Source organism: Moraxella osloensis, assembly GCF_001553955.1.
In the GTDB taxonomy this organism is placed as follows: Bacteria; Pseudomonadota; Gammaproteobacteria; order Pseudomonadales; family Moraxellaceae; genus Faucicola; species Faucicola osloensis.
Genome location: NZ_CP014234.1, coordinates 519,045 through 749,730, shown reverse-complemented (window position 1 = coordinate 749,730; position 230,686 = coordinate 519,045). Strand labels below are relative to the sequence as shown.

General features: G+C 44.3%; 193 protein-coding genes, 3 tRNA genes, 2 other RNA genes, 3 pseudogenes and 2 riboswitches (2 of these 203 only partly in view). Of the genes and pseudogenes, 97 read left to right on the top strand and 104 right to left on the bottom strand.

The annotated features are described in order from the left end of the window. The 4 genes from AXE82_RS03250 to leuS form a co-directional block, all read right to left on the bottom strand. Nucleotides 1–157, bottom strand: partial view of an efflux RND transporter periplasmic adaptor subunit gene (locus tag AXE82_RS03250; protein ID WP_062331382.1) — the beginning only. Its footprint begins 1,154 nt before the window's first position; only the first 157 of its 1,311 coding nucleotides appear in the window; it begins with the start codon at nt 155–157; its stop codon lies beyond the left edge, outside the window. A gap of 310 nt (nt 158–467) precedes the next feature. Then, the gene (gene holA / locus AXE82_RS03245) at nt 468–1,487 is read right to left on the bottom strand and encodes a DNA polymerase III subunit delta (protein WP_062331379.1); all 1,020 of its coding nucleotides are present in this window, start codon (nt 1,485–1,487) and stop codon (nt 468–470) included. A gap of 30 nt (nt 1,488–1,517) precedes the next feature. Then, nucleotides 1,518–2,084: an LPS-assembly lipoprotein LptE gene (locus tag AXE82_RS03240; protein ID WP_062331376.1), complete on the bottom strand. Its 567-nt coding sequence runs from the start codon at nt 2,082–2,084 to the stop codon at nt 1,518–1,520. A gap of 136 nt (nt 2,085–2,220) precedes the next feature. Further along, nucleotides 2,221–4,881: a leucine--tRNA ligase gene (leuS, locus tag AXE82_RS03235; RefSeq protein ID WP_062331373.1), complete on the bottom strand. Its 2,661-nt coding sequence runs from the start codon at nt 4,879–4,881 to the stop codon at nt 2,221–2,223. A gap of 95 nt (nt 4,882–4,976) precedes the next feature. On the opposite strand from leuS, the gene AXE82_RS03230 reads away from it, so the two are divergent. Then, nucleotides 4,977–5,330: a Spx/MgsR family RNA polymerase-binding regulatory protein gene (locus tag AXE82_RS03230; protein WP_062331371.1), complete on the top strand. Its 354-nt coding sequence runs from the start codon at nt 4,977–4,979 to the stop codon at nt 5,328–5,330. 68 nt (nt 5,331–5,398) lie between these two features. On the opposite strand, the gene ccoP is transcribed toward AXE82_RS03230, so the two are convergent. From ccoP to ccoN, 4 genes are read right to left on the bottom strand one after another with little or no spacing between them, the layout of a single operon-like run. Further along, nucleotides 5,399–6,577, bottom strand: coding sequence for a cytochrome-c oxidase, cbb3-type subunit III (gene ccoP, locus AXE82_RS03225; protein ID WP_062331369.1), 1,179 nt, complete (start codon nt 6,575–6,577; stop codon nt 5,399–5,401). Next, on the bottom strand, nt 6,574–6,747 hold the full coding sequence (locus AXE82_RS03220) for a cbb3-type cytochrome oxidase subunit 3 (RefSeq protein ID WP_036597952.1): 174 nt from the start codon (nt 6,745–6,747) through the stop codon (nt 6,574–6,576). The genes ccoP and AXE82_RS03220 overlap by 4 nt, the downstream gene beginning before the upstream one ends. Next, entirely contained in the window at nt 6,747–7,364 is a 618-nt protein-coding gene (gene ccoO, locus AXE82_RS03215; RefSeq protein ID WP_062331367.1) for a cytochrome-c oxidase, cbb3-type subunit II, read from the bottom strand. The genes AXE82_RS03220 and ccoO overlap by 1 nt, the downstream gene beginning before the upstream one ends. 10 nt (nt 7,365–7,374) lie before the next feature. Further along, nucleotides 7,375–8,847, bottom strand: a complete 1,473-nt coding sequence (gene ccoN, locus AXE82_RS03210; protein ID WP_062331365.1) for a cytochrome-c oxidase, cbb3-type subunit I — start codon at nt 8,845–8,847, stop codon at nt 7,375–7,377. Nucleotides 8,848–9,370: 523 nt separating this feature from the next. On the opposite strand from ccoN, the gene AXE82_RS03205 reads away from it, so the two are divergent. After that, entirely contained in the window at nt 9,371–9,760 is a 390-nt protein-coding gene (locus AXE82_RS03205) for an SCP2 sterol-binding domain-containing protein (protein ID WP_062331363.1), read from the top strand. A gap of 35 nt (nt 9,761–9,795) precedes the next feature. Here AXE82_RS03205 and AXE82_RS03200 read toward each other — a convergent pair whose 3' ends face one another. Both AXE82_RS03200 and AXE82_RS03195 read right to left on the bottom strand, forming a co-directional pair. Then, nucleotides 9,796–10,071, bottom strand: a complete 276-nt coding sequence (locus tag AXE82_RS03200; protein ID WP_062331361.1) for a hypothetical protein — start codon at nt 10,069–10,071, stop codon at nt 9,796–9,798. Between the two features lie 296 nt (nt 10,072–10,367). Beyond that, nucleotides 10,368–11,345 (bottom strand): hypothetical protein, encoded by a 978-nt coding sequence (locus AXE82_RS03195; protein WP_062331359.1) that lies wholly within the window; start codon nt 11,343–11,345, stop codon nt 10,368–10,370. Nucleotides 11,346–11,824: 479 nt separating this feature from the next. Here AXE82_RS03195 and AXE82_RS03190 point away from each other — a divergent pair, with 479 nt between their 5' ends. Then, the gene (locus AXE82_RS03190; RefSeq protein WP_062331356.1) at nt 11,825–13,060 is read left to right on the top strand and encodes a lipoprotein-releasing ABC transporter permease subunit; all 1,236 of its coding nucleotides are present in this window, start codon (nt 11,825–11,827) and stop codon (nt 13,058–13,060) included. A 9-nt stretch (nt 13,061–13,069) separates the two neighbouring features. Continuing rightward, a complete protein-coding gene (gene lolD / locus AXE82_RS03185) occupies nt 13,070–13,747 on the top strand; it encodes a lipoprotein-releasing ABC transporter ATP-binding protein LolD (RefSeq protein ID WP_062331352.1) in 678 nt (225 codons plus the stop codon). On the opposite strand, the gene AXE82_RS03180 is transcribed toward lolD, so the two are convergent. Next, on the bottom strand, nt 13,744–14,568 hold the full coding sequence (locus AXE82_RS03180) for a YdcF family protein (RefSeq protein WP_082741397.1): 825 nt from the start codon (nt 14,566–14,568) through the stop codon (nt 13,744–13,746). The two genes, lolD and AXE82_RS03180, sit on opposite strands and share 4 nt — an antisense overlap. A gap of 102 nt (nt 14,569–14,670) precedes the next feature. On the opposite strand from AXE82_RS03180, the gene AXE82_RS03175 reads away from it, so the two are divergent. From AXE82_RS03175 to AXE82_RS03160, 4 genes are all read left to right on the top strand, one after another. After that, complete coding sequence (locus tag AXE82_RS03175; RefSeq protein ID WP_062331349.1) at nt 14,671–17,520, top strand: ComEC/Rec2 family competence protein; 2,850 nt, start codon at nt 14,671–14,673, stop codon at nt 17,518–17,520. A 91-nt stretch (nt 17,521–17,611) separates the two neighbouring features. Continuing rightward, a complete protein-coding gene (gene sppA / locus AXE82_RS03170) occupies nt 17,612–18,694 on the top strand; it encodes a signal peptide peptidase SppA (RefSeq protein WP_062331346.1) in 1,083 nt (360 codons plus the stop codon). Nucleotides 18,695–18,792: 98 nt separating this feature from the next. Next, a complete protein-coding gene (locus tag AXE82_RS03165) occupies nt 18,793–19,620 on the top strand; it encodes an alpha/beta fold hydrolase (RefSeq protein WP_062334734.1) in 828 nt (275 codons plus the stop codon). A 29-nt stretch (nt 19,621–19,649) separates the two neighbouring features. After that, complete coding sequence (locus tag AXE82_RS03160) at nt 19,650–20,384, top strand: CPBP family intramembrane glutamic endopeptidase (protein WP_062331343.1); 735 nt, start codon at nt 19,650–19,652, stop codon at nt 20,382–20,384. A 30-nt stretch (nt 20,385–20,414) separates the two neighbouring features. Here the strand turns inward: AXE82_RS03160 and dusA are convergent, their stop codons facing one another. The 3 genes from dusA to AXE82_RS03145 all read right to left on the bottom strand — a co-directional run bounded on the left by dusA (nt 20,415) and on the right by AXE82_RS03145 (nt 24,850). Next, complete coding sequence (gene dusA, locus AXE82_RS03155; RefSeq protein WP_197931483.1) at nt 20,415–21,395, bottom strand: tRNA dihydrouridine(20/20a) synthase DusA; 981 nt, start codon at nt 21,393–21,395, stop codon at nt 20,415–20,417. Between the two features lie 120 nt (nt 21,396–21,515). Further along, nucleotides 21,516–22,838 (bottom strand): MFS transporter, encoded by a 1,323-nt coding sequence (locus AXE82_RS03150; protein WP_062331339.1) that lies wholly within the window; start codon nt 22,836–22,838, stop codon nt 21,516–21,518. A 299-nt stretch (nt 22,839–23,137) separates the two neighbouring features. Beyond that, nucleotides 23,138–24,850, bottom strand: coding sequence for a phospholipase D family protein (locus tag AXE82_RS03145; protein WP_062331337.1), 1,713 nt, complete (start codon nt 24,848–24,850; stop codon nt 23,138–23,140). A gap of 156 nt (nt 24,851–25,006) precedes the next feature. On the opposite strand from AXE82_RS03145, the gene AXE82_RS03140 reads away from it, so the two are divergent. After that, on the top strand, nt 25,007–26,248 hold the full coding sequence (locus tag AXE82_RS03140) for an O-succinylhomoserine sulfhydrylase (RefSeq protein WP_062331335.1): 1,242 nt from the start codon (nt 25,007–25,009) through the stop codon (nt 26,246–26,248). 112 nt (nt 26,249–26,360) lie between these two features. On the opposite strand, the gene AXE82_RS03135 is transcribed toward AXE82_RS03140, so the two are convergent. Further along, a complete protein-coding gene (locus AXE82_RS03135) occupies nt 26,361–27,131 on the bottom strand; it encodes an NAD-dependent deacylase (RefSeq protein ID WP_228140540.1) in 771 nt (256 codons plus the stop codon). A gap of 229 nt (nt 27,132–27,360) precedes the next feature. Here AXE82_RS03135 and AXE82_RS03130 point away from each other — a divergent pair, with 229 nt between their 5' ends. The 3 genes from AXE82_RS03130 to AXE82_RS03120 all read left to right on the top strand — a co-directional run bounded on the left by AXE82_RS03130 (nt 27,361) and on the right by AXE82_RS03120 (nt 29,760). Continuing rightward, the gene (locus AXE82_RS03130; protein ID WP_007115923.1) at nt 27,361–27,690 is read left to right on the top strand and encodes a YbaB/EbfC family nucleoid-associated protein; all 330 of its coding nucleotides are present in this window, start codon (nt 27,361–27,363) and stop codon (nt 27,688–27,690) included. A 167-nt stretch (nt 27,691–27,857) separates the two neighbouring features. Then, nucleotides 27,858–28,466, top strand: coding sequence for a recombination mediator RecR (gene recR, locus AXE82_RS03125; RefSeq protein WP_007115924.1), 609 nt, complete (start codon nt 27,858–27,860; stop codon nt 28,464–28,466). 82 nt (nt 28,467–28,548) lie between these two features. Further along, complete coding sequence (locus AXE82_RS03120; protein ID WP_062331332.1) at nt 28,549–29,760, top strand: ribonuclease D; 1,212 nt, start codon at nt 28,549–28,551, stop codon at nt 29,758–29,760. Between the two features lie 75 nt (nt 29,761–29,835). On the opposite strand, the gene AXE82_RS03115 is transcribed toward AXE82_RS03120, so the two are convergent. The 6 genes from AXE82_RS03115 to gcvT form a co-directional block, all read right to left on the bottom strand. After that, nucleotides 29,836–31,227, bottom strand: a complete 1,392-nt coding sequence (locus tag AXE82_RS03115) for a GntP family permease (RefSeq protein WP_062331328.1) — start codon at nt 31,225–31,227, stop codon at nt 29,836–29,838. Nucleotides 31,228–31,396: 169 nt separating this feature from the next. After that, nucleotides 31,397–34,279, bottom strand: a complete 2,883-nt coding sequence (gene gcvP, locus AXE82_RS03110; RefSeq protein WP_062331325.1) for an aminomethyl-transferring glycine dehydrogenase — start codon at nt 34,277–34,279, stop codon at nt 31,397–31,399. Between the two features lie 93 nt (nt 34,280–34,372). Continuing rightward, on the bottom strand, nt 34,373–35,107 hold the full coding sequence (locus tag AXE82_RS03105) for a nitroreductase family protein (RefSeq protein ID WP_062331322.1): 735 nt from the start codon (nt 35,105–35,107) through the stop codon (nt 34,373–34,375). A 132-nt stretch (nt 35,108–35,239) separates the two neighbouring features. Further along, on the bottom strand, nt 35,240–35,620 hold the full coding sequence (gene gcvH / locus AXE82_RS03100; protein ID WP_062331319.1) for a glycine cleavage system protein GcvH: 381 nt from the start codon (nt 35,618–35,620) through the stop codon (nt 35,240–35,242). Nucleotides 35,621–35,897: 277 nt separating this feature from the next. Then, entirely contained in the window at nt 35,898–36,284 is a 387-nt protein-coding gene (locus AXE82_RS03095) for an MliC family protein (RefSeq protein WP_062331316.1), read from the bottom strand. Between the two features lie 114 nt (nt 36,285–36,398). Beyond that, nucleotides 36,399–37,532, bottom strand: a complete 1,134-nt coding sequence (gene gcvT, locus AXE82_RS03090) for a glycine cleavage system aminomethyltransferase GcvT (RefSeq protein WP_062334729.1) — start codon at nt 37,530–37,532, stop codon at nt 36,399–36,401. A gap of 139 nt (nt 37,533–37,671) precedes the next feature. Next, nucleotides 37,672–37,805, bottom strand: a riboswitch (glycine riboswitch). Between the two features lie 31 nt (nt 37,806–37,836). Beyond that, nucleotides 37,837–37,953, bottom strand: a riboswitch (glycine riboswitch). 456 nt (nt 37,954–38,409) lie between these two features. Between gcvT and AXE82_RS03085 the strand changes: the two genes are divergently transcribed. Next, entirely contained in the window at nt 38,410–38,862 is a 453-nt protein-coding gene (locus tag AXE82_RS03085) for a hypothetical protein (protein ID WP_227713340.1), read from the top strand. Between the two features lie 94 nt (nt 38,863–38,956). Continuing rightward, a complete protein-coding gene (ruvB, locus tag AXE82_RS03080; RefSeq protein WP_062331309.1) occupies nt 38,957–39,940 on the top strand; it encodes a Holliday junction branch migration DNA helicase RuvB in 984 nt (327 codons plus the stop codon). 65 nt (nt 39,941–40,005) lie between these two features. On the opposite strand, the gene AXE82_RS03075 is transcribed toward ruvB, so the two are convergent. Continuing rightward, nucleotides 40,006–42,087 carry an Ig-like domain-containing protein gene (locus AXE82_RS03075; protein WP_062331305.1) on the bottom strand — a complete coding sequence of 694 codons (2,082 nt, stop codon included), beginning with the start codon at nt 42,085–42,087 and terminating at the stop codon, nt 40,006–40,008. Nucleotides 42,088–42,569: 482 nt separating this feature from the next. On the opposite strand from AXE82_RS03075, the gene AXE82_RS03070 reads away from it, so the two are divergent. The 3 genes from AXE82_RS03070 to rnt all read left to right on the top strand — a co-directional run bounded on the left by AXE82_RS03070 (nt 42,570) and on the right by rnt (nt 46,166). Next, nucleotides 42,570–43,859, top strand: coding sequence for a hypothetical protein (locus AXE82_RS03070; protein WP_062331302.1), 1,290 nt, complete (start codon nt 42,570–42,572; stop codon nt 43,857–43,859). 446 nt (nt 43,860–44,305) lie between these two features. Further along, nucleotides 44,306–45,388: a dihydroorotase gene (gene pyrC, locus AXE82_RS03060; RefSeq protein WP_062331287.1), complete on the top strand. Its 1,083-nt coding sequence runs from the start codon at nt 44,306–44,308 to the stop codon at nt 45,386–45,388. A 43-nt stretch (nt 45,389–45,431) separates the two neighbouring features. Then, a complete protein-coding gene (gene rnt, locus AXE82_RS03055; RefSeq protein ID WP_062331284.1) occupies nt 45,432–46,166 on the top strand; it encodes a ribonuclease T in 735 nt (244 codons plus the stop codon). Between the two features lie 65 nt (nt 46,167–46,231). Here rnt and AXE82_RS03050 read toward each other — a convergent pair whose 3' ends face one another. The 4 genes from AXE82_RS03050 to AXE82_RS03035 all read right to left on the bottom strand — a co-directional run bounded on the left by AXE82_RS03050 (nt 46,232) and on the right by AXE82_RS03035 (nt 49,915). Then, nucleotides 46,232–47,476, bottom strand: a complete 1,245-nt coding sequence (locus AXE82_RS03050; RefSeq protein ID WP_062331281.1) for an SEL1-like repeat protein — start codon at nt 47,474–47,476, stop codon at nt 46,232–46,234. Nucleotides 47,477–47,671: 195 nt separating this feature from the next. Beyond that, a complete protein-coding gene (locus tag AXE82_RS03045; protein WP_062331278.1) occupies nt 47,672–48,301 on the bottom strand; it encodes a 3-oxoacid CoA-transferase subunit B in 630 nt (209 codons plus the stop codon). A 17-nt stretch (nt 48,302–48,318) separates the two neighbouring features. Continuing rightward, nucleotides 48,319–49,026: a CoA transferase subunit A gene (locus tag AXE82_RS03040; RefSeq protein ID WP_060994364.1), complete on the bottom strand. Its 708-nt coding sequence runs from the start codon at nt 49,024–49,026 to the stop codon at nt 48,319–48,321. Nucleotides 49,027–49,324: 298 nt separating this feature from the next. Continuing rightward, complete coding sequence (locus AXE82_RS03035; RefSeq protein ID WP_062331275.1) at nt 49,325–49,915, bottom strand: FxsA family protein; 591 nt, start codon at nt 49,913–49,915, stop codon at nt 49,325–49,327. Nucleotides 49,916–50,170: 255 nt separating this feature from the next. On the opposite strand from AXE82_RS03035, the gene ruvC reads away from it, so the two are divergent. From ruvC to AXE82_RS02995, 8 genes are all read left to right on the top strand, one after another. Further along, nucleotides 50,171–50,773 (top strand): crossover junction endodeoxyribonuclease RuvC, encoded by a 603-nt coding sequence (gene ruvC / locus AXE82_RS03030; protein WP_062331272.1) that lies wholly within the window; start codon nt 50,171–50,173, stop codon nt 50,771–50,773. 167 nt (nt 50,774–50,940) lie between these two features. After that, nucleotides 50,941–51,801, top strand: coding sequence for a formyltetrahydrofolate deformylase (purU, locus tag AXE82_RS03025; RefSeq protein ID WP_062331268.1), 861 nt, complete (start codon nt 50,941–50,943; stop codon nt 51,799–51,801). A 103-nt stretch (nt 51,802–51,904) separates the two neighbouring features. Further along, on the top strand, nt 51,905–53,302 hold the full coding sequence (locus tag AXE82_RS03020; protein WP_197931410.1) for an MFS transporter: 1,398 nt from the start codon (nt 51,905–51,907) through the stop codon (nt 53,300–53,302). An 86-nt stretch (nt 53,303–53,388) separates the two neighbouring features. Further along, entirely contained in the window at nt 53,389–54,492 is a 1,104-nt protein-coding gene (locus AXE82_RS03015; protein ID WP_062331265.1) for a calcium:cation antiporter, read from the top strand. Between the two features lie 290 nt (nt 54,493–54,782). Further along, complete coding sequence (gene lysM, locus AXE82_RS03010) at nt 54,783–55,292, top strand: peptidoglycan-binding protein LysM (RefSeq protein ID WP_062331262.1); 510 nt, start codon at nt 54,783–54,785, stop codon at nt 55,290–55,292. A 761-nt stretch (nt 55,293–56,053) separates the two neighbouring features. Then, entirely contained in the window at nt 56,054–57,259 is a 1,206-nt protein-coding gene (locus tag AXE82_RS03005) for an RtcB family protein (RefSeq protein WP_062331259.1), read from the top strand. 60 nt (nt 57,260–57,319) lie between these two features. Beyond that, nucleotides 57,320–57,862: a DUF6756 family protein gene (locus tag AXE82_RS03000; protein WP_062331256.1), complete on the top strand. Its 543-nt coding sequence runs from the start codon at nt 57,320–57,322 to the stop codon at nt 57,860–57,862. A 2-nt stretch (nt 57,863–57,864) separates the two neighbouring features. Further along, entirely contained in the window at nt 57,865–58,092 is a 228-nt protein-coding gene (locus tag AXE82_RS02995; RefSeq protein WP_062331255.1) for a hypothetical protein, read from the top strand. A gap of 51 nt (nt 58,093–58,143) precedes the next feature. Here the strand turns inward: AXE82_RS02995 and AXE82_RS02990 are convergent, their stop codons facing one another. From AXE82_RS02990 to leuC, 5 genes are all read right to left on the bottom strand, one after another. Beyond that, nucleotides 58,144–59,424, bottom strand: coding sequence for a L,D-transpeptidase family protein (locus AXE82_RS02990; RefSeq protein WP_227713341.1), 1,281 nt, complete (start codon nt 59,422–59,424; stop codon nt 58,144–58,146). Between the two features lie 255 nt (nt 59,425–59,679). Then, the gene (leuB, locus tag AXE82_RS02985; protein ID WP_062331249.1) at nt 59,680–60,750 is read right to left on the bottom strand and encodes a 3-isopropylmalate dehydrogenase; all 1,071 of its coding nucleotides are present in this window, start codon (nt 60,748–60,750) and stop codon (nt 59,680–59,682) included. Nucleotides 60,751–60,895: 145 nt separating this feature from the next. Continuing rightward, nucleotides 60,896–61,534, bottom strand: a complete 639-nt coding sequence (locus AXE82_RS02980; protein ID WP_062331245.1) for a hypothetical protein — start codon at nt 61,532–61,534, stop codon at nt 60,896–60,898. A 302-nt stretch (nt 61,535–61,836) separates the two neighbouring features. Then, a complete protein-coding gene (gene leuD / locus AXE82_RS02975) occupies nt 61,837–62,487 on the bottom strand; it encodes a 3-isopropylmalate dehydratase small subunit (RefSeq protein WP_007114912.1) in 651 nt (216 codons plus the stop codon). Nucleotides 62,488–62,496: 9 nt separating this feature from the next. Next, complete coding sequence (leuC, locus tag AXE82_RS02970) at nt 62,497–63,915, bottom strand: 3-isopropylmalate dehydratase large subunit (RefSeq protein WP_062331242.1); 1,419 nt, start codon at nt 63,913–63,915, stop codon at nt 62,497–62,499. Between the two features lie 247 nt (nt 63,916–64,162). On the opposite strand from leuC, the gene AXE82_RS02965 reads away from it, so the two are divergent. Then, on the top strand, nt 64,163–65,053 hold the full coding sequence (locus AXE82_RS02965) for a LysR family transcriptional regulator (protein ID WP_060994372.1): 891 nt from the start codon (nt 64,163–64,165) through the stop codon (nt 65,051–65,053). A gap of 23 nt (nt 65,054–65,076) precedes the next feature. Here AXE82_RS02965 and AXE82_RS02960 read toward each other — a convergent pair whose 3' ends face one another. Both AXE82_RS02960 and AXE82_RS02955 read right to left on the bottom strand, forming a co-directional pair. Beyond that, entirely contained in the window at nt 65,077–65,775 is a 699-nt protein-coding gene (locus AXE82_RS02960) for a hypothetical protein (RefSeq protein ID WP_174901004.1), read from the bottom strand. A 277-nt stretch (nt 65,776–66,052) separates the two neighbouring features. Continuing rightward, complete coding sequence (locus tag AXE82_RS02955) at nt 66,053–66,748, bottom strand: DUF3108 domain-containing protein (RefSeq protein ID WP_062331239.1); 696 nt, start codon at nt 66,746–66,748, stop codon at nt 66,053–66,055. 402 nt (nt 66,749–67,150) lie between these two features. On the opposite strand from AXE82_RS02955, the gene AXE82_RS02950 reads away from it, so the two are divergent. Then, nucleotides 67,151–67,444, top strand: coding sequence for a co-chaperone GroES (locus AXE82_RS02950; RefSeq protein WP_197931485.1), 294 nt, complete (start codon nt 67,151–67,153; stop codon nt 67,442–67,444). 171 nt (nt 67,445–67,615) lie between these two features. Continuing rightward, entirely contained in the window at nt 67,616–69,256 is a 1,641-nt protein-coding gene (gene groL, locus AXE82_RS02945; protein ID WP_007114919.1) for a chaperonin GroEL, read from the top strand. A gap of 227 nt (nt 69,257–69,483) precedes the next feature. Here groL and yaaA read toward each other — a convergent pair whose 3' ends face one another. The 9 genes from yaaA to AXE82_RS02905 all read right to left on the bottom strand — a co-directional run bounded on the left by yaaA (nt 69,484) and on the right by AXE82_RS02905 (nt 77,009). After that, nucleotides 69,484–70,290, bottom strand: a complete 807-nt coding sequence (gene yaaA / locus AXE82_RS02940) for a peroxide stress protein YaaA (protein ID WP_062331236.1) — start codon at nt 70,288–70,290, stop codon at nt 69,484–69,486. 103 nt (nt 70,291–70,393) lie between these two features. Further along, the gene (argF, locus tag AXE82_RS02935) at nt 70,394–71,314 is read right to left on the bottom strand and encodes an ornithine carbamoyltransferase (protein WP_062331233.1); all 921 of its coding nucleotides are present in this window, start codon (nt 71,312–71,314) and stop codon (nt 70,394–70,396) included. A gap of 126 nt (nt 71,315–71,440) precedes the next feature. Then, complete coding sequence (gene alr, locus AXE82_RS02930; RefSeq protein ID WP_062331230.1) at nt 71,441–72,526, bottom strand: alanine racemase; 1,086 nt, start codon at nt 72,524–72,526, stop codon at nt 71,441–71,443. 27 nt (nt 72,527–72,553) lie between these two features. Beyond that, nucleotides 72,554–73,975 carry a replicative DNA helicase gene (dnaB, locus tag AXE82_RS02925; protein WP_062331227.1) on the bottom strand — a complete coding sequence of 474 codons (1,422 nt, stop codon included), beginning with the start codon at nt 73,973–73,975 and terminating at the stop codon, nt 72,554–72,556. 274 nt (nt 73,976–74,249) lie between these two features. After that, on the bottom strand, nt 74,250–74,708 hold the full coding sequence (gene rplI / locus AXE82_RS02920; protein ID WP_062331222.1) for a 50S ribosomal protein L9: 459 nt from the start codon (nt 74,706–74,708) through the stop codon (nt 74,250–74,252). A 15-nt stretch (nt 74,709–74,723) separates the two neighbouring features. Next, entirely contained in the window at nt 74,724–74,951 is a 228-nt protein-coding gene (rpsR, locus tag AXE82_RS02915) for a 30S ribosomal protein S18 (RefSeq protein ID WP_007114928.1), read from the bottom strand. Between the two features lie 15 nt (nt 74,952–74,966). Beyond that, nucleotides 74,967–75,395: a 30S ribosomal protein S6 gene (gene rpsF, locus AXE82_RS02910; RefSeq protein ID WP_007114929.1), complete on the bottom strand. Its 429-nt coding sequence runs from the start codon at nt 75,393–75,395 to the stop codon at nt 74,967–74,969. Nucleotides 75,396–75,540: 145 nt separating this feature from the next. Then, nucleotides 75,541–75,708 carry a hypothetical protein gene (locus tag AXE82_RS12190; RefSeq protein ID WP_167541434.1) on the bottom strand — a complete coding sequence of 56 codons (168 nt, stop codon included), beginning with the start codon at nt 75,706–75,708 and terminating at the stop codon, nt 75,541–75,543. Nucleotides 75,709–76,016: 308 nt separating this feature from the next. Further along, the gene (locus AXE82_RS02905; protein WP_062331219.1) at nt 76,017–77,009 is read right to left on the bottom strand and encodes an IS5 family transposase; all 993 of its coding nucleotides are present in this window, start codon (nt 77,007–77,009) and stop codon (nt 76,017–76,019) included. A gap of 391 nt (nt 77,010–77,400) precedes the next feature. Here AXE82_RS02905 and AXE82_RS02900 point away from each other — a divergent pair, with 391 nt between their 5' ends. Beyond that, nucleotides 77,401–77,613 (top strand): hypothetical protein, encoded by a 213-nt coding sequence (locus AXE82_RS02900; protein ID WP_062331216.1) that lies wholly within the window; start codon nt 77,401–77,403, stop codon nt 77,611–77,613. 182 nt (nt 77,614–77,795) lie between these two features. Beyond that, complete coding sequence (locus AXE82_RS02895) at nt 77,796–78,902, top strand: RNA-guided endonuclease InsQ/TnpB family protein (protein ID WP_062331212.1); 1,107 nt, start codon at nt 77,796–77,798, stop codon at nt 78,900–78,902. Nucleotides 78,903–78,986: 84 nt separating this feature from the next. Here AXE82_RS02895 and AXE82_RS02890 read toward each other — a convergent pair whose 3' ends face one another. Continuing rightward, nucleotides 78,987–80,390: a L,D-transpeptidase family protein gene (locus tag AXE82_RS02890; RefSeq protein WP_062331209.1), complete on the bottom strand. Its 1,404-nt coding sequence runs from the start codon at nt 80,388–80,390 to the stop codon at nt 78,987–78,989. Between the two features lie 433 nt (nt 80,391–80,823). On the opposite strand from AXE82_RS02890, the gene prmB reads away from it, so the two are divergent. The 8 genes from prmB to AXE82_RS02850 all read left to right on the top strand — a co-directional run bounded on the left by prmB (nt 80,824) and on the right by AXE82_RS02850 (nt 90,334). Continuing rightward, on the top strand, nt 80,824–81,882 hold the full coding sequence (prmB, locus tag AXE82_RS02885; RefSeq protein WP_406946759.1) for a 50S ribosomal protein L3 N(5)-glutamine methyltransferase: 1,059 nt from the start codon (nt 80,824–80,826) through the stop codon (nt 81,880–81,882). A 153-nt stretch (nt 81,883–82,035) separates the two neighbouring features. Then, nucleotides 82,036–83,139: a chorismate synthase gene (aroC, locus tag AXE82_RS02880; RefSeq protein ID WP_062331208.1), complete on the top strand. Its 1,104-nt coding sequence runs from the start codon at nt 82,036–82,038 to the stop codon at nt 83,137–83,139. Nucleotides 83,140–83,214: 75 nt separating this feature from the next. Beyond that, entirely contained in the window at nt 83,215–84,108 is an 894-nt protein-coding gene (locus tag AXE82_RS02875; RefSeq protein WP_062331205.1) for a hypothetical protein, read from the top strand. Between the two features lie 134 nt (nt 84,109–84,242). Beyond that, nucleotides 84,243–85,346, top strand: coding sequence for a 3-phosphoserine/phosphohydroxythreonine transaminase (gene serC, locus AXE82_RS02870; RefSeq protein ID WP_062331202.1), 1,104 nt, complete (start codon nt 84,243–84,245; stop codon nt 85,344–85,346). A gap of 187 nt (nt 85,347–85,533) precedes the next feature. Next, nucleotides 85,534–87,384 carry an extracellular solute-binding protein gene (locus AXE82_RS02865; RefSeq protein WP_062334724.1) on the top strand — a complete coding sequence of 617 codons (1,851 nt, stop codon included), beginning with the start codon at nt 85,534–85,536 and terminating at the stop codon, nt 87,382–87,384. Nucleotides 87,385–87,414: 30 nt separating this feature from the next. Continuing rightward, nucleotides 87,415–88,215, top strand: coding sequence for a hydroxyacylglutathione hydrolase (gloB, locus tag AXE82_RS02860; protein ID WP_062331198.1), 801 nt, complete (start codon nt 87,415–87,417; stop codon nt 88,213–88,215). A 47-nt stretch (nt 88,216–88,262) separates the two neighbouring features. Beyond that, entirely contained in the window at nt 88,263–89,312 is a 1,050-nt protein-coding gene (yejB, locus tag AXE82_RS02855) for a microcin C ABC transporter permease YejB (RefSeq protein ID WP_062331194.1), read from the top strand. Continuing rightward, the gene (locus AXE82_RS02850; RefSeq protein ID WP_062331191.1) at nt 89,312–90,334 is read left to right on the top strand and encodes an ABC transporter permease; all 1,023 of its coding nucleotides are present in this window, start codon (nt 89,312–89,314) and stop codon (nt 90,332–90,334) included. The genes yejB and AXE82_RS02850 overlap by 1 nt, the downstream gene beginning before the upstream one ends. A gap of 1 nt (nt 90,335) precedes the next feature. On the opposite strand, the gene vapC is transcribed toward AXE82_RS02850, so the two are convergent. Both vapC and AXE82_RS02840 read right to left on the bottom strand, forming a co-directional pair. Further along, the gene (gene vapC, locus AXE82_RS02845; RefSeq protein WP_172460489.1) at nt 90,336–90,746 is read right to left on the bottom strand and encodes a type II toxin-antitoxin system VapC family toxin; all 411 of its coding nucleotides are present in this window, start codon (nt 90,744–90,746) and stop codon (nt 90,336–90,338) included. Then, complete coding sequence (locus AXE82_RS02840) at nt 90,743–90,946, bottom strand: type II toxin-antitoxin system VapB family antitoxin (RefSeq protein WP_040403039.1); 204 nt, start codon at nt 90,944–90,946, stop codon at nt 90,743–90,745. Before AXE82_RS02840 ends, vapC begins: the two co-directional genes overlap by 4 nt. Before the next feature lie 70 nt (nt 90,947–91,016). Between AXE82_RS02840 and AXE82_RS02835 the strand changes: the two genes are divergently transcribed. The 5 genes from AXE82_RS02835 to tfpB all read left to right on the top strand — a co-directional run bounded on the left by AXE82_RS02835 (nt 91,017) and on the right by tfpB (nt 96,211). Next, on the top strand, nt 91,017–91,799 hold the full coding sequence (locus tag AXE82_RS02835) for a hypothetical protein (RefSeq protein WP_062331187.1): 783 nt from the start codon (nt 91,017–91,019) through the stop codon (nt 91,797–91,799). Nucleotides 91,800–91,876: 77 nt separating this feature from the next. Beyond that, on the top strand, nt 91,877–92,032 hold the full coding sequence (locus AXE82_RS12185; protein WP_167541433.1) for a hypothetical protein: 156 nt from the start codon (nt 91,877–91,879) through the stop codon (nt 92,030–92,032). A 17-nt stretch (nt 92,033–92,049) separates the two neighbouring features. Continuing rightward, complete coding sequence (locus AXE82_RS02830; RefSeq protein ID WP_062331185.1) at nt 92,050–92,418, top strand: type II toxin-antitoxin system death-on-curing family toxin; 369 nt, start codon at nt 92,050–92,052, stop codon at nt 92,416–92,418. After that, a complete protein-coding gene (locus AXE82_RS02825) occupies nt 92,415–94,058 on the top strand; it encodes an ATP-binding cassette domain-containing protein (RefSeq protein ID WP_062331182.1) in 1,644 nt (547 codons plus the stop codon). The genes AXE82_RS02830 and AXE82_RS02825 overlap by 4 nt, the downstream gene beginning before the upstream one ends. Nucleotides 94,059–94,438: 380 nt before the next feature. Then, on the top strand, nt 94,439–96,211 hold the full coding sequence (gene tfpB / locus AXE82_RS02815; RefSeq protein ID WP_007114946.1) for a type IV pilus assembly ATPase TfpB: 1,773 nt from the start codon (nt 94,439–94,441) through the stop codon (nt 96,209–96,211). 91 nt (nt 96,212–96,302) lie between these two features. Here tfpB and AXE82_RS02810 read toward each other — a convergent pair. Then, nucleotides 96,303–96,389, bottom strand: a tRNA-Leu gene (locus AXE82_RS02810). 178 nt (nt 96,390–96,567) lie between these two features. Beyond that, a tRNA-Cys gene (locus AXE82_RS02805) sits at nt 96,568–96,641 on the bottom strand. Nucleotides 96,642–96,864: 223 nt separating this feature from the next. Between AXE82_RS02805 and folD the strand changes: the two genes are divergently transcribed. The 6 genes from folD (at nt 96,865) to AXE82_RS02775 (ending at nt 104,508) form a co-directional block, all read left to right on the top strand. Beyond that, entirely contained in the window at nt 96,865–97,734 is an 870-nt protein-coding gene (gene folD, locus AXE82_RS02800; RefSeq protein ID WP_036589930.1) for a bifunctional methylenetetrahydrofolate dehydrogenase/methenyltetrahydrofolate cyclohydrolase FolD, read from the top strand. Between the two features lie 177 nt (nt 97,735–97,911). Continuing rightward, nucleotides 97,912–98,595 (top strand): class I SAM-dependent methyltransferase, encoded by a 684-nt coding sequence (locus tag AXE82_RS02795; protein WP_062334721.1) that lies wholly within the window; start codon nt 97,912–97,914, stop codon nt 98,593–98,595. A 268-nt stretch (nt 98,596–98,863) separates the two neighbouring features. Next, nucleotides 98,864–100,021, top strand: a complete 1,158-nt coding sequence (locus AXE82_RS02790) for a beta-ketoacyl-ACP synthase III (protein WP_062331175.1) — start codon at nt 98,864–98,866, stop codon at nt 100,019–100,021. Between the two features lie 145 nt (nt 100,022–100,166). Next, a complete protein-coding gene (prfA, locus tag AXE82_RS02785; RefSeq protein ID WP_062331172.1) occupies nt 100,167–101,261 on the top strand; it encodes a peptide chain release factor 1 in 1,095 nt (364 codons plus the stop codon). 96 nt (nt 101,262–101,357) lie between these two features. After that, nucleotides 101,358–102,905 (top strand): lysine--tRNA ligase, encoded by a 1,548-nt coding sequence (lysS, locus tag AXE82_RS02780; protein WP_062331169.1) that lies wholly within the window; start codon nt 101,358–101,360, stop codon nt 102,903–102,905. Nucleotides 102,906–103,155: 250 nt separating this feature from the next. Then, nucleotides 103,156–104,508, top strand: coding sequence for a S1C family serine protease (locus tag AXE82_RS02775; protein WP_197931412.1), 1,353 nt, complete (start codon nt 103,156–103,158; stop codon nt 104,506–104,508). A 76-nt stretch (nt 104,509–104,584) separates the two neighbouring features. Here AXE82_RS02775 and AXE82_RS02770 read toward each other — a convergent pair whose 3' ends face one another. From AXE82_RS02770 to rsgA, 5 genes are all read right to left on the bottom strand, one after another. After that, complete coding sequence (locus tag AXE82_RS02770) at nt 104,585–105,382, bottom strand: pteridine reductase (RefSeq protein ID WP_228140539.1); 798 nt, start codon at nt 105,380–105,382, stop codon at nt 104,585–104,587. Nucleotides 105,383–105,707: 325 nt separating this feature from the next. Beyond that, complete coding sequence (gene secB / locus AXE82_RS02765) at nt 105,708–106,139, bottom strand: protein-export chaperone SecB (protein WP_050325070.1); 432 nt, start codon at nt 106,137–106,139, stop codon at nt 105,708–105,710. Nucleotides 106,140–106,280: 141 nt separating this feature from the next. Continuing rightward, on the bottom strand, nt 106,281–106,541 hold the full coding sequence (grxC, locus tag AXE82_RS02760) for a glutaredoxin 3 (protein WP_062331166.1): 261 nt from the start codon (nt 106,539–106,541) through the stop codon (nt 106,281–106,283). A gap of 134 nt (nt 106,542–106,675) precedes the next feature. Then, on the bottom strand, nt 106,676–107,104 hold the full coding sequence (locus tag AXE82_RS02755; protein WP_062331163.1) for a rhodanese-like domain-containing protein: 429 nt from the start codon (nt 107,102–107,104) through the stop codon (nt 106,676–106,678). A gap of 143 nt (nt 107,105–107,247) precedes the next feature. After that, nucleotides 107,248–108,318 (bottom strand): ribosome small subunit-dependent GTPase A, encoded by a 1,071-nt coding sequence (rsgA, locus tag AXE82_RS02750; protein WP_062331160.1) that lies wholly within the window; start codon nt 108,316–108,318, stop codon nt 107,248–107,250. A 202-nt stretch (nt 108,319–108,520) separates the two neighbouring features. Between rsgA and orn the strand changes: the two genes are divergently transcribed. Both orn and AXE82_RS02740 read left to right on the top strand, forming a co-directional pair. After that, the gene (gene orn / locus AXE82_RS02745; RefSeq protein WP_062331157.1) at nt 108,521–109,072 is read left to right on the top strand and encodes an oligoribonuclease; all 552 of its coding nucleotides are present in this window, start codon (nt 108,521–108,523) and stop codon (nt 109,070–109,072) included. Nucleotides 109,073–109,257: 185 nt separating this feature from the next. Continuing rightward, nucleotides 109,258–110,022: an SDR family NAD(P)-dependent oxidoreductase gene (locus tag AXE82_RS02740; RefSeq protein ID WP_062331154.1), complete on the top strand. Its 765-nt coding sequence runs from the start codon at nt 109,258–109,260 to the stop codon at nt 110,020–110,022. 60 nt (nt 110,023–110,082) lie between these two features. Here the strand turns inward: AXE82_RS02740 and hemP are convergent, their stop codons facing one another. Beyond that, complete coding sequence (gene hemP, locus AXE82_RS11870) at nt 110,083–110,247, bottom strand: hemin uptake protein HemP (protein WP_082741394.1); 165 nt, start codon at nt 110,245–110,247, stop codon at nt 110,083–110,085. A gap of 152 nt (nt 110,248–110,399) precedes the next feature. Here hemP and AXE82_RS02735 point away from each other — a divergent pair, with 152 nt between their 5' ends. Beyond that, the gene (locus AXE82_RS02735; protein WP_062334716.1) at nt 110,400–111,404 is read left to right on the top strand and encodes an NUDIX domain-containing protein; all 1,005 of its coding nucleotides are present in this window, start codon (nt 110,400–110,402) and stop codon (nt 111,402–111,404) included. A 162-nt stretch (nt 111,405–111,566) separates the two neighbouring features. On the opposite strand, the gene tnpA is transcribed toward AXE82_RS02735, so the two are convergent. Beyond that, nucleotides 111,567–111,977 carry an IS200/IS605 family transposase gene (gene tnpA, locus AXE82_RS02730; protein ID WP_062331151.1) on the bottom strand — a complete coding sequence of 137 codons (411 nt, stop codon included), beginning with the start codon at nt 111,975–111,977 and terminating at the stop codon, nt 111,567–111,569. Between the two features lie 48 nt (nt 111,978–112,025). On the opposite strand from tnpA, the gene AXE82_RS02725 reads away from it, so the two are divergent. The 10 genes from AXE82_RS02725 to clpA all read left to right on the top strand — a co-directional run bounded on the left by AXE82_RS02725 (nt 112,026) and on the right by clpA (nt 125,075). Then, on the top strand, nt 112,026–113,132 hold the full coding sequence (locus tag AXE82_RS02725; RefSeq protein ID WP_062331147.1) for an RNA-guided endonuclease InsQ/TnpB family protein: 1,107 nt from the start codon (nt 112,026–112,028) through the stop codon (nt 113,130–113,132). 52 nt (nt 113,133–113,184) lie between these two features. Further along, nucleotides 113,185–113,790, top strand: a complete 606-nt coding sequence (locus AXE82_RS02720) for a lipocalin family protein (protein ID WP_062331144.1) — start codon at nt 113,185–113,187, stop codon at nt 113,788–113,790. Nucleotides 113,791–113,916: 126 nt separating this feature from the next. After that, complete coding sequence (locus AXE82_RS02715; protein WP_062331141.1) at nt 113,917–115,284, top strand: glyceraldehyde-3-phosphate dehydrogenase; 1,368 nt, start codon at nt 113,917–113,919, stop codon at nt 115,282–115,284. Between the two features lie 162 nt (nt 115,285–115,446). Beyond that, complete coding sequence (obgE, locus tag AXE82_RS02710) at nt 115,447–116,667, top strand: GTPase ObgE (protein WP_062331138.1); 1,221 nt, start codon at nt 115,447–115,449, stop codon at nt 116,665–116,667. Nucleotides 116,668–117,082: 415 nt separating this feature from the next. Next, nucleotides 117,083–118,231 carry a glutamate 5-kinase gene (gene proB / locus AXE82_RS02705; protein WP_062334715.1) on the top strand — a complete coding sequence of 383 codons (1,149 nt, stop codon included), beginning with the start codon at nt 117,083–117,085 and terminating at the stop codon, nt 118,229–118,231. 101 nt (nt 118,232–118,332) lie between these two features. Beyond that, on the top strand, nt 118,333–119,442 hold the full coding sequence (gene hemE, locus AXE82_RS02700; RefSeq protein WP_062331135.1) for a uroporphyrinogen decarboxylase: 1,110 nt from the start codon (nt 118,333–118,335) through the stop codon (nt 119,440–119,442). 21 nt (nt 119,443–119,463) lie between these two features. Further along, nucleotides 119,464–120,531: an N-acetyl-gamma-glutamyl-phosphate reductase gene (argC, locus tag AXE82_RS02695; RefSeq protein WP_062331130.1), complete on the top strand. Its 1,068-nt coding sequence runs from the start codon at nt 119,464–119,466 to the stop codon at nt 120,529–120,531. Nucleotides 120,532–120,833: 302 nt separating this feature from the next. Beyond that, nucleotides 120,834–121,694, top strand: coding sequence for a hypothetical protein (locus tag AXE82_RS02690; protein WP_062331127.1), 861 nt, complete (start codon nt 120,834–120,836; stop codon nt 121,692–121,694). 42 nt (nt 121,695–121,736) lie between these two features. Then, nucleotides 121,737–122,222 carry an ATP-dependent Clp protease adaptor ClpS gene (locus tag AXE82_RS02685; protein ID WP_227523040.1) on the top strand — a complete coding sequence of 162 codons (486 nt, stop codon included), beginning with the start codon at nt 121,737–121,739 and terminating at the stop codon, nt 122,220–122,222. A gap of 393 nt (nt 122,223–122,615) precedes the next feature. Then, nucleotides 122,616–125,075, top strand: a complete 2,460-nt coding sequence (clpA, locus tag AXE82_RS02680) for an ATP-dependent Clp protease ATP-binding subunit ClpA (RefSeq protein ID WP_062331124.1) — start codon at nt 122,616–122,618, stop codon at nt 125,073–125,075. Between the two features lie 107 nt (nt 125,076–125,182). On the opposite strand, the gene AXE82_RS02675 is transcribed toward clpA, so the two are convergent. The 7 genes from AXE82_RS02675 to AXE82_RS02645 all read right to left on the bottom strand — a co-directional run bounded on the left by AXE82_RS02675 (nt 125,183) and on the right by AXE82_RS02645 (nt 133,825). After that, nucleotides 125,183–126,334 carry an AAA family ATPase gene (locus tag AXE82_RS02675; protein WP_062331121.1) on the bottom strand — a complete coding sequence of 384 codons (1,152 nt, stop codon included), beginning with the start codon at nt 126,332–126,334 and terminating at the stop codon, nt 125,183–125,185. 253 nt (nt 126,335–126,587) lie between these two features. Further along, nucleotides 126,588–126,672 (bottom strand) — tRNA-Leu (locus AXE82_RS02670). A gap of 111 nt (nt 126,673–126,783) precedes the next feature. Continuing rightward, on the bottom strand, nt 126,784–127,782 hold the full coding sequence (locus AXE82_RS02665; protein ID WP_062331118.1) for a serine/threonine-protein kinase: 999 nt from the start codon (nt 127,780–127,782) through the stop codon (nt 126,784–126,786). After that, nucleotides 127,779–129,482, bottom strand: coding sequence for a sigma 54-interacting transcriptional regulator (locus tag AXE82_RS02660; protein WP_406946760.1), 1,704 nt, complete (start codon nt 129,480–129,482; stop codon nt 127,779–127,781). The genes AXE82_RS02665 and AXE82_RS02660 overlap by 4 nt, the downstream gene beginning before the upstream one ends. 187 nt (nt 129,483–129,669) lie before the next feature. Next, a complete protein-coding gene (locus AXE82_RS02655; protein WP_062331112.1) occupies nt 129,670–130,926 on the bottom strand; it encodes a two-component system sensor histidine kinase NtrB in 1,257 nt (418 codons plus the stop codon). A gap of 284 nt (nt 130,927–131,210) precedes the next feature. Continuing rightward, the gene (locus AXE82_RS02650) at nt 131,211–133,076 is read right to left on the bottom strand and encodes a TonB-dependent receptor domain-containing protein (RefSeq protein ID WP_197931413.1); all 1,866 of its coding nucleotides are present in this window, start codon (nt 133,074–133,076) and stop codon (nt 131,211–131,213) included. A 260-nt stretch (nt 133,077–133,336) separates the two neighbouring features. Continuing rightward, nucleotides 133,337–133,825: a hypothetical protein gene (locus AXE82_RS02645; protein ID WP_062331106.1), complete on the bottom strand. Its 489-nt coding sequence runs from the start codon at nt 133,823–133,825 to the stop codon at nt 133,337–133,339. 369 nt (nt 133,826–134,194) lie between these two features. Here AXE82_RS02645 and recJ point away from each other — a divergent pair, with 369 nt between their 5' ends. The 4 genes from recJ (at nt 134,195) to AXE82_RS02625 (ending at nt 141,097) form a co-directional block, all read left to right on the top strand. Then, the gene (recJ, locus tag AXE82_RS02640) at nt 134,195–135,973 is read left to right on the top strand and encodes a single-stranded-DNA-specific exonuclease RecJ (protein ID WP_062331103.1); all 1,779 of its coding nucleotides are present in this window, start codon (nt 134,195–134,197) and stop codon (nt 135,971–135,973) included. Nucleotides 135,974–136,265: 292 nt separating this feature from the next. Continuing rightward, the gene (locus tag AXE82_RS02635; RefSeq protein WP_062331100.1) at nt 136,266–137,354 is read left to right on the top strand and encodes a helix-turn-helix transcriptional regulator; all 1,089 of its coding nucleotides are present in this window, start codon (nt 136,266–136,268) and stop codon (nt 137,352–137,354) included. 60 nt (nt 137,355–137,414) lie between these two features. Then, entirely contained in the window at nt 137,415–138,467 is a 1,053-nt protein-coding gene (locus AXE82_RS02630) for a TerD family protein (protein WP_062331096.1), read from the top strand. A gap of 392 nt (nt 138,468–138,859) precedes the next feature. Next, nucleotides 138,860–141,097: an NADP-dependent isocitrate dehydrogenase gene (locus AXE82_RS02625; protein ID WP_062331094.1), complete on the top strand. Its 2,238-nt coding sequence runs from the start codon at nt 138,860–138,862 to the stop codon at nt 141,095–141,097. A gap of 133 nt (nt 141,098–141,230) precedes the next feature. On the opposite strand, the gene AXE82_RS02620 is transcribed toward AXE82_RS02625, so the two are convergent. After that, on the bottom strand, nt 141,231–142,580 hold the full coding sequence (locus AXE82_RS02620; protein WP_062334712.1) for an adenylate/guanylate cyclase domain-containing protein: 1,350 nt from the start codon (nt 142,578–142,580) through the stop codon (nt 141,231–141,233). Nucleotides 142,581–142,618: 38 nt separating this feature from the next. Further along, complete coding sequence (locus tag AXE82_RS02615; RefSeq protein WP_036601311.1) at nt 142,619–143,056, bottom strand: HIT domain-containing protein; 438 nt, start codon at nt 143,054–143,056, stop codon at nt 142,619–142,621. Nucleotides 143,057–143,308: 252 nt separating this feature from the next. On the opposite strand from AXE82_RS02615, the gene AXE82_RS02610 reads away from it, so the two are divergent. Further along, nucleotides 143,309–145,072: a mechanosensitive ion channel family protein gene (locus AXE82_RS02610; protein WP_065252151.1), complete on the top strand. Its 1,764-nt coding sequence runs from the start codon at nt 143,309–143,311 to the stop codon at nt 145,070–145,072. Here the strand turns inward: AXE82_RS02610 and AXE82_RS12180 are convergent. Continuing rightward, a complete protein-coding gene (locus AXE82_RS12180) occupies nt 145,069–145,245 on the bottom strand; it encodes a hypothetical protein (protein ID WP_156627519.1) in 177 nt (58 codons plus the stop codon). The genes AXE82_RS02610 and AXE82_RS12180 overlap by 4 nt on opposite strands. A 502-nt stretch (nt 145,246–145,747) precedes the next feature. After that, complete coding sequence (gene nrdA, locus AXE82_RS02605; protein WP_007115677.1) at nt 145,748–148,036, bottom strand: class 1a ribonucleoside-diphosphate reductase subunit alpha; 2,289 nt, start codon at nt 148,034–148,036, stop codon at nt 145,748–145,750. A gap of 536 nt (nt 148,037–148,572) precedes the next feature. On the opposite strand from nrdA, the gene AXE82_RS02600 reads away from it, so the two are divergent. The 3 genes from AXE82_RS02600 (at nt 148,573) to tadA (ending at nt 150,447) form a co-directional block, all read left to right on the top strand. Continuing rightward, complete coding sequence (locus AXE82_RS02600) at nt 148,573–149,061, top strand: MaoC/PaaZ C-terminal domain-containing protein (protein WP_007115679.1); 489 nt, start codon at nt 148,573–148,575, stop codon at nt 149,059–149,061. A 118-nt stretch (nt 149,062–149,179) separates the two neighbouring features. Next, on the top strand, nt 149,180–149,896 hold the full coding sequence (gene ung, locus AXE82_RS02595; protein WP_007115680.1) for a uracil-DNA glycosylase: 717 nt from the start codon (nt 149,180–149,182) through the stop codon (nt 149,894–149,896). Nucleotides 149,897–149,913: 17 nt separating this feature from the next. Next, on the top strand, nt 149,914–150,447 hold the full coding sequence (gene tadA / locus AXE82_RS02590; RefSeq protein ID WP_062331090.1) for a tRNA adenosine(34) deaminase TadA: 534 nt from the start codon (nt 149,914–149,916) through the stop codon (nt 150,445–150,447). Between the two features lie 157 nt (nt 150,448–150,604). On the opposite strand, the gene AXE82_RS02585 is transcribed toward tadA, so the two are convergent. The 6 genes and pseudogenes from AXE82_RS02585 to ilvD all read right to left on the bottom strand — a co-directional run bounded on the left by AXE82_RS02585 (nt 150,605) and on the right by ilvD (nt 159,015). Beyond that, nucleotides 150,605–150,979: a HopJ type III effector protein gene (locus tag AXE82_RS02585; RefSeq protein WP_007115682.1), complete on the bottom strand. Its 375-nt coding sequence runs from the start codon at nt 150,977–150,979 to the stop codon at nt 150,605–150,607. Nucleotides 150,980–151,248: 269 nt separating this feature from the next. Then, nucleotides 151,249–151,452 (bottom strand): annotated as a pseudogene (gene csrA / locus AXE82_RS12280) (carbon storage regulator CsrA); the annotation flags it as partial. 318 nt (nt 151,453–151,770) lie between these two features. Continuing rightward, nucleotides 151,771–153,054, bottom strand: coding sequence for an aspartate kinase (locus AXE82_RS02575; RefSeq protein WP_062331087.1), 1,284 nt, complete (start codon nt 153,052–153,054; stop codon nt 151,771–151,773). A 228-nt stretch (nt 153,055–153,282) separates the two neighbouring features. Further along, nucleotides 153,283–154,074 (bottom strand): glutathione-dependent disulfide-bond oxidoreductase, encoded by a 792-nt coding sequence (gene yghU, locus AXE82_RS02570; protein ID WP_062331084.1) that lies wholly within the window; start codon nt 154,072–154,074, stop codon nt 153,283–153,285. Between the two features lie 63 nt (nt 154,075–154,137). Beyond that, nucleotides 154,138–156,810, bottom strand: coding sequence for an alanine--tRNA ligase (gene alaS / locus AXE82_RS02565; protein WP_062331081.1), 2,673 nt, complete (start codon nt 156,808–156,810; stop codon nt 154,138–154,140). 303 nt (nt 156,811–157,113) lie between these two features. After that, complete coding sequence (ilvD, locus tag AXE82_RS02560) at nt 157,114–159,015, bottom strand: dihydroxy-acid dehydratase (RefSeq protein ID WP_062331078.1); 1,902 nt, start codon at nt 159,013–159,015, stop codon at nt 157,114–157,116. Nucleotides 159,016–159,231: 216 nt separating this feature from the next. Between ilvD and AXE82_RS02555 the strand changes: the two genes are divergently transcribed. Further along, nucleotides 159,232–159,804: a DUF6231 family protein gene (locus AXE82_RS02555; protein WP_062331075.1), complete on the top strand. Its 573-nt coding sequence runs from the start codon at nt 159,232–159,234 to the stop codon at nt 159,802–159,804. Between the two features lie 264 nt (nt 159,805–160,068). Then, entirely contained in the window at nt 160,069–160,587 is a 519-nt protein-coding gene (gene pal / locus AXE82_RS02550; RefSeq protein ID WP_062331072.1) for a peptidoglycan-associated lipoprotein Pal, read from the top strand. Between the two features lie 73 nt (nt 160,588–160,660). Here the strand turns inward: pal and AXE82_RS02545 are convergent, their stop codons facing one another. Then, nucleotides 160,661–161,452 (bottom strand): SIMPL domain-containing protein, encoded by a 792-nt coding sequence (locus tag AXE82_RS02545; protein ID WP_062331070.1) that lies wholly within the window; start codon nt 161,450–161,452, stop codon nt 160,661–160,663. 300 nt (nt 161,453–161,752) lie between these two features. Between AXE82_RS02545 and ffs the strand changes: the two genes are divergently transcribed. Both ffs and AXE82_RS12275 read left to right on the top strand, forming a co-directional pair. After that, nucleotides 161,753–161,849, top strand: an RNA gene (gene ffs, locus AXE82_RS02540) — signal recognition particle sRNA small type. 572 nt (nt 161,850–162,421) lie between these two features. Continuing rightward, nucleotides 162,422–164,020: pseudogene (locus AXE82_RS12275) on the top strand (DEAD/DEAH box helicase); the annotation flags it as partial. An 828-nt stretch (nt 164,021–164,848) separates the two neighbouring features. Here the strand turns inward: AXE82_RS12275 and AXE82_RS02525 are convergent. Beyond that, the gene (locus tag AXE82_RS02525; protein ID WP_062331061.1) at nt 164,849–165,865 is read right to left on the bottom strand and encodes an alpha/beta hydrolase; all 1,017 of its coding nucleotides are present in this window, start codon (nt 165,863–165,865) and stop codon (nt 164,849–164,851) included. 478 nt (nt 165,866–166,343) lie between these two features. Here AXE82_RS02525 and AXE82_RS02520 point away from each other — a divergent pair, with 478 nt between their 5' ends. Then, nucleotides 166,344–167,510: an MFS transporter gene (locus tag AXE82_RS02520; protein ID WP_062334710.1), complete on the top strand. Its 1,167-nt coding sequence runs from the start codon at nt 166,344–166,346 to the stop codon at nt 167,508–167,510. Nucleotides 167,511–167,599: 89 nt separating this feature from the next. On the opposite strand, the gene AXE82_RS02515 is transcribed toward AXE82_RS02520, so the two are convergent. The 6 genes from AXE82_RS02515 to AXE82_RS02490 all read right to left on the bottom strand — a co-directional run bounded on the left by AXE82_RS02515 (nt 167,600) and on the right by AXE82_RS02490 (nt 174,583). Further along, on the bottom strand, nt 167,600–169,093 hold the full coding sequence (locus tag AXE82_RS02515; protein ID WP_062331058.1) for an alanine/glycine:cation symporter family protein: 1,494 nt from the start codon (nt 169,091–169,093) through the stop codon (nt 167,600–167,602). Nucleotides 169,094–169,308: 215 nt separating this feature from the next. Then, nucleotides 169,309–170,007 carry a VIT1/CCC1 transporter family protein gene (locus AXE82_RS02510; RefSeq protein ID WP_062334709.1) on the bottom strand — a complete coding sequence of 233 codons (699 nt, stop codon included), beginning with the start codon at nt 170,005–170,007 and terminating at the stop codon, nt 169,309–169,311. 165 nt (nt 170,008–170,172) lie between these two features. Next, nucleotides 170,173–171,735 (bottom strand): DUF3482 domain-containing protein, encoded by a 1,563-nt coding sequence (locus AXE82_RS02505; RefSeq protein ID WP_062331053.1) that lies wholly within the window; start codon nt 171,733–171,735, stop codon nt 170,173–170,175. A 31-nt stretch (nt 171,736–171,766) separates the two neighbouring features. Continuing rightward, on the bottom strand, nt 171,767–172,324 hold the full coding sequence (locus AXE82_RS02500; RefSeq protein WP_062331050.1) for a hypothetical protein: 558 nt from the start codon (nt 172,322–172,324) through the stop codon (nt 171,767–171,769). Between the two features lie 2 nt (nt 172,325–172,326). Further along, complete coding sequence (locus tag AXE82_RS02495; RefSeq protein ID WP_062331048.1) at nt 172,327–173,676, bottom strand: DUF2868 domain-containing protein; 1,350 nt, start codon at nt 173,674–173,676, stop codon at nt 172,327–172,329. 1 nt (nt 173,677) lies between these two features. Next, on the bottom strand, nt 173,678–174,583 hold the full coding sequence (locus tag AXE82_RS02490; protein WP_062331045.1) for an ATP-binding protein: 906 nt from the start codon (nt 174,581–174,583) through the stop codon (nt 173,678–173,680). Nucleotides 174,584–174,827: 244 nt separating this feature from the next. Between AXE82_RS02490 and AXE82_RS02485 the strand changes: the two genes are divergently transcribed. Beyond that, complete coding sequence (locus AXE82_RS02485) at nt 174,828–177,233, top strand: hypothetical protein (protein ID WP_062331043.1); 2,406 nt, start codon at nt 174,828–174,830, stop codon at nt 177,231–177,233. 122 nt (nt 177,234–177,355) lie between these two features. Here the strand turns inward: AXE82_RS02485 and AXE82_RS02480 are convergent, their stop codons facing one another. From AXE82_RS02480 to AXE82_RS02450, 6 genes are all read right to left on the bottom strand, one after another. Beyond that, on the bottom strand, nt 177,356–177,700 hold the full coding sequence (locus tag AXE82_RS02480; protein WP_227522732.1) for a YbeD family protein: 345 nt from the start codon (nt 177,698–177,700) through the stop codon (nt 177,356–177,358). 227 nt (nt 177,701–177,927) lie between these two features. Continuing rightward, on the bottom strand, nt 177,928–179,832 hold the full coding sequence (rpoD, locus tag AXE82_RS02475) for an RNA polymerase sigma factor RpoD (RefSeq protein WP_062331040.1): 1,905 nt from the start codon (nt 179,830–179,832) through the stop codon (nt 177,928–177,930). A gap of 269 nt (nt 179,833–180,101) precedes the next feature. Further along, complete coding sequence (locus tag AXE82_RS02465; RefSeq protein ID WP_062331035.1) at nt 180,102–180,362, bottom strand: 2Fe-2S iron-sulfur cluster-binding protein; 261 nt, start codon at nt 180,360–180,362, stop codon at nt 180,102–180,104. A 19-nt stretch (nt 180,363–180,381) separates the two neighbouring features. After that, nucleotides 180,382–181,515 (bottom strand): class Ia ribonucleoside-diphosphate reductase subunit beta, encoded by a 1,134-nt coding sequence (gene nrdB, locus AXE82_RS02460; protein ID WP_062331030.1) that lies wholly within the window; start codon nt 181,513–181,515, stop codon nt 180,382–180,384. Nucleotides 181,516–181,847: 332 nt separating this feature from the next. After that, nucleotides 181,848–182,441: a Dps family protein gene (locus AXE82_RS02455; protein ID WP_406946742.1), complete on the bottom strand. Its 594-nt coding sequence runs from the start codon at nt 182,439–182,441 to the stop codon at nt 181,848–181,850. Between the two features lie 262 nt (nt 182,442–182,703). After that, the gene (locus AXE82_RS02450) at nt 182,704–183,390 is read right to left on the bottom strand and encodes a YcxB family protein (RefSeq protein WP_062331027.1); all 687 of its coding nucleotides are present in this window, start codon (nt 183,388–183,390) and stop codon (nt 182,704–182,706) included. Between the two features lie 293 nt (nt 183,391–183,683). On the opposite strand from AXE82_RS02450, the gene serS reads away from it, so the two are divergent. Further along, nucleotides 183,684–184,949, top strand: coding sequence for a serine--tRNA ligase (gene serS, locus AXE82_RS02445; RefSeq protein WP_062331024.1), 1,266 nt, complete (start codon nt 183,684–183,686; stop codon nt 184,947–184,949). A 314-nt stretch (nt 184,950–185,263) separates the two neighbouring features. Continuing rightward, nucleotides 185,264–186,841: a DUF262 domain-containing protein gene (locus AXE82_RS02440; RefSeq protein WP_062331021.1), complete on the top strand. Its 1,578-nt coding sequence runs from the start codon at nt 185,264–185,266 to the stop codon at nt 186,839–186,841. 46 nt (nt 186,842–186,887) lie between these two features. Here the strand turns inward: AXE82_RS02440 and AXE82_RS02435 are convergent, their stop codons facing one another. The 5 genes from AXE82_RS02435 to prpB form a co-directional block, all read right to left on the bottom strand. Beyond that, a complete protein-coding gene (locus tag AXE82_RS02435; RefSeq protein ID WP_237049453.1) occupies nt 186,888–187,388 on the bottom strand; it encodes an IS630 family transposase in 501 nt (166 codons plus the stop codon). Nucleotides 187,389–187,438: 50 nt separating this feature from the next. Then, on the bottom strand, nt 187,439–187,930 hold the full coding sequence (locus AXE82_RS02430) for a helix-turn-helix domain-containing protein (RefSeq protein ID WP_062331014.1): 492 nt from the start codon (nt 187,928–187,930) through the stop codon (nt 187,439–187,441). 71 nt (nt 187,931–188,001) lie between these two features. Next, nucleotides 188,002–190,608 carry a Fe/S-dependent 2-methylisocitrate dehydratase AcnD gene (acnD, locus tag AXE82_RS02425; RefSeq protein ID WP_062331009.1) on the bottom strand — a complete coding sequence of 869 codons (2,607 nt, stop codon included), beginning with the start codon at nt 190,606–190,608 and terminating at the stop codon, nt 188,002–188,004. A 98-nt stretch (nt 190,609–190,706) separates the two neighbouring features. Next, nucleotides 190,707–191,879, bottom strand: a complete 1,173-nt coding sequence (gene prpC, locus AXE82_RS02420; RefSeq protein ID WP_062331006.1) for a bifunctional 2-methylcitrate synthase/citrate synthase — start codon at nt 191,877–191,879, stop codon at nt 190,707–190,709. Between the two features lie 76 nt (nt 191,880–191,955). Continuing rightward, entirely contained in the window at nt 191,956–192,849 is an 894-nt protein-coding gene (gene prpB / locus AXE82_RS02415) for a methylisocitrate lyase (protein ID WP_036598327.1), read from the bottom strand. Between the two features lie 361 nt (nt 192,850–193,210). Between prpB and AXE82_RS02410 the strand changes: the two genes are divergently transcribed. Continuing rightward, a complete protein-coding gene (locus AXE82_RS02410; protein WP_062331003.1) occupies nt 193,211–193,570 on the top strand; it encodes a hypothetical protein in 360 nt (119 codons plus the stop codon). 108 nt (nt 193,571–193,678) lie between these two features. On the opposite strand, the gene AXE82_RS02405 is transcribed toward AXE82_RS02410, so the two are convergent. Together AXE82_RS02405 and metK are read right to left on the bottom strand one after the other, a co-directional pair. Continuing rightward, complete coding sequence (locus tag AXE82_RS02405; RefSeq protein ID WP_062331000.1) at nt 193,679–193,990, bottom strand: DUF3144 domain-containing protein; 312 nt, start codon at nt 193,988–193,990, stop codon at nt 193,679–193,681. 104 nt (nt 193,991–194,094) lie between these two features. Next, nucleotides 194,095–195,261, bottom strand: a complete 1,167-nt coding sequence (gene metK / locus AXE82_RS02400; RefSeq protein ID WP_007115720.1) for a methionine adenosyltransferase — start codon at nt 195,259–195,261, stop codon at nt 194,095–194,097. A 436-nt stretch (nt 195,262–195,697) separates the two neighbouring features. Here metK and uvrB point away from each other — a divergent pair, with 436 nt between their 5' ends. After that, nucleotides 195,698–197,815 (top strand): excinuclease ABC subunit UvrB, encoded by a 2,118-nt coding sequence (gene uvrB / locus AXE82_RS02395; protein WP_062330997.1) that lies wholly within the window; start codon nt 195,698–195,700, stop codon nt 197,813–197,815. Nucleotides 197,816–197,908: 93 nt separating this feature from the next. On the opposite strand, the gene AXE82_RS02390 is transcribed toward uvrB, so the two are convergent. Then, nucleotides 197,909–198,082: an MgtC/SapB family protein gene (locus tag AXE82_RS02390; RefSeq protein WP_237049451.1), complete on the bottom strand. Its 174-nt coding sequence runs from the start codon at nt 198,080–198,082 to the stop codon at nt 197,909–197,911. A gap of 174 nt (nt 198,083–198,256) precedes the next feature. Between AXE82_RS02390 and pepN the strand changes: the two genes are divergently transcribed. The 6 genes from pepN to nfsA all read left to right on the top strand — a co-directional run bounded on the left by pepN (nt 198,257) and on the right by nfsA (nt 205,739). Then, complete coding sequence (gene pepN / locus AXE82_RS02385) at nt 198,257–200,971, top strand: aminopeptidase N (RefSeq protein ID WP_062330992.1); 2,715 nt, start codon at nt 198,257–198,259, stop codon at nt 200,969–200,971. A gap of 55 nt (nt 200,972–201,026) precedes the next feature. Beyond that, nucleotides 201,027–202,310: a YbfB/YjiJ family MFS transporter gene (locus AXE82_RS02380; protein WP_062330989.1), complete on the top strand. Its 1,284-nt coding sequence runs from the start codon at nt 201,027–201,029 to the stop codon at nt 202,308–202,310. 67 nt (nt 202,311–202,377) lie between these two features. Continuing rightward, nucleotides 202,378–202,506 (top strand): hypothetical protein, encoded by a 129-nt coding sequence (locus AXE82_RS12350; protein WP_257721699.1) that lies wholly within the window; start codon nt 202,378–202,380, stop codon nt 202,504–202,506. A 39-nt stretch (nt 202,507–202,545) separates the two neighbouring features. Further along, nucleotides 202,546–203,901, top strand: coding sequence for a solute carrier family 23 protein (locus AXE82_RS02375; RefSeq protein WP_062330986.1), 1,356 nt, complete (start codon nt 202,546–202,548; stop codon nt 203,899–203,901). Between the two features lie 120 nt (nt 203,902–204,021). After that, nucleotides 204,022–204,885 carry an HpcH/HpaI aldolase/citrate lyase family protein gene (locus AXE82_RS02370; protein WP_065252174.1) on the top strand — a complete coding sequence of 288 codons (864 nt, stop codon included), beginning with the start codon at nt 204,022–204,024 and terminating at the stop codon, nt 204,883–204,885. Between the two features lie 77 nt (nt 204,886–204,962). Further along, the gene (gene nfsA / locus AXE82_RS02365; protein WP_062330980.1) at nt 204,963–205,739 is read left to right on the top strand and encodes an oxygen-insensitive NADPH nitroreductase; all 777 of its coding nucleotides are present in this window, start codon (nt 204,963–204,965) and stop codon (nt 205,737–205,739) included. A 98-nt stretch (nt 205,740–205,837) separates the two neighbouring features. Here the strand turns inward: nfsA and purB are convergent, their stop codons facing one another. From purB to dapD, 5 genes are all read right to left on the bottom strand, one after another. Then, nucleotides 205,838–207,220 carry an adenylosuccinate lyase gene (gene purB, locus AXE82_RS02360; protein WP_062330977.1) on the bottom strand — a complete coding sequence of 461 codons (1,383 nt, stop codon included), beginning with the start codon at nt 207,218–207,220 and terminating at the stop codon, nt 205,838–205,840. Between the two features lie 80 nt (nt 207,221–207,300). Next, nucleotides 207,301–207,447, bottom strand: coding sequence for a hypothetical protein (locus AXE82_RS12175; RefSeq protein WP_156627536.1), 147 nt, complete (start codon nt 207,445–207,447; stop codon nt 207,301–207,303). 143 nt (nt 207,448–207,590) lie between these two features. Further along, nucleotides 207,591–208,313, bottom strand: a complete 723-nt coding sequence (gene queE / locus AXE82_RS02355; RefSeq protein ID WP_062330964.1) for a 7-carboxy-7-deazaguanine synthase QueE — start codon at nt 208,311–208,313, stop codon at nt 207,591–207,593. Nucleotides 208,314–208,385: 72 nt separating this feature from the next. After that, the gene (locus tag AXE82_RS02350; protein ID WP_062330961.1) at nt 208,386–208,790 is read right to left on the bottom strand and encodes a carboxymuconolactone decarboxylase family protein; all 405 of its coding nucleotides are present in this window, start codon (nt 208,788–208,790) and stop codon (nt 208,386–208,388) included. Between the two features lie 119 nt (nt 208,791–208,909). Continuing rightward, on the bottom strand, nt 208,910–209,731 hold the full coding sequence (dapD, locus tag AXE82_RS02345; RefSeq protein ID WP_062330954.1) for a 2,3,4,5-tetrahydropyridine-2,6-dicarboxylate N-succinyltransferase: 822 nt from the start codon (nt 209,729–209,731) through the stop codon (nt 208,910–208,912). Between the two features lie 227 nt (nt 209,732–209,958). Here dapD and cysK point away from each other — a divergent pair, with 227 nt between their 5' ends. Continuing rightward, nucleotides 209,959–210,975: a cysteine synthase A gene (gene cysK, locus AXE82_RS02340; protein ID WP_062330951.1), complete on the top strand. Its 1,017-nt coding sequence runs from the start codon at nt 209,959–209,961 to the stop codon at nt 210,973–210,975. Between the two features lie 221 nt (nt 210,976–211,196). On the opposite strand, the gene AXE82_RS02335 is transcribed toward cysK, so the two are convergent. Continuing rightward, a complete protein-coding gene (locus tag AXE82_RS02335) occupies nt 211,197–212,567 on the bottom strand; it encodes an MATE family efflux transporter (protein ID WP_062330947.1) in 1,371 nt (456 codons plus the stop codon). A gap of 542 nt (nt 212,568–213,109) precedes the next feature. On the opposite strand from AXE82_RS02335, the gene hemW reads away from it, so the two are divergent. From hemW to AXE82_RS02295, 8 genes are all read left to right on the top strand, one after another. Continuing rightward, entirely contained in the window at nt 213,110–214,258 is a 1,149-nt protein-coding gene (gene hemW / locus AXE82_RS02330) for a radical SAM family heme chaperone HemW (protein ID WP_062330943.1), read from the top strand. Nucleotides 214,259–214,336: 78 nt separating this feature from the next. After that, entirely contained in the window at nt 214,337–215,122 is a 786-nt protein-coding gene (locus AXE82_RS02325; protein ID WP_062330940.1) for a TatD family hydrolase, read from the top strand. Between the two features lie 246 nt (nt 215,123–215,368). Beyond that, nucleotides 215,369–216,070, top strand: coding sequence for a TetR/AcrR family transcriptional regulator (locus AXE82_RS02320; protein ID WP_062330937.1), 702 nt, complete (start codon nt 215,369–215,371; stop codon nt 216,068–216,070). A 111-nt stretch (nt 216,071–216,181) separates the two neighbouring features. Next, nucleotides 216,182–216,844 carry a prepilin-type N-terminal cleavage/methylation domain-containing protein gene (locus AXE82_RS02315; RefSeq protein ID WP_227713342.1) on the top strand — a complete coding sequence of 221 codons (663 nt, stop codon included), beginning with the start codon at nt 216,182–216,184 and terminating at the stop codon, nt 216,842–216,844. Further along, nucleotides 216,841–217,281 (top strand): type II secretion system minor pseudopilin GspI, encoded by a 441-nt coding sequence (gene gspI, locus AXE82_RS02310; protein ID WP_062330932.1) that lies wholly within the window; start codon nt 216,841–216,843, stop codon nt 217,279–217,281. The genes AXE82_RS02315 and gspI overlap by 4 nt, the downstream gene beginning before the upstream one ends. Then, nucleotides 217,278–218,102 carry a PulJ/GspJ family protein gene (locus tag AXE82_RS02305; RefSeq protein WP_062330929.1) on the top strand — a complete coding sequence of 275 codons (825 nt, stop codon included), beginning with the start codon at nt 217,278–217,280 and terminating at the stop codon, nt 218,100–218,102. Before gspI ends, AXE82_RS02305 begins: the two co-directional genes overlap by 4 nt. Next, nucleotides 218,054–219,352, top strand: coding sequence for a type II secretion system minor pseudopilin GspK (gene gspK, locus AXE82_RS02300; protein ID WP_227713343.1), 1,299 nt, complete (start codon nt 218,054–218,056; stop codon nt 219,350–219,352). Before AXE82_RS02305 ends, gspK begins: the two co-directional genes overlap by 49 nt. Nucleotides 219,353–219,569: 217 nt before the next feature. Next, entirely contained in the window at nt 219,570–220,868 is a 1,299-nt protein-coding gene (locus AXE82_RS02295) for an NCS2 family permease (RefSeq protein ID WP_062330923.1), read from the top strand. 59 nt (nt 220,869–220,927) lie between these two features. On the opposite strand, the gene ssrS is transcribed toward AXE82_RS02295, so the two are convergent. Beyond that, nucleotides 220,928–221,126, bottom strand: a non-coding RNA gene (gene ssrS, locus AXE82_RS02290) — 6S RNA. A gap of 469 nt (nt 221,127–221,595) precedes the next feature. Here ssrS and gpmI point away from each other — a divergent pair. Together gpmI and AXE82_RS02280 are read left to right on the top strand one after the other, a co-directional pair. Continuing rightward, on the top strand, nt 221,596–223,218 hold the full coding sequence (gene gpmI, locus AXE82_RS02285) for a 2,3-bisphosphoglycerate-independent phosphoglycerate mutase (RefSeq protein ID WP_062330920.1): 1,623 nt from the start codon (nt 221,596–221,598) through the stop codon (nt 223,216–223,218). Between the two features lie 23 nt (nt 223,219–223,241). Next, nucleotides 223,242–224,759, top strand: a complete 1,518-nt coding sequence (locus tag AXE82_RS02280) for a S41 family peptidase (RefSeq protein WP_062330917.1) — start codon at nt 223,242–223,244, stop codon at nt 224,757–224,759. 482 nt (nt 224,760–225,241) lie between these two features. Here AXE82_RS02280 and cysE read toward each other — a convergent pair. The 4 genes and pseudogenes from cysE to dnaE all read right to left on the bottom strand — a co-directional run. Further along, a pseudogene (cysE, locus tag AXE82_RS12435) lies at nt 225,242–225,788 on the bottom strand (serine O-acetyltransferase); the annotation flags it as partial. Nucleotides 225,789–225,867: 79 nt separating this feature from the next. Beyond that, nucleotides 225,868–226,704, bottom strand: a complete 837-nt coding sequence (locus AXE82_RS02270; RefSeq protein WP_062330914.1) for an RNA methyltransferase — start codon at nt 226,702–226,704, stop codon at nt 225,868–225,870. 24 nt (nt 226,705–226,728) lie between these two features. Further along, entirely contained in the window at nt 226,729–227,073 is a 345-nt protein-coding gene (locus tag AXE82_RS02265) for an Hpt domain-containing protein (RefSeq protein WP_062330911.1), read from the bottom strand. A gap of 172 nt (nt 227,074–227,245) precedes the next feature. Next, a protein-coding gene (gene dnaE / locus AXE82_RS02255; protein ID WP_062330905.1) for a DNA polymerase III subunit alpha crosses the window boundary here: on the bottom strand, nt 227,246–230,686 show its 3' portion. The gene runs 129 nt beyond the window's last position; 3,441 of the gene's 3,570 nt are visible here — the last part of the coding sequence; its start codon lies beyond the right edge, outside the window — the gene reads right to left on this strand; it ends in the stop codon at nt 227,246–227,248.

The following is a 230,686-nucleotide window of genomic DNA, read 5'->3' as shown; positions in this document are numbered from 1 at the left end:
TCACACTGTTCTCAATATCGCTACGTTCGACATTGGCGGTGATGTAATCGGGTTTTTGGGGTTTGGGTTTAAAGTACCAATAAGCTAACGCTGCCAGCGAAATAACGATCAAACTTAAGATTGCCCATTTGAGCCATTTTTTTTGGGTAGCGGTCATCGTGCCAAGCCTTATCAAGGGATAAACAATTGAAAAAAATTAAATAAATACAGCTTTGTAACAGGGAGTATTAAAAGCTAAATGAGAATAAATTGCAATAAAAACAGGTAAGCCGAAAGGATTTTTAATTATAACCACATAATCTTGCTGGATTATAAAATGAATGTTATGAGTAACAAAAACGCATTAAAAATTTGGGGGGTGGTGGATTGTATTGTAATTTGATGGGCGGGTTGTTTGAAGGGTTGCAAAGATTGCAAAGGTTGCGGAGCATTTTTAAAAGCAACTTTTAAAGTAACTTTTAAAGCAACTAGTGAAATAATGGTTGACCCGCTAGACGAAAAGCGAGTTGGTAGAGCAGCTCCCAAGCCGGTTGTTGCACCAGACCTTTGATGGCTTGGTCGGCTTGGTACAGTGCATCCGACCAGTTTCGGGTAGCGTCATGGGAATGACGATGCAGGGCTTTACTGTACAGCTGTTGCTTGCTTTGCCAAATGCCGAGGCTTTGATAGCTTGCCCCTGATTGCAAGCTTAAAATATTGCGCATATCTTTGGCTATCATCCATAACACCAGACTCTCTGGTTCTTCACTGGCTTTGAGTTGCTGCAAGATTTTTGCAACCTGCGCGGTATCACCTGCCAACATGGCATCCGATAAATCAAAGGTGGTAAACATAGATTGACTCACCAACCCATCAAACAGCTGAGGCTCATCGATGGTCACAAAATGGGTAGGGGGATTCGCATCTGTTGTAGCATAGAGATAGGAGAGTCGCCACAGACTTTGGTAAGCCGCTAGCAAATTATGCTGAGTTTGTGCCATTAGCATTTGCCAAGCGGGTTTGGTGAGTTCGAGCCCAAAGTCTTGCGCGTGTTGCTGTAGCAGTTGTTCGCGTTGCTGTTCTTGATAAAGATGACATTCGATGACCTGACCAAATTTATCGCAAAGCGAAAAAAACGCACTGCTTTGGCTTTTCTTATCGTATTTATCACTGATAATGACTAAGCAATTGCTTGGATTGCTCGTCGCAAATTGCGCTAATTCTGCTAACGCCTCTTTATCAGGTTTATGATTACTATGAACGATAATGGCTTTGTTGTCGTCAAACAGTGACAGACTGTTCAGCTCTGCCAAAACCGCTTGCCATGATTTGGCGCTGGTAATATCCATGCGCGAAATTGCCATATTATGTTGCCGCCAATTTGGCGACATTTTTTCTATCAGCCACTGTGACAGCAAATCTTCATCGCCATGCATTAGCCACACCCCAGTGGCGGGGTCTTGCCTATTTTTGAGATGTTGAAAGGCATTTAAAAAATTGTACTGCATCAGCGTGTTATCAATTAAGTATCAATTAGGTTAGGGGGTAGTTGCGGTCGGCACTTTGGTGATTTTTGGAAGGCTCAGTGCGACATATTGGTCAGCAATACGCTGCGCCAGGTTGTCATACAACCATACTTTAATTTGCTCTGCTTGGGGATTGTCAGTGGCTACCACGCCTTGGTCATACTGATAGCTGCGCTGTACTTGAATCGTATTGGTCAGCGTGCGGGGTTGACCATTTTCAGTGGCGCGATAGCTCACCTCTGCGCTTATTACCATACGAATTTCGGTCAAAATACCGCGTAGCTGGTAGTTTTGCAGGCGAATGTTTTTGACTTCAATACTGGCAGGCAAGGCGGTATTTGATTGGTTGGCTGCCTTGTTATCAATCACCCTATCTTGGGTGTTAATGCTCAGCTGGTCGAGTTGTTTTTTTAACGCATTTTTAACCGCATAGGCTTCTGGGCTATTGTGAAAAATCAGCTCAGTGGTCGGGATATTTTGTGACATGGGCGCGTCATACCCGCGCAAATGAAAACCACAGGCAGGTAGCTGCGTCAGTAACACACTGCTTAGGAAGATACGAAGAAATGGCTGATTCATATAGTTACCTGTCTGTTAGTTACCCATCTATGATTGTCGGTATTGCTTGTGATAACACTTTATTATGAAGCTTCAAGTTATTATAAAGCTTTAAGGTCAAAAAGGGCTTAGGTTGCCAATAAGCCCTTATAATCAATTAGGCTTTTACCACAATATTAACCAGTTTATTGGGCACCACGATTTCTTTGACGATATCGCCGGTGATGAATTTAGCGACGCTGTCGAGTTGTTTCGCTTCGGCTTTTAACCAATCGCTGTCACTGTTTGGCGCCACATCCATTTGACCACGGATTTTGCCATTGACTTGCACCACCATGGTAATAGTGTCTTGTACCAAGGCTGAAGTATCAACGGTGGGATAGGTTAGTGTCATCACATCAATCCCTAACTGCTCAAGTAGGACTTCTGCCATGTGCGGCGCGTACATGGTGAGCAAGGTCAATAATGTTATAAGTGCTTCATTGGCTACCGCCAAATCTCTGTCTGAATGAATGTCAAACGCGGTGAGTTCGTTCGACAATTCCATTAAAAATGACACAGGCGTATTGAGTGCCAAGTTTTTGCCAAACGCGTCATCTAATTTGCCGATCGTATCATGTGTTTTACGGCGTAGATTTTTAGCGGCTTTACTAAGCGACTGGGTATCAGTTACCGATAAGGTTGCTGCGGTTAAAGATTGCTGCGCCAATGTTTCGGCATGCTCGATAGTATAACGCCATACTTTTTTCAAAAAGTTATACGGACCTTTTAGTCCATCGTCAATCCATTCAAGCGTCTGGTCGACAGGCGCGGTAAACATGGTGTAAAGTCGAACCGTATCGGCGCCATATTGATCAATGGTCGCTTGGGGGTCGACACCATTGTTTTTTGACTTCGACATTTTTTCGATTTTGCCAATTTTGACAGGCTGACCATCGGCTTTTAAGGTCGCTTCAATGGGCTGACCTTTGTCGTTGTAGCGGATATCAACTTCTTCTGGAAAGTAATAGGATTTGCTGCCATCGGCATTTTCGCGAAGATAAGTACCCGCCAAGACCATGCCTTGGGTGAGTAAATTGGCAAAGGGTTCATCACCCTGCACCAAGCCTTCATCACGCATGAGTTTGTGGAAAAAACGCGCATACAGTAAATGCAACACGGCGTGCTCAACACCGCCTACATATTGATCCACAGGTAGCCATTTATCGGCTGCGACTTTATTAATCATCCCATCGCTATAATTGGGTGAGGCAAAACGCGCGTAATACCAGCTTGATTCTACAAAGGTATCAAAGGTATCGGTTTCACGTTTGGCAGGCTTGCCGCAACATGGGCAGTTGACATCGGTAAATGAAGTAAGATTGTTGAGGGGATTGCCACGTCCATCGGGCACTACATCTAAAGGTAATACCACAGGCAGCTGACTTTCAGGAACAGGTACTGTACCGCAGTCTGCACAGTTGATAACCGGAATGGGGCAACCCCAATAACGCTGGCGAGATACCCCCCAATCGCGTAGCCGATAATTAATGGTTTTTTTACCCAAGCCTTTTGGCTCAAGTTGGGTTAAAATTTTGTCAAAGGCTTGTTTAAAATTTAAACCGTCCAATTCGCCTGAGTTAATAGCCACGCCATTTTGCTTATCGCCATACCAGTCTTGCCAAGTGGTTGCATCAAACTGTTGACCTTGCTTAAGTTCTTCTTTTAGGTCAATCACTTGCTTGATAGGTAACTGGTATTTATTGGCAAATTCAAAGTCGCGTTCATCATGCGCAGGGACTGCCATAACAGCGCCAGAACCGTAGCTCATTAAGACGTAGTTCGCGACCCAAACAGGCACTTGCCGACCTGTCAACGGATGGGTGACAGTCAGACCCGTGTCCATACCCATTTTTTCGGCTTTGGCTAAGTCTGCTTCGGCAACTGAACCTTTTTTGCAGGCTTCAATAAAGCTTTGTAGGGCAGGATTGGTCGCAGCCGCGTGTTTTGCCAGTGGATGCTCAGCTGCCACCGATACATAAGTCACGCCCATTAAGGTATCTGGGCGGGTAGTGAATACATCTAGGGTTTTTTGTTCACCATTTAAGGTATAGGGGAAATGAATTTCCATGCCTTCAGAGCGACCAATCCAGTTACGCTGCATGGTAATCACTTGCTGTGGCCAATGACCTTCTAGCTTATCCAAATCATTTAACAGCTCGTCTGCGTAGGCGGTGATATTAAAGTAGTACATGGGAATTTCGCGCTTTTCAATGAGCGCACCTGAGCGCCAACCGCGACCATCCACCACTTGCTCATTGGCAAGGACAGTATTATCAACAGGGTCCCAATTCACCGTTGAGAGTTTTTTGTATACCAAACCTTTTTTGAACAGTTGTACAAATAGCCATTGTTCCCACTTGTAATACTCTGGCGTACAAGTAGCAAATTCACGTGACCAGTCAATCGATAGTCCTAATGATTTGAGCTGTGCGCGCATATTATCAATGTTTGAAAATGTCCACACAGCAGGGGCGACAGCGTTGGCAATCGCCGCATTTTCTGCAGGCATACCAAACGCATCCCAGCCCATTGGCTGCAATACTTCATAACCCTTTAACCGATAGTAACGGCTCAACACATCACTAATCGTGTAGTTGCGCACGTGCCCCATATGCAGCTTGCCACTGGGGTAGGGAAACATAGACAGCAAATAACGTGACGGCTTATCAGATGCCGCATTGTTTACTTGATAGCGATTTTGCTGTTCCCATTTTTGTTGTTGGGCGGGCTCGATAACTTGGGGTTGGTATTGACGGGTAAAAGCTGAATTACTCATAATGGTCTGAATTTGTAGTATTTGAATGGGAAGGTATATTAAGCCCCATAGCATAGCGTAAAACCGTAAAAATTGCGATAAAAAAAGGAGCCAATATGAGCATCACCATCTGCGGTATCAAAAATTGTAGCACCATGAAAAAGGCGTTTGATAAATTAACCATGCTTGGTTTGGAGTATGAATTTTTTGACTATAAAAAACAGGCGATAGACAAAACGACATTAGCCGATTGGGTAAAGCGAGCAGGTATAGATAAGGTATTAAACACCAAAGGCACAACCTACCGCAAACTTAGCGATGCGCAAAAAGCCCAAATCAAGCAAAATGTGGATGCTGCGTTAGATATGATGGTAGCTAAGCCAAGTATGATTAAGCGCCCGATTGTCGTCTCAGACAATGAGTTAATCATTGGTTTTGATGAAACTGCCTTTGAAAAACTAGGCAAGTAAAGAGGGGCAAGTCAATCCCCAATAAAAAAGCGAGTGATTAAACTCGCTTTTTTAAGTGGAGAGTAAAATTATTTTACCGCACTAGCAACCGCAGATTTTACCGCATTGGCAGTTTCAACTGGGGTAGAGGCTGCACCACGTTCTTTATTAACGATAGTTTGAGGCGTCATCACAGAAGCGTCTTGTTTGTGATCGCTTAATGAATAGACATACGCTGCCAATAACATAATACGCTCGTTACCCAGTTTGGTATCCCAAGATGGCATCACACCGGCACGACCATTACGTATCGACGTACGAACCGTTTCACGGTCGCCACCATATAACCAAATGTCATCCGTAAGATTCACCGCACCGACATCAGGGTTGCCTTTACCATCTTTACCATGACATACCGCACAGTTGGCATCATAAATAGCCTTACCTTGATTAACCAAAGTTTGGTTCAACTGACCATTTTCTTTTGAACCATGACCGGGCGATAGTGATAGTACATATTCAGCTGCGGCGCGAACACCATCTTCACCAATCTGCGCTTTCCAAGCTGGCATACCACCGACGCGACCATGATGTAGGGTTAACAAGATTTTATCGGGGCTACCGCCATAAATCCAGTCATTGTCCGTCAAGTTTGGATAACCGGGTGCACCACGCGCTTGTGAGCCATGACACACTGAACAGTTTTGTAAAAACAAACGCTGACCAATTTTAATCGCTTGCGGGTCTTGAGAAAGTTTTATAACGGCAGGTGCCAGCCCTGCAATACCTTTATCAATTTGCGATTTTAATTCAGCATTGGGCTGTGCATTTTTCGCTTGCTGCGCTTGTAATTTAGCAAGGCTATCAATTTGTGCCGTTACCGCTTTGTCTTTTAAGATTTTATCATTGAACGTGCCAGTAAATACCGCATTATTGCGCTCAAGTTCGGATGCTAATTCATTAGCACTGGTCCAAGGAACATCTTGACCATTTACTTTTACCGTAGTGATACCTTTCCATGAGCCTGGCAATATTGATGGGAACAATAGCATGTATAGTAATGCCCAAGCTAATGAACCCCAAAAGATTGCTAACCACCATTTTGGTAATGGACGGTCAAACTCTTGGATACCATCGTATTCATGACCTGTGGTACCGTCATCCGACATTTTTGGGCGATAACCCAATACACCGACTAACCAGTACAAAATCCAAGCCCAACAACCGATGGAAAATAGGGTTATCCAAAAACTCCAAAATCCACTCATTTTTTATCCTTATTGCGTTGTGATGCGTCTGTTAGGTCTTCGTCATCTAACGCAAGTTTTGCATCTTCTTCAAATCGTTTGCGATTCTTTGGTGAGTAAGCCCACCAAACAATCGCAATAAAGGCGATAAACGCTGCGACCGTTGCGATACTGTGTAATGTGCCCAACATTAACGTTGACCTTTCATTGCAGTGCCCAGTTGTTGTAAATACGCAACAACGGCATCGAGCTCAGTTTTACCTTGTACCGCATCAGGTGCAGCTGCAATATCAGCATCGCTATATGGGACACCGAAATGGTCGCGGAATAGACGCATTTTTTCTTGCACTTTTCGAGGGTTAACGTCTCGTTCTGCTAACCAAGCAAATGGTGGCATCACAGATTCAGGTACTAATGATTGTGGGTTAATTAAATGTTCGCGTTGCCAGTCATCAGAATAACGTCCACCAACCCGCGCAAGATCAGGTCCAGTACGTTTGGACCCCCATAAGAAGGGGTGATCCCAAGCGGATTCAGCAGCGCGCGAATAAGGTCCATAACGTTCCACTTCAGCCCGAAGAGGACGAACCATTTGGGTATGACAGACGTGACAGCCTTCACGAATATAAATATCACGACCTTCTAATTCAAGTGCGGTCCATGGCTTCATATTGGGCAAAGGTTGGTTAACCTCTTTGGTATAAATCAATGGCACGATTTCTACCAAAGTGGCAAAGCTAATAGACACAACGATTAGGATAACTAAAAGACCCGTGTTTTTTTCAATAATTTCGTGATTGAGTTTCATGAGTCTCTCCTTAAATCTGTTTTGCGGTAGCAGTTTCTACTACAGGTGTAGTGGTATCCGCTACTTCAACAGTTTTAGTGCTTGGCATCGTGATGGTTTTGTAGACGTTGTAAGCCATGACGACCATACCTGAGACATACAAGAAACCACCAAATGCACGACCAATGTAAGGATAGTGCGAGAACAAGACAGTATCAACGAAACTATACACCAGCGTTCCATCTGGATTTGTAGCACGCCACATCATACCTTGACCAATACCTGAAATCCAAAGCGATACGATGTAGAAAATAGTACCTGCGGTAGCCAGCCAAAAATGCGCGGTGATTAAGTCAGTTGAATACATTTTTTGTTTGTTCCAAAGACGTGGAATTAATACATATAATGAACCAACGGTAATCATACCAACCCAGCCTAACGCACCAGAATGCACGTGACCAACGGTCCAGTCAGTATTGTGGGATAACGCATTGACGGTTTTGATTGACATCATCGGACCTTCAAACGTTGACATCGCATAGAATGACAGTGCAACAATCAAGAAACGAATAATAGGGTCTGTGCGAAGTTTATCCCAGCTGCCAGATAAGGTAAGTACACCATTAATCATACCGCCCCATGAAGGCGCAAATAAAATGATAGAGAATACCATCCCTAAAGACTGTGCCCAGTCAGGGAGTGCTGAATAGTGAAGATGGTGACCACCCGCCCACATATAAGACGCAATTAACGCCCAAAAGTGGATGATAGATAAACGATAAGAGTAAATAGGACGACCGATTTGTACAGGCACAAAATAATACATCATACCTAAAAACGCGGCTGTTAAGTAAAAACCTACGGCGTTGTGACCATACCACCATTGCACCATAGCGTCAGTTGCACCGCCAAACAACGAATACGACTTCCACAAGCCCACAGGGATTGCCATACTATTGACAATATGGAGTAACGCAATGGTCAAAATAAATGCCGCAAAGAACCAGTTAGCAACGTAGATATGCGAGGTTTTGCGTTTCAATAACGTACCAAAAAACACAATGGCATAAGATATCCACACCACAGCAATTAAAATATCAATGGGCCATTCAAGCTCAGCATATTCTTTAGACGAGGTTAAACCCAAAGGTAGGGTAATAATTGCGGCAACAATAACAAGATTCCATCCCCAAAAGGTGAACCAGGCTAGATAAGGTGCGAATAAACGCGTTTTACACGTTCTTTGAACGATATAATATGAAGTTGCGAATAACGCACAACCACCAAATGCAAAAATCACCGCGTTGGTGTGCAATGGACGCAAACGGCTAAATGTTAGCCAAGGGATACCAAAATTGAGGGCAGGCCATGCCAATTGTGATGCAATGAACACCCCAATTGCCATACCGATAATACCATATACTATCGCCATGATTGAGAACAACTTAATGATGTCCACTTCATAATCATCGGTAATAGGTATTGCTGTGTTTTGTAAATTCATTCGATGATTTCCTTTACAGCCTATATTATCAACAAGTTTAAGCAGAAATCTCCTTTGTGCCTGTCAATAAAACTATCCGGTCAGATACGTTGGCGCTAGTTATTTTTTTATAAGATAGGCTAACTATTTAGTGGCTAGTTTCACGATGAATTTTAAAGAAATTAGCGGCTAAATCTTGACGCAAAACAGTAAATTTACAAGCACTAAAATAGGCTCAAACTCACGATTCTCACCAAGTATTGTAACTTAATCTTTGCTAAATATCATCTAATGTAATGTTCATAGCGCAAAAAAAAATTACATACCAACTATTATAATATGAAAAATAAAAAAAACCATGTAAATTGTGGGGATTTTTTTAACACCCCATACACTATTTAGTAACAATGCTAAAAATGGTTAACCGAGCGCCATTGTCGTTGTGCTATAAATAGGTTTATCATGCGTTAGAGAATTGTCATTCATACAAAATCTCGGTAAGATGCACAAGTTTTAATACAACTAACAATAATGAGGATTTAAAATGGCTAAAATTTTAACACAAGAATGGTTTGATAAAGTTGACGAATTAACCAACAACGCCGGTGACCTAAATCTACCCCCTGCGATTAAAAATATGTCGATTAATTTACAAGTCACAGATAGCGACAACCAACAAGTCAATGCCGCTTTTTATGATGGCACGATTCATCAAGGTTTAAAAGATGGTGCTTTAACCACCTTAAAACTGGATGCCGATACCTTAAAAGCGATATTTTTAGATCGTGATATGAACCGTGCAATGGAAGCCTTCATGTCTGGCAAAATCCGCGTCGAAGGCGATATGGGACAATTAATGTCTATCCAAACCGCAAGCCCAAGCGCTGAGCAAAAACAGCTTTTCAAAGACATCTTAGCCAATACACAAGTGTAATCGGGCTAATCAAATAATTTAGGATATTGCGAGCCTTATCCGTGTGTTAAGCGAAATATCACTAACACCCCGAGCACAAAAAAAATCATCGATAACATTCGGTGATTTTTTTTATCGCCTGCTTGGGCGGGGTACAGTAGCAAACCTGTGGTATAAACCATCAGACCATTGACCAAGCTAGTTTGCGTGGCTAAGGTCGTTTGGGTAGTTAGGGTCGTTTGAGCAGATAGTGGGCGGTGATTTACCAATCCAGTCTGGGCTTGGATAGCGTCTGAAGTAGAAACTGCGGATTTAGTCGACTGATTTGGCATGGGTCATCTTCCCAAAATAACTGATAGAACACTCACAAAACATTAGCGGCTAATGTTGGGTAGGCGATTGAGCCACTATAGGATTTATAACTGAGCCGCTATAGGATTCATGACGTTGATTGATAAAAATTGATTTAAATTAAACTTAAAATAACGATAATATAAAATTGTAGTCAATTCAATGAATTAAATAAAATAACGTGCTAGATTTACATTTATTTACAAAATAACAAAGCCACTGTCATAGTCGGCAGTGGCTTTAAGAAAATTAACCCATGATTTTAGTGGGAAATGGCTTAAAACGCTTTGTAATTGGTGACGGCTTTTTTCTGGTTTTCCATAAAAATAGTCCCCTGTAGCCAAATATTGGCTTGAATATAATCGTTGACCTGAATCGCCGCATCGATGTTATCGGCATTGACCGCTAAACGAATAACGACAGGATTATCAAGGCTTTCACGTAGTATCACCACGTCAAGTAATACAAAGTCAACGCCGTTAAAGCTGGTAGTCTGTTTGCCAATAATTTGACCCTGGCACCAGGCTTCATCTTGTTGACCGATGGTTTCACCAAATAAATAAGCACACATATGACCGACGTTGATTTCAATTGGCTCAAGCGGCAAATCGTTTTCGCTAGGTTGCCAAGCGGCGATTTGGGCTTCAAGGTCTTTTGGGGCAACGTTATTATTTTTGGTCAAAATATCATTAAAAGCGCGGTGATAACGAATCGCTTCAGGCTCATCAACCACAATGGTTTCTGAGCGGTTACTCAAACTCACGCTGTAAGCAAATGCACTCAGATTGATTAAGTAGCGGTGATTTTTTTCATAGTTGTGCGCATTGATGGCATAATACTGGTCAAATACATATAACACGGTATTGTCATCAGTTTTTAAGCGCAAAATCGCCTCTATCTGATTGTTACATTTATAGATACCTTCAATAGTGACCCACTGCCCATACGGACTATTGACACAAGGAAACGCATTAATCAAACGTTTGGGTGAGCGATTGCTATCAATCTCAATCACTTGATTGACATGAATTGGCTGATTACCCGATAGTAAAATATGCGAAGGCGTGGCGTTGGTAGTCTTTAGTGGGGTAGGGAGAGTGGCAGTATCGATATGCGATTGCAACCAATTTGGGACGTCATCGGCAATGTTGTTGGTAAAACATGACCAGTGATCTGCATGACCAACCACTTGATCACAGTTTAGACTAATCGTATTGGGGGCATTTGAAGAAGGGGGTTGGTGAGTATTGGTCATAAGACGTCCTTTAAGTAACAACAGGTTTATCAGTAACAACAAGCTTATGTTGCAAACACACTTAATAAACTAAACAGCTGTCACGATATTTATCAAAATTTTAATGATTACATTATCAGCTATCAATAGGCTAATATCAGCCTTCAAATCATCCCGATTAAATCAACGAGTAGCCTCTATGAAGCTATCTGTTAACAACAGATTAACCCTTGATTAAGCAGGGATGAAATTTAATTCTGCTATGTTAATGGGGACATGCAGAATTTTTTCACCTTATTTTGCTTAAAACATCCACAATTTATTGCGCAGATATGTTTGATTCTGCGAATTTTTAGCAAAATTGCAAAAAAACTTTTGCCAAAACGGTAAAAAAATGTGTCAGACTATCACGCTTTTGGCAGGCTTGAATAATAGTTTTGAAATAAGTTATTTCATTGCCTGCTTGTATCATCAAAATAATGATAATTTTTAGGAATGCTATGTTTCGACCGTTGGCTTTGTTTTTAGGATTACGGTATACCCGTGCTGAGCGAAGTAACCGATTTATTTCTTTTATTTCTTTGATTTCAATGGTGGGTTTGACGCTTGGCGTTGCGGTGCTCATTACCGTGTTATCGGTGATGAATGGCTTTGACCGCGAGCTCAAGAGTCGTATTTTGGGGATGGTGCCGCAAGCCACCGTCACTGCCAGTGAAATTATCCCAGATTGGCAGACGCTGGCGCAAACGATTCAAAAAAACCCCAAAGTTGAAGCCGTTGCGCCTTTTATCCAATTACAGGGTATGCTTACCGCAAATGGACAAGTTGCTGGTATCATGGTGACAGGTATTGAGCCAAGCTATGAGAAAAAAGTCTCGATTATTCATCAGCATATGGAAAGTGGGAGTATCGATAGTCTAAAAGGTGGTCAATTTGACATTGTGATTGGCAAGCAAATGGCGGATTCACTGGGGGTGAAACAAGGCGATATGGTCACGCTAGTATTGCCAGAAGCCTCACCATCGCCTGCTGGGGTGATTCCGCGCTTTAAGCGTTTTACCGTCACTGGGGTATATGATATCAGCCCTGAAGTCAACAATATTATGGCATTTATCTCGATGAATGATGCGGCGACCCTACTGCGTCTGCCTGCAGGGGCGCAAGGTATTCGCATGAAGTTAAAGGATTTGTTTGCCGCACCACAAGTGGCTCAGCAAGCAGCGAGCATTGCACCCAATATGCTTGTGCCTAGTGACTGGACATCGACGCATGGGAATTTATTTGGTGCCATCCAAATGGAAAAAGCCATGGTGGGGTTGCTTCTGTTTTTGATTATTTTGGTTGCTGCATTTAACATCGTCTCATCCTTGGTGATGCTGGTGACTGATAAAAAGGCGGACATCGCGATTTTAAAAACCTTTGGTGCGTCGCCTAAGCTCATCACCCAAGTGTTTATGGTGCAAGGATTGTTTATCGGGGTGATTGGTACCGTCGCGGGAACTATTTTGGGCGTGATTTTAGCGTTGACCGTGAGCGATGTGGTAGGCGGCATCAATAGTTTATTTGGGTTACATTTATTTGATGCCTATTTTGTCAACTATTTACCGTCACAACTTGAATGGAAAGACGTATCCATCATCGTGGCAGCCTCACTGGTAATAAGTTTTGTGGCAACCATTTACCCAGCACGCCGAGCAGCTAGCATTCAACCGGCTCAAACATTGCGTTATGAATAGGAGTGAGCCATGACGGCGATTTTAATAGGAAAAAATATCACCAAGACCTATCAAGATGGTAAAACCACCACGAATGTGCTCAATCATTTGGATATCAGTATTAACAGTGGCGAGCGAATCGCCATTGTTGGCACGAGCGGGTCGGGTAAAAGTACCTTGCTACATATCTTGGGTGGCTTAGATGTGCCGACCAGTGGGGAGGTTTGGCTACATGGGCAACGCATCAATGATTTGAATGAAACCCAGCGCGGTGAGCTTCGTAACCAATATTTGGGATTTATTTATCAGTTTCACCATTTGTTGGCGGAGTTTACTGCGATTGAAAATGTGGCAATGCCGCTATTGATGCGAAAAGCAGTGCCAATCGCAGTAGCGCGTCAACAGTCTATTGAATTATTGGAAAAAGTAGGACTGGGGCATCGGCTGACCCATCGCCCAGGCGAGTTATCTGGCGGTGAACGTCAACGGGTGGCGATTGCTAGAGCGCTGGTGACAAAGCCTTCATTGATACTGGCTGATGAACCCACAGGGAACTTAGACTACGCCAATGCACAGGCAGTATTTGAAATCCTCTCGGAGCTACAAAAAGATTTTAATACCGCGCTGTTGATGGTCACTCATGACCGGCAATTGGCACAGTTGGCGGATAAACAATTGGCGTTACAAAATGGCACGTGGGTGGCTTAATACTCATCGAGTAGCCAGCCGCTGATAAAAGCAAAGTATTCGCGAAACCACACATTTGGACGGATATACCAAGGGGTGTCAGACCCGACCACCTGTAAATTGGTATATCCTTGTCGTTTGCCAATAAGGCTTGCGCGCAAGGTGTGAAAATCACTGGTGACTGCGATTATCGGCTGATTTAAGGCAATCCCTTGCTGCGCTAAAATCTTTTTACTATGGACAAAGTTGAGCTCGGTACTGGTGCTTTGTTCTTCAAGCGCAATATGCGCCAAGCTGATGCCATAGGTGTCATGTAAATAGTCCGCCATCGCTTTGGCTTCACTGACATCCTCCCCCGCGTCAAAACCCCCACTGGTTATCACCAGTGCGTTTGTAAAACGTTTGATGACTTCAGATGCTTTATCCAAACGCAGTTTTACCGCATCAGTCGGCTTATTGTCTTTGGTTCCGCCACCTAAGACAATAATCGCTTGCGCCGCCTTAGGATGGTTATCGGTGTTAAAGTGCTGTTTTAAATAGCTGACAAAGACACAAAAACTTATCAACCAGACAAAAAATAGTAGCCAAACTAGCTGCCATAATTTTTTTAATGACGGCTGTGACGCTAAATAAAGTTGGATACGCTCCCAATATACCGCATGGCCTAAAAAAATTAGCCCGATGCCCAATGGCACTAGGGTGCCAATATGAAAAACACGATTGGCCAGCAATAGCCCGCAGTCAACAACCAGTATCAATCCTGCAATCCCTAGAGTGATTTGGATAGTTTTTTTCCTTACGGCTGAGGTTTTGTCATTGCCGCTACTAAATTGAGTCAACATCGATTAATAATTTCCAAAAGTTGCTATTTGTTTTACTATATCGTTCATTCGATAATTGTAAGGGAAGTAGCGAGCTATCGCTATCTTTATCAAGGCTGAAACATGATTTGGCTCATCACGGTTGCCAGTTTGTTGGGGTTTTTAGTGGTAAATACGCTAGCAAATCAACCCTTGATGACAGGTTCTGCGCTAGCCAGTTATGATGCAAAAATTTGGTCTGTGCTATCAGTAGCCCTGGTGATAGCGCTGCTAATCAATGTAGGTTTATACCATGGCTGCAAGCGTAAACAGCTAAAACGAGCGTCACCAAACCCTGCATTCGCCTACCGTTTTACCTTGCCGCTGTTAGCAAGTTTTATCTTTTTGCTGACGCTCATGTTGAGTGCCAGTTATGGTTTCTATCATTACAAGCTGTATCAAAACGCGTTATTGCCCTCAGCGCTCACAGTGGATGCCATCGTTGAATCGCATCAAATCAGCGATACGGTGAGCCAAATGCGCCCATTACCAAATGATAACGCCCTAATTGGCAATGGTTTTATCAAACAAATCCTGCAAGTCCGCATTGATAAGGACGGCGATGCTGGTGCATCGCCATCAACCCCTCAACCACCGCTAACGGCACTCATTACCGCTAACATCAAAGACAACCCTGATTGGGAAGCGCCCTTATCTCAGCTAAGACCTGGCATGCAGCTTAACGTAAAATTACAGCTTGAGCCCATCGCAAAGCCTAAGTCTACAAGTTTACCCAGCAATGCCAAACCGCTCAGGCTAGGATTCGATGAAGCGCAATGGTTAAGACAGCGGGGCGTGCAAGCAAAGGGGGTGATCATCGGTATTGAAAAAACGAGCCTACGGGAATTTAACCCATCCCATGTGAAAGACCGTATGGTTATTGCTATTGAAAAATTGCGCTGGCAACTACGCCAAAAAATCCTCGCCAATTTGCATACAACCCTGCTGAAACAATCCACCGCTATAGCCAATGCTAAAAACGATAATGCCCAACCCGTGCTTAAAAGCTCTGGTGAAACTTCTACCCAAAGTTCTGGTCAAAGCGCTATCCAAAGCCATGCAATCTTATTGGGACTGTTAACGGGTGATAAAAGCCTGATGGATAGCGACCTTAAGAATCGCTACCAAGTCACGGGGATTAGCCATTTATTAGCAATTTCAGGCCCGCATGTGCTGATGCTCGCCGCTATCATATCTGTTTTTGTATTATGGCTCGTTAAGTGGTTTGCGCCGCAGTTGTTGGTCAAATTACCGAGTAGTTTATTGGTGCTTTGGGTGAGTGTGGTGATGGCAGGGTTTTATGCGCTGCTGGTGGGTTTTGAAATACCTGCCCAGCGGACATTTTGGATGCTGTTACTGCTCACGCTGTCGAAACAGTTATTGGTTAATTTTTCTGCTTATCGGCTGTTGGCTTGGGCTGCGCTAGGCATGATTTGGCTAGAACCGACGGCAGTCGGGCAAGCAGGGTTTTGGTTATCCTTTGTAGCGGTGGTTTTACTGTTGAAATTTAGCGAGACAATAGGGACAGTTAGCGCCATTGAAATTAAAGATGTTAGTCAGTTACTAGCGCCTACTGCACGCAGCGATGTGCTGAGTGGTTTTGTTAAAATTATAAGCCATCAATTCAAGGCGTTATTAAAACTACAAATTTGGCTGTTTGTTTGGATGCTGCCTATCGTGGTGTGGTTTTTTGGCAAAGTATCTGTCATTGGCATTTTGGTAAACTTGCTAGCCGTACCATTTTTAGGCTTAGTGGTTGTACCCTTGGATATGTTGGCAGGCGTTGTTAGTTGGCTACCTGTGGCGGGCGATTGGCTAAGTCAAATTATTTGGTCGCTGCTAGCCAGTCTGCTTGACGGGTTTCACTTTTTGCTCAACCAGATTGTCGACACGGGTGTTGCCAAACAATCATTTTTCGCCTTGTCACAAACCCAGCTTGCCCTGTGTTTGTTAATTGCGCTACTGGGGTTGTTAAAAGGCTTGTTGCCTAGAATGCTTATATTGCCACTGGCTATCTTATTGATATTATTGCCACTGCAGCAGCGAAGCTTAAATAACAACCAGCCGACTCTGGCAGTTGGTGATAACCCTAAACTGGTAATCAGTTTGTTAAAGAAAGGCGATGATAGCTGGCTGATTTTGTCCGATAACCAAGTCAAAGCCGCGCAGGCGGATAAACCCAATTTTTTGAAAACCAAACCAGCTATCCGTAATGTTGCAGTTGATGAAGAAATCAGTTCGCTGTTGAACCGTGATATTTATCCGCTGTTGGCAAATCAGCAGGTTCACCGATTGACTGGGGTGATTAGTCAAACGCCCAGTGTCCGCGTCAATGAGCTGGTTCAACAACTGGCAACCCATGTACCTGTTCAAGCCTACTGGCTGGCAGGGTATGATGCCGAACACAGCAGGCTTGATGTGACAGATAAGGCTGTATCTACAAATTTTCGTGCGATTACACCTCGCAGTTGCCAAACCGCCCAACGTTGGCAACAAGATGGCTTGGAAGTGACAGCGGTGTCGGGATGGCAGTTGGATTTAGCCTTAACCGATGAGCAAAAGCGAGCGACCCAAACCTGTTATATTCGCATCCGTTTTATGCCCCCAACTAGCAAACCCTACGATGTGCTGATGTTGGCAGGTAATAGTGATATCGCCATGCAAATGACTGAAAAATTATGCACGGTATCGGCGACGCATTTACTCATTCAGCCTTATACGTTATCCATTAAACCATCGTGGCTAGCGTTGACAAAACCTTCCTTACTGCATGTGGTCACAGGCGCATATAAGTCGCAAAAACTGGCTGAAGATAGCCAATTATCGCTGGCTAGTTGGTCAGTGGATAAGCCTGCAGACCACCTGTTTGAAGTCCTGTATGCCGATCAAGTGGGTGCGGTAATTTACACGCTCACCCCAGATGATACGGAATGATAGTTGACGATTTGGCTACAAGGCAGTGATTGTAATTTTGACCGCTTCCCCCTATCATGGGCGGTAAATTACCTATTGCTAAGGAACTTTTATGTCAGATAATTGGCCACCCGATCCCAACCAACCCTCACAATCAAAGCCACCTGTTCATCCAAACCATACGCAAAACTTGCCACCCAATGCGCCATACGCAGGCAAAGAATGGCAATTGCTAGAAAAAACCCTCATGGCAAGCCTTGTGGAGCAGCGCCGTGCAAGACGCTGGGGTATTTTCTTTAAGCTTATCACCTTGGGCTATGTGCTGCTATTTGGCGCGGCGGTGGCAAAAGGCTGTAGTGGCTCTGCCAAAAGTGGCGTGAGTAATATCGGTATGAGCAAACCGCATTTAGCCGTCATCGATGTCAAAGGCGTCATCAGCAGCGACAATGAAGCCAATAGTCAAGCGGTGGGCGAGGCATTGACGGAAGCGTTTAACAACGACCAAGCGCAAGCGGTGGCGTTACGCATCAACTCACCGGGTGGCTCGCCTGTACAATCCGATGAAATCTGGCAAACCATGACCGAATTGAGAAAAGCCCATCCTAACAAAAAACTGTATGCCGTTATCGAAGATATGGGCGCTTCAGGCGCGTATTATATCGCATCTGCGGCAGATGAAATTTGGGTCAATCCCTCAAGCTTGGTCGGCTCAATCGGCGTGATTATGCCAAGCTACAATGTCCAAGGTTTGATGGATAAACTAGGCATTAAAGATGGCACCATGACAGCCGGTGCGCACAAAGATATTTTAAGCATGAGTCGCCCGCTCTCCGAATTTGAGCGCCAACATGTCCAAAGTGTCCTTGATAACACCCACGCCCATTTTATCAATGCTGTCAAACAAGGTCGCGGCAATCGCCTCAAAAATCCTGACGCCAATCAGCTTTTTTCAGGGTTATTCTGGAGTGGTGAGCAAGCGATTAATCTTGGTTTGGCGGATAAAAAAGGCGGCATCAGCACCCTTGAGTCTCAGCTAAAACTAGACAATGTAGTACAATATAACCCAGAAGACCCAGTGAAAAAAGTGTTCGGTAAATTTGCTAGCCAAATCGGCTATGGGTTTGGCGAAACGGTCTCCAAAGGCTTTGCTAGCCAATTAACCCACGCGGCTGCAAATGATAAAGGAATGCAATAACCATGTCATCTGAGACGAGCCAGCATCCATTAGCCAATCGTTTGCCTTCTGCGCCAACGCTAGCAACAGGGACAGGGGGCATAATAGATACAGCAGGGATAGGGCAAAAACCGCTGATACACTTCGCGCATGCCAATGGTATTCCATCACGTAGCTATCAATATCTGTTTGATTTGCTGAGTGATGAATTTGATATTGTCTATATTCCAGCATTAGGCATTGACCCGCGTTATCCGGTTGATAATCATTGGCAAAAACTGACCGAGCAAGTGATTGATAGCATCCAAGCGCACCTAAGCGCGCGCGGGCAAACCAAGGTCATCGGGCTGGGGCATTCGCTTGGCGCATTGTGTACGCTGCAAGCCAGCTATCAAGCGCCCGAGCTATTTAGCCAAGTGATTGCTTTAGACCCACCGCTCATTCATGGCTACTATTCGATGGCACTACATTGGGCAAAACGCTTTAGCCCACGGTTGGTAGATAGGCTCACGCCTGCAGGTCTATCAAGCCATCGCCGTGACACGTGGCCAAGCCGTGAAGTCGCCTACGAGCATCTGCGACATAAAGCATTCTATCGACATTTTGATGAGCGCTGTTTTAATGATTTTATTCGTTATGGCTTGACGGATACCGCAGATGGGCAAGTGACGCTTACCATTCCAAAAGCGGTGGAAGTGGCGGTATTTCGTACCAACCCCTCGCTTTACTGGCAAAAACCTAACCATCCGCCGGCTGTCCCTGCCAAGCAAATAATTGGTAAAGATAGCCTGTTTCTTAAGCGAGGGTTTCCTGCGCTGGTCAAACAGCGTATGGGCATTGATTTTGAAGTGCATGAAGGCGGGCATATGTTCCCGTTAGAATACCCAGCCAGTACGGTTGAACGAATCAAAGCGCTTATTCACTCAGTCAATCATGATATCCACTAACAACACAAATATCCATTAAAGGGTTTAATGTGCAAAATTTATCATTACAGCCTAGCACCCCCATTTACGATTTACCAAAGACCATCGTGCTATCTATGGTGTTATTGGCGGTGTTTTTTGCCAGTCAATTGATTGGCGTGGTGTTATTTGCACCATGGGTGCTACAAGATGCCGCAAATTTGGATATCGCTGAAAAAGTGTTGCAGGGCAGTGAAAACGGCACCTTAATGAGTCTATCGCTAGGCTTTACCTTAGCCATGGTGATAGGCTGCGTTTATTTGTTTATCCGATTTAAAAACAGCCGTATCAAAGATTATCTTGCCCTCAAGCCCTTTACTTGGTATCAGTTGTTACAATGTAGCGCGCTGCTGATTGTGCTAAATGTTATCATCAACCTAGTCACCGTCTGGTTGGGTCGCGAGCCCATGATGTTTATGGACAATCTTGCCGAGTCCGCGCATCCACGCTGGCTTCTTGTGCTGGCGATGGTGGTATTTGCGCCGATTTATGAAGAAGTGATATTTCGCGGGTTTATGTGGACAGGGCTTGCCAGCTCAAAGCTTGGTATGTGGGGCGCCAGTGTGCTAACCAGTATTGTATTTGCGGTAATTCATATGCAATACGGTGTGGTCGAGTTGTTGGGGATTTTTTGTCTAGCGATGTTATTTAGCTATGGGCGTATCATGTCAGGCTCACTGTTATTGCCTGTGGTGTTGCATATGATGAATAATGGCTTGGCGATGGCGCAGTATTTATACGGCTAGTCTTTTTCAGCTAACTTTTAGCCCGCACTTTTAACCCGCATTCAACGCCAATACCGCTTCACCGGCTTCACGAACTTGGGCAACCGAGAGGGATTTTTGCCCGCTAAGCGCCTGACGCCATTTACGACTGCCTGTCAATCCTTGAAACAAGCCCAAATAATGGCGCATAATGACCGTCAACGGTGTGCCACGCGCGTCACTGGCTGCCAAAAAATCCAGTAACTGATAAAAAATATCCGCTCGGCTAGGCACAGGCTTGCCCCACAGCTGCATGGCTTCGGCTAGAATATAAGGATTATGATAAGCTTCACGCCCAATCATCACACCATCGACTTTCGTCAGATGGGTTTTGATTGCATCAATAGTGGTGATACCGCCATTAATTTCCACGAATACATCGGGAAAATCCTGCTTTAAGCGGTACACATCCTCATAGCGAAGCGGCGGAATTTCACGATTTTGTTTAGGGCTTAAGCCTTGTAGCCAAGCGGTGCGCGCATGGACGATGACATGCTGACAACCTGCTTTCACCACATGATCTACAAAATCCGCCATAAACTCATAACTATCAAAATTATCAATGCCAATACGATGCTTGACAGTGACGGGAATATCCACCGCATCACGCATCGCAGAGACAATATCTGCCACCAATTTGGGCTCTGCCATCAAACACGCCCCGATTTTGTAATGTTGTACCCGATCGGACGGACAGCCGACATTTAGGTTGATTTCATCGTAACCGTATTCCTGTCCGATTTTTGCACAGCGCGCCAATTCCTCAGGATTCGAGCCGCCCAGCTGAAGCACCAAGGGATGTTCATTGGGATAAAATCGCAGCTGATAGTCTGTATCTCCCTGCAATATCGCCGAGGTACTGATCATTTCAGTATAAAGGTAAGTATAAGGATTGAATAACCGAGCAAAGTAACAGTAATCGCGTGTACTCCAATCAATCATCGGTGCGGTGGACAATCGTTTATGCTGCATGGTATTCAAAGGCAGGGTCATAGGCAGGGTCATCGGCAAATATTCAAAAAAAATGGCTAATCTATAGCTAATCTGTCAGCTAATCAATAAAAGCGGGCGCTAAAAAAGCGAGGGTAAAACAAACATCAGCGATGAAAAAACTCAAGAATTCATCAGCCGCTTATCTTCCATGCGATACAAACCATGCAAGTTGGTCAACAACATACCCATGATAATGCCAATCACACAGACAAACACCAGATACAAGGCGCTTGAAAGCATTAATTTACGTGAAAAATAAACCAATAGCACAGGCAATAATGCGCCTGCCAATGCATACGCCACGTTATAGCTAAAGCTAATACCACTTAGGCGTACACCAACCGGAAACAGACGCACACAAATACTTGGGACTAAGCCAATCACGCCAGAGAAAAATCCTAAAATCGCATAGTTAATCAGTAGTAACTCACTACTGTCTTTCAGTGAAACAAAGAAAACAACACTGGCAATGCTTAAAAATATACAGCCTAAAGTAAATACACGACCTGGGTTAAAGCGATCGGCAAAATAACCATAGGTTAAAGCCCCCAATCCACCAAAGATAATACCCACCCCATTGGATATCATCATCAAACTGGTATCGACATCAAAAAACTGGATGCCCAAAATCGGCAAAAGCAGATAAATCGTCAAATAAACACTGGCGGTAAACCAGGACAAACCCAGCGTCATCACCGTACCATAACGGTATTTGATAATAGCTCGGCGTATCGGTAGACGTTTAACCAAGCGATTTTCAGACTTAGCCATCAGCCAAAGCGGGGTTTCTTCAAGCTTGGCTCGTAACAGCACCGCAAATAGCATACCGATACTGGCGATGACAAAAGGAATACGCCAACCATACGATTGCATCTGGGTAGGGGTGAGCATATTTGATAAGGTGGCGCTTAAAAGATTGCCCATCAAAGTCGACAAAATCAGTGCACTGATAAGACCGCCACACACTGACCCTAATTGACGCCGTGGCATATGCTCAGCAATGTATACCCATGAAGCGGGCACCTCAGCCCCATAGCCAAAGCCTTGAATTAAACGCAATAATAGCATGAGAACAATCGCTGCCACACCAATATGATGATAGGTAGGCAAACAGGCAATCACTAAACCAGACGCACCCACCAACAGCAAACTATACAGCAACACATGCTTTCTGCCATAGCGATCGCCGATATCACCCAATATCAAACCGCCTAGCGGTCTTGACATATAACCGGCTAAAATCAGCAGCAAAAAACAAATCGACTTTAACGACTCGGGCATATTTTCTGGGAAAAAAGCTTGATTGATACTATCATTAAAATAAAAATAAATCGTAAAATCAAAGGAAGCAAAAAAAGCCCCAAAAATCGTTAAATACACCACGTTTTTTTCGTAGCGATTTAAATCCCTAATTTCTTCGTTGGCATCATGAAAAAATGGCATAGTCGACAATATCACTTAGAAGCTGGCTAAAGGTTTGCACGCTTTATAATCAATGGACAGATAGGTTACTTAACGCGCTAAAGAATTAAATTCGTCAGTATTCACCTGATAAATTAAATCACTTGACAAATTGAACACTAAATTATCAAAACTGTAATAAATTTAATTATTTAAATAAATATTACAAGCATATGTCATGATTTAACAGTTGAGATATATTACTTTTTGAAACCGCATACTATAGTGATTTTGATACTATTTTTACTAGCAAAAATGTGTGTTTTTTGTAATATAGCCGCTTATAATAAGCGCTTAAATGGCAAGGCAGAAAAAATATTTAGCCAAAGTCTATTGACAAACGTCATGTGCGGCTCTTTATCCAATGTGATAAGCTTTTTATTGGTTTTATCATCATGGGTTTGCCAAATCAGTTGTTCATCATCGTTAAGATGGACGCGGTAACTGACATTAAGCATGGAATTATCAAACGTATTATGAAAGGATGTGGCAAGCGCTTTATCTTCAATCAGCACGCCAAGCTCAGTATTGATGTTGGCAGAGCGCGGATCCACATTGTAAGAACCGATAAAGGTGTATTTGTCATCCACCGCAAAGGCTTTGGTATGCAAACTGGTGCTGTATTTACTGCGATATAAACTACGTTTTTTGCGGCGAAAGTCTGCATCGGCAGAGGATTTTAGCTCATAAAGCGCAATTCCCGCTTTGAGCATCGGCACGCGTGCCACGTTATACCCTGAATGCACGATAGGCACATCGGTTGATTCATACGAGTTGGTAAAAATATTGATTTTTACCCCGTTTTCCATGAGTTTGCTTAGTTGCAGTACGCCCAAGTCAGTGGGCACAAAATACGATGAGACAATGGTGAATTGCTGTTTTGGGGTGCCAATACGTGCCCGAAGCTGTGATACCAATCGGCTATCTTTATCATCTTGGTTGAGTAGTTTTTTGACATCATCTGCCAAAAATTCCATTGGTTGCCAACGAAATTGGATTTTTTTGTTATACAGTTGTTTATCGACTATCGCGCCATTTTGTACCCGATAAAGTTGCGAGCTTTTATGCAGATGGGACTGGCTGTTGACCGGTGCAATCGCAGTCAAAGTCCCCAAAAATGGCTCATCGCTTTTATTACGATCGGGGTTTTTTGAGGGTCTGACCAAACGCTCGATATCATACGATAGAGGACTATCCCAATAATCTTCAAAACTCTCATTGATTTGGTTGACCACTTTGCCGGCAAGCAAAACATCCAAATCAGCAAACTCAGCAATGCTATCTTTACGCAGATATTCATCGCCAATATTGCGCCCACCAATGATGGATAACTGGCGGTCAAAGGTCATGCTTTTATTGTGCATGCGGCGTTGGTAGCGGGGCAGGGCTACCACAAAATTGGCGGGGGTAAAGCTACGCACCAATTTGGGGTTAATCAATCGCACTTGGATATTAGCATGCGCAGCAAAGGCAAGTAGTTGTTGGTCAAGTTCCGGATTGGTGTTCAAATCATCGAGTAACAGTCGTACTTTGACACCACGATTGGCAGCTTGGTACAAGTCTTTAAGCATCAGTTGTCCTGCTGCATCGTTGTGCCAAATATAGTATTGGATATCGATGGTCTGCTGAGCCATTTCGGTCAAAATACTGCGTGAGGCGAACGCATCACTGCTATCAATTAGCGGATAATAACCGGAAAATTTGCTCGGTGAGGGGTTTTTGCTAGCACTGATACGGCTGATTAAATACTGACCTTGGATACGCGATTTTTCGGAAAATTTTTGCGCACCTGTCAGCTGCGTTGATACAGTTGGCGTAGCGGTGATATGGGGATTGTTCGGCAACATTTGGCAAGCGGTCAGTAGCGTAAGTAGCAGCGTAAATAGCAATGGCAAGCAAAACGTCACAATTTTGGGCGTGAGTTTTTGCGATGCCAAGGTGACCAATACTAATTTGACAAAGCCAACAGATACTGAATAAAATGCTGCTACCAAAGCCTGAATCCTTTTAAAAAATCACTGATTAACGTGGCACTCACCTAAGAAAAGTTACTTGTCATGGCGTTTTTGCATAAAATACTGACTTGAAAGCCACCGTCAAATCCAACTTATGCTATCATAATTTATTTGATGCACAAAAGATGTAACATTATGACCCAATTAGACCCCAACTGGCAAAGTGATGCACTTGATTTAAGCCTAGACTATGCCGACCAAACCATCGCCGTGCGCGGCGGTTACCACCGTACCGATGAAGGCGAACATAACGAAGCGATTTTTACCACTAGCTCCTACGTATACAACAATGCCGCCGATGCCGCCGACCATTTTAATGGCAATAAAAAAGGCAATGTTTACTCGCGCCATACCAATCCAACCGTGCGCGCTTTTGAGCGTAGATTGGCAGCATTAGAGGAAGGCGAGCGCTGCGTGGCAACCGCATCAGGCATGGGCGCGATTTTGACCATGTGTTTGGCGTACTTGCAAGCCGGTGACCATCTGCTAGCCGCCAAGCAATTATTTGGCTCATCCGTCGCCCTGTTTGATACCTACTTTAAAGCATTTGGCGTCGAGGTGAGTTATGTCGATTGCTTTGATAATGACGCTTGGCAACAGGCGATGCAGCCAAATACCAAGGTGCTGTACTGCGAAAGCCCCTCCAATCCTTTGGCGCAAATTGCCGATTTAAGTTTTTTATCAAGGCTGGCGCATGACCACGATGCGCTATTAATCGTCGATAACTGCTTTGCTACCCCAGCCATTCAAAAACCTTTAATGTTGGGGGCGGATGTGGTATTGCATTCCGCCAGTAAATATATTGACGGTCAAGGCCGTGTGCTAGGCGGTGCGTTGGTTGGTAACAATGAATTGATGGAAAAAGCCTTTGGTGTAGTGCGTACCGGCGGAATTAGTCTATCGCCATTTAATGCGTGGGTGTTGCTAAAGGGTCTAGAAACCTTGTCACTGCGTATGAAAGCCCACTGTGAAAATGCCAATCAAATCGCTAAATTTTTGCACAATCACCCAAAAGTCAGCAAAGTGCATTTTTCAGGCTTGCCCGATCACCCATCCCATGACATCGCCAAACGCCAACACACGGCACTCAAAAATGTGCAAGGCGGTGCGTTTGGCGCCATTATTGGCTTTGAGGTGGCTGACCAAGCGGCAGCCTGGCATGTTATCGATAGTACCAACATGATTTCGATTACCAATAACCTAGGCGATGCCAAAAGCACCATTACCCATCCTGCGACGACCACACATTTTCGCATGACACCTGAAGCAAGAATCGAGGCGGGCGTGAGCGAAGGCTTAATTCGCTTCTCGGTGGGGCTTGAAGATGTCGATGATATTATCGCTGATTTAAAACGCGGTTTGGATACACTCGCCTGATATAAAGCCAAAAGCCAAAATCCAAAAGCCATTAGCCAGATAAAAAAGCCAGTAGCAAAATTTACTGGCTTTTTTATATCACTGTTTTATTGTGTTTTTTTATCTGGCTTTTTTATTTCAGCGCATTGACCAATAAAGGCAATATTTTCCCCGCTTTGCCTTGTAGTACGATATCAACTTCGGGTGTCTGGGTTGGCTTGGGATTAATCTCAATGACGGTTGCGCCCTGTTGTTTTGCCAAATCAATCAAGCCCGCCGCAGGATAGACCACGCTTGATGTGCCGATACTCACCAATACGTCACAATTGAGCGTTGCCGTTTCTGCCGTTTGCCAAGCGTCCTGGGGCAACATCTCGCCAAACCACACAATATCCGGGCGAATCAAGCCGCCGCATTCACAATGCTTTAACTCAGTATCTGTGACAGCAATGGCTTTGTCATACGGCTTGCCGCAATCATGACAACGATTTTTGGCTAAATCGCCATGCAGTTTTGCCACCGTGGCACCGCCTTGCTCATGCAGACTGTCGACATTTTGGCTAAACAGTGTCCAAGTTTTGCCTTGCTGTTTTGCCAAAGCTTGCCATTTACCTAATGCAAAATGGGCAGGATTGGGCTGTTTATCGGCGATTTGTCCACGCCACCATTGGTGCCATTGCCACACTAAGGCAGGTTCCTTTTCAAACGCTTGAATGCTGACCAAATATTCGGCTTGGTAGTGTTGCCACAGTCCGGTAAGTTTATCCCGAAAAGTCGAAATGCCACTTTCAGCCGAAACGCCTGCCCCCGTCAGGATGGCAATATTTTGCGCATATTTAATAACATCAGCGGCTTTATAGAGAGCGACCTCTAGCGATTGGGGTGTATTTGTTGTCATAGTCATAGTTTTTTGCTGTTAATGGGTTTATGGTAGTAAGGTTATTTTAGCATTTTTATGTTAGCAGTTTTATGTTAGCAGTTTTAGGTTAGCAGTTTTAGGTTAGCAGTTTTAGGTTAGCAGTTTTAGGTTAGCAGTTTTAGGTTAGCAGTATGCACTAACGATTAGCAATAGACAGTTTGCGGTCAAATTCGCTACAATGAGCCACCAACATTAGAAACAAACAGGAACACTTATGAACTTACAAGCTCTCATGCAACAAGCGCAAATGATGCAAAAGCAAGTCGAAAAAAACGTTGAAAACGCCAAGAAAAAACTGGCAGAAAAAGAAGTGCATGCCGAAGCGGGTAGTGGCTTGGTGAAAGTCACCATGAATGGTCGCCATGTGGTCAAACGTTTATCAATCGATCCAAGCCTACTGCAAGATGACCCTGATATGATTGAAGATTTGATTGCGGCTGCTATCAATGATGCCGTGCGTCAGGCTGATGAACTACATGAGACTGAAATGGCGAGTGCCACCAATGGCATGGGTTTACCACCAGGGATGAATGGTTTATTTTAAACCCACTAGGGCTATCCAGTAAGGCTATAAGTAGCGCTGTAAAATAGTGGAAAATTGCCTTGCGATTAGGTAGTCAAACCCCGATAAAAAGCTGATAATTGATTGTCAGCTTTTTTATTTTTCAGCCAGCTTTTTTTATTTTTTATCATGTTTATAAGAATGCGCCTATGCTTACGCCAAAATTTGATGAACTTGTAAAACAACTCAAAGTGCTACCCGGGGTCGGACCCAAATCTGCCCAGCGGATGGCACTGCATTTGCTCAGCTATAAACGCCCGCAAGGTCAAGCATTGGGCGAAGCGTTGATTGTGGCGATGCATGATATCAAGCAATGCCAAGTATGCCGTGGTTTATCAGATGAGGATATTTGCCCGATATGTAGCGATCCGCGCCGCAATGAGCGCGTGCTTTGTATCGTAGAGACGGCAGCAGACATGATGGCAATCGAGCAAACCGCTGGGTTTAATGGCAAATACTTTGTGCTTGGCGGGCATTTATCACCCATTGATGGCATTGGTGTGGAGCAGCTTGGCATCAATCAGCTGATTGGGCTGTTAAAGCAGCACCAAGCCGCGCAAACCCCGGTGGAAGAAATCATCTTGGCAACCAGTACCACGGTAGAAGGGCAAACCACCGCGCATTTTATCAGTGAAGCGGTCAAGCCTTACGTCACTCATATCAGCCGGATTGCCCAAGGGATTCCGATGGGCGGTGAGCTTGAGTATTTAGATAGCATGACACTGGGTCAAGCGCTGCAAAATCGTGGACGGTTATAAAATCTTTTCATCAGTTTGACAAGACAAAATCCTAGATTCATCATAAAATACGCTTAAATTATCCGCCCACAAGACCCAAGTTATGCTCATCCAGAACCCGTTAAGCCAAGCCCAATTACAACAACTTCATGACTTGCCAATCCATTGGGTGAAAACTCAGGACGCGCTTTTTGCCCTGCTCGATGACCTAGAGCAAGTCGATACCATTGCGTTAGACACTGAGTTTATCAAGCGCGACACTTTTTTTCCTATTCTTGCGCTGATTCAAATCAATACAGGCAAAGCGATTTATTTGATTGACGCGCCCAAGCTGTATTTAGAAGAATTTTGGGAAGTGTTAGCGGATATACCCACCGTGGTATTACATGCGTGTGGTGAAGATTTGGGGATTTATTACTTACTCTCCAACTTGCCTGCGCTGCGCAATGTGTTTGATACCCAAATTGGTTTGGGTTTTTTGACCGGTGAAAACTCGCTTGGCTATCAAAAATCGCTGCAAGAAACGATTGCTGTGCATGTGGATAAAGGTGAAAGCCAATCAGATTGGTTGCAGCGCCCATTAACGCCTGAGCAAGAAAGCTATGCGGTAGATGATGTGCGTTATTTATTGCCGATGTTTGCGGCCATCAAGAAACAGTTGACCGAACAAGGTTTATGGCAATACGCGGTTGAAGACTGCCAAAGCTATACCCAAGAAATTTTTGCCAACTTTAGCACGCCTGATAACGCTTTGTATTTGAGTGTCGCTGATTACCGCGATAATCGCGAGCAACTCGCCATGCTGCAAACGCTGTGCGAATGGCGCGAACAACTTGCCAAATCAATCAATAGACCACGCACTTTTATCCTGCGCCCGCAGGCGCTCCGTGAAATCGTCGAAAAACCGCCTTTTAGCATGAAGCAGCTAGGTTTTACCAGTATCAAGCCTAATGTGATTCGCATGTATGGGCAAGAGATTTTGACGCTGATTGATAAGGTACGAAAAGAAGATGACGCAGCCTATCCAGCTTTATTGCCTTTACCGTATCGTAGTCTGTCTAGCGATGTGCAAAAACAACTGGAAAAAGCGATTAAGCAGCATGGGCAAACCCTGTCAATTGATGAGACAGTATTGATGCGAAAAAAATGGCTGTCAGAGCTGTATGCTTATGCTGTCGCAGCAGAAAAACCGGCATTAAGCCCTTGGCTGAGTGGCTGGCGCAAAGCGTGGATTATGGCAGAGATTTTACCCATTTTAGATACGGTGATTGCCAATAACCCGCCATCTAGCGAGCATGAAACGACCGCTGAATAAATAAAAAATCCCACCACTGAGTGGGATTTTTTACTACTAAATGGCTTAAAAATAAACCGATTAAAAATAAACCGCTTAAAAAGAACCAAACATGGTACCCAAAGCAATAACCACCGTCACCGCAATCAGCGGAATTGCCATCGTCACCATGGCGACATCTTTATAAGATTGCTTGTGGGTCAGATGGCAAATGGCAAATAACGTAATCACCGCACCACTATGCGGTAGCGTGTCTAAGCCACCTGCTGCCATCACCGCGACACGATGCAATAACTCAGGACTTATCCCATGCGCCACTGCCTGCGCCAAATATTCTTTGCCTAAAATGGGCAGTGCGATACTCAAGCCGCCAGAAGAAGAACCGGTGATGCCCGCTAAGATAGTCATAGCCACGGCTTCTGAGATTAATGGGTTATTGGGCGATAGATTTAACACGCTATCTCGTAACACCGCAAAACCCGCCAATGTCGCAATTACCGCACCATAACCGACTTCTGAGCCTGTATTAAAAATAGGCAACATGGAGCTGTAACTGCCTTTATTAAGACTGTGTTGCAAGTTCGTCCATTTGCCCAAGCGCAGCACAATCAACGCAATAATAGCGGTGACTAAAGCGATAATGATGGACCAAAGTCCCAAAGCGCCCTTGATATCCAAGTCTTTAAACTGCGCTTGCAGTGCAGAGAAATCCATATTCGGAAAAACCGCGTACGTTAACAAGGCATTGATGCCGATCACCAATACCAAAGGAATCATCGCCACCATAAAAGAGGTGTGATGGGGGTCTAAGTTATCAGCGTGCAGCTCATCATCTTCATGAATACCATATCCCTCGCCAGCCGTTTTGGCGCTATGGGCGCGTCGTTGCAACCACAACATGCCCAAGCCAAACATCACAAGCGAACCAATAATACCCAGTATAGGTGCGGCGAAGGCATTGGTACCGTAATAGGGAATGGGAATGGCGTTTTGGATGGCAGGTGTCCCGGGTAACGCCGTCATGGTAAAGGTAAATGACCCTAACGCAATCGCCCCTGGAATTAGCCTTTTTGGTACCTCTGCTGACTTGAACAAATCTTTAGCAATCGGATAAATAGCAAAAGCTACCACAAACAGCGACACACCGCCATAGGTTAAAATCGCACAAACCAAAACCACAGCCAGTATGGCTTTATTCGCGCCTAATTTGCTAACCACCGTTCTGGCAATCGCTGTGGCAGCCCCAGAATCTGCCATGAGCTGACCAAACACCGCCCCTAGCAAAAATATGGGAAAAAACTTCAATAAAAAGCCACTCAACGCTTTCATAAAAACGGTGGTATAGATAGGCAGTGAGCTTAGAATATCACCCGATAGCGCAACCGCTAGGGTTGCCATCAAGGGTGCTAAAATTAATACAGAATAGCCGCGATAGGCAAAATACATTAATAGAAAGAGCGAAATAATAATCGCAATGGTACTAAACATAATGTCATCCTTGACTTATGATGGGTTTAAAGTCACGCGTGGTGATTACAATTTTTTTGAGTCCCCTGCATCATAGCAGAATTGTTTTGACTCGCAATTGGCTTTATAGCAAAAAGCCACACATTTTTGCATGGCTTTTGTAAAAAATACGGTGAGTGTTGATTGAGGTTTACTCTGCGATTTCACCATTCTCATAGCTTGAGATATCGGGGCAAGAGCAGATTAAGTTTTTGTCGCCATACACATCATCGATACGGCTCACCGATGGCCAAAACTTATTGTCGCGTACATACGCCAGTGGATAGGCGGCTTCTTCACGGCTGTATGGACGATCCCAGTCACCGGTCACCACCTGTGCGGTGTGTGGTGCGTTCACTAGCGGGTTGTTATCTGCTGGCCAGTCACCGTTTTTAACTTTCATCGCCTCAGCTTTGATTTGAATTAAGGCTGAGATAAAGCGGTCTAGCTCTTCTTTGCTTTCTGACTCAGTGGGCTCAATCATCAAAGTACCTGCCACAGGGAAAGACATGGTAGGCGCATGAAACCCGTAATCCATTAAGCGTTTGGCGATATCAACTTCGGTGATGCCTGTTTCGGCTTTTAGTGGGCGGATGTCAATGATACATTCATGGGCGACGCGACCATTTTCACCACTATAAAGTACGGGGTAATGGTCTTTTAATTTCATAGCGGTGTAATTGGCATTTAATAGCGCAGCTTCTGTCGCTTGCACCAAGCCATCACGACCCATCATGGTGATATACATCCATGAGATAGGCAAAATGCTGGCTGAACCAAACGGGGCAGCCGATACCGCACTCATGCCATCTTGGGCATTGGGCACCGCAGATACGACGTGGTTAGCAATAAAAGGCGCCAAATGTGATTTCATGCCAATAGGACCCATGCCAGGACCGCCGCCGCCGTGTGGAATACAGAAGGTTTTGTGCAAATTCATGTGTAGCACGTCAGCACCGACATCCGCAGGCTGCATCATGCTGACCTGCGCGTTCATGTTAGCGCCATCCATATATACTTGACCGCCGTGCTCATGAATTAAATCACAGATATCACGGATACCTTCTTCAAACACACCGTGTGTTGAAGGGTAGGTAATCATCAAGGCACCCAGATTGTCACTGTATTTTTGCGCTTTTTGGGTCAAGTCGGCAATATCAACGTTACCACGCTCATCGGTGGCTACCACGACGACTTCCATCCCCATCATTTGCGCCGTGGCAGGATTGGTGCCGTGCGCGGAGCGCGGAATCAGGCAGATATGACGGTTGGGTTGACCTAAGCTTTCATGATAACGACGAATCGCCAATAGTCCTGCGTACTCGCCTGACGCGCCTGAATTTGGCTGCATAGAGATAGCGTCAAACCCTGTGATGGCTTTGAGCTGCTCTTGCAGGCCTTCAATCATTTCAATATAGCCGCCCACTTGTTCACGAGGTGCAAATGGGTGCACATTGGCAAATTCATTCCAAGTAATCGGTAGCATTTCGCTAGTGGCGTTAAGTTTCATGGTACAGCTACCCAGCGAAATCATACTATGATTCATCGCCAAGTCTTTGTTTTCTAGCTTTTTCAAATAACGCAGCATTTCATGTTCGGTGTGATAACGATTAAACACAGGATGACTTAAAATCGCATCGGTACGTAGCAATGACGCTGGCAAAGACAAGCTGATATCATCGGGTAATTGAGCGGCTACGCCTGTAAATAACTGCGTGAGTACACCAAAATCTGCCGCATCACTGGTTTCATTAAAGGCAATGGCGATATGATTATCGTCTACTTTGCGCAGGTTATAGCCGATATTAAGGGCATTTTGATAGATTTGCTCAGTTTGACCTTGGGTATTGATGAGCACGGTATCAAAAAACTGCTCATGCACAATCGACATGCCAGCTTGTTTGATGGCTTGGGCAAAAGCGCTTGCTAACGCATGAATGCGGGTGGCGATACGTTTCACGCCTTCAGGACCATGATACACCGCATACATCCCAGCCAAATTTGCCAGTAATACTTGCGATGTACAAATATTTGAGTTGGCTTTTTCGCGGCGGATATGTTGCTCACGGGTTTGTAGTGCCATACGCAAGGCTTGTTTACCTTGAGCATCCACCGATACGCCAATGATACGACCTGGGGCAGAACGCTTGGCACTGTCTTTAAAGGCAAAATAAGCCGCGTGTGGACCACCAAAGCCCATCGGCACGCCAAAGCGCTGGGTGTTACCCAGTGCCACATCCGCACCCATGCTGCCCGGTGATTTAAGAAGTACCAGACTCATCACATCCGCGGCAACGATTGTCTGCGTGCCTTTGGCTTTGACTGCACTGATGATATCAGTTAAATCAACCACATCGCCTTCGCTACCCACGTACTGGAAAATTGCGCCAAAGAAATCGCCATTCTTGGCAACGTCAAAATCACCGACCACTATATCCCAACCAAAATACTTGGCACGGGTTTTGATGACATCTAAGGTTTGTGGATAGATACGGCTATCAACAAAAAACTGGTTAGATTTACTTTTACCGACGCGTTTTGCCATCGCCATCGCTTCAGCCGCCGCCGTCGCTTCATCAAGCAAACTTGCGCCCGCCAATTCAAGACCTGATAAGTCAATACAAACTTGTTGGAAGTTGAGTAATGCCTCTAAGCGACCTTGGGCAATCTCCGCTTGATAAGGGGTATAAGCCGTGTACCAGCCTGGGTTTTCAAGCACATTACGTTGAATCACCGCAGGTAGGCGAGTCGGATAATAGCCTAAGCCAATATAGCTTTTATTGACCTTGATTTTATCCGCCAACCCGCGCAACTTTGCCAAGGCATCATGCTCAGTCATACTTAAGGGTAAATCTAACTCTTTGTTAAGACGTACAGAAGCTGGCACCGTCTGTTCAATAAAGCTTGCCATGCTGTCAGCGCCGACGGCTTTTAGCATTGCTTCTTTTTCATCTTGGCTAATGCCAATATGACGATGAATAAATTCTGATGATTGGAATAAATCAGCAAATGATTGAAAAGACGGTTGACTCATTCAAGTTTCCTTTAGCGTCTGATAAAACATTGAAAAAAAAATAGCAGGTTTTGCCATGGCTAACATGACAAACATCGGTTGAATGGATAAAAATTACACTTTAACGATAAAGCGCTCACGCTCAAAACGGTATTGCTCACTATAGATACCACGCTCGTCACGCTCACCGGCAGCAATCACCATACAAATATGCTGCTCTTCATTGAGGTCAAGCAGTTTTTTGAGTTGTGGCTCGTCAAATCCCCCCATCGGGCAACTATCAAAACCGTGGGCACGGAAAGCAAGCATCAAATTCTCGGCAGCCAGTGAGGTGCTAATGAGCGCCCAGTTTTTGAGATCGTCAGCATCATAAATAGGTTCAACCATCGCTCCTCTGACTTTGCGAGTGGCTTGCGTCAGCGCCCACTTGGCAGGGGTGAACACATTCATCACACCGCGCGTCATGATCAGCGGAATAAGCTTGCCATAATAATCTTGCACGGGTTTTGGTACGGGTTTGACGGGAAAATACTTGATATTGTCTTTGGCATGTTGACGCCACGTGTCAGTGCGAGCGACCACGACAATCAGCTTATTGGCGGTCTTTGCTGCATTTTGGCTCATACAATAGGTCACAGTTTTTTGGCGCTTTTCTTCAGATTCAATCACAAAAAATTGCCAAGGCTGTAAATTACTTGAGCTAGGTGCTAACATCGCCATATCGAGACAGGCGTTTAGCACCTCGTCACTGATGGGCGTTTTGGTAAAGCGTCGTACCGAACGGCGAGTGCTCACCACCTCATAAAAACTGGCTTGTTTTGGGTCAGCAAGCGGGGTAAGTGTTGACATAGCAGCTCTCAAGTTAACAAAATAAAGGATGCGTTACAGTTAATTGATAGGACAACAGGCTAAGGTAATCAAGCGACTACCTTAGCTAGACTCTATAAAAAAGACGAGATAAAGACTATGAGATAAAGATAATTAAATACTATCTTGGTACTCGTCTGCGTCCATCAAGCCTTGGTAATCATCGGCATTGTCTGGTTTGATTTTAAAGAACCAACCTTCGCCATAAGGGTCTTCATTAATGGTTTCTGGCGCATCTACCAAAGCTTCATTGACCGCTATGATTTCACCAGCGATGGGCGCGTAGACATCCGAGGCAGCTTTCACCGATTCGACCACGGCAATTTCAGCATCCACGTCAACGTGTTCACCTACTTCAGGCAATTCAACATATACGATGTCACCGAGCAAGTCTTGGGCGTGGTGAGTAATACCCACGGTGATAGTGCCGTCTTCTTCTTGGCGTAACCATTCATGACTAGCCACATATTTTAAATCTGCTGGAATATTGCTCATAACTATTTTCCTCAAAGCGAAAGTAGGGGTGAAAATAAAAGGCTGTTAGCCAAGTAGTCGCACTTGGCGCCTTTTTACTAAACATGTTTAAAAGCCTAGTATTTAAAAGCCTAGTATTTAAAAGCCTAGTATTTAAAAGCCTAGTATTTAAAAGCCTAGTATTTAAAAGCTTAGTAATTTAACAAACATAAGTAACAAAAATATGGTCGATACAATGTATATCGACCAAACTTAAAAACCAACTTAGCGGTTTAACCCATTTAACAAGTGAATCGGATTAAATAGCATTACACACAAAGTTATAATCACGACCTTGTGAGGTCACGGTTAACGCACCTTCTGCACCTTTAACGCCCCAATCATACATGGTAGTTTTGGTCGCATTTGACAAGGTATAGCGGTTACCCGAGCCTGATACATCTTGTTTTAATACCATCGCTGCTTGGTTTAGACCGAGCATTGGCGAGGTAATTTTTAAATTAGCGATATTATTGCCGTTTTCTTGGCCATAGAATGCCACAACTTCAGTGTTATTGTCACATTTAAAGGTTTGTGAGTTTGCTTGAATTGCCAACACTTGTGACGGACTAGGCTGTGCCACTGGGGTTGAAGTACAGGCCGCCAAACTTGCCAAAAACGGTACAACAAAGAGTAATTTTTTCATGATTTTACCTTCTAAAGTAGGATGAATTTATTATGGGTTTCCCAAATTACGCTGACTAATTATTTGAATGTTGTTCATTAATAAGCGCTAAATCCATCATAACATGATAAAATCTTAGTTGAATTGTTTGTTGCCATTTCTAACAAACGGTAACGAAATGATACGTACGGGCGTCGGTGTACCCCGCAAATCAACGGTGGCTGCGGTATCGGTCGTCTTTGGAATACGGGCAATGGCAATCGATTGCTTTAGGCTTGGGCTAAAGGTGCCGCTGGTGATTACCCCAGTTTTGCCATTGTCTAGGGTTACCGTCATGCCTTCACGCAGTACCCCACGTGACTCTAGCACTAAACCTACTTGCATGACGTCATTACCCTCAGCAATCGCTTGCTCTTGTTTGGCTTGCATGGCTTCACGACCCACAAAATCCCGATCGTCTTTTACCGCTAACGTCCATGCCATACCGCATTCATACGGATTGATAGTTTCATCCATCTCATGACCGTACAAATTCATACCCGCTTCAAGACGTAATGTATCACGGGCACCTAAGCCTGCTGGGGCGATGCCATGGTCTTTAAGTAAGGTAAAAAACGCTGAGGCCTCGGCTTGTGGCAAAATGACTTCAACGCCATCTTCACCCGTGTAACCGGTACGCGCCACAAACCAATCTGCGCCCTCAATGTCGGTCAAATCTTTGCCCACAAACGGTTTTAAGGTAGCTAGGCTATCTGCCCAATTTGGTTTGGCTTGGCTCAGTTTCTGCAGAGCATTGGGACCTTGCACTGCAAGCATAGCAAGTTCTGGGCGCTCGGTAATGGTGACGGCAAAGTCTTTGGCGATTTTGTCAAACTGTGCCAAATCTTTATCGCGGGTGGCGGCATTTGAGACGATGCGATACTCGGTCTCTGCATCGTTCATCCGGTAAACGATTAAGTCATCAATCACACCGCCGTTTTCGTTTAGCATGGCAGAATAAAGCGCTTTACCGACAAATTTGAGTTTGGCGACATCATTGGCGAGCAGTTTTTGCAGCCAAGCTTTGGCGTCTTTGCCGGCGATGTCAGTCACGACCATATGTGACACGTCAAACATGCCCGCATCCGTACGCACAACGTCATGCTCTTGAATCTGTGAGCCATAATGAATAGGCAATTCCCAACCAGAGAAGTCAACGATTTTGCCGTTGCTATCGATATGGGATTGATAAAAAGGGGTGCGGTTTAAAGGCTTGTCTGTGGCTGACATGGCAAATCCTTGAGTGGGTAAAATCAAATAACGGTTTGATGTTTGATTTGATGGTTTAATAGCGTGGGATAAAACGCTAAAGCCAAACATCGCACATCAATAGAGCACTAAAACTAATCCAACTTTATGTCGGTAGCTATCAGCCCTATCTGTCCTGTTACCTGAGATTTTCAATCGACTTGTCACTTCTTACTTCTTATACTATAAATAGACAAGTCAATCTTTTCCCCTTCGGTGGCATTGCAAAGCAATACACTCTCCAGATTTGTTGTATTTTGATGCAGTGCATACGCCACTGCCAAAATTTACGATTCCAGTCCTTTTACCTGAGCGATTATAGGGTCTTTACGCCTTCGGTGATGGTTTTGGTATTTCATAATTTGATGAAAAACAAAACAACATTCTCTCCTGACATCTTCGATTATTATGCTGGGTTTTTAACTTTTTGACAAGCAAATTTGCACAGATTTTATGACCGGCTGATGTTTTAGCAAGACTGCATTATGAGGGTGATTGTGTTATAGCAAATAAAGCCAAAAGCAAGTATGATTAAAGCCATTGATGAACATGAAACTTTAAGTAGTTAAATAAAGTTAAAGTGTTTAACTAAAGTGCTTAAATAATTTTTGTGGTTTTGGGTTAAAATTTTGCGCGCTGACCCCATTAAAAGCAGAATAATTTAGCCTTTAACATTTTGAATATCTTTGAATATTAACCCCAAATACCAAAAATTTTTACCAAAATTTATTAAAAGTTACTATAAACGTCAATTCTAACCTCGCTGAGGGCAAATTGGCTGATTGAGAACTGGTAGATGAGTTGGGTTGTTACCTTATAAAGATGGCATGATAACAGGAATAAAATAACGATGGACTTGATGAATATTTCGTTGATAGGCATTTTAACCAGTTTAGCAATGGGTGGCGCGTTGCCTGATGATAGCAAAACCCAACAGCAAGTGGCGCAAGTGTCAACTCATATTTTGCCAAATATCGCAGGACAGTGGCAGCTGCGACTTGATAAAACCGACGCTGCGCAGCCAAATTGCCAAGAGCGGTATAATTTTGGGCGTGATCAGCAATTTATCGGTTCAAGCGGTCAGGAATTTACGTATGGTAAATACTTGTACGCTGACACAGGGAATGGATTACCAGTACTAGCGATTCAAACCCAATATGATAACAATGAAACAGACTGTTCTGGCAATCGCGTTGACCAGACGGGGGATATTTTGGTTGCTTACGTCAAACAGCAAGGCGAGCAAATGCAGTGGTGCAAGGATAGTAAAGGCACCCAATGTGATATGACATTGCAGCGTGTGTTGCCCTAAATTTTTTTACTTTTTCTCTGTACATCCCATAGCACTTGCAAGAGTTGCCGGTGCTATTATCCTCGTTAAAACTTGCAACTAGTGTCAAATACTTATGATTCCACCTTTTTCAAGTGCCAATTCTCAGCAACGTCTGATTAGTCCGATGGGGCGCTCAGAAGACCAAAATGACAATAATATCCGTCCAGCCTTACTCGCTGAATATATCGGTCAGCCTGTGGTCAAAGAACAAATGGGCGTGTTTATTAACGCGGCATTATCGAGAAAAGAAGCGCTCGACCATACATTGATATTTGGACCGCCTGGACTGGGTAAAACCACACTCGCCAACATTATCGCCCGTGAGATGGGCGGTAATCTGCGCTCAACGTCTGGTCCTGTGCTTGAACGCGCGGGTGATTTGGCAGCGATGCTGACAAATTTAGAGCCTGGTGATGTGCTGTTTATTGATGAGATTCACCGTTTAAGCCCGATGATTGAAGAAATTTTGTATCCTGCGATGGAAGATTTTCAGCTGGATATTATGATTGGCGAAGGACCTGCTGCACGCTCCATAAAGCTTGATTTGCCGCCTTTTACTTTGGTGGCTGCGACCACGCGAGCAGGTTTGTTGACCTCGCCACTGCGTGACCGTTTTGGTATTGTACAGCGATTAGAGTTTTATAATGTGGAGGACTTAACGACCATTGTCACAAGATCGGCTGGATTGCTTAACGTGCCTATGACCAAAGAAGGGGCAGTCGAAGTCGCTAGACGTTCGCGCGGTACACCGCGTATTGCCAATCGGTTGCTACGCCGCGTACGTGATTATGCCCAAGTTAAAGGCGATGGCACCGTCACCGCTGAAATTGCGCATAGCGCACTCGATATGCTGGCAGTTGATAAACGCGGGCTTGATAATCTTGACAGACGTTATCTTGAGATGTTAGAAGAGCGTTTTAATGGCGGACCTGCGGGAGTTGAGTCGATTGCAGCCGCACTCGCTGAAGATAGAGGCACGCTTGAAGATGTGATTGAGCCGTATCTGATTCAGCAAGGTTATATCGTACGCACTGCACGGGGGCGGATGTTGACTTAATCTTTTGAATTTTTGTAGTGACAAATAAAAACCCCTTACATTGTGTAAGGGGTTTTTACACAAAATTATAAAGTGTAAGTTGAGTTCGTAACTTTACCATTAGGAGCAGTTACGGTAATTGTAAATTTATCGGTAGCGGCACACTCTTTAAGACTTATTGAATATCGAACATCTTTGGTTTTTTCGAAGAAATTGCCAAGAGAGTTGACCGTATATAAGCTAACATTATTAGGCACAGTTACATTACCATATAAAGTTGCAGTACAGGCCGCATTATTATCTTTAGTATTATCTTCTGTGCTAACTGCAATTGTAGTACCTGACGGCATTGAAACAGTTTTTTCGCTATTACCATACATATAAAATAAATTATTTGATACCCAATCAAAAGTAGGTGTTTCATTCGCAAAACCAAAGATTTCTTGATGCCTTAAGGTTGCTGCTAATCCTGTATCACAAGTATTATCAATATTGGGCTGAGCAAGATACGATAGGAAACTAGTCATATTTGACGTAAGTAGAGAGCGATTTAAAATATTATTTGGATCAGGTTGAATAAAGTCAGTAGGCAGACTAATACCAGTGAAAGAAGTGTTATTACAACTGCCTGTCGCTCCACGACGATAAATAAATTCGCCTATGGTTGAATTGTAAGAGTTATTTTCATTATCATCACGATACGCATCACCAATATTTCTAGTCAGAGTGTCAACGCCTGCTGTATAAGCATTATCACCATTCACATCATAATAATCTTTATCACCTTCTAAATAGGCAAGTACACTGACACGACCATCAATAGGACGAGGGTTTTGAGAGGTAAAAATAACCTTACACTCACCATTTGTATCGGTTGAACAGCTAGGGGTAATTCTACCGCCTTCTGCAATAAAGTTTACGACCGTACCAGCAGGTACATTAGTACCATTTCTATTTGTTAAATGCATAGTGATAGTTGTGCTATCAGCCGTATTGTTTAATAAAACATTTTTGTCAAAGGCTAGGGTCACACCATTTTGTGAAGCACGACTATTGACTACGGTTAAATTTTTTGATAAAGCATAAATTGATGAATTGCTTGCTAAAGTTGCTTTTAGCTCAACAGGTCCAGGCAGATTACCTGGATATACATTTAGAGTTATTTTACCGTCTGAATCACTCGTTAAAATAACATCAGACTGATTGTTTAATGTACCAAAACTAAAGTCAGTTGGAGCGTAGTTTTTGCTAATAATTACTTGTTTGTTTGCTGCAGGTGTGCCATTGGCGTATACAGTGAATTCAACCGTATCTGAAGTTGAAGAGCCGCTACCACGGGCAACTAATGAGACATTTTTATCCGTACTATAAATAATTGAGTTTGCTTGAATAGCTGCGATATTTAAAGCAATGGTTTTCGACACAGTACCAGTAGAATTGGTTGCTGTGATAGTTTGGGTGCCTTCACACAATTTACCATCGGTATTGATGGCTTTGTAGGTTGTCGTAATATTACCTTGATTAGAAGAAGTAACAGAATTGTTGGTAAAAGTTCCACAGGTTGCAGAGAAATTGACAACTATGTCGTTAAGCACTGTATTAGTATTAGCATCTAAAGTCATTAATGTAATATTTGTTGTTCCACCTGATGATAGTGAGGTATTTGAAGCTGCCAGAGAAGATAAAGAAATGTTAGCAGGCTGTAGTGAGAAGTTGGAGGCAGCGGTAGTAGCGGTTTTATCATTGTAAACTGCCGTGGCTGATATTGAATAAGCCCCTGTATCCGTAGTATTGGTAGGTTTCACAGAAATTGATGCTTCGCCATTGGCATTGGTTAAGACGGCGCCATTGGAAGTACCAAATGTCACGCCACCTGTTGCAGTAAATGTCACCATAGCCCCACTAATGGCTTTGCCGTTGGCATCTGTTACCGTAAGTTTAGCATTAACCCCCGAGCTATTAACCGTCATAGTGGTTTTACCATTAACATCTATCAAGGAAATCGCACTTATTTTAATAGCTGATGTTGATGTTGAACCAGTACCACCGCCTTTCACAGGCGGCGGCAATGTATCATTACCGCCACCACCGCCACAACCAGCGAGGGCAAGTGCGGTCGTCAATGCAGAGAGTTGAAAAGACTTGATTAGGTTAGTAGAGATAGCCATAAAGTTATCCTAAAGTGAGTAAGGCTGTTAAATAAATCGAGAGAGATAAAAAGAATCAGAAAAAATTACCAATTTTTCGATAGGCAGAAAATGTTACGTGATTGATGCTAAAATATAATTTTTGATGCTGTCTACTTTACTAAGTTTGCACAACAGTTACAACAAATTCTAATCATAATTTGATGAATTTAATCGAATTGAAATGGTAAGGTATCAACAAGATTTCTAAATCTAAGGCTGTTTTTTTAGAGGGCGTATAAAGAAGTTGCTCTGCATCTACGATATTGCTAAAAACTCACTAACCATCTCAATGCCAAAAAATGTAAATTAAGTGACAAAATATGCTGTCAAAAAATCCTTCAACACCTTGTAATATCATTGACCATATATCGTTATATCATTTTTGGGCAAACGCTCTGCCACCATTGCTACCGCTAGTCGCAGATGGGTCACACGTATCAATTTGTTATCTAAGAAAAGTCATGCCTGAGCTATTAAAAGTCGTGCTTTATCAGTTATCGGCAAAAATTCAGCAAAATCCGTCATTAGTCCACCAAACTTTGCCACAGGTAACAGATGAAAATCGTTTTATCCCCGAATTTTTCACTGCTTTAGTTACAAAAAATTTGACTGAAAACGGCATTAATTTTGTAACCCTAAAACAACTGTCTAAAAATAGCCCATCGATTTTTGAGCAGTTGTTTGATGATGAAACCCAAAAAACGATGATTGCCGGCGTGCTACTGGAAAAAACCCATCTGCCCTTAGATAAGCTGTTAACTATTTGGCAGACTATCACTGCATTGGCGGTGATAAATTTGGCAGATACGATAAGTTCGCTACAAAATACCATAGACTCAGCGCAGATTACTGAGTGGCTTGCGATGCAGCCGGTTTTTTTTATGTCACCACAAGATACAGGGCTGATGAATGCAGTGGGTTTTAGGCGCGCTGTCAGTTTTCAAGCAATACAACAACAGCAATTAAAATGGTCAAAAATTCAAAATATTGCGGACTTGCCTGTCTATCAACAGCATATTGTCCAGCAAATGGCTATTTATAAAGCGGCCAATTTTTTTAACATTGCGCCAATGACCATCCCGCAGGCTCACTTCAATCGACAGGTGATTTCAAACGGTAACCGCCAAATAAATAAAGCGGTGACGTCAAACACACAAACAGCCCTTTCAGCCAGCAATATTTTTGCCAAACCGCAAGTTCGCAAACCCAGTCATTGGATAGATAAGCTACAAAAAAATTGGATTGCGACCGCCACTGTATTATCTGTCGCCGTTTTTAGCGGGGCAGGCGCGTTGGTGAGCGTCAAAGATAAGCCTGCCGCCACCCAACCATCGGCAAAAATGTCAGTGGCTCGCCCAGTTTATCACGATGTGGCGATAGTAAAAGTCGCCTCTGTAGCCGCTAAGACTAATCCGATGACAATGACTGAGCCTAGTAAAAAAGCAGCTGTCTCTGAACTACAAGATAGTAATAAACCACAAGATAATAAGCACTCAGCGCAAGCTAAAAAAGCGCGAGATACGAAAAAATCTGATAAACAAGAGGAAAGCAAAAAAGACCGCAAAAAAAATACCAATAACGATGCCAAAGCCGATGGTAAGAAAGAGGCTAAACAAGACCAAAAGAAAAAAGCTAGCTCATCTAAAGTCGACAGTGGACAATCTGAAAAAACTTCTATAGTGAAAACTGAATTATATCGAACAGGGTCGTTCGTGGTAGGCCTGTCGAACCATAACGACCGTTACCCTTAGACAAGCTCAGGGCAAACGGTGCTTACTATAATTTAGGATTGACTATAGTACCACCAAAAAATCTACGACTAAGGACAAAGCGGTAAAAGAAAAATCGCCAAAAGAAAAAGACAAGTCACCATCATCAACAACGGCTACTGACAAAAAATCCGCTAAAAAGCCTGATAAAAAAGCAAATAACACGATGGATAATAAGGCAGATGACAAAGCGAATAACAAAGTAAACAATCAGGCGAATAACAAACCTAGCAATAAATCCAAAACCCATTAACACCGTCAGCAAAACGACATAAACTGACGTATTATTTGTCGGTGTATGGGGCTTGCGAATATTTTCATGTCGTTTTTTGCCTAAAACTGCTATGATGCACAAGTTTTTCAACGCTTCAATTATCGGTTTTTGACGTTGTTTTTTTAAGGCATTCTCAAAACTGTTCGAGGAAATCATGAGCGCAGCGACCGCACCTATCAATACTTTTACTATTACTGCCCCTGATGATTGGCATATTCATTTACGGGATGGGCAGGCGCTTGCCACGACGGTGCCCCATGCGGCTGCCAATTTTCGCCGCGCCATTTGTATGCCAAATTTGGTGCCACCCGTCAAAACCGCCGCTGATGCTATCGCTTATCGTGAGCGTATTTTAGCGCAAGTGCCCAATGACAGTATCTCCCAGCAATTTGAGCCATTAATGACGCTTTACTTAACGGAGTCACTGACGGCAGAAGACATCGAAGCCGCCGTTGATTCAGGTGTAGTAAAAGCAGTCAAGTTATATCCTGCAGGTGCGACCACCAATTCTGCGGATGGGGTGAGCCATATCAATCGTTGCACCGATGTATTTGCCAAGATGGAAGCGTTGGGTTTGCCGCTGTTGGTTCATGGTGAAGTGACGCACCATCATATTGATATTTTTGACCGTGAAAAACGCTTTATTGATGAAGTAATGGTCAATCTCATTGATAAATTTCCAAAACTAAAAATCGTCTTTGAACACATCACCACCAGTGATGCCGCTGACTTTGTGTTGTCACAGGGCAAAAATGTCGCAGCGACGATTACCCCGCAGCATTTACTGTTTAATCGTAATCACCTGCTGGTGGGCGGCGTTAAACCACATTTTTATTGCTTGCCGATTCTAAAACGCCAAAGTCACCAAAAAGTATTACTAGATGTGGCAACCAGTGGCAATCCCAAATTCTTTATTGGTACTGACTCTGCGCCCCATGCGACGCATACCAAAGAAAATGCTTGCGGTTGTGCAGGCTGTTATAGCGCATCGATTGCGCTGCCCTTGTATGCCCAAGCCTTTGACAGCGTGGGCAAACTTGACAAGTTAGAAGGCTTTACCAGTATTCACGGGGCAAAATTTTATGGCTTACCTACCAATAGTGATAAAGTGACCTTGGTGCGTGAAGCATGGCAAGTCCCCGAGCATTATCCTTATCTTGACGGTAAAAATTTGACCCCGCTGATGGCTGGACAAACGCTGGACTGGAAAGTGATGCCATTTGATTTAGCCGTATGATTTTTTACCCTTTATTTTTCTGTTTTTTTCCGCAAGGTAACGTATGAGCGCCACAACTGACCCCATGACTATTGCCAACCGTTTTCGCAATTACTTGCCCGTGGTGGTGGATGTAGAGACAGCAGGGTTCAATCCAAAGACCGATGCCTTGCTTGAGATTGCCTGTATTCCAATTTTGATGGATGATAACGGGCGTTTCTACCCAGGTGAGGCGGTCAATGCCCATATTGAGCCGTTTGAAGGGGCAAACCTTGAAGCGCGCGCCCTGCAATTCACCGGCATCAATCCCCACAGTCCGATGCGAAAAGCCATTGCTGAAGATGAAAAAACCGCCGTTCGCCGTATTTTTAAATATTTAAAAACGGTGCGTCAATCTACCCAATGTACCAAATGTATTTTGGTAGGGCACAATGCGCATTTTGACCTGGGCTTTTTAAATGCTTTAATTGAGCGTACCCATAGCAAAAATCAAAGCCAATTTCACCAGTTCTCCGTGTTAGATACCGTCACTTTATCAGCGCTTGCTTTCGGTCAAACGGTACTGGCGAGAGCGTGCAAACTCGCTGGACTAGAATTTGATGGTAATGAAGCGCATTCTGCCTTATATGACACCCAAAAAACGGCTGAATTGTTTTGTTATATCTTAAACAATTATCCGCTGCTGACGCCAAACTTGGCGAGCGATGAGCCTAATGATGATGAGTATAAGGGTGATGAGCGTCAGGATAGCAATGACGAGGGCGTACTAGTGCCATCTGACGACCCTACTGATGGCTAAATTTTTTGGTAGTGATTTGGATATTTAACCTTGTTTAATATCCAAATCACAATTCATCCAAATCTTTAAACTTTAACTGCCACAAATATCAGTATCATGAATATAATCAGCGCCGCAGTCGCAAGCGCCATTTTTTTGCCATAGCGAGTATCTTCGCGCTGGGTTTGCTTGAGTAATGACAGGGTGGCAATACCTTGTGAAATGCGTATGGCGTCAGGGTGACCATGTGCCGCAGCCAGCTCTAGCCAGTATTTGCCCATGTCGCTATCTTGCTCGACCCCATGTCCTGCATAGTAGAGTTTACTGAGTAATTTCTGCGCACGATTATCATGCTGCGAGGCTGCTTGTTGCAACAGTAGTAAAGCTTGTTGGGAATTTTGAGAAATCTTGAGTAAGTGATTGCCTTCAAATAGCCACAGCGCTTGGCGCAGCAATGCATCCGCAAGACCATTCTCGGCAAATTCATCAATCACTTGTACGGCTGTTGCCAAATTATCCGCTGAGATAGTGTTTTCCCCTACATTTTCTGCTGGGACATTTTCTTCGAGTACATCATTTTCTAATAAATTGTTTTCTAATAAATTGCTTTCTAATAAATTGCTTTCTAATAAATTGCCACTTGATTGCGCTGTTTGAATCAGCGCAACCGCTTTTTCATACATTGTTCGGCTTTTTTCTGCCATGTCTGAATCAAGCCATTGAATGGTCTGCAAATCTTGTGCAAGCTCGGCAAAAATCGCATGTTTGTTGACCACTGCCTGTGATTCGGCAATGGATTTGCGCTGATTGAGCAATCCTTCATGCAGTGTGGGATTGAGTAGCGCGGCTTCAACTTCTGCCTGATAGCGCGCAACTTCCTTTGCTTGGCGTTGCTGTTCTTGTTGTTGTTTTTGCTGTTCAATCTGTTTGGCTTGGGCTCTTGCTTGCGCAATGACTTGGCGATTTGAGCGTGTTTTTGATGGGATTTTGCGGGTTAGCGATTGAGAGGTAAGGGGATTGTTGAGCGAAGTTGGCGCCGCCGATGACGCCGTTTGTTCAGCGACGCGCTCAGATTTATCAGTAGCAGGGGTGACATTTTCTGATACCGCTTCATGATTACTGGGCGCATCCATGATATTTGGTGCATCCATCACCGGGGTGATTTGCATCACTGTTTGGCTAAAATCTGGCACCTCGGTAAAGTCAAACCGATAAATTTGCGGCAATTCCACACCGTCATCGGCAGCTATCTCATTGGGATATTTACGATCAATCAGCGGATTGTCTTCATCGGTGACAAATTTGAGATGAGATAAGCGAGATGCAATCATGGTGTTGGATAAATGTTGATAGTGATGTCATTATAGAGGACAAATAACCGAAAGTAAAAAAGCCAAAACAATAAAAAAGGATAGCGTCACTATCCTTTTTTATCGCCTTTTTTCACTGCCCTTTTAATGGCAATCTCACGCTGACTTGTGACAGCGCAATTTTACAGTCGTTATCTTGCAGGTGTTATAGTGCAATTATTGGGCAATGGTTACAGGCGTTTTTGATTGTAATTCTTCAAACGTGACACCGTCTGCTAGCTCAACCAGTTTTAGACCGTTATCGGTCACATCCATGATGGCTAAATCAGAGATGATACGATTCACCACTTTTTTGCCTGTCAAGGGTAGCGTACATTCAGCCAATACTTTTGGCTCACCATGTTTGTTGGTATGTTCCATCAATACAATGACGCGTTGAACACCTGCGACCAAATCCATCGCGCCGCCCATGCCTTTGACCATCTTGCCAGGAATCATCCAGTTGGCAAGATCGCCATTTTCCGAAACTTCCATCGCCCCTAAGATGGCAAGGTTGACTTTGCCGCCACGAATCATGGCAAATGATTGTGAGCTTGAAAAAAAGCTCGCACCAGTCGCTGTGGTGACGGTTTGTTTACCCGCATTGATCAAATCTGGGTCAACTTTATCGGGTGTTGGGAATTCATCAATCCCAAGCAGCCCATTTTCTGATTGTAGCCAAACATTAACACCTTCTGGAATATAGTTCGCCACTAAGGTTGGCAAACCGATACCTAGATTGACATAAAAGCCGTCTTGTAGTTCTTTTGCGGCTCTTTGTGCCATTTGTTCACGAGTCCATGCCATGGTAATCTCCTTATATCCTAGTTTGTCTGTTCTTTGGTCGTCACTTTTTCGATGCGTTTTTCTGGGTTGGCATTGACCACGATGCGATGCACATAAATACCCGGCAAATGAATTTGGTCAGGGTCTAGCTCGCCAGTTTCCACCAATTGCTCAACTTCGACAATGGTGACTTTACCTGCCGTGGCGACATCCGGGTTAAAGTTACGCGCCGTTTTGTTGAACATCAAGTTGCCCGCTTTATCGGCTTTTTGGGCTTTGACCAGTGCCACATCAGCGACTAATGAGCGCTCAAGGATATATTGACGACCGTCAAATTCACGTTCTTCTTTACCTTCAGCAATTTGGGTGCCTACGCCAGTTGCGGTAAAAAACGCAGGGATACCCGCACCCCCGGCACGCAGTTTTTCTGCCAGTGTCCCTTGTGGAGTCAATTCCACTTCCAATTCGCCCGATAAAAACTGCCGTTCAAATTCTTTGTTTTCACCGACATACGACGCAATCATTTTTTTGACTTGGCGAGTCTCTAGCAATAATCCCAAACCAAAACCATCGACACCGGCATTATTGCTGATACAGGTCAAATCTTTAACGCCGCTATCTCGCAAGGCTTCAATTAAAGCTTCGGGGATACCACACAGACCAAAACCACCGACCGCAATCGTTTGTCCATCTTTGATGACGCCCTCAAGTGCGCTAGCTGCACTGTCATATACTTTGCTGGTCATACATTCACTCCTTGTCGCTAACCAATGTTGTTAATATCATTTACCAAAAATAAAAATATTTACCAAAAATAAAAACATTTACCAAAAATAAAAATTACGCTCAAACCTAAAAATTCTAAAACGAAACATATTGTATCATTATAGAATTTATATAACAAATTTTGTCTTAAGTAAATCACATTGCATGAATTTTTGCAAAAAGTAAACCCAGTTTTTCGCAAAAATAGGGCATAAAAAAAGGCATCCTAGGGATGCCTTAAGTTTATCAATGTTTAACAGTCAATTTTTTATCCATTGTCTAGTCATCATTGGCAGAGCGGGTGATGCGTTTGGCGTTCGAGTTGACCGTTTTGGCTTGTCCATCAATGGTCGTGCCAAATTTACCGCCGTTGTTATTTTTGCTACCAAAGCCCCCAAACGGGTTTTGTCCGCCCATGCCGCCAAGACCTCCTAAGCCACCCATTTTTGAGGGATCGATACCACCCATTTTGCTTGCCATCATTTGCATCAATTTTTCTGGGTTTTTAGTGGCATAGTCTTTGGCAAAGGCTTTAAACTTATTTTGTACCGCAGGTAATAGCACAATAAGTGCCGCAATATCACTCAAAATACCGGGCAGTACCAACAAGATACCTGCCACCGCAAACGCAATCGCTTTAACCACGGAATTTTCATTGGGGCGCATGGCAGGGTTAAGCATGGCGGCTTGGGCTTGTCCAGCCATCGGTTTTAAGGTGGCTATGCCTTTTTTAATCAGGGCTGCACCCACAAAGCCCGCCACGACAAACCACAAAAATACCCACCAGCCACTGACAAATTGTGCGATTAGATACCACACCAGCATCTCAATAATCAACCAGACAATGGCAATCCCAACTATGTTTCCCATGAAAATACGATTCCTAAATTGTGAATAAACTATCAACAACAAACGATGCATCATTAACCAATGCAATAATGATGGGGGTAAAGAATAAAACTATCAAATAGTTTTTTGAAATTCAGCAATTTTTTCGTTAAATTTTTGATAAATGCTATAATTTGACGGCATTTTCAGCTTCAATATTTTTAGTTTCGACTGCATTTTTAGCAAAGTTGTTTTGTGGGTATCTTTTTTTACGAGCATGTTTTACGAGCATTTTTTATGAGTATCTTTATTGGTATTGACCCAGGCTCACGTCTGACAGGCTATGGCATCATTCGGTTGAGTGGGGATAAACTTGAACATTTGGATGCAGGCACGATTCATGCTTACAGCCAAGGGGAAACCATGCCCGAGCGGCTCAAGCGGATATTTGATGGGATTAGCCGTATTGTTGAGCATTATCAAAGATACACCAATGAACCCATGACCGCCGCCATCGAGCAAGTATTTATGGCATCAAACCCCGACACTGCGCTTAAGCTTGGGCAGGCGCGGGGTGCAGCGATTGCCGCCATGGTTGCCAAAGATTTGCAAGTAGCTGAATATACCGCACGGCAAATCAAACAAGCGGTATGTGGCTATGGCGCGGCAGACAAAGAGCAGATTCAGCTTATGGTGATGCGCTTGTTGAGCCTTGAGATACAGCCGCAAGCGGATGCGGCAGATGGGTTAGCGTGTGCGATTTGTCATGCCTATCATAGTCAGACACTGAATAAATTGCTCGGTGGCGCAGCGGTAGTCGGTGGTCAAAGCGCAGGTGGACGCTCAAAGAAAAAAGGGCGCTGGCGCTTGACCGAAGTTGATTTGGGTAATTTAGGTTAAAAGATAGGTTAAAAGATAAGTTAAAAGTTAGGTTAAAAGGCGGTGAGGTTCGCCAATCTTAAGAAAATTTTTATATCCAACAAGGGTTTTGATGGGTTTAGACTTCTTTGTCAGCACAAAAATCGCTACAATGGCATCTTTTGAAAATTGAACACAAGAAGTACCTCATGAGCCAACTAGCTACTGCAACTTTATTGATTAAATGCCAAGACCGCGCAGGCATTGTGCAAGCTGTATCCGAATTTTTTTATCGTTATGGCGCCAATATTATCAGCCTTGACCAATACTCGACTGAGCCCGAAGGCGGTCAATATTTTATGCGCCTTGAAATGGCTATCAATGATTTAGACAATATCATCGATAATATGAAAGGCAGTTTTGAGCATACCGTTGCTCGCATCTATCAAATGGAATGGAAACTATTTGATAATAGTAAACGTAAAAAGGTGGCGATTTTGGTGTCCAAATACGACCATGCGCTACTTGATTTGCTATGGCGCTGGCAACAAGGGCAACTAGATTGTGAGATTACCTGTGTCGTCAGTAATCATCATGATTTGCGCCAAGCGGTAGAAAATTTTGGTGTGCCATTTCATCATGTCGCTGTGAGCAAAGATAATAAAGTACAAGCAGAAGCCGAGATTCAAGCGCTGGTCAAAGACTGTGATTTGTTGGTACTGGCGCGCTATATGCAGATTTTGTCCGCTGAATTTACCGCCACCTGGCACATGAAAATTATCAATATTCACCACTCATTCTTGCCAGCCTTTGTCGGGGCAGACCCATACCGCCAAGCGTATGAAAAAGGCGTCAAACTGATTGGTGCCACCGCGCATTATGTCACAGCCGACCTTGACCAAGGACCGATTATTGAGCAAGACGTGCACCGTGTCAGCCATCGCCACCATGTGGCAGAATTGCGGGCGATTGGACAAGATGTCGAGCGTAGCGTGCTGACCCGTGCCGTGCGCTGGCATCTACAAAACCGGGTGATTGTCACAGGCAATAAAACGGTGGTATTTAACTAATTTTTCATCCGTTATGTGTTGTCATTGCAGCTTATCTTGTTATTAGGGCGTAGTTTTTACGCCCCTCTTCCGACTATAAAAATAATCTACCTGTGGTAGTCCTATGCCGTTATCAAAGTCGCCAGCGCCACCATCCAATTCTCATTTGACTCATTATAAAACCTTAGGCTTACTGCTCACCTTATACTTGGCACAAGGCTTGCCTGCAGGGTTTATTACCCAAGCTTTGCCAGCGATTTTACGTGAATACAAAGTCTCACTGGTTGCGATTGGTTGGTCAGGGCTGATTTTGGTACCTTGGGGGCTTAAATTCCTTTGGGCTACTGTGGTGGACGGCTATTATTCAGAGAAAATCGGACGCGCCAAAAGCTGGATTTTGCCGATGCAAGGGCTGTCGATTGTCATACTGGTTGCGGTGGCGTTTTTTGAACCGCATAATTTGGCACAAACCCCTTCGGTGATGACGTTGTACGGGATGTTATTTACCTTAAGTCTTATTGGTGCGACACACGATGTGGCGACGGATGGGCTAGCAACCCGTTTGCTTAAAGTAGCTATGGCGCCCAAAGAGCCGCTGACCCATGATATGCCTGCGCCTGCGTCTGTTTCGGTGAATCAGACGACCAATCACCATCATCGCCAAAGCCAAGGCAATGCCATACAAGTCATCGGCTATCGGCTGGGGCTGATTATCGGTGGCGGTGTTTTACTGATGCTGCTTGAGCAATTGGGCTGGCGCAACAGTTTTCTTGCCATGGCGGCTTTGGTGGCCATAAATACCGTGCCCATTGTGTTTTTTAAAGAGCACGCCCACACCTCGGTTATACCTTCCAAAAAACAAGTACAGGCAGAAAAATCTGGCAGTTTTAAGGCACTAAAAAATTACCTGAGCCACCATTATCAATATTTTTGGTCATCGCGGGAGATGCTGGCTTGGCTAGGGGTGTTATTGACCTATAAAATTGCTGATGGCATTTCAAGCGGTATGGTCAAACCGATGATGGTCGATGTCGGACTCAACTTGCAGCAAATTGGCTTTTGGGCAACTATTTTGGGCTCGGCTGCCTCAGTCGCTGGGGCAGGGGTCGCCACAATTTTGATGAAACGACTCACTCGCTTTATGTCACTGCTGTATTTCAATCTTGCGCAAGCGCTGACCACAGGGTTGTATGGGTTGGTCGCTTATGGGTTTTATCATCAGTTACTGACGGATTTTTTGTGGCTCTATGTCGTCAATGCGCTGGAGCATTTTTGTGCATCGTTGGCGCTGATTGCGATGCTCACCACCATTATGCATTATTCACGCCCTGCCAATGCGGGGAGTGATTTTACTGTGCAGGTTTGTCTGTTGACGGTGTTGGGCGGCTCAGCACATTTTGCCAGCGGCTATATGGCGCATTTTTTGGGCTATCAATGGCATTTTTTGGTGAGTATGTTGATTGGCTTTGTGTGCCTTGCACCAATAATTTACTGGCATAAATTACAAAATAATGAGAAATAATTTCATTTTTAATTGATTTTTGATATTTTTGACCATATTATCTATTTATATGATAGATTAGAAAATATAGATAGAGCGGAGGGGATATGGCGAAAACATTTTGGCTGAACCAAAAATTTAATATCAATTTACCCATTTGGACGTTATTGTTGCCAAGTATTGCCGCTTTAGTGCTTGCGGTGCATTTGATTTGGCATCCCTCGGGTATCATCATGAATACCGTGACGGCGATTTTTTTGATGGGGTCAGTTTTTGCTGCCGTGCATCACGCTGAGGTGATTGCTCACAAAGTGGGTGAGCCTTTTGGTACGTTGGTTTTGGCATTGGCGGTCACCGTGATTGAAGTGGCACTTATTTTGGCACTCATGAGTAGTAGTACACCCACCGATGCCGCCGTGCTTGCCCGTGATACGGTATTTGCAGCAGTGATGCTGATTTGTAACGGGATTATTGGTATTTGCCTGTTGATTGGTGGTATCAAAAATTACGTACAGCGTTATAGTTTGCATGGCAGTAAAGCGGCAATTAGTGTGTTATTGGCGATTGCATTAATCGTATTTATTTTACCCAATTTTACCACCTCTGCTGCAGGCGGTTTTATGATTGGTGCTCAGCTGCTGTTTGTAGCGATTTGCTGTTTGATTTTGTATGCCGCGTTTATCTTTACCCAAACCATTCGTCACCGTGATTATTTTATTGCCGACGGTGTAGATGATCAGCATCACAGTGATAATGCGCTAACCACGGCGATGAGTGTGGGATTTTTGTTTTTCAGTTTGGTGACGGTCGTGGGTCTTGCTAAGATGTTGTCGCCTGCGATGGAAGCGGCGCTGCTGGCGATGGGTATGCCAAAAATCGTGTTAGGGATTATCATTGCTGCCTTGGTACTGTTGCCTGAATCTATTGCTGCGGTAAAAGCTGCCTACAACGACCAACTGCAAAACAGTTTAAATTTGGCGTTAGGCTCGGCTTTGGCGTCCATTTCGTTGACAATTCCTGTTATCGCGCTTTATTCAATCTTCACAGCAACGCCCGTTATGTTTGGGTTGTCTGCCAAAGAAGGGGTAATGCTGGTCATTACGCTGATGATAACTATCAATACTTTAAGTACCGGGCGCACCACTTTTTTACATGGCATCATTCATTTGGTCATGTTAGCCACTTTTGTGTTTTTCTCCATTATCCCCTAAAGGAATAAATGGCATAGAAAATTGGCGTAATAAATGACGTAATAAATGACGTAATAAATGAAAGGATACTTGCAATCAGTAACATTCCTTTACTAAATACTTATGCTCATCAATTTAAGTTTTTGCTAATCTAGAGGGCAACTAGAATAACGCCCTAATTAACACGATTGTCGTTGTAGTGATGGGCGGTCGTTCTAGTCATTTGAGGTGTTGAAACGATCATTTAAGAGTTTCAACAAACCAGACATTAAAAATCGTATATTAAAATATTACAACATAAGGAAAAACAAATGGGACTATTTAGTTTTGCAAAAGACATCGGTGATAAAATCTTTCATCGTAACAAAGACGCTGCGCCAGCCTCTACACCTGCATCAAATGTTGCACCAACCGCAGCGCCTGCCGCTTCTACTGAGCCATCTGCACAAGAGATTGCGAACTTATTGATTCAGCGTATCCAACAAAATGCACACATTGACAATCTATCAGTCACCTATGACGGCAACACTGACAAAGTAACCATTAATGGTTCTGCCGCCAATCAAGCAGAGCGCGAAAAAGCCATTCTAGCGGCAGGTAACGTACAGTATGTTGCACAAGTAGAAGACCATATCACGGTTGCAACGCAAGAGCCAGAATCTCGTATGTACACAGTGAAATCAGGCGATACGCTGTCAAAAATTTCAAAAGAAGTATATGGCGATCCCAACCAATACAACAAAATCTTTGAAGCCAACAAACCATTACTATCTGACCCAAATAAAATCTATCCAGGTCAAGTACTGCGTATTCCAGCTTAATTTTTACCTTAAGCCTTTTAAACAACCAGTGACCCCTGTCGCTGGTTTTTTTATAAAAAAATTTGCATATCGATAAATAAAGTTTTATAGTATGCGTCTGATTCATTAGTTTTGATAACATATCAAACTGTGAATGCACTCAAACTTTTATTTCAGTTCTGTTTTGGCATTCTGATGTTAGTACCATCGCCAAAACCGCCACCCTAGCAAAAGGGAAAAAGGAGACACATGATGTCCGTACTTACTCACAACGTAAAACGTCTAAACAACACTGTTGATGTGTCTGCCGTCTGTTTTAACTAATTAAAATTTGGTTTTTAACAGCGTATATGCCATACGCCCCTACATTTACCGATTTTGATTTACCAAACCCAAAGCATCACCATCAATAGTAACTGACAAATAATAAAGCGAATATTGGCTTTTGATTGTGTTTGTTGTGATGGTAACGATTTGGGTTTTTTGTTGTCTAAAATTTCCCTGTTTTTCCATATCCCTAGTTTTACATGCCACAGAAATCGTCGGATAGTTAAAACGCACCTTGCGATAACAAACTTTTTCAGAGCAATTAATTTTTCAAACGCATTTATGTGTCTCAGTCTTGTTTGCCAGTCGTGTTAAAAGATTGGACGGCGTTTTATTGTTTAAATTTACTTATCAAAGTCACTTCAAAAAATTTTAATTATCATTTATTGGGCTAAATTTGCTACGCTAAAACTTTTAAGGGTGTGTGAATTTAGCATTAAAACAGAAAAAAATATATGAGTATTCAATTAGTATTAAATAAATCTGCGCAACATGGCGTACCTGTCAAAGTATTTACCAAAGATATTGAGCAAGAAGCCATCCAGCAGTTACGTAATCTTGCCCAGCTTGAATTTGTCCATCACCACATTGCAGTGATGCCTGATGTGCATGTGGGCAAGGGTGCGACTGTGGGTAGTGTGATTCCGACTAAAGATGCGATTATTCCTGCGGCGGTGGGTGTGGATATCGGCTGCGGCATGAACGCGGTGCGACTGTCACTCAAAGCCCACCAATTGCCCGATAATCTGGCTAAAATCCGTGCAGCGATTGAAGCCAAAGTCCCTGTCGGTTTTAACCAGCACCAAGCCATCACGGTGAAAATGACTACGCTTGACCCGCTTGCCAAACGCTTAAAGCGCATCACCGATAAGCACAAGGGGCTGCTCAAAATGCTGCGCAACTTTGAGCGAACTTGGGCAAAACAGCTCGGTACGCTGGGCGGTGGTAATCATTTTATTGAGCTGTGTATCGATGAAAACGAGGATGTCTGGGTGATGCTGCATTCGGGCAGTCGCGGTATTGGCAACTGTATTGGCGAGTATTTTATTACCCTTGCCAAAAAAGAGCAGCAAAGCCGCTTTGGGCATGTGCCTGACCGTGATTTGGCGTATTTCGCCCAAGGCTCCCATAGTTTTGACGATTACCTCGAGGCGGTGCAGTGGGGGCAGGATTATGCGTTAGAGAATCGCCGCGAGATGATGCGACTGATTGTCAGTGTGCTACAGCGTGAGTTACCGCATTTTACCTTGACTCGCGAGGCGATTAATTGCCATCACAATTATGTCAGCCAAGAACATCACTACGGTGAGGACGTGTACGTCACCCGTAAAGGAGCAATTTCTGCTTTCGAGGGTGAGCTTGGGATTATACCTGGCTCAATGGGGGCAAAATCCTATATCGTCAAAGGCAAGGGCAATAGCGAGGCGTTGTGTTCGTGTTCACATGGGGCAGGGCGACGCATGAGCCGTGGCAAAGCGATTCGGCATTTTAACCTTGATGACCTAAAAGCACAGACGGCGGGCGTGGAGTGCCGCAAAGACAAGGGCGTGATGGATGAAATTCCAGAGGCGTATAAAGATATTGATGCGGTGATGGCGAATCAGTCGGCGCTTGTCGAAGTCGTCCATACGCTCAAACAAGTGATGTGTATTAAAGGATAAATTTTTGATTTTATTGAAAAGTAGGGGCGTATTGAATACGCCCAATTTTGGAGAGTTAAAATGAAATATCCTGAAAATCAACATGGCAAACACCGCCCACAATCCAAAGAATGGCAAGACATTCGAGCCGAACTCATGCAATTAAAAACGCAATTTAAGCTAACGGATGATGAATTTCGCCCGTTATCGCCCACAGAAAATCATCAAGCGATTGAAAAACAATTTATTCAAACATTTTGTACTGTTAAAGATGGCAAAGTGGGTGATGGTTGGCTTTGGCAATATTTTAAACAAGAAGAATTTTCGGCTTACGATTTGCCAGAACGTCCTGAATGTTATTTAACTCAATTAATTGATGAAAATGAAACAATTTGGCTTGGTGCGACAACGACTTACCATGAAAACACAAAAATTTGGTGGTATGAGGGCAAGATTTTACCTATTCTTCAAGTATTAGCAGAAAGCTGTTTTTTTGAAGAGTGTTATTTTGTCTCAAAAAAATTCAAATGGCTATTTTGTATTAATCATCATGATGTTTTGACGGCAACGGGTGAAGATATGCCAAGAAAGCTCGAAAATTTAGAAAAATCTTTAAGGAATTAATCATGAAAAACCAAAAACAATTAATCAAATTGGGTGGGCAACTGGAGAAAAATCCGTCAATCGCTCAATCCAATTTGGCTGTTAAACCCCGTAATTACTTGGTGTTAAATCCGCTTTTGCAAAAAGGCGGACTGCATGAAAAAGACGATGTCGAAATCGCCCGTAAGAAACAACGCAGGCAGACCAAGCAGGATTTGCGAAAACAAGTTTGGCGACAGGAATCGCAATAACCAAACACCCCAGATTTCGGGGTGTTTAGTTGACGCCTATACAATATAAACTTATTCAAATACCACGTCTGCGCCATCGGCTATCGTGCCATACAGACTTAGGGCATCCCAATTGGTCAAACGCACACAACCGTGTGATTTTTGCGCGCTAATTAACTCAGGCTCAGGCGAGCCATGAATGCCATAACCCCGTTTTGATAACCCAATCCAAGCGCGGCCCACAGGATTGTTAGGTCCTGGTGGCAGCCACTTTTCTTTGGAAGAAAAATCAGTATTATAGGTGGGGTTCAATACCCGATTTTTAACTTTTAAACTGCCAGACGGTGACGGGGTGTAATTAGAGCCTACTGTTGTCGGGTAGCTTGCAACGAGCTCACCACTAGCAGCATAGGCGTACAAGATGTTTTTCTTTTTATCGCTCACAACCTTGGTCACTTCCGTCATATTGGGCTGATAAGGATTGTAGACAGTGATAATGTTACCCGCTGTGAGTGGCGTGGTGGGGTTCAATCGACTTACCAGTTTTTGGCTCATATGAAATTTTTCAGCCACCGCTTCACGCGCTGATTTGTATTGCATGTCTTTGGGCGCTTTGGTAATCACCAAATCATCGCGCGTTAGCTGATAATTGATAAAAATCGGCTGCTTATTTAACGTCTCGTTGCTGGTTAACGCCGCCCAGGTGGCTTCATCCATCGTGGTGGTTACGGGCAGATTGTGCTTTTGCTGAAAAATCTGCATCGCTTTGATGGTATTTTTATTCATTGTCCCTGTCACCGCACCCACACTATGCCCATGCCAGTTAAGCAGTGCTTGGGTCTTAAATACCAGCAGTTCATCAGGGGTAATTGACACTTGTTTTGATGGTAACGCGTCTTTGTTAGCCACGGTTGACGAATTGTCATTCGTTGATTGTTTGAGCGCAGTATAGTCAATAGTTGATTGAAAACCCGATGCAGATTGGGTCGTTGAAGCAGATGCGGTTGATGCGGCTTGTGACGCCACCACCGCAGAGGCAGGCATGGCTTTTAATTCAATAGCGCCTATTGGTGACCAACTCACTTGGTTCACTTGCTGGGCAACCATGGGTAAATTATCAGTGGTGTAGGCAATCTCTGGCAAGGCTTGTTTCAGTCGTTGCTGCACCAAGCTTGTGCCAATAAACTGTTGACTGACATTGGCTTTTAGCGTTGGGGCAGGCGAAGAGGCAGCGACACTTGCGGTTGTGCCAGCTGCAGTATTTGCTGTGGTACTTGCTGTCGCAACTGTGGGTACATCTATCGCTTGATTGGGTGACTGTTGACAGGCAGATAAACTGATAACAAGCAGCACGCTTGTGAACCAAGGTGCGATTTTATAATGAGAAAACATAGGCATTGAATTTTGAGAAAAATTTAGCAAGTGAGGATGGAAGGTCATCGAGGTTTTAGAGAAACGATAATGGCATACTATAACAAAACTCGGTTGAAGATAAGCAGGATTTTACAAATTTTTCAAAAAAATGTTGGCAAAAATGCCATAAAAAAAGGCAGGTTAGACCAGCTAACACTGCCTTTAATGCAGGGTAAAAATTAGGCTAATCAAAGATTATAAGTTAGCGATGACCGCATCCCCCATGTCTGAACAAGAAACCAGCGTGGTGCCTTGTTCAAAGATATCGCCTGTGCGTAACCCTTGCTGTAATACTTTTTGCACTGCTTGCTCAACCTGTGTGGCACGGGCTTCATCATTGAGGCTATAACGTAACAGCATCGCCAATGACAAAATGGTTGCCAATGGGTTGGCTTTATTTTGACCTGCAATATCAGGGGCAGAGCCATGCGATGGTTCATATAGCCCTTTGCCTGTGTCATTTAAGCTCGCGGATGGTAGCATACCAATAGAGCCAGTCAGCATCGAGGCTTGATCTGACAAAATATCGCCAAAAATATTGCCGGTGGCAATCACATCAAACTGTTTTGGGGCTTTGACCAGCTGCATCGCTGCATTGTCGACATACATGTGAGACAATTCAACATCTGGGTATTGGGCAGCGACTTCAGTGAAAATTTGCTTCCAAAACTCTGTGGTCTCAAGTACGTTGGCTTTATCAACTGAGCAGAGTTTTTTACCGCGTTTTTGCGCCGCTTCAAAAGCGACTTTGGCAATACGGCGAATTTCTGATTCGCTGTATTTCATGGTGTTGTAGCCTTCTTTTTCGCCGTTCTCAAGCGTGCGAATACCGCGTGGCTCACCAAAATAAATATCGCCGGTGAGCTCACGGACAATCAAAATATCTAAGCCAGATACCACCTCAGGTTTTAAAGTTGAGGCATTGGCAAGCTCTGGGTAAAGAATGGCTGGGCGAAGATTGGCAAATAGATTTAAGTCTTTACGAATCGCCAGTAATCCACGCTCTGGGCGCACTGAGCGTTCAAGGTTGTCATACTGTGGGCCGCCGACAGCACCGAGCAATACCGCATCAGCCTTGCGGCACAAATTTTGGGTAGCTTCTGGATAGGGTGAGCCATGCACATCATACGCGGCGCCACCTAACAGCCCATACTCATAGCGAGCGTCTAAGCCTTGCTCGATTAATTTGTCCAATACTTTGACAGCTTGTCCAATGATTTCAGGGCCAATACCATCACCTTCTAATACGGCGATTTGTTTAGTCATGTTACTTCCTTCACGTTAATCTACAACTTTGTGCTGACAATTCAGCTTTTAAAATTTTGCTAGTTTCTAAAAAATAATCGAATCAGGCGTTATTGAATGGCGCTTTGTTGGATAAAGCTTTTGTAAGTAAAGCTTTTAGGGGCATTTATAAAGCAATCTTGATAAATTCATTCGATAAAGCGCCTTGCTGATTGGGTTTTTTACACCATCGATTGGTAAGTTTGGCATTTTCATACAAGTCAATACACAGGGGCGTTGGGGCAGACTGCGCTAGTAAACTATAATCGGTCTTTTGAATTTGGCGGTAGGCTTTGAGCTCATAGCGTTTACCGCTTTCAAAACGATGGATAAAACTAAAACTTTCAGCCGTCGTCAAGTCCTCATCCAAATAAAAACGGGTGGCAACCATGTGCTGACCACTCGGAAAACTTACCAAGTAGTTTGGCATAGTAGACTTGCTCTGCGGCTTACTCATCAAGGGTGTGACGGTCACAGGGCTGGCAACTTGGCTATGGTTGCCAAGGGTAGCGCTCGGGGTGTGAGTCGATTGATTAATAACTGCCAATGTGCCAATACGATTGATTTCACAGGCATAAACGCCTGTGCATTTTAGGGTGCTTTTGCCTGCAGCAATCGGTTGCGGCGCTGTTACCAGTGGGTGTTTGGCGCGTGCGCTCGGCTGATTTGTCATTGATTGACAGCCGGATAACGCCACCGCTGAACAAATCGCAATGGCTACAACAGGCAAACAGTCAGGGCGAAAAAAGCGCTTCGTAAACATCATGGTCGTTATTCCCTCAAATCAAAAAAAGCAATTAAAAAATTGCAGTAACAGGGTGCCTGCCACAGTTAGATGATGATAACCAAGGCGGATGATGCCATGATTTAAACACAGTCATAGGCAGGCTAAAATGTGACTAACATAACCAATATGCCAACCTTTGTCAAAAAATGCCTTTGTCAAAAAATGCCTCTTTAGACACGGCTTGTACACAGGCTGGGATAAATGATGGATAAGCTCTCAATGATAAATCATCAATGATGAAACGCTCCTAACAGTGTATATTTACCTAAGCAAGCAGCACTTTAAGCCGCCCCTGTGCCAAATACCCAAGGGCGAGATTGTTTGGCGTTCTCTTCATACGCTTTGATGCTATCAGCTTGCTGTAATGTCAGACCAATATCGTCTAAACCGTTGAGCAGACAGTGCTTACGGAATTCATCGACGTCAAACGCATAGCTTTTACCTGAGGGTGAAATCACTTGCTGTTTTTCTAAATCCACGGTTAATTGATAGCCATCTTGGGCAAAACATTCGGCAAACAATTCACTGACCGCATCTTCACTTAAAATCACTGGCAACATGCCATTTTTAAAGCAGTTATTGTAGAAAATATCGGCAAAACTTGGCGCAATCACCGTTCGAAAACCATATTCTTCGAGTGCCCAAGGGGCATGCTCACGGCTTGAACCACAGCCAAAGTTTTTACGTGCAAGCAAAATGTTAGCACCTTGATAACGGGGCTGATTTAAAATAAAGTCAGGGTTAATGGGGCGTTTGCTGTTGTCTTGACCAGGATAGCCCTCGTCCAAATAACGCCATTCATCAAATAAATTGGCACCAAATCCTGTACGTTTGATAGATTTCAAAAATTGTTTTGGAATGATTTGGTCAGTGTCCACATTTGAGCGATCTAATGGGCAGACAATGCCTTGCTCAAGGGTATATTTTTTCATAGTTCTACCTTAATAATTTCTCACGTCAACAAAATGACCGGCTAATGCCGCGGCAGCTGCCATCGCAGGGCTGACCAAATGGGTGCGTCCGCCATTGCCTTGACGGCCTTCAAAGTTACGATTGGAGGTACTGGCGCAATGTTCTTTTGGCTGCAATTTATCCGCGTTCATGGCGAGGCACATCGAGCAGCCTGGCTCTCGCCATTCAAAACCCGCTGCGGTAAAGATTTTATCCAGCCCTTCGCTTTCTGCCTGTTGTTTAACCAACCCAGAACCGGCCACCACAATCGCTTCTTTGACGCTATCTGCGACTCTACGACCTTTGATAACCGCCGCTGCCGCGCGGATATCTTCAATACGCGAGTTGGTACAAGAGCCGATAAACACCCGATCGACTTTGATGTCAGTGACCGGTTGACCTGGGGTCAAACCCATATACTCATAGGCGCGTGTCCAAGCTTCTTTTTGGACATCATCTTTTGCCATATCTAGGGTAGGGACGTTTGCGCTGATATCCACCACCATCTCAGGGGATGTGCCCCAAGATACTTGGGGTGCGATGTCCGCGCCTGCCATTTCAATGACGGTATCAAACACGGCATCAGCATCTGAATGCAGGGTTTGCCAGTAAGCCACGGCTTTATCCCACATTTCACCGGTAGGCGCATAGGGACGACCTTTGACGTATTCAATCGTGGTGTCATCAACGGCTACCATGCCAACGCGTGCGCCCGCTTCAATCGCCATATTACACACGGTCATTCTTCCTTCCATGCTCATGTCACGGAACACATCGCCTGCAAATTCAATGGCGTAGCCTGTCCCGCCCGCGGTGCCGATTTTTGCAATAATCGCTAGTACCACGTCTTTGGGGGTGACACCTTCACCCAATTTTCCATCGACTTTGATAAGCATATTTTTCATCTTGGTTTGCACAAGACACTGTGTTGCCAATACATGCTCAACTTCACTGGTACCGATGCCGTGGGCAAGACAGCCTAACGCACCATGGGTTGCGGTATGTGAGTCGCCACATACCACGGTCATCCCAGGTAATACCAAACCTTGTTCTGGGCCTACCACATGCACAATGCCTTGGCGCACGTCATTGATGGTAAATTCAGTGATATTAAATTTGGCACAGTTTTCATCGAGTGTGGCTACTTGCAAGCGAGAGACGTCATCTTTAATGCCTGCCACCCCTTCTTTACGCTCGCTTGCCACTGTTGGGACATTATGGTCAGGGGTGGCGACGTTTGCTGACAAACGCCAAGGGTCACGATTGGCCAATGACAAGCCTTCAAATGCTTGTGGGCTTGTGACTTCGTGTAATAAATGACGGTCGATATAGATAAGACTAGAACCGTCGTCTCGTTGATTGACTAAGTGATCTTGCCAAAGTTTATCATAAAGCGTTTGCGCTGCCATGACACATATCCTATGGTTTTTTTATAAAAGGGCGTAGTAATCGGGTAAACAATAACGCCATTATAACAAAGAAAAATGATAATTTTAATTGATGATTTTTATATTTTATAAAAATTTTAGGAATGTATTGGGCGATTAAATAAATTGTATTTGGGCAAACGTTGTCTTATAATCTTATTTAATGTATTTTTTAAAGAATGAAACTTTTATTTATATCAAATGGTAGGGTTTTAGTTTTGGGGGAAAGATGAATACCACAAATTTAAATACTTTTTTAGCGGTTATGCAAACAGGTAGTATCTCGCAGGCGGCTGATAAATTATTTATTACACAGCCTGCAGTAAGTAAGCGTATCAAAAACTTAGAAGACGAATTTGATGTCACCCTTTTTGATACTGTGGGTCGTGGTATTATCCCAACCCAAGCGGCGCATGACTTGATACCCCATGCCAAACGCTGGCTAGATGATTACGATAATCTAAAAATTAATCTTAAAAACCGCCAGCAAACGGTATCAGGCAAACTGATTATCGGTACCAGTCATCATATTGGCTTACATCATCTGCCAGCTGTCCTCAAACAATTTATCCAAAGCTATCCTGCGGTACAGCTTGAAGTGCATTTTGTCGATTCTGAGCAAGCGCATAAAGCCGTCCTTGATGGCGACTTGTCATTGGCTTTTTTAACGCTACCCCCTGTGTATGATAAACGTCTAAATTATCATATGCTATGGTCAGATCCGCTGCATTTTGTGACCGGCATTTTATCGCCACTGGCGCATAAAATGAACGTGACGCTTGAACAATTGGCCAACTATCCAGCGATTCTACCCGCCGCCAATACCTTTACCAGTCAAATCACTTTGGCTGAATTTGCCAAATATAACTTAAAACCGTATGCCACGATGAGCACCAATCCACTAGAATCGATTCGTATGTTGGTATCGGTTGGGCTAGGGTGGTCAGTGTTACCGCAAACGTTAGTCAATCAAGATTTACAGCCGATTAATATGGATACCCCCGTTGAGTTACAACGCTATTTGGGGTTGGTCACTAACCCCAATATCACGGTATCTGCAAGCATGGCAGCCTTGCTTGACATGTTAGGATTGGAGATGGATGGTAAACATCGCGATTAATGGATGGACATAAAAAAAGCCTATCAACGTGATAGGCTTTGGGTAGAATTGTAGGCTTTACCGCGTAAATGCACCTCACCTTCCAATTTTTGTAATACCGGCCCGCCATATACTTGCCAATTATTTTTTTCGCCAAATTTGACCCCCACCAAACCTGTGAAGTTTTTACTATCAACAGAGGCGTTGGTACCTTCGTTAGGATGCTGAGCGACATTGCTTGCTATATTGTAGGCTGCCCCTGCTTGCTGTGCGGTATAAGCCAGTATTTGGTTGGTGGGATCTGCTTGATAAGCAGCGGCGGCGGCTTTTGCAGCGGCGGCTTTTGCAGCTTTGGCGGCTAGCGCCGCTTGTTCTGTACCATTGACAAAGTTGTTATTGCCGGTGAACTCAACATCCGCGCCCCACGGCTGGTCAAAAAACACACCCACACTGACTTTATCGTTGACGTCTGCTTTTGCCCCATAATTGATAAAATCATAGTTTAGCGCCATGTTGTTAATATCGCGACCTTCTTCAGACGTAGTTGGCGAAGGGGTGGTGGCCGCATTGTCTTTGCCAGTAATCGATGGGTCAATGGTGATTCGTTCGATGTAAGCAAAAGTGCCATCTTGCGTAAACCCCCAACTTGGCTGAGTTGAACGGTCAAGCCCCGCGGCTTGGGCAGCGCTAGCAAATGAAATGCTGGCAATAGCGAGTGTTAAGGATTGCAATCTTAATGACATGAAATACTCCCTTTTACATGGATATTGATATAGTGCGAATTGGAGAGCTTGCTAAAGGTTGCTAAAAAGTATGAAAAACTTAGACAGGATAGTGAGGCCTTCCAATGGACCTACAAAGAATAGTTAAAAACTTACGCCTTGACAACTTATGGCTTACAAAAATAGCGCCAATTTCTGACCTGATAAGTCACTAATAGCGTATTTTATTTACAGTGACATAAACATAAAAAAACACCGATTAATATAATCGGTGTTTGAGTCAAAACATGCCAAAGTATTAATTTACTTTAACCAAATTCATTTCCATTTTTTTACCATCATTGTTTTGAACGACTTTAACAGGCAGATAATCAAGTTTTGGGGCTAACCAAAAACTGGTTTGACGGTCTTTATCATCATGCACGCGATCGATACGCACCACGTCAAAAGTACCCGCTGGCACGGTAATGCGAGTCACGGCAGATTTTTTAAAGGGCACCGCTTCAACTGTATTGCGATCTGCCATGTAATATTTACCACGGAACTTGCCTGCTTTTAAATCCTCGCGAATTTGAATTTCTAAACTCAAATCATCATAGGCAGGCTGTGGCAAAGCAATGACTTTGTTTTGACCTTTATAATTGGTGACCAGCTGTTTTTTTGCATTATTAAAGTTCAATGTGGTAGTACGACCCGTCCCCAAAATTTTGTATTGGGTTAACGCGCTCACCGGTAAGATAGCGCCATTGGCATTCACAAAATTGGCGGTTTGCTTGGCACTGGCTAATTTACCGACACTTGCATTAACGTTATAAAAATACTGATTGCCAGTTTGGGTCAATACACGGCTTGCGGTGCCATTGTATTTGCCTTCAATATTAAAATTATAGGTTGCATTAAAAGGGGCAACTGCTGCATTCGCCATAGCGGTGATAGCCATCGCTGACACGAGTGAAGTACTTACTAACAGTTTTTTTACTAAAGAATTTTTCATGTTTCATCCATCAAATAACGTTCATCAGATAAGGTTAAATCTATTTGGTATGCATACAGTAGTATTGATGGCAAGCAAATACAAGCCAGTTAACAAAAGATTGTGATTGTGCAATAAACGACAGTCTTTATGAGGTATTTGGGTGAAGGGGTTAAAAAATTGACAACAAATTGCAAAATTTCGTAATTTTCTGCTTGAACAAATTGGCATACATCCCCACTGTTAGACAGTGAATTGATAACATGTCATAAGCATATGATTATTTATGCAAACAGATAGTTATCATCTTTTTGTGGTCGGCAAAATAGAGGGGGTCTTTTGAGCCAACCTCTGAGCTGATCACAGCTTTCAAAGCTAACTACGGCTTTCAAACAATAATTTAACAGTTAATTTATGGAGTAGATTATGGCAATTCGTCCTTTACATGATCGTATCGTCGTGCGTCGCAGCGAAGAAGAACAAAAAACAGCTGGCGGTTTATTGCTAGCAGGCGGCGCCCAAGAAAAACCGTCTCAAGGTGAAGTCATTGCAGTAGGTAATGGTCAAATCCGTGAAAACGGTGATGTACGTGCGCTCGATGTCAAAGTCGGCGACAAAGTACTCTTTGGTCAATATGCCGGCTCAACGGTTAAAGTAGATGGTGAAGAATTATTGATTATGAAAGAAAGTGATGTATTGGGTGTGATTGAAGGTTAATCAGTCATTACTTTAAACAATCGTTTTTTACCCAAAAGCTAATTTACTTAGTCTTAATTTACCTGGTCTTAATCTAACTGGTTAAGTACTTGGTAAAGTAATTGATAGCAACCGTGGTAGCAATTTGGACTACCTTATACAAATAAAAATTTATAATTTGGAGAATTTAACATGGCTAAAGATGTAAAATTTGGTATTGATGCCCGTGCAAAAATGATTGATGGTGTCAATGTACTCGCAAATGCGGTCAAAGTGACATTGGGTCCTAAAGGTCGTAACGTGGTTATTGACAAATCTTTTGGCGCGCCAACCATCACTAAAGATGGCGTATCAGTGGCCAAAGAAATCGAACTTGATGACAAATTTGAGAACATGGGCGCACAGCTCGTTCGTGAAGTCGCAAGCAAAACCAATGATGTTGCAGGTGACGGTACTACCACAGCGACTGTTTTAGCCCAAGCGATTTTGCAAGAAGGCATGAAATCAGTTGCCGCTGGCATGAACCCAATGGACTTAAAACGTGGTATCGATAAAGGTGTACGTGCTGTTGTTGCACAAATCCACGCGTTTTCAACCCCAGCCAATGACACTAAAGCCATCGCACAAGTTGGCTCTATCTCAGCTAACTCTGACCAAACTATCGGTGACTTAATCGCTCAAGCGATGGAAAAAGTGGGTAAAGAAGGCGTAATCACAGTTGAAGAAGGTTCAGGCTTTGAAGATACCCTTGAAGTCGTTGAAGGTATGCAATTTGATCGTGGCTACATCAGCCCATACTTTGCCAATAAAGCAGATACGTTGACCGCTGAACTAGAAAACCCATTAATCTTGTTAGTCGACAAAAAAATCAGCAATATCCGTGAGTTGATTCCACTGCTTGAAAACGTGATGAAATCTGGTAAAGCCTTACTGATCATTGCTGAAGATGTTGAAAACGAAGCCTTGGCAACTTTAGTTGTGAATAACATGCGCGGCGGTTTAAAAGTTTGTGCTGTCAAAGCCCCTGGTTTTGGTGACCGTCGTAAAGCGATGCTTCAAGATATCGCAATCTTAACGGGTGGTACAGTTGTATCAGAAGAACTGGGCATGAGCTTAGAAACTGCGGATTTATCAGTATTAGGTACTGCCAAAAAAGTGACGGTTGGTAAAGAAAACACTGTGATTGTCGATGGTGCCGGTCAAAAAACTGAAATCGATGATCGTGTTGCCTCTATCCGTCGCCAAGTGGAAGAATCAACCTCTGATTATGACAAAGAAAAGCTACAAGAGCGTATTGCTAAACTCGCAGGCGGTGTGGCAGTTATCAAAGTCGGTGCGGCGACTGAAACTGAAATGAAAGAGAAAAAAGACCGTGTGGATGATGCCTTGCATGCAACTCGTGCTGCCGTCGAAGAAGGCGTTGTAGCAGGTGGTGGTGTGGCATTGGTTCGTGCTATCTCTGCGCTTGACAATGTCAATGGTGACAATGACGACCAAGCCGCGGGTATCAACATTTTACGCCGTGCGATGGAAGCACCACTTCGTCAAATCGTGACCAACGCAGGTGATGAAGCATCTGTGGTGGTAAACCAAGTCAAAGGCGGTCAAGGTAACTACGGTTACAACGCAGCGACTGGTGAATATGGCGATATGCTTGAAATGGGTATCTTAGACCCAGCCAAAGTCACTCGCTCAGCGCTTGAAAACGCAGCATCTGTGGCAGGCTTGATGCTTACGACAGAAGCAATGATTACTGACCTGCCAAAAGACGACGCTGGCGCTGCTGCCATGGGTGGTATGGGCGGCATGGGTGGTATGGGCGGCATGATGTAATCTAAAGATTATATCCTACTCAAGCCATTTAGCTAAAATTAAAACCCTATTAAACTTCAGTTTAATAGGGTTTTTTAATTAGGGAAATTATCACAACCATGACGATGGAACTACCGACCGCTTCACTACCACAAGCCAACACCATCGGTGTATTCAATAAAAATGTGTTAAAAGATAGTATGAGTGTGGATTTATGGGCGAATATTTTGCGTTAAATGGCGGCGCAGTTAATCATTATCCCGTCTAAAAACATACTCAGTTGTGCTTGAGGCATTTTCAACAAACTGATAGCCTTCCAAGTTAAAGTCTTTTAACTGTTGCGCGGTTGTTAGCTGATTTTCAGCGGCAAAACGCACCATTAAGCCCCGTGCCTTTTTGGCATAGAAACTTACCACCTTATATACGCCATCTTTGCCGTCTTCAAAGCGAGGCGTGATAATATCCGCGTTGATTTTTTTGGGATTGACCGCTTTAAAATATTCATTGGAAGCCAAGTTTACCAAAACTTTGTATTTATTTTCTGCCATGCGTTGATTGATGAGATTGGCAAGCGTATCGCCCCAAAATTGATACAAATTCTCGCCTTTGGGATTTTTTAGCTTTGTGCCCATTTCCAGGCGATAAGGTAGCATCAAATCAAGCGGTTTTAACAAGCCGTACAACCCAGACAATATTCCTAATCGCTCATTTAAATAGTGCACTTGTTGCTTAGTCATTTGCTGCGCTGCCAAACCTGTATAGACATCGCCATCAAATAAATACAGCGCCGCTTTAGCAGGTATGTCAGCATGATCGGTGCTAAATGGCTGGGTAGTATCCCATCGCCAATTTTGGTTGCGCATCGCATTTAATTGCCCAAGTTTACCTGAGATACTCATCAACGCCGACAAATCGGTTGGCGCTAATGTTTTTAATTCACCCATCAATTCGCAGGCGTGCGCCATCAAAGCAGGCTGGGTGTAATGTTGACTAAAATCAAAAGGTAAATCATTTTTTTCATTCAAATTTTTGGCAGGCGAGAGCACAAAGTACATGGCTATGTTCCGTTTGCTTTATCGGTTAACAATTAGAGTGGTTAAGATCATGATAATGATAATGGCAGAGCAGGGCGCAAAGATAACGCCCAGACCACATAGATTAGGCGAGTTTGATTTTATCGGTTAACAAAAATTCCATCAGCGCTTTTTGGGCATGCAGACGATTTTCGGCTTCATCCCATACCACAGCACGCGGATCCTCTAGCAAATCATAGGAGATTTCTTCGCCGCGGTGGGCAGGCAGACAATGCATAAACAAGACCTCTGGATCGGCTTTATCCAGTAATGAGCGGGTCACCATGTACTGGGCAAATCGCCGTGCACGAGTATTCTGCTCGCTCTCTTGCCCCATACTTGCCCATACATCGGTGGCAACCAAATGCGAGCCTTTGACCGCCTCATTAACATCTTCGACCAGCTCGACACAGTGCGAATACTGTTTGATGAGGTCGGCATTGGGTTCAAACCCATAAGGGGCGGAAACCCGCAATTGAAAGCCAAATTGATGGGCGGCATGGATAAAAGAAGCGCACATATTATTGCCATCCCCAATCCAAGTCACCGTTTTGCCTTCGATGCTGCCACGGTGTTCCATAAAGGTTTGGATATCGGCTAGTAGCTGACAAGGATGCTGTTCATCGGTGAGCGCATTGATAACAGGCACTTGCGAATACTGGGCGAATTTTTCAACAATACTGTGTTCAAAGGTGCGAATCATGACGATATCGACCATGCGTGAGATAACACGTGCCGAATCTTCAATCGGTTCGCCACGGCCAAGCTGGGTATCGCGGGGCGATAGAAATATGGCATGGCCGCCAAACTGTCCCATCCCTGTTTCAAACGAAATACGGGTACGGGTACTCGATTTTTCAAAGATCATCCCCAAGGTACGACCGACAAAAGGCTGATAAATAACCCCTTCATGCTGCATCAAACGCAGTTCACTGCCACGTTTAATCACTTGCATCAATTCTTCTTTGCTAAAATCCAATAACGTCAAAAAATGGCGGGTACTCATTGCCTGTCCTACATCCCAATTTTGTCAATAAACATTACAGTAAACTATCAGTATAGCGGATTTATCCAAACTGTCTAGCAAATTGACGCATTTGTGTCACTTTAACATCCGTCACATAGTTAACAGTTATGACTGATAAATCCACGTTGGACGTCGGGTGACCACACTTAACAGCTCATAGCTAATGGTATCATTCCAGCCACCCACCTCATCAATGCTCGGTGCGTTACCCCAAAGCTGGACAGGGCAGTCAAGGTTTACCTCAGTGGTATGGGTCAAATCAACCATCAACATATCCATCGCCACCCGACCGATGATAGGCGCCTGTTGACCTGCGGCGACGACATACGCATCATCGCTAATCACTCTTGGATAGCCATCGGCATAACCCACACTGACAATGCCGATGCGCGCGGCGGTTTGGGCGGTCCAGCGACTACCATAACCCACGCTATCGCCCGCTTTTAGCGTATGAATTGCCATGATACTGGCATTAAAATGCATGACGGGTTGCAGGTTTAGCTGTTTGGCAGTGGCATGATTTACAGGCGTTGCCCCATACAAGATAATGCCTGGGCGCACCCAATCATAATGGCGGTCTGACCAGTTCACAATACCCGCTGAATTACACAATGAGCCTTTAATCGCTGGGTTTACTTGCTCACGTAGCATTTGTAGGGTGGAATCAAATAACTCAAACTGTTGTTGATTATTGGGATGATCGATGACATCAGCGTTGGCAAAATGGGTGGTCAAAACAATCTCATAGCCTGAGCTAGTTAATTGCTGAGCAATTTCTTTGATTTCACCCACTGTAAAGCCAAGGCGGTTCATGCCAGTGTTTAGTTTTAGCCACACGGTTGCGCCTTTCTTTGCAGGCTGCTGCAACGCCCAGTCTAATTGGCGTTGGTGGTGCACCACGCACTCGATTTGATGCGCTGTACAATATTGCCATTCCGCTAATGAAAACGCGCCTTCAATCACTACCATTAATTTTTGCCAGCCCGCCTGTTGTAGTTCTAGCGCTTCTTGCAAACAAGCGACACCTAAGGCATCGGCTTGTGCGACGGCAGGTAAACAGTTGACGGCGCCATGCCCGTAGGCATTGGCTTTCACCATGGCTAATACCTTGGCGGTTGGGGCATAATCTTTGACGCGTTGTAGGTTATGGGTAAGCGCTGCTAAATCGATGGTGATGCTGGTTTGACGCACAATCTTGACCTTGTTGCAGTGAAATTTTTATTCATCAGGTTCGCTAAAGGAAGCGGTTTGGTAAAATTCAGGGGTTAGGTTACCAAAACGGGTAAATTGCCCTTCAAAGGATAGGCGCACTGTCCCAATAGGTCCATTACGCTGTTTACCGATAATGATTTCAGCTGTGCCTTTAGCATCGCTATTTTCATTATAAACCTCATCACGATAAATGAACATAATCAAATCGGCATCCTGCTCAATGGCACCCGATTCGCGTAAGTCCGACATAATCGGGCGTTTGTTGGGTCGATTCTCCAAACTTCGATTCAGCTGTGATAAAGCGACCACCGGGCAATTCATCTCACGGGCAAGCGCTTTTAAGCTTCGTGAAATCTCCGAAATCTCACCCACGCGGTTGTCGCCCAAGCCTGGCACTTTCATCAGTTGTAGATAGTCGACCATTACCATCCCAAGTTTGCCATCATTGTCTTTGGCAATACGGCGACAGCGCGAACGAACCTCAGATGGCGGCAGTGCCGTACTGTCATCGATATACAATTTTTTAGCATGCAGATGGGCGATGGCATTGGAAAGTTTACCCCATTCATCTTCGTTCATTTGACCTGAGCGCAAATGGGTTTGGTTGATAGCCCCCCAAGAGGACAATAGACGCATCACAATTGACTCGGCAGGCATTTCCATTGAAAACACCACCACAGGTAAATCGGTATGAAATAAAATACTCTCTGCCAAATTCATCGCAAATGTGGTTTTACCCATCGAAGGACGCGCTGCCACGATAATGAGATCGCCCGCTTGTAGCCCTTGGGTTTTGTTATTGAGTTCTTCAAACGGGGTCTTAAGCCCAATCATCCCTTCAGGATGGTCTTTAAGTTCTTGGATATTGTTGACGACATTGGTGATAACATCGCTTAGTTGGGTAGGACCCTTGTGTTTTGACTGGCGGCTATGGGTTTCATTGATGGCAAAAATTTCGCTTTCAACGGTGTCTAAAATATCACTGACACTTTGATTTTTTGGGTCAAAGGCAAGCTCTAGCATATGACTGCCGGCTTTGATGATTTGGCGTAAAGTCGAAAATTCCCTGACCCGCTGCGCATAAGCAGTCAAGTTAAACAGCGTCGCTGGGCTTTGTGATAGGATATCGCCTAGATAATCGCTACCCCCCGCAGGCTCAAGCAGTTTTTGCATATCGAGCCAGTCCATCACCATGGTGGCATCATACGGCTCATTGGCATTGGCAAGATGAGAGATGGCATCAAAAATATATTGATGGCGCTGTGCATAAAAATCATATTTGGTAATAATATCTGAGATGCGATCAAACGACTCTTCAAGGCTCATCAGCGACGCTAGGACGGACTTTTCTAAGTCCATACTGTGCGGTGGGTGCTGGGTCAGCGAAGTAGTCTTAAGATCGTTGTCTTTGGTTTTATCGTCTGCCATGATGACCTGTGATAAAGTTATTTTAAATGGTTTGAAAGGGCAAAAGTTTGCTAAATGTTATCGGTTATAACTCGTGAGTCTAACACACGCATCGAAATAGAACAGACAATATACCGAAAAAACCATCCAAATTCTAATGAGAAAAATATAAAAAAACGGCAATTTTTTTGAATGAAATCAGCTTGAATTTTAGGCTTTTTTGTTGAATTTTTACGCCGCAAACAATAAAAAAAAGAGACAGCAAAGCCATCTCTTTTTTAAAGTAAACTATCAATTAAGCAGCTGAATCTTCTGCCAAGATAGTGACTTGAATGTTGGTCGTTACATCGTGATGTAATTGGATATCAACATTGTATTCGCCAATTTGACGTAATGTACCTTCAGGCAATTTAACTTCTGAACGGTCAACAGGTAAACCAGATTTGGTTAAGGCATCGGCGATATCGCGAGTACCAATAGAACCAAATAGTTTGCCTTCATCACCTGATTTTGCACGGATGATAACATTGACGTCTTGTAGCGCTTCAGCACGGGCATTAGCAGCGGCTAATTCATCAGCTTCTATTTTTTCAAGTTCTGCACGGCGTGCTTCAAATTTTTCGATGTTAGAAGCAGTGGCTGGTAATGCTTTACCTTGTGGTATAAGGAAGTTACGACCGTAACCTGCTTTTACATTAACAGTATCGCCTAGTTTACCTAGGTTAGCGATACGTTGTAATAAAATAACTTGCATATATCACTCCTCGGTTTATTTTTGGCTGTCAGTGTAAGGAATCAACGCAAGATAACGCGCTTGTTTGATTGCTACAGCCAATTGGCGTTGATATTTGTTTGAAGTACCAGTGATACGGCTTGGTACGATTTTGCCACTTTCAGTGACATACTGTTTTAGGATTTCGATATCTTTATAATCGATATGGGTAATGCCTTCAGCGGTAAAACGGCAAAATTTACGGCGGCGATAAAAACGTGCCATGATTAGTCTCCTTAATTATTCGTCGTTGTTGTCTTCAGCATCAACTTCTGACTCATCATCATTTGATTGATAGTCATCTTGAGCTGTATCGTTACGGCGTGAAGCTTTACGAGCACGTTTTTCTTCAGCACTTTTTGCTAATGGTGATTCTTCAGTAATCGCTTCGTCACGACGGATAACTAAGCTACGGATGATAGCATCGTTATAACGGAATAATTCTTCAAGCTCATCAAGCGTTTGTTGACCCGCTTCAATATTTAATAGCACATAGTGAGCTTTGTGAACTTTGTTGATTGGGTAAGCTAACTGACGACGACCCCAATCTTCTAGGCGATGGATAGCACCACCTTGTTCTTTTACTAAGTTGATATAGCGCTCAACCATGCCAACCACTTGGTCGCTTTGGTCTGGGTGAACCAATAATACCAGTTCATAATGTCTCATAAAGACTCCTCACGGATTATACAGCCGTTGACCCCGTGTCAACAGCAAGGAGATTGAATGCACCTAAGTTAGAATCATCTAACTATATTGGTATAAACAAGGTGCGCTATTATATAGTAGCGCACACTCAGTAGCAAGTTAATATTTACTTAACAAATTCGCCCACGCATTGCTGCAAGGTATTCGATACCGCCCGCGCCACAATGACATTGCGCGCGGTCGGGTCGACTGCAGCGGCACTTTGTAGGCGTTTAATAGCTAGGCGTTTTGTTGATGGCCTAATAGCGGCGAAAAAAGAAAATTGTTGGTGCATGTTAAATACTCCTGTCCTTTACTGTGTTAAACAATTGATAAACACCACTAACATAGCAGATTATAGAAAATTTTTTTATCCCAATTTTTTATCCAAGTCATGTTATTGGGTCATAGTTACTAAAAATAGTTACTAGAGACCTTTGCACAAACCAGCGACCATCTCTCGACACCAATTTCAAACTCAACTAAAAACTGGAATTGGTGTTAAAGAAGCGAAAAAAGTCACCGAATTGGCATAAAAGTCTCCCAAATTGCAGTCAATTAACGTCTATTGGCTAGTTTTACCAACCAACAGACACAATAACCCTAAGGCAGTCCGTATTTTCGTTTCAAGCTTAGGGCGGTTTTTAAATTATGCACAATGCTAGCAAGCAAGGTACTGGTATGAAATTGCATTAAGCCAAGATGACGAGCCTTGCTCATCCCATAATGCAATTTAAAATGACCGAATACCCGTTCTACCGTATTTCTGGTTTGGCTCTTTTGGGTATTGGTACGTTTTTGTTGTTCGGTAAGTGGTGTATTACGCCATGCCCTATCATGGATATGATTGTTGATAGGTGGCTCATGCTCGGCAAGATAGTCGTCATGGGCTTGGCTTTTATACGCACTGTCGGCGTAAACGGCAGATTCATCACCTGTTAAAAGCGTGGTAAAACATTGTGAATCATGGACATTAGCAGGGGTGGTTTGAACTTTTTTGACAAAGCTGTCTTCATCACAGTTAAGATGGATTTTATAGCCGTAGGTGGTTTTTACTTTGCCTGTGCTGTCTTTTTTACTGACGTAGGCAGCTTCGTTATCTTGGGTATTGTCGGTATGTTTGCCTTTTTTAGCTCGTTTGTTTTTGGCTTCAACGATACTGGCATCAATGATGCTAACACTGCCTGCTTTGATGATGATATTTTGCTCGGCTAGTTGCTTATTGATTTGGTTGAATAAGGGTTCAATGAGTCCAAGTTCACCTAAGTGTTTGTGGTATCGCCAGATGGTGCTGTGGTCGGGTACGTTGTCAGTTAGTGATAAGCCAACGAATCGACGAAATAGTAAGTCTCGAGCCAGTTGTTTTTCCATGGCTGGGTCGGATAGGTTATAGAGTTTTTGTAGTAGTAAGATTTTAAACATGATGACAGGATGAAAGGCACTTTCGCCACGGTCACTGCTATGGACATGGCGTAGGGTGTGTTCGATAGCTTGCCAGTTGATGAGGTTGTGTAGTTCATCGAGTTCTTCAATGGCTTTGTGGTGATTGATTAGACTGTCTGCTAGGGACAGTTGCCCTGTTTGTTTCCATGCCATGTCGGTGTCTTTTGCTATGTGGTTGATTATAAAGCATTATATCATTTTAACCAACTTTTGTGTATCTGTTCGTGCAAAGGTTTCTACTAAAAATAATTACTAAAAAATGTGCCATCAAACCTAAAAAACTGGGTGGGATTTTTTTTCATCAATGTTTATAAAGCCAATTAAATTCCTCGACCTCAGTGATATTAATCGGAAAAAAACGCGGGTTTTTTTGATTTCTCGATAGATTTGATTCAAATTAAACCTTACTAAAAATGTGGGATTGATAACCAATTGTTTTAGGTTTTGCATTTGTTTAATCTTTTTTTCCCTTGTTTTGAGTGTGGGATTGGATTATAACTATACGTAACAAATACATCTATTTGCACAATGATAAGGAATTGTTATGAACTGGCAATTATTTAGCGTAATTTTTACAATCGCTTCTGGTGTGACTATCGGTGTTTTAATGACCATTGCGCTTATAACTGGTTTTGACCAAATTCCACACATTATAGCCACAGCGATTGTTGGCTTAATCCTATCTATCCCAATTGCATGGATTGTCGCCAAAAAAATGCAAACACTGACTACTGCCAAAATCCCAGTTGCGCGATAACAAAGTACGCTAGATAAATAACTAAAATCGCTAAAATCGCTAAAATCACTAAAACCGCTTAACTAATAATAGCTAAGCGGTTTTTTTATCACCCCTTGCCGTAAAACCACCGCCTTTAGGCGGTGGATATAAGGCAACTCATACACTATAACGCTTGCATAAATTTTGCTAAAATAATTTGCATGAAAACACTCAAGCTACGCATACGAGATAAACACACAGCAAAGCTTAACCGCCTAAGCGGTTCGGTGAATTTCGTATGGAACTACGTTAATGCGTTAAGCTATGAGCATCTTAAGCGTACTGGCAAGTTCTTTAGTGCTTACGACCTAAACGAATACACCAAAGGTAGCGGTGAGTTACTTGGTTTACACTCGCAAACCATTCAAGCCATCAACGAAACCCACGCCAAAGCTAGAAAACAATTCAAAAAAGCTAAATTGTCATGGCGAACCAACAACCCAAATTCAAAACGTAAATCATTAGGCTGGCTACCCTTTAAACAATCCGCCATCAAACACATTGCTACCCACCAAACAAGTAAAAAAGGCTTAAAATCCACCTTACAGCTTAGTTTAGCCAAAGGACAAAAGCTGGTCATCGACCTATGGGACAGCTACAACCTTAGCCTATATCAAATTAACACTTGTGAGTTAGTCCAAGACAGCCGTAACCGTTGGTATGCTTGTATCACCGTCAAAGACTACCCCAAACAATCATGCGGTACAGGTAGCATTGGCATTGACTTAGGCTTAAAAGACAGTGCTACCACCTCAAAAGGCAATAAATTACAAATCAAACAAACGCTCAACTATGCCAAAGATTTAGCCACCGCCCAACGTGCCAAAAACAAACAGCGTGTCAAGGCAATCCATGCCAAAATCAAAAACACACGCCAAGACCTAATCCACAAATTCACCACCCAATTAGTCAAAGACAATGCCCTAATCGTGGTAGGTGATGTTAGAACTACCCAATTTAACAGTAAAAAAGGCAAACTAGCCAAAAGCGTCTATGATGCAGGTTGGTTTGAAATGAAACGACAACTGACCTATAAATGCGAGAACGCAGGTTGCCGTTTTGAAATCGTGAATGAGAGATACACGACCCAGCGATGTTCGTGTTGCGGTGAAATCACCGCCAATAGTCCGAAAGGTAGAAAATCGCTTGGAATAAGAGAATGGATATGTGCTTCGTGTGGCACATGGCATGATAGAGATATCAATGCCAGTAAGAACATTCTTGCGGTGGGACTTCACCGTCTTGCAGAAGGAATCCCCTTGCTTTAGCAAGGGGAGGAAGTCAAGGCTAATAAGGTTAAAAGTGTATAGCACTCACGCTAGACTACGGTGCTAAACGCTGTGGCTCAACAGCTACTGTAAATCTACCTTAGTACCTGTATCAACATTGGCATAAACTTCAAGCACATCCCAGTTGGTTAAGCGAACACAGCCGTGCGAGGCTTGACGGCTAATGCCTTCAGGAACGGGCGAGCCATGAATCCCGTATGAGGGTTTACTCAGTCCCATCCATACCACACCGACTGGACCGTTGGGTCCTGGCGGCAACATAAACACTTTTTTATCTTTGCCTTCACCGCTAGTGGCGCGGTACCAAGGGTTTTTGACGCGATTGACAATACTAAAGGTACCCGTAGGAGACGGTGTATCACTACTACCGACCGTGGTAGGATAAGTGGCAATTAATCTATCGCCATTATAAGCGTATAAGATATTGTCGGCTTTTTTGGCAACCAAACGGGTGATTTTCTCATTGAGTGGCGCGCCTGGGTTAAAGACGGTGATGGTTTCACCCACGGTGAATTTTTTATCGCTATTAAGCTTTTTAAGATAGCGAATATCCATGTGGAAACGTTCAGCCAACATTTCTTGGACGTCTTGATAGTATAGACCTTTCATTTTAGATTTGGCTTCACTACCACTCGGTGTTGGCTGATACGGACCTTTAATATCTTCTGGCGTCAACGTATAACCGACCAACACAGGCTGATTGGCAGGGATTTTTTCATTTAACAGCTTCCAAACTTCTGCGCTCATACGGCCATCTTGGGGTAGTCCGTGCATGGCTTGGAAATTTTTGAGCGCTTTTTTGGCATTCATACCCCAGCCGCCATCAATCGGACCTGGTGAAGCATGATTCCAATCTAACAAGGCTTGAAGTTTTAAGGTCGTTGCTGAGTTAACATTTTGACCAGGTTTCCATTCGGCGCTATTGACTAGCTGTGCATAGTCAGACAAATTGAGGTTAGAAAAACTGGCAGGTGTCGTTGCTGTTTTATTGTTACCTACCGTTGTGGGGTCAAAAGTTGGCGCAGCCGTCGTAGTATTATTGAGCTCTTCAGAGCTCACGCCTGCGACACCTGCACCCGAGGTATAGTCACTGTCGATACCTGTTTGCGTGGCATCTTCTTTAATACCTAATGCCGTGGTGGTGGCTGGGATTGGGGTCAAAGGGATATCGGTTGCTGCCGTCATTGCAGCAGCCGAGGCGACTTTTGGCGTGCTGGTAGATTGGGTGACGTTAGCTGCGGGCTTGGCTGTTTGCGGTTTTTTAGCCGTTTTACTATCGGTAGTGGTTTTTTTAGCGGTAGGGGTGCTCGCCGCTTTCGTGGTGGCAGTTTTAGTCGTGGTCGTTGTTTTGGTCACAGCTTTGGTGGCGGGTGCCGTTTTGGCGGTGGTGTCTGAGACCGTGTTGGTGGCTGCAAATGCTTGATTGGCAATCAGACAAGCTAGGGTAGACAGTACAAATTTTTTCATAGATTGACTCAATAATGGGCAATAACAAATAAAAATAAGGGACAATAAGTTTAACATTAACAAATCGCGCGATAGACAATGGTAAAATTTTTTAACCAAGCGGTATTTTTATAGCAAAATTAACCCAAAAAAGTGTTTAAAATATTTAGTCCTGCGCAACAGTTATTTTTGCCATGCTTTATTGAGCAGCTCGATGATGAAAAATTGCATTGTACAAATCTGCAAACCTTTAATTGGTTAAAAAACTTTAGCGCGTTAAATAATTGGTAAAAAAATCAAAGTATATTATAATTTTAATTCAAAATTTTTTAGGTTAACCACTATGTCATCATCGCCATTTGCATCAGCCAATGTTTCTCACACGCCATCTTTTGACCAAAATCAAGATTCACAAAATTTTGATGACTTGCAAATCGATTTGCAAGCACTTGATATGGATGAAGAAAGCGAATCAGATGACATCTTTGACACCATGCAACAAGAGTTTGCTGAAGCCCACCAAAGCCTAAAAACGATTCGCGATTTTATCCGTTTTGGGGTCAGTAAATTACGGGAGCACGATGTGGTAGTCGCGCAAGGTACCACAGATGAGTTTGCTGAAGCTTCTGCCATTGTGCTACAAACCTTATCGCTTGATTGGTCTGCCGATGAGCAAATCTTAGATTGTCGCCTGACCAATAGCGAAAAATCAGAAGTATTGACATTGTTGCAGCGCCGTATCGTTGAACGTAAACCTTTGAGTTATTTAATTAATTTATCTTATTTTTGCGATTTGCCATTTTACGTGGATGAGCGGGTATTGATTCCGCGCTCGCCAATTGCTGAGCTGATTCGCCAGCAGTTTTATCCGTATTTTGAGCCGAATGATTTGGTTGAAAAAATCAGTGGCACTACTAATGACAAAAAATTTCATGACCACGGATTGTATGATAAGCAGTTAGCACAACCAGAGCGCATGCTAGACTTGTGTACAGGGTCAGGCTGTATTGCCATTGCCTTGGCAAGCCGTTTCCCTGATGCAATGGTCGATGCCAGTGATATCGACAAGAACGCGCTAGAAGTGGCAGCGGTCAATGTGGAACATCACCACATGAACCATCAGGTCAACTTGATTGAGTCAAACTTATTTGAAAAAGTGCCTGCAGAAAATCAATATGATTTGATTGTCACCAACCCGCCGTATGTCGATGCGGCAACGATGGCAGATTTACCACCCGAGTTCTTGCATGAGCCAGACCACGCGTTGGCAGCGGGACAAGATGGCTTGGATTTGGTGCATCATATCTTATACAACGCCCCAGATTATCTAACTCGTGACGGCTTGCTGGTGTGCGAGGTGGGGGATAGTGAATGGGCACTGCGCCAAGCCTATCCTGAAATCCAGTTTGATTGGTTAACCTTTGCGCATGGGGGACATGGGGTTTTTGCCATGGATTATGATGAATTAATGGAAAATCGGGCATATTTTGAGCAGTATGTGAATGCTTCTTAGTAGGCGGTTGTTTGGGGTTGCTGTCTTTAACTTGTTGTTTGGGCTTGTTGTTTGAACACGTTAGATAATGGCTAAAAAAGCAATATATGAACAGGGTGCAACAAATCTATTATTTGATTTGTAAGTATTGATGAAAAATTAAGCGGAGCGTAAATGGCAGGCAATACCATCGGGCAAGTTTTTACCGTCACCACCTGTGGCGAATCACATGGCGCAGGACTTATGGCAATCGTTGACGGTATGCCACCAGGGTTGCCTTTAACCGAAGCAGATCTGCAAATTGACTTGGATCGTCGTAAGCCCGGTACCTCAAAATTTGCGACCCAGCGCCGTGAAGACGATGCAGTTGAAATTATCTCTGGCGTGTTTGAGGGTAAAACGACAGGCACTTCTATTGGGCTTTTGATTCGCAATACCAACCAAAAATCCAAAGATTATAGCGATATTAAAGACACCTTTCGTCCCAACCATGCCGATTATACTTATAGCATGAAATATGGGTTTCGCGATTATCGTGGCGGTGGTCGCTCGTCAGCGCGCGAAACGGCAATGCGGGTGGCGGCGGGCGCGATTGCCAAGAAATATTTGAAACAACGGCTGGGGGTAGAAGTCCGCGGTTATGTCACCCAAATTGGTGATGTGGTTGCCAAACACATACCTGAAAATACGATTGATTGGGAATTTGTCAACAGTAACCCATTTTTTTGTGCGGATATAGACGCCTTGCCAAAGTTTGAGCAGCTGATTACCCAATGCCGTGAGCAAGGGACAAGCTGTGGCGCAAAGCTTACCATATTGGCATCGGGTGTGCCTGTGGGATTGGGTGAGCCTGTGTTTGATAGGCTTGATGCGGATATTGCCCATGCGATGATGAGCATTAATGCGGTCAAAGGCGTTGAAATTGGCGATGGCATGGCAGTGGCGGGACAGTTTGGGCATGAGTCTCGCGATGAGTTAACCTTGCACGGCTTTAATGCCAACCATGCCGGGGGAATTTTAGGGGGAATTTCATCGGGTCAGACGATTGTAGTGAGTATTGCGCTAAAACCTACTGCCAGTATCACCACCCCGGGTCAAAGTATTGATATTCACGGCAATGCAGTAGAGATGCTCACCAAAGGTCGGCATGATCCTTGTGTCGGTGTGCGTGCTACACCGATAGCAGAAGCCATGCTTGCCATTGTGCTGTTAGACCATTATCTGCGTCATCGTGGGCAAAATGCGGATGTCACTGTGCCGCTCACCCCGATTGTATAATTTTTTAATAGGGGTGCTGGGTTGCCATAAGGTTGCTACAATGCGTTGCCCCATTCAACTTGAGTTAACATTGGTATGACTGTACCTGACCTTACCCTTGATGAGCAGCAGTACCATACTTTGGAAATTTGGCAAAGCGAAATACTGGCGCAGATGGGTGTTACGCGTTGGGTGCGCCAAGATTGCCCTGTCAAAACGTTTGCTAATCTAGAAGATTTTGAGGTTGTTTCTTCCTATCAAGCGGTTGAGACGCTTGCTGCCATGCCCCAGCAGTTACAACCCGCTCAAACTCGGTTAACTAGCAATCTTGCGCCCATTGATACAACCACAGACTTCAATCATCCTGTTATTGCGGATGATGTCGTTGATAGCACAGTAGAATTACCCCCAGCGAATCTGGCAGATTTTCACCCCCATGATGTAGCTTTACCCAATCATTCATCTTTACTGCATGATTCATCTTTACCCAATCATTCACCTTTCAAAAGTGACCCTGCGCCAAATAATGATGGTCACACTAATAACGGGCACAGTGATGACGGGCACAGTGATGAACAGCTCAATGATGAATTGCTCACTGCCAGTTTTGATGTGCAGGCGATAGTCGTGGGTGAGTGGACACTGGTGGTTGACAGTCATTTTTTGCAGACGGACAGCCGCCAACACCAGTTATGGCAACAAATCATCAGTGGGTTAAAAGCGTCAGTGCATTTTTTTAACTTTCCCTTGCTCACCGATAGCCAGCATTTACCCAAAGCTACGGTGCAATTAATGAGCAGCTATCCGATGGCAGTCGCAGGGTTTTCGGGGTTTTTATACCGTATCAATCAAGGCAATCCCAAGGTGGGGGCATTGACGCCATTGCCTGACTGTCTAGATGAACAACCGATACAGCGTCTGCCGTATCTAGTAGATATGCTCGATGATTATCGCCTAAAACGCCAACTTTGGCAGTTGCTATCAAGTTGAGCTTAAAAGCTGCCGATTGATGACGCATCTTTATGATTCATCGACTAGCCATATTGTGGTAAAGTATTTTTTTATGTCATTTCACACGATAACATTTCATACGATAACATTTCACACGATAAAAGGAACGTGCTATGAGTGTCAGCTTTGATCAGCGTGTTGCTAACTTTTGTGCAGGCCCAGCGTCTATGCCGACTGCGGTGCTGCAAAAAGCGCAAGCCGAATTGTTAAATTGGCAGGGCTCAGGCATGTCGGTGATGGAGATGAGCCACCGTAGCAGTGAATTTATGGGCATTGCCTCAAAAGCCGAGCAGGATTTGCGAAAGCTGATGAACATTCCTGACAATTATAAAGTGCTATTTTTGCAAGGTGGCGCAAGCTTGCAGTTTTCAGCCATTCCTTTGAATTTACTCAAAGGGGAAGCCGATTATTTAGACACTGGCATTTGGTCTAAAAAAGCCATCAGCGAAGCCAAACGCTATGAGCAAGCAGGGCTAGGCAAAATCAATGTCGTCGCTTCTGCCAAAGACAGCAACTATACCACTGTGCCCCCACGTGATAGCTGGCAACTTAATGACAACGCCGATTATTTCCATTATTGCCCCAATGAGACCATTAATGGCTTGGCGATGTTTGATGTGCCAGCGGTCAATGTACCCATCGTGGCGGATATGTCATCTTGCATCCTATCTAGCCCAATAGATGTATCAAAATTTGGACTGATTTATGCAGGGGCGCAAAAAAATATCGGTCCTGCGGGCTTGACGCTTGTGATTGTCCGTGATGATTTGATCGGTCATGCCAACTTGGTTTGCCCAAGTATCTTGGACTATAAAAACCAAGCCGACAATGATTCGATGGTCAATACCCCAGCAACTTTTGCTTGGTATCTGGCAGGTTTGGTGTTTGAATGGTTGCTTGAGCAAGGGGGTGTCGAGGCAATTTATCAACAAAATTTGTTAAAAGCGCAAAAGCTGTATGAATTTATCGACCAAAGCGATTTTTATCAAAACCCTGTCAACAAAGACAACCGCTCAATCATGAATGTACCCTTTACCTTGGCAGATAGTCAACTTGATAAAACCTTCTTGGCTAAAGCTGACGAAGCCGGATTGTTGAATCTTAAAGGGCACCGTACAGTGGGCGGTATGCGCGCCAGTATTTATAACGCGATTGATTTGGCGACCGTTGAAAAGTTAATCAAATTTATGCAGCAGTTTGAACAAACTAGCGTATAAAAAGATTTAACAATCATGCTACATTAAGACTTAACAGCTAAAATGCTTGTTAAGTCTTTTTTATAGTTAGCGGGTGTGGGACATATGAGGGATAACAGTTAGCAATACCAATGTTTTTTGAAAAATAGGTGAAGGGGTCAGGGGGATGCAAGTGAAAGAAAACAGGGCGATAAAACCAGCCCACTGGATGAGGGTAGTCACTCGCCAGACATTTGGCAAAAAATGCTGGGTGCTGGGCTTATTAGTGGTCGCATCCGCTGCCAATACTGCTATCATCACTGGCACATCTATCGCTCACAACAGCACCGCGCAATTTGCCCATGTTTCTCATTTACCCTATGCCAATCCTAACGCCCCCAAAGGCGGTGTGTTGAGCCTATCTGCCATCGGCACCTTTGACAGTATTAATAAATGGATTGATGTCGGTACACCTGTGACCGGCACCGATTATTTGTTTGAAAGCTTGATGACAGGTTCGCTTTCTGAAGCGTTTGTGCAGTACCCACTACTGGCGGATAAAGTCACTTATGACCCAGATGACCCTAGCTGGGTTATCTATCACATCAACCCCAAAGCCTATTTTTGGGATGGCACGCCTGTGACGGCGCAAGATGTCAAAGCCAGTATGGATGCACTGCTGACAAAAGGCGTGATGAGTATGCGTAGCTATCTATCCGATGTCAAAGAAACGCAAGTGATCGATCGACAAACCGTCAAATTTATTTTTAAGTCCAAAGACAACCAAGAAATCAAACTGACCGTCGCGCAAATGCCGATTTGGTCAAAAAAATCGATTGATGGCTATTTTGATAAAGTCGGACTGACGCCACTGATGGGCAGTGGCGCGTATAAAGTCGGCAAAATCGATGCAGGACGCGCTATTACCTATGTGCGTGACCCCAATTATTGGGGCACCAAACCTGACGCAGGCGTGTTGGTGAATGTCGGTCGCTATAATTTTGACCAAATTAAGTATGTGTATTATCAAAACCCCGAAGTGGCATTTGAAGGCTTTAAATCCGGCGAATATTTTTTCCGTGTCGAAAACAAAGCGCGGACATGGGCAACGGGTTATAACTTTCCTGCCGTCAAAGCAGGCATGATCATAAAAGCGCAAATCACCAATAACAACCCCGTACCGATGCAAGCGATTGTGATGAATTTGCGCCGACCGATTTTTCAAGACATTCGGGTGCGCCAAGCGATGACACTGGCGTATGATTTTGAATGGCTCAATAAAACCATGTTTTATGGGCAGTATGAACGCTTGCAAAGTTTTTTTCATGGCTCAGAACTTGCCGCAACCGGCACGCCAACGCCCCAAGAACTGGCGGTTATCAATCCGCTATTACCTGACCTTGAGCCCATTCAAAGACAGGCTGTTTTAAGCGATTGGCAAGCCCCAAAATCAACTGGCGATGGCTTTAATCGCGACAATTTATTAAAAGCGCGTGAATTGCTGCTGCAAGCGGGTTTTAAATACCAAAATATGAAGCTGTATCAGCCCAATGGTCAGCCCGCCAAAATCGAATTTTTATCCGCCGATGACAAGAATGCGCGCATTGTGCTACCTTTTTTACGTAACCTGCAACGACTCGGGTTTGAGACAAGCTTTCGCCAAGCCGATGTGCCCCAGTACTTAGAGCGCACTCGTAGATACGACTATGACATGATTATCGATATGTTTGCCCAAAGTTTGTCACCGGGCGCCGAGCAAACCTATATGTGGGGTTCACAAGCCGCAGACGAAAAAGGCAACCAAAACTCGGCGGGTATCAAAAACAAAGCCATTGATGCGGTGATTGCCAAACTCATAGTGTCGAAGAATCGTGACGATATTGTGCTATACAGCAAAGTATTAGACCGTCTGCTACGGGCGGGCTATTATGTCGTGCCCACTTATGGCAAGCATACTGACAATGTGGCGTATTGGAAATTTTATGAGCATGGGCCGCTACCAAGCAATGCCATCGGTATCGATTATTGGTGGGCGAACAAAGACAAACAAGCACAAGTCATGCAGTATTTAGGAAAATAATAAGTTAGGAAAATAATAAGGAATAAAACAATGCTAAAAATCCACCCAATCCCGGCCTTCACTGACAACTACATTTGGGCGATTATCAATGATGAAACACAAGAAGTGATTATTGTTGATGCCGGCGATGCTGAGCCTGTTTTAGAATTTGTAAACCGTAAAAATCTAACCATCACCCAAATATGGGTGACCCATCATCACAGCGACCACATCGGCGGCGTAACAGCATTGGCAAATGCGTTTCCAAACGCACAGATTTTTGCGCATGCCAATATTCACCCGTTAATCAATGCCACGCATTTAATCCCCGTCGCTGAAGGACGCGAATTAACCGCTTGGGGCAGTCCTGTGCAGGTGTGGCAGGTGGCAGGGCATACCGAAAATCATTTAGCGTATTTAGTGACGCTTGATAACCGTCTGCATATCTTTTGTGGAGATACGCTATTTCGCGCAGGGTGTGGCCGTGTTTTTACCGGCACGATTGAAGCATTGTTTGAAAGCTTTGACCGTTTTGCGCAGTTACATGACGATGAAACGCTATTTTATCCTGCCCATGAGTATACTTTGTCAAATCTTAACTTTGCCCAGTTTATCGAGCCCAATAATTCAGCCATTGTACAGGCAATAGCGCATGACAGTGAGTTACGCCAGCAAAATACGCCAACCTTGCCGACCACGCTTGCCGATGAAAAAGCCATCAATCCATTTATGCGTGCAGTGATTGCACCCAGTGATGAGATGATAACAACCGTACAAACGCAGACAGGCATTGAAGATGACAGTCATTTTGAGATATTTAAAGCCTTACGTCAACTAAAAAATAACTTTTAAGGCTAACAGTTAAGGCTAATAATGAGGGAAAACAATGAGGGAAAACCATGGGCAAATATATTGTTAAACGGCTGTTATTAATCATCCCCACCTTGTTTTTGATTCTACTCACCAATTTTATCATTGTACAAGCCGCTCCCGGAGGTCCTGTCGAGCAAAAAATATCCCAAATTGAAGCAGAACAAAAACAGGGCGCCACCCAAACCCAGCTGTCAACGACCACTTATCAAGGCAGTCGCGGTTTATCGCCAGACATGGTCGAGGCTATCAAAAAACAATACGGCTTTGATAAATCCGCGCCCGAGCGATTTTGGCTGATGCTGAAAAGCTATGCCAAGGGCGATTTTGGTACCTCGTTTTTTAAAGGCAAACCTGTGTCACAGCTGATTTTGGATAAAATGCCCGTGTCGATTTCGCTAGGGCTTTGGAGTACGCTACTGATTTATTTAATCGCTGTGCCGCTTGGGATTGCCAAAGCCAGACGCCATAATTCACTGATGGATAAAACCACCGCGTTGCTGCTTGCGGTGAGTTATGCCGTGCCTGTGTATGTGCTTGCGGTAGTGTTACTGGTGATGTTGGCAGGGGGGAGTTATTGGCAAATTTTTCCGCTACAAGGCTTGGTGAGTGAGAATTTTGATAAACTGTCCACGTTTGGCAAAATCAAAGATTATTTTTGGCATTTGGCATTACCCATCACCGCAAGCACGATTGGCGGGTTTGCAGGTCTTGCGTATTTGACCAAGTTTAGTTTTATGGAAGAGCTCAACAAACAATACGTGCTGACGGCTCGCAGTAAAGGGTTAAGCGAAAAAAAAGTGCTATACGGTCATGTATTTCGCAATGCGATGATGATTATTATTGCAGGCTTGCCGTCGGCGATTGTAGGAATATTTTTTACCGGCAATTTTTTGATTGAAGTAATTTTTAACTTGGATGGTTTGGGACGACTGGGGTTCGAAGCGATTGGGCAACGCGATTATCCGGTGATTTTTGGCACGTTGTTTATTTTTACCTTGATGGGGCTGATTTTGCAGTTGATAAGTGATGTAACTTATCATCTCATTGATCCCCGTATTGATTTTGAGGGTCGCTAATGCTGATAAAACATCCTGTTTGGCAAGCCCGCATTCACCGCTTTCGGCGTAATCGGTTGGGATTTTTTTCGCTCATCATGTTTAGCCTGATTTTCCTTGCCTGTATGGGGGCAAACCTTATCGCCAATGACAAGCCCATACTGGTCAATTACCAAAATCACTGGTATTTTCCCATCGTCAAGTCTTACCCCGAAACCACCTTTGGCGGGGTGTTTGAGACCGAAACCAATTACCAAGACCCTGTGGTCAAAAACCTAATCAACCAACATGGCTACATGATTGAGCCTATGATACCGTTTGCTGACCAAACCCCAAGTGTGAGTCGTGATGTGCCGTTTCCTGCGCCGCCAAATAGCGAGAACTGGCTCGGCACAGACGACCAAGGTCGAGATGTGCTGGCAAGGGTATTGTATGGCTTGCGTGTATCGCTATTATTTGGGTTGGCGTTGACGGTGGCAGGGTCAATCATTGGCATTGCGGTGGGGGCGGTGCAAGGGTATTTTGGCGGCTGGACGGATTTGGTGGGTCAGCGGTTGATGGAAGTGTGGGGTGGTCTACCACAGCTATTTATGATTATTATTTTGGTCAGTCTGTTTAGCCCAAGTGTGTTTGTGTTGTTTGGGCTGATGCTGCTGTTTGGCTGGATGGGGCTCGTTGGTCTGGTGCGTGCCGAGTTTTTGCGAGCGAGAAATTTTGATTATGTACGCTCGGCAAAGGCGATGGGGGTGTCAGATGCCAAGATTATGTTTCGCCATATTTTGCCCAATGCGATGTCGTCGAGTCTGTCGCAGTTGCCGTTTATTTTGACCGCCAATATCACGGCACTCACCACGCTTGATTATTTGGGCTATGGCTTGCCTGCGGGGTCACCGTCTTTGGGGGAGCTAATCTCACAGGGAAAAGATAATTTGGATTCACCGTGGCTGGCTTTGGCAGGGTTTTTTAGTTTGACGATTGTGTTGTCGCTGCTGATTTTTATTGGGGAAGCGCTGCGAGATGCATTTGACCCACGGCAGTCTTGAATTAACTAAAACTCAATGCAGAAATCAACCCAAAATGCTGAGTAAACGGCATAAAATCTCTATCGCAAAATAACAGGGGTAATTGATGTTCAACGCAAAAACTAGCAATCATCACATCATTGGCTTTACGAATGGTAATGCCTTGCTTGCGTAATTGGCGGTAATAATCAGCGTATTTAATCGCATTTTGTTGGTTTAAAATATCGTAACATAATAAACTATCAAGGGCATTTTTGGCTTGATTGTAGTCTGTATCAAGGCGAAAACCTTGCAAGATTTCCATCAAAATCACATCAAAAATCGCTACATTACTTGCCTCAAGTTGCGTGTCCAAAAAATCGGTGTGGGGTGTTGAATGACCGTTAAAATAGTCTATCCAAACGCTAGTATCAGCGATGATAGGCAAGTTCACGCTTCAACACCGGTTTTACGCATCTCGGCTAAGTCGCCTTCCCAGTGCAGTTTGCCCCGTAAGTCACGGATTTTTTGTTGTTGGCTTTTTTGCAAGAGTAGCTTTAGCCCTTGTTCGACGGCTTCTTTTTTAGTTTTAATGCCTGTGGCTTGTAGGGTCTGTTGCATTAGATTGTCATCTATTATGATGTTAGTTCGCATATCATTTCGCCTTTGTGTATGATTCTTTGATATTATACACATGATACGTTACTTCGAAAAGGATAATAAGATGAGTTCGGGTTTTGTGGCGGGGACGCTCGTGCATACGGATAAAGGGTTAGTTCCCATTCAAAATTTAAAAGTTGGCGACTTAGTGTTATCAAAAAATGAGTTTGATGGTACAAAGAGTTTTAAACCTGTTGAAAATATTTTTCGATATGAACAAGAAGAAATTTTTGTCTTAAGATTTATTGATAATTTTATTGAACCTGATGAAAATGATTTTTTTACACCAGTTATGAATCTTCCAAATCAAAAGCCTTCCAAAATTCACTTGGAATTTTCAGCACCGAACCAAAAAATTTGGGTTAATGAAAATAAAGAACAAGAGATTTCTCAAGGTTGGCGGTCTGTTATTAAAATGACTGGTCGTGAGCAATTTTATTTTAAAGATAATGAAGAACTTGGGGGCGTTATTTCGGTTAATAATTTATGTAGAACCCATATTCAAGATGTGTTTTATTTTGATTCTAACGGTGATTACCTTCCTTTTGTCATAGATTTAAGAAATCAAAAAATTATTATTTATTATGTTGCTCACTTAGTTTTAGATGCTTATCACAATCAATTTAACGCTGAACAACATTTGCCAATGGCAGAAAATATAGTGATTGGTGATTTGGATAAACATCATGTTTTAAATGAAATTATGAATTTAATAAAAAATCCTTCCTGTGATAATTTTGCAAAAAAGGAAATTTATTCTTTAGAAATAGCAGAAAATAACAATTATTTTGTAGGCAATTTAGGTATTTTAGTCGGCGATTCAACTATTCAAGGGACAATTGAATAACTGAATTGCTAAAAGTCGAAAACTTAACCATCAAATCCGCCAATCGAATTTAACTTTAAAAAAAAAGGAAAAAAACCATGTCAAACCAAACCACCCAAACCAATCCCAAAACCAACGTTCAGCCCGTCGCAATGGATTTAAAAGGCGACGCAGGCAAGCGAGTGATACTCAACACCGCCAAACGTATCATGAAAACTCATGCCAAAGAAATTAAAGCCTTAGCCGATAAGTAAAAGTGAATAAATAAACCATGATAGACGTTGATTTTGTGATTGCCATTCATGATGAAATATTGGCACAAGAAAAAGGCTTAAAAGGCTATACCAATCATCAAGCCTTAGCCAGTAGCCTTGAACGTATCGACAATCAAATGTTGTATGACCCACTAGGCAATATTTTTGAAATTGCCAGTTTTTATGCGGTGGCGATTGCCAAAGCCCACGCCTTTGCCGATGGGAATAAACGTACGGCGATGGTCGTCATGCTCAGTTATTTGGCGATTCAAGGCGTGGATATTCAAGCGGATAATGGTTTAGATGATGTCATGGTCGCTGTGGCAAGTGGGGAAATTGGGCGAGAGCAATTGGCTCAAATATTGATGGAAAATATTCAAGAATGAGCGAATTGCTAACAGTCGAAAACCTAACAATAAAATCCGCCAATCAAACTTTGGTAGAAAATTTATCCTACACGCTCCACACAGGCGAAACGCTCGCCATTGTTGGCGAATCTGGCTCTGGCAAATCCATATCAAGCCTCGCTTTACTCGGACTGCTGCCAACTAGCCTAAGTATCACAGGACAAGCCAGTTTAACAGATAGCCAAAGTGACAAAACCATCAACTTACCCATTGAAAATAGCCTAAGCACCTATTCCAAAAGCAGAAAGCAAAACCAAAACATTTTTCGCCAAATCCGTGGCAAACGCATCGGCATGATTTTTCAAGAACCGATGACCGCCTTAAACCCCTTGCACACGGTGGGCAAACAAATCGCCGAATCGTTAAGTCTAGCTGGCGTGGCAAAAAAACACTGGCGACAGCGTACCATCGACCTACTTTCCCAAGTCAATATTGACAACCCTGAAAGCAAACTTGCCCGCTATCCGCACGAGCTATCGGGTGGGCAACGACAGCGTATCATGATAGCGATGGCACTCGCGCAAGACCCTGATATTATTATCGCAGACGAGCCAACCACCGCCCTAGATGTGACTTTACGCCATGAGATTTTGGGGTTATTGCATCGGCTAAAACACCAGCGCGGCATGGCGATGATTTTGATTAGCCATGATTTAAACCTTGTCAAACGCTACAGCGACAACCTCATCGTCATGCAGCAAGGCAAGGTCATGGAGCAGGGGGCGACCCAAGCAATTTTTGACCATCCGCAGCACAGTTATACTCGCTCATTGATTTATCAAGATTTTGGACAAAGTTTGCCCATCATTGACAATTCACCCAGTGTTTTGGAAGTTAAAGGGTTAACCATTGCTTTCCCCAAAAAAAACAATATATTGGGTAAAACCACCCAATGGTTTGAGGCGGTCAAAGGGTTAAACTTGACCCTTAATCAAGGGCAATCCTTGGGTATAGTGGGCGAGTCTGGGTCTGGCAAAACCACCACGGCTTTGGCACTCATCAAATTATTGGCGAATGCCGCCAAAGTGCAAGGTCAGATTTTGCTGTCAGCCAATGCTCACATGACGGACGTTTTAGCGTTGTCGAATAAAGCCTTTTTGCCGTATCGCTCGGATATTCAAATGGTATTTCAAGACCCGTATGCCAGTATCAATCCACGGTTTAGTGTGTTTGAGATAATTGAAGAAGGGCTAAGTATTCAAGGTATGGCAAAAACCGAGCGTGAAAAAGCCGTGTTAGCGGCCTTAGATACAGTGCGGTTGCCACGAGATTTTGTCAGCCGTTATCCGCATGAGCTTTCAGGCGGTCAGCGTCAGCGGGTGGCACTTGCGCGGGCATTGGTAATGAAGCCCAAAATTTTGTTACTCGATGAGCCCACATCGGCGCTTGATAGCAGCACCCAAGTGGCAATGGTCGAGTTATTGCGAGATATTCAAGCAAAATTTGGCTTAAGCTATATTTTTATCAGCCATGATTTGCAGGTGGTTAAGGCATTGTGTCAAACGATACTGGTATTGAAAAATGGCGAAACACAAGCGTATGATACGACAGACAATATCTTCAGCCAACCACAAAATCCCTATGTGACTGCCCTAATTGCGCACAGCAGTGAAAACTAGCGGGTTTGCTGTCAAAACATTAGAAAGTTAACAATTATCGTGAATCACGTTGTGACGTAAGTTTGCTTGGTTATAGCCAATTTGCCATAGTCATTTAATCCTAGTGATTTTATTACAAGCACTTATATAGCTACTTGATTACATGCATTTGATTACAGCCCCTTGAGCAATTGTTAAAAGTTAACCATGCCAAATTCCATCATTACCGAAGACAAAAAACCACAGCATGACCAATTTGTCGATATAGGTTGCCAAGCCATACCGATGGGTAGCGTGGTGATTTATTTCACTCATTTTTATGATAATTTTAATCCTTTAACCCGATTGTCCCTAATTGACCCTAATTGCTATTCTATTGGCGCAATCGTTTTGGAAACCCTATGCTCTCCAATGCTTTTTCAATGATAATTGATACCCGTTGGTGTCTTGATGAACTGCTAAAAGATGGCATCATTGACCAACGTGATTATAATTTGGTGATGACCCATAACCGCAAAACCTTGCATCCCCTGCAAGTGATTGCAGGCTTTCATCTAGTCGATAAAACCACGCACATCGCGCTCAGTCTTGACCAGCTCAATCGCTGGTTGGCACAAAAAGCAGGCGTTGATTATGTACGTATTGACCCGCTGAAAACCGATGTGCCCTCAGTGACATCAATTATGTCATTTGAATATGCGCGCTCGCAGCACATTTTGCCAGTCGCCGTCACCCAAGATACGGTGGAAATCGGTACTGACCAGCCATTTTATCAAGATTGGCAGCTCAATATTGCGCATATCGTGTCGCCCAAAAAAATCAAAACCGTATTAATCAGTCCCGAGCAAATCAACCGCTATCGCCAAGAATTTTATCAAGTCACCAAAGCCATTGCCGGGGCAAACCATCAGCAAAAACGCGCGGATGCCGATATCACCAATGTCGAAGCATTATTACAACTGGGCAATGCCGCCAATATTGAAAACCCCGATGCCAATGACCAACACATTGTCAAAATTGTCGATTGGTTATTACAGTACGCCTTTGACCAGCGTGCCAGTGATATTCACTTAGAGCCGCGCCGAGATAAAAGCAACGTGCGTTTTCGTATCGATGGTATTTTGCATACCGTTTATCAAATGCCGACTGGGATTATGACCGCGGTAGTGGCTCGGATAAAAATTTTAGCAAGACTCAATGTCGCTGAAAAACGTAAACCGCAAGACGGACGGCTCAAAACCCGTACCCCCAAAGGTCAAGAAACCGAGCTGCGGTTATCGACGCTCCCCACTGCGTTTGGCGAAAAATTGGTGATGCGGGTATTTGACCCAGAAGTACTGGTGCGCTCTTTTGAACAGTTGGGGCTCACAGGGCGGGATTTGCAAAAATGGGATGACATGACCCGTAAAGCCAATGGTATTATTTTGGTCACAGGTCCGACAGGCTCGGGTAAAACCACGACGCTGTACAGTACCCTCAAAAAACTGGCGACAGAAGAAGTCAATGTCTGTACCATCGAAGACCCCATTGAGATGGTGGAGCCGTCATTTAACCAAATGCAAATTCAAAATAACATTGATTTGACCTTTGCTGACGGTATTCGCTCGTTGATGCGTCAAGACCCCGATATCATCATGATTGGCGAGATTCGCGATACCGAAACCGCAGAAATGGCAGTACAAGCATCGCTGACTGGGCACTTGGTGTTATCGACTTTACATACCAATGATGCACCCAGTTCGTTAACAAGGCTGCATGATTTGGGCGTGGCGCCGTTTTTAACCTCAGCGACCATCTTGGGCATCATGGCACAGCGTTTGGTGCGTACCCTTTGCCCACATTGTAAATCCAATAAGCCCATGAATGACATTGAGCAGCAGACATGGCAGGCGTTAGTCAGTCCTTGGAAAGCCGCCGCCCCAGATACCATCAATCATGCCGTTGGCTGTGAACACTGCCGTAACACTGGCTATCTTGGGCGAGTGGGATTGTATGAAATCATGGTGCTCAGTAATGCGCTTAAAAAATTGATTAGCGAAGGCGCTGACTTGTCGCAAATCGCGCAAAAAGCCTATCAAGATGGGTTGCAACCGTTAAGACTGGCAGGGGCAAAAAAGATTGCCGAAGGGGTGACGACGTTTGAAGAAGTGATGAGAGTGGTGCCATTAACTTAGGCAGCTAACCATTATTTGAAAGACAAAAAGTAAAAGTTAAAAAATAGCCGGCAACAAAAAAGCCTAAACGTAAAAGTTTAGGCTTAATCAATGGTGCCCGGGGCCGGACTTGAACCGGCACGCTCGTAAGAGCGAGGGATTTTAAATCCCTTGTGTCTACCAATTTCACCACCCGGGCAGGGTAGTCACAGCACTGACGCTTGGCGTCGTGTGGTGTCTGTGTCAGAAGTGGGTGCTATTATAATCAGTTTTGTTAACTTTGCAAGCAATTTTTTACGATATTTTTTCGCGTTTATTGCTGACTCATAATAACAAAACACCCATAATAATAAAACAATAGTACCGCAAAATGAAAATGGAGGCTGAGGCCGGAATCGAACCGGCGTCCGCGGATTTGCAATCCGATGCATGGCCACTGTGCTACCCAGCCATTTCATTTAGGTTTGCTATGATAGCAAAAATTTTTAAAAGTGCAAGGACTTTTTTAGCCATTTGAGCAATGTAATGAAGGATTGTGAAGGGTATTAGAGCGCTAAATTAGCGGTTAAACATTTTCAATGGATGTTATCACACCGCAAAATCGGTTAAAATAACGCAAATTTTTTGCTAACCAACTTTTTGTTGACCGATTCGTTATTGATTGAGGAACCACCATGACTGCGACAGTGTTAGATGGCAAAGCGTATGCCAAACAAATGGAAGCTGAACTTGCCGAGCGGGTTGCCAAGTTAAAACAAGACTCTGGACGCACGCCGATTTTGGCAACGATTTTGGTGGGTGATGATCCTGCCTCTGCAACTTATGTCAAAATGAAGGGCAATGCCTGTCAACGTGTGGGTATGGATTCTTTAAAAGTTGCCATGCCACAAGCCACCACCACCGAGCAACTATTGGCAAAAATTGCCGAGCTTAACAACAATCCAGACGTGCATGGGATTTTGCTACAACACCCTGTGCCCAGCCAAATTGATGAGCGTGCCTGTTTTGATGCCATTGCACTGGCAAAAGATGTGGATGGCGTGACTTGTTTAGGGTTTGGCAATATGGCGATGGGTGAGCCTGCGTATGGTTCTTGCACCCCGCAAGGTATTATGTATTTATTAGAGAAAAACGGCGTTGAGCTTGCTGGTAAGCATGCGGTGGTCGTAGGTCGTAGCGCGATTTTGGGTAAACCGATGGCGATGATGCTATTAAACGCCAACTGTACCGTGACCATTTGCCACTCACGTACCCAGAATTTGGCAGAATTGGTCAAACAAGCGGATATCGTGGTGGGTGCTGTGGGCAAACCAGAACTTATCAAAAAAGATTGGATTAAATCGGGCGCTGTTGTGGTCGATGCAGGGTTTCATCCGCGTACCCATGCGGATGGTACGAGCGGTGGCGTGGGTGATATTGAGCTGACAGGTATCGAAGCTATTGCCTCAAGCTATACCCCAGTGCCCGGTGGCGTAGGTCCAATGACCATCAATACACTCATCCGTCAAACGGTAGAAGCGGCAGAAAAAGCAGCAGCAAAATAATGGGTTTGAATTAAAAAAGGAAGTGTTTAAAGCTTCCTTTTTTTGTGCATTTTTTTTGTATTCATTTTTTCACTATGACTCATGACTGGAAATCTTTACGTGACTGATGCTGAAACTTCCGCTTATAAAACGTCCCCCTATAAAACTTCAACGCCATCAAATGCTTCTGACGCGTCAATCGTTTTTCATCGACTGATTACCGCATTGCAGCAAGTGTTGCCTAGCGCTAATCTTGCCAAGACATATGTGCCGTTACTATCTAAGCCGAATCAACCTTTTTATTTATGGCTCATTGATGCAGATTTTTGTCATGAAGATTTGACGCCAACGGTGATAGAAAATCTGTGGAATAATTGTCCATATTGGGTGTTTGCATGGGCGTCAGGGCAAGTGTTGGCGCAGTATATTTTGCAGCAGCCACAGATGGTGCGCAATAAAGTGGTGATGGATTTTGGCGCAGGGTCGGGGATTGTCGGTATTGCCGCAAAAATGGCCGGTGCCAAACGAGTCATTTGCTGTGATATCGATAGCGTGAGCCTAACTAGCTGCCAAGCCAATGCGCAATTAAATGGGGTAACGGCTGAGCTGCTAGATAATTTATTCGAGTTAAAACAGCAATTTGGCATGGATAAAGTCGATGTGCTGTTGGTCGCGGATGTGCTGTATGACAAAGCCAATTTGCCATTATTAGATGTGTTCTTACAATACGCGCATGAGGTTTGGGTGGCTGATAGCCGCGTCAAAAATTTTGCTCACCCGCGCTACCACAAGGTAACGACGTTGGATAATACAACCACTTTGCCTGATATGGATGAAGCCAAGCAGTTTAACCAAGTAGTGCTTTATCGCAGCACCGATTGACTTAGACAGTAGCAGGGGAACAGTAATATGGGTGGTATATGCTCGCAAAAAACCCTCGCCTTTGTTTTCTGTATTTTTAAGGCTATGAAATAATTTGTAACATAGTTATCGCATTATCGCTATTTTCAAGGCATAATAAGCCACACCCCTATTTTTAATCGTCTGTTTGTTCAATACCATCCCTGATGGCATGCAGCGCAGCATCGTTATTGATGACAACAGCTAGATGATTACCTTGCCGTTTTACCTTTAGAAAAGGAATCCTAATATGAGTATTTGTATCACTGCCACAGGATTATATACCCCGCCTTACAGCATCAGTAACGAAGAGTTGGTCGCGACTTTTAACCAATACGTTGATAACTATAATGCCAAAAATGCTGATGCCATCGCCCGTGGTGAGAAGACGGCACTGGTGCATTCGACGGCCGAATTTATCGAAAAAGCCTCGGGTATCAAATCCCGCTATGTGATGGAAAAAGACGGCATTTTAAACCCAGATATCATGGCGCCTGTGATTCCTTATCGCAAGCTTGGTGAAGAGATGTCCATCATGGCAGAAATGGGAATAGATGCGCTCAAACAAGCACTGGACAATGCAGGTTTACAAGGTAACGACTTAGACGGTATTATTGTTGCTTGTTCAAACTTTCAGCGCGTGTATCCTGCCATCGCCATCGAAATTCAGCAATACATTGGTATGCAAGGCGGTTTTGGCTTTGATATGAACGTCGCCTGTAGCGCAGCAACCTTTGGTATCGCCCAAGCGGTCGGTCTGATCAAATCTGGCACCGCCAAACGTGTCGCCATGGTCAATATCGAAATCACCTCAGCGCACCTCAACTGGCGCAACCGTGACAGCCACTTTATCTTTGGGGATGTGGCAACCGCGACGATTATCGAAGAGATTGACGAAAAAACAGCCACACCCAAAGGCTATGAAATTTTAGATAGTCATCTGTTTACCCAGTTTTCAACCAACATTAAAAATGAATACGGCTTTTTGGATCGCAGTGAATTCTTAGCCGCTGGCACGCCGATGTATCCTGATATCGACGAGCCTGTGACCGACAAATTGTTCTTGCAAGAAGGTCGCAAAGTATTTCGTGAAGTGTGTCCTGCCGTGTCCAATTTAATCCTTGAACTACTCCATAAAAACCACATCGAGCCACAACGCCTCAAAAAAATGTGGCTGCACCAAGCTAATGCCAACATGATTGATTTGATTTTACGCACCGTGTTGGGCAAAGAAGCAGATAAATCGATTGCGCCCATGGTACTGGCAGAATATGCTAATACCAGCTCAGCCAGTCCTATGATTGTGTTTCACAAGCACCAAGAAAATATGCAGTCAGGTGATTTGGGTGTGATTTGCTCGTTTGGCGCAGGTTACTCAATCGGGGGTGTGTTGGTCAAAAAAGTCTAAGCTTTTTATTGCCTCTCACGAAACCCATGCAAATCCCCCCAAAATGTGGCAAAATATCCGATTATTTTGCCATTTTTATTTTTAAGCGCACATTGCGCCAAAACTTTTAAGCCCTAAATTAAGCCAAAACTTTTAAGCTATCATTATGAAAGAATCTTTACGTTTTCGCCTTGACCAAATGTCTGACCGTTTCGAAGAAGTCACCGCCATGCTGTCTGAGCCAGAAACCATGAATGACAACAAAAAATTCCGTGAATTATCGGTTGAGCACAGTGATTTATCCGCATTGGTCGATGTCTGGGGCAAATACCGCCAAGCGGAAGAAGATTTGGCAACCGCTGAAGAAATGCTGTCAGATTCAACGGGTGATGGCGACATGAAAGAAATGGCGCAAGAAGAAATCCAAGCTGCCAAAGATACCATCAATGAGCTTGAAGACGTGCTTAATGTGATGATGCTGCCTAAAGACCCGAATGATAAAGTGCCTGCCTTCTTAGAGATTCGAGCTGGGACGGGCGGCGATGAAGCGGCAATTTTTGCCGGTGACTTATTTCGTATGTATGAGCGTTATGCCCAAGCCCAAGGCTGGCAAGTCGAAGTACTGTCAATGAATGAGGGCGAGCATGGCGGCTATAAAGAAATCATCAGCCGCGTATCGGGCATGGGTGTGTATGGTCGTTTAAAATTTGAGTCGGGCGCACACCGGGTGCAACGGGTGCCAGAGACTGAAAGCCAAGGACGGGTGCATACTTCGGCTTGCACGGTTGCGGTGATGCCAGAGGTTGAAATTGATGATACCGTAGATATCAACCCTGCCGACTTGCGTATCGATACTTATCGTGCCAGTGGGGCAGGTGGTCAGCATATCAATAAAACCGACTCTGCGGTGCGGATTACCCATATTCCAACAGGCACAGTGGTCGAGTGTCAGCAAGAGCGTAGCCAACACGCCAACCGCGATAAAGCCATGAAAATGTTGGTATCCAAAATTCAGCAAGAAAAAGTACAAAAACAAATCGATGCGTCAAGTGATATGCGTCGAAATTTGGTCGGTAGTGGTGACCGCTCGGAGCGCATTCGCACTTATAATTTTCCCCAAGGGCGGATGACCGACCACCGTATTAATTTAACCTTGTACAAACTCGATGCCATTATGCAGGGTGACTTAGATGAGTTGCTTGATAGCCTATTGCGTGAGCACCAAGCCGATTTGATGGCATCGGTGAGCGGGGAAGAATAACGGGTATGTTGGATTAATAGGATAAAAATTTATTTTTACCATTTGGCATAAAAATTTTAACTTTTGATAGTGTAACTAAAATTGTGGGAAAACATCATGTCACAGCAAAACCAAACTGAAAATGCAGCAACCGAAGCGCATTTGGAAGACAGCCAAGACGTTAACGAACTTATCAAACAACGTCACAGCAAATTAGATTTAATCAAACAAGCAGGCAAAAACCCTTACCCAAACCAATTCAAACGCAAAGATTACGCCCAAGACTTGCAGCAGCAATTTGCCGATAAAGACAAAGAAACATTGGCAAATAGCGATAAAGTCATGGTGACTGTCGCCGGTCGTATCATGCTCAAACGGGTGATGGGTAAAGCCAGCTTTGTCACCATTGCCGACATGACAGGGCGTATTCAAGCCTATGTCAGTAAAAACGACTTGGGCGAAGAGATTTATAATGACTTTAAAACATGGGATATCGGTGACATTATTGGTGTGACAGGTTATGTATTTCGTACCAACACCGGTGAATTATCTGTGCATGCTACCGAAGTACAGTTATTGACCAAATCATTACGCCCCCTGCCAGACAAATTTCATGGGTTAAGCGATACTGAGGCTCGCTATCGTAGCCGTCATCTTGACCTGATGACCAATGAAGACAGCCGTAACGCCTTTATTATCCGTAGTAAAGTCATTGCTGGTATTCGTGAGTATATGCTAAATGAGCGTTACATGGAAGTCGAAACCCCGATGATGCACGTCATTCCAGGCGGTGCGGTGGCTCGTCCATTTGTCACCCATCACAATGCGCTTGATATGCCGCTTTTTTTACGCATTGCGCCAGAGTTATACTTAAAACGTCTAGTCGTGGGTGGTTTTGAGCGGGTGTTTGAGATTAACCGTAATTTTCGTAACGAAGGGGTATCGGCGCGTCACAACCCAGAATTTACCATGATTGAGTTTTATCAAGCCTATGCCGATTATGAAGATTTGATGAAACTGACCGAAAATATGTTTGAAAAACTGGCAAACGATATTTTAGGCACCACGGAGATTGACTATCAAGGTGAAGCAATTAGTTTTAAAGCGCCATTTGAACGCTTGCCAATGACCAAAGCGATTGAAAAATACGCGGATAATTTTGACATGAGCAAAATCGCAGACCGTGATTATCTAGCGGATTATGCCAAAAACGTACTCAAACAAGACGTTAAAGACATCTTTGGGATTGGTAAACTGCAAACCATTATCTTTGAAGAAACCGCAGAAACCAAACTGCGTCAGCCGACCTTCATCACAGAATATCCTGCCGAAACCTCACCGCTTGCACGTCGTAACGATGACAATAGCGAAATTACTGACCGTTTTGAGCTGTTTATCGGCGGGCGTGAGATTGCCAACGGCTTTAGCGAGCTCAATGACCCAATCGACCAAGCCGAGCGCTTTAAACAACAAGTGGCTGAGAAAGACGCAGGCGATGATGAAGCGATGCATTATGATGCAGAGTTTATCGAAGCATTGTCCTATGGCTTGCCACCGACGGCAGGCGAAGGCATCGGCATTGACCGTTTAGTGATGTTATTTACCAATGCACCGAGTATTCGTGATGTGATTTTGTTTCCGCATATGCGCCGTAAAGATATCTAAAAAATGCCAATACAGCGATAGCTTTGAAAGCCGCAGTCACAATAATGACTGCGGTTTTTTATGATAATGGAGCCCTCAATAAAGCCAGCCGTCATTGAAGATAGTAATGAAGACAGTAATATCAAAGATATCTTTTGAAACAAAACTAATAAAAAATCGGCTCAACTCACCAAATAATCAGTGTTAGACTAAACTGTATTTTTCGCTCAAACCCGTCTATTTTCTGACCTATCGTTGAGAAACGTTGACTATGACAGACCCCCGTTCAGACAAGCCTTTGCAAACCCCGCCCGTTTTGCCGCCTACGTATCGTAAACCTAACAAATTTACTCTAATACTACCATGGATTTTGTTACTACTAGTCCTGCTGGCGGGCTTGTGGATGATGACCAAGCCACAGCTGCCTTGGCAAAAAAATCAAGCGATGGTAGCCAGTCAGCCCAGTTGGCAGCCGCCGAAATCTGAGCCTGTCGATACCAAAAAACTCGGTGACAATCCAAATGCTGCGGTGGCATCTTATCACAATGCTGTCGCTGCCGCTGCCCAGTCAGTTGTCAATATCTATACCACGCAAAAAATCGAGGAGCATCCCTATATGAATGACCCGATGATGCGCCGCTATTTTGAATATCATGGTATCCCCAATGGCGAGAGCGATAATACTAATTTAGGCTCGGGTGTCATTATTTCGCAAGATGGCTATATCGTCACCAACTCGCATGTGATTTCCAAAGCCGATAATATTATCGTGATGCTCAATGATGGTCGCAAGGCAAGGGCAAAAGTCATCGGCAACGATGTGGAAAGTGATGTGGCGGTGATTAAGGTTGATTTGACAGGGCTAAAACCCTTAGGATTTCGTGAACAGTCGACCCAAGTGGGCGATGTGGTGTTGGCGATTGGCAACCCGTTTGGGGTCGGTCAAACCGTCACCCAAGGCATTATCTCGGCAACAGGGCGCACGGGACTGGGTATCAACACGGTGGAAGATTTTATCCAAACCGATGCCGCTATCAACCCCGGTAACTCAGGGGGTGCGCTGGTCGATGCTTATGGTCAGCTGGTTGGTATCAACACCGCGATTTTTTCACGCTCGGGCGGCTCGATGGGGATTGGATTTGCGATTCCTACCGAGATTGTTAAGCTTGTGATGAATGGCATTATTAAAGATGGTAAAGTGCGCCGCGGCTGGCTTGGGATTGAATTACAAAGTTCGATGAAAGACCCAACCAAACTCAGTGATGACACCCAAGGCGTTGAAGTGATGAACGTGATACCCGGTGGTCCTGCCGCCAAAGCGGGCTTGCAAAGAGGCGATATCATCACCGCCATGGATAATAAACCTGTCAATGATGCCAATACACTGATTCAAATGGTGGCGCGTAAAGCACCCAACAGTGTGGTTAATCTACAAGTGATGCGTAATAAAGCACAAAGCAGCGTGAATGTGACCCTAGGCGAAAGACAACCCCAAGAAGCTTTGACCGAGCTACCTATGTCACAAAACTTTGACCAAAACAATGATAGTGCTAATCAAAATGGCGCCAGCAATGAGGATGACATTCCAGCAGAATTAATGGAATTACTCAGAAAACAGCATTAAACGTTATTCAAAACTTCAAAAGTTTGCTGCGCTGCGGTTAGTCGGGTGCTTTACTTGCTTTGGCTACCTGCTGTTATTACCTGCTTTCACTACCCGCTAAGGTCAAACTACGACCGCCATCCACTGCAATAATCTGCCCTGTGATATACGGGGCAGCTGCCAAAAATACCGCTACTTGCGCGATATCTTGCGGTGTGCCAATTCTTTTTAACGGTACGGCATGGCAGATTTTTTCAATCGTCTCAGCGGTGAGGGCTTGCTCTGAGCCCTCTATGGGTAAAATGTTAATACCCGGCGCGATACCATTGACGCGGATATCGGGCGCTAGTTCGATTGCTAGTGACTGCACCATCATTTGGTGCGCGGCTTTTGCCATGTTATAGACTGTATAACCCCCAAATGGCTTGCCATTGGCGTGAATATCCAAAATGCTGATAATGCAGCCTTGCGATTTTTTTAGATAAGGGTATAAATATTGGCTGATAAATAACGGGGTTTGCGCATTGGTCAAAAATAAATTTTGCCAGTCTTGCTGGAAGATTTGACCAAAGGGCGTCGGGTAAAACCGTGAGGCATTATGAACCAGACAATCCAATCGACCAAAACTGTTGATTATGCGCCAAGTCAATTGTGGCAACGTTTCAAAATTCTCTAAATCCCCTTGTACGCTTTTTGCTGACTGGGGACGAATGGCATTACAGTAATCAACAAGTTCCATGGCTTCTGATTCACTGGTATGGTAATGGATGATGATATTATAATTGGCTTGGTGCAGTGCCAGCACAAGCGCCCGACCAATTCGTTTGGCGCCACCTGTGACACACGCCACGCGGTGATTGGATACTTCGCCCATCGCTGCTTGATTTAACATCATTTGCTACCTTATGCCTATTTGATTAAGCGGTTTGTGGTTTTAATCATTCATGCTTTAATCCATATGAGCCCAATTAGTTGGGATTGGAAAACCCCATGATTATCACACACCTTAAACGAGTGACACAACTTTATCAAGCGCTGCAGGATTATCAGCAAAGCCCCCATGCTTTTAGCCAAAGCATCACCAAATGGCGCACCAAGTCCTAACGATTTAGCTTAATTTCACATAAAAAAGTTCATATAAAAAAAGAGCAGGGGTTATCCTGCTCTTAATTTTTGACATTTAAAAATGAGTTAGCTTTAAATAGTTAACTTTAAAAAAATTAGTTACCTTGTTCAAGCGTTTGTTGATAGGCTTGGTCAAAATTGACAGGCGCAAGTAACAATTGTGGGAAACTACCACGGGTCACAATGTCACTGACCACTTCACGGGCATAAGGGAACAATACGTTTGGACAATAGGCACCTAAAATTGCGCCCAATTGTTCTTCAGGGATATTTTGCAACATAAAGATGCCTGCTTGGTGTACTTCTGCGATAAACGCGGTTTCACCACCGTTATTGGCAGTCACATTAACGGTCAATATCACTTGGTAATGGTCATCGTCCAATTTTTCAGCGGCACTTGATAGGTTGATATCAAGCTCTGGTTGCCATTCACGGGTAAATACCTCTGCACCCGGTACTTCTAATGACATATCTTTAACATAGATACGCTCTAGCGCCAGTTGTGGTAAGTTTTGTTCGTCTGCCATGGTAGTGTCCTCAGTTAACTGTTTTTACGTGGATGATAACAATATGACAGCTTTAACTTTTTCTAAAAAATAGTCTAAAAACTATCAACTGTATTTATAAAGGGTGTATTTTATTGAGTAAAGTTTTAATAAGTTAACGGGTTAATCCGCTAATAGACCATCAAGTTTGCCTTGACGCTCAAGGCTGGCAAGTTGGTCATAACCACCAATAAAATTATCGCCAATAAAAATTTGCGGTACTGTGCGGTAATTATTGGTTTTTTGCGCCAATGCCTGACGTTCCTCTGTGGTCACATCATACATGTTAACTTCTTCAAACGCTTGCCTTTTGTTTTTTAATAACATTTTAGCTTGCATACAGTAGGGGCAAGTCGGTGTGGTATAAATTTTCACCATAGCCATAACAATCTCCTTATGGTTGGATTTTTTAACATGGGTTAAAAGCTTATTATAAAATACCGATGAGATAGTAAAGCGTTAATGATGGTTATGGGGCTTGGCGATTTAAATTTCAAATTGTGATAAGCCAATCAATGTTATTTGGTTTTGCCGGGCACGGTTTTTTCTACCACTAAAGGTAAACCTGCGGCTTGCCAATTGGCAATACCACCATCGAGACGATACACGTTGTCGTTACCAATCATTGCCACTGCGGTACCCGCCGTCATACCCATTTGGCAAACGATGATAATAGGATGGTCAGCACTGCGAAGTGCGTCAACGTGATTTTTTAGCTCAGTAAACGGGATATTGCGGCTGCCTTTGATATAGCCTTTTTCAAAATCTTTTCGTGGGCGGATATCAATCAGCTGAGCGTTTTGGTTGTTGACCATCAAGCCCACTGCGTTTGGATTGATTTTTTTGCCGCCGCGTTTGTTCTCAAGCATAAAAAATAGCACAATTAGCACAAACATGGTGCCAAATAAAAATGGGTGATGACCCATAAACTCAAACCAACGTTCCAAGATATCCTCCACAGGGGCATTTCGTCAAAATTATCGTTTGATTGCCCATAAAAAATTGACTGTATTATAACGGTAGTTGTCAATTTTAAGAAACTTTTATTTAGTCTAATATTTAGTCTACTATTTAGTCTAAAATCGCAAGCTTAAAAATCCTGCGAGGCCGCTTCTTGTTGCAGGAGTACCAAATTCTCCACCCGCCTTGCTAGCACTTGCCCTTCTGTCACTGCCTGCCACATCGCACAATTGGGCGTGGACTTAGTATGTTTGCAATCGCGAAAACGGCAGTAGGGTGCAAGCGGCGCAAGCTCGATAAAGCCTTGCAAAATATCATCAGGGGTCAAATGCCAAAGCCCATATTCGCGAATACCGGGGGTATCAATAATGGCGCCTTTGCTGAGCGCCATCGGGTCAAACGCTAAAAATCGGCTGGTGGTGGTAGTATGTTGACCCAACTGTGAAATGGTTGAAATTTCATTGACGGATTGTCCCGCGGCAGGCAATAACTGGTTGACCAAGCTGCTTTTGCCAACCCCTGATTGACCGGCAAAAATCACGTTCTTGCCGGCAACGGTGTTTTTTAGCTCAGTTAAATCACCATTCGATTGGGTCACCAAGGTGGCGTAGCCAAGCTGTTGATAGGCTGACAGTAGCTCTGTCACCTCGCTATGACTGTCATCTGCCAACAAATCGGCTTTATTTAAAATCAGCAATGGCGTGATGTCTGAGTGATGGCAAGCCACCAAATACCGATCAATCAGCTGGGCAGACGGTAACGGCAGCGGGGCAAATACGACTGCTAAAATATCGACATTAGCGGCAATGGGTTTGAGCTTGTGATAACGGTCGGGGCGGCTGATGATGCTTTGTCTATCATAAATCGCTTCAATGCGCCCAAGTCCTGTATTTGGGTCAGCGACAAAGCGGACTTTATCCCCAGTGGCAATCAGTGGCAAGTTGGTACGGGTGTGACAACGCCAAACACTGTGCAGGGTGATGGGTTGCCAAAACGGTTCTGGCTCATCAGCGGCGACAATGGGTTTTTCAGGCAGGGTTTGCGGTAGGCTAGTGGCCTGGACTTCAAGCTGCTTGCCGAAGTTTGCGATAACAATGCCATCCATCAGCTGGGCATCGTCCAGCACTTGCTGGGATTTTTGTTGTTTTTCGATGCGGCGGGTTTGCTGGTCAGTGAGTTTACGTTTACGGATTAACGCCATACGCTATTTACTACCTCAGTCACTAGGGGATTTTTTACCATACTAACACCTTATAAAATTTTGCAATATTTTTAGACATTGCTACATGGGCATGCATGGCTACATGAGCACGCATGAGCAATCGCCAACAAAACCGATATTTTACCTGTAAAATCTGCTAAGATGGCGGATTATTTGTTAAAGCGTATGAAAAGGCAGCAGTATGGCGGTTGATAAAAAACATCTGATTTGGATTGACCTTGAGATGACAGGTCTAGATACCCTCAATGACACCATCATCGAAATAGCGACGATAGTGACTGACAGTGAACTCAATATCCTAGCCGAAGGTCCTGTGTTTGCCATTCATACCCCTGACATTGTGCTCAATAGCATGGATGATTGGAACACGCGCCAACATGGGCAATCGGGACTTATTGACCGTATTCGCCGTAGTAACGTGACCATGGCTCAAGCAGAAAGCGAAACCATTGCATTTTTGAGTAAATATGTGGAAGCAGGACGCTCACCGATGTGTGGCAATTCGATTTGCCAAGACAGACGGTTTTTGGCACGTCAAATGCCAACGCTTGAGCGGTTTTTTCATTACCGAAATTTAGATGTGTCAACGGTCAAAGAGCTGGCTTATCGCTGGCGCCCCGATATTTTGTCAAGCTTTGAGAAAAAAGGAAATCATTTGGCACTGGATGATATCCGTGATTCGATTCGTGAACTGCGCCATTATAAAGCGCATTTTTTTAAGTTTATTAGTTAACAGTAGAATGTTTAAAACGATACAATTCATATCATAATACTTGAAATTATCCAAGCGATTGAATACCGCCTTCAAAAAGCCGCTACCAAAGTGGTTTTCACCGACAGCCATAACCGTGAAAAATTCAATGACATAAACCCACTACTTTTAACATCAACAAAAAATAACAGGTTAACGGAAAAACAATGCAAGTACAAAATAATACATTTTTGGTCACAGGCGGCGCGTCAGGTCTAGGTGAAGCAACAACCCGTTATTTGGTGGCGCATGGCTCAAATGTTATCATCGCCGATTTGAACCAAGACGCCGGTGAGAAATTAGTGGCGAAATTGGGCGACAACGTGATTTTTGCAAAATGTGACATCACCAGCGAAGCGGATGTCAAAAATGCGATTGAGGCGGGTGTTGCCAAATTTGGTAAATTATCAGGGTCAATCAACTGTGCCGGTATCGTGGTGGTACAAAAATTACTGGACAAAGAAGGCAATCCAGCCGATTTAACCACCTTTGCCCGTGGTATCGAAATTAACCTCATCGGCACTTTCAATGTGGCGCGACTGGCAGCGGCTGCGATGGCAAAAAATACTGCAGACAGTAATGAAGATAAAGGGGTGATTATCAACACCGCTTCAATTGCCGCATTCGATGGTCAGGTCGGGCAGGGCAGTTACTCGTCATCCAAAGCAGGTGTGGTGGGCTTAACCTTACCACTCGCGCGTGAGCTGCAGCGCCATCAAATACGTATCATGACCATCGCTCCAGGGGTGTTCGGCACACCGATGATGGCAAGCCTGCCAGAAGCTGCCCGTACCAGTCTTGAACAAGCCGTGCCTTTTCCCAAACGTTTGGGCAACCCAGAAGAATTTGCTAAATTGGTGGCACACATCATCGAAAATAGCTATCTTAATGGCGACGTCATTCGTTTGGACGGGGCTATTCGCATGGGTTAAAAGCCGCTTAAAATAAAAAGCCAATCTAAATTTAGATTGGCTTTTTTTATAGAATTTAATTTATTTGGTCAGTATCAAGCGGTTATTACGGGTCAATCGAAGACGGTATTCTTCGCCGTCATGCTGAATGCGAATCTCTTTGGTCAGCGCAAATAAATGATTGGAATGTAGCGTTGGCAAGGAACTTTTTTGGATAAGATTAGCACGATTTAATAAGTGTAGCATGGGATACTCCTTTTCTCTGTAAGATGGGCGAATAGTGTTTTTAATTGATAATGATTATCATTTATATTTAATGGGTCGTCAAGTGACTTTTTTCACTTTTTCATCAAATTTAATGCTTTATAATGGGTAACAATCAACAGTTTGAGAAAAATATGTCAAAAGTCGTTAATGTGGCAGTCGCGGTGATACATTTTAACAAGCAATATCTACTGGGATTTCGCCATGCCAGTCAACACCAAGGCAATCGTTATGAATTTGTCGGGGGAAAAATTGAGCCAAATGAAACCCCAAAACAAGGGTTAATCCGTGAAGTAGTTGAAGAAATTGGCTGTGATTTAACCAATAATTTCATTGTTAAAATGGGCGTGATTCGTCATGACTATGGTGATAAGTCCGTGGCATTGCATATTTTTAATAGTAAAGTCACTCAGACTCAGTTTGATAATTTACAGCATAGCCAAGGTATTGAAGGTCAAGCGATTACATGGGTCAGTAAAGCGGATTTGCTTGCGAAAAAATATCCATTACCCGATGCCAATGTACGGATTTTGGATTGGCTAACGTTACCAAGTACCATTTTTATTTCGCAAACTTTAGATGAGTTTGCAAGTCAAAAAGATTGGATAGATTATTATGCTAAAAAGTTACCACAAAACGCCCACTTTTATATCCGCCCACAAAGTGAAGATGATAAGTCAGTTGAGTTAATTACTACATTGCTAAAACAGCGAAATCATATCACGCCTATAATTCAATACCGTACTTTCATACATTTGGATTTAGATTTACAAAATGTAATCGTTCATCTAAACCACCATCAACTCATGACGCTTGATTTCTCAAGCTTATCAAAAAATTATCGCTATTTTGCCAGTTGCCATGACCAACATAGCCTAAGTAGATTAAATACCTTGGCAACATCGCATACTGTGATGGGCTGTTTTTTATCGCCTGTTTTAGCCACCCCCACACACCCCGAAACCTTTCAAAGTGGGGGCATGGGCTGGCAAGCGTTCAGCGAATTGGCAAAGCTTAGTGATGTGCCGGTATTTGCGCTAGGCGGGGTGGGACAAAGTAATCTGGCAATGGCTTGGCTGTCAAACGCGTATGGCGTGGCAGGCATACGATTATTAGTATACAAAACAATGAATTTTTAAAAGTACATTTTTTAACAAGGATTACTTTAAATACGTATTGTTAGTTTTGCCTAAAACCTTGTATGGTAAACACATTTTTTTATCCTCCGTTGCCGTAAAACCACCGACTTCAGGCGGTGGATATAAGGCAACTCCGTAACTATGCTTACATACAGATGGTATTTAGTGCGGTGTATTCTGTTGTTCGATATACTGGCGGATAATCTCAATTGGAGCACCGCCACAACTACCTGCAAAATAGCTAGGCGACCATAACACATCCCCCCATAACTGCTCTTTAAGAGACGGATATTCTTTTTTACGCAATAACCGACTAGACACGCCTTTCAAGCTATTCACCAAGCTAGAAATAGCCACTTTAGGCGGATAAACCACCAATAAATGCACATGGTCGCATTCACCGTCAAACTCAACTAATTGAGCCTCAAACTTTGAACAAACTTTCTCAAAGATGGCTTGCATATCGTCTAAAATCTCTTTGGTAAATACTTTTCTGCGGTATTTAGCCACAAAGACCAAGTGCGCATGAAGGTTGTAAACAACGTGCCTACCACGTCTTAAATCGTTTGACATATAATTAGACCAAATGTAAAATATAAAAACCCAATTATACTTAAACCCATGAAAACACTCAAGCTACGCATACGAGATAAACACACAGCAAAGCTTAACCGCCTAAGCGGTGCAGTTAATTTCGTGTGGAATTATGTCAATGATTTGAGTTACAGACACCTACAAAAAACTGGCAAATTCTTTAGTGCTTATGACCTAAACGACTACACCAAAGGTAGCGGTGAGTTACTAGGCTTGCATAGTCAGACTATTCAGGCAATCAATGAAACCCATGCCAAAGCTAGAAAAAAATTCAAAAAAGCCAAACTATCATGGCGAACCAACAACCCAAATTCAAAACGTAAATCATTAGGCTGGCTACCCTTTAAACAATCCGCCATCAAACACATTGCTACCCACCAAACAAGTAAAAAAGGCTTAAAATCCACCTTACAGCTTAGTTTAGCCAAAGGACAAAAGCTGGTCATCGACCTATGGGACAGCTACAACCTTAGCCTATATCAAATTAACACTTGTGAGTTAGTCCAAGACAGCCGTAACCGTTGGTATGCCTGTATCACTGTCAAAGACTACCCTAAAACACAATGCGGAACGGGTAGCGTAGGCATTGACTTAGGCTTAAAAGACAGTGCTACCACCTCAAATGGCAATAAATTACAAATCAAACAAACGCTCAACTATGCCAAAGATTTAGCCACCGCCCAACGTGCCAAAAACAAACAGCGTGTCAAAGCGATCCATGCCAAAATCAAAAACACACGCCAAGACTTAATCCATAAATTTACCACCCAATTAGTCAAGGACAATGCCCTAATCGTGGTCGGTGATATTCAGAGTAATCAATTTAATAGTAAAAAAGGCAAACTCGCCAAATCGGTTTACGATGCAGGCTGGTTTGAACTGAAACGACAACTGACCTACAAATGCGAGAACGCAGGTTGCCGTTTTGAAATCGTGAATGAGAGATACACGACCCAGCGATGTTCGTGTTGCGGTGAAATCACCGCCAATAGTCCGAAAGGTAGAAAATCGCTTGGAATAAGAGAATGGATATGTGCTTCGTGTGGCACATGGCATGATAGAGATATCAATGCCAGTCGGAACATTCTTGCGGTCGGGCTTGACCGTCTTGCAGAAGGAATCCCCTTGATTTAGCAAGGGGAGGAAGTCAAAAATAGAGTTTGATAACAAACAGAGGAAGGTTTGAATGCGTTTTAGCAAAAAATACTGCACCACAAAAAATATTGCTCTAGCCACTATCTTGGGTGGTGCCGTGGCTCTAACCGCTTGTACGACCACACCAACTACGAGCGATACTGCAACATCAACAGGCGTTGGTAAAGCTCAGGCGGTGCAAAGCGTCGATTTAAACCGTTATGCGGGGAAATGGTACGAAATCGCCCGTTTGCCGATGTTTTTTCAGCGTAACTGTGCCAGTGATGTCACCGCCACTTACACCCTACAACCGACAGGCAAGATTGAAGTCAATAACCAATGTATGGGCAAAGATGGCAAGCCCATGCAAAGCATTGGGGAAGCCAGCAAAAATGGCGACAGTGGCAGTAAACTTAAAGTTATTTTCTTGCCGCAAGCATTGCGTTGGTTGCCTGTGGGTAAAGCCGACTATTGGGTGCTTGCTTTAGACCCTAATTATAACCATGCGTTGGTGGGTACGCCAAACCAAAAATACTTGTGGATTTTGTCACGCACGCCCACGATGGATGAAGCTACTTATCAAACAATGGTCACTACTGCAAAATCTCAAGGCTACGATGTCAGTAAATTGCAAAAAACCGTACAACATAGCCGATAAGCTCGCTGGTTGAAACACCCTGCTTTAAAATTGCTAAAACGCCTAAATTCCGTTACAATTTAGGCGTTTATTTTTTGCTGCATTTTCCACAGATTTTATTTTTCCTTCACAAAAAAAGGTCATACTATGTCTGCCAATCTCTACCAAGACCACCTCACCACTCGCAAAAATCAAGAAGCCCAAGCGGTTCAGTTATTAGTTGAGCTAAATACCTTAGCCAATAAAGGCGTCAATGTGTTGTTTTTTGGCAACCGCATTGCCCTAAACCTTGTTGATATCATCGCTCATCATGACAAAAACGCCCTTAACATCGCTGATACACTTGCCTTTGCCACCGCGTTAAACGACCAAAATCTAAGCCATACCACGGTGGACTTGGGTCAAGCGCTCAAAGCAGGCAAACAAGCCGACAGCTTTACTAGCGGTGACGAAGTGCCTGCGACAGATGTCGTGTTGTACGGTTTTGGTCGTATCGGTCGTATTTTAGCTCGGTTGCTGATGAGCCGTCCTGCCTCAGACAAAGGCTTACAATTAAAAGCCATCGTCGTCCGTCCAGCCGGTGAAGCAGACGCTTTATTAAAAGACTTGGAAAAACGTGCAAGCTTACTTGAGCGTGACTCGGTACATGGCTGGTTTGATGGCTCCGTGGTGGTTGATAAAGCAAACAGCGGTATCATCGCCAACGGTCGTTTTATCAAAGTCATTTATGCTTCTGACCCAAGCGAAATCGACTACACGTCTTATGGTATCGACAATGCCTTAATTATCGACAACACCGGTAAATGGAAAGATGAAGCAGGTCTTGGCAAACATTTACAGTCAAAAGGTGCCAAAAAAGTGCTATTGACTGCCCCAGCGTCGGGCGATATCAAAAACATCGTCTATAATGTCAATGATGACACCATCGGCAGTGATACCATCGTATCAGCGGCAAGCTGTACCACCAATGCGATTACCCCTACGCTTAAACTGTTAAACGATAAATACGGCATTGAAAACGGTCACATGGAAACCATCCATGCGTTCACCAATGACCAAAACTTGGTCGATAACCACCATAAAGCCGAGCGTCGGGGGCGTGCTGCAACCTTAAATATGGTAATGACAAGCACAGGCGCTGCCAAAGCGGTTAGTAAAGCGATTCCAGAATTAAAAGGCAAATTGTCAGGCAGTTCGGTACGTGTACCAACGCCAAACGTGTCACTCGCTATTTTGAATTTGAATTTCAAAAACCCGGTCAATTCAAGCGATGAACTCAATGCCTTTATCAAAGAAGCCAGTCAGAGCGAACAATGGCAAGCGCAAATTGCTTACTCAGATTCGGATGAAGCCGTTTCTACCGACTTTGTGGGCTGTGAAAAAGTGGCGATTTGGGATGCCAAATCTACGCTTGCTCAAGACAACCGTGCCGTGATGTACCTATGGTATGACAACGAAATGGGCTATAGCACCCAAGTATTGCGTGTCGCTGAAACCATGGCAAAAAATGCCTAAGCGTTCCTAAGTGCGCCTAAGTGTTAAGGACGATGACAAAACCGCTCAAGTTTGGGCGGTTTTTTATTGAATAAAATTTCAAACATCAATTATGTTCAAATTTTTCTTACTAAAATTCATGCTATAATATTTGGTTATTCAAGAATTTAAGGAAAGTCTTCAATGCGTTTTATCGATGAAGCAATCGTAACAGTCAAAGCAGGCGACGGCGGCAATGGTATCGTCAGTTTTCGCCGAGAAAAATACGTCCCCAAAGGCGGCCCCGATGGCGGTGATGGCGGCAAAGGCGGTGATGTGTATGTGGTGTGCGACGACAACACCAACACCCTCGTCGATTACCGGTTTACGCGTCGCTATGATGCCAAACGCGGCGAAAATGGCGGTGCCAAAAATTGTTCAGGTCGTGGCGCGGATGATATCTATCTATCTGTGCCCATTGGTACCACCGTGGTTGATACCGAAACAGGTGAGGTCTTAGCGGACTTGACCAAAAAAGGGCAAACGGCGATGATTGCCAAAGGCGGTGACGGCGGGCAAGGCAATACCCATTTTAAAACCTCTACCAATCAAGCACCAAGACGGGCGACCCCGGGTTTCCCAGGCGAATTAAAAGTCTTGAAATTTGAGCTAAAAGTGGTGGCTGACGTCGGTCTTATTGGTCTGCCAAACGCAGGTAAATCCACCTTTATTCGTCAAGTCTCTGCTGCCAAACCCAAAGTTGCCAATTATCCGTTTACCACTTTGGTACCCAATCTAGGTGTCGTGGATGTGGGTAAACACCGCTCATTTGTCATGGCAGATATCCCAGGTCTGATTGAAGGCGCCTCTGAAGGGGCAGGACTGGGTATTCGCTTTTTAAAACACGTCGCTCGTACCCGTCGATTATTGCATCTTGTCGATGTACAGCCCATTGATGGTAGCGACCCTGTGGCAAACGCCCAAGTGATTTTTAATGAGTTAGAAAAATTCTCGCCAGAGCTGTCAAAACTGCCACAAATTTTGATTTTAAATAAAATCGACCAAGTGCCCGCAGAAGAATTAAACCAACTTTGCACCCACATCGTGGCAGAGCTTGGTTGGACAGGGATGGTTTTTCGTACCTCCACGCTCACAGGGGAAGGGGTTGATGCCGTGGTTTGGCATTTGATGAACGAAATCGAGCAAGAGCGCGAGATGGAAGAAACCGATCCTGACTTTGCTGAAAGTCAGCGGTTGCGTTTTGAACGACTGGAAGCGGAAGTGCGCGCCAATACGGAAGAGCAAAAAGAAGCGTATCGTGCCAAACGTAAAGCTGAGCGTGAAGGTCGCGCATTGGATGACGATGATTTTGATGACGACGACTACGATGACGATGATGGCGTGGAAGTGGTCTACGCACCTTAGCGGTGATGGAAATAGCTTTAAAAAGGTTAGCGCGGGCTAACCTTTTTTATTAGCTGAATTTAGATAAGGACGGGTGATTTTTTGCTGCGAATAATAAAGACTTAATCACTAAGATTTAATCACTAAGATTTAATCACTAAGATTTAAGCACTGAGCATAAATAAAAACTCACTGCGACATTCCAATAAGAAAACTTGAAGTCGATATTTTTTAGTTGACAATTTTACTTTGCTTTTCAATGATGGCTATTTGATTGGGATAAAAATGCGTATGACAAAAACATGTGATATTTAACGGATACCGGCATCGATTAGCATTTATAAAGCCAGTAAAAATTGTTACAATGCTCAGCCAAGCCATTATGGCATTTAATTTGATTAAAAAATTGCACTTGACTGATTATGATTGCCAACTTATGACTGCCAACGCCTCACCTAGCTCAACTAAAAAAGCCCTTAAGTCCAACACCATTGTGGTAAAAATTGGCTCATCGCTACTGACCAATAATGGCAAAGGTTTGGATCGCACCGCAATTTATGAATGGGCGAAGCAAATTGCCAAGCTGCATAATGAAGGCTACCAAGTATTGCTAGTGTCCTCAGGAGCAGTGGCGGAAGGGGTGGTGCGGATGAATTTGGAAGAACGCCCCAAAAAATTGCAAGCCTTGCAAGCCTGCGCTGCTATTGGGCAGATGGGCTTGATTGAAACTTGGTGGTCGGCATTGATTCAGTATGGTGTACAAAGCGCGCAGTTGCTACTGACACATGACGATCTTGCTAATCGAAATCGTTATCTCAATACCGCCAGTACCTTAAATCAGCTACTTGAATGGCGAGTGCTGCCTGTCATTAACGAAAATGACACCGTCAGTGTCGATGAAATCAAATTTGGTGATAATGACAGTTTAGGTGCGATGGTGGCAGCCATGGTCAAAGCCGATTTATACATTATATTGACCGACCAGCAAGGCGTATTCACCGATAACCCTCGCACCAACCCGGATGCGAAGCTGATTAAGACTGAGCGGGCAATGGCAGATTATTTGTTTGACGTGGCGGGGGATGGCGGCAAATTGGGTCGTGGTGGGATGATTACCAAAATTCGTGCGGCAAGGCTTGCGGCAATGGGTGGTTGTCCCACCGTGATTGTCAGCGGCAGCATCGATAACGTGATTAATCGCGTGGTCAAAGGGGAATCGTTAGGTACGATGCTCACCACCAATGACGATGATAAACGCATTGCCAAAAAACAATGGTTAGCCGCGCATCTGCGTATGGCAGGTCGCTTGGTGATTGACGATGGCGCAGTGGATGCCATCATTAAAAATAACAAAAGCTTATTGCCTGTCGGTGTGATTGAAGTGCAAGGTGATTTTGATGAGGGCGATGTGGTGGAGTGCGTTGATAAAACAGGGGTACGTATCGCGGTCGGTCAAGTGGATTTCTCATCAAATGAAGCTCGGCGCATCGCTCGCAAACGCAATAGCGACATCGAAGCGATTTTGGGTAAAAATGAGGAACGCCACGTGATGGTACATCGTGATAATATGGCGATTATTGTATAATTTTCGACAATTTTTGATTGAAATTTAACTACTTTTAGACTGATTCAATATTTTTTTACCCAAAAGTATTTTTACCCAAGATTATTTTTAAAGGCAATGACATGACCCATAATTTTCCGATGTTAAAAAATGACCGCATTTTAAGAGCCATGCGTTTTGAACCAGTGGATGTGACGCCTGTGTGGATGATGCGACAAGCCGGTCGATATTTGCCTGAGTATAAAAAAACCCGCGCCCAAGCCGGCGACTTTTTATCGCTTTGCAAAAATACCGATTTGGCGACGGAAGTCACCATTCAGCCATTTCGCCGTTTTGAGTTGGATGCGGCGATTTTGTTTAGTGATATTTTAACCATTCCTGATGCGCTCGGTTTGGGTCTGTATTTTGAGGCAGGGGAAGGTCCAAAATTTCACAAAACTGTCAGAAGCATGGCAGAGGTTGAAGCCTTGCCAACCGTCGCGATGGCAGATGCACTTGACTATGTGATGAAAGCGGTGACCAGTATTCGTCATGCGCTGGCAGGTCGCGCGCCATTATTTGGCTTCTCAGGCAGTCCGTGGACGCTAGCGACCTATATGATTGAAGGCGGTAGTTCTAAAGAATACCGCTATGCCAAAGCCATGTTGTATGGCGAGCCTGAGACCTTGCATGCGCTGCTCGCTAAAATCACCGATGCCGTGATTGATTATTTGCTAGCGCAAATAGCGGCAGGCGCGCAGTTAGTACAAATTTTTGATAGTTGGGGTGGGGCATTGGCGCATCGCCAATTTGTTGAATTCTCGCACCATTACAACACTAAAATTGTTGCGGCAATCAAAGCAACATACCCAGAGGTACCTGTGGTTTTGTTTACCAAAGGTGGCGGATTGTGGTTAGATACCCAATGCCACAGTGGCGCCGATGCGCTAGGACTTGATTGGACGATGCCACTGGATAGAGCCCGCAGCATCGTCTTTGAACAGCAAAAAGCATTGACCAAATTGCACCAAAAGCTGCATACAGGCATCGCGCTGCAAGGTAATCTTGACCCCGCAACATTATTTGCATCGCCTGAGCATATTCGCCAGCAGGCGCATTTGATGTTACAGGACGCCTATAGCCTCGGTGACAAAACAGGCTATATAGCAAACTTAGGTCATGGCATTAACCAATGGGTTAATCCTGACCATGCCAAAGCTTTTATTGATGCGGTGCATGAGTACAAACTTTAATAACAACATTAGGAGACGACCATGATCAAAGTAGGTATTGTCGGTGGCACAGGCTACACTGGCGTAGAGCTAATTCGACTATTGAGTCGTCATCCACAGGCACAAATTACGATGCTGACATCGCGCTCAGAAGCGGGCAGACGCGTCGATGATATGTTTCCAAGTTTGCGGGGCGTGACCGATTTAACGTTTTCGGATTTGGATGAAAAAAAATTAGCCGCATGTGATGTGGTATTTTTTGCTACTCCCCACGGCGTTGCCATGAAGCATGCCAGATTTTTAACCGAAAATGACACTAAAGTCATTGATTTGGCGGCAGATTTTCGTTTGCAGTCGCTACAAGATTTTGAAGCTTGGTATAAACTTGAACATGCTTGCCCCGATATTTTAAAAGACGCTGTGTATGGGTTACCCGAAGTCAATCGTGATGCCATTGCCAAAGCCAAGGTTATTGGCAACCCAGGTTGTTATCCCACCACGGCGATTTTGGGGTTAAAACCGCTAATCGATGCCCAAAACAGCCAGCAGCAGGCATTGATTGAGCCTTGGATTATTATTGATGCCAAATCAGGCGTCTCAGGTGCAGGTCGCCAAGCCAAAATGAATTTGTTATTTAGCGAGACCTCGGATAGTTTTAGCGCCTATGGCGTGGCAGGTCACCGTCACGCTCCAGAGATTACCCAAGGGATTGACCAAATATTGGGTCAAAACAAGCACTTTCAGCCGCATGATATCCGCTTTGTACCCCATTTGGTACCCATGATTCGCGGTATGTTTACCACGATTCATGTTCGCTTGACGGCGGCGGGTCAAGCGTTAGATTTACAATCTTTGTATGAAACCAGCTATCAGAACGAATATTTTGTAGACGTCATGCCAAAAGGGATGTATCCAGATACCCGTAGTGTACGGGGTAGCAACTATTTAAGAATTGCAGTGCAAACACTAGAAAATAGCCCGATGGCGACGATTTTGGTGGTACAAGATAATTTGGTCAAAGGTGCGGCAGGACAAGCCGTGCAAAATATGAACGTGATGTTTGGGTTTGCAGAGCAAACAGGATTGGCGTTGGTTGCCGTCGTGCCTTAAGTTATTTCTTTAATAAGTTGTTTGCTTAAGGTGTTTTCTTAAGCTACTTATGGTCAGCGTATTTAAAAATTCTAATGTCATAACAAGCATTGCTTTATTCTTTTTAGCCAAAAAAATATGACGCTATGATGAAATGGGTTAACTTTATTATTTTTTCGGTCAATAAATTTAGCTGAATTCATCATAATTTTTGTTTATAATGGGATTCGCTTTAATGGATGTCATATTCATCAACCCTTTTTGAGCTATCGTCAGTACTGTGATTATCCATGTTTTGATCGTTTTTCAATTTGAGTATCTCTATGGATTTGCCCGAAGATAATAACTCTTCTCAATCTTTGCCAGAAGCACAACGCAATTATATTACCCAACCCAACAAGGTGTCTGGGTGGTTGATTGCGTTTGCGGTTAGCTTGTTGTTAGTTGCCATCATTGCACTGGTGTTAGGTCAACGCATTGGTTATCATCGCGGCTTAAGCTTTGCTGCTGAAGAAGCGAAAAAAACCGCCGCAGGTCTTGAAATCTCAGCAGAAAACATCAAATCATTAAAGCTAAAATCTGATACGTTGCAAAGCCAATTAACCACCGCGCAGCAAGAGCGTGATATCAGCTTGGCGAACCTATCAGCACTGCGTACCGATATTCAAGACCTAAAAGTCACCAACTTACAGCTGGAACAAGCTCAGCAATTCTTAACCAGCTCGCTTGCCAAAAAAGGTGGTATGAGTTTACAAGTCATCGGGGCAAAAATCGTACCATTGCCAGAAAATGCCTATGAATACCGCTTTGATGTCGGTATGGTCGATCCGTCAAATCAGCCAAAAAAGCTGATACCAAAATTGACCTTGCTCGATGAAGTTAATATGGTCGAAGTACCATTGCAACCTAATAGTTATTCGATTCATGGGATTGCAAGAATTCGCGGGCGGTTTTTGATGCCCAAAAACTTTGTACCCAAACAAGTGAAACTTGAATTAACCGCCGGCAACCAAAAAACTGAGCAAGTGTATGATTGGCAACTCGGTCAGCCGATTGATAACATGCCGTATACGCTTGAAGAAACGCCTGAAGCGGATAAACGACCTGTGAGTTCTACCGATAGCACGCCAGTGGCAAGCACAGCCAATACGCAAAAACCTGCCGCAACGACTGCTGCAAAGTAGTATAATCAATGTTTAATTTAATCTTAGGTAAATGTTCAATTAATGATGCTTCAAACACTTAATTTTTCTCGTCAATCCGTCGTGTCACAGCCAACCACCACGAATATGGATTGGCATCTGCCGGCATGGTTGCCAACACAACTACCTAAACAGCCCTCTAAACAGCTACCTAGCCAATCACCAAATTCATTGCCAGCGCGTTTGACCGACATAGAAGGCGAGCCAAATACCGACCCTGTCGAAGATGTGCTATTGGCTGACCCTGAACTAAAAAAACCACAGATGTATGCGGTGGTCATGTATAATGATGATTATACGCCGATGGAATTTGTGGTAGATGTTTTACAAAATCATTTTAAACATACCCTCGATTCGGCTATCAGTATCATGCTTGCCATTCATCAACAAGGTAAAGGGATTGCTGGTATATACCCTAAAGACATCGCAGAAACCAAAGCCCAAACGGTCAACCGTAAAGCGCGTCAGGCAGGCTATCCGTTACTAAGTCAAATTGAGCCGCAAGGTTAGTGGCAGTTTGCGATTTAACCCCGTTTTATTTTTGGTGGCACCTCCTTTCTATTTTTTATTCATCATTGAAATCTTTGCCATTTTAAAACCCGCCATTAACTACGTTTTGTCACTTGAATTTATTAGCAATGTCATTATATTAAACGTAATGATTTTGATTTTTCCCATTTTGTCATCTTTCATTTTTACTTCCTTTTAACCGAACTGAGCATGATTAGCCAGATATCCATAAGATATTTGGTGCTGAGGTGACGGCAAATGAAACTTGAGAAAACATCAACGCAAATAACCATCAACACCTATAACGATATCAAACCAATCAATTAGATAACGCATGATTTTTCAAGTAGGGCAAAATCAAAAACCGTCAGTCACACGTATTAAGGACATCTTATGTTAAGTTTAGAATTACAAAGCACGTTGCGGTTGGTAGTGACACTCGCAAAACAACGTGCACACGAATATTTAACGGTCGAGCATCTGCTATTGGCACTGCTAGAGAATGAAAATGCGGTAGAAGCCTTGGTGGCTTGTGCAGTCAATGTGGATCAGCTTGGCAAAGATTTGACCCAGTATATTGATGAACATACCCCAACGGTCGATATCAACGAAGATTACTCGCCACAACCAACGCGCAGTTTTGACCGTATTTTGCAGCGGGCGATTTTTCATGTGCAATCGGTTGCTAGCAGCCGTTTGGTAGAAGGCTCAGATTTGCTAGTGTCGATGTTCTCAGAGCATGACACTTACGCGGTGTACCTGCTTAAAAAACAAGGGGTGACGCGACTTGAATTAACCCAGTACCTATCGCATGGTCAAGACAAAAAGGTACGCGATAAATTGACCAGTGTAGAGACTGAAGAAACGGGTGAAAAATCCAGCAAAGACCCATTGACTGAATTTACCATTAATCTCAATCAAAAAGCCTCTACCGGCGGCACCGATCCGTTAATTGGTCGCCAAGCAGAAATCGAGCGTACCGCGCAGATTTTATGCCGTCGCCGCAAAAACAATCCATTACTGGTGGGTGACCCAGGGGTGGGTAAAACGTCGATTGCGGAAGGCTTGGCATGGCTGATTGTTAATGACAAAGCACCAAAACCATTATCAGGTTGTGTGGTTTATAGTTTAGATATTGGTGCATTGATTGCCGGTACAAAATACCGCGGCGATTTTGAAAAACGTATGAAAGCGCTATTAGATGCCTTAAAAGCCAAGCCCAATGCGATTTTATTTATTGATGAAATCCATATGATTATTGGCGCAGGCTCATCGATGAGCAGCAATATGGATGTGTCAAATTTAATTAAACCTGCGTTGGCATCAGGTGAGCTGCGTTGTATCGGCTCAACTACCTTTACCGAATACCGCCAAGTGTTTGAAAAAGACCATGCCTTAAGTCGCCGTTTCCAAAAAATTGATGTCAACGAGCCATCGATTGATGAAACGATTGATATTCTACGCGGTCTGAAAAAACAATATGAGAAATTCCATAACGTAAGCTATACCGACCAGGCACTACAAAGTGCCGTGAATCTAGCGGTAAAACACATTCACGAACGTTTTTTGCCTGACAAAGCCATTGATGTGATTGATGAAGCGGGTGCATTTGTTCGCCTGCAAAAACAAGCCGAAAATCATGTTGAATCTGGTGTGGACAGCAATCAATCCACTGATACTGTAGCAAATGACAAGCTATCAAATCAGCCTGTGGTGGATGAAGACGCGCTTGTCGATGACTTAGATGTTAGCCATGCAGCAGATGGTGTTGTCGAACCTGAAGCTATGTTAAGCGAAGCCGATAATAAAATAATTGACGCGGCACAACAAGATGGCGAGGTAGTGATTGATGTCCCGCAAATTGAATACATTATCTCAAAAATTGCGCGCATCCCGCCAAAATCAGTCTCAACGGATGACAAATCGGTGCTACAAAATCTTGAAAGCAACCTAAAACATCTGGTGTTTGGTCAAGATGAAGCCATCAAAAACTTGGCAGATGCCATCAAGTTGTCACGTGCAGGCTTAAAACCAGATGATAAACCGATTGGTTCGTTTATGTTTGCCGGTCCTACGGGTGTCGGTAAAACTGAAGTCAGTCGTCAGTTAGCGAATTTGTTAGGCATTGAGCTGGTTCGTTTTGATATGTCTGAGTATATGGAAGCACATACGGCGTCACGCCTGATTGGGGCACCGCCAGGCTATGTGGGCTTTGATCAGGGTGGTTTATTAACCGAAAAAATCAATCAATTCCCGCATTGTGTGCTATTGCTAGATGAGATTGAAAAAGCCCATCCTGATGTATTTAACTTGCTGCTCCAAGTGATGGATCATGGCGCGCTCACCGACAATAACGGCCGTACATCAAGCTTTAAGCAAGTGATACTAATCATGACCACCAACGTCGGCGCTGATAGCATCAGTCGCAACAGCATGGGCTTTACCAAACAAGACCATAGCCGCGACAATAGTGAGGCGATGAAACGGATGTTTACCCCAGAGTTTCGCAATCGTTTAGATGCCATCATTCAATTTAACCCATTGGATCAAAATGTCATTGTATCTGTGGTTGATAAATTCTTGGTTGAGCTGCAAGCCCAGCTCGATGACAAGAAAGTGGTGCTTGAAATTGATGATGAAGTCAGAAATTATCTGGCAGAAAAAGGTTACGATCGTCTCATGGGTGCGCGCCCAATGAACCGCTTGATTCAAGATGAAATCAAAAAACCATTGGCAGAGCAAATATTATTTGGTGATTTGGTCAATGGCGGTACGGTTTCGATTCGTATGAATGCAGATAAAACAGCGATTGAGCTTGTGCCCATTGATGAAAAGCAAATTGACAATGTCTAGGTCTAGGTTTAGTAATGTCTAGTATAAAAAAAGGAGCCAATTGCGCTCCTTTTTTTTATGCCTACTGATGATACTCAACGACTATACTTAATAAATGGGCTTAATAATTATACAAAACCGAATTTGGGTTTTTCTGCTTGTTTCTCTCGATAGGACAGATGATCCATGTTGGTTAACTCTGCCAATGAGTGCGGTTTATTGACGGTGATAGCTTTATCAATCGATGCCAAAAACGCGTTAGATTTTTCGACGGAAAGTTCTTTGAATTTATACTCAGCTATCAATCGACCTTTACGCAGCAGCGCGGGGTCAATTTTTGAAATATCGGAGTTAAAGGTACAAATAAACTGGCACTCCAACACATCCGACAGCATACCATCAGCAATGTTCAAAATCGCCGATACCACATCGGTATTGGCGTTATCAATGCTACGCTCAGCAATGTAGTTTTCACAGTCTTCAAGCACTAATACCGAGTTTTTATTATCCACCAATAGTGACATAAATTCAGGGTTGGTTAAATACGCAATCATGGTAGTGGGCACGAAGATGAATTTTTTATTAGGTACTTGGCTAGTTAGCCATTTGATATAGTTGGTTTTACCTGAACCCGCCACGCCATGCAACAGCACCACGCCTTTACCATCGTGATTGAGTGATTCTTTGATGTGCTGATGCACTGGCAGAAAATCCTCGTGATACATGGTATCTAAATTGATGGGAAATGGCTTGATACGATGGGTTTTAAACACAAAACCATGGGCTTCTTTGAGTAAAATCGATACTTTAGCCTCTTGCGACACATACTTTTGTAAGTATTCATCAAACACGTTTTTGACACTCGCCGCCGAATGCGGATTGGTCGAAATATAGTAAATACTGACGACTTTTAGCAGACCTGATTCAAAGATGTATTCGTCATAGTCATTGGACAAATCTTCGTTGGTGAGCATGAACACTTCATATTTGGGATGAAAATAACACGCTTCACGCTCATACAAGGTATTATTTTTATGCGAATAGGCGACGGTGGTAAAATCGGTGCAACGCTCAAAATCTTTAAGCTGCTCTTTGCGAATCACCATATCATGGTTGCCAACATGCACCCCAGGGAAAATATCATCGAGTAGCGACTCAAAAGGGTTATATTTACTAGCGTATTGGATGTTATCTTCAATGAGTTGAACGGTATAGGGCGGCTCAGAGGAGGCGCTAAGCAGCTTTCGCGGTTGATAATAGGGCGATTGTAAAATTTTCATAGGAATAGAGGCTTATAAAAGGCAGTAGAAAAATTAACATAGCTAACAGTAAACAAGCTAACTATAGAGATGGGGCAGTTAATACTCAATGCAAGCTAAAAAGTAGCTAGTTGGCAATCAGTTAAAAAATTTTTAGCAACATAGTGAGCAGCTTACTGGCTAACAGTAAGCAATGGTGAGATAAGATAGACAGGAATTTTGGGCATAAAAAAACCTGCGAGAGGCAGGTTAATTTAACTAATACTGATTTGAGTGGTGGGGCTGAAGAGACTCGAACTCTTACACCTCGCGGCGCTGGAACCTAAATCCAGTGCGTCTACCAATTTCGCCACAGCCCCATGAGTTGCCTCAAAGTGTTGACTCAATATTTGTATCAGTGTCTTTGTGGTTGGCTATTATATAGAAAATTTTCGCTTTGGCAAGGGGTTTTTTTTAAAAAATCGCATTTTTTATTGGTTAAGTAAAATTTTTAGCGCATTTATAATACTTGCCAAGTCATTAATACGGTTTTCCACGCGTTTTGCCAGCAGTTTATCGATAAAAGGCTGACAAGCTTGGCAAGCAAATTCTGATAGCTGATGATTTGGACATAAAAAAGGCACAGGCTGTTGGCAATGCGCGATTGCCCAACCAGGATAATCATTTGCCATAAAAGGCAGACATCCCATCAATAATTCGTACCCTATCACCCCTAAGCTATAGTAGTCGCTAAACTTGTCAAGTGGCTGACCTGTGAATTGCTCAGGACTCATGTAGGCGGGTGTACCAGCGGTGTAAGTTTTGCAGTTGAGTGAGGTATTTTTTGCCCTAGTATTAATAAGAGCAATATTATTGAAATCAATATCACTAAAACTAAAATCACTCAGACCAAAATCAATTAACACCACCTCAAGATTGGGTTTTACAATAAAGTTGGCGGGTTTGAGATCCAAATGCATCAGCCCAAATTGATGTAAACGGTTGACCAGTTGGCAGCTATGTAAAAAAATGGTCATTTTTTGCTGAAGATTAAGTATGGGCAATTTAGCATTCGCATACATTAAGGATTTTAACGTCTCGCCTGAATGATAGGACATGAGCAGACAGGGACTAACAGGTTGCTGCGGCTGCTGTTGGTCAAAGATGAGGGTATCAGGTAGAAGGTTTGAAGCATACAGCGTGGGAATGCCGCTTGTCGCATTGGTGCTGTCAATCGCCAGGCTTTGGCAATGATGAAGGGCGTTAATTTCTTGCTTAAAATGGGCGAGATTGGTTGCGCTAAAGTGAGGTAGTAATTGTTTAACCACAACGGCAGTAGGCGGGGAGTGAGTCGAATGCCATACCCCGTACCAAAGTTCGGTATGGTTGAGTGGATTTGAAGCTGATAGTGGCTGTAGGTCAGTAACGACCGACTGACAGCCATTTTTTATGATAACCAGTGCTGGGTGAGTTGACCTTGTCTCAATCATGATGGCTTAACGGGTCTGCCTTCAATCAACTGTTGGTATTTTCGGGTCACGGTATTGCGCCCCCAACCGAGTAGGTCAGCCGCTTGTCCTTTATGCTGAGCAGTATGGGCGAGTGCCACTTCAAGCAAACATTTCTCAAACATCGGATAAGCGGTTTGCAATATGTCATACTGTCCTTCAGCCAGTGCTTGTTGTGCCCAAACTTGCAGCGGGGTGATCCAATCTGCGGTTGCGACAGTTTGTGGTGCGTGCAAGGTCGGTATGACCGTCGTAGTGGACAAAGGCGTTGGCAGCTCACTCGAATTGGTACTCAAATTGGAACTAGCACTGGGGGTGTTACTCGGAGCTGGTAAAGATGATGGATGTTCGCTAGCAGGTGCCTCAAACTGAGTGTCGGGCTGATAGGTATGTGTCTTATGTGTATTGGGCTCACGCGCAGTTACAGGCGTGCTATCTTGCGATTCAAACGCTTGTAAAATCTCGGGTGGCAAATCACTGGGCTGAATGGTTTGCCCTGTTGTCATCACACTGAGCCAGCGGCAAGTATTTTCAAGTTGACGCACGTTACCTTGCCAAGGATAGCTTTGTAAAATATGCATCGCAGACGGCGTGATGGTTTTGGTGGGGGTATGCATGCTTTTGGCGATATTTTGCATAAAAAAATCGATTAACAGCGGAATGTCTTCGCGGCGCTCACGTAGGGAAGGTAGCGCCAGTCGAATGACATTGAGCCGATAAAACAAATCTTCACGAAACTTGCCTTGCTGGACTAGGGTTTCTAAGTTTTGATGGGTCGCTGCGATGATACGTACATCGACTTTAATGGGTTTGAGACCACCGACACGGTAAAACTCACCATTTGCCAAGACGCGCAGCAAACGCGTCTGGGTCGGTAAAGGCATATCGCCGATTTCATCCAAAAATAAAGTGCCGCCATGTGCCTGCTCAAATCGCCCTTGGCGTGTGGTAGTCGCACCCGTAAACGCGCCTTTTTCATGACCAAATAGTTCAGCTTCAATCAAATCATGCGGAATCGCCGCCATATTGAGCGCGATAAATGGTTTGGATTTGCGTGGCGAATGTTCGTGTAAGGCACTAGCAATCAGCTCTTTACCCGTCCCTGATTCGCCGGTGATGAGTACTGTCATCGGCATATGCGACAAGCGACCAATCGCACGAAATACTTTTTGCATAGCAATCGATTGCCCGATGATGCCCGATGGGTTAGTGGTGGTTTTTTCTGGCTCGGCTGTCACGGGTTCAGTTGGCTGCTGTCGTGCATCACGAATCAGAGAGTCATTGTGGTTTTCAGGCTTTTTGCGCTTTTGTGCTTGGTTTGACTGGCTTTGCAGGCAAGCTTTTTTCACCATGGCAATGGCATCATCCAACTCAAACGGCTTGGGTAAGTAATCAAACGCGCCTGATTGATAGCTATCTACCGCGGACTGCACATCGGCATGCGCGGTCATGATGATGACAGGAATTTGTGCAAAGTCTTGTTTGATTTTACTGCTAAAGTCCAAGCCGTTCATCATCGGCATTCGAATATCGGTGACGATGACGCTTGGCAAGGCGGCACTATTGTCACTCTTCGCTTGGCTGTCTTGCCCACTATCTTGTAGTAGCCGCCACGCCGATTGCGCATTGCCAAAGGTTTGCACTTGAAATCCACTATCTGTCAGCGTATCTTCCAAAATCATGCGTAACGCTTGGTCGTCATCGATGACCCAAACAATAGGCTCGGTGATTGGCGTTTTATTATTGGGATAAGTCATATAAAAACCCTATATGGGAAACTGTATTGGTTTAAACATTATTGATTGAAAAATTGATTGAAAAATTCATAGCCGCTTAGTCATGATGCTGTGGTGTATCCCGCTTAAACTATCATTTGGTTATTTGCCGAATTTGCCAAGGTAAAAAAATCGTAAATAGGGTTTCACCTGGCTGAGAGGTTACACTGATTTGCCCTTGATGGCGCTGAATAATGTCATGAGCAAGTGCCAGTCCCAACCCCGTACCATTGGCGCGTCCTGTGACCAAAGGATAAAAAATTTGCGGTAACAACTCGCTATCAATGCCCAAGCCATTATCAATAAAATCGACTCGCAAGACGCTTTTATGTCGTATATCACCAATGGTTTGTTGGTGCTGAATACGGGTTTTTACCGTGATGATAGGCGACACAATGTCGTTTTCATTGAGCGCTTGTATCGCATTATTGACGATATTCATAAATACTTGTACCAGCTGGTCTTTATCAGCGGTGATTTCTGGCAACGATAAATCAAAGTCTCTGACTAGACTAATATTGGGGTTTTGTATCTCTGCCAACGTTAGTACATGCTGCAGTGGCTCATGCACGTTGATTACTTGCCAGTTGGGCAAATTTGGTGCGCCCAGCAATTGGGTCACCAAATTGTTGAGTCGTCTGGTCTCATCCATGATGATACTGAGATAATTGGCGACCTTTCGCGCCTTGGTGTCATTAATATAGCGCACAATCCCATCAGATTTCATAATTTGATTAAAATTCTTTTCAAGCAGTTGGCTTGCCCCCAGGATGCCGGCTAAAGGGTTTTTGACCTCGTGCGCCATACTGCGAATCATTTGACGGGTTATCAAATGTTGGTGATTTTGATACTGTTCTTGTTGAATACGACTTTCGCGATCTTTTGCCCAAATTTCAATCAAATAGAAAAACCCCACCTCGGTTTCTAATGGGGAAACCCCATAATCGACCAATAATGGTGCACCAATCCCTTGGGTGCTTAGCCCCAAAATGGTGCAATCATGATGGATAAAGGCTTGGTACATTTTTTTGGTATGTTCAAATTGGTTTTGCAGCGCCACTTTGGCCTGTACTTTGGTTTTTTTATGGGTTATCGGGTCATCATCGGTATGCGATTGCTCTGATGCTTGCGTTAGTAATTTTTCATAGTTTGCGGGGGTTAAAATATCGATAACATTTTTATGCAATAAATGCTGCTGACTAACTGACAGAATCTGCTCAGCCGTTGCGTTGATATAGACGCACTCATAGCTGCTGTCGGCGACAATTAACCCCGTTAGTAGGTTGTTGAACATGTCCTCAAACAGGTTCTGGTTGGGTTCGAGACTATGTAAAAAAGTAGGATGGGTCATTGGATAACTACCACAAATTTGAGCAATGGTTAAAGTGCAATTTAAATGCCAATACACTATTGGAGAATGTTTGGATTATTGTCATAGTAGATAAATAATAGAACAATGGGCAGCAAATCAGTTATTTGATATTAAAAAATCACTCATTTATAGCAACGGGTTGATTGTAGTATGATATATTTTGAACCAAAATAGTGCAAAAGTTAAAACGTAATTGCTAAAAAAAGAAGTATAAAAAAAGGGCATAAAATCTATGCCCTTTGATGTACTGTAGATATAAAAATTTAGAACCATTGGTAGGTTAGTGAGATGAAGGAATTAATGCCTTTTTGGCGGTAGCCATAAACGGTCTCATAATCTTTATCTGTGAGATTGTTAAGTCGGCTGCTGATAGTCAAATATGGGTTGATGTAATAATTACCAGTTAAGTTTAGAAGTGTATAGCTGTCTAGTACTTTATCGGTATAATAACCATCATGACGCTCATCTACATATTCAAGTTCACTGCGGATATCAAATTTTGGTTGTTTATAACCTAAATATATCAAACCCGTGTTTTTTGGAATCGTATTATCTGTTGTATATTCGCCTTGAGTTGCGTTACGACCTTCAACAGATTGGTTGGTATAGCTTAGACCAAATAGGGTATTATTCACTGTCCAATCTGATACTAAAGTAACACCTTTAACCTTTGTTTCTGCACGATTAGTGCGAGTTTTATCACCTGAGGCTAAGGTCAAAGGAATGATACCATCTTCAATTTTTGATTGAAAACCTGTTAAGCGAGTCGTTTGGTAGGCATTACTGTGCTCAATAAACGCTTCCCAATTTTTGCTCGTTTCAGCTTTTAGATTTTCATTCCCAACATAGCCTGGATAATAGACGCCATCCCAACTGGAGCCTTCTGAGTGTCCATATAAATCATTGAAACTAGGCATTCTAAAGCCAGTAGCGTAAGAAGCGCCGACACGAGTATTAGGTAATACGTGATAGGCACCCCCTAAATTATAGGTTGTCTTATTCCCATATTGGGTGTTCTTATCATATCGAATATTTGCTTGCGCATCATATTTGGGTTGCGAAACTTGATAGCCAAGAAAACCACTTTTAGTATTTCTGTCATGATTAGTATAGCTAGCATCGCCATCAAAATTTTGTTTGAGATATTCTGCGCCACCAATAATCTGACCTACAGGCAGTTGATAGCCTAATTGTAGATTGGTTTGCTTTTGTTTGGTATTAAATTCGCTTGGTGTGCTTGAAAAATAACTTTTTGATTCATCAATACTTTCACCGTATTTAAGACTGGCAGAAAATTTATCTTGTTGATAATTGATAAAACCATTAGCTGAGCCATTTTCTTGTTCAGCATGGATATCGTGATAATTGCCACCATCAAGGTCAGAATTTGATTTGGCTTTCATTCCTGTTATGCCAACTTCAATATTGTCGCTGTAGCGATGCTTAGCAACAAAACTGATATTTTTAGAATTAAACCCATCCTTATCGCTATCAATCGAAGAGGCATATGAATTGTTTGGACTACTGATATTAATCCCATTCGTTTTATCATAACCTGTGGATAAACTAATCGTAGTGCCATTATTAACATATTGACCCGTTAATTGACCTTTATAACTGTCCTCTGAACCTGCACCCAAGGTCAAGGCTATATTTGATTGTTGGGCATTTTGACCTTTGGTAAAAATTTGAATCACGCCGGCTGTCGCATCAGCACCATACAAGCTAGAACCACTTGCGCCATATAGAACTTCAATACGGTCAATTTGATCGGCGGGTAATAAAGCAAGCTCTGCATAGCCATTACTCAAAGATGTATAACGAATACCATCAATCAACACGGCAACATTTTTGGCAGATAAGCCACGAATACTAAAGTTACTTAATGTGCCATCGCCACCATTTTGCTTGATATAGAATCCCGCCTTACCTCGTAACACATCCAGTACGCTTTGACCGCGATAACGTTGTAATTGTTCTTCATCAATAACGGTGGTTTGGGCGATGGTATTCTTGACAAGCGTCGGCGTTTTGGTTGCCGTGGTGGTAAAAGTAAGGCTCGGCAACGTCGTTTCAGCTTCGCTAGTAGCAGCGTCGCTAGTCGCCGCATGAGCGCTAACACCAGTCATGGACATGCCAATAATTACCAAAACGCTTTGCGTCATTGGATGGATATTAAAAAGTGGCTTCTTGATAAAACGTGGTGATGTCTGACAGGTATAACGCATAACTTGACCCAAAAAAATAGTTTAAAGATACATTGTAGAAAAATATCGTTACATAAGCTATTACTTTTGCTTGGTCATTGCTCATCAAAGCCTGAGAATTTTTCAATAAAAAACCCCTTTAGCAATTAAAGGGGTTTTAATACAAGCCTTTGTATCAACAATTAGCTGGTTTGTTGCTGTAATTTTTTAGCTTTTTGGTAGCACTCATTGATGTGGTTTTCAGCAATTTTTTTAAACATCAAATAACCGATGGTCCCTGCCACTAATTGACCGCCAAATGGTACAAATTTGGTGACTTGCTTGGCGATAATACGGCTACCAAAACCTTGGAAAGTTTTTTTGGCAATACTGCGCGTGACCACTAGGCCTGCCAAATCCACCGCTTTATCTTTTAGTTGGTTGATTTGCGCACCGTTATTCAAGTCTACCGCTGTTTGGGCGGGTTCAATTAAACCAAATTTAGCGGAGATTTCAGGTAGCAATTTTGATAACAGACCTGCGTCAACCGCAACGTCTAGCAGCGGCACAGGGACAATCGCTGCTACGGCAGACATTTTTGCTTTGCTTTTAATCATCGCCTCGCATTCGCGTTTGATTTTTTCTAAGTCAAGTTTTGGGTCGATGGTTTTGGTCAAATTTTCTGCTGACATAATTTTTCCTTCTAAAAAATTTCAATTATCAATAATAAAGGTAGTATTGCAAAACGCTTGTAACAAGAGACTTGCAACAAGAGATGATTATTCATTGATGATCAGTAATACTGTTTCATTAATGGTAAGTGATGACTCTGTGGTTTGATTATAACTGAGTGTAAACGTATGAATAAGCATCTTTTTGCAAAAAAATGCTAATGGTTTGTAGTGGCATTATTACGATATGCAAAACGCACGAATTACTATGAAAGCTGATGGGATGTTTTTACTGTTTCGCTGGTGTAATTTCGCTGTTGTAATTTTGCCTATTCACTCTCATTATGCTAGTTTATTCTCTCTACTTTATTTGACAACCATGATAAGTTTATGTTGACTGTGACTCCCCGTTTTAGTGCGACCCATATTGACGAGATTCCCCGCGATTTACAGCCCTTGGCGCAGACATCGATGACATTAGCCCGCGTTTTGGCTGGGCGAGGCGTGCAAGATGTGGCAAATTTAGACACCGCCTTCAATAAGATGTTACCTGCAAATTCGTTGACAGGCATTACCAAGGCGGTGGCGCTGCTTGACAAGGCGATTGATACGCAGCAAAAAATACTGATTGTGGGTGATTTTGACTGCGATGGCGCGACCAGCACGGCACTGATGGTAAGGGTGCTCCGTGAAATGGGCGCGCAGGTTGAGTTTTTGGTGCCCGATCGTTTTAAGTACGGTTATGGACTGACGCCAGAAATTGTTGCGCTAGGTATTGAAACCTATGATCCTAATGTGATTGTCACGGTTGATAATGGTATCTCCAGCCATGCTGGGGTCGAGCTTGCCAAAGCCAAAGGGCTAACGGTGATTATTACCGATCATCACCTGACAACGCAGGCGGCACCAAACGCCGATGCCGTGGTCAATCCCAATCAGCTGGGCTGTGCTTTTGCTAGTAAATCATTGGTAGGGGTTGGGGTGGCATTTTATGTGCTAGGCAATCTTGCCAAAGTCAGACGCCAAGCCAATAAATCCACCACCCAAGTGAGTCGCTATATTGATTTGGTAGCACTTGGCACGGTGGCGGATGTGGGCGTATTAGACCAAAATAATCGCATCTTGGTGCACCAAGGTATCCAAGCCATCAAGCAAGGTCGTTGCTGTGTGGGTATTTTGGCGTTGTTGGAGCAGGCGAGTCGGCAGGCAGCCGATATCACGGCTCAAGATTTTGGTTTTATTTTAGGACCACGCATCAACGCCGCAGGTCGTATGGATAGTATGCGGATTGGCATTGACTGCTTACTGACCGATGATTGGGGGGAGGCACAGCGGCTTGCGCATCAGCTCGATAAACTCAATCAAGAGCGCCGCCAAGTCGAGCAGGGCATGCGGCAACAAGCCGATAGTGTATTAACGACGCTTGAGAATCCATCTGAGCAGAATTCTGTAAATCAAGTAACGCATCCCAAGCGCAGTATTATTTTGTATCAAGATGAGTGGCACCAAGGGGTGATTGGTATCGTCGCAGGCAGGCTAAAAGAAAGCTACCATGTGCCCGCTATCGTGTTTGCCCCTGCGGATACGGCGTTGATTGAAGATGACGATGCTATCAAAGGCTCCGCACGCTCCATTGAAGGCATTCATATCCGTGATGCCATTGAATCAGTCGCGCAAACCTACCCCGAACTCATTAGCCACTTCGGCGGGCATGCGATGGCAGCAGGTCTGACAATCAAACGAAAAAACTTTGAGCCGTTTTGTAAAGCGTTTGATGAGGTAATTGCAGCGGTGGCTGATGAGGTATTTGCAGAGACGTTATATAGCGATGGCGAATTGACAGCCGGTGAATTCACGGTCGATTTTGTAGATAGCTTGCAGACGTTGGCTATTTGGGGACATGGTTTTGTGCCACCGATATTCGATGGGGTGTTTGTGGTGCAGGATTATCGGGTGTTAAAAGAGCGGCATTTAAAATTATGGTTGTCGTATCCCGATGTCCCTTTTACTATCGAAGCGATTTGGTTTAATGCTGACTTTGACGCGATAGCTTTGTCTGCCATCAATCGCAGTGTGTCAAAAGTACATTTACTCTATGAGCTTGAGAAAAATTTATTTAATGAACAAACCAAATTACAGTTAAGGGTAAAAAAGGGTGTGCTCCTCTAAATAAGCGTTTTCGCTGATTCATATACAATCTGATAACCATAACACCCAATAAAGATGATAAACGACATAAAATGACATGTTAATATAATTTATCACCTATACTGCGCTAAATTTTGATAAATTATGCAAGGTATCGAGGTGTTAATTTGTGGCGTTAATTTTTTAAAGTTTGAATAAAGCTTTGGCGCTTGGCTGGCTAGTATTTATTATTTAACCGTTTGTCTTTTAACCGTTTGTCTTTTAACTGGCTGTTTTTAACTATCTGTCTTTTACCTGTGTATGGAGAATTGCCATGAGTAAATCCCTTGCCAACAATGCAACCGCAACGACGGCTCGGCAATGGCAAATCCTCTCACAGCTGGATCGCAAACGTTGGCTCGGTACAACCCATATCAAAGAACAGCTTGATTTGATGGGTTTTGATATCAGTTTGCGAACCATTCAGCGAGATTTAAACGCTTTGGCAACGCGTTTTCCGATTGAAAAAAACAACACCAATCCACAAGGTTGGCGCTGGCGAGAAGATGCACCCATGCAGAGCTTGCCGCACATGAATTTGTCGCAAGCGGTGGCGTTTAGTATGATGCGCCATAATTTGACCCAGCTATTACCCCCTGCTATTTTGGATGAATTGATTCCGTGGTTTGATCTGGCGAATCGGCAACTTAAAGAAAGCAAAGTGGCAAATACTTGGCTCGATAGAGTGCGTATCCTGTCAGCCAATCAACCGCTCATTCCACCATCGGTCAATCCAATCGCTAAAGACGCAGTGTATGACGCATTGTTTCAAAATAAAAAACTCATCGCCTGTTATAAAGCGCGTGGGCGAGAGGAAGCGCAAAAATACACCTTAAATCCGCTAGCCATTGTGCAACGGGGTGTGGTGATTTACTTGATTGCTTCACGAACTGACAGAGCCTCTGACGATGTGCGCCAATTTGCTTTGCACCGTTTTGAAAGTGCGGAAGTAAGCGCAAGCGACGCGCAAACCCCGAAAGATTTTAATTTAGACAATTACATCAATACAGGCGCGATGGGGTTTAATTATCCGTTGTTCCAAAAACTCATGCCTGACAGCGAAAAAAACAACCACGAGCCGCCCAAACAGCAAGTGCAGTTACTGTTTCATCCGTTATCGGGGGCAAGCTTGCTTGAAAGCCCATTATCAACCGATCAGCAAAGTTGGGAGGATGACGAAGGATTGCATATCACAGCCACAGTGAACATGACGTCGCAGCTAGTATGGTGGCTACGCGGTTTTGGTAAAGGACTGCGAAAAATCGAGCCTGAGATTTTATCAATCGCCGTTTTTGAAACCCAAACGCCCAACCAACAAACGCCCAATCAGCAACCGCCCAACAACCCACCGCCCAAACAATAAACGAATAACTAACAAACGCCCAAGTAAACTAACTACTTTGTCCGATTTTTCGAGAATCTTATGAAACATACTGATAATAACACCCTTGAATCCACTAGTGCCGACACCAACTTGCAGCAGCCTAGCAAGCCAAAAACCACGATTTTATACAGTGATTTGACGGATGATTCACCTATCACATCTGTCAAATCGCCTGATAATCTAACACCCAGCACTACTAAAGAGACGTACCAGATTATTTCGGCGCAGTTTGCCGACCCAATCCCAGCACCAACGGCTGAAATAATAGCGCCCGTCAATTCACCCAATTTGACCGATAAAAACACCAATGAGGCATTAGTGGCAAGCACCTCGCCGCTACACAAAACGCCAAAAATCAACTCAATGACTGATGACAAGATTTTGCAAAAAAGTCATCAGCTAGCAATCACCCAAGACGATCAGCTTGAAGATGATAAAACGGCGACAGGTATAGCCATCGAGCATATGGATGTGGTACTCAAGCAGTGGTATTTTACCGTGCAATGGCAGCACACGCAGATGCCAAAATCAGGGCTTTACAATAAATTTAAAAAACGCACGCAAGCCATGGATATAGACCTATCCTGCTTACTTTGTAACCGATATGGCGAGGTAATCGAAACCGTTTGGTTCAAAAATGTCCGTGATAAAGCGCAATCCGTACGCCATCAAGGCGATGAATTATTGGGCAAAAAGCCATTTAGCGCTATTGATGACCGCAAAGAAGACGCTGACAACAATCAAAGCACAAAACCCAATGATGCCAACCTCAATCAAGAAAGTATGGTGCTTTTTTTAAGTAAGCTTCCCCCGCAAGTATTTCATGTGGTGATGATTGTGTCATCTTATCACGGCTATGCGCTTAGCAAAGCGAAACAAGCGTCTTGTCAGCTCAGTGATGATGAAGGTAATGTGATTAGTGAGTTAGCTTTTACCAAACTGCCGACTGATACTAAGGCCTTATGGTTTGCTAGTCTTACCCGTTCTGCCGATAGCTGGCGCTACAACAACGAGCATCAACCTTTAGACAACAACAAGATGGCGCTAATTGAAAAAGAAGTGAGTGAAAAATTGGTACGTACGGCGAGATGACTTGAGTGTAAGCTTACGCTTTAATTATCGTGAGTGAAATCACCAAGCAATTTTAAAGCCAAAATTTTATAATTTTGACAATGGCGCCATCGCATCTGTCAGTGATTGGATATATTCGCCACTGTGATACTGTGATACTGTGATACTGTGGTACACTATGACAAAAAAGGGATTGTCTTAATCGATAGGGATACAGCGCATCTGCATTATTTTTCTCCTAAATATAGGTATTCCTAGATACATTATTGACTCATTATGCGGTAACCGTATACTTTGGGTTTAAAATGCTCAATCACATTTTATCCCCAATTAAATGCTTACTGTGAAATTTCTCACCCTGCTAGATGCATCATCTAGTATCTCAATTAACATTCATATAAAAGAGGTTCTCTATGGCTAGTGGAAAGTCAAATATTATCTATACCTTAACTGACGAAGCCCCGCTACTGGCGACGTATTCACTACTTCCTATCATTGAGACATTTACCAAACCTGCTGGCGTTAAAATCACCAAAACCGATATTTCCGTTGCCGCGCGTGTATTGGCAGAATTCTCCGACTACCTGACCCCAGAACAACAAGTGCCCGATAATCTTGCTGAGCTTGGTCGGTTGACCCAAGACCCAGACACCAATATCATCAAATTGCCTAATATCAGTGCCTCAGTGGCTCAGCTGCAAGAATGTATTGAAGAATTACAAGCCAAAGGCTATAACATTCCCAATTACCCAGAAAACCCAACCACAGACGAAGAAAAAGCCATCAAAGCCCGTTATGGTAAATGTTTAGGATCTGCGGTAAATCCCGTATTACGTGAAGGTAACTCCGATCGCCGTGCCCCGGCTGCCGTAAAAAACTATGCCAAAAAACACCCACATTCAATGGGCGAGTGGAAACAATGGTCAAAAACCCACGTCTCTCACATGAAAGAAGGTGACTTTTACCATGGCGAAAAATCAATGACCCTTGATAAAGCGCGTAAAGTCAAAATGGAGCTCATCACCAACAGTGGCAAAGCTTTGGTGCTAAAACCCGAAGTTGCATTACAAGACGGTGAAGTGATTGACTCAATGTTCATGAGCAAAAAAGCCTTAATCGAGTTTTATGAAAAAGAGCTAGAAGATTGCCGCGAAGGTAAAATCCTGTTCTCTCTACACGTCAAAGCCACGATGATGAAGGTATCCCATCCTATCGTGTTTGGTCACTGCGTGAGAGTGTATTACAAAGATGCCTTCGAAAAATGGAACAAAACCTTTGATGAATTAGGTATTAATGTTAACAACGGTATGGCAGGACTATACGAAAAAATCGAAACCCTACCGACTACTATTCGTGAAGAAATCGTCCGTGACCTGCATGCTTGTCAAGAACATCGCCCCGCATTGGCGATGGTGGATTCAGCGAAGGGAATTGATAACTTCTATTCGCCAAATGACGTCATTGTAGACGCCTCAATGCCAGCGATGATTCGTAATGGTGGTAAAATGTGGGCAGCCGATGGCAAGCCTTACGACTGTAAAGCCGTGATGCCAGAATCGACATTTGCCCGTATTTACCAAGAAGTCATCAACTTTTGTAAATGGCATGGCAACTTTGACCCAGCAACCATGGGTACCGTACCAAACGTAGGTTTGATGGCACAAAAAGCGGAAGAATACGGTTCTCACGACAAAACTTTTGAAATCCCAGAGGCAGGCGTTGCCAATATCACTGACATTGAGACAGGCGAAGTGCTGATGTCGCAAAATGTTGAAGAAGGTGATATTTGGCGTATGTGTCAAGTCAAAGATGCGCCAATTCGTGACTGGGTAAAACTGGCAGTGACGCGTGCACGTAATTCAGGCATGCCAGCTATCTTCTGGCTTGACCCATACCGCCCACATGAAAATGAGCTCATCAAGAAAGTTAAAAAATACTTACAAGAGCATGATACCGAAGGTCTAGATATCCAAATCATGTCCCAAGTTCGTGCGATGCGTTATACCCTTGAGCGTGTGGTGCGTGGTTTGGATACCATCTCAGTCACAGGTAACATCTTGCGTGACTACTTAACTGACTTGTTCCCAATCCTAGAATTAGGCACGTCAGCCAAAATGCTATCAATCGTCCCATTGATGGAAGGCGGTGGTCTTTACGAAACAGGGGCAGGCGGTTCAGCCCCAAAACATGTCGAGCAGTTGGTTGAAGAAAACCACTTGCGCTGGGATTCACTCGGCGAGATGCTGGCGCTTGCAGTATCTTTAGAAGACTTGGGGATTAAAGAAAACAACCCACGGATAAAATTACTGGCAAAAACCCTAGACTTGGCGACGGGTAAATTGTTGGATAACGACAAATCACCATCGCGCCGTACCGGTGAGCTCGACAACCGTGGCAGCCATTATTATCTAGCCAAATACTGGGCAGAAGAATTGGCAAACCAAGAGGAAGATAGCGAGCTTAAAACCAAGTTTGCGCCACTGGCTCAAGCGTTGTCAGAAAATGAAGACAAAATCGTTGCTGAATTAAATGATGTTCAAGGTCAAGGTGTAGATATTGGCGGTTACTATCAACCAGACCAACAAAAGCTAAGCCAGGTGATGCGCCCAAGTGCGACATTTAACCAAGCATTGGCTTCATTTGATGCCTAGTTCAATAGTATAAAAAAAGCCGAAGCTGAATGCTTCGGCTTTTTTAGTATATGTAAATGGTTAAACATAGCTAAGCTAAGAATATAGCTAAGTCAAAAAAATGGGTGAGCCAAAACCGTCAATAGCATTATTTCTATTTCTGCTTTTCTTCAACGAGCGCCAATGCAGATTTTAGCTGGTTAGTAATATCATTTTTATCATAATTACGAATATCATGAAAATTTAAATGTAGGTTAAACCCAGGTAAACTGAAGTCCACCCAATCGGTTTGTTGCATGGATTCACTTTTAGGTTCGAGCAATTCCCACACATTCATGGCATCTTGAAAGCCTTTAAATTTAAATTGCCCCACGGCTTGGCAATGATGGACATGACCAATTAAATTAAACGTACTTTCACTGATTAAAATTTGATTGTTTTGCGCGGCAGATTCAAGGCGAGAGGCAAAATTCGCTTCCTTTCCAATCACGGTATAAGTCATACGATTGCGGCTGCCAAAATTACCGACATAACAATACCCTGTATTGATACCCATACGTACATGCAGCCCTTCAAAACCGAGTAATCGCCATTGGTGGCGCAGCACTTCCATTTCACGGCGCATCTCAATGGCCATACTGGCACAAGCAATCGCGTTATCACGGTCATTACCACCCACGTCACCAAAATAGCACAATAACCCATCCCCCAAAAACTTATCGAGGGTCGCACCATATTTTTGGCTAACTTGGGTCATACGGTCAAGGTAAGTATTTAAAATATTGGCTAAATGGTCGGGGCTAATATGATCCGACAAATCAGTAAAACCAACAATGTCCGAAAACAAAATAGTTAGCTTGCGCCGTTGATTAATGACTTCAACCTTGGTGTTATTTTTGACAATCGGTTGCCAAATCTGGGGGGGCAAAAAACGGGTTAATTTATTGGTGACATTAACCAAGGTATCAATCCGTGCTTGCTGCTGCGCAAGCATTTGATTTTTTTGGCGTAAGCGAATCACTAGAGAACAAATATGATAACCAACAATCAAGATATCGGTAAATACGATGACAAAATTTAAAATATCTTCTTGCTTGGCGGTCAAACTAATGGCAGGTAATAAAAAGTGCGCGGATATTAGACTAAGTAGACCCACTGATACAGTTAAGAGTACCAACGAAACAGTGTATTTGGTATCTGAAAAAATCAGGCGAATTAAAATCAACAACCATAACGCAAGGCTTGGGATATAGTTAAACTGCAACATACCCGTTGCCAACGCCATCAGGGTTAATACACTGGCCGAAGTAATGTAGTGATGAGGCCGGATAACACTCAAAACAGTGACAATAACGCCTGCTACCAACAGCAAAATACTGAGCGTATGATAAATAGGCGGTACATCAAGCAAGGTTAAGGTAAGCAATAAAATAAAAAATGCCGCCAGTTCAATGAATTTCGGATTTTTTAGCTTGGTCGAAAGACCTTGAATGGATTCACGCAATTTAGTTTGTCTACCTCGTGTCTCGTGGTAAAAGTTTTTTAGACGTTCATTTGCCAATCAAATGGCATATCACGATGACCCCGCAGTGCCATCATCAGTGTCTGCTGCATATGGCTCAAAACTTCAGGGGTATAAGGGATGGCTGGATTACCCCATACTGGATTGGGCCAAGCAATGTCATTTTGGTAGCGCACGATATGATGAAAATGCAATTGCGGCACTTGGTTGCCAAGCGCGGCGATGTTCATTTTGTCGGCTTGAAAAGTTTTGGCAAGCTGACTTGATAGCCAGCTGGATTCACGTAAAAACTGGGCTTGGTCACTGGCGGATAGTTCGTATAATTCTTTGATACCGGGTACACGCGGAATTAAAATCAACCAAGGAAATTGACAGTCGTTCATCAAGCGGCAAGTAGATAACGGAAATTCGCCCACCAAAAAAGTATCTTTTGCTAGTTGTGGATGTAAATTAAACATAATAACTCAATGCATTTAAAAGTGTTTTTGGAGTTTAAAATTGATAAAATCAAATAATTCGCGTATTTTAGCAGTTATACCTACAAGACGAAATACTTTATTCAGAATAAGCGCATTGCAATTTAAGATTTCTTAAAGCATAAAGCAAGGCCGCTATCATCTAGCCTGACTATTAGCTTAACTATTAGCCTAACTATTAGCCTAAGTATTTGCCTAGCTATGTCTGAGCGTTTTACAAATTTTGGGAAGTTTATGCAATTGTCAAAGTCTCTTAATCAATGTCAGCATCATGCTGATGCAACATCTTTATACCGCCGTTGTTTTATGATGGCATTGTTTGCTTTACTCATGGTTATCACCAGTGTCAAACCTACCGCTGCATGGGCGGCTGATAGCAGCAAATCAGCCAGTAGCGCCAGTGGCACGGCAACCCCACAAGACACCTTTGGGCGTGACACCCCCCGCGGCAGCATGCAAGGCTTTATTGAAGCTTTGGCAAAAAGTGATTGGATGCTCGCCAGCCGTTATGTGGATTTAAGTTCTACCAAAAACCCCAGTGCCACGCTCGAATCTTTAAAATCGGCACTCGATAGCGGCGGACGCATCAACGAGCAGCTACAAATTAGCAATGAGCCTACCGGCAATCTCGATGACAAACTAGCGCCCAATCTCGATAAGGTAGGGGAAATCAACAATCCCACCGCTGACAAAAAGAGTATCGACATCTTAATGCAGCGTGTCAAACAATCTAACGGTACCTATATTTGGCTGATTTCACAACAAACCTTGCGAGAAGTTGCGTCGTTATCACAGGTTACCCAGCCGACACTGGTAGAAAAGTACATTCCCAAACAATGGATTGAGAAAGATATTAAAGGCTATAGTCTTGGGCACATCGGGGCAGTGATTGCGCTCATGATAGCGACTTATCTCGCCTGTCTATTGATTAGCCAAATCTTATACATGATTATCACGCGGATTTATCTAGCGACTCACCCAGATAAAGAAAAACAATTTCCAATTGATGGGCGCGTGGTCGTACCTGCCGCAATGGTGCTGACGGCGGTGATTATCAAAGAAGCCATGATTTTGGTGGGTATCAATTTGGTTGTGCGCAATATGGCGTCCAGCCTTGCCGATATTTTATCTTGGGTATCCATGGTATGGTTGATTTTACGTATTTTGGATTTGATTTTTAAACGTGCAGAGAACCATGCCAGTAATAACCATCATCCAGAGCGGCTATCGGTGCTAAATCTGCTGCGAAAAGTGGTAAAATTGATTTTGATTGCGGTTGCGACCATTGTGATTTTGGGTAATCTAGGCTACGACTTAACCACAGGTATTGCCGCATTGGGGATTGGTGGTGTGGCGTTGGCATTGGGTGCACAAAAAACGATTGAAAACTTGGTGGGCAGCGTATCGGTCGTTGCTGACCAGCCTGTCAATGTGGGCGACTATTGCCGCTTTGGCACGCAAGAAGGTACGGTTGAAGACATCGGTATCCGCTCCACCCGTCTGCGCACCACCGATCGCACGGTGGTGACGATTCCAAATGGCAATTTCTCATCAATGAGCATTGAAAATGTCTCGCAGCGCGACATGTTTCATTTTTCGCAAGTGTTCTATATCTCGCGCGATAGCGAAATCAGTGAGCTCAAGGAATTTATCGAGCAGACGCAAATTTATATCACCAATCATCCTGACACCAACAGTGTGTGGAATCAAGTGCGTATCTCTGGTACTCAGCAAGACGCGTATCTTGTCGAAGTGAGATGCTATCTCAATGTGAAAGGCGCGATGGATTTTAATCAAAAACAAACTGATATGATTTTAAAAATCGCGGGGATGATGCAAGAAGTGGGGCTCAAAAATGCGTTACCGACCAGCCGTGTGATGATGGGCAAACCGATTGATGTTACCCATTCAAATTTTGCCAATACTGTACCCGGCAAAGATAAAGTGGTAGCGTCAGAAAAACTGGCACAATCGGACAAGCCTGATACCAAGCCTTAGTGACTCATAGTTTTGACATTGGCTTTTGAATTTGAATTAGGCAGGGTGGTGGCAGGTATGGCATCACCTAAGTCAACATACACAGGAATCGGACTGTCGTATGTTTGCGGCAAAGAAGCACACGAGGTAAGGTTCATGAGTAAAATGGCATAAACAATCAACGGGTTTTTCAAGTTCAAACATCCTATGTAAGAAAAATTTCTAGGCTTTTAATAATAAAAGCCTAGATGTTACATCAAAATAATTTAAGAATTAAAATCTATTTGTTATTACTAATATAGATTTTAAAAGGCTTTCCATTCTTAGACACGATTTTCTTACCACTTTTAGTAGTAAAGGAATGCCTTAAAACATATGTACCTTTTTCATCTTTATATAGCATCATTTTCCTTAAAATGAAAATAACGACTATCACTTCAAGTAATTTTGATGAACAAGGAATATTGATTGCGTGTAAAATATCAGGCTCAAAACTTAGAGAAGTTATTTTACTATCAATACCACTTGTGGAAGTCGATAGCCTTAACTTCCTGATAATAGATACGGCTAATATCTATTATCACCAATGGCATAATCAGTTTAACGGGTTATGCCATTTTTATTTATTTTTACTGAAGATAAATCATTGAATAAAAAACTAGGGATAATTCATCAGTATTATCCCTAAATAATCTTTTATAAAGTACAAGCGCCGCCAGCACAACCATTTTCTAGGTCGTCTTGGGCATCATTTGCGCCATCACGGGTGTTATGATAGTACAGCGTCTTAACACCTAATTTGTACGCCATCAACAAGTCTTGAATCATCACCTTCATCGGGACACGGCTATCTTCAAACTTGGTTGGGTCGTAGTTGGTATTAGCTGAGATACTTTGGTCAATGAATTTTTGCATAATCGCCACAAGACTCAAATAACCTTTGTTATTTGGCATTTGCCATAATAGCTCGTATTGATCTTTGAGCTTATCAATCTCAGGCACCACTTGTTTTAAAATACCGTCTTTTGATGCTTTGACAGATACCAGACCGCGAGGTGGCTCAATACCATTAGTTGCGTTAGCAATCTGGCTAGAGGTTTCTGATGGCATCAAGGCGGTCAAGGTTGAGTTACGAAGACCGTGGGTTTTGATATCATGACGCAGTGATTCCCAGTCGAGTTGTAGCGGCTCATTACAAATCGCATCAATATCCGCTTTATACGTATCAATCGGTAAAATACCTTGTGAATACGTGGTGTCGCCAAATGCAGGACACGCGCCTTGCTCTTTAGCCAGTTTATTTGACGCCACCAACAGATAATATTGTAAGGCTTCAAAAGTGCGATGGGTTAAACCGAGCGCAGTAGGATCTGAATATTTGGTGCCGTTTTTGGCAAGATAATAGGCGTAGTTGATGACACCAATACCCAGCGTGCGACGTTTCATAGAGCCATTTTTAGCAGCGATGACCGGGTAGTCTTGGTAGTCAAGCAAGGCATCTAGCGCGCGTACGATGAGTTCCGCTGGCTCTTTGATGTCTTCTAATTGGTTGATTTCACCCAAGTTAATGCCTGATAACGTACAAAGGGCGATTTCACCGCTTTCATCATTGATGTTGTCAAGGGGTTGGGTCGGTAGCGCGATTTCCATACACAGATTCGATTGGCGAATTGGCGCGACAGTTGGGTCAAACGGACTGTGGGTGTTGCAATGGTCCACGTTTTGCACATAGATACGACCCGTGCTGGCACGCTCTTGCATCATCAAGCTAAACAACTCTTGCGCGGGCACACTGCGTTTGCGAATGGATTCATCTTGCTCATATTGCTCATACAAACGCTCAAACTCGGCTTGATCGGCAAAAAAAGCATCATATAAACCTGGCACATCCGATGGTGAAAACAGGGTCACGTTTTGATTTTTAATCAAACGTTGATAAATGGTTTTATTGATTTGTACGCCATAATCCATGTGGCGAACACGATTGTCTTCCACGCCGCGGTTGTTTTTGAGCACTAGCAGATTTTCCACTTCCAAATGCCAAATCGGGTAGAACAAGGTCGCTGCACCACCGCGCACGCCACCTTGTGAGCAGCATTTAACCGCAGTTTGGAATAGTTTGTAAAAAGGAATACAGCCAGTGTGCTGCGCTTCACCGCCACGGATTGGGCTACCTAATGCGCGAATACGACCCGCATTGACACCAATACCGGCACGCTGTGACACATAACGCACGATGGCACTGGTGGTGGCGTTGATACTGTCTAAGCTATCATCACATTCAATGAGTACGCATGAGCTAAACTGACGCGATGGGGTACGCACGCCCGACATGATTGGCGTTGGTAGTGAGATTTTGAAAGTGGACGTGGTGTCATAAAAGCGCTTGATATAATCTAATCGCGCCGCCTTATCATATTGCTTGTCGTAACTGGCAAACAGACACATGCCGACGAGCATATACAAAAATTGTGGGCTTTCAAAGACTTGTTTGGTCACGCGGTCTTGCACCAAATATTTGCCTTCCATTTGTTTTACGGCGGCATACGCAAAGCTTAAATCACGGTTGTGGTCAATATAGTCATTGAGTATATCAAATTCTTCTTTGCTAAAGTCTTGCAAAATATGCGCATCGTAACGACCTTCTTGGGTCAGTTTGGTGACATGGTCAAATAAATGCGGCGGCTCAAACTGACCAAACGCGATTTTGCGTAAATGAAAAATTGCCAATCGCGCTGCCAAATACTGATAATCAGGCGTTGCTGCAGAAATCAAATCCGCGGCTGATTTAATGATGGTTTCATGGATGCTTTTGGTGGTGATTTTGTCATAAAACTGGATGTGTGAGCTGATTTCTACTTGTGAGACGGACACATTATCAAGCCCTTCTGCTGCCCACTCGATGACTCGGTGAATCTTATCCAAATCAATTTTTTCCAAACGCCCGTCGCGTTTTTGCACGAGGATATCTTCAGTACGAGTCATAATACGTTCCTTTTTTTACCTGTTTATCAACGTCATATCTGTATGTATTTAAAAGGCGCTGAGTGAGAGGTGGTGAGATAAAAATGCCAAGTAAAACAGCTAACCGAAAGTATAGTGAGTGTGTATGCCGCTTTTAACGACGGCTTTTGAGCCGAGGCCACGTCACGTATATAGCATTGCAAAGTCATTGCCGTATTATTGCAAGGTTTTGCAAAAAACTACTATATCTAGGGGTTGTTTTATTATTTCGCACAATATAGCGTAAAAAAATTTGTAATTCTAGCTTGTATTTTTTTCAATTTTTTGCCTATTTTTTTGCAAAAATGCTAGACGCTTGATTTTATTAGCAGTTCATCAAGTCAAGCAAAAAGATAAAAAATTTGTAATTATTAAAATCAGATGGGTTGATGAATGCGTAGTCATTGTCATAAAAATTTGCAAAATTTATGCTATAGTCGAACTATAGTCAAACCATCAAAACGATTTTGTAATCGTGGTTTTTATAAAATTAATCAACAAAAACAAAAGGACGGACAATGACAATTTTTAGTAATTTTACCTATGAGGAATTAACTATCGGGCAAACTGCCAGCATGACCCGCCAAGTGACCGCAGATGATGTCAAAGCATTTGCGCTTGTTACCCATGACTACAACCCTGCGCATCTCGATAATGAGTATGCCGAGCAGAGCCAGTTTAAAGGCGTGATTGCGCATGGTATGTGGACAGCCGGTCTATTATCAGCCTTGATTGGTACCAAATTTCCAGGCTTGGGGACAATTTATCTGAACCAAAGCTTGTCGTTTCGTCGTCCTGTGCATATCGATGATACTTTAACCGCGACCTTGACCGTGAAAAGTAAAGACGATAGCAAAAAATGGGTGGTGTTAGATTGCCAAGTGACCAATCAAGAGGGTAAAGCGGTAGTGACAGGCGAAGCGCAAGTAATTCCCCCCACTGAAAAAACCAGCCGTGAAGCGGTCAAATTAGATGATTTTACCCTGCGTCAAACCTTCACAGAATAATCAGTCGGTATAAAATAGACAACATCAAAGTGTTGCAGTTATTGACGACAATTATTTGCTACAATAAAGCCAAGAAATTCTTTGGCTTTTTTTATAATTTTTTGATAGCAGATAAACCATGAAAACATTAACGCCTGAACAACAACAAATTTTAGCCAATGTCAAAATGCCTGACGATTGGAAGCACGCCTTGGCGACAGAACTAACGAGCAGCAATATGGATAAGATTCGCCAGTTTTTGCGAGATCAATATCATGCGCAAAAAGTGATTTATCCATCGGGTAGTCAGATGTTCAATGCGTTTAATTTGACGCCTTTGTCGCAGGTTAAAGTAGTGATTTTGGGTCAAGACCCGTACCATGGCGCAGGACAAGCGATGGGGTTATCTTTTTCTGTACCCAAAGCTATTCCCAAACCCCCGAGCCTACAAAATATTTTACGAGAGCTTGCCGCCGATTTGGGTATCGCCCCGTCAAAACATGGCGATTTGACCCATTGGGCAACCCAAGGGGTGCTGCTACTCAACAGTATGCTATCTGTAGAAGCAGGGCAGGCAGGCAGCCATCAACGTATTGGCTGGGAAACATTCACTGATGCAGTGATTGAGGCTGTCAATCAGCACTGTGAGCACTGTGTCTTTATCCTATGGGGCAGTTACGCGCAGAAAAAAGGCCGTTTTATCGATACCTCTAAGCATTTAATCATTACAGGCACGCATCCGTCACCGCTTGGTGCCAATCGGGGTGGTTTTTTTGGTACCCGTCCTTTTTCCAAAGCCAATGATTATCTGATGGCGCACGGCAAAAGCCCAATAGATTGGCAGTTGCCACAGTAGTTTGGGTGGTATCATAAATGAATGCAAGTGAACATAACTGTTGTGACAGCGGCTTTTGTGACAGCGATGAGACCTTTATGCAAGCGGCGCTTGACGTTGCAGCCGAGGGCGGAGAGAGGGGCGAAGTGCCAGTGGGTGCGGTGATTGTGCATCAAGGCACCATCATCGCCAAAGGCTACAATCAACCGATTTTAAGTCATGATGCCACGGCCCACGCCGAAATAGTGGCAATAAGGCAGGCATGTCAATATTTTGACAATTACCGTCTGCCAGCGGATTGTGAACTGTTTGTCACGCTTGAGCCTTGCACCATGTGTCTAGGAGCGATTATTCACGCCAGAGTGTCGCGCTTGGTGTTTGCAGCGACAGAGCCGAAAGCAGGCATGATTGTCAGCCAACAGGATTTTAGCCAAGTGGCGTTTTATAATCATTTTTTGACCGTAAAACAAGGCGTGATGGCAGAGCAAAGTCGCGCGTTGTTGCAGGATTTTTTTCGCCATCGCCGTGAGCAAAAAAAACAACTGCGCCAGCAGTTAAGGGCAAACCAATAACCAATAACCAATAACCAATAAGTCTCTCAAAACTATTCTTTAAAATCAAAACTATTCTTTAAAATAAAAAACATTGCATAAAAAAAGGCAACCCATCGGCTGCCTTGTTTGACGCAAAAAACAGTTAGATTTTAAGACTTAAGTATTTTCGATGAGGTTATGACGCTTTTGACGTTAACGCTTTTGGCACTAAACAGTTACGCTGCATCAAAAAGCCTTGCCAGCCAAAAAAGCTAAAGTTACGGATATTGGCATGGTTTGTACCTTTTGGCTCTGCTTTAACACTGTCATAGTGCTCAGCAAACAGTTTTAGCGTATCTTGTTGGGTCAAATGGTTGAGTAGCGCAAAGCCGAATACTTTCGCACTGCCTTCATTTTCGCCAGCCGCATTATGTACTTCGCCATTGACAAACTCAGTTGGGCGATAGTCATAGTAACTATCGATAATAGCCAGTACGGAAGCAAAATCTAGCGATTTGTTTTCTAATTTAGCTAATAGTTTTGATAGTTCTAGCTTATCAATAGCGCTCATAGTTACTCCAAAAGTCAAAATAGCGACCGTCATTAACGATTAAAATAATCGTCCTCAAACGGATCAAAAGCTGGGTTAAAATTACTGTTGGTCTGACCAAAACCGCGGTTTTCCACACGGTTTTCTAAATGACCCATTTGCTGACCGCTGTTGCGCGGTTGAGAGGGTTTGCTGCGCCCTTGGGGAAAGGCCTCATGACTGGCTGCCCCAAAACCACTGCGGTCTTGACCCATTCTATCATGGGCGGCAAAATCGACTGGGTGATTATCATAACCCATGCGTTCATGCCCAGTCCGTTCATGCCCAGTTCGTTCATGTAGAATTCTTTGATAAATCTCTTCACGGTGTACGGCAATGTCTTTTGGCGCATTGACGCCCAGTCTGACTTGGTTACCTTTTACACCCAGTACGGTGACACTGACTTCGTCACCTATCATTAACGTTTCGCCAACACGGCGAGTCAAAATTAACATGCGTCACACTCCTTATGTCGCAACAAGTACCATCAATGTCCTATGATGATTCAACGATAAATTAGCTAAATTCGTCAAATATATTATCATGTATCATTGCCCAATGATACGTTAAAGACAGACTGCAAGGGCATAATTTAAGCCAACTCATCATGCTTGGCGGCTATTTGCCAACAGTCAAAATAGGCATTGAGGGGTCAGTTGCGTTTGTGCCCAATAAACGAGATGCCATTATAAACGAAATGCTGAAGTAAAAAAAAGGTTAACACCCGCAAAACGCAGATATTAACCTTGTTTTTGTGGAGAATTACAAATTTCTTATAATCCAGCAACCTTGCTTTCACCGTCTTCACGGTCAAGACCAAAAGCGGTATGTAAAGCTTTAACCGCTTTTTCCAGTTGTTCTTCTTGAATCAGTACCGAGATTTTGATTTCGCTGGTAGAAATCATTTGGATATTGATGTTGTTTTCTGCCAGTGTTTCAAACATTTTGCTTGCCACGCCTGCATGTGAACGCATCCCAACACCCACTAGTGATACTTTAACCACTTTGTTATTGCTCACGATTTCTTTGTCGCCAATCTCAGCAAGATTGTCACCCAAAATCGCTAGGGTTTTATCAAAATCCCCACGGTTAACAGTAAAGGTAAAGTCGGTCAATCCGTTTTCTGCGATGTTTTGGATAATCATATCGATTTCGATATTGGCAGCACTGATGGGGCTTAAAATCGATGACGCAATACCAGGACGATCAGGCACTGCTAAAATAGATACTTTAGCCTCGTCACGGTTAAAGGCGATGCCCGAAATAATTGGTTGTTCCATGCTGTCTCCCTCATCGGTGGTAATTAATGTACCTACATTCTTTTTAAAATCATCATCGAATTTACCATCGGCGTTTTCATCAAAACTGGATAAAACACGCAGAGGTACTTGGTATTTTCCGGCAAATTCAACCGAGCGAATTTGCAACACTTTTGAGCCAAGGCTTGCCATTTCTAGCATTTCTTCAAAGGTAATTTTTGATAATTTTTTGGCTTTTGGTGTCACCCGTGGGTCGGTAGTATACACGCCGTCGACATCGGTATAGATTTGACATTCATCGGCAGATAAGGCAGCAGCCAGCGCAACCCCGGTGGTGTCCGAGCCACCACGACCTAAGGTGTTGATGTCTCCTTTATCATCCACGCCTTGAAAACCCGCCACCACAACGACCATACCAGCATCGAGTGCGGCGCGAATCTGACTATCATCGATATGTTGGATACGAGCTTTGGTATGACTATCATCGGTACGAATCGCCACTTGTCCGCCCGTCATTGACTTGGCGCTCACACCGATTTCATTTAATGCCATAGCAAGTAAAGAAATCGATACTTGCTCACCGGTTGACACCATTTGGTCGTATTCACGAGCGTTTGGTTCTTTACTGATTTGACGTGCCAAATCAATCAAGCGATTGGTCTCGCCACTCATGGCAGAGACGACAACCACCACCTGATGACCATTGTCATGCCAACGTTTGACGCGCTGTGCCACATTTTTGATACGTTCGATACTACCCATCGACGTACCACCGTATTTTTGTACGATTAAAGCCATTGTCAATACACCCTATAATTATCGCGCACGTTGTTTGAATCGCTATCCAAGACTTGCCATACCAAGTGCCTGATGGATTGCTTAGTAGATTGTTTACAATGTCACGAGACGTAAATTAAACGGTACTTTATACCATATTTGTCAATTTTGGGGCAAGGCAAAATTGCCAAAAATCCCCAAATGACTGGCTGAAAATTGGATGGGTATTATGAACCAAAAGTTATCAGTTTAGGCAATCGGTTGTAGGGGTAGGGTTAAAGCGCGTTGCACGGCAGGACGGTCATGCAGGTTTTTTGCCCAGCGTTGTAGGTGGGTGTAGTTTTGCACTTGTAAAAACTCGCCAGCGTTATACAATTTGCCCAGTGCCAACTGTCCATACCATGCCCAAATCGCCATATCCGCGATACTGTAGTCATCACCTACCATAAACGTGTGAGTCGCTAAATGTTGGTCGAGTAAATCTAATTGGCGTTTGGTTTCCATGGTAAAGCGATTGATAGCATATTCAAACTTCTCTGGGGCATATGCATAAAAATGCCCAAAGCCGCCACCGACATACGGCGCAGCGCCCATTTGCCAAAACAGCCATGACAAACATTCGGCACGTTTGGCGGTGTCTGCTGGGATAAACTGCCCAAATTTTTCGGCAAGGTATAGCAAAATAGCGCCTGATTCAAACACTTTAATCGGTGGATTAACGCTGTTATCCACCAGTGCGGGGATTTTTGAATTGGGATTGATGGCAACAAAATCTGAGCCAAATTGGTCGCCATTCATGATGTCGATTTTGAAGGCGTCATACTGTGCGCCCTCAATACCGAGCTCTGCCAATTCTTCAAGTAAGATATTGATTTTGATGCCGTTTGGGGTGTTTAAAGTGTAAAGCTGCAAAGGATTGTTACCAATCGGTAAATGTTGCTCGTGGGTCGCTCCTGCGGTGGGGCGGTTGGTACTGGCAAATTTGCCACCGTTTTGGCTATCATTTGTCCAAATTTTTGGGGGCTGGTAATGATTGTCCATGATGTTTCCTTGTTGATTATAAGTATTTTAAAGCGCTAGGCGTTTTTTTAGATGTAGTTTTAATTAAGCAAGTCGCTCAGACAACCAATTTGGTAGCGCTGCTAATACGCCTGGCAATCCTGCCACATCAGTTGCGCCGCCTTGGGCAAAGTCAGGTTTACCGCCGCCTTTACCGCCAAGCTGCTCGCTTAAGTGTTTGATGATATCGCCCGCTTTGATTTTGCTGGTTAAGTCTTTGCCGACACTGGCAGTCAGCGCAATTTTATCGTCAGCCACGCCCGCGAGCACCACGATGCCATCATGTAATTTTGACTTCATGTCATCGGCAATCGTGCGTAATGCTTTACCATCCATGCCTGGTAAGCTTGCAATCAGCACTTTTTGCCCTTTGATGTCTTGCACATTGTTGATTAAGTCTTTGGCTTGGCTGCTGGCCAATTTTTGCTGCAAACGCTCAAGCTGTTTTTCAAGGTCGCGTGTTTTGTCGGTCAGTTGATTGACACGATCGGCGATTTCGTCGCGCTTCGCTTTGAGCTGACTGGCAAGTTGATTGAGCTGTTTTTCACCTTGCTGCACATATTTGACTGCGCCCATGCCTGTCACCGCTTCGATACGGCGAATGCCTGCCGCGATACCTTGCTCACTGACGATTTTGAATAAGCCGATATCACCCGTGCGTTGTACATGCAGACCTCCACATAGCTCGATGGAGAAAGGCTTGCCGTCTTTATCTACCGTACCCATCGACAATACGCGAACCGTGTCACCATATTTTTCACCAAATAGCGCCATCGCGCCTTTGTCTTGCGCTTGCGCCATGCTGAGCATTTCTACAGTGGCAGGCTGATTGGCAAGGATTTGTTGGTTAACGATGTTTTCAATGGTGATGATGTCTTGCTCAGTCAAGGCTTTGTCATACGAGAAGTCAAAACGCAACACTTCACTATTGACCAATGACCCTTTTTGGGTGACACCTGTGCCAAGATGCTCACGAAGGGCAGCGTGCAGTAGGTGAGTGGCGGAGTGGTTTTTGGCACTCATGGCGCGTACTTGGCTTGCCACGCGTGCTTCGCTTGATTGACCCTGGCGAATACTGCCCATTTTAACCACGCCATAATGGATGATGGCTTGACCAGATTTTTTGGTGTCTTGGACTTCAAATACGCCGGTTTCGGTTTGGATGTTACCCAATTCACCCGCTTGACCACCGCTTTCAGCATAAAAAGGCGTTGCCGATAATACGATGACGCCTTCATCACCTTCATGCAATTGTTCAGCAGATTTGCCCTCAAAGTATAAATGGGTGATAGTGCTGCTGTGTTCTGCTTTGTCATACCCCAAAAATTCAGTGGCACTGTCAACTTGAATCAATTGGTTATAATCAACGCCAAATTTACCTGCTTCACGGGCGCGGGCGCGTTGCTGCGCCATGCCTTGCTCAAAACCAGCTTCATCAATGCTGATGTCGCGTTCGCGCACGATGTCGGCCGTCAAATCGGCAGGAAAACCATACGTGTCATACAGTTTAAACACCGTTGCACCCGATAAAGTATCGCCAGATTTTAAGCTATCTAATTCTTGTGATAGCAGTTTGAGACCTTGTGATAAGGTTTTGGCAAATTGTTCTTCTTCTTTTAAGATAGCTTGCTCAATGTTGGCTTGCTGTTCACGAAGCTGTGGGTAGGCATCGCCCATGATTTGGGCCAGTGGCGCGACGAGCTTATAAAAGAAGTTGTCATTAGCGCCTAATTTGTTGCCATGACGAACCGCGCGGCGGATGATACGACGCAGCACATAACCACGACCTTCATTGCTTGGCAGTACGCCATCTGCAATTAAAAAGGAAACCGAGCGGATATGGTCAGCAAGCACTTTGAGTGATGGCTCAGACTGTAAGTCAATATCGCTTGGCAAGCCAATCACTTGCGCCGCGTGCTGCATGAGATGGGTAAATATATCAATTTCATAGTTGCTGTGCACGCCTTGCATGATGGCACTAATACGCTCAAGCCCCATTCCCGTATCGACACTTGGCGCAGGCAGTTTTTCAAGGGTGCCGTCTTTTTGGCGGTTAAACTGCATAAAGACGTTGTTCCAAATCTCGACAAAACGGTCGCCGTCTTCTTCAGGTGTACCTGGCAGACCGCCCCAAATATGCTCGCCGTGGTCATAAAATACTTCGGTACAAGGACCACAAGGACCTGTGTCACCCATTGCCCAAAAGTTATCCGATTGGTATTGACCGCCTTTATTATCACCAATACGGATGATGCGTTCGGCAGGCAATCCCACCACGTTATGCCAAATATCAAAGGCTTCATCATCGGTGTGATACACCGTCACGTAAAGTTTATCTTTGGGTAGTCCAAGCCACTTATCCGATGTCAAAAACTCCCAACAAAATGGGATGGCTTGTTGTTTAAAATAATCACCAAACGAAAAATTACCAAGCATCTCAAAAAACGTATGGTGACGGGCGGTATAGCCGACATTGTCAAGGTCATTGTGTTTACCGCCTGCGCGCACACATTTTTGCGACGATACCGCACGTTTATAATCGCGTTTGTCTATCCCTAAGAACACATCTTTAAATTGGTTCATACCGGCATTGGTGAATAGCAGGGTAGGGTCATTGTGTGGGACTAGGCTCGATGATGCCACTGGGGTATGACCATTTTCGGCAAAATAATTGATAAAAGCTTGACGTATATCGGCTGAAGAAAACGGACGGCTCACAGCGGCTCCTTAAGAGTTTTCAAAATTAAATTTGGCATATATTATCAAAAAAATGTAAACATTGTATTTTAGCAGAATTCATCCGATGTGGATAATGCTTTTATAAACCGCGCCTTTTAACAACCACACTTTTTATAAAACGCACCTTTTGAAAACCCTACATGGCATCTAAAACCGTGGGCGTAAAGTATGGGGCTTGCAACGTTTTTTATGGCGCTAAAAAAAGACCGATAAGTAGCATCGATCTTTTTGATAAGTCTTTTTTGACAATTTTTTTTATAGCAATGTAGTTTGGAATAAAAATTACCGCTCTACTTGACTGACATCACGCACCGCGCCGGTATCCGCGCTAGTAGTCATCGCTGCATACGCCCGCAAGGCGGCTGACACTTGGCGTTCACGATTGACAGGTTTCCAAGCTTGTTTGCCACGGCTCATCATCGCTTCTCGGCGTTTTTCCAGTTCGGCAAAATCAACCGCCAAATGAATCGAGCGATTAGGGATATCAATCTCGATGGTATCGCCTTCATAGACCAAACCGATGGTGCCACCTTCAGCGGCTTCTGGGCTGACGTGACCGATGGATAAGCCCGACGTACCCCCAGAAAAACGACCATCGGTAAGTAGCGCACAGGCTTTACCCAGACCTTTTGATTTTAGGTAAGACGTCGGATACAACATTTCTTGCATACCCGGACCGCCTTTTGGACCTTCATAGCGAATCACCACGATGTCACCTGAGACAATTTGGTCTGCCAAAATCGCTGCCACGGCATCGTCTTGACTTTCAAACACACGGGCACGACCGGTAAATTTTAGGATGCTGTCATCCACGCCCGCTGTTTTGACGACACAGCCACGTTCAGCAATATTACCAAACAATACTGCCAAACCACCGTCTTGCGAGTAGGCAAATTCTTTGCTGCGGATACAGCCAGATTCGCGATTGACATCAAGATTTGACCATTCATTGTTTTGGCTAAAGGCTTGCGTGGTGCGTACCCCACCTGGGGCTGCAATATACCGCTCACGTGCCTCAGTATTATCAGGATTCATGATATCCCATTGGCTAAGCGCCGCTTTGAGTGAAGCACTATGAACGGTGGGGACATCGGTTTGCAGCAGGTTTGCGCGATCAAGCTCGGCTAAAATTGCCATCACACCCCCAGCGCGGTGCACGTCTTCCATATGGTATTTTTGTGTCGCCGGGGCAACTTTCGATAGACAAGGCACACCGCGGCTTAGACGGTCAATATCCGCCATTTTAAAATCTACTTGGGCTTCATGGGCAGCGGCAAGCAAATGTAGAATCGTGTTGGTTGAGCCGCCCATGGCGATATCAAGGCTCATGGCGTTTTCAAATGCCGCTTTGGTCGCAATTGAGCGTGGCAATACGCTGGCGTCATCTTGCTCATAATAACGTTTGGCAAGTGCCACGATGCGGCGACCTGCTTCTAAGAATAAATCTTTACGTTTGGCGTGAGTGGCAAGTAACGAGCCATTACCAGGCAGGGATAAGCCTAAGGCTTCGGTTAAACAGTTCATCGAGTTGGCAGTGAACATACCTGAGCATGAGCCACAAGTTGGGCAAGCAGAGCGCTCGGTTTGTGCCACATCTTCGTCACTAATCAAGTCATCTGCCGCATCAATCATGGCGTCGACTAGGTCAAGTTTGCGAATTTTTTCACCCAATTCATTCATCACGGTTTCATGGGTGGTATGTCCATCGCCCAACGTGGATGCCAACACTTTGCCCGCTTCCATTGGACCGCCCGACACAAAAATCGTTGGGATATTAAGGCGCATCGCTGCCATCAGCATACCAGGGGTGATTTTGTCGCAATTGGAGATACAGACCAGCGCATCGGCGCAGTGAGCATTGACCATATACTCCACACTATCGGCAATTAAATCACGACTTGGCAAGCTATAGAGCATACCCGAGTGACCCATGGCGATACCGTCATCCACCGCAATGGTGTTAAATTCTTTGGCAACACCACCTGCCGCTTCAATCTCGCGGGCAACCAACTGACCCAAGTCTTTTAGGTGTACGTGCCCGGGTACAAACTGGGTAAACGAGTTAGCAATCGCGATAATCGGTTTGTTAAAGTCCTCATCTGTCATACCTGTTGCACGCCAAAGTGCGCGTGCACCCGCCATATTGCGGCCAGACGTGGAGGTTTTTGAGCGATATTGTGGCATGGTTGTTCCTTATTTCTAACAGTCAATACAAGTGATAAATTTAGCACTTAGTGTACTCTGTCTCGACCAAAAGGGCTAGTCATGGCTCATGATAGATAGTTATAATTGGTTTTAAAGAATGGCATATTAGCCACCCTTATCATTGCTATATTACAGCTATCACTCAGCCGTATCTATCAACAGTATCTAATAAAAACTCATCAAAAGGATTTTATTTTGACCAATCCCACCTTAAGCATTACGGATGTCGTCCGACAAAGTCTGGTATTTTTAAGTAAAGATAGCCTAAGCAAACATGATTTAAGCAAAGATAGAAATACCGCATTAACAAATCAACCATTCACCGGGCTGATTATTGGTAATGACACGCAGTCGGCTTTTAGCCAAATTCAAGCCATTGATGAAGCTATTGATCATGCTGTAAGTTGGGAAGCGTTTGATTATCAAGATTTTATCGCACATCGGTTTGCCAAACGCTATGACTTGGCAGTGATAATTTTATCAAAAGATAGCGCTATCGATACTCAAATCATTCAGCGCTGTCGCGACTTGTTTGCCAAGCATTGTTTGGTGGTACAAGACTTATCTCAACCAGCAACAGGTGTGGATGTAGTGAGCTTTGGCTTTAGCCGATTACATGAGCAGCCGATTGTGGAAAATGACCAAGATCACCATGCAACCAGCTACCAAGTATGGCAATTTAATTTGTTTGACTATAAACATTTGCCAGATTGGTTTAATAGCAAGTTTTGGGCAAACCCTGAATTATGGAATAAATTTCGCTGGTAGCGGTTTTAGACAAAAATTTAAATATCACTTTTTTAGAAATTACTGTTTTAGACAGCTGGTTTTGTTATCATTAATCTTATGACCGGTGAATTTTTTTAAGCTATTTGTTTAAGCCAAAAATTAAACTGCTTTAAGAATTTTAAGAAAAGTTGGCTAAAATTTACAGTAACACTGTTTACAAAAAGCGCTAGATTGATTTACTCTATCGAAAAGTAACAAACAAAATAGGTAAACGTGTTAAATAATAATTTTTGAGGAAAGACTATGAAATTAACGATGCTAAAAGTAGTAAGCGCTGCTGCGATGATGGCAACCATCGCCTTAACAGGGTGTTCTGCCAAACGTACTGGCACGTCTGAAGTGGTGGTTGCGCCGATGGGCGTGCCCGGTGGCGTAGGCTACTATAACGGTGGCGCTGTGGTAACAAACTCAACATCAGTCATCACCGCCGCGGGCGGGAATCCCAATGTGGTGTATTTTGACTTTGATAGCAGTGAAATCGACGCTCAAGGTCAAGCCGTGTTAAATCAACAAGCGCAATTCTTACAAGCCAATCCAAGCGCCCGTGTCGTCATTGCTGGTCACACCGATGAACGTGGTAGCCGTGAATATAACCTGGCATTGGGTGAGCGCCGTGCCCAAGCCGCACAGGCCTACTTAGCAACGTCAGGGGTATCAGCTTCACGTATGGAAGCCATCAGCTATGGTGAAGACCAACCTGCCGATCCGGGTCATGACGAAGCGGCATGGGCAAAAAACCGCCGTGCAGAAATTTCTTACTAAGTATTTCTTAGTGAGTAAAAGACAAACAAAAAAACCTGTTGATTCAACAGGTTTTTTTGTGGTTAAAAGCAGCTTATTTTACCAGTTGTACGGTACCGTTGGCAGTGACGGTAATGGTGCTATCGCCCGCTTGAAAGTTTTGGTCAGCAACTTTGGCACTGGCGGCTTCTAGCATCATTACACTGCCATACGCACGCGGTGCACGATAATCGCCCCCTTGACTAAACTCCAACGAAACTAACTGATAGCCTTTTGCGCCCCACACAGGCAGCAGCGTTTGCGCTTGGCGCTGGAAGTTTTTGGAAGCTTCCATCATCAATTCTTGCTCGGTGGCTTTGCGCGCGGCATCAGACACACTAAAGTCTAATCCATCAAGCGTCATAAAACTTTGCAATTCGGCAATCAATTTGCTCGCGGCAACTGTGTCGGTGCTTTTTAAATTCAAGCTTGCAGTCCCCGTCCAACCAATGATTTTTTGGTTTTTATCATATTGCGGATAGGTGGTTTGGTTGCCCGTACTGACTTGCACTTGTGGGTATTTTTTGGCAATGGCAACCGCTTGGTTTAATGTGGTAGCGATTTGATTAGCCACCTCACTGCTTGATTTGTTTTGCACAGTTTTGCTAAGGGTAGCATTGATTTGGTCATTGCTGACTTTTTTACTCGCTGAGGCAGCAAAGTTAAGCAAGCCATAGTTTAAAGTATTGTTCATTGATGAATTCGCAGGGGATGGGTTCACAGGGTAGGTAGCGGCTGAAACACTGGTAAAAGGTAATAGCGTCGCCATAGCAAGCAAGCTGGCTGCAATACCTTTGGTCATTGTATGATTGGGATGATTATTAGTTGCGGTGCTTAAATGTGTCATAGTGTTTCCTATTGTTTTTTTCCTAGTTTTTCTTTATATGGGTTGGCATAAATCTGTTGCTGATCAAACTATATTAGCTTACTCAATATGTTGTTGACTGGGCATTATAAAATATTTTGTAACATTTACAGCGGAAGAATTGTAGAAAAAGGTTAAGAAGTTCGACAAAAATTTACCGAAATGTTGCTCGGTGAGGGTTTAGCGTGTGTAAAAGTGAAATAAATACAAAAATTTGGCGTATACGATAAAAATAGTTTGCATTTAGCTGCCAAATTCTCTAGAATACCGCTTCGGTAACCCCATTGGTAGCTTCGCAACTAGCTGCTGTGAACCCCGCCAGGACCGGAAGGTAGCAACGGTAGCAGCCAGCCAGTGTGCCGAAGATGTGCTAGTGGGGTTATCACTTTTTTAAGTAGGTGTTTTTGATGCCTATTTCACTTGGTAAGTTTTTTAATTGCGAAAGAAAACTGACCAATAATGACTCATATACGCTACCTAAACGCTAAGAGCAACGTCAATTTTCCAATTAATCTAGCTTATCTATCTGCCTATATATCAAGCGCGCCACTATAAGCGCTGATAATCTTCCGATGATAACCTAATATTTAGCATTGTATTTTTTTAAGCATTCTTGTGAGTGCCGCGATACGAACTTTTTGATGGTTTTACTGTTTCAAAAGTTTTGATAAGTCTGACAGTAGGTTTTGTCGCTATTTTTATAGTGAAAAAAATAAGTCTTACAGACACGATTACAATGCTTTAAAGCGATTAACACGATATTTGTGATTAATGATAGCTGATAATTTTGCCTATTCATTTTGCTTATCCATTTTGAAAGTGCAGTCAGCTTGAGGGCTTTTGCTTGTTGCGTGTTTTCAATCAAGGTTACCACCGACACTTTGATTAACTTATTTTTTAAGGACTTACATGACTGATTTTAATTCAACCACAGATTTTACTGATAACTCAATCGATAATTTTTTTAGCCATAGCAATAGCAATAGCAATAGCAATAGCCAAGCCAACAGCAATCAGCCTACTGACAACACCCCAGTTGATGACACAGAAGCAACTGCCACAACGGATGTTGTAGCGACTGATACTGTAGCAACGGATGCGCCAACGACTGACGATGCTAACCCTAGCGAAAATGGTTTTACTGCATTGGGTCTTTCAGGTTCATTACTAAAAAGTATTGTCGCAACCGGTTATACCATACCAACGCCTATCCAAGCGCGCGCGATTCCTGCTGCATTGGCGGGTCGTGATTTGCTGTTGTCAGCACAAACAGGTAGTGGTAAAACTGCCGCGTTTGTATTACCAATTTTGCATCAATTAAGCGAACTACAAGCCAAAGAAAAAGCGGCAGAAAAAACCGCAAATGGCAAACGTGGTCGCCAACAGCCAAAAGTCGTACAAGCGTTGATTTTGACACCGACGCGTGAGCTGGCTAACCAAGTACAAGACAGTATCCGCAAATATGGCTCAGCCATGAAAGATTTGTACAGTGTGCCACTGGTTGGTGGTGCGGCATACAGTGGGCAAATCCGTGCGCTAAAAAAAGGCGTGCAAATCATCGTGGCGACGCCGGGTCGTTTGCTAGATCATATCAACGCCCAGCGTGTGAATTTATCTGATTTGACCATGTTGGTACTTGATGAAGCAGACCGTATGCTAGACATGGGTTTTGCCGATGATATCAATGCGATTTTGCAAGCCACACCCGCGCATCGCCAAACCATCATGTCATCTGCGACATGGGATGGTCCAGTCGGTAAAATCGCTGAAAGCTTTACCAAAGACCCAGAGCGTATCAACATCAAAGTTGAAACCGCACACATCGATGAAAAAGTGTACTTCTGTGACAACTTTGACCACAAAAATAAATTATTAGAGCAGCTGATCTGTGACCCAGAGCGTGGTCAAGCGATTATCTTTACCGCGACCAAACGCAGCAGTGAAGAAGTCGCTGAGCGCCTACAACAATGGGACCACAAAGCCTGTTATCTGCATGGTGACTTGCCACAAAGCAAGCGTAATCGTATCGTTTCAGATCTACGCAGTGGCAAATTTGACATCGTGGTAGCAACAGACGTGGCAGCACGTGGTCTTGATTTACCCAACATTACCCATGTATTCAACTATGATTTACCGCGCCAAGTAGAAGATTATGTGCATCGTATCGGTCGCTCAGGTCGTGCCGGTCGTACTGGTATTGCTATCAACCTATGTAGCCGCGATGACCGTCGTCAATTTGGCAATATTGCCCGTTACCTAAAACGTGATATCAATGAAGCGCAAGTTGAAGGTTTAGAACCGCGTTTTGTGGAAAAATTTGAAGGTCGTGGTAAGCCTAATGGTCGTGATGGTCGCGGTCGTGGTCGCAGCGGCAGTGATAGCCGTGGCGGTCGTGATGACCGTGGCAGTCGCTCACAACGTTTTGCTGGTTCAAGTGAGAGACCTTCAAGCGAGCGCCGTTTTGCGGACAAGCCACGTTTTGACAACCAAGAACGCTATGGCAAATCAGCGAGCAACGATAGTTCGGCACGTTTTGAAAAACGTGAGCGTTTTGACAAAGGTCACCAAGGCAACAGCGATAGTCGTTTTGGGCGTGATGATGCCAGTGCGCCGCGTCGTCACCGCGATTCAGATAACCGTCATGGCAACAGTCAGGGCGATTTTCACCGCGCCGCTAAATCATCGGACAAACCAAACTTTGACCGTGATTCACGCCAAGGCAATCGTGAGCCTCGCCAAGGTGAGTATGCAGATCGTCGCCGCGATGATAACCGTAGCTTTAACAAAGATGGCTTTAAAGGCTATCAAGGTGATAAACCACGTTACAACACTGACCGTAACAGCAGTGAGCGTCATGGCGAGCGTCCTAATCGCTTTGAAAAAAATGACCGTTTTGGTGACAAACCTTTTGCCAAAAAGACCGAACGCTCTAGCGAGTTTCGTGGTGATGACCGCGCTCGCAAGCCACGTCCAATCGTAGAAGAAACGTTTGGTCAACCGCTTAAAAAACGTAGCGACAGACCATATCCGGCAAAAGAGGGTCAACGTGCGGGCAATTCACGCTCAAACGGGTTTAAATCTGAGGGTTTCAAAAAATCAGATAAACCATTTGCAGGTAAATCGTCAAGATCGGAAGGATTTAAGTCATCGTCTGACCGTTATGCTTCATCAAGCAAGCCATCCGCTAAACCGGCTGGCAAGCAAGATGGTTGGGATGCCCCAAAACGTAGCCGCCGCAATAGCACAGGCAAACCGCTATAAGTTATAAGCAGTAAAAAAAAGCACCTAATTGGGTGCTTTTTTTTGGGTAGCTTATTTTGGCTTGTCATCAGACTGGGCAAATTTTATCCGGCTGTGTAGTTTTTGTGGGGCGTTGTGTTATTGGCAAAATTCGCCAACGGTTTGATACAGTTGTTTGCATTGCTCAGGGCACAGATTTTCCATATTCAAAAACGCGTGCGGCATATCCGCAAAATGGACGAGTTGGGATGGCGCGCCTGCGGCTTGTAATACGTCATGATAGCCGATATCTTCATCACGCAGCGGACAATAACCAGCCGTTAAGTGCAGTGTCTTTGGGGCTTGATACGGCGAATGATGCAGTAGGGTAGCCATATCAGTCCAAAACGGTGAGCTGAGCTCACGGTCATCATATGCTGAAAAATAATTGTCAAAATACCAGCGGATTTTGCTAGATTCTAGTAAATAACCCGTGCCATTTTCCTCAATCGAGGGTTGTGACATGGTGTAGTCTAGACTGGCATAAATCAAAATTTGATGGGTGATAGCTAAGTCGGTGTTCACACGGTTGGCAAGCCAATCTTGCACCAAGGTGGCAGTAATTGCCCCGCCACCGCTATCACCCGCTATGATAAGCTTGCCGTTACAGCCATAGCCGACTTGCTGAAGGGTTGCTGTTAAATAAGTTAAAATCGCATGAGCATCATCAATCGCCGCAGGGTAGCGGTTTTCTGGGGCAAGGCGATATTCGGGCGCTACCACCACACAGCCTGTCGCTTCGGCCAATTTTTTATAGAGTTTATCATACACAGTGACGCTGCCTGCCATGCCACCACCGCCATGAAAATACACCATTACCGGCACGTCAACCGTTGATTGCTCATTTGGCAACGGGCAGTTACTCGGGATAAATAGCCTAAGTGGTACATTGTAACCCCGAAAATTGCTTGGCGTCACCAGCACCGTATCGATGATTTTTGCCATGTTGGGTGCGTCAGTGACAAATGCGGTTGTCAAATTGGCTAACGCTTCACGTGCGTTGATGGCATTGGGCTGAACGCCTTGCGCTAACAGATACGGAATAATCACTTGATGCAACTGTGTCAAATACGCTTGCATGGCAGCGGGCATTGGCTGTTTTAAATTCTCTGGCATAATTCAATCCTATTGATTTTAAGTTTAATTACCACAATGTGCTAAATATTACTGCAATTTCGTCATGGCTGGGTAGTTATGTTTTGAAAAATACGGATGTTTTGACAAATAGTCATGGGTCAAAAATATTACGCTCTAGGACGCCAAATTTGGCATTGAAGCGCTTTCCAATACCCCTCAATTCGCGTGATTGGGTTGAAAATTACAGTTTGAGGTTAAACTTCTTTTAACAATAAATAGCGCGCTTTAGTGCTAGTATAGGCATTTCTTTGACGGGCACTACTTTGTAAAAAGGTCACCTATGACTTCTCAAGCACAACATGCCACTGGGCATTTAGATTGTTCCAATTATTCCACTGATACTCATACGCTAATATCCAGTAACTTAACTAGCCGCAATCCACCCCATAGCCAACCGCAAAATCAACCGCCTTTTCAACAACCGCCTTCTCAACACCCGAATGCCAAACCACCGACAATGCCACCCTCATTGATAGTCAAAATCATGATTGGCATGATTGGCGCGTTTGCATTTTTGCAAGTCTATTCGATTCAAGCGATTTTGCCGATTATGATGCAAGCGTTCTCAGCGACCGAAACGCAAGTGGGCATGACAGTTGGGGCGACGGTGATTGCCATTGCCATCATGTCACCGTTTATGGGGATGTTGTCTGATGCCGTGGGTCGTAAAAATATCATTGTGGCATCCATTGCCTTTATGGCAATACCCACGATGATGATTGGGCTGTCTGACTCACTCTCTAGCATCGTTATTTGGCGATTTATGCAAGGGTTGGCGGTACCTGGCATTACAGTGGTGACGATTGCCTATGTCGGGGAAGAGTACGCGGGCAAAGAGATGGCAAAAATGATGTCCTACTATGTCTCAGGTACGGTATTTGGGGGATTTTTAGGGCGCTTTATCTTGGGGCATCTAGAAGAGCTTATCGGCTGGGAAAAAGGCTTTGTGTTCATGGGCGTGTTGACGGTGCTAGGCGCTGCCTTGGTGGCTTGGTTATTACCGCGCTCACGTCATTTTCATGCCAATCCAAACTTTGCATCGGCGCAGCACATGCTAAGTAAACATGTGCGCAACCGTTATGTGGTGACCGCAGGACTGCTTGGCGCGTGCGTGTTGTTTTCATTAGTGGGCTGTTTTACCTATGTTAATTTGCACTTGGCAGATACACCCTACAATCTATCGAGTGCTGGGCTGGCTAACATTTTTGCGGTGTATTTAATTGGGGTGGTGGTCACACCGATTGCAAGTAGTTTGATTGCCAAATACGGCGCTGCCCGTATGGTACGCGTGGCAGTGATGATTTCGATGATGGGCGTGCTGATGACACTGGCTGCGCCTATTTCTTTGGTCGTTGTGGCGCTTGCGGTGATGTCAACTGGGGTATTTATTACCCAATCGGCGACCATTACTTATATCGCGGTGAATGTCAAAGAAGGGCGGTCGCTGGCGTCAGGTCTATATTATATGGCGTATTATATCGGTGGTAGTATCGGTGCGTGGGCGTGTGGTCTGGCATATGCACAAGGTAAATGGTTATATACAGTCTATACGCTGCTGGCTGTACAAGTCATCGCTTTACTGATTGCGTTTTTTGGGTTAATTAAAATCCCAGTCAAAAGATAATCATTCATCACAACAATAAACCCCAGTCAATGGGGCTTATTTTTTTAACGGTTATTAAGTGCAAGCATTAAAGCAGTCACATATTAAAATTAGGGTACAAAGCGATCATGGTCGGGATGCTCACCAAATTCTTTACGGTATTTGGCTGAAATTTCATCCCAGATTGGCGCATTGTGTACGCCATTGGCGCGTGCATCATAGATAGGATCTTTGCCTTGTTTGACCTGTGCTTCATAATCGCGCAGTGCGGCAAACGCAGGTTTTTGCAAGAATAAGATACCAATGATGTTGAGCCATGCCATCAAACCAACACCCAAGTCACCCAGTGCCCATGCCAAGTCGGCGGTTTTTAAGCAGCTATAAATTACCACAAATAAAATCACTACTTTGAGTACAGGGATTGCCCAATTTAGCTTCATGCTACGAGTGAGATAACGGATATTGGTTTCTGCAATATAGTAGTACGCCATGATGGTAGTGAAAGCAAAGAAGAATAGCGCAACCGCTACAAACACTGAGCCAAAACCTGGCATGATGTTTTCCATCGCAGTTTGCACATAACCTGGACCTGCGGCAACGCCTTTAACCCCTTGATACAAGAAGGCTTCTTTGTTGGCTGGGTCTTGTACGTTGTACATACCAGTAATGATTAGCATGAAACCTGTCGCCGAACAAACAAATAACGTATCGACATACACTGAAAACGCTTGTACTAAGCCTTGTTTGGCTGGGTGTGACACCTCAGCCGCTGCCGATGGGTGAGGACCTGTACCTTGACCTGCTTCATTTGAGTAAACGCCACGTTTCACACCCCATTGGATGGCAAGACCCAACACAGCACCAAACGTAGAATCCATACCAAACGCAGAGCGGAAAATTAACGCTAGCACATCAGGTAATTGACCGATATGCATGATGATAATAACAATCGCCACGATGATGTAGGCAAGTGCCATAAAAGGTACAATCAACTCAGCGGAGGAGGCAATACGTTTGACACCACCAAAGATGATAAAGCCAAGTAGTGCCGCAATTACCGCGGCTGAAATGCTAGGTGCGATACCCAGTGAATTATTCATCGCTTCAGCAATCGAATTGGCCTGTACACCGGGTAACAATAAACCACAAGCGGCGATTGCCGATATCGCAAATAATACCGCGTACCATTTTTGCCCTAGCGCTTTTTCAAAATAATAGGCTGGACCACCGATAAAAAAGCCTTTATCATCACGTTCTTTATAAATCTGCGCAAGGGTTGACTCAACGAATGCGGTACTGGCACCCAAGAATGCTACCATCCACATCCAGAATAATGCACCAGGACCACCAAAGGTAATCGCCGTTGCCACACCGGCAATATTGCCTGTACCCACACGACCTGCGAGTGACATAGCGAGTGCTTGGAATGAAGACACACCCTGATCGCTACTTTTGCCGTCCATCAGCAATCGAATCATGCGACCAAAATGGCGCACTTGTAAAAAACGACCACGAATTGAAAAATATAAACCAACCAATAAACATAGATAGATTAATGCGGGACTCCATACCCAATCATTAATCGCATTGACAAAATCTTGCATAACCTTATCTCCCACTACCGTAGAAAGCTAAAATCCCATAGGATTTTTGACTATTTGCCAATTGTTTAATTTATAGAAACGATAATCTATCACCCAATAAAAGTTTCTACAAACTTGCTGAATTATTACAGTCTCCTTATCTTATAAGAAAAAATTGGTTTTGCAAATGGTAATGATAAAAATTGGCGATAAATAATGCGATAAAAAGTGATTGACTAACCTGTTTTTACCCCAAACATTTCACCGATAAAGTGGGTGGTAACCAACGCAACAACGCCCCAAATGACTACACGCACAATGGCAGGAAAAATTTTGGCACCCCCCAAATATGCCGATAACCAGCCCAAAAATGCTAATCCTATCAAGGTCACTGTGCCCAAACCGCCGACCAAATATTGCTTTGGTAACAGCCAAATACACAGCACCGGTAGCAGCGCCCCTGTGATGAAGGATAAAGCCGATGCCACGGCTGCCTGTAGGGGATTGGCGGACGCGGTATCGGTAAGTCCAATTTCATCGCGTGCATGCGCTTCTAGGGCATTGTGAGCAGTGAGTGCTACCGCAACATCATGTGCCATAACAGGCGTTAAGCCGCGCTGAACATAAATATGCGTCAGTTCTTTTAGCTCGCGGTCTGAATTGTGCTCAAGTTCATAGGCTTCTTTTGCCAAGTCCGCTTTTTCGGTGTCGGCTTGCGAAGAGACGGAGACATATTCGCCCGCTGCCATACTAATTGCGCCAGCAATCAGCGATGCCACCGCTGTCAACAGCAAGGTGTGACTGTCCACTTGTGCTGCCGCAACCCCCATCAATAGACTGGCAGTGGAAATCAAACCATCGTTGGCGCCGAGCACGGTTGCGCGTAGCCAGTTGTTGCGATTACTAAAATGCGGTTCATGATGTGCTGAATACACGGCATTGCCCTCAAAAACAAAAAAATTGACATAGATTAAAATATTAAAAAGTAAAAATAACAAAATTAGCTTAATAAATTCTTATAATGGGCTTAACAAATAATACGCTTAACAAGGCTAGATAATTTTCAGCCAAATTTTTTATCATGATTGTAGGTTGATAAGTCAGCGTCTTAGTTGGCGTGATAGTTGCCAAGCTGCCTCATCGCGCAGCTCATGCGACTGCTTGGCAGACACAGTGGCTTGTCTACCTGTGTTGAGCGATGACCATTCGGGCTTACCCCGCGCTTTTTTGAGCAAACTTGGCAATCTATCAACTGACCAAGGCGCGAGCGATTGGTTCGCCATGATGCTATCAGTCGCCGCATGACCACGATGGCGTAGCGCAGTCAGTAAGTCCATCGCTCGAGTTGCCAGTAGGGTCAGGGTAGCAGGGTCTATGTGTAGCCGTTTGATGCCACTGATTTTGTCGGCAATCGCGCTAGTGTTTGACAGTAAGCCACCTGCCAAACCACCGAGCGCCGTACCCAGCCCCAGTGATGTGCCAAGGGTGGCGACATCAATACCCAATCCAATCAGCGCGCCTGCCGCTGCACCCCCTGTGGTACGAATCCCATAACTGGCTAGTACCTCTTTATCGAACGGATCGCGGCGATATTCAGTCAGCTCAAGCGGTGTGGTGGTGACGGTATTGTCATAAAATTTATACAGGTTTAGCAATTCATCTTGCATACTGCGTTCAGCTTGTCGCACTTTTTCTTGCATTTTTTGCAAGGTAGGCAGCGGATCATCCTCCTCGTGAATGGTTTCAACAAAGGCGGCAACGTTTAATAAAAAATGCGCAATGATAATATTGGCATCATCGTACAAATCATCCCAATCGGCTTTACGACGCTCAATCAGCTGTTTGATAATTTCAGGTTGTATCAGCATGGTTTCTAAGTTTTGCCACAGTTTGATTTCATCATCAAATTCAAACGCCACTGAGTCAAACCGCGTGGATACATGTAAGTTGCGGCGCGCGAGCATCTGCTGCCACTCATTGATATTGCTATCTTGACCCTTGGTGAAGTTAAACACGGGCATGACGGGGATGGCGGACCATGACAGCACCGTCAACTCATCTTTATATTTACCGAGCACAGGCTCACGCGCATCAATCACATAGACGGCCATATCACTGGCAATCAGCTGACGAATGACCTTGGCTTCTTGGCTAAACTCGTCTTGCGCAGGCGCACTTGCCAAAAATTGCTGTAACCGCTCTACACCGTCACGGCGGGCGGCGGTGTTGTCTTCTAACCAATCAAGTAGCCCAGACGCATCTTCTAGACCGGGCGTGTCATACAGTGCCACCAAGCCTTGCCCCGTTTGGCTGTCATTGATCATGGCTTTTTCCACATGGCGGGTAGTGGCAGGCGCATTTTTGACTTCGCCAAAGTACATATCACGCAACAGGGTGCGTAGTAGCGAAGTTTTACCGGTATTGGTATGCCCCACGACCGCCAACTTTAACGCTTCATTTTCGCCAATGCTGATTTTGCGGCTGCGATAGCGGTTTTGTTCAGCTTGGGCTAATGGATGGTTGGGCGATTGCGTAGCAATGTCACCGCTTGAATGGGTCGCACTGTCAGTAGCCGTCGCTGGCAAGGTGGTATTCGCTGGCAAATAATCTTTGGCTACATCAATTGTCAATTTTTCTTGGGTGGTTATGTCTTTGTTATCCATTATTTGTTAACCTTTATGTATTCAGCGCGAGCTATTTTTGGCAAGTTCTTTTGGCAAGTTCTAGGGCATGGGTGACATGATTGAAGGCAGCTTGGGTCAGTGGATGTGCCAGCCAATCATCAAAACTATGCGCAACATCATCTATGTTTTCGCTACTATCTTCTGCCAGTTGGTCGTAATAATCCAAATAGCCTTCAGCAGTTAAAATCACCCAACCATCACTCACTGCGGATTTTTCTTCCATGGCTGTCAAAGATAGATAAAAGCCAAGCATATCAAGCATCAGCAAAATCGCGTCACTGGTGCTGTGTGGATAGCTCTCGCCCATAGCAAACATGATGTCATCGAGCGCATTTAGCGCCTGTTCGATATTAGCGGTCTGCCAAGTTTGCCTGTTTATGATGTCAAACAGGGCTTGATAGTGCGGTTTTTCACTGGCGAGTTCGTTGTCAAGCCAATCGGCTGGCAAATTTTGAACAAATTGACGGAGGAGATTTTGCACAAAAGCGCTTTGCGCTGCGAGCGTAAGCTGTGAAGCAGTTTGGGCAATGCTATTAATCACATCGGCATAGCTTGTCATGGCATTCATGGTTAATTTTCTCTTACTAAGGCAATCTGGCGTTCTGCCAACGCGGTTTCCCATTGTAGTTGACGGGCTTTGATGGTTTCAATTTCGCTCGGACTTGGCAGGTAGCCTTGATTGGCATCGAGCAGTTGCACAATCATACCGCCTTTTGCCGCGCTTGCGATATTATCGAGTTTTCGCAGAGTACCACGGTCGGGGAGTGCGAGATTGGAGATACCGACGAGCACTTGAACAGGGTTGCTTTGAAGGTAGGCAATCAGTTTTTCCAAGTCATCACGATCATCGATACGACCAAAGTTTTGCGCCGCCATGCCGACGGTTTTGGCATACCATTGCGGGTTGGCTTGCGGGTATTCGAGTAACACGGCAAGTTTATTGGCTAGGCTGATTTGGGCAGTGGGCGCGATAGGTTTTTGCTCAGCAGGGCTGTCATCGGGGTCAATCACTTTGCGCTGCCAAAAATCGATAATTTTTTGATAATACGGCTGTTTGATATCAAGCTTCATACGGCTTGAGCGTACCATTATCAGACAACATAGCCATGCGAGCAAACGTGGCACGATACCGTACATCAGTAGGCTGCCGATTAACAACATCGCCCAGCGAAACGAAATCATCTGTGGCGTGGTTTCAGGATTCATCTGAGCGGTGATAATATCTTGCGCCGTTGGCGTGGGAAAGCCTACCCAGTTGGGGAGCCAAGACATCAGCTTGACCACTTCCACCACGTTGCTGTCTTGCAGTAGGGTTGATTCCCACACAAAATTATAATTTTTGACCAATAACAATAGAATTAATGAGACCAACATCCCCGATAGACTGGCTAACCAAAACTGGTGGCTGATACGACTGACGTACCATTTGGTACCAACGTGATTAAGCTGGTCTTGATACAGTTCAACCGCCGTTTGGGTGACAACATCTTTGCCACGCACTAGGGCTGCCGGGGTAAAAAATGACCCAAAAAAACTGGGTTTGTTGCGCGGTGAGAATAGCATCCAACCGAGCCAAACCAGCAAAATAATGGTATTAAACCCTAATAAACTGGCTAGGACATAAAAAAAGTTCACTACCTGCGCTTGCATCAAGCCAAATAACGCGACAAAGCCCAAAATAAACCACAGCACAGTCAATCCCCAAATCACGCCATTGACGCGGGTATCAATGGTGGCAAGTAGCTGCGCAAGTTTACCGTCATTATCAATGCGTGAGGCACGGCGGTGCAGTTTGATCAGCGGTTCGCCCGACTCATGTTGTAGTTTTTCCGTGATAAGGATAGGGTCGGCGGCAAAAATATGCTGTTTTTCTTCCAGCCTGCGCACCAGTTCTGTGAGTTGGTCTTGGTTTGCGTACATGTTAATTTTTCAACCCTTTCATGCCAATAAAATACCGACTAAACTGATAAGCCACGCGCCCAGAGCGTCCACCCCGTTCACTGGCAAAGCGCAAGGCAGCGGCTTTTGCTTGCTCATCAAAGGGCAAACTTGCTTGCGCCAAATAATGCACGCAAATATCCAAATACACAGGCTGGGTCATGGGATGAAACGACAGCCACAGCCCAAAGCGGTCAGACAACGACACGGTTTCATCAATCGTCTCATACGGATTGACTTCATCGGTTTGCCCATTATAAATGCTCACATTGTCTTTCATCAGTTGCGGTAGTAGATGACGGCGGTTACTGGTCGCATAGACCAGTAGCTTGTCTTGCTCACTATCTAGCGCGCCATCGAGCACACTTTTGAGCGTGCGATAATTCTCATCTTGCCCATTGAACGCTAAGTCATCACAATACACCACATAATGACAGCCATGATTGGGCTGGGTTGTATGAAGGTCTCGTACCGCTTGGCGAATCGGCTCTAACATCACCAAATCATCTCGTGACACTTCGATAATACGAAGACCATCCGCTTTATACTGATTGAGCAATGCCCGAATGAGCGACGATTTTCCTGCGCCACGGGTGCCTGTCATGAGTACATGATTGGCAGGTAAGCCTGCTAAATATTGGCGGGTGTTTTGAATCAGTTTATTTTTTTGCACCTCAATACCAAGCAAATCATCCAACGTCAATCGCAAATCCACGGTTAAAGGCACCAGTTCACCGCTGCCCGTGCGGCTATTGGATTGCCAGCGGTAGGCAAGCACGCTTGAGTCAAGTTGTATGGGCTTGGGCAGCTGCGCCTGTAAAAATTGGGTGAGTAAGTGTTCTAGGTTAGTGGGTAAACTAAGATTAGCGGGTAGATTAAGTTGCGACATACAAGGGTTCTTCTGATTGGTTTTTAAGTGATTGGTTTTTAAGTGATTGGTTTTTAAGTGATGGGTTTTTAAATGAGTGGTTTTTAAGCAATTTTGCGGTATTTAATCCGTATGATAGCAAAACTCCGTTAGATTACCCATTATCTTTGTAAACACGGCAGTATAACACTGGCTTTTTGTTTACAAAAAAAATCAATTCAGTTATAAAGATAGGATTTATGATAAAATTTGTTAAGGAAGCTCAATGAATGCGCAACAAGCCATCACCTTTTGTATCAAACCTCTCACTTTTGCTATTGTCATGCTGGGGATTCACGGCTGTGCCACGCAGCCTAGCGCGAGTCAACCGCTGTCTCAACGAATATTGCAAGCCAACCAAAATTTGGTCAGTCGCCAAAGCTATGCTTATGACTATCGAGTCAATGTGGTGCGCCCGCCCTTACGTAGCGCACAAGCGTTAGCTGCAAGCCCTAATCGTTTAAAACTTATCGGGCAGCTGAGCACAGCGAAGCACCTTGATGCTCGCCAACAAGCATTGGTCACAGAGGGGGTCAATCACCAAACCCGTGAACAAAGCGAAGTGGGGCAAGTGATGGATATTTTAACCAAGCGCTTTGAGTTTGCCTCCACAGGTGTGGTAGATCTTCGCCGAGGGCAAATGTCAATCGTGCCTGAATTTCGCTACGTGCAGAACAATGCAGGGGCGTTTATCAAAGTGCCACTGGCGGCTGACTTTGCCCGCTCCAAAGTATATGCTGACTTATCGGGGCTCTCTGAGTTTGCCACCGACCCGCAATATGATGGACGCTACATTGAATATGACTATAGCAAACTGCTAAAAGATAAAAAGATAGATAAAAAAGCCTTATTCAAGGTATTTGAACAGATGTCACTGCTAAATGCCACCCTTGCCAAAGAAAGCGATTATCAGCCATTGGCTTTGACTGCTGAAGATAAAGCCAAAGGTGTGAGCCAGCGCATTGGCTACCGAATTGGCTACAATCAAATGCTAGCGGAGTATTTGCTGTTTTTCCACGTCAATAGGCGCTACCTAAAATCATTCATCAATACAGCCGATTTTGTCAAAGATGATGAGCTAAAGCAGCTTGGTAGCCTTGCTGTTAGCCCACGGTATCTGATGAAAAAAGCCTTTGACAGCCATGAGTTGGCAAGCGTTGAGGAAAAAGCGTATGAATCTGCCATGCGCCTGTATGAAGCCATTGATAAAATGCGCTCGCAATCAGATGACAGCGCTGCTGACCCAGCCAGTGCCGATGCTGCAGAGGCAATGGACAGTTTAGAGACTCAAACAGCCACCGACGAGTCAACCACAGACGAATCAACCAGTGACGAATTGGGTCAAACTGCAAAAGCCTTAGCAGCCTTTGACAAATACCAATCAGACAAATTGGTCAGTGCCGCTGCCCTGGCAAAAATCATTGACGCCAATCCGCAAGCCTTTAAAGCGCTGCAAGCTGAGATAAGCAAAGAGGCAAATAGCAGCTTTATCTCAATGGATGACGACATCCGTATCAGCTATGGACTCAACCGCCAAAATCAACTCCTCAATATGGTGGCAATGAGTGATTTGCCAGCATTTGAAAAAACCACGCTGACTACCAATCAGCCTAAGACCCAAATGCGCACAGTGGTTAATTTTTATGATTATGGCAAAGCCCGCGTCAATCCTGATATCTTCAACAAGGCAATCACTTGGCAACAAGCATCAAAAGATAACAATCTATGGGCGGCGACAAAACAATCCAAAGTCTTTGACAGTGATAAGAATTTAGAAGCCTTGTCCTATAGCCTACTCAAACAAAACAAAGGGTTTGTCGAGACCTTTGTCACCCTTTATACTTACCAGTTTGTGCTGCAAAAAGATGAAGCAAGCCTGAGTGAAATAGATATGGCGGCGCTAAACGCCGCTGCAACCAAACTTGCAAAAATACATGCTGATAATTATGCGGTCATAAATACTGATATCCGTCAGCAAGAAGCGGTTACAGACACTGATGCGTATGTCGATGAGGAACTTGCTGAACATATCGCAGGGATTGTTGATAAAACCTATCGCAATCAACAATATTTGCAACAAATTGCCAAACTTAAAGCCCAAGGCAAATCTGACGCCCAGATATTTAGCCAGTTGTATCAAACTATCAGCGACAAACCGAGCGATGTAGCCAGCGATGTAGCCAGCGATGTAGAAAGTGCACCGGCAGTGGCGGCGGAAGCTACAGCGGCAGTAGATATTGTAGAGGAAAGCGAAGAACAACAAGCTTGTTCGGTGCTGTTGGACACAGATAAACTTGATAAAACATCACGCACCCGCCTTGCCAAAATCTGTGAAAAAATCGACACAGCCACCACCCAAGAACAGGCAGCCAGCCAGCAATCTAGCTACGCTGATACTGCATCTGCATCCACGGCTGTCGATATCGCCAAGCAAACGCAGGCGCTCGATAAGTTTAATCAATTACTCGGCGAAATCGCTATCGAAGACATGCAGACCCAAGCCAAGCATATCAGCCTATCTGATGAAGATGATGAGTTAATTGAAAAACTCAAACCTCACTTTGAAGCGAGCTATGATTTTGATTATGATGCCTACAAAGCCGCCTATCAGTTGTTACTTTTGAGCCAATAATCGGGCAAACGAAGCATCAACTGCTGATGACCCATATAAAACAGATAAAAAAAAGCGGGATAACTGATGTATCCCGCTTTTTTGTACGTCAATCACTCGTGCTATTTTTAACCATGATAGGTTTATAATACGGTACGAATACTTGCCGCTTCATCGAGCATTTTATACAAGCTGTTGACTTGCTCGGCGTCTGTCAAATACACATTAGCGCGTACGGAGTGGAAACGACCGGTACGCGATGGATTGATAGTCAAACTTGCCAAATCAAATTCAGGAAATAAACTACCCAAAATTAATTTTACTTCATCGAGCAGCGTCTCTTTGTGACCCTCATGACCGATGATACTTAACGGATAATCCATGGGAAAATTCCACAATTCTGGGTGCTGGATATCCGTAGGTTTCGCCGCTCGCGTACTACATGCAGCGGCTTCCAAGTTATTAAGCGTAATTGTTTTATCGTTCATAGCATCACCTAAGGTTGTATAAATTTCTCTAGGATCTAAATGAGGGTAAAACCGATAATTTCAAGACGTTGCGGTTTGGCGTTGAAAAAAGCGCCATTTATAAACCTATCCATAACCCCATTCATAAAAAGCCACATTTATAGAAAAATTATAGAAAAATCACATTCACAAACTCGCCCATAAAAAAACCGAGAACATCATCTCGGCTTTTTTGGATGGAGAGAACATTAATCATTCTCTAAGAATGAACGTAGATGTTCAGAGCGAGAAGGGTGGCGCAGTTTACGCAGCGCTTTGGCTTCAATCTGACGAATACGCTCACGGGTCACATCAAATTGTTTACCCACTTCTTCTAAGGTATGGTCGGTAGACATATCAATACCAAAACGCATTTTAAGCACTTTGGCTTCACGTTCAGTGAGGTTGGCTAACACTTCACGGGTAGCTTCTTTTAACCCTTGTGCCGTTGCTTCATCCACGGGGCTTGAGATGCTTGAATCCTCAATAAAATCACCCAAGTGACTGTCTTCATCATCACCGATAGGGGTTTCCATTGAGATGGGCTCTTTGGCGATTTTGAGTACTTTACGGACTTTGACTTCGTCCATCTCTAAGCGTTCGCCCAATTCCTCAGGGGTAGGCTCACGTCCCATTTCTTGTAATAGCTGGCGCGATACACGGTTGATTTTATTGATGGTTTCAATCATGTGCACAGGGATACGGATGGTACGCGCTTGGTCTGCAATCGAGCGGGTGATGGCTTGGCGAATCCACCAAGTGGCATAAGTGGAGAATTTATAACCACGGCGATATTCAAATTTATCTACCGCTTTCATCAAGCCAATGTTACCTTCTTGAATCAAATCAAGGAACTGCAAACCGCGGTTGGTGTATTTTTTAGCAATCGAGATGACCAAACGTAAGTTTGCCTCAACCATTTCTTTTTTGGCGCGGCGGGCTTTGGCTTCCCCCACAGACATGTTACGTGCGACCACTTTCATTTGGTCGATGCTCATGCCAAGATTTTGCTCATGCTGCTGGATACGCCGCTGATACTGTAGCACTTCATCAAGTACGCGCTCTAACGTGTCGGCAAAGGCCGGTTTGCCTGCGATACGGTTAGGGAGCCAGTCAAGGTTGGTTTCATTATGCGGAAAGGTTTTACGGAACTCATCTTTTGGCATTTTACCGCGGCGAATCACCAGTTTCATGATGTGACGTTCGTTTTTACGCACGTCTTCATACACCTCACGCATCATATTCATGATATTGTCAGAGATGCGGCTATTGAGCTTAAACAGCATAAAGCAGTTGGCAAGCTCATTCATCGCCGCTTTTACCACCTCGCTATCACGGTCATGGGTGGCTAATAAATCATTGACCTTGGTGAACAATTGCTCTAATTCTTCAAAGCGCAGACGCACTTCTTCAGGGTCAAGACCGCTGGCTTCTTCAGTATCGGCATCTTCACTGACGCCGCCATCGACTTCTTCTATTTCATCGGCGTTTTCGGCTTCATCGTCGAGTTCATCTTTGGCTTCTTCGTCTTTGACTTTGGGTTTGATAATCGGTAACGCGATTTCTACCTCTTCGTCATCGGCAAGCGCAATGACATCAGCGGCTTCAGGGTCAAGAAAACCGGTAATAATATCAGAGATTTTCTTTTCACCTTCAAAGGTTTGGCGGTATTCATTAATGAGCATGGCCACCGTACCTGGCCAAAAGGTCATGGCATGTTGTACATCGCGGATACCATCTTCGATACGCTTAGCAATCGCAATCTCGCCTTCACGGGTGAGTAGGTCGACCGTACCCATCTCACGCATGTACATACGCACAGGGTCAGTGGTGCGACCTGGCTCAGATTCTACTGAGGCAAGTACCGCGGCGGCTTCATCAACAGCAATTTCGTCATCATCCGCATCATCGCTAAGCATAATGTCATCTTCATCAGGCGCGGTCTCAAAAATCTTGATGCCAACGTCTGTGAGCATTTGAATAATATCATCAATTTGGTCACTTTCAGTTACCGATTCGGGGAGTTGGTCATTAATCTCAGCATAGGTGAGATAACCTTGCTCTTTACCTAATTGAATCAGCGTGGCTAATTGAGAAGTTGAATGTTCGCTCATGAGGGCTCGCTTTGATATTGGTTAAAAAAATAAATAATGTAATAGCACGACAAATAAGCTAATGACTGTATTTCTTCATTTTTATCAAGGGATACACCCTGCAAATGACAGTCGAGGACTAAATAAAGATTTAGTATGGTTAAAAAGCGGTAGTCAACCTATTATTATAGCGATTTATGAGGTTCGCAGGGAGAAAATTAAAGGCAAAGCGGGTAAGTTTTCGCTTTATGCGGCATTTCGCGCAGTTTTTGGCGGGTTATTTTGGTAAATCAATCGATATCAAGCTCGATTGCCCCTCTGACTTGACAACAGCAGGGCAGGATTTCATCATCGTCTAACATCACCAGTGGCTCATTGATGTATTCGATACGGGTGTCATGGTGGCGACGGCGGTATTTGAGCTTACAAGTACCGCAGTAACCTTCAAGGCATTGGTGATTGGCAAGGATTTTTGAGCGAAGCATGCCTTGTAGCAACGTCTCGGCGTCATGCAGATAAAACTGCGTATTGTTGGTAAAAATCCATGCCATAATCGATTATATTGCCTAATTACAATTCAAAATCATCAAACGCATCATCACTCAGCTCTGCATCAATTTGACCGACTAAGTAAGAGGTGATTTCTGACTCTTGGGGCGCAACTTGTACGTTGTCTGAGGACAGCCAAGCATTAATCCATGGAATTGGGTTATTTTTAATCGCTCCAAAAATCGGCGGTAAGCCAATCGCATCCATACGCAGATTGGTAATGTACTCAACGTATTGCACCAAGATATTTTCATTCAAGCCAATCATTGAGCCATCTTTAAACAAATATTTTGCCCATGCTTTTTCTTGTTCAGCCGCGTCTTTGAAAATTTCAATGGCTTGCTGTTGGCAATCTTGGGCGATTTCTACCATGTCAGGGTCATCTTTGCCCCATTGCATCAAATTAATCATATGCTGGGTGCCGTTTAGATGAAGCGCTTCGTCACGGGCAATCATTTTGATGATTTTGGCATTGCCTTCCATCAGTTTGCGCTCAGCAAAGGCAAATGAACAAGCAAACGACACATAAAAACGAATCGCTTCTAGCACATTGATAGCCACCAAGCATAGATACAATTTGGTTTTAAGCAGGCGTAAATTAACCTCAACGGGTTTGCCATCGATGACATGACGACCCTCACCGTATAGGTTATATAGCTGAGACAGTTGATACAGCTCGTCATAGAACTTGGCAATCCCTGTGGCGCGCTCTAGGATAAAAGGATTGTCAACGATATCTTCGAATACTTTGCTTGGGTCATTGACCACGTTACGAATAATATGGGTATAGCTACGAGAATGGATGGTCTCAGAAAATGACCATGTTTCAATCCAAGTTTCTAGCTCAGGAATCGACACCAGCGGCAGCAGCACGACATTGGGACTACGACCTTGAATCGAATCAAGCAAGGTTTGGTATTTTAGGTTGCTTAAGAAGATATGCTGTTCATGCACTGACAAGTTGCTAAAATCCAAACGGTCTTTGGAGACGTCAATTTCTTCTGGCCGCCAAAAAAACGACAATTGCTTTTCAATCAACTGCTCGAAAACAGGGAATTTTTGTTGGTCGTAACGTGCCACATTGACAGGCTGACCAAAAAACATCGGCTCAAGCAATGGGTCATTTTTGGTTTGGCAAAAGATGGAATATGACATAGCGGTGAATCTTCTTCAATCAAAGTTCAGGACAAGTGGCGTAGCAGTATCAGTTAACAAATCAATCAGCTAATACATAAATCAGTTGAAAATGAGCAACAAGCCAGTGTGCTTGGCTATTATAGATAACAACATATAGAAATTGCAATCCACCCAAGGATTTGATTTTTAAGGGTAAAATTTATAAGGTATTGAAATATATACATATTTGCATATGAAAAAAATTAGTAATTAAATTCATTGACATTTGCAAATCTATATATTGTGTTTTTATTTTACCACGCAATAAAAAAGACGACTATCAAAGCCGTCTTTTTTATCTGATAGGACGATTAGCCAAGATAGGCATTGTACATCCACACCAATTTTTCTTGTTCTTGCACATAGGCAGTCAATTGGTCGGCAGTACCTTGATCGTCATCTTCGTCCGCTAGGTCAATGATTTCACGTTCTTTAGCGATGGTCATAGTCAGACCCGTTAAAATACCTTTCACACACGCCACGCCGTCAGAGACGTTTTTATCTTCTTTGATGCTTGAGATTTTTAAGAAATCGCTATAAGCATGTAGTGGTGTGCCTTGTAAGGTCAAAATACGTTCAGCAATTTCATCAATCTGGATTTGCAGCGCAGTATATAACTCTTCAAACTTCACATGGAGGGTAAAGAAATCTGAGCCACGCACGTTCCAGTGATAGCCACGCACATTAGTATAGAATATATGATAATTGGCTAATAAGGTATTTAATTGCTCAACAATGGCACTCATGTCTGCAGCGGCTAAGCTGATATCGCCTGTTTTACTTGAGGCAGATTTAGAAGCGGTAGATTTCGGGGTAGTCACTTTTTCACCTGATTTATCGGTATTGTCTAATTGTTCTGAGTCTTGTTTGGTTGCTGATTGCTTTGTAGTGGCTTGTTTTGCCATGTTGTTATCTCCTAAAATGATGATTTTTATTTGTTTAGGACTTAATTGTAAGCCTAAACAATCTGTTATTAAAATTAATCGTTTTTATCAGTACATTTAATTTTATCAATTAAAATGTACGGTATTACCCTAAAAATAATATCAAACATTTACCGCAGCTGTGTGCAAATTTGGTAAATAATTTTGCTTGCTGCCATAAAAAAAACTGCAGTTTCTTGGCTGCAGTTTTTGTGGTCATCGATAATTAGTCGTTGTCTTAATCTTAATTGTTTTCTGGGAAATATTTATCAGTCGGTTTGTCGGTTAAATCAAAACCTGGTTGTCCGATGTTTTGCTGTAAATGATGACGTAAGGTATCAATCGGGAATTTTTGGTGGGCAAGGCGTTTGGGTACGATTTGGCTGCCTTGTTGGCTTTCACCTGTTTTTGGATTTTTAACATCAAACATCATAAAGATATAATCAGGCGTTTCTTGCCAGTTGGTGACATTGTCCCATTTGATAACCGCTTGCTGCATACCGCTACTACGCACCAAAGGCTGATTGTAGCCGCGTGGCATGGCGGGCATGTTGGGTGCAGGCATGGACATCACTACCCCGTGCTGCTGTACGCCAAGCTTGATTTGCTGCATCTCTGGGGGCATGCTTTGGCTTGCCATTTGTTTTTCAAATTCTCGTTTGACATACCATTTAAGACCGTAGGTACGTGCCAGCAAATAAATCACCACACCCACGAGCATCAACCAAAAAATAATGGTGGAATAACCGTGCACAAAAATCAGACCTAAAATCGCTAGCACCACGATGACTGCCAAAATTGCCCAAGTTTTTGGGGTGATTTTGGTCAAAGTTTGGTTGTTGGCATCAAACAGCTGTAGCTGTGCTTGACGAAACTCGTCCTCAGTCAGATTCAAATCCACAGGTTGTAGGGTGTAAGGGTACAGCGCCATAAACAATTCACTCGCTATCAAACGATAGTTACAAAACGATAAAAGAAGGCTTATCTTACCCAACCTTGACCCAAAAATAAACCTAACAACGCACTTTTTGATAAATTTTTGTTTTACCGCCAATGCAGCGAGGGGCGAACGCCGACAAGCGCATACCGATAAATCGTCAATTTGCTGTGTATTTCTAGTCGCTACCGTGAAAAATCCCTGCAATCTTGGTATCATACACGCTGATATCAACAGCCATTTTGCTGCTTTAACTCAAGTTTGAACAATTTAAGGAACTTATCGCCATGATCGACCCAAAATTACTACGTACAGAACTAGACACGGTCGCCGAAAAACTTGCCAAACGCGGCTATGAGCTTGATAAAGCATTTTGGCAGCAAGTCGAAGAACAGCGCAAATCCATTCAAGTCAAAACCGAAGAATTACAAGCCAAAAAAAATGCGGGTGCCAAACAAGTCGGTTTGATGAAACGCAATGGCGAAAATACTGACGCCTTGATGGCAGAAATGGCAACCATCAGTAGCGAGATGAAACAAGCGGAAGACGCGCTCAAAGCCTTGCAAGATAAAATTCTAGCGGCAGCTTTAACCATCCCAAACTTGCCTGATGACAGCGTGCCGGCAGGTAAAGATGAAAACGACAATGTCGAAATGCGTCGATGGGGTGAGCCACGCCAATTTGATTTTGAGGTCAAAGACCATAGCGACTTGGGCGAAGACTTGGGGTTACTTGATTTTGAAATGGCGGCTAAACTGACTGGCTCACGGTTTAGCGTGCTAAAAGGTCAACTTGCCAAACTCAACCGCGCCTTGATTGCCTTTATGCTTACTACCCATACCGACAAATACGGTTATACGGAAATGTATGTACCGTATATGGTCAATGCCGACAGCCTACTGGGTACAGGGCAGCTACCAAAGTTTGAAGAAGACCTATTTAAGCTGCGCGGTGAAAAAGAGTATTACTTAATCCCTACGTCAGAGGTGCCACTTACCAATAGTGTGCGTGACAAAATCCTAGACCCCGAAACTTTGCCCATCAAAGTCACTGCACATACCCCATGTTTTCGCAGTGAAGCGGGCAGTGCAGGGCGAGATACGCGCGGCTTGATTCGTCAGCACCAGTTTGAAAAGGTGGAAATGGTGCAAATCGTCCATCCTGAGAGTTCAATGCAAGCCTTAGAGGACATGACAGGACAAGCGGAATATATCTTGCAGCAGCTTGGTTTGCCGTATCGGGTGATTGTGCTGTGTGGCGGTGATATGGGTTTTGGCGCGGTGAAAACCTATGACATCGAGGTGTGGCTACCGTCTCAGACTACCTACCGTGAAATCTCTAGCTGTTCAAACTGTGGCGACTTCCAAGCGCGCCGTATGCAAGCGCGTGTCAAAGACGGCAAAAAAACTGAGCTGGTGCATACGTTAAATGGCTCAGGTCTTGCGGTCGGTCGTACTCTGCTTGCCATCATGGAAAATTATCAAAATGCGGATGGTACGATTACCGTGCCTGAAGTGTTACGTCCGTATATGGGCGTTGATGTGATTGGTTAGTGGTAACAGTGAAAAAATAGCCAGTTGATTGACTGGCTGTTATTATCCGACTCTCAACTCTTTTTTCCAAAGCGCTATAGATACTAGGCTAATAACTTTTAGTTATAAAGTTATTAAATTTTTAGCATATTAAAATTAATAAACTACAAAAAATCGAAAGTGATGTTGGTTATCATCTAAGTAATTGAATAATTTTAAATTACAGTTTTAGTAGAGGACTCTTTGCTAGTTTATACTACTAGGTTTAATATTATAAGATGATTTTTTTTGGTAGTGAAACTAACGTAATTGCTTTGTAAGAATAAGGATAATTTATGACTGATTTTTCAATAAGAGATATTTTAACACAAATAGATAAAGGAAATTTAAGAATACCAGCTTTTCAAAGAGGTTTTGTGTGGGATGCTGAAGCAGTGGCATTTCTAATGGATAGTATTTACAAAGGATATCCATTTGGTAATATTCAATTGTGGCGCACAAAAGAGAAATTAATCTCTGAAAAAAAATTTGGACCTTTTCAATTATTTGAAAGAGATGAAGAATATCCAATTGATTACATTCTAGATGGTCAGCAAAGAATTACTTCAATATTTGGTGTTTTCCAAAATAACCTTATGCCTTCGGATGGCGAAGAAAATCCTTTTAAAATTTATTTCGACCTATCAGCGAATGAAGGTTCTCAAGATAGTCAGTTTGTATTTTTAGATAGTTCTGAAAGTGAACACGATAGGTATTTCCCGTTGAATTGTCTGTTTGATTCAATTGAATATAGATTAGAAACTGAAAAAATAAGAAATAAAACTTTAATCCAAAAAGTTGATAAGTTACAAGAAATTTTCAAAGAGGCGAAAATTCCCTATCAAACTTTAGCCACGGATGATAAATCAAAAGTTGCAATTGTTTTTGAAAGAATTAATAGACAAGGTGTTCCACTTGATACTTTACAATTGTTAACAGCCTGGACTTGGAGTGAAAATTTCGATTTACAAGACAAATTTGAAGAATTAAAAGAAACGCTTGAACCTTTTGGGTTCGGTAGTTTAGGTGAAAATGTAGACTTAATACTTAAAATTGGTTCTGCTGTCTTGACGGGGAAGCCAACTTCAGAAAGTCTAATTGAGATGAATGGGAATGAAGTTAGAGATAGATTTGATGAGATTATAAATGGTATTGAGGGAGCAATAGATTTTATAAAAAACGAATTAAAAGTAGCAAACATTAAGTACTTACCTTATGAGCATCAATTAATTCCTTTATCAGTTTTCTTTTCAAATAAAGGTAATAAACATTTTAATTATAATAGTACTCAAAGGGAAGTTTTACTCAATTGGTTTTGGAAAACAGCATTTAGTAATAGATACAGTGCGGGTACAAATGCTAAACTTTTTGAAGATATAACTGAAATTACTAAACTCAAAAACAATGAACCAAATAATTTATCAAATATCAACGTAACTTTAACGAAAGAATTTTTTAAAGAAAATAAATTCACCATGGGAACGGTAAACACAAAGACTTTAATATTGCTCTTAGCTGCAGTAAATCCTTTAAGTTTTATAACAGGCAGTACAATAACACTTGAGAAAGTGTTAAAAGATTATAATAGAAAAGAATTTCATCATATTTATCCAAAAAACTATCTAAAAAAATTGAATAAAAACGATAAAGAAATAAACTGCTTAGCAAATTTTTGTTTTCTTTCACGTAGTGATAATAAACAAATTAGCGATAAAAAGCCTTCTGAGTATAGAGCGCTAATGCCTAAGGATAGTGGTGAAATTTTTGAGTCAAGTTTTATTGAAGAAAGTTCTTTCTTATCTGATGATTTTGAAAATTTCATAGAAAAGCGTTCTGATTTAATCTTAAAATTTGCTATAAGTAAAATTGCATAAACTTAATCAATAGTTAAAAGCCGAGCAATTATACCAAACCCAATAATTAAAGCACTGCCCAATGACGAGCAGTGAGCGACTTAACCGTAGCCACCTGTTTAGCAAAATTACACCAAGCCTGACAGGCGGCATCTACAATAGCTTCATAACTATCAAAACAACGATTTGATAGCCAGTGTTGCTTAATATACTGCCAAACCTGTTCAATCGGGTTTAACTCGGGCGAATAAGGTGGCAGTTTCAAGATAGTCAGGTTTGGTAAATTATAGCGCTCTTTATGCCATACTGCCCCATCCATGACCACAACCGCATGGCGACCTTTGGGCACAGCTTGGCTAATTGCTTGTAAATGTCGCTTCATACACTCACCATTGGCATAAGGCATAACGAGCCCTATACATTGTCCTGTCGTAGGACACACTGCCCCATAAAGGTAAGTCGAGATAAACTGCTGTTGACGGACTACACGCGGTCTTTTACCACGGTAATGCCATATTCGGGTGATTGAACCTTGCTGACCAATGCGGGTTTCATCTTGAAACCAGATGTCAACATCGCTTAGTTTAGTATCTTCGGGCAGTATGGCAGTTACCTGCTCTATAAAGTTTTTTTAAAGGCTTCTTGGGCGTTAATGTCAGCCTGCGGGTGCTTACTTCTGGCGCTTATCCAACTCATACCAATTCGAGCCAGTAGTTCATAAATGCCATTGACGCTATAGCTTGCTTGGTAATGATCGTAAGCAAGCTTTTGGATGTCTTGTCCTGTCAGTCTGCCGCCGCCCCGTTTTGCTTGGCTGTCAACAATCAGTTGTTTAAAGCTTTCTATGTACTCGGGAGCCAATTTGCTGTTTCTGCCGCTTCTTGGTTTGTCATAGAGGCTATCAAGCCCTGATGCTTGGTAGCGTCTACGAGTACGTCGTGCGGTTTCAATGTTGATGTTGAGGTTTTCTGCAATCTCAAAGCTGTGTTTGCCAATGCGATATTGGTGAAGGATGTAAAGGCGTGTTCTGGCTCTGGCGTTACTTTCAGTTTTGGCCAGTTCGCCAAAGTCATAATCATCTAGGCTGTGTTTTGGGTTTGATTCTTTCATATAGCTATAATACTATATTTTATGGGGTTGGTATTATTATATTACTCGGCTTTTTTGATTTAAAAAAATAATTACGCCACTTCACCCTTCAGGAAGTCTTGAGCGAATTTTTGCAACACGCCACCCGCTTTATAAGTATCCACTTCCGCTTGGGTATCAAGACGGCAGGTCACAGGCACTTCAAGCGGCTGTGAGCCTTCTTTATTAATCACCAGCGTCAAATCACAACGTGGCGAGATGTCACCAATCACATCGTAAGTTTCAGTACCATCAAGACCTAGCGTGATACGCGTCGTCCCAGCTTTAAATTCAAGCGGCAGCACACCCATACCGATAAGATTGGTACGGTGAATCCGCTCAAAACCTTCCGCCACAATCGCTTCCACCCCAGCCAGACGCACGCCTTTGGCAGCCCAGTCACGGCTAGAGCCTTGACCATAATCCGCCCCGGCGATGATGATGAGTGGTTGCTTACGGTTCATGTAGGTCTCAATCGCTTCCCACATCCGCATCACTTGACCTTCAGGCTCAACGCGAGCCAGTGAGCCTTGTTTGGTACTGCCATCGTCATTTTTGACCATTTCATTAAACAGTTTTGGATTGGCAAAGGTCGCACGTTGCGCGGTTAAATGGTCGCCGCGGTGGGTGGCATAGCTGTTAAAGTCTTCTTCGGGTAAGCCCATTTTTGCCAAGTATTCGCCTGCTGCCGAGCTTGCCAAAATCGCATTGGACGGTGACAAGTGGTCGGTGGTGATATTGTCAGGCAAGATGGCGAGTGGACGCATACCTTTGAGGGTGCGTTCGCCCGCTAGCGCGCCTTCCCAGTAGGGTGGACGGCGGATATAGGTTGACTGTGGGCGCCAGTTATACAGTGGGCTGTCGGCTTTTTCGCTGCGGTCAAGGTTGAACATCGGGATATAGATTTGACGGAATTGCTCAGGTTTGACGTGTTTTGCCACAATCGCGTCAATCTCTTCATCCGATGGCCAAATATCAATCAGGCGAATCTCTTTACCATTGACCACGCCAAGCACGTCTTTTTCGATATCAAAACGAATCGTCCCTGCAATCGCATAAGCCACCACCAGCGGCGGGCTTGCTAAGAAGGCTTGTTTGGCATACGGGTGGATACGTCCATCAAAGTTACGGTTGCCTGATAGCACTGCAGTGGCATACAGGTCACGGTCGATGATTTCTTGCTGAATCGCTGGATCTAACGCACCCGACATGCCGTTACAAGTGGTACAGGCAAATGCCACGATACCAAAGCCGAGTTTTTCCAGTTCTGGCAATAGGTTAGCATCTTGCAAATACAGTTCAGCCACTTTTGAGCCAGGGGCAAAGGATGATTTGACCCAAGGTTTACGGGTCAAGCCAAGTTCGTTGGCTTTTTTGGCAAGTAATGCCGCTGCCACCACGTTACGAGGGTTTGAGGTGTTGGTACACGAGGTAATAGCGGCGATAATCACCGCACCATCAGGCATTAAACCATTCTCCGATTCAGGCACCGCTTCACCTTCGGCATGGGCAATGCCTTTGGCAGAGAGCTCAGAAGTCGATACGCGCGCATGAGGATTTGAAGGACCTGCCATGTTACGGGTGACGAGTGACAAATCAAACTCAAGCACACGCTCATAGTCGGCATTGACGAGGTCAGATGACCAAAGCCCTGCGGTTTTGGCATAATTTTCTACCAGTTCGACTTGTTTGTCTTCACGACCTGTGAGGCGTAGATAGTCGATGGTTTGCCCATCAATATAAAATAGCCCTGCGGTTGCGCCATATTCTGGGGTCATGTTGGCGATGGTGGCGCGGTCACCGATGGATAGGCTGTCTGCACCTTCACCGAAGAATTCCACATACGCACCAACCACGCGCTCTTTACGCAAAAACTCAGTCAATGCCAGTACGATATCAGTGGCGGTGATGCCTGCTTGGCGTTTGCCTTTGAGGTGTACGCCCACGATATCAGGCAGGCGCATCATCGATGGGTGACCAAGCATCACGGTTTCTGCTTCCAGTCCACCAACGCCCACCGAAATCACCCCCAGCGCATCCACGTGTGGGGTGTGGCTGTCTGTGCCCACGCAAGTATCTGGGAACGCGATACCATTTTGTACTTGGATAACAGGTGACATTTTTTCCAGGTTGATTTGGTGCATGATGCCGTTGCCTGCTGGAATTACATCCACGTTTTCAAAGGCAGTCTTTGTCCAGTTGATAAAGTGAAAACGGTCTTCGTTGCGGCGGTCTTCGATGGCGCGGTTTTTTTCAAATGCATCTGGGTCATAACCACCACATTCCACAGCAAGCGAGTGGTCAACAATCAGCTGGGTTTGTACCACAGGGTTGACCTTGCTTGGGTCGCCGCCTTGCTCAGCGATAGCATCACGCAAGCCTGCCAAGTCCACAAGGGCAGTTTGACCCAAGATGTCGTGACATACCACACGCGCAGGGTACCAAGGAAAGTCTAACGTACGCTCACGGTTGATGAGCTGTTTGAGCGCATTGGTCAGTTCAGTTGAATCAGTGACTTTACGCACCAGTTGCTCGGCTAAAATACGCGAGGTGTAGGGGAGTTTGTCATACGCGTCTGGGGTGATATCATTCACCGCTTGGCGAGTGTCAAAGTATTCCAAATCAGAATTGGGCAAGGGCTTGCGGTATTGGCTTGTCATTTGGTTTAACCTTAAAATTAATAATCTATTAGAAAAAAAGCCCTTCAAATCAATGGGTAGGATGACCTGAAAGGCTTTATATACGATTAAAATGCTAATTATTGACGCTCATCCAGCGGTACAAATTTTTGGTCATCAGGGCCTGTGTAGTTGGCAGAAGGACGGATGATTTTGCCATCGGCACGTTGTTCAAGCACGTGCGCTGACCAACCTGCGGTACGCGCAATCACAAATAATGGGGTAAACATGGCAGTGGGTACGCCCATTTTGTGGTAGCTGACCGCTGAGAACCAGTCGAGATTTGGGAACATTTTTTTGTTGTCCCACATCACGGTTTCTAGGCGTTCTGCCACGTCAAATAGGGTCATGTCGCCCGTTTCTTTGGATAAGTTGCGAGCCACTTCTTTGATGACCACGTTGCGTGGGTCGCTCACGGTATACACAGGGTGACCAAAGCCAATGATGACTTCTTTTTTCTCAAGGCGTTCAAGGATGTCTTTTTCTGCATCGTCGGCATTGCGGTAGCGTTTTTGGATGTCATATGCCACTTCATTGGCGCCGCCATGTTTTGGACCTTTTAACGCACCAATCGCGCCTGAGATGGCGGAGTACATATCCGAGCCAGTCCCCGTAATCACGCGGCTGGTGAAGGTTGATGCATTGAACTCATGCTCAGCGTATAAGATAAGTGAGATGTGCATGGCTTTGATATGCGATTCACTGGGGGCTTCACCTTGTAATAGCTCAAGGAAGTGACCACCAATGCTGTCTTGGTCGCTCTCAAGGCTGATGACTTTGCCATTGTGGCTATAGTGATACCAGTACAGTAGCATTGAACCTAATGAGGCGATAAGCTTGTCGGCGATATCACGGGCTTCTGAGGTAGGCTGGCTTTCACGCTCGGGCAAGGTGCAGCCCAGTGCCGATACGCCAGTACGCATCACATCCATCGGGTGGGCGTGGGCAGGCAAGGCTTCAAGCACCGCAAGTACATTGACGGGCAAGTTACGCAGGGTTTTGAGTTTTTTCTTGTACGCCGCTAGCTCATGACGGTTTGGCAAATGACCATGAATCAGTAGGTGCGCCACTTCTTCAAACTCGCTGTCTTTCGCCAAATCCAAAATATCATAGCCACGATAACTTAAGTCATTGCCTGTACGACCTACGGTACATAGGGCAGTGTTACCGGCGGGTACCCCTGATAGGGCAACGCTTTTTTTGGGTTTTGGCTTGTTGTCGCTCGCGTCTGTCACTGGGGTGTCTTTTGACATGGTAAAACTCCTTTTTCGCTTTATTAAATGTTTAGCCTTAAATGTTTGGCATTAAGTGTTGAGCATAGTTCGCCAATTATTTTTTTGATTTAAATAATGCGTCCAATTTTTGCTCGTATGAGTGGTAATTTAAGAAATCATACAATTCCATACGGGTTTGCATGGTGTCGACCACGGAGGTTTGTACGCCTTCATCTTTTAGCGCTTGGTAGACATTGAGGGCGGCTTTGTTCATCGCACGAAACGCAGATAATGGGTAAAGTACCATGTCAACACCCACGTCAAACAGCTCTTTGGTACTGTAAAGGTCAGTTTGCCCAAACTCAGTCATGTTGGCAAGGACGGGAATGTCTAACACGTCAGTAAATTTGCGGTACATGGCGATATCGGTCAATGCTTCAGCAAAAATCATGTCCGCGCCTGCTTCTTGAAACGCCACCGCTCGTTCAACCGCAGCATCCAAACCTTCCACTGACAGCGCATCAGTTCGTGCCATCACCACAAAATCTGGGTCAACTTTGGCATCTAGCGCAGCTTTTAGGCGGTCAACCATCTCGCTGGTTGAGACGATTTCTTTGTTGGGGCGATGACCACAGCGTTTTTGCGCCACTTGGTCTTCGATATGGACCGCGGCAACGCCTGCTTTTTCCATTTGTTTGATGGTTTGGGCGATGTTAAATGCGCCGCCCCAACCCGTGTCGATGTCAACCAATAATGGCGTATCAACCGCATTGGTGATACGGGTAGCATCGGTTAATACATCGTTAAGGCTCGTCATACCGAGGTCAGGCAAACCAAATGAGGCGTTAGCAACACCGCCACCTGAGAGATAAATCGCTTTATGACCGACTTGGCTTGCCATCATGGCAGTATAGGCATTGATAGTGCCAACGATTTGAAGGGGACGACCTTCGGCTTTTTCAGACTCAATGGCGTCACGGAATTTGCGACCTGCAGAGATAGGTGCCATGTTGCTTCCTTTTTACATGATTGAAGGGGAAAATAGCAAAGTTAGTGTTAATCAGCCCTGCTTTAGGTTTAGGGCAGGTTATTTGCTGCTTTGCCTTAGTATATCCACAAAAAAATCACCTGTCAGTACGCGATTTTTAAAAACTAAATTAAGTAAAAATAACATTATGCTAAAAATGAATAGTAAACTTCTATTTTTACATAATTAGTCACTGTAACTTTTAAAAGGTGAATATTTTGCTCAAAATGTCGATTGTTTGTTTACATTTATTTACAATAAACAGGCGCTCGTTGCTACATTCTTCTAAAATAAGTTTAACAAACTAGGCATGATATACGGATTAAAATTTGAGGGATTACTTATGGCACAATCAACGTTACCGAGTCATATCAAACAACTGGTCGATAAAAAAAACTACGTCATCGCCATCAAAACCCACGCACAAGAGCAGGGGATTAGCTTAGATGAGGCAAAACAACAAATTGATGCGTATGAAAATCAAGCGTTGGCGGCAAACAGTCAAACGCCGCCTACTGCCCATCCTGCGGCATCGGTAGAGACTAAAGAGCAAGGCTTTAGCACATTGACACAAGGATTAGATAATCATCTTAAACAGGAAAATATCACCCTACCGTTATTGCCAAGATGGGTGAAACGCGTGAGTGTGATTATCTTGGTCATCCTGATAATAGGTTGGTTGTTTTATCGATTGTTTAAATAATTAATTGTTCAAATAATTGCGGGTTTAGATGATAAGCGCGGCAATAAAAAAAGCGTATGACGATTCAATACGCTTTTTTAATGAAATGCTCATGTTGTTGGACTGCAATCAATTGCCAATTTGCATATATTTTTGGAAGTTTTCGGCATAGTCGTCAATATTGTCAGACAACATACGCTCAAAATTCTTGGTGAAATGTTCGATAATATCTTGCTTTTCTTTGGCATAATCAGCGCCTTTGACAAAGCCCGTTGCCGCTGTCCATGCGCTAAAACGCGCCACCGCATACAGCATGGAGGCATTGATTTTACCTGCGTGTATATCATCGGTGCGAAGGGCATTGGCAAGCTGGATAAACTCATCAGCGCGCTCATAAAACGCGTTCATTTCTTCGGTGATTTGGTTGGTGTTTTCGCTCATAATTTTTCTCTACAATTCTCTACCATCAATTAAACGTTAAATCAATTAAACGTTAAAAAGGTGCGTAAAACGCACCCTACAAATCTTGTACTTGGTCAATAAAATTATAAACCTGCGTCTGCTCTAAGTAGTGCCGCGCGGTCAGTACGCTCCCAAGTAAAAGCGGTTTCAGTGCCTTGGCGACCAAAGTGACCATAGCTCGCCGTTTGCTCATACATGGGCTGGAGTAGGTTAAGCATACGCGTGATACCATACGGACGTAAATCAAAATGCTGGCGGATAAAATCGACAATCTTGTCATCGCTGATTTTGCCCGTGCCAAACGTGTTGACAGAAATAGAGGTTGGCTCTGCCACCCCAATGGCATAACTTACTTGAATTTCACAGCGCTCCGCCAGTCCTGCCGCTACGATATTTTTGGCAACATAACGCCCTGCATAGGCTGCACTACGGTCAACTTTTGATGGATCTTTACCTGAGAACGCACCGCCGCCGTGACGCGCCATACCGCCATACGTGTCTACGATGATTTTACGACCCGTCAAACCCGCGTCGCCCACAGGACCACCAATCACAAATAATCCTGTTGGGTTGATATGATACTTCGTGTCCTTGTGCAGCATCGCGGCTGGAATGACAGGCTTGATGATTTCTTCCATGACTGCTTCATGCAAGTCTTTTTGCGAGATACTTGGATCGTGTTGGGTTGATAGTACTAGCGCATCAATAAACGCAGGTTTGTCGCCATCATAGCGTACCGTGACTTGCGCTTTGGCATCGGGACGCAGCCACGCTAATGTGCCGTCTTTACGCAATTGCGCTTGCTTTTCCATCAAACGATGGGAAAACTGAATGGGGGCAGGCATCAACACATCCGTCTCATGGGTGGCATAACCAAACATCAAACCTTGGTCACCGGCACCTTGCTCTTCAGGGCGCGAGCGGTCAACACCTTGGGCGATTTCGGGAGATTGTTTGCCAAGCATATTGATAACTGCGCAGGTTGCGCCATCAAAGCCCAATTCTGAGCTGTTGTAGCCAACGCGCAGGACGGTATCACGCACGATTTTTTCAAAATCAACATTGGCGGTGGTAGAGATTTCACCCGCCAGCACCACGCCGCCTGTTTTGGTCAAGGTTTCGCACGCCACACGCGCATGGATGTCTTGCTCAAGGATGGCGTCAAGGATAGCATCAGAGATTTGGTCAGCGAGTTTGTCTGGGTGACCTTCACTGACGGATTCAGAGGTAAATAGTTGATATTCACGCATTTAATTTTCTCATTACATTAAGGGTGATAGAAAATTAATCGCTTTGCAAACCTATCTCTATTTTACATTTTAAAACAAGAACAAAGCAAAAATAGAAAGTCACGGACTGCAATACAGCACGAGCAAGTTTGCAAAATGATTAACGAAAAAATGATTAATATGACTAATAGCAAAATGACTTATACAAGTCACTGTCGCTACAGTGGAAAAAGTCAGGGGATATTATAAGGGATTTTGCCAAATTAACCTAATGCTTTTAAATGCCTAACTGCAATAGGCTAATGGGGTAATTTTAACAAGTTTGATGATAGGTGGTTTGTTAATGGCTCTTTTGATAAACCCAGTCACTGATACAATATTTCGCGTTATTTTACTTTAACTTTTCACCCATCAACCCCATTATTTAGCCATCTTTGATTACGATAAAGACAATAAAATGCGACCACCTCAATCTTCCCGCTCCGAACGTGAACTTAGCCAACTTGCCCGCCAAATCCAAGATGATGCCCAAATCACCGGTGTCAATGCCAGTGGCACCCAAATCTCAAGTAAACCCTTTGAGATGGTGACCGAATTTGAACCCTCAGGCGACCAACCGCAAGCGATTGCCAAATTGGTTGATGGCATTGAGCACGGTATGCACGGTCAGCTGCTCTTAGGGGTGACAGGCTCAGGTAAAACCTACACTATGGCAAAAGTGATTTCCCAATGCCAGCGTCCCACCATTATCATGGCACACAACAAAACCCTTGCCGCCCAGCTATATGGCGAGTTTAAGGCGTTCTTTCCCCACAATGCTGTGGAGTATTTTGTCAGTTATTACGACTATTATCAGCCTGAAGCGTATGTACCTGCTAGCGATACCTTTATCGAAAAAGACAGCGCCATTAACGACCATATCGACCAAATGCGACTGTCCGCCACCCGTGCGCTACTCGAACGTCGTGACGCCATCATCATTGCATCGGTGTCTTGTATCTATGGTCTGGGTGACCCAGAAAGCTACCTAAAAATGCTCCTTCACATTGTAGTGGGTGACAAAATCGACCGCACTGCCATGCTCAAACGCTTGGTGGAGCTGCAATATACGCGTAACGAGCTTGACTTTGGGCGAGGTACTTACCGCTTGCGTGGCGAAGTGCTTGATATATACCCGGCTGAGTCTGAACAGCTTGCGGTGCGTATCAGTATGTTTGATGATGAAGTGGAAAAAATCACTTGGTTTGACCCGTTGACAGGCAAGAACGTGCGCAGTGTGCCACGCATTACCATCTATCCAAAATCTCACTACGTCACCCCACGAGACAAGTTAGAAAGAGCCAGTGGCACTATCAAAGCCGAGCTTGAACAACGTCTTGAGTATTTTCGAGCGCATGACAAATTGATTGAAGCCCAGCGTATCAAAGAACGCACCACTTATGATTTGGAAATGATTCAACAGCTTGGCTACTGTAACGGCATTGAGAACTATTCGCGCCATTTATCGGGACGCCCTGCGGGTGAAGCGCCGCCGACGTTATTTGACTATATTCCGCCCGACGCCTTGCTATTTATTGATGAAAGCCATGTAACCGTGCCACAAGTCGGGGCGATGTACAAAGGCGATAGAAGTCGTAAAGAAACCTTGGTCAATTACGGCTTTCGCCTGCCATCCGCGATGGATAACCGCCCGCTGATGTTTGAAGAATGGGAGCGTATTACCCCTGCGACCATTTTTGTGTCGGCGACCCCTGCCCAATACGAGCTTGAGCATAGCGAGCAGGTCGTTGAGCAAGTGGTACGTCCGACAGGTCTGGTCGATCCGATACTAGAGATTCGTCCTGTTTTGACTCAGGTTGATGATGTGCTATCAGAAATCAATATTCGTAAAGCCAAAGATGAGCGAGTGCTGATTACCACGCTCACCAAACGCATGGCAGAAGATTTGACCAGTTATCTAAAGGAGTACAACATCAAAGTCGCTTATTTGCACTCGGATATTGACACGGTGGAGCGGATGAAAATCATCCACGAACTGCGTACAGGCGTGCATGATGTACTGGTCGGTATCAACCTGTTGCGTGAAGGTTTGGATATGCCTGAGGTGAGCTTAGTGGCGATTTTTGATGCGGATAAAGAAGGCTTTTTACGTTCGGAGCGTTCGCTCATTCAGACCATCGGTCGTGCCGCGCGCCATGTCAATGGTAAGGCGATTTTGTACGCTGACAGTATTACCCCAAGCATGCAAAAGGCGATGGAAGAAACTGAGCGTCGCCGTGCTAAACAGATGGCGTATAACGAGGAACATGGCATCACGCCGACATCCGCTCGTCGTCAGATTACTGATAAAATCGACACGGGCGAGGCAGAAACCCCGAATGATAACCAAGCGATTGCAGTCACCCATGCGTTCCCCGATGCGGATATTTCGATTTTGCGTTCGCCTGATTTGCTGGCCAAAGAGATTGCACGGTTAGAAAAAGAGATGAAAGCCTTGTCGCGTGATTTAAAGTTTGAGGAAGCGGCGAAGGTGCGCGATAAAGTGGTAAGTTTACGGGAGTTTGTATTGCAATGATGATGGATGATGGGTGTCAAATTAGCGGTTTTACCCCAAGAAAATTAACAGCTTTTCTTGGGGCAAGTTTAAGCTGTCATCCAACCTTTTACATTAAACATCATCATTATCCTTGCTAAGTTTTTGTTTTAACGGACTAACAAAATAAAAAATCCCTACCATAAACACACTAATCAATACCGCAATCTCTAGCCGCCCCATCGCCACTGCCACGCCCACACAGCCCGCTGACCAAATCGCCGCCGCTGTCGATGTCCCTTCAATCATGTCACCAACCAACGAGTTAAAAAAAGTTGAAATTTTATCCGATAAAAAAAATAGCATGAAAATGTAATAACAAAGTCATTATGGTTGGTGACCAAAAAACGTCATTAATTATGGCATAATAGCTACATTGAATGAGAATAATTTTTAATAACCCATTGCGAGCTAAACAAATATATGACCAACGTCACCGAAACCAACCAAACCGAAAACCCACAGTTATTAAACACCGAAATGCCTGATGTACCCATCAATATACCCACACCAGACCCCAGTTTAAATAGTCACCAATTAAATAGTAACCAATTAAATACTAACCAGCCGCAAAAAATCTACCTAAAAGACTACACGCCGCCGGTCTTTAGTGTCAATCACATTGACTTAAAAATTGAGTTGTTTGACGGCGCTGATAAAAAGCAGGCAACCGTCACCGCCAATCTTGATATGGCAAGAAACACCACAGGCGATTTGGTCCTCTTTGGACGAGAATTACAACTTGAATCAATTACCTTAAACGGCAAAACTTTAAGCGAAAGCGACTACCAACTAGACCAAGAAAGCCTAACGATTGTTAACGCGCCAGACACTTGTCAGATTACCACTGTGGTCACCATCGTGCCGCAAACCAATACCAGTCTTGAAGGCTTATACCAAGCAGGGGAAGGGGCGGACAAAATGTTCTGTACCCAGTGTGAGCCAGAAGGGTTTCGTAAAATTACCTTTTATCCAGACCGTCCTGATGTGCTTGCCACCTTCACCACACGCATTGAAGCCGATAAAACTTACCCAACGCTGCTTGCCAATGGTAATTTAATCGACCAAGGGGAGCTTGCGGGCGACCGTCATTTTGCGGTGTGGCAAGACCCGACCAAAAAACCGAGTTATCTATTCGCTTGCGTGATGGCAGATTTGGACGTATTGACCGACCATTACACCACTAGCGAAGGGCGTGAGGTGCTGCTTGAATTATACGCCAAGCATGAAAACATCGAGCAGTGCCATGTGGGCATGCAAGCGTTAAAAGACTCCATGAAATGGGACGAAGACAACTACGGACGGGCGTATGACCTTGACCGCTATATGATTGTGGCGGTTAGCCAGTTTAATATGGGCGCGATGGAAAACAAAGGATTAAATATCTTTAACACCGCTTGCGTACTATCTAGCCCAGAGACCACCACCGATCGCCGTAACTTTAATGTCAAAGCAGTGATTGCCCATGAATACTTCCATAACTGGACGGGCAACCGTATCACCTGCCGTGACTGGTTTCAGCTGTGCCTAAAAGAAGGCTTTACCGTATTTCGTGACCAGTCTTTTTCCGAAAGTCTGCATTCCCCTGCGGTACAGCGGATTGATGATGTGGCAACATTGCGAGCGGCGCAGTTTCCTGAAGATGCCAGCCCATTGGCGCACCCGCCACGCCCTGACCATTTTGTCGAGATTAATAATTTCTACACCGCCACAGTGTACGAGAAAGGCGCAGAAATTGTGCGCATGATTGCCAATACGCTTGGTAAAGAAAAATTCCGCCAAGGCACGGACGAATATTTTCGCCGTTATGACGGGCAAGCGGTAACGGTAGAAGACTTGTTATCTGCACTGAGCGTTGCAGACCCAAGTATTGAAACATTTATTGATTGGTACACCCAGCCAGGTACGCCTGTGTTGTCGGGGCATTCTGAAAAAACAGCTGACAAGCTTATCTTGACGCTAAGCCAACACACGCGCCAAGTGGCTGGCTATCCTGCACCAAAAGCTTTGCCAATTCCTATCAAACTGGCGATTTTTAACCGCGCCACTGGGCAACTGGTACACGAAGATTTGGTGTTGCTGCGCGATGACCGTCAGACGTTTAACTTTGATGGTTTGTTTACCACAGCGGATTTTGACCCTGTGGTGTCATTGCTTCGTGATTTTTCCGCGCCTGTTCAGCTCAATTTTGAGTATAGCAATGATGATTTGGCATTTTTGATGCAATATGAGACCAATGGCTTTAACCGTTGGCAAGCGGCGCAGTTGTTGGTCAATCGTATTTTATTGCAAAATGCCGATACCGATGCCTATATCACGGCATTAAAAGCCAGTCTGCCAGCGCTATCAGAAACCGATCCCATGCTAGCGGCGCGGTTACTAGATATGCCAAGCGAGCGCGAGCTGGGCAGTGCGATTCAGACCGACTATGACCCTAGCCAAGTTCGTGCCCGTCATCAAGCGGTCAAAAAAGCCGTGGCGGTAGCGCTTAAAGACATTTGGCAAAGTGCGTATCCCAAACTGCCGATTAGCGCGTATGAAGATACAGCCGAAGCCATGGGCGTGCGGGCGTGGCGAAATGTGGTGCTGGATATGGCGTTATTGGCAGGCGTGAGTGATGCCAAACATTGGGCGATTACCCAGTACCAACAAGCGTCTTGTATGACTGAGCGTTTAGGCGCGTTAAATGCCGCAGTGGCGCATGGTTTGCCGCAAAAAGCCGAATGGCTGGCCGATTTTTACCAACGCTTTCACCATGATGCATTGGTGATGGATTTATGGTTTGGTGTCCAAGCCAATGACAGTCAGGCGAGTGTTGCTGATATTTTTGCGTTAACCTCACATCAAGACTTTGACATCAATACCCCAAACCGGGTGCGGGCGGTGCTCGGCGGATTGCTCGCACAGCCCACCAAAATTTGGACACAGCAAGGCGTTGAGCAGTATTTGAGCATGATGCAAGATTTGGATAAACGTAACCCACTGTTGGCGTCACGTTTGATTCAAGGTTTATCAAATTGGAATGCCTTGGTAGCAGACAAAAAGTCAATGGTTAACCAGGCTTTGATATTAAGCCAAGCTAATATGTCGTCCAAAAATGTGAAGGAAACCTTGCAAAGTATGCTCAACAATCTTTAAAATGCAAGCTTAAACGCTGGCAAGCCGTGTCAATAAAATCAAGGGGTAGTGCAAAATGTCACAATCTGACCGACAGCAGATTATATTTTGCTTTATCCTAGCGATTACTGCGCTTGCCGTGGCAATGGGAATTGGGCGATTTGCTTTTACACCGATTTTGCCGTTGATGATACAAGAAGGCACGGTCCATCTTGCGCAAACGGCGTGGTTATCAAGTAGCAACTATATTGGCTATTTGGTCGGGGCGCTGTCACTGCTTAAAAGTAACCGACATCCGCTTTTTGTCGTGTTAGGTCTGACCTTGGTGACCCTTTCCACTTGGCTGGCTTCGCTAAGCGGTTTTGGTTGGTTACTGGTGTTACGCTTTTTGGCGGGTGTGGCAAGCGCTTGGGTGCTGGTATCTATCAGTGCGTTTGCAATCAATTGGTTAAAATCAAGACAGGTAGCCAGCAGTGGCTTGATTTATACGGGTGTGGGTATCGGTATCACCCTCACAGGATTGATTTGTAGCTATTTTATTTTTCAATCAGCGACAGTGAATGTTGCTGTTCATTCATCATTGAGTCCATTATCGAGTCGATTATGGCAGTATCTAGGCGGGATTGCGCTGCTCGCCACCCTGCTTGTCACCTTTTTGCTGGTGAAAATCAACTCACAGCTTGCCTCAACAGCCGCTGCCAAAGCCAACCCTACCGAAGCCACCCCTACCGAAGCCACCCCTACCAAAGCCACAAATACCAATCCTACCTCTTCTAGCATACCCCCACCTGCCAAGCTAAAATTAGCGAATGTATTAACCGCCTATGGTTTATTCGGGTTTGGCTATATTTTACCTGCGACTTTTTTGCCACAAATCGCCAAGCAATGGTTATCGGGGCAAAGTTATTTGCTGATTTGGCCATTTTTTGGGTTGGCGGCGGCTTTGTCGGTAGTATTGTCGCAGGGATTACAACGCCGTTATAACAACTTTTCTTTGCTCGGCGTTTGGCGAGTGTCACAAATCATCATGGCGGTTGGTACGTTATTGCCTGCGCTTTGGCAGTCGTTGGCAGGTTTGATGTTGTCAGCGCTGATGGTGGGCGGCACCTTTATGGTGGTGACGATGGCAGGACTGCAAGTGGCGGCAAGCCAAGTCACCCACTACCCTAAATACAACTTAAGTGCGCTGATGACCGCAAGTTTTGCGTTTGGGCAGCTTATCGGACCGCTAGCCGCGCTAGTTGCAACAGGCAACAATATTTGGCTTGCGTTGTTACCCGTTTCTGCCATCGTTTTGCTTATTGGGGTGGCGCTACTTTGGCGACCGTATCAACATCAACAATCATCAAGTCATGTTTAAATCACTTTTAACGGGGCAACCATGAATAATCAAACTGTGAGCAATCAAACATTATGAGCAAACCATTTTGGCGTTTAATGAAGCGCGTGAGCGTAAGCCATACCGTCAAAAATTTGCCGATTACTACAGTCAACCCTATGTCGCTGCTGCAGAAGATTGGCTCAAAGCGCAGGGTTTTTTGACAAAACAAAAATAACGTGTAAAATTCGCGCAGTTGACAGATGAGAGCAAAATTATGGCAAATTCGCAAAGACAACCCACCCATCAAAATACCGGCAATGATAGCGGCTGGTTCCCAAAATGGCAGCCTTACGATGGGCATTTAGATCATCATCCTGTGCGTATCCACGAGTATTTACCTGCTGATAAAAGTCTGTTATTTGGGCTGCAACATGCGTTTGCGATGTTTGGGGCAACCGTGCTTGCGCCGTTATTGATGGGATTTGATGCCAACCTTGCGATTTTGATGGCGGGGCTCAGTACGGTGCTGTTTTTCTTTTTAACCGGTGGGCGAGTACCCAGTTATTTAGGGTCAAGTTTTGCCTTTATCGCGCCTGTGATTACTGCAACGGCTTATACAGGCTCAGGCTTTAACGGTAATTTATCCGTGGCGCTCGGTGGTATTTTTGTCTGTGGTATTTTTTATGCCATGGTCGGATTACTGGTGATGAAAACAGGGGTTGGCTGGATTGAGAAACTCATGCCGCCTGTGGTAACCGGTGCGATTGTGATGATTATCGGGCTAAATTTGGCGCCAGTCACTATCAAAGGCGTGTCGGGAAATCAGTTTGATAGTTGGGTCGCGTTGATGACGGTGCTGTGTATCAGTGCGGTCGCTGTGTTTAGCCGTGGTATGCTACGTCGTTTGTTGCTGCTGATTGGTTTGGTATTGGCGTATATGGCATATTTTGTGCTCACCAATGTGCTTGGGTATGGCAAGCCGATTGATTTTACCCCAGTTGCCCAAGCAGCTTGGGTTGGATTACCGAATTTTTATCATCCGACATTTGATATCAACGCAATAATTTTGATTGCCCCGGTTGCCTTTATTTTAATCGCCGAAAATTTAGGACATATCAAAGCGGTAGAAGCCATGACAGGACAAGCGGTATCGCCTTATATGGGACGGGCGTTTTTCGCTGATGGTCTATGTACGGCGATGTCATCGAGCATGGGCGGTACGGGCGTGACAACCTATGCAGAAAATATCGGCGTGATGGCAGTGACCAAAGTATACTCGACCACGGTTTTTGTGGTGGCAGGCTTGATTGCTGTGCTACTGGGGCTGTCACCAAAATTTGGCGCGATTATCCATACTATCCCAGCGCCATTATTGGGCGGTGCCTCCATCGTGGTGTTTGGGCTTATTACAGTAGCAGGGGTCAAAATTTGGCTGGATAATCACATTGATTTTAGCAAAAATGCTAATTTAATCATTGCTGCAGTGACCGTCATTATGGGGGCTGGGGATTTTAGCTTACATATTGGACAATTTAATTTGGGCGGTATCGGTACGGCGACAGTGGTCGCCATCGTGTTAAATTTACTGTTTAGCCGCAGTGAAAAAGCCAAATTGACGGTTTTAAAATAAGCTAAAAAACGCGCTACTTTGGGTAGGGCGTTGTTGCTTGATAAGCTGTTTGATAAGCTGTTTCATAAGTTATTTGCCAAAGAGAATATCTCACCAAAAATTGACGAAAAAGGATGTCACATGAGCGAAAACAATGTAGTAAAACCCAAGGGATTGAGCGCAACCAGTTATTTGTTTGTACCCGCCATCAATATTGAGCGGGTGGAAAAAGCCTTTGCCCGTGGCGCAGATACGGTGATAATTGACTTAGAAGACGCGGTCAGTGATAGTGTCAAAATGCAGTCGCGTGACAATGTGGTCAATTATTTAAGCGGCGCCGATGCTAAGCCTGTTTGGGTGCGTATCAATGCCGCAAGTAGCAACCACCAAGCGGGCGATATTGAGTTGCTCAAATCTTTGCCAGCGTCCGCAATCAACAATGTGATTGGGGTAGTGCTACCCAAAGTCGAGCACGCCATAGAGATTGACCGCGTCCGTCATGCGCTCGCCAAACCCATGATTGCCCTGATTGAGACACCCAAAGGCATGGCAAATATACCCGACATCGCCGCTGCCGCAGGATTGACTGCGCTCAGTTTTGGCTTTTTGGATATCTGTGAAAAATTGGGCGTGCGTGCAGACAGCGAGGCAGGGCAGATGGTTGCCAACCAAATCCGTTATCAGCTAAGCTTGCATAGTGCTATCAATTCGCTCACCCCACCGATTGAATGCGTATACCCGCCTTTTAATGACGATGACGGTTTGACCCAGCGGGTCAACGGGTGGCGCGATTTGGGTTTTTCAGGGATGCTATGTATTCACCCAAACCAAGTCGCCATTGTCAATGCACTGGCTAGACCCAGCCAAGCACAGCTTGCCTTTGCCAAAAAAGTGGTTGACCATTATGCACAGACAGGGCTTGCCGCATTTGCCATGGATGGACAGATGGTCGATACTCCGGTGATTGTGCAAGCCCAAAAGCTGATTCAAAAATACCAACCCTAAGCCTAATATCAAAACATAACCCAACCCAACTTATAACAACACAAACCATAACAAGGCAAACTATAACAAGGAAAATCATGACAACGCATAGTGAGCATAGTGACAGTAAACCTACCCTAGAGACGATACTCAATCATCGCTCGATTCGCAAATTCACCAATCAGCCAATAGATGCAGCGACGTTTGAGCAGCTTATCGAAGCGGGGATGGCAGGCTCATCATCGGGGTTTTTGCAGTCGGCAAGCATCATTCGGGTGACAGATGCAAAGCGGCGCTATGACATCCGCCGTATTTGCGCCGATGCCCAGCACGCCAAAGACGGGGAAAAATACGGTCATCCCTATGTGGAGCAGTGTGCCGAGCTACTAATTTTTTGTATGGGCAACCACCGCCACCAAACCCTTGTACCCAACGCGCAAATTGATTGGACTGAAGTCACCATTGTTGGCGCGGTTGATGCAGCCATTATGGCGCAAAATCTGCTACTAGCGGCTGAGAGCATGGGATTAGGTGGTGTGTATTTGGGCAGTATCCGCAATGACATCAGACGGATGGGTGACATACTCAAGCTGCCACAAGGCGTGGTGCCGCTATTTGGCATGGCATTGGGTTACCCTGACCAAAACCCTGCCATGCGTCCACGTTTGCCAAAGGCATTGGTGGTGTCAACCAACCAATATGAACCCGCTGACAAATCCGCATTATACCAGTATAACCAAACCGTTGCAGACTATTATGCGGCGCGGGGTCAAGCAGGGTCAGATTGGGTGCAAACCATTGAAAGTTATTTGGATAAACCCGTTCGTCCCGACGTGCTGCCTTATCTGAATCAACAAGGCTATGCCAAAAAATAACCCAAAGCTCAATCAACGAATTTATCTAAAAAAAATTTATCTAAAAAAATCGTGTAAAAAAAGGACGCCTAAGCGTCCTTTTTGATGAGCGAAAAGTCTTATTTTAATAAATTTTTCAAGTTTTTGGCTTGCTGTGCCGCATTACCTGTATAAGTGGCAGGGGTCAAATCAGCCAAACGTTGACGCTCAGCTTCTGGCACCGCTGTCAGTTCATCGCCATTGACAAAGTTGACCATCATCTCACGTGTCATGGCTTGACCGCGGGTCAAGGCTTTTAGTTTCTCATAAGGTTTTTCAACATTGTAGCGACGCATCACGGTTTGGATTGGCTCCGCCAACACTTCTTGGGCAAGCGCTAGGTCTTCATTGAGACGATTGGCGTTAAGCTCTAATTTGCCAATACCTTTTAAGCAGGCGTCAAAGGCAATCAGACTATGGGCAAAACCTACCCCCATATTGCGAAGGACTGTCGAGTCGGTCAAGTCGCGCTGCATACGAGAAATCGGCAATTTTTCACCCAAATGCGCGAGCACGGCATTGGCAATACCCAGATTACCTTCTGAGTTTTCAAAGTCGATTGGGTTGACTTTGTGTGGCATGGTGGATGAGCCCACTTCACCATCTTTGAGTTTTTGTTTGAAATAACCCAAGGAGATATACGTCCATACATCGCGGTTAAAATCAATCAAAATGGTATTGTAACGGCGCAGCGCGTCAAACAATTCGGCGATATAGTCGTGTGGCTCAATTTGGGTGGTATAGGGATTAAAGGTCAACCCAAGACTGGTAACAAAGTTTTCGGCATTTTTTGCCCAGTCAATTTGTGGGTACGCTGACAGGTGCGCGTTGTAGTTACCCACTGCACCATTGATTTTACCTAGCAATTCTACGTTGTTAAATTGCTTGAGTTGGCGATGCAGGCGGTATGCCACGTTTGCCATTTCTTTACCCAAAGTCGTTGGGCTTGCGGTTTGCCCATGCGTGCGTGACAGCATGGGTTGGTCGGCATGGGTTTCGGCGAGCGCTGCAATCTCATCAATGATTTTTTGCATCGTTTGCGCCAGTACGTCGCGACCGGATTTTAGCATTAACGCGTGCGATAAGTTATTGATGTCTTCAGAGGTACAGGCAAAATGGATAAATTCACCCGCGTCTTTTAGCGCATCGATGTCGGCAATTTTTTCTTTTAAAAAGTATTCAACGGCTTTGACATCATGGTTGGTGGTGCGTTCGATGTCTTTGATACGCATCGCGTCTGCTTCGCTAAAATTGGCTACAATCGCGTCTAAGCGCTCATTGGTCGCTGCCGAAAAAGGCTGAATTTCATGAATATCGGCATGATTGGCAAGGCTCTGTAACCAGCGTACTTCCACCGTCACACGGGCATGAATCAAGCCAAATTCTGACAGGTAAGGACGTAAACTATCCACTTTACTGGCATAGCGACCATCAATAGGTGAAAGAGCGGTCAAAGTATTCATCAAATAATCCTAATCGGTTAAATAAAGGGTTAACGTAAAAGTGCCTGCATTATAGCAAACTATGACAACCTGGACTACCGCTAGCGTTGCTTGGCAAACAGCCCAAGCCCAATAATCACCAGCGCAATCCCCACAAAACTTAAGCCTGATGGCATCGGCGTGTGCAGCAGTAAAATAAAAACCGACAACAACAGCCACATAAAAAACAGCGAAAACTTGCTGACCAAAACCAATGTCCGCCTTGTACACTCATCAATTGATACAGCACAAACGACGTGCTAAAAAAAGCCGACGCAATCAGCCCCCAAACAAGCATTTTTCCCATTGGCTTGATATTTCCCTAAGTTGTGTTTTAACGATTTGGCAGCGGCTATTTGCCTTTGGCATCTGCCCAAATGATTTTATGCAGTTGCAGTTGAAAACGCACCGGCAGCGCATCGGCAAGTATCCATTCTGCCAAGTCAGCGGCAAGGGTAGGTACATTGGCTTGACGTTCTTCCACATTAAACATCGGAGAAAACCACACCGTTGCGACTTTTTTATCCAGTTGGTAGTCTGATAGGATTTTTTTTGACCAGTCATAATCGTCGCGATTCATAATCACAAATTTGATTTGGTCATGGGCAGTTAAGTAGGGGAGGTTTTGCCACAGATTTTTATCGGCTTCTTGAGAGCTTGGGGTTTTGATATCCATAACTTTAGATACCGCCGTTGGCACCTCTGCCACGGACAGCGCGCCCGACGTTTCAAGCGAAATTTCGTAGCCATGCGCCAGTAGCAAGTTCATCAAAGCGATTGCATTGGGCTGGGCTAAAGGTTCGCCACCTGTCAAACAAATACGCTGGCACGGAAAGCTCTGACACACTGCCAAAATCCCTGCCAAACTCATGCGCTCGCCGCCGACAAAGGCATATTCGGTATCACAATACACGCAGCGCAGCGGGCAGCCTGTCAAGCGGATAAAAATCGTCGGCAAGCCTGCGGTCAAGGCTTCACCTTGCAGCGAGTAAAAAATCTCCGTAACTTTGAGTCCTGCTTCGGGGTCAGTGGTGGGAATGGCGGTATTGCGGATGGGTAGCGTTGAATTTGGCATAAATGTGATTAACTAATAAAAATTAGCGTTTATTTTATCAAATTTATGCCAATAAATCTTTGTGTTCAGCGGTTAAAGCAATTTCATTTCGGTTAACACGTCCACCGCAGCACGATAGGCTTCTTGGGCGGCGGGCGCGCCACAGTAAGGTAGGCTATGTAGTAGCACTTCTTGAATTTCTGCCACGCTTGCACCGTTATTAATCGCCCCGCGAATATGACCTTTTAGTTCTGTTGGGGATTTTTGCGCGATTAAAAAGGCAATGGTCACCAGTGAGCGGGTTTTGCGGTCTATTCCTTTTCCATCAGTGCCGTCGCGTTGCCATGTTGAGCCCCAGGCATGTTCATTAATCCAGTCTTGCAGCGGCGCGGTAAATTCAGTGACTTGTGACATGGCACGCTCCACATGCGCTTCGCCCATGACTTGTTTGCGTACCGCAATGCCGTTGTCATACGGGGTGTTTTGTTGTGATGACATACTGTTTCCTTTAATAAAGGCTATAAAGATGAGCGCTATAAAATTTGCTGAAGGCTATAAAAAAAAGCAAACCATGGCTGATTTGCTTTAAATAATTTACTGTTATCTTGACGAAAAATCTAGGCCATTCTGAGCAAATCATTGATAGAGGTTTTAGAGCGGGTTTGCGCGTCTACTTTTTTCACGATGACCGCACAGTAAAGCGAGTGCGAGCCGTCTTTGCTTGGCAAACTGCCTGACACGACCACCGACCCTGCAGGAATACGGCCGTAACTGATTTCGCCTGTTTCGCGGTCTAGGATTTTGGTTGATTGACCGATATACACGCCCATCGAAATCACCGAGCCTTCTTCCACAATTACACCTTCAACGATTTCTGAGCGCGCACCGATAAAGCAGTTGTCTTCGATGATGGTTGGGTTGGCTTGTAGCGGCTCAAGGACGCCGCCAATGCCGACACCGCCTGATAAATGCACGTTTTTACCGATTTGGGCACATGACCCCACCGTCGCCCACGTATCGACCATTGTACCTTCATCGACATAGGCGCCGATATTGACGTAAGATGGCATCAAGATAGCGCCTTTGGCAATGTATGAGCCTTTACGCGCGACGGCAGGTGGCACCACGCGCACGCCCGCTCTGGCAAATTGTTCATCGCCCCAATCTGAAAATTTGGTTTCGACTTTATCAAAGAACTGCAGGTCACGACCGCCATTCATGATGCGGTTGTCATTCAGACGAAAGGATAATAATACCGCTTTTTTGACCCATTGATTGACCATCCATTCCCCGTCTTTTTTTTCTGCCACACGCAAGGTACCCGCATCGAGCTGAGCGAGTACATCATTGACGGCGGCACGTACATCGTCGGTGGCATCATTGGGGTTGAAGTTGGCACGGTTTTCAAACGCATCTTCAATAATCTGTTGTAATGACATAATTTTTTCCTACAATCCAAAAAAAGGTAGGTCATTGTCGCTAATTTTGACAGTTTTGGCAAATGATAATGCGATATTGCTGAATAGGGCTTAGACAAATTTGGTATATTAAATTAACCAAATGGCGTTAGACACCGCGCAATCGCTGACGTAAAATTCTAAAGCTAATAGTTAAAAAATTACTTGAACCACCACTTAAAAAATACAGCACAAAAAAAGGAATGATTATGCTACAACAACCGGATGATCACTACACCGCACCCGCCAACCTTGGCACAGCGGTATATGCCAACAATGCCGATACTATTGGTAACACGCCGCTGGTGCGTCTTAATCATATCATGCCACAGGGAGTGACTGTGCTTGCCAAAATCGAAAGCCGTAACCCGGCGTTTTCGGTCAAATGCCGAATCGGTGCGGGCATGGTGCAAGCCGCCGAGCAAGCAGGACTACTAAAGCCAGGTATGCAAATCATCGAGCCGACCAGCGGTAACACGGGGATTGCGCTGGCGTTTGTGGCAGCCGCCAAAGGCTATAAAATCACGCTGACCATGCCAGCTTCGATGAGTATGGAGCGCCGTAAAGTGCTGGCTGCCTTGGGTGCACATTTGGTACTCACAGAGCCTTCGCTAGGTATGAAAGGGGCGGTGGAAGCTGCGCAAGAAATCTATGATAACCATCCTGGCGAATACTTTTTGCCACAACAATTTGATAACCCTGCCAACCCAGACACCCATGTCAAAACCACCGCACCTGAGATTTTTAATGCCACAGGTGGTAAGGTCGATGCGCTAGTGGCAGGCGTGGGTACAGGCGGGACGATTTCAGGTATCGCCCGTTATTTTAAACAAATCAAAAACCAGCCACTTTATACCGTCGCGGTTGAACCTGCAGAATCACCGATTATTACCCAGACGCGTGAAGGTAAACCCATCACCCCAGGCCCCCATAAAATCCAAGGGATTGGCGCCAACTTTATTCCAAAAAATCTTGCGCTTGATTTACTTGATGAAGTCATCACGGTAACGGGCGATGATGCGATTGCATGGGCAAGACGGGCGATGACCCAAGAAGGTATTTTATGTGGTATCTCTTGCGGTGCAGCGCTGCAAGCGGCTCATCAACTAGCAAGCCGCCCTGAGATGCAAGGCAAAACCATTGTGGTTATTTTGCCAGACAGTGGTGAGCGTTATTTATCCAGTGTGCTATTTGATGGTATCTTCACTGGCGAGAACTTTAATTAACAAACTTTCATGAACGATAAAAAAGGGCGTTAGTTAGCCCTTTTTTAATTTATTTTTACTTTATTTCTAATTAAAAATCTCTATAGAAATCATCGGTTGAATACCCCAAACATCGTCATCAATTCATGACCATAACCAATAATCCACAATAAATAGCCTAAGCGAATTTTTCAATCATTGCCAATCATTTGTTTCAAGTCGTTTTTACCGTCGACTTATTTTTATAGCCAAGCCATTTTTAAGCGTTTTTGCTGACGTAATAAACGCGTTCCTAACAGCAGTGATGCCAGTCCCAGCGCCGCAACCAGCGCAATCCAAAACCCTTTAGCCCCCATATCGGTATGGCGCACCAAATAGGTACCCAGCGGAATCGCCACCACCCAATAGCAAAACAAGGTGATAAACATCGGCACTGTGGTATCTTGCATACCACGCAAAATCCCCGCAAAATTGACCTGCCAGGCATCAAACAACTGATACACAGTGGCAAACCATAACAACAGCGCGGCTTGCTCAATCACTTGCGGGTTTTCACTAAAGAAAGTTGGCAGGGTTTGCCGAAAAATGGCAGTTAACAGCATGCTAATCACCGCAAATGATGTGGCTACGGCAATACCGATGAGCTTGATGCGTTTAAGCGCTCGGTAATCTTTGGCGCCATAGCGATTTGACACCATGATGGTGAGCGCCATCGCCACTGAAAACGGGAACATAAATAACTGCGATGAAATCGTCAACGCTACTTGGTGGCTTGCCACTGCGATTTCACCCAGTGGGCTGATGATAATGGAAGCTAGACTAAACGCGCTCACTTCAAAAAAAATCGACATACCAATGGGAATACCAATCGATAATTGCTGACGCAACTGAGCAAAATCCATGCCGGCAAAATTGGCAAAAAAGCGCTGGTTGGCAAAATCTGGCTGGGGGCTCAAAGTCAAATAGCTTACCAACATCAGTAAATTTATCCATAACGCAATGCCAGAGGCAAAACCACAGCCCGCACCGCCCATGGCAGGAATCAGCACAGTTTCACCGAGGGTGACGCCATGGATAAACGCATAGCTGAGCGGCACATTTAAAATCAAACCAATGAGGCTAATCACCATGACCACGGTGGGATGTTTTAAGCTTTCGGTGTAGCAGCGCAGCGAGGTATATAGACAGACCGCAGGAAAGCCAAAAGAGATACCAAACAAGAATTTTTGCGCGATATGCTGAATATCTTTCGGTACCTTCATCCAATCAAACAAATAATGCAGCTGATTAACTGCCACAAACCCTATCATACCGATGATAAGCGCCAGCCAAAGCGATTGTTGGGTGATAAATGGCACTTTTTGTAGTTGCTGCTGACCAATCGCTTCCCCAATCAATGGCGTGGTGGCAAGCAAAATACCAACTGCCAGCAAAAAGGTGGGCATCCAAATACCCGCGCCGATTGCCACGCCCGATAAATCTAGCGCGGAGACTTGACCTGCGAGTAAGGTATCGACCAAGGCGAGCCCTGACTGGCAAATCTGGGTGATTAAAATAGGTAAGGTCAAGACAAATAATTGTTTTAAGTCTTGACGAGCAATAGCTGACAGCATGTAATGACCAAATATGCGTAGAAAATTCAATAAAGGCGGCAGTTTAACAGATTTTGCGGCATGATTTTTTATTGTTTAATTTATCGTTTAACAGGTCAGCAAATTAACAGGTCAAAAAAATTTAGTGTTTGATTGTGATAGCATCAACATAAAAAAGCCTTTATCAAATGTCGCCAGAATTTGATAAAGGCTTTTTTTAATAATAGCTTTTAAAGCGCTTTAATCATGGCTTGGTAGCCTGTGAGTTTAGCATGCCTATTTTATAAGGCACCTTTTTACATGGCACTTTTTATAAGATGCTTTTTTATAAGGCGCTTTTTTATCAGGCACTTGGCTATATGACATGATGACAATCCTTCCTTGATAATAGATGAAATAGCGATAACAAATAGCGCTAAATTGTTAAATAAAATCAAAATAAAAGTTTGGGCTATGCTACCATTGTTATTTTTTAAAGTATAGCCAAATACTAGCGATTATCAGCAAAAAATTATTGGCTATAATGTGTTAAATTATCAATCAAATGAATTAGTTACTGATTAATGCCAAATTCAAACCTTATCCCTTTATCGCTTTATATCCATATTCCTTGGTGTGTTAAAAAATGCCCGTATTGTGATTTTAATTCACATGAAAGCCGTACACCGATTGATTTTGTAGGCTATGTCGATGCACTGTTAGACGATTTAAAAAGCCAGCTAAGCTTGGTACAAGGGCGCAAGATTGCCACCATTTTTATTGGGGGCGGCACGCCATCGCTGCTGCCGATTGCGCAATATCAGCAGCTTTTTGCGGGCATCAATGCTCAGTTAACACTGACTGACGACTGTGAAATCACCATGGAAGCCAATCCTGCCACCGTGGAGCATGCGCCATTTCATGAGTATTTAGCGGTGGGTATCAATCGGTTGTCGCTCGGTGTTCAAAGTTTTCAAGCCCAAAAACTTGCTGCCTTGGGGCGGATTCATAACCCGCAGCAAGCGCTTTTTGCCATTGCCAATGCCCAGCAAGCAGGGTTTAAAAAGTTAAATGTCGACTTAATGCACGGCTTGCCCAACCAGACATTGGCAGATGCCCTGAGCGATTTGCAGCAAGCGATTGATTTGGGCGTTTCGCATATTTCGTGGTATCAGCTCACCATTGAGCCCAATACCGTGTTTTATCGCAATACGCCGGTTTTGCCCGATGACGAGATATTGGTGGATATTTTTGAGCAAGGCGCCGAGCTTTTGCAAGCCAATGGATTTGTGCAATATGAAGTGTCCGCATGGTCAAGGCAGGCGGATTTTCAGCCCAGTCAGCATAATCTCAACTATTGGCAGTTTGGTGATTATCTGGCGATTGGGGCAGGCGCGCATGGTAAAGTCACGCGGCCTGATGGCATTTACCGGTTTAGTAAATCGCGCTTACCAAAAGATTATAGGGTTAATCAGGCGGCGATAGGTTGGCAAGCCATCGAGCCGTCTGATTTACCGTTTGAATTCATGATGAATGGGCTGCGGCTAAAAAATGGGGTACCCAAACAGTTTTGGACACAGAGAACAGGCTTGGCATGGTCAGTCATTGAACCGCAATTGATACAACTACACAATCGTGGTTTGGTTGAGCTAAGCGGTGACCATATCCACTGCACAGCGCAAGGATTTTTATTTTTAAACCAAGTGCTGCAAGAATTTTTACCCGATGACTAACGCTTCGACTGTGCATTTGATTGAATTTATGCGCCGCAGCCTTATTTAAGCGTCAATAAATTAGAAAAAGAGAGTGATATGTTTACCGATACCCATGCGCATCTAAACCGTTTGGACTTAGAAAAATATCAAGGTGATATCCGTCAAGCCTTACAAGCCGCCAAGGATGCCAATGTGCAGCGGATTATGGCGATTATGTGTGAGCTCGATGAATACGATGCTATTTATGAGATTATCAATACAAAAATTGATGGGCTGACGCTTGGGATGAGTGTGGGCGTGCATCCCTGCGAAGACCTTGCCATGCTAAAAAGTGCCACAGTTGAGACACTCGTTGAAATGGCAAATCAGCCGCAGGTTTGGGCGATTGGCGAGACCGGGCTTGATTATTATTGGTCAACAGAAAACAGCGGCGAGCAAAAAGCCAGCTTTGCCCGCCATATCCATGCCAGCCAACAGCTAAAAAAACCTATTATCGTCCATACCCGTGAGGCGAAACACGATACATTGGATGTATTAAAAGCAGAAAAAGCCGAGCATGGCATTATTCATTGCTTTACGGAAGATTATGACACCGCCAAAAAAGCCTTGGACTTGGGTTTTTATATTTCTTTATCAGGGATTGTGACCTTTAAAAACGCCACTGAATTACAAGCAGTGGCGAAAAAACTGCCTAAAGACCGCATTTTGATTGAAACGGACAGCCCTTATCTTGCGCCAGTGCCCAAACGCGGCAAATCTAATGAGCCTGCTTTTGTGCCTTATGTGGCGGATTTTCTCGCCAAGCATTATGATATGCCAGTGGATGAGTTCGCCCACTTAACCCATCAAAATTTTGACGCATTATTACATCAATATGCTTAAAAATAGTTAACGAAATCTTTATACTTTATTAAGTAGGTAATAAAATTTATGTGATAAAACATTTGGCAATGACTCATCAGTCATGTATCATACATAACAACCTTGCTCCTATGTTACTAAGCGAAGTTGCTATGCAAGGTTATTAAGCGAGCATTTTTTTATCATTTAACAGTTGTGCGTAGATGGGTTGATGTAACGGGTCTCGTCAACAATAGGGGCTACTAGAACAGACTGATGGAGTAATCAATGAGTCGTCAACAACAATTCAAAAATCGTGAAGAAGTGATATTAGCAGTTGCCGAGCAGTTGCTATTAGAGTCTGGGGAAGGCGATATCACGCTAGATAGTTTAGCCGAGCAGCTAGACCTAGCCAAAGGTACGCTATACAAGCATTTTACCAGCAAAGATGAATTGTTTTTACGCATCATTATCCGTCATGAGCAACAACTACTTGCGCTGAGCGAAGTCGGCGATTGTCCTGCCGCAGGCGTGGCACGTCTTACCCTGTTTCAACTGATTAATCCGCAAAAAGCCATATTACTCAACCAAATCGAAGAGCGCTTAGCCAATTCTGCCGTAGGGCTTAATAAGCTTTTTTCACAGTTATATGAAATTCGCCGTGAACGCATGAAGCGACTAATCAATACCACGGCAGAATACCTGCAATCATTACAAAGTGCCATGAGTACCCGAGACTATCTGTCAACCATTTGGGCGATGGGTCAAGGCGGCGCAGGACTGCTAAATTCTAGTTTTTACCAACGCTACCTCGGTCGCCGCGATACCTTACGTTTTGCCTTGGTTCAGCATATTTTAGACATTCCCAAGCAATACCCTGCTGCGCTACAATCAGTCGACGCGCCTACTGGGGCAAACCTGCCCAGCGCTGCGAATCATACGGCAAATTCACAGACTGAGTCAAACCTGACGCCACGCAATGTCAAATAATAAATGTCAAATAGTAGATGTCAAATAGTAGATGTCAAAGAATACGAGTTAACTATCATCACCCACGGTTAAGCTTTATAAATTATCCCTGTTTTGTCTGAGTGCATAACGATGCGATTGCTGGTTGGTCGGTCTTGTAAAACTTTCACTCCCGCACCCAGTGCGATGGGTGGGCAACAAGGGTTTACCTTAATCGAAATCATGGTGGTCATTGTCATTTTATCTATTTTTGCTGGGATGATGAGCCTATCGGTAGGGGGTAGTGAAAATCGTAGAAACGCGGCGTTTTATGAGCGTCTGACCAGTAATCTTGATTATGTACGTCTGTTATCAACAGAACGCATGCAGCCTTATGGGCTGGCAATCAAACTGCCGCAAAATGACGCGCCCAATCAGCTAGTGGTGGTTAAATTAGAAAACGCCTTTACTAATTCTCAAAGTGCTGTTGGCAATGCCAATGCCGCAACAACCTCGCAACCTGCGCCACCCCAATGGGTGATAGAAAAACAAATTCCACCGCTGGATGTGCCAGACCACCTTGACGTCAAAATCCGCCCACTCGATAACCCATTTAACACCACCGCCGCCCAAAATGCCCAACCCACCGTCAACTGGTTGAGCAGTAGCGAAGCACCGCCTGTGGTGTGGTTTGGGACAGGTGAGGCGACACCCGTGCAAATCAGCATCCAAAAAACCAATGCCGACAAACAAACCTTTGCGGTTGGCAATCCCATCATCGTCAACCAAGCTGGGGCAATAGAGGTGGCAAAATGACTATTGCCACCTTAAATAGACTGGCTACCTTAAATAAACTGGCTGTCAGGCAGCATCAGCAAGGATTTACCTTGCTTGAAGTTATGGTAGCGTTAGCGATTTTGGCGGTGGTTGCGATATCAGCCAGCCAAGCCAGTCGCAGTTATGTGCAGTCTGTCGATAACATGAAAACGCGCACCTTTGGCTATTATGTGGCGCAAAACATTCTGGCAGAATTACGCGTACAAAAAACTTGGCTCACTGCATCCGATACGCGGCAAATCGCCTCGCAAGGCCGTCAATGGCAAGTGGTTATCTCACCGCAAACCACACAAACCAGCCAAGGCTTTGTCCAACCCATTCATATTCGCGTCGCGCCTATTGTCGATGGCAGCGCAAAAAAAGACGTGGTGGATATTGATGCGGTGTTGGTAAAGGATATGGGGACAACGCCGTGAGCCGTTTTTTTATTGATTGCTCTGCTGCAACAGCAGCGCATAAAAAATCCCAGCAAGGCTTTACCTTAATCGAACTGATGATTGCGTTGGTGATTTTTGCCATGCTGGCATTGGCGGGATGGCAGATTATGGATAGTCTGACCAAAAGTCGCGAGCGCGGCTACCAACATCAAAAATCATTATCACAGCTTGATTATGCTTATTTACAGTTGTCACAAGATTTGGCGCAAACCAGCAATTATGTGGCAGTGCCAATCCTATCAGCGACTGCCTATGCCAATGCCAATAATACGGCATCGACCAATACTGCCGCTATGACGCCAACTTTCGTATTAAATGCGTCACAAATAAGTTTTATCCGTTTTGCCGCGCCCGATCCGCGTTATCAGTCGTCACCTATGCTAGCAAAAATACAATATTCGGTGGCAGGGGAAACGCTGACAAAACGGCGTTTTTACCAGTTAGATAACAACAACGAAACCCCTGCAACCAGTGTATTATTGACAGGTATCAAAGATGCCAGTTGGCGAGCATTGACGCCTGACGCGGTGAGTGTGTTTCCAGATGAAGCCACGCTGCAAAAGCTACAGCAAATCCAAGCGCAAAAAAAGACCAATCAAACGGCCAATGCTTCAACCAATGCGACTCCTAACCCACCTGATAACGCAACAGATCAAAATGGCAATTTGCAAAACAGTATAGATTTAATGCCTTATCAGCAGTTACCACGCGGCATCGAGCTTAATTTTAGTTATCAAGGCGAGCCGATTACTTGGCGATTTGCATTACCCAGTACCCCGCCAAACGCGCCAAACCCATAATTCAATCAAATTCTAGCAAATACACCATGCCAACAAACGCCAATCCGTCTAAAATTCTTGCAAATGTTGCCATAACAAACCCGCCATATCGGCATGGGCAACAAGGGATGGCGCTCCTGACGATTTTGTTGTTGGTGGTGGCGATTACCATCGTGGCAGGCAGTATGCTTGCCAATCAAAAAGTGATGATTCGAGAATTTGAGCTGACCAAAGGTCAAGGGCAGCTTAGGGAATATGCCTTGGCAGGCGAAGCGATGGCGACCAATTTGATTGCGCAAGACAGCCAAGTCAACCAAGTCGATAGTTTAACAGAGGCTTGGGCAAAACCGCTGGCACAGCAAACCCTAAATCAAGCCAAAGTCAGTATTAAAATTGACGATGATGCCAGCCGTTTTAATGTTAACAACCTGTATCATGATGGCAAAGTGGATGATACGGCACTGGCTTTTTTTCAAGCGCTGTTACAAGCCAATGGCTTATCGCCCAATATTGCGATGGCGGTGCTGGATTGGCAAGACCCAGACAGTGACGCCCGTGCCGATGGTGGCGCAGAAGCAGCGTATTATCAAAGTACGGGCAAAAAAATGGCGCTGGGTATTGCCAACCAGCCTTTTATCTCAATCAATGAATTGCAACATGTGCGCGGTATGGATAGCGAAGGATTGCAAAAATTAGCGCCGTATCTGACCGCAGTGCCATATTATCTGCCCATGAATATCAACACGGTGAAGCCCGAACTATTAACCATACTAGTGAATTTACCTACCGAAGCCAATGGCAACCAGCCGCAAGGATCAAACCGTGCGGACAATGATGGCAATCCACAATCTGGGCAAGACACTAGCGCAGCTTCAAATGTGGCAGCTACCCACCAAATCGACGATAGGGCAATCATCAATTGGGCGAATGCCCGAGAAAACAACCTACCGGTGCAAACCTTGACTCAACTGTGGGCAGTGCCAAGTTTTGCCCAGATTGACGAGCGTAACAAAGCACGCATCGCCAAGCTGTTAGCCACCCAGAGTCAAAGTTTTCGCGTCGTTGTCAGCGTCAAAAGTGATGATAAGCAGCTTTTTTTGCATAGCCAAATCGCTAAGATTTTACCTAAAGCTGACAATGACCCAGCAGCTGCTTCTGGTGTGTCAGCGACACCCATTCCAGCACCAACCAATACGCAAAATGGCACGCAAAATAACACGCTGCCACAAATCATCACTTACAACCGCCAATTTTTACCCTTTGCCCAATAACGCAGCAGCGCAATAAATTGGCTTTAAAATTCTCAGTTATTTTATGTTTATTTTAATCAGTTATTTGTTGCTGGCGTATTCTAGGGTAAAATAGGGGGTTTTTCTTGGGCGTTGTTGAATGACAATGGGGCAGAAAACGGGCACAAAAGCGTTGTCAACACAACGGATACAGATGTAACCTAGACATAACCTAGACGCATAAATTGGGTGAATATAGATGAATGTAATCGAGCGCTATTTTGGCATAGATGGCCGCAATACAACGATAAAAACTGAAATTCTGGCAGGTCTAACCACCTTTTTGACCATGGCTTATATTATTTTTGTCAATCCCGACATGCTGGCAAAGACAGGGATGGATAAAGGGGCGGTATTTGTAGCGACATGTCTAGCCTCAGCGCTGGGCTGTTTTTTGATGGGATTGATTGCGCGTTTGCCGGTGGCATTGGCACCTGGCATGGGTTTAAATGCGTTTTTTACCTTTACCGTCGTCTTGGGAATGGGTAAAAGCTGGCAAGTGGCGTTGGGGGCGGTGTTTATTTCAGGCTTGCTGTTTGTGCTGATTAGTGCCTTTAAACTGCGTGAATGGATTATCAACGCCATTCCCTATACGCTTAAACAAGGTATCGTCGCAGGGATTGGGGCGTTTTTAGCATTTATTGCGCTTAAAAGCTCGGGCATCATCGTGGCAAGTCCCGCCACGTTTGTGACGATGGGCAAACTCACCGATTTTGGCCCTGCGATGGCGATTTTAAGTTTTTTTCTGATTGTCGTATTTGTGCAGCGTAAAGTCCCTGCAGCAGTGATGTTGTCAATTTTAATTGTGACGGTGATTAGCTTGTTGGCAGGGGAAACCCATTACTCAGGGATTGTGTCAATGCCGCCATCGATTGCACCGACCTTTATGCAGTTAGATATTGCAGGCGCGCTTGATGTGAGTATGGTTAGCGTGATTTTTGCCTTTTTATTTGTGGTGTTATTTGATACATCAGGCACATTAATCGGCGTGACCAAAAAAGCGGGGTTAATGTCTACCGATGGTCAAATTCCGAACCTAGGTAAAGCCTTGTTTGCTGACTCAACGGCGGCTGTGGCAGGGTCGTTGCTAGGGACGTCATCGGTAACGAGTTATGTAGAAAGCACAGCAGGCGTGGCAGCAGGTGGACGCACCGGTTTGACCGCCATTGTGGTAGGCGTGTTATTTTTATTGGCGTTATTTTTTGCGCCATTGGCTGGGATGATTCCTGCGTATGCAACGGCAGGTGCGATTTTTTATGTCGCGGTATTGATGTTATTTACGCTGCGTGAGATTGATTGGGATGACTTGACCGAAGCATCACCTGTCGCGGTAGTGCTGCTGTTGACGCCGCTTACCTTCTCAATCGCGGATGGGATTGCGTTAGGTTTTATCACCTATACCATTGCCAAATTGGTGAGTGGACGCTATAAAGAAGTGAGCCCTGCGGTTTGGGTGTTAACGGCGATTTTATTGGCAAAATTGATTTTTTTAAGTTAATCAATGGCTGAGCAAAAAAAACCATCTAACCCAATTCGGCTAGATGGTTTTTTATTTAATTTTGGTCCAGAGTACCGCTGTCTATGTGAACCCATGAACTGTAACGTTCAGGGTGGGTATGGCAACCACTCTTAAGGCTTCCTGAATCATCGCAGCGTAGCTGGATGCAGGCTTGCACAACAAGTGAAAAGAACGCATACCCTTATATAAATTATCAGCTCAGGTAAAACCATAAACTGGCGAATACCCCAGATGCACGCATTGTAGCAGATTACCTAAGATGATGCAAAAGCTCGCTCATTAATTCAATGATTGATTAAATTAATCAAACTTGACGGTCAAAATACTATTAAAACCGTCAAAACATATCACAAGGTTTTTGCTCTCATCATATCGCCTGATATCGCTTAGCAGTTAACAGTTAACAGGCTTAGCAGTTAACAGAATGACGCAAAATCTGGGTTAAAGAGATTAAGCGAGCTATGCTATAATTTTCAAAATTTTTTTAATACTAGGGCGTGTCCCTAATTCGGAACAAAGTATTTTTAATGGCCTAAAAATGCCTAAATCTGGCAAAACTGCGTTAAATTGTTTGACAATATTCCAATATTATCTGCACAATTTGCCTTGTTTTGCTGGCGATTTAGTCTATTTTTAGCCTCATTATCCAAATAGGGACACGCCCTAGTTTTGTATTTTCCTTATTTTAGCTTTTCTAGAGGCAACAATGAATCAAGCGTCTAACTCGGTTAACCATCAATCGACGGTTAAAAAAATCCCCCATGTGTTGATGATTTTAGATGGTTTTGGGCATCGCGAAGATGAGCGTGATAATGCGATTGCCGCGGCGCACACCCCAAACCTTGATTATTTATATCAGCATTATCCGCATGGCTTGATTTCAGGGTCAGGTGAAGACGTGGGTTTACCCGCAGGGCAGTTTGGTAACTCTGAAGTCGGGCATATGAATTTGGGTGCAGGTCGTATTTTGTATCAAGATTCTACCCGTATTCATAAAGAAATCCGCGAACAGCAATTTTTTAGCAACCCTGCATTAACCGAAGCAGTGCAGCTTGCCAATGACCGACAAGCCAATGTGCATATCATGGGATTATTATCCGACGGGGGAGTTCATTCGCATCAAGATCATATTGTCGCGATGGTGGAGCTGGCATTGCAGCAGGGTGCAAAGCAGGTCTTTATCCATACATTTTTGGACGGTCGTGACACGCCGCCTAAAAGTGCGGACAATTATGTCGCACAATTACAACAAGCACTTGCCACGCTTAATGAGCAATATGAGGGCACGGCTTATTTGGTCAGTCTTATTGGTCGCTATTTTGCAATGGATCGGGATAAACGTTGGGATCGGGTACAGCAAGCGTATGATTTGCTAACCCAAGCCAAAGCAGAACGGGTGGTGCAGTCAGGCGCTGAGGCGATTAGCGCAGCGTATGGCGCAGATGAAAGTGACGAGTTCGTCAAACCGACTTGGGTGCGTTATGCTAACCAAAACGCTGACTTTGGTACTATCCAAGACAATGACAGTGTGATTTTTATGAATTTTCGTGCCGACCGCGCCCGCGAAATTAGCCAAGCACTGGTTTCAGCTGATTTTGATGGCTTTACGCGTGAAAAACTGCCAACGCTGTCAAAATTTGTGATGCTGACCAAATACTCCGATGAATTACAAAACAATGACGTGACCAGTATCGCCTTTGAACCGACATCGCTAACCAACACATTGGGCGAGTATTTGCAATCGCAAGGTAAAACCCAACTGCGCATTGCTGAAACCGAAAAATACGCGCACGTGACTTTCTTTTTTAGTGGTGGGCGCGAAGCAGAGTTTGAAGGGGAGCAGCGGATTTTGGTCAACTCGCCTGCGGTTGCTACTTATGATTTACAACCCGAAATGAGTGCGCCAGAGGTCACTGAAAAATTGACCCATGCCATCAATTCCGGTGCGTATGATGTACTGATTGTGAATTATGCCAATGGCGATATGGTAGGGCACACCGGTGTGTTCGATGCCGCTGTCAAAGCCGTCGAAACGTTAGATAACTGTGTGAAAACCATTGCTGATTGTGTGCTTGCCAATCATGGGCATTTACTGATTACCGCTGACCATGGCAACGTGGAGCAAATGCAAGATTATGATAGCGGACAGGTACACACCCAGCATACCACAGAGCTAGTGCCATTTATTTATGTCAATGAGCAAGCGCCTGATACCGTGCACATTCGCACGGGTGGTAAGCTATCGGATGTGGCGCCAACCCTATTGGACTTAATGCAACTTGCCAAACCTGCCGAAATGACAGGTGAAAGCTTAATCGTAGCAAACTAACAGTTAATAGGTACAACTATCGTATGGTAACGCAGCGTCTCAAACCACTATCTAACCCTACTTTCAAAAGACACGTTATCGTGCTGGCATTGTGGGGGATAGGTTCATTGGGTTATGCTGCTAGCCGACCGACTGTCAGTTCGCCTGTCAAACCACCCGTCAAATCTGCTACCTCAGTTGCGGCTAAAACCAATAAAACGGCATTAACACCTGCAATCACTCAAGCGATTGCGGGAGCCAATCCTGCTATTGCCGTTCCCATCAGTGGGGTGAATGCAGCTAATGGTGTACCCGATGGCGCTGATAACGACAATTTGTCGGATGACGGCGCTGACGATGGCGGGGAAGTGGATATTACGTCAACCGCCCCTATAGTGACTAATCCCGCCAATCAGCCAAAAGACACTCAGCCCATCGCGCCAGCTTCTGAGCAAATCCAGCAAGTGGCATTGGGGGCAGTATCACCCGTCACGGTTGAAAAATTTGTCAAAATGATTGATATCATCCGTCAAAATTATGTGACGAATGTCGATGATGAATCGCTTTTTGCCAATGCAATGGCAGGCACTTTAGCTGGTCTCGATCCTTATTCTGAATATCTAGATGCAAACGCGTTTGAAAACTTAAGGTTATTTACCGAAGGCGATATTGGCAGTATTGGCGTGAGTGTCAGTTTTCATGCCGATGTAGATAGCTGGGTGTTTGATGATGTGCTGCCCAACTCGCCTGCCGCAAAAGCCGGTATTCAGCGCGGCAATTATTTGCATCAAATTAATGATAATAAGTTAGACAACACCCGAACCCCGCAAGACGTCGATCAGCTGCTAACAGGCATCGCAGGGACAACGGCTCGGTTGTTAGTCTCGGATAAAGGCCGTCGTAAACATCTGGTGGTGGTGCAAAGAACCTTGCTACAACAACAAGCCATGAGTGCCAACATCATTAATGGCGTTGCGGTGGTGCATATCCCTGTGTTTCAAAACAACACCCAGCAGCAATTTTTAATGGCACTCACCAAATTAAATCAGCCCTTTAGCGTACTGGTACTTGATTTGCGCAATAACCCAGGTGGCGTGTTGTCAGCTGCCAATGATATCGCAAGCTTATTTATGAACGATAAAGTAGTAGCGCAGATTAAAAATCGCCAAGGCATACAAGAGGTGATTCGCACGCACGGCAAAGCCCAATTTGCCGACTTACCGCTGGCCGTGTTGCAAAATCGTTATTCCGCTTCGGCGGCTGAAGTATTAGCCAGTGCGCTACAAAACAACCAACGCGCCAAGGTGTATGGCGAAACCAGCTATGGTAAAGGCTCTATCCAAAGCATTGTACCCATCAATGATAATGAAGCGGTAAAGCTAACGGTCGCTCATTATTACTCAAGTAAAGGTGAGAAAATTGATGGCGTAGGCGTCAAACCCGATGTGGTTTTGACTGGCGCAGAAACGAGTTGGCTAGATCAGGTATTAGCGGATTTGCAAACCACCAAGCGAAGCTATCAATTTTTACTTAAACCTACGCCAACGCCCCAGTCTTTTTAAGCTAATCATCTAAGCAGTCACCCAATAACCTCTCATATTTATCATCGGGTGGAATCTATTTTATGATTCATCTTCCATAAAAAATTGCGGATCGACGGCATCCAAATCGCGCACATCAAGTTTGGTATAGTGTTTTTTGCAAAAATTTGGATCCAATTTGCACATTGCACTTTGCAATTCATCAAGGCGTGCTTCAGACTGGCGAATGTGCTCAAGCATTTTGATAAAAGTCATTGCCACAGGGTCTTGGGTGTTAGGGTCAATCCCATATTGATGAAAAACGCCCGCTTGCTCTAACTTAATTTTATTGCAATCATCCTCACTGGTAGCAGAAGTATTGATAGAGATTTGTTCAATCGCTTTCATCTGCTCAGCATCGGTTGTTTTTTCGATGACGGTTTTTTCGATATAATCGTCAGCTGGGGTTACCCCATTATTTGCCAAGCTATCAAGCCCCATTTGCTCTGCTTTGGCTTTATCATGAATCAAACGCGCGGCACCGCCTACCATGGTCGCGCCTGCAGGCACTTCTTTGACAACGACAGCATTGGAGCCGATTTTGGCATATTTACCCACGGTAAAGCCGCCTAATACTTTGGCGCCTGCACCGACAACCACGCCATCTTCCAGCGTGGGGTGGCGTTTGCCTTCACTTAATGATACCCCGCCAAGCGTGACGCCGTGATACAAGGTGACGTCATCACCGATTTCGGCGGTTTCACCAATGACCACACCCATACCATGGTCAATAAAGAATCGCCGCCCAATTTTTGCTGCAGGGTGAATTTCAATCCCGGTCAAAAATCGATTGCCAAAGGATACAAACCGTGCCAAGCCTTTGTTATTGTGTTGCCACATACTGTGGGCGACGCGGTGAATCAATAGCGCATGCACGCCAGGATAAGTCAACAGTACTTCAAGCGTGTTACGTGCCGCAGGGTCACGGTCAAACACCGCTTGGATGTCCTCTTGTAATTCTGCTTTGATGGTCTGGATTTTTTTGGATAAATTTTGGATGACGGACAACATACTGACTACCGATTTTATAAAAATTTTAAGGGATTATGATATCACGAACTCATCAATTGCTTGAAAATTTTAAACAAGCTTAGGATTTAAGTAATTTTGCGATGGTGGCTTGCAGTAACTGATATTCTTTGATATCAAGCTGTAATCTACTAAGAAGTCGATTAATACGCTGAGGCATCACTTTAGATTGGGCGGGATTGTAGATAGCTAAATTCTCCAGCAATGCCAACAGCCTATTTTCTAGCTGTAAACGCTGCTCATTTGAGATAGGCGGCTCATCCCACTGCTGGCGAAAAGTCAAATCAATGGATTTTTCAGCCGCTGTTTTTGCTGTCAATGCTAATTCGGCAGTTTCGTAAAAAACGCTGGCAATCACTTGAACCGCAGCCGCCACATTTAACACCCCATACTGCGGATTGGCAGGAATTTGAATATGGTAGTCGGCCAATTGCAGCTCTTCATTTGTTAAACCCCGATCTTCACGACCAAACACAATGGCAAGTTGCCAATTGCGATGCGCAGCATCTGTCATTACATCGCCAAGGTTGTGAAAATTAGTGACCATCAATTCGGCCGCTTGGCGGGGCGATAAGACGGGTCTTGGAATATGGCGTTGGCGACTACTGGTAGCAATCACCCAGTGGCAATCTTGCAGGGCTTGCTCCAGGGTATCACAAATGGTCACAGTATCTAAAATTGCTTTGGCACCTGCGGCATGGGCATAGGCATCCTCGTCAATCGGTAGTTTGGGCGCCACCACCGTGAGCTGCGTTAGTCCCATGGTGTGCATAGCGCGGGCGGCAGAGCCAATATTGGCAGGCAAGGTGGTATTCACCATCACAATGCGAATACCGGCTAAAAATGCCGCAAGGGTTGAGAAGGGTTGCTGGGAAGCGTTAGTGTCAGTCGTTACCATGGGTTGTCAAATTTTAGCCATTCGTTACGCAATAAGCGATTGTATTTGGTCATTCACTGCATGGCATTCTGCTTTGATTTCTTCAATCAATTGTTCATGTTGGTGGATATGACCAGTGCGGCAGATTTCTTGCAGTTTATAACAAAGTTCGGTCAGCTCGGTAGCGCCAAGGTTAGAGCTAGCGCCTTTTAAGCCGTGCGCTGCATTATACCCCAAACGGTTGTCTAAGTTGGCATAAGCTGTTTCCATTTCCGATAAACGTTGTAAGCTATCTTGCATATAAGTATGCATCAAATCGACAAAATCTTCGTCAAGTAACGCTCTTAATTCTTCAAACTGGGGTAGGCTAATATGGGATGGCTGAGTCATATGAGTTTCCTGTTGATGGGGCATTGAATAAAACATCATTGATTAAATTTGATTGGCTTATTTTAGCTCATATCTCATTGAATTTTATCAAAACTTTGATGAAAGTCAGTTTAAGGGATATAAACGTTTATCGCAGGATGGGTTTATCGACCAAATTCACCAAAATCAGACGCTAACTAAAATGTAAATGCAAATCTTCCTCATTGACCAAGCTTTTGAGTTTGCCAAAATTCTCTTCTGTCGGCACAATTTGCCAATGCGTTGGCATATTAAGATGGGCAATCGCATAGTCGTTATACACACATAGGTTAATCGGTACCCCTAATTGACCCGATTGAGCCAATGCATTGGCGGGCTGACTGTCCGCAAATTGGGCATTGTCGGCAGGGTGATTCAACTGATGCGATAAATAGTGAATTGTTGAGTTATTGGCGGTCGCTAACAATTGCTGTATTTGTTCAAATAATGCCATATCATGACCTGCAATTTTGATGCTGATTTTTTTGAGCCAGCGTTTGCGCGCATCGGTTAAGGTCATTACCTCTTGTAGGCTGGCATAAAACGTGCCATCGCGTTCACGAATAGAGCCGTCGATGATCACCACGGTTTCCACTTTAAGCTTGTCTTTGACGCGGGCAAAGCGCTCGGCATAACAACTCACTTCGATACGACCTGTACCGTCATCTAAGGTAATCACTGAGCGATTACCAAAGTTTGCCACATCGAGTATCAAGCCTGCAAAAAATACGGTTTCGCCATAGCTGGTTTCGCTTAAATCGCCCAATGTCTTTGGCGTATAGCGTTTTAACTCATCGCGATAACTATCAATCGGGTGACCGGTCAGATAAAGTCCTAGCGTATCTTTTTCACCTTTTAAGCGTTCAGCATCTGTCCAGACAGGCTCACGGGGCAATGGGGGCGGCGCAGTAACTTCTTGTATATCGCTAAATAAATCAATCATCCCTAGGCTGTCATTGCTACGCTGTTGCTCGGCTGCTTGTACCGCTTTTGGCAATTCGGCAAGTAACGCGCCACGAATGTGATAAGCTTCATCCGCAGCCAAATCAGGTCGTAATTTTGGCGCAAAACTATCAAAACAGCCTGCTTTCACCAATGCTTCAAGGGTGCGTTTATTGACTTTTCGCGTGTCAACACGGCGGCAAAAATCATACAAATCGGTAAACTCACCGCCCGCGTTTCGCGCTTCCACGATAGACTCTACAGCACCTTCTCCGACACCTTTAATGCCGCCTAAGCCATACACAATGGTCGTCGGGTTAATCGGCACAAACGCCCAATTGGAGTGGTTAACGCTGGGGTTTTCTACTTTTAAACCAAAATTTTCGCGGCAATCATTGATAAAAAACACCACGCCATCGGTATTATTCATGTCCGAGGTGATGACCGCCGCCATAAATTCGGCAGGGTAGTAGTGTTTTAAATAGGCAGTTTGATAGGCTAACACACCGTATGCGGCTGAGTGTGATTTGTTAAACCCGTAGCCGGCAAATTTTTCCATCAAATCAAACACGCCGCCGGCAAGTTTATCATCGATGCCTTGATCAATCGCCCCTTCAACAAAAATACTGCGCTGTTTTGCCATTTCTTCGGGTTTTTTCTTACCCATCGCGCGGCGTAGCATATCGGCACCGCCTAGACTATAGCCTGCCATCGCTTGCGAGATTTGCATCACCTGTTCTTGATAGACAATTACCCCATAGGTATTTTCCAGTATCGGCTCAAGTCGGTCATGGTCATAGATGACCTCTTCGCGGCCGTGTTTACGGTCAATGTACATATCGACCATTCCGGCATCGAGTGGACCTGGGCGGTACAGCGCACACATGGCGATGACGTCTTCAATATTGGTCGGTTTAAGCTTGGCCAAATATTTTTTCATGCCGGTACTTTCAAGCTGGAATACAGCGGTGGTATGAGCATTTTGTAGCAGCGTGTAGGTGGGCTTATCGTCTAAGGGTAACGTCTCAAGATCAAGCGGGGGCTGTTGTTCTTTAGCGCGGCGTGCATTGATGTTTTTAACTGCCGCATTAATCACCGTTAAATTGCGCAGACCCAAAAAGTCAAATTTTACCAAGCCAACTGCTTCCACATCGTCTTTATCAAACTGACTGACGGGATGACCCTCTTCATCACAATAGATGGCGCTATAATCGGTGATTTTAGTCGGCGCGATAAGTACGCCCCCGGCATGTTTACCAACGCCCCGGGTAATCCCTTCGAGCCGTACCGCCATTTCCCAAATCTCATTGGCATCTTCATAATCCATATTGTCAGGATTGTTAAGCAAATCTTTGAGCTGCGGTTCGGCTTCAACCGCTTCAGCGAGCGTAATGCCTGGGGTTTTGGGGATAAGTTTGGAGATTTTATCAGCAAGACCGTATGATTTACCTTGAACGCGCGCGACATCACGCACCACCGCTTTTGCCGCCATCGTACCAAAGGTGATGATTTGCGATACTGCTTCTCGTCCGTATTTTTGCGCCACATAATCAATGACGCGGTCGCGCCCTTCGATACAAAAATCGACGTCAAAGTCTGGCATGGATACCCGTTCAGGGTTTAAGAACCGTTCAAACAGTAGGTCGTATTCTAGCGGGTCTAAGTCGGTGATATTGAGCGAATACGCCACTAATGACCCCGCGCCTGAGCCACGACCAGGACCTACAGGCACATCATTGGCTTTTGACCAACGGATAAAGTCCATCACGATTAAGAAATAACCGGGGAAACCCATATTCAAAATTGTCGTGAGTTCAAACGCCAAACGCTCATCATACGGCTTGCGTTTTTCGGCCCAACTGTCGTCGCGTTTTTCGATGGGATAGAGTTTTTCAAGGCGTTTTTCTAGACCTTCTTGGGCGGTGCGTCGGAAAAAAGTTTCAATGGTATCGCCTTCGGGAATGGGGAATTCAGGTAAATCGTGATGACCCATAGGAATGATGACGTTACAGCGTTTTGCCAAATCCAAGGTGTTGTCAATCACCGCTGGCATATCACTAAACAGGGTAGCCATTTCATCTTGGGTTTTTAAATACTGCTCAGAGGAATAATCACGTGGGCGATTGGGATCGGCAAGCACTTGCGAATTGGCGATACACACCCGTGCTTCATGCGCTTCAAAATCATCTTCTGTTAAAAAACGCACGTCATTATGGGCAATGATAGGCACATCAAAGGCATTTGACATGCGAATGGCTTGCTCGATAAAACGGTCTTCGTTGGCGCGCTTGGTGCGTTTAATGGCAAAATAGACACGATCGGCAAATGGGGTTTGCCATTGTTGTAGTAGGCTATCGGCTTTTTCTGGGTGAGCTGATAACATGGCTTGACCGACGTCTGATTTTTCGGTGAACAGCACAATCACCCCTTCACTGCGCTCAAAAATCCAGTCACGCTGAATAATCGGTTTGCCCATGACTTGACCATCGACAAAGCCTTTTGACACGATATTGGTCAAATTCTTGTAGCCGATTTGGTTGCTGGCAAGTAGCGTTACTGTCGTATTATCATTTTCAAGCCAGACTTCAGAGCCAATAATTGGCTTGATACCAGCATCCAAGCAAGCTTTATAAAATTTGACCGTGGCATACAG

Coding starts and splice junctions, on each gene's coding strand:
- AXE82_RS02325 (WP_062330940.1), top strand. CDS start 214,337: ATGTTTACCGATACCCATGCGCATCTAAACCGTTTGGACTTAGAAAAA.
- sppA (WP_062331346.1), top strand. CDS start 17,612: ATGTCAGATAATTGGCCACCCGATCCCAACCAACCCTCACAATCAAAG.
- AXE82_RS02690 (WP_062331127.1), top strand. CDS start 120,834: ATGGATTTGCCCGAAGATAATAACTCTTCTCAATCTTTGCCAGAAGCA.
- nfsA (WP_062330980.1), top strand. CDS start 204,963: ATGACAACGCATAGTGAGCATAGTGACAGTAAACCTACCCTAGAGACG.
- metK (WP_007115720.1), bottom strand. CDS start 195,261: ATGCGTGAATATCAACTATTTACCTCTGAATCCGTCAGTGAAGGTCAC.
- AXE82_RS02600 (WP_007115679.1), top strand. CDS start 148,573: ATGACAATTTTTAGTAATTTTACCTATGAGGAATTAACTATCGGGCAA.
- AXE82_RS02350 (WP_062330961.1), bottom strand. CDS start 208,790: ATGTCATCACAACAAAACACCCCGTATGACAACGGCATTGCGGTACGC.
- AXE82_RS02495 (WP_062331048.1), bottom strand. CDS start 173,676: ATGTACGCAAACCAAGACCAACTCACAGAACTGGTGCGCAGGCTGGAA.
- AXE82_RS02675 (WP_062331121.1), bottom strand. CDS start 126,334: ATGAAAATTTTACAATCGCCCTATTATCAACCGCGAAAGCTGCTTAGC.
- AXE82_RS02525 (WP_062331061.1), bottom strand. CDS start 165,865: ATGCCAGAGAATTTAAAACAGCCAATGCCCGCTGCCATGCAAGCGTAT.
- ccoN (WP_062331365.1), bottom strand. CDS start 8,847: ATGAATTTACAAAACACAGCAATACCTATTACCGATGATTATGAAGTG.
- argF (WP_062331233.1), bottom strand. CDS start 71,314: ATGAGTACCCGCCATTTTTTGACGTTATTGGATTTTAGCAAAGAAGAA.
- holA (WP_062331379.1), bottom strand. CDS start 1,487: ATGCAGTACAATTTTTTAAATGCCTTTCAACATCTCAAAAATAGGCAA.
- AXE82_RS02465 (WP_062331035.1), bottom strand. CDS start 180,362: ATGGCATGGATTTTTACCAACAATACGCAGTTTTATCTGCATGACGCC.
- AXE82_RS03190 (WP_062331356.1), top strand. CDS start 11,825: ATGTTTCGACCGTTGGCTTTGTTTTTAGGATTACGGTATACCCGTGCT.
- AXE82_RS02775 (WP_197931412.1), top strand. CDS start 103,156: ATGACAGACCCCCGTTCAGACAAGCCTTTGCAAACCCCGCCCGTTTTG.
- ccoP (WP_062331369.1), bottom strand. CDS start 6,577: ATGAGTGGATTTTGGAGTTTTTGGATAACCCTATTTTCCATCGGTTGT.
- AXE82_RS03105 (WP_062331322.1), bottom strand. CDS start 35,107: ATGTCAACACTTACCCCGCTTGCTGACCCAAAACAAGCCAGTTTTTAT.
- AXE82_RS02575 (WP_062331087.1), bottom strand. CDS start 153,054: ATGGCTTTAATCGTACAAAAATACGGTGGTACGTCGATGGGTAGTATC.
- rnt (WP_062331284.1), top strand. CDS start 45,432: ATGAGCGCCACAACTGACCCCATGACTATTGCCAACCGTTTTCGCAAT.
- AXE82_RS02635 (WP_062331100.1), top strand. CDS start 136,266: ATGAGTAAATCCCTTGCCAACAATGCAACCGCAACGACGGCTCGGCAA.
- AXE82_RS02380 (WP_062330989.1), top strand. CDS start 201,027: ATGTCACAATCTGACCGACAGCAGATTATATTTTGCTTTATCCTAGCG.
- AXE82_RS02410 (WP_062331003.1), top strand. CDS start 193,211: ATGGCACAATCAACGTTACCGAGTCATATCAAACAACTGGTCGATAAA.
- AXE82_RS03115 (WP_062331328.1), bottom strand. CDS start 31,227: ATGTTTAGTACCATTGCGATTATTATTTCGCTCTTTCTATTAATGTAT.
- AXE82_RS03195 (WP_062331359.1), bottom strand. CDS start 11,345: ATGACCAATACTCACCAACCCCCTTCTTCAAATGCCCCCAATACGATT.
- pal (WP_062331072.1), top strand. CDS start 160,069: ATGAAATTAACGATGCTAAAAGTAGTAAGCGCTGCTGCGATGATGGCA.
- AXE82_RS03075 (WP_062331305.1), bottom strand. CDS start 42,087: ATGGCTATCTCTACTAACCTAATCAAGTCTTTTCAACTCTCTGCATTG.
- recR (WP_007115924.1), top strand. CDS start 27,858: ATGCTTACGCCAAAATTTGATGAACTTGTAAAACAACTCAAAGTGCTA.
- nrdB (WP_062331030.1), bottom strand. CDS start 181,515: ATGTCATATTCCATCTTTTGCCAAACCAAAAATGACCCATTGCTTGAG.
- AXE82_RS02735 (WP_062334716.1), top strand. CDS start 110,400: ATGTCAAAAGTCGTTAATGTGGCAGTCGCGGTGATACATTTTAACAAG.
- serS (WP_062331024.1), top strand. CDS start 183,684: ATGATCGACCCAAAATTACTACGTACAGAACTAGACACGGTCGCCGAA.
- tadA (WP_062331090.1), top strand. CDS start 149,914: ATGAATGCAAGTGAACATAACTGTTGTGACAGCGGCTTTTGTGACAGC.
- AXE82_RS02295 (WP_062330923.1), top strand. CDS start 219,570: ATGAATGTAATCGAGCGCTATTTTGGCATAGATGGCCGCAATACAACG.
- AXE82_RS02995 (WP_062331255.1), top strand. CDS start 57,865: ATGAAAAACCAAAAACAATTAATCAAATTGGGTGGGCAACTGGAGAAA.
- AXE82_RS02835 (WP_062331187.1), top strand. CDS start 91,017: ATGAGTTCGGGTTTTGTGGCGGGGACGCTCGTGCATACGGATAAAGGG.
- AXE82_RS03240 (WP_062331376.1), bottom strand. CDS start 2,084: ATGAATCAGCCATTTCTTCGTATCTTCCTAAGCAGTGTGTTACTGACG.
- AXE82_RS02900 (WP_062331216.1), top strand. CDS start 77,401: ATGAACTGGCAATTATTTAGCGTAATTTTTACAATCGCTTCTGGTGTG.
- tfpB (WP_007114946.1), top strand. CDS start 94,439: ATGCTCTCCAATGCTTTTTCAATGATAATTGATACCCGTTGGTGTCTT.
- gloB (WP_062331198.1), top strand. CDS start 87,415: ATGCTAAAAATCCACCCAATCCCGGCCTTCACTGACAACTACATTTGG.
- AXE82_RS03085 (WP_227713340.1), top strand. CDS start 38,410: ATGAATATTTCGTTGATAGGCATTTTAACCAGTTTAGCAATGGGTGGC.
- aroC (WP_062331208.1), top strand. CDS start 82,036: ATGGCAGGCAATACCATCGGGCAAGTTTTTACCGTCACCACCTGTGGC.
- AXE82_RS02270 (WP_062330914.1), bottom strand. CDS start 226,704: ATGGTAACGACTGACACTAACGCTTCCCAGCAACCCTTCTCAACCCTT.
- AXE82_RS03175 (WP_062331349.1), top strand. CDS start 14,671: ATGATTTGGCTCATCACGGTTGCCAGTTTGTTGGGGTTTTTAGTGGTA.
- AXE82_RS02960 (WP_174901004.1), bottom strand. CDS start 65,775: ATGTCATTAAGATTGCAATCCTTAACACTCGCTATTGCCAGCATTTCA.
- AXE82_RS02720 (WP_062331144.1), top strand. CDS start 113,185: ATGCGTTTTAGCAAAAAATACTGCACCACAAAAAATATTGCTCTAGCC.
- AXE82_RS02790 (WP_062331175.1), top strand. CDS start 98,864: ATGAGTATTTGTATCACTGCCACAGGATTATATACCCCGCCTTACAGC.
- prpC (WP_062331006.1), bottom strand. CDS start 191,879: ATGTCAAAAGACACCCCAGTGACAGACGCGAGCGACAACAAGCCAAAA.
- AXE82_RS02840 (WP_040403039.1), bottom strand. CDS start 90,946: ATGCGAACTAACATCATAATAGATGACAATCTAATGCAACAGACCCTA.
- ilvD (WP_062331078.1), bottom strand. CDS start 159,015: ATGCCACAATATCGCTCAAAAACCTCCACGTCTGGCCGCAATATGGCG.
- leuB (WP_062331249.1), bottom strand. CDS start 60,750: ATGACTAAACAAATCGCCGTATTAGAAGGTGATGGTATTGGCCCTGAA.
- AXE82_RS02875 (WP_062331205.1), top strand. CDS start 83,215: ATGACTGTACCTGACCTTACCCTTGATGAGCAGCAGTACCATACTTTG.
- AXE82_RS02315 (WP_227713342.1), top strand. CDS start 216,182: ATGCGATTGCTGGTTGGTCGGTCTTGTAAAACTTTCACTCCCGCACCC.
- AXE82_RS02850 (WP_062331191.1), top strand. CDS start 89,312: ATGCTGATAAAACATCCTGTTTGGCAAGCCCGCATTCACCGCTTTCGG.
- AXE82_RS03070 (WP_062331302.1), top strand. CDS start 42,570: ATGCCTGAGCTATTAAAAGTCGTGCTTTATCAGTTATCGGCAAAAATT.
- hemE (WP_062331135.1), top strand. CDS start 118,333: ATGACCCATAATTTTCCGATGTTAAAAAATGACCGCATTTTAAGAGCC.
- AXE82_RS02740 (WP_062331154.1), top strand. CDS start 109,258: ATGCAAGTACAAAATAATACATTTTTGGTCACAGGCGGCGCGTCAGGT.
- AXE82_RS03200 (WP_062331361.1), bottom strand. CDS start 10,071: ATGCCAAATCAGTCGACTAAATCCGCAGTTTCTACTTCAGACGCTATC.
- ruvC (WP_062331272.1), top strand. CDS start 50,171: ATGAGTATCTTTATTGGTATTGACCCAGGCTCACGTCTGACAGGCTAT.
- AXE82_RS02545 (WP_062331070.1), bottom strand. CDS start 161,452: ATGACACATTTAAGCACCGCAACTAATAATCATCCCAATCATACAATG.
- purB (WP_062330977.1), bottom strand. CDS start 207,220: ATGAATACTTTGACCGCTCTTTCACCTATTGATGGTCGCTATGCCAGT.
- leuS (WP_062331373.1), bottom strand. CDS start 4,881: ATGAGTAATTCAGCTTTTACCCGTCAATACCAACCCCAAGTTATCGAG.
- AXE82_RS02520 (WP_062334710.1), top strand. CDS start 166,344: ATGCCACCCTCATTGATAGTCAAAATCATGATTGGCATGATTGGCGCG.
- AXE82_RS02370 (WP_065252174.1), top strand. CDS start 204,022: ATGAGCGAAAACAATGTAGTAAAACCCAAGGGATTGAGCGCAACCAGT.
- AXE82_RS03015 (WP_062331265.1), top strand. CDS start 53,389: ATGGCGAAAACATTTTGGCTGAACCAAAAATTTAATATCAATTTACCC.
- obgE (WP_062331138.1), top strand. CDS start 115,447: ATGCGTTTTATCGATGAAGCAATCGTAACAGTCAAAGCAGGCGACGGC.
- leuC (WP_062331242.1), bottom strand. CDS start 63,915: ATGGCAGCGCAAACGCTTTATGATAAACTTTGGCAAGATCACTTAGTC.
- AXE82_RS02390 (WP_237049451.1), bottom strand. CDS start 198,082: ATGATTGAAGGGACATCGACAGCGGCGGCGATTTGGTCAGCGGGCTGT.
- queE (WP_062330964.1), bottom strand. CDS start 208,313: ATGCCAAATTCAACGCTACCCATCCGCAATACCGCCATTCCCACCACT.
- AXE82_RS02375 (WP_062330986.1), top strand. CDS start 202,546: ATGGCAAATTCGCAAAGACAACCCACCCATCAAAATACCGGCAATGAT.
- AXE82_RS02320 (WP_062330937.1), top strand. CDS start 215,369: ATGAGTCGTCAACAACAATTCAAAAATCGTGAAGAAGTGATATTAGCA.
- AXE82_RS02485 (WP_062331043.1), top strand. CDS start 174,828: ATGAATGCGCAACAAGCCATCACCTTTTGTATCAAACCTCTCACTTTT.
- AXE82_RS03135 (WP_228140540.1), bottom strand. CDS start 27,131: ATGACTATGACAACAAATACACCCCAATCGCTAGAGGTCGCTCTCTAT.
- recJ (WP_062331103.1), top strand. CDS start 134,195: ATGTTGACTGTGACTCCCCGTTTTAGTGCGACCCATATTGACGAGATT.
- gcvP (WP_062331325.1), bottom strand. CDS start 34,279: ATGAGTCAACCGTCTTTTCAATCATTTGCTGATTTATTCCAATCATCA.
- AXE82_RS03040 (WP_060994364.1), bottom strand. CDS start 49,026: ATGACCAGCAAAGTATATGACAGTGCAGCTAGCGCACTTGAGGGCGTC.
- AXE82_RS02440 (WP_062331021.1), top strand. CDS start 185,264: ATGACTGATTTTTCAATAAGAGATATTTTAACACAAATAGATAAAGGA.
- AXE82_RS02585 (WP_007115682.1), bottom strand. CDS start 150,979: ATGAGCGCTATTGATAAGCTAGAACTATCAAAACTATTAGCTAAATTA.
- AXE82_RS02610 (WP_065252151.1), top strand. CDS start 143,309: ATGCAATTGTCAAAGTCTCTTAATCAATGTCAGCATCATGCTGATGCA.
- yaaA (WP_062331236.1), bottom strand. CDS start 70,290: ATGTACTTTGTGCTCTCGCCTGCCAAAAATTTGAATGAAAAAAATGAT.
- AXE82_RS02630 (WP_062331096.1), top strand. CDS start 137,415: ATGAAACATACTGATAATAACACCCTTGAATCCACTAGTGCCGACACC.
- lysM (WP_062331262.1), top strand. CDS start 54,783: ATGGGACTATTTAGTTTTGCAAAAGACATCGGTGATAAAATCTTTCAT.
- AXE82_RS02505 (WP_062331053.1), bottom strand. CDS start 171,735: ATGGATAACAAAGACATAACCACCCAAGAAAAATTGACAATTGATGTA.
- gpmI (WP_062330920.1), top strand. CDS start 221,596: ATGAATCAAGCGTCTAACTCGGTTAACCATCAATCGACGGTTAAAAAA.
- AXE82_RS02615 (WP_036601311.1), bottom strand. CDS start 143,056: ATGTTTAATTTACATCCACAACTAGCAAAAGATACTTTTTTGGTGGGC.
- AXE82_RS02685 (WP_227523040.1), top strand. CDS start 121,737: ATGATGCTTCAAACACTTAATTTTTCTCGTCAATCCGTCGTGTCACAG.
- AXE82_RS02480 (WP_227522732.1), bottom strand. CDS start 177,700: ATGAACGATAAAACAATTACGCTTAATAACTTGGAAGCCGCTGCATGT.
- grxC (WP_062331166.1), bottom strand. CDS start 106,541: ATGGCTATGGTGAAAATTTATACCACACCGACTTGCCCCTACTGTATG.
- rplI (WP_062331222.1), bottom strand. CDS start 74,708: ATGCAAGTTATTTTATTACAACGTATCGCTAACCTAGGTAAACTAGGC.
- rsgA (WP_062331160.1), bottom strand. CDS start 108,318: ATGGCGTTAATCCGTAAACGTAAACTCACTGACCAGCAAACCCGCCGC.
- rpsR (WP_007114928.1), bottom strand. CDS start 74,951: ATGGCACGTTTTTATCGCCGCCGTAAATTTTGCCGTTTTACCGCTGAA.
- groL (WP_007114919.1), top strand. CDS start 67,616: ATGGCTAAAGATGTAAAATTTGGTATTGATGCCCGTGCAAAAATGATT.
- proB (WP_062334715.1), top strand. CDS start 117,083: ATGACTGCCAACGCCTCACCTAGCTCAACTAAAAAAGCCCTTAAGTCC.
- gcvT (WP_062334729.1), bottom strand. CDS start 37,532: ATGTCAGCCACAGACAAGCCTTTAAACCGCACCCCTTTTTATCAATCC.
- argC (WP_062331130.1), top strand. CDS start 119,464: ATGATCAAAGTAGGTATTGTCGGTGGCACAGGCTACACTGGCGTAGAG.
- ccoO (WP_062331367.1), bottom strand. CDS start 7,364: ATGAAACTCAATCACGAAATTATTGAAAAAAACACGGGTCTTTTAGTT.
- lysS (WP_062331169.1), top strand. CDS start 101,358: ATGTCACAGCAAAACCAAACTGAAAATGCAGCAACCGAAGCGCATTTG.
- AXE82_RS02715 (WP_062331141.1), top strand. CDS start 113,917: ATGTCTGCCAATCTCTACCAAGACCACCTCACCACTCGCAAAAATCAA.
- ruvB (WP_062331309.1), top strand. CDS start 38,957: ATGATTCCACCTTTTTCAAGTGCCAATTCTCAGCAACGTCTGATTAGT.
- AXE82_RS03095 (WP_062331316.1), bottom strand. CDS start 36,284: ATGAAAAAATTACTCTTTGTTGTACCGTTTTTGGCAAGTTTGGCGGCC.
- AXE82_RS02955 (WP_062331239.1), bottom strand. CDS start 66,748: ATGAAAAATTCTTTAGTAAAAAAACTGTTAGTAAGTACTTCACTCGTG.
- dnaB (WP_062331227.1), bottom strand. CDS start 73,975: ATGGCAGACGATAAAACCAAAGACAACGATCTTAAGACTACTTCGCTG.
- prpB (WP_036598327.1), bottom strand. CDS start 192,849: ATGGCACCTATCTCTGCAGGTCGCAAATTCCGTGACGCCATTGAGTCT.
- yejB (WP_062331194.1), top strand. CDS start 88,263: ATGGGCAAATATATTGTTAAACGGCTGTTATTAATCATCCCCACCTTG.
- AXE82_RS02430 (WP_062331014.1), bottom strand. CDS start 187,930: ATGAAAGAATCAAACCCAAAACACAGCCTAGATGATTATGACTTTGGC.
- AXE82_RS02890 (WP_062331209.1), bottom strand. CDS start 80,390: ATGAAAAAATTTGTACTGTCTACCCTAGCTTGTCTGATTGCCAATCAA.
- AXE82_RS03005 (WP_062331259.1), top strand. CDS start 56,054: ATGAGTATTCAATTAGTATTAAATAAATCTGCGCAACATGGCGTACCT.
- serC (WP_062331202.1), top strand. CDS start 84,243: ATGAGTGTCAGCTTTGATCAGCGTGTTGCTAACTTTTGTGCAGGCCCA.
- folD (WP_036589930.1), top strand. CDS start 96,865: ATGACTGCGACAGTGTTAGATGGCAAAGCGTATGCCAAACAAATGGAA.
- AXE82_RS02405 (WP_062331000.1), bottom strand. CDS start 193,990: ATGAGCGAAAACACCAACCAAATCACCGAAGAAATGAACGCGTTTTAT.
- AXE82_RS02450 (WP_062331027.1), bottom strand. CDS start 183,390: ATGGCGCTGTACCCTTACACCCTACAACCTGTGGATTTGAATCTGACT.
- AXE82_RS02865 (WP_062334724.1), top strand. CDS start 85,534: ATGAGGGTAGTCACTCGCCAGACATTTGGCAAAAAATGCTGGGTGCTG.
- AXE82_RS03130 (WP_007115923.1), top strand. CDS start 27,361: ATGAACTTACAAGCTCTCATGCAACAAGCGCAAATGATGCAAAAGCAA.
- AXE82_RS02905 (WP_062331219.1), bottom strand. CDS start 77,009: ATGGCATGGAAACAAACAGGGCAACTGTCCCTAGCAGACAGTCTAATC.
- nrdA (WP_007115677.1), bottom strand. CDS start 148,036: ATGACTCGTACTGAAGATATCCTCGTGCAAAAACGCGACGGGCGTTTG.
- AXE82_RS02650 (WP_197931413.1), bottom strand. CDS start 133,076: ATGACTGGTGTTAGCGCTCATGCGGCGACTAGCGACGCTGCTACTAGC.
- AXE82_RS03120 (WP_062331332.1), top strand. CDS start 28,549: ATGCTCATCCAGAACCCGTTAAGCCAAGCCCAATTACAACAACTTCAT.
- prmB (WP_406946759.1), top strand. CDS start 80,824: ATGGATGAAGAAAGCGAATCAGATGACATCTTTGACACCATGCAACAA.
- AXE82_RS02965 (WP_060994372.1), top strand. CDS start 64,163: ATGAATACCACAAATTTAAATACTTTTTTAGCGGTTATGCAAACAGGT.
- leuD (WP_007114912.1), bottom strand. CDS start 62,487: ATGAAAAAATATACCCTTGAGCAAGGCATTGTCTGCCCATTAGATCGC.
- AXE82_RS12190 (WP_167541434.1), bottom strand. CDS start 75,708: ATGCACCAACAATTTTCTTTTTTCGCCGCTATTAGGCCATCAACAAAA.
- AXE82_RS02660 (WP_406946760.1), bottom strand. CDS start 129,482: ATGATTTTGGAAGATACGCTGACAGATAGTGGATTTCAAGTGCAAACC.
- AXE82_RS03020 (WP_197931410.1), top strand. CDS start 51,905: ATGCCGTTATCAAAGTCGCCAGCGCCACCATCCAATTCTCATTTGACT.
- AXE82_RS02500 (WP_062331050.1), bottom strand. CDS start 172,324: ATGAATGCCATGACAAGCTATGCCGATGTGATTAATAGCATTGCCCAA.
- prfA (WP_062331172.1), top strand. CDS start 100,167: ATGAAAGAATCTTTACGTTTTCGCCTTGACCAAATGTCTGACCGTTTC.
- AXE82_RS02725 (WP_062331147.1), top strand. CDS start 112,026: ATGAAAACACTCAAGCTACGCATACGAGATAAACACACAGCAAAGCTT.
- AXE82_RS02830 (WP_062331185.1), top strand. CDS start 92,050: ATGATAGACGTTGATTTTGTGATTGCCATTCATGATGAAATATTGGCA.
- lolD (WP_062331352.1), top strand. CDS start 13,070: ATGACGGCGATTTTAATAGGAAAAAATATCACCAAGACCTATCAAGAT.
- AXE82_RS12185 (WP_167541433.1), top strand. CDS start 91,877: ATGTCAAACCAAACCACCCAAACCAATCCCAAAACCAACGTTCAGCCC.
- AXE82_RS03045 (WP_062331278.1), bottom strand. CDS start 48,301: ATGGCATGGACTCGTGAACAAATGGCACAAAGAGCCGCAAAAGAACTA.
- AXE82_RS02770 (WP_228140539.1), bottom strand. CDS start 105,382: ATGATGTTAAATCAAGCAGCGATGGGCGAAGTATCCAATCACCGCGTG.
- AXE82_RS02825 (WP_062331182.1), top strand. CDS start 92,415: ATGAGCGAATTGCTAACAGTCGAAAACCTAACAATAAAATCCGCCAAT.
- dapD (WP_062330954.1), bottom strand. CDS start 209,731: ATGTCATTACAACAGATTATTGAAGATGCGTTTGAAAACCGTGCCAAC.
- AXE82_RS02895 (WP_062331212.1), top strand. CDS start 77,796: ATGAAAACACTCAAGCTACGCATACGAGATAAACACACAGCAAAGCTT.
- rpoD (WP_062331040.1), bottom strand. CDS start 179,832: ATGAGCGAACATTCAACTTCTCAATTAGCCACGCTGATTCAATTAGGT.
- purU (WP_062331268.1), top strand. CDS start 50,941: ATGAGCCAACTAGCTACTGCAACTTTATTGATTAAATGCCAAGACCGC.
- gcvH (WP_062331319.1), bottom strand. CDS start 35,620: ATGAGCAATATTCCAGCAGATTTAAAATATGTGGCTAGTCATGAATGG.
- AXE82_RS02265 (WP_062330911.1), bottom strand. CDS start 227,073: ATGACTCAGCCATCCCATATTAGCCTACCCCAGTTTGAAGAATTAAGA.
- AXE82_RS02625 (WP_062331094.1), top strand. CDS start 138,860: ATGGCTAGTGGAAAGTCAAATATTATCTATACCTTAACTGACGAAGCC.
- AXE82_RS02335 (WP_062330947.1), bottom strand. CDS start 212,567: ATGCTGTCAGCTATTGCTCGTCAAGACTTAAAACAATTATTTGTCTTG.
- AXE82_RS03150 (WP_062331339.1), bottom strand. CDS start 22,838: ATGCCATTTTTTCATGATGCCAACGAAGAAATTAGGGATTTAAATCGC.
- AXE82_RS02455 (WP_406946742.1), bottom strand. CDS start 182,441: ATGGCAAAACAAGCCACTACAAAGCAATCAGCAACCAAACAAGACTCA.
- rpsF (WP_007114929.1), bottom strand. CDS start 75,395: ATGAGACATTATGAACTGGTATTATTGGTTCACCCAGACCAAAGCGAC.
- AXE82_RS02665 (WP_062331118.1), bottom strand. CDS start 127,782: ATGATTGAGACAAGGTCAACTCACCCAGCACTGGTTATCATAAAAAAT.
- pyrC (WP_062331287.1), top strand. CDS start 44,306: ATGAGCGCAGCGACCGCACCTATCAATACTTTTACTATTACTGCCCCT.
- ung (WP_007115680.1), top strand. CDS start 149,180: ATGAAAACATTAACGCCTGAACAACAACAAATTTTAGCCAATGTCAAA.
- cysK (WP_062330951.1), top strand. CDS start 209,959: ATGCTACAACAACCGGATGATCACTACACCGCACCCGCCAACCTTGGC.
- orn (WP_062331157.1), top strand. CDS start 108,521: ATGGCGGTTGATAAAAAACATCTGATTTGGATTGACCTTGAGATGACA.
- yghU (WP_062331084.1), bottom strand. CDS start 154,074: ATGGACAATCATTACCAGCCCCCAAAAATTTGGACAAATGATAGCCAA.
- hemP (WP_082741394.1), bottom strand. CDS start 110,247: ATGCTACACTTATTAAATCGTGCTAATCTTATCCAAAAAAGTTCCTTG.
- AXE82_RS03050 (WP_062331281.1), bottom strand. CDS start 47,476: ATGATTGCATCTCGCTTATCTCATCTCAAATTTGTCACCGATGAAGAC.
- pepN (WP_062330992.1), top strand. CDS start 198,257: ATGACCAACGTCACCGAAACCAACCAAACCGAAAACCCACAGTTATTA.
- AXE82_RS03220 (WP_036597952.1), bottom strand. CDS start 6,747: ATGTTGGGCACATTACACAGTATCGCAACGGTCGCAGCGTTTATCGCC.
- gspI (WP_062330932.1), top strand. CDS start 216,841: ATGACTATTGCCACCTTAAATAGACTGGCTACCTTAAATAAACTGGCT.
- AXE82_RS02280 (WP_062330917.1), top strand. CDS start 223,242: ATGGTAACGCAGCGTCTCAAACCACTATCTAACCCTACTTTCAAAAGA.
- dusA (WP_197931483.1), bottom strand. CDS start 21,395: ATGACCCTGCCTTTGAATACCATGCAGCATAAACGATTGTCCACCGCA.
- AXE82_RS02655 (WP_062331112.1), bottom strand. CDS start 130,926: ATGACCCATCCTACTTTTTTACATAGTCTCGAACCCAACCAGAACCTG.
- uvrB (WP_062330997.1), top strand. CDS start 195,698: ATGCGACCACCTCAATCTTCCCGCTCCGAACGTGAACTTAGCCAACTT.
- secB (WP_050325070.1), bottom strand. CDS start 106,139: ATGGCAGACGAACAAAACTTACCACAACTGGCGCTAGAGCGTATCTAT.
- AXE82_RS02980 (WP_062331245.1), bottom strand. CDS start 61,534: ATGATGTTTACGAAGCGCTTTTTTCGCCCTGACTGTTTGCCTGTTGTA.
- AXE82_RS03140 (WP_062331335.1), top strand. CDS start 25,007: ATGACCCAATTAGACCCCAACTGGCAAAGTGATGCACTTGATTTAAGC.
- AXE82_RS03205 (WP_062331363.1), top strand. CDS start 9,371: ATGGCTAAAATTTTAACACAAGAATGGTTTGATAAAGTTGACGAATTA.
- acnD (WP_062331009.1), bottom strand. CDS start 190,608: ATGACAAGCCAATACCGCAAGCCCTTGCCCAATTCTGATTTGGAATAC.
- AXE82_RS02515 (WP_062331058.1), bottom strand. CDS start 169,093: ATGCAAGATTTTGTCAATGCGATTAATGATTGGGTATGGAGTCCCGCA.
- AXE82_RS03000 (WP_062331256.1), top strand. CDS start 57,320: ATGAAATATCCTGAAAATCAACATGGCAAACACCGCCCACAATCCAAA.
- clpA (WP_062331124.1), top strand. CDS start 122,616: ATGTTAAGTTTAGAATTACAAAGCACGTTGCGGTTGGTAGTGACACTC.
- AXE82_RS03035 (WP_062331275.1), bottom strand. CDS start 49,915: ATGGGAAACATAGTTGGGATTGCCATTGTCTGGTTGATTATTGAGATG.
- AXE82_RS03180 (WP_082741397.1), bottom strand. CDS start 14,568: ATGTTGACTCAATTTAGTAGCGGCAATGACAAAACCTCAGCCGTAAGG.
- AXE82_RS02645 (WP_062331106.1), bottom strand. CDS start 133,825: ATGTCAGCAGAAAATTTGACCAAAACCATCGACCCAAAACTTGACTTA.
- AXE82_RS02490 (WP_062331045.1), bottom strand. CDS start 174,583: ATGTCGCAACTTAATCTACCCGCTAATCTTAGTTTACCCACTAACCTA.
- hemW (WP_062330943.1), top strand. CDS start 213,110: ATGCCAAATTCAAACCTTATCCCTTTATCGCTTTATATCCATATTCCT.
- tnpA (WP_062331151.1), bottom strand. CDS start 111,977: ATGTCAAACGATTTAAGACGTGGTAGGCACGTTGTTTACAACCTTCAT.
- AXE82_RS03230 (WP_062331371.1), top strand. CDS start 4,977: ATGAGCATCACCATCTGCGGTATCAAAAATTGTAGCACCATGAAAAAG.